A 221,576-nucleotide genomic window follows, 5' to 3' on the forward strand; every position below is an offset into this window, starting at 1 on the left:
ATCGAGCGGCCGGCCGAACCCGGCAAGAAACCGGGGCGCTTCATGGTGCCGATGATCCCGCAGGCGGTGCCCGAATGGAGCGACGCGGGGGTCATCGTGGCGGCGGCTTTCGCCGAATAGCGGCATTGGACCCGGACAGGACCGGGTTGGACGGAAATCCCGCCGCAAGGGGGAGCGGCCGAGGCGCCAGTGGCGCGCATCGGCACGGTCGACGGGATTCCCGTCCGTCTCAGTGCGCCTGGGCGCGGGGCTTCGAGCCGGCCGCGGGGCGTGCGCCGCGACCGCGCCATTCGCGCCACGCCTGCGCGATTCGCGCGAAGCCGCGGTCGAGGTCGGCGCTGAAGCGGCCGTGATTTTCGGCCCAGCCGCGCATCCACATTTCGTCGATCATCGATTGTCTCCTGCTGGGTGACTGTGCCCTTTAGATGCGCCTCGCGCGGCGCGCCGGCCAACAAAAGCTTTGCGGCACAGCATAAGGCAGGCTTATAGGTTCCTTATGTCCAGACTGCCGCCCCTCGCCGCGATCCGCGCCTTCGAATCGGCCGGAAGGCTGGAGAATTTCTCGCGCGCCGCCGAGGAGCTCGGGATGACGCAGGCCGCGGTCAGCTATCAGGTCCGCCAATTGGAGGACCGGCTCGGCCGCGCGCTGTTCGTGCGCGAGAAAGGGCGGGTGCGGCTGTCCGAGACGGGGCAGCGGCTGCTTCCCGCGATCCGCGCCGCCTTCGCCTCGATGGGCGACGCCTTCGCGGCGCTCGGCGACGACGAGGCGGAGGTGCTGACGATCAACGCCGCGGTGACCTTCGGCGGCACCTGGCTCAGCGCGCGCATCGGGCGCTTCCAGCTCCGCTACCCCGATCTTGCGGTGCGGCTCTCGATGTCGAACGACTATGTCGATTTCGACGCGTCGAACGTCGACGTCGCGATCCGCATCGGCCGCGGCGGCTGGCCGGGGCTGCGCGGCGATTTCCTGTTCCGCAGCCATGTGACGCCGATCTGCTCGCCCGCCTTTCTGGAGGCGAACCGGATCGCGGCGCCCGCCGACCTGCTGCGCGTCGAGCGGCTCGCGCCGAACGACGGCTGGTGGGCCGGCTGGCTCGCCGAGGCCGGGGTCGACGTCGCCCCGCCGCCGCGCCGCGGGGTCGTGCTCGACAGCCAGCTTCAGGAAGCGAGCGCGGTGCAGGGCGGCTACGGCATCGCCTTGATGACCCCGCTGCTGTGGCGCGCCGAGCTCGACAGCGGGCGGATGGTCCAGCCTTTCGACACGCTCTACCAGCCCGGAAGCGCCAACTGGCTCGTTTACCGCGAGGGCCGCAGCCGCGTGCGCAAGATCGAACGCTTCCGCGAATGGCTGCACGAAGAGATGGAAAAGGATCGTCCCCTGCTCCCCGAGGCGCTATGGCGGCCGCTGCCATGACCTTCACCGCCGTCCCCCTGACCCTCTATCCCGACATGTTCCCCGGCCCGCTCGGGCACAGCATGGCCGGGCGCGCGCTCGAGAGCGGGACATGGGCCTGCGCGCCGGTGCAGATCCGCGACTTCGCGACCGACCGGCACCGCACCGTCGACGACACGCCCGCGGGCGGAGGCGCGGGGATGGTGCTCAAGGCCGACGTGCTGGGCCGCGCGATCGATCACGCGGCCGCCGCGCATCCGGGGCTGCCCCTGCTCGCGATGACGCCGCGCGGCGCGCCGATCACCCAGGCCCGCGTCCGCGACCTTGCGGCGGGTCCCGGTGCGATCATCCTCTGCGGCCGCTTCGAGGGTTTCGACGAGCGCATCTTCGACGCGCGCCCCATCGAACAGCTCGCGATGGGCGACATCGTTCTCTCCGGCGGGGAGATGGCGGCGCTGCTGCTTCTCGACGCTTGCATTCGGCTGCTTCCCGGCGTAATGGGCGCGGCTTCTAGCGGAGACGACGAATCGTTCGAGAACGGTCTGATCGAATATCCGCACTATACCCGACCTGTCACATGGGAAGGGCGCACGATCCCCGAAGTGCTGCGATCGGGGGATCATGCGAAGATCGCCGCCTGGCGGAAACAAAGGGCGGAAGAGGACACACGGTTACGCAGGCCGGACCTTTGGGAGCGCCATGAGGGCGCTCGGGCCCGACCTGCCTCTGGCGCGCGGCAACAGAAGAAGGACTAGGGGCCATGAACCTCATCCAGACGATCGAAGCCGAAGAAATCGCCAAGGCCGGCAAAGAGATTCCGACGTTCCGCCCCGGCGACACGCTGCGCGTCGGCGTGCGCGTCGTCGAAGGCGAGCGCACCCGCGTCCAGAATTTCGAAGGCGTGTGCATCGCCCGCTCGAACAAGGGCATGGGCTCGAACTTCACCGTGCGCAAGCTGTCGTTCGGCGAAGGCGTCGAGCGCGTCTTCCCGCTCTATTCGCCCAACATCGACAGCATTACCGTCGTCCGCAAGGGCGCCGTCCGTCGTGCGAAGCTCTACTATCTGCGGGGCCGCACCGGTAAATCGGCGCGTATTGCGGAGCGCCGCGAATACCGGTCGGAAGCCGGCGAAGGCTAAGGAGAGCTTCTCCACACCAAAGCCGAAACAGCTTTCCAAAACGACCGGTTCCGCCAACAGGCAGAGCCGGTCGTTTTCTTTTGGGCAAAGCGAATTTGATGCAAGCGTCCGTCTTCCCGTTCCAGCCGACACGGCGCGCCTTCCTTGGCGCGGTGCTCGCCTTCGGCGTGGCGGGCCAGGCGATGGCGCTCACCAATGCCCAGCGCGTGGTAAGCGCGGCGCGCCGGCAGGTCGGCGTGACGCTGACCTACGACCCCGCCTATACGGTGCTGCGTTTCCCGAACGGCGATGTCGACCGCGCGAAGGGCGTGTGCACCGACGTCGTGATCCGCGCCTTTCGCGATGCGTTGGCCCTCGATCTTCAGGCTCTTGTCAACGCCGACATGAAGGCCAATTTCGGGGCCTATCCAAAGAATTGGGGGCTCGGCCGTCCCGACCGCAACATCGACCATCGCCGCGTGCCCAATCTCGCAACCTACTGGCGGCGGCAGGGCGCGGCGCTGCCTGTCACCGACAACCCCGCCGACTGGCGGCCGGGCGACATCTTCACCCAGATGGTCGGCGGAAGGCTGCCGCACACGGGCATCGTATCTGACCGGAAGGACACGACCGGCGTGCCGCTCGTGATCCATAATATCGGCGGCGGCACACGCGAGGAGGATGCGCTGTTCAAGCATAAGCTGACCGGCCATTTCCGCTGGAAAGTCTGAATTACCCTAATGTTTTCAACCGAGTTCTTGCCTTGAGGAGTGAGTAAATGGGTTATCGTATCGTTGTCGCCGGAGCCACGGGCAATGTCGGACGCGAAGTCCTCGCCATCCTCGCCGAGCGCGAATTTCCCTACGACGAACTCGCGGCGGTCGCTTCGTCGCGCAGCCAGGGCGACGAGATCGAGATCGGCGACACCGGCAAGACCGTGAAATGCCAGAATATCGAGAATTTCGACTGGGCGGGCTGGGACATGGCGATCTTTGCCATCGGCTCCGACGCGACCGCGATCCACGCGCCCAAGGCGGCGGCGGCGGGCTGCGTGGTGATCGACAACTCGTCGCTTTACCGGATGGATCCCGACGTGCCGCTGATCGTGCCCGAGGTGAACCCCGATGCGATCGACGGCTACACAAAGAAGAATATCATCGCCAACCCGAACTGCTCGACCGCGCAGATGGTCGTCGCGCTGAAGCCGCTCCACGATGCGGCGACGATCAAGCGCGTCGTCGTCTCGACCTATCAGTCGGTGTCGGGCGCGGGCAAGGCGGGGATGGACGAACTGTGGAACCAGACGCGCCAGATCTTCGTCGGCGACGAGAAGGACGTCAGCAAGTTCACCAAGCAGATCGCCTTCAACGTCATTCCGCACATCGACAAATTCCTCGACGACGGCTCGACCAAGGAGGAATGGAAGATGGTCGTCGAAACGAAGAAGATCCTCGATCCCAAGATCAAGGTCACCGCGACCTGCGTCCGCGTGCCGGTGTTCGTCGGGCATAGCGAGGCGATCAACGTCGAGCTCGAAAAGGAGCTGTCGGCCGAGGAAGCCCAGCGCATCCTGCGCGAGGCGCCCGGCGTCGTGCTCCACGACAAGCGCGAGGACGGTGGCTACATCACCCCCGTCGAAGCCGTCGGCGACTTCGCGACCTTCGTCAGCCGCGTTCGCGAGGACCCGACGATCGAGAACGGCCTCAACCTCTGGTGCGTCAGCGACAATCTCCGCAAGGGCGCGGCGCTGAACGCGGTGCAGATCGCCGAACTGCTCGGCCGCCGGCATCTGAAGAAGGGGTGAATGTCCAAGCCCCTCCTCTTCAGAGGAGGGGCAGCGAGCCCCGGATCAAGTCCGGGGCGCAGCGGGGTGGTCTCCCTCAAAGGCGTCCACCACCCCAAACCCCTCCTCTGAAGAGGAGGGGCTTAAATGCCTCGATGGGAACGGCTAGGAATGGGTCATGCCCGCCGCCCTCTCCGCCGTTCCCCGCCCCCAGCGCCTCCTTCTCGGCCTGCTCCTCGCGCTGCTTCTCCTCGCGCAGGTCGACCAGCCTTACCCCGCCATCGCGCCGCTCCAGCACATCCCGACCGCGCTGCTGCTCGTCGCCGCGCCGTGGCTGCTGCGCCGCTGGCCGCTCTCGACCCCGGCGCTCGCCTGCATCATCCTGTTCCTCGCGCTGCACACGCTCGGCGGCCGCTATATCTACAGCAACGTTCCCTATGACGAGTGGGTGCGCGCGTTGACCGGCCGGGGACTGTCGGAGGCATTCGGCTGGACGCGCAACCATTACGACCGCCTCGTCCATTTCGCCTTCGGCTTTCGACGGTGCCGGTGGCGGAGGTCGCGCGGCGCTACGGCGGCCTGTCGCGGCGCGGCGCGATGCTCGCGGTCGCCGGCTGGGTTCTGTCGCTGTCGTGCCTCTACGAGATTTTCGAATGGCTGCTGACGATCGTCGCGGCGGGCGAGACCGCCGACCGCTACAACGGGCAGCAGGGCGATATCTGGGACGCGCAAAAGGACATGGCGCTCGCCGCGCTCGGCGCGGTCATGGTGGTGGCGCTGCCGCGCGGCAGGGCGGAGATTTGAACCAACCGCCGCTTTGCTGATAGGCTGCGACGCGATGGACAGCTTCACGCCCTATGCGCCGCTCGATGTCCCCAAGCCGTTCGGCGAGGCGATCTGGATCGTCGACGGCCCCGAAATCCGCATGGATTATGCCTTCGGCTCGATCCCCTTTCCGACGCGAATGACGGTGGTGCGGCTCGCCGACGGCGGGCTCTGGCTCCATTCGCCGGTCGCACCCGACGAAGCGCTGTTCGCGGCGATCGACCGGCTGGGGCCGGTGGCCTGGCTCGTCGCGCCGAACAGCATCCATTACTGGCATGTCGCCGACTGGCAGCGGCGCTATCCGCATGCGAAGACCGCGGCGGTGCCGGGGCTCGCCGAAAAGGCGAAGCGGCCCTTCCGCATCGACGCGGTGCTGGAGGACGCCCCGCCCTGGCCGCGCGCGGAGATCGACATGGTGCTTTTTCCCGGCACCGCGGTCAGCGAGGCGGCCTTCTTTCATTCGGCGTCGCGCACCGTGATCCTCGCCGACCTGATCGAGAATTTTGAGCTGCGCCGGGTGCGCAACCCCCTCTATCGCTGGCTGATCCGCCTGTCGGGCGCCGCCGCGCCGCACGGCAAGGCGCCGATCGACCTTCGCCTGACCTTCTGGCCCACGCGCCGGCGCGTGCGCGCGGCGGTGGCGTCGATCCTCGCCTGGCCCTGCGAGCGCATCGTCATGGCGCACGGCCTGCCCCATGCCTCGGGCGGCGCCGCCGAACTGCGCAGGGCTTTCGCATGGGCGCGGTGAGGGGGAAGGGCGGCCGCTATCACGGAGTGGCGATGGTTGATCGAAAAGCGCTCTAATGCCCCATGTCCGCCGCCGACGCCTTCGGGCCCCCGGGCGCGGGCGGGCGCAGCAAGATGACCAGCGGCACCGACAGCAGGGTCACCCACATCATCGCCCAGAAATCGTCGATATAGGCGATCATCGCCGCTTGGCGGTTGATCTCGGCATTGACCATCGCCATCGCGCTCGCGCCGAGCGAGCCGAGGCGGTCGGAGGTCGAGGGGTCGATCAGCGGCACCGCGCTGCTCGTGACGTGCGCGACCAGATCCTCGTGGCTGCGCTGGGTGTTCGCGCCGAGCAGGGTCGTCACCACCGAAATGCCGACCGACGCGCCGACGCTGCGGAACAAGTTGAGCAGGCTCGCGCCGTCGGTGCGCCACACCGGCCCCAGCGTCGCGAAGGCCATGGTGTTGAGGGGGATGAAGATCAGCCCCATGCCCAGCCCCTGCACCAGCCCGCTGACGATCACCGGCCAGGCGCCCATCATCAGCGACCAGTGGCTCATCTGCCACAGCGAATAGGCGGCGATGAGCAGTCCGCTGCCGACCAGCCAGCGCGCGTCGATCCGGCCCAGAAGCCGTCCCGCGATCCACATGCTGATGAAGATGCCGACCCCGCGCACCGCGAGCACCCAGCCGGTGTCGATCACCGGCCAGCCGAACAGCCGCTGGAGCATCGGCGGCAACAGCGCCATCGACGAGAACATGACGACGCCGATAACCACCATGAAGCCCAGCGCAGTGAGCAGGTTGCGGTCGGCGAGCATGCGCCGGTCGAACAGCGTGTTGCGGCCGGTGAGCAGGTGGATCAGGAACATCCACAGGCACGCGAAGGCGACCCCGCTTTCGATCCAGATCTCGATGCTGTCGAACCAGTCCTTCTGCGCGCCGCGGTCGAGCATCAGCTGCAGCGAGGCGAGGCCGAGCGCGAGCATAGAAAAGCCGAACAGGTCGAACTTGCGGTCCTTGCGCGATGTCGCGGGGAGCAGCGCCCACATCAGCGCGAGCGTCGCCGCGCCGACCGGCAGGTTGACATAGAAGACCCAGCGCCAGCTGGCGCTTTCGGTCAGCCAGCCGCCGATGATCGGTCCCAGGATCGGCCCGACCATGATCCCCATGCCCCAGATCGACATCGCCCGCGCGTGGCGTTCGGGCGGGTTGATGTCGAGCATCACCGATTGCGACAGCGGGCCGATGAAGGCGGCGCTGATCCCTTGCAGGAAGCGAAAGGCGACCATCTCCTCGAGATTCTGGGCCGCGCCGCACGCCATCGACGCGATGATGAAGCCGACGACCGAGGCGAGGAACAATGTGCGCCGGCCGATGCGGTCGGCGAGCCAGCCGGTGATCGGCATCGCGACCGCGGTCGCGATGATATAGCTCGTCAGCACCCAGTTCACCGTCTCGCTCGTCGCGCCGAGGCTCGACTGCATATGCGGGATCGCGACATTGGCGATCGTCGTGTCGAGGATCTGCATCACCGACGCGCCCATGACCGCGACGGTCAGGAGGCCGCGATAGCGCACCTGCTCGTGAAGCGGCCGGTCGTCGCTGACGACCGTCGCCGCGGGTGCGGCGCGGCGGCGGGGAAAGGCGCGGCTGGCCATTACGCGGCGTTTGCGGGGCTAAAGCCCCTCCCCTTGAGGAGTGCCGGGTCGGTCGGTCCCCCGGACCGACCTGAACAGTCCGGGGGACTGTTCACCCGGCACTGGGTTGGGGTGGGGTCCATCGGCCTTGCGCAAGGCCGATGGATCCCACCCGCTGCGACTAGCGAGCAAGCTCGCAAGTCTCGCTGCCCTCCCCTGAAGGGGAGGGCGGGAGTTGGGCCGCGAAGCACGGCCGCCAGGCCCACGTCAGCCATAGTCTCACTTGCCCTTTGCCGGGCAACCGCCCGACGTGATCACCTTCACCTCGGTCGAAAGCCCCGCGATCATGTCGCGCTTCGCGACCTCGTCGAAGGCGACGCGCACCGGCACGCGCTGGGTCACCTTGACCCAGTTGCCGGTCGCATTCTGCGCCGGCAGCACCGAGAATTCGCTGCCCGTTCCGGCGCCGATCGTCTTCACATGGCCGCGCACGACGAGCCCGGGATAGGCGTCGAAGCGGAGTTCGGCGGGCTGGCCGACGCACATGTCGGCCAGGTCGGTTTCCTTGAAATTGGCCTCGACCCACGGGTGCCCGGTGTCGACCAGCGTCACCGCGGGCAGCCCGGCGACCATCATCTGCCCGACCTGCAGCCGATCCGATTCGGCGACGCGTCCCGCGCTCGGCGCGCGCACCTCGGTGCGGCCGAGGTCGACCTGCGCCTGCGCGCGCTGGACGCGTGCGGCCTCGACCTGCGGATTGGTGCCGCTCGCGCCGGTGGCGAGCTTGGCGCGCGCCTCGGCGGCGTCGGCCCGCGCCTGGCCCAGGCTGGCACGCGCCTGTTCGACCGCGTGCTTCGCGGCGTCATAGGCGGCCTTGGTGGTGAAGCCCTTGTCCATCAGCGCGGCCTGCCGCCGGAAATTGGCCTCGGCGAAGGCGATATCCTCTTCGGCCGCCTTGATGTCGACATTGGTCGCGGCGAGGCTCGCCGACAGATTGCCGACGTCGACCTTGGCGGCGTCGATCGCCGCGCCCGCCTGCGCGACGGTCAGCGCATAGGGATGCCCGTCGATGCGGAACAGCAGGTCGCCCGCCTTGACCTCCTGGCCCTCGCGCACCGCGACTTCGGTGATCAGCCCGCCGACTTCGGCCGCGACCGACACCTTGTCCATCTGGACATAGGCGTTGTCGGTCGACACCGACCCGCCGCTGGTCAGCCACCAGACGCCGCCCGCGATCGCGAGCGCCGCGGGCACGCCGAACATCAGCGCGCGCGCGCCCCAGCCCGGCTTGGCTTCGTCTTCCGGGGCGGAGGCAGCGGAGCCGGCGGCCGGCAGCACCGGATCGGCCTTGGGGGCGGCGCGCGGGGGCTTGGCGTCCTCGGCCGTGGGGCGGGTGGGGGAGAGCTGGGTCATTCTGCGGCCTCGGTTTCGGTCTCGGTGTTCGCGTCGCGGCGCGACAGGTTGCAGCGGATGCGCCCGACGAGCGCGATCAGCTGCGCCCGTTCGGCGTCGTTCAGCCCTTCGGTGGCTTCTTCGGTCAGCCGGTCGGTCGTCCGGCGCATGACCTTCAGAAGGTCGCGCGCCCGCGGCGTCAGGTGGAGCTGCCAGGCGCGGCGGTCGGTCGGGTCGGCGCGGCGTTCGACCAGCCCGGCCTCGGCCAGCCGGTCGACCATCCGCGACAGGGTGATCGGCTCGACCTCGATCAGCTCGGCGAGTGGGCCCTGCCGGATCCCCTCGTACCGCTTCAGATAGCTGATCAGCCGCCATTGCAGCGCGGTCACGCCGCTGTCGCGCGTGCGCGCGTTGAACGCGCGGCGAAACAGCCGCGCGGTGTCGTTCAGCAGAAAGCCGATCGTCTCGTTCATGGCAGGGCATATAATAGCAATGGCTATATAATCAACTACGCGCTGCGCGGCACCTTCGAAACCTTCCATTCCGGTGTAAACTATTCCGACAATGCTTGCGCCGCGCCGTATTTTGGGCAGGATGCCCGCATGAGTCTTTCCGCCGACCTCTTCTGGTCCTTTCGCTCGCCCTATTCCTACCTCGCGATCGGCCGCTACCGCGCGCTCGCCGCGAGCCACGCGGTCGACATCAACCTGCGCCCGGTCTACCCGCTCGCGATCCGCCAGCCCGACTTCTTCGAGCGCAACCATCCCAACTGGCTGAGCTATACGATGCGCGACATGATCCGCGTCGCGCAGTTCCACGGCATCCCCTTCGGCCCGCCGCGTCCCGACCCGATCGTCCAGAATGTGACGACGCGCGAGATCGCCGCCGAGCAGCCCTATATCTATCGCCTCACCCGGCTCGGCCAGGCCGCCTCGCGCCGCGGCAAGAGCCTCGCCTTCTGCGATGAGGCGGCGCAGCTCATCTGGGGCGGGGCGCAGGACTGGCACCTTGGTGACCATCTCGCCGGCGCCGCGAAGCGCGCGGGGCTCGACCTCGCCGAACTCGACGCCGAGGCGGAGCGCGACGCCGAGGCGCTCGATACCGAGATCGCCGCCAACCAGGTCGCGCTCGAGATCGCGGGTCATTGGGGCGTACCGACGCTGGTCTTCGACGGCGAGCCCTTCTTCGGGCAGGACCGTATCGAGATGGCGAAATGGCGGATGGAGCAGAAGGGGTTGAAGCCACGGTAGGGGGTGTAAGGCCGGCTGGTCGTGAACGGCTGCTTTGGGGTGGGAGCTGCCATCCAACCTCGTCATGCTGAACTTGTTTCAGCATCCATGGCCAGGTCCCCCCTTCGGCGCCGCGTCCAGTTCAAGGGCGGGCCATGGACCCTGAAACAAGTTCAGGGTGACGAAGAATGAAAGGTCCGCTTCTGGCCGAAAGCGGCCATCTCGCTCGTGTTGAGCGAAGTCGAGGCAGTCCATGTCGCTCCCATTCGCCGTTGCGCGAACCGCCAAGCGGCGCGTAAGGCACGGCAATGACCATCGAACCCCGATTTTTCGCGGCGCGCGACGGCGTGCGGCTGGCGTGGCGCGAGACGGGGGAGGGGGCGCCGGTCGTGCTGCTTCACGGCCTGTTTTCGAGCGCCGAGGTCAACTGGATCAAGTTCGGCACCGCGGCGCGCGTCGCGGCGGACGGCTTTCGCGTCATCATGCCCGACCTGCGCGTCCACGGATCGAGCGCCGCACCGCACGGGGCGGAGCATTATCCGCCCGACGTGCTGGTCGACGACCTTCAGGATCTGGTCGCGCACCTCGGTCTCGCCGATTTCGACCTTGGCGGCTTTTCGCTCGGCGCGCGCACAAGCGTTCGCGCGGTGGTCGCGGGGATGCGGCCGAAGCGGCTGATCCTCGGCGGCATGGGGCTTGCGGGGCTCGCCGGCTGGCAGCGGCGCGGGCAGTTCTTCAAGCGCGTGATCGCCGACTATGAGGGTGCGAAGCGCGGGGACGACACCTGGCTGTCGGTGCAATTCATGAAGACGATGAAGGTCGACCGCGTCGCCGCGGGGCATCTGCTCGACAGCTTCACCGACACCGCGCCGGACGCGCTCGCGGCGCTGACGATGCCGGTGCTGGTGGTGTGCGGCGACAAGGATCAGGACAATGGCTCGGCCGAGGAACTGGTCGCCGCGCTGGCCGACGCGCGGCTCGCGACGATCCCCGGCACGCACATGTCGAGCGTGACCGAGCCCGAACTCGGCGAAGCGATCGCCGACTTCCTGACCACCGCTTGACCGGGCTGGCGGTGCGGTCCAGACTGGCGGCCATCGCGCCAGAGAGCGCCATGATCATCCAGAGGACGCACCCCATGAAAGCCATGATTTCGACCCTGTCGCTTGCGATGTCGCTCGCGCTCGCCCCAAGCCCGGTGCTCGCGCAGGAAGCCGCCCCAGCCGCGGCCGAGGCGCCGGCTGCCGCCCCGACGGCCGCCGATGCCGACGCCTTCATCGCCGCCGCCGAAAAGGATCTGTTCGACTATTCGGTCGAGGCGAGCCAGGTGAACTGGGTCAACTACAACTTCATCACCGAGGACACCGACGCGATGGCGGCGCGGATCAATGCCGTCGGCACCGAGAAATCGGTCAAATATGCGCTCGAAGCCGCCAAATATGTGAATGTGCCGGGGCTGAGCGCCGACACGAAGCGCAAGCTCGACATCTTGCGCAACGGCATCGTGCTCCCCGCCCCGACGACCGAGGGCGCCGCGACCGAGCTCAACCGGATCGCGACCGATCTCTCGTCGCAATATGGCAAGGGCAAGGGCACCCTCGACGGCAAGCCGATCTCGGGCTCTGACATCGAGGCCGAGATGGGCAATCTCGAGCATACGCCGGCCGAGTTCGCCGAGATGTGGACGAGCTGGCACGACAATGTCGGCGCGCCGATGAAGGACGACTACGCAAAGATGGTCGGCATCGCCAACGAGGGCGCGAAGGAGCTGGGGTTCGCAGACACCGGCGCGATGTGGCGGTCGGGCTACGACATGCCGCCCGAGGAGTTCGCGAGGACGACCGAGCGGCTGTGGCAGGAGGTGAAGCCGCTCTACATGGCGCTCCACACCTATGTCCGCTGGAAATTGAACGAGAAATATGGCGACGCGGTGCAGCCGAAGACCGGCCCGATCCGCGCCGACCTGCTCGGCAATATGTGGGCGCAGGAATGGGGCAATATCTACCCGCTCGTCGCGCCCGCGGGTTCGGGCGACCTCGGCTACGACATCGGCGATCTGCTCAAGGCCAAGGGCAAGACGCCGCTCGACATGGTCAAGGCGGGCGAGAATTTCTATTCCTCGCTGGGTTTCGCGCCGCTACCCGAAACCTTCTGGAAGCGCAGCCTGTTCGTGAAGCCCGCCGACCGCGAGGTCGTTTGCCACGCTTCGGCGTGGGATATCGACAACAAGGACGACGTCCGCATCAAGATGTGCACCAAGGTGAATTCGGACGATTTCGTCACGATCCACCACGAACTCGGCCATAATTATTACCAGCGCGCGTACAACAAGCAGCCGTTCCTCTACCTCAACGGCGCCAACGACGGCTTCCACGAAGCGATCGGCGATTTCGTCGCGCTGTCGATCACGCCGCAATATCTGGTCGACATCGGCCTGCTCGACAAGGCGCAGGTGCCCGGTGCCGACAAGGATGTCGGCCTGTTGTTGCGGCAGGCGATGGACAAGGTCGCCTTTCTGCCCTTCGGCCTGCTCGTCGATCGCTGGCGCTGGGGGGTGTTCGACGGGACGATCCAGCCCGCCGACTACAACAAGGCATGGACGCAGCTGCGCCTGCAATATCAGGGCATCACCCCGCCGGGCGAGCGGCCGGCGAACGCCTTCGATCCGGGCGCCAAATATCATATCCCGGCGAGCACGCCCTATTCGCGCTATTTCCTCGCGCGCGTGCTGCAGTTCCAATTCTATCAGGCGGCGTGCAAGCAGGCGGGATGGAAGGGCCCGCTCCACCGCTGTTCCTTCTATGGCAACAAGGCGGTCGGCGCGAAGCTCAATGCGATGCTCGAAATGGGCGCGTCGAAGCCCTGGCCCGACGCGCTCCAGGCCTTCACCGGCAGCCGCGAGATGTCGGGCAAGGCGATGGCCGACTATTTCGCACCCCTGAAAAAATGGCTCGACGAACAGAACAAGGGCAAGCCGACGGGGTGGTGATTGCGGTTACGAGGATGTGACAAGGGCCGGGGAGGCGACTCCCCGGCCCTTTTCTTGCGGGAGTGCGGGGGCGTTTTGGGGTGGATTTGAGTCATTCCCCTCCCTTTTAGGGAGGGGCTGGGGGTGGGTAGCCGCCGAAGGCGGCGTTCTTTTGCGGGCTCGCTCCGCTCGCGCACCCACCCCTAACCCCTCCCTAAAAGGGAGGGGAGAAGGTATGGCTCCTACCTGCCGTGGGCTGCCGTTCCCCGTCAATCCGCCTCCACCGCCTGCTTGAACCGCGCCAGCCGCGCCGTCGCCGCAGCGGCGTGCGGGCCGATCCAGCGGTCGTGGATGTCATGGATCGGCATCGCGTTCAGGTGATTCCAGCGCTCGCGGCCGCGGCGCTCGGCGATGATGAGCCCGGCATCTTCCAGCACTTTCAGATGTTGCATCACCGTGCAGCGGTCGAGTTCGGGGAAATGCTCGCACAGCGTGCCGGTGGTCAGCGGCTGGTCCTTGAGGTCGTCGAGGATCTGGCGCCGCACCGCATGGGCGAGCGCCTTGAAGATGCGGTCGTAATCGTCGTGGATTGACATGTTATAAATTTATAACATAAACTGCACCAACTCAAGCGGAGATTGATCATGGAACTGAAATTCCGAGTCGCGGCGCGGATCGCGAAGCCGGTGCACGAGGTGTTCGAGGCGGTCGCCGACCCCGCGAAGCTGTCGCATTATTTCACCACCGGCGGTGCCAAGGGCCGACTGGAGACCGGCGCGACGGTCGAATGGGACTTTCACGACTTCCCCGGCGCCTTCCCCGTCTATGTGATCGAGGTCGTGCCCGACGAGAGGATCGTCCTCGAATGGCAGGCGAACGAAGGCGAGGCGCCGAATGTCGAAGGGGGCGAGCTCAAGGACGCCGATTACCGCACCCGCGTCACCATGAGCTTCAAGGGGCTCGACGACGGCCGCACCCTCGTCGAGATCGCCGAGGAGGGCTGGCGCGAGAATCAGGGCGCGCTCAGCGCCTCCTACGGCAATTGCCAGGGCTGGTCGCAGATGCTCTGCGCGCTCAAGGTGTGGATCGAGCACGGCATCAATCTGCGCGAGGGCATGTATAAATAACCGGCCCTCCCCGCGACGAAGCGGGAAGGGCCGAGAGATGCGGGGTGGGCAAGGAGCCCGCCCCCGGCATCCTAGATTCCGTCGACGGCCTTGCTGACGAGGATATTCACCGCGACGCGGCGATTCTGGGCCTTGCCTTCAACCGTGCTGTTGTCCGCCGCCGGGTCGGCCTCGGCCATGCCCGTGGGGGTCAGCATGCGATAGGGCTTCCAGCCGCACGCCTGCTGGAGATAGTTGACGACGCCGCTGGCGCGCTTCTCGCTCAGCGCCTGGTTCAGCTCCTGGCTTCCCGTGGAGTCGGTGTAGCCGACGACGAGCAGCAGGGCGTTGTCCATCGCCTCGGCCTGGCTCGCCGCGGCGCAGAGGTCGGATTTCGCCTGCTCGGACAGCGCCGCCTTGCCGGTGTCGAAGTTCACGTTCGTCGTGCTCTTGACATTATACTGGTCGATGTCGCCCACGCGGCCGCGCAGGGCTTCGGTCGCCGCGGTCTGTTCGGCGAAGCGCTGGTTGGTGCCGGTGCGGATCATCGATGCGGTCCGCAGGTCCTTGTTCTTGAGCGCGATCTTGCTCGCCACCAGGCCGCCGTCCCACTGCAGGGTCTCGACGCTGACCGGCAGGCCGTTGAGCAGCGAATCCGCCGCCAGCTTGTCGCTGCCGAGTCCCAGGAACCCGCCGCTGCCCTTGATCTTGGTGCCTTCGACGAGGGCGATCGTCGTGTCGGCGCCGTCGGCGGTCGTGACCTGCATGCTGCCGTCGCTCCGCGCGGAGATGATGCCCTCGATTTCGGGCCCCTTGGCCATCTGGGCCAGATCGGGCATCAGCTGGCCATTGACGATCACATTGTCGCTTGCAGGGTCGCTTGCGGGCGCATCCTGCGCCTGCGCTGCGAGGCTGACCGTCGCCGTGCCGGCCAGCAAGGCCAGCAACACCATTTTCGGACTCTTGGAAACCGCTCCCATACGCTACTCCTTCGAACTGGATCGGCAGGGGTTCCGCAGTTTACCTGGCCCCTTCCGGCACAGAAATACTCCTGACATGGACAGGAGTTGCGCAGGTCGTCGAGCGCCTTGCACGGCTCGGCTAATCGCGCGAACCGGGCAAAAGCGCGCGAATCCGCGCCATTTAGACAATTAAGCTAGCTATATTCAGGCGTTACGCGCCATCAGCCCGCCGTCGACGGGGATCACCGCGCCGGTGATATAGCTGGCGGCGGGAAGCACGAGGCTCAGGGTCACATGCGCAACCTCCTCGGGCTCGCCATAGCGGCGGAGCGCGGTGCGGCGCCTGGCGAAGACGGCCTTGTCCGCCTCGGGCACGGCGTCGGTCATGCCGGTGCGGATCGGGCCGGGGCAGATGCAATTGACCGTGATCCCCTCCTTGCCGAGATCGACCGCGAGCCCGCGGGTCAGGCCGGTGACCCCGGTCTTCGCGGCGACATAGGGCGTGTCGCCCGGCGTCGCGCCGAGCCCTTCGGTCGAGGCGATGTTGACGATCCGCGCGGCGTCGCTCCGGCGGAGCCACGGCAGTGCGGCGCGGACCATGCGCTGGTGCGCGGTCAGCATCACCGCGATCGCGCGGTGCCAGATCGCTTCATATTCGTCCTCGGTGTCGAGCGGGGCGAAGCTCGAGACGCCGGCATTGTTGATCAAGATGTCGATGCCGCCGAAATGCGCCGCGATCTCGCCGACGACATGGCGGATCGCGGCGCCGTCGGACACGTCGAGCGCGAAGGCCTTCGCATCGGGCCCCGCTTCGGCCGCGACCGCCTCGCAGGCGGCGAGGTCGAGGTCGGTGACCGCGACCTTCGCGCCCTCGCTCGCGAGGAGCAGCGCCGTCGCGCGGCCCATGCCGCTCGCGGCGCCGGTGACGATCGCGACGCGGCCGGCGATGGAACGCGAGAGGGTGGGCGCACCGCTCACCGGAACGGCGGCTCGTTGAAGGCGCGCAATTTCCGGCTGTGCAGCTTCGCACCCTCGTCGTGGAGAAGTTCGCAGGCGCGGATGCCGATCTGGAGGTGCGCGGCGATCGCTTCCTCGTAGAAGCGGTTCGCCTGCCCCGGCAGCTTGAGTTCGCCGTGGAGCGGCTTGTCCGAAACGCAGAGCAGCGTCCCGTAAGGCACGCGGAAGCGATAGCCCTGCGCGGCGATCGTTGCCGATTCCATGTCGATTCCGATCGCGCGCGACTGCGAGAAGCGCAGCGCCGAATCGGTATAGCGCAGCTCCCAATTGCGGTCGTCGGTGGTGACGACGGTGCCGGTACGCATCCGTTTCTTGAGGTCGGCGCCGCTGGTTCCCGACACCGCCTCGGCGGCGCTGGCGAGCGCCTGTTGCATTTCGGCGATCGGCGGGACCGGGATTTCGACCGGCAGCACCGCGTCGAGGATATGGTCGTCGCGAAGATAGGCGTGCGCCAGCACATAGTCGCCGATCCGCTGGCTGGGGCGGAGCCCGCCGCAATGCCCGATCATCAGCCACGCCTCGGGGCGCAACACCGCGAGGTGATCGCAGATCGTCTTGGCGTTCGAGGGGCCGACCCCGATGTTGACCAGGGTGATGCCGCTGCCGTCCTCGGCGATCAGATGATAGGCGGGCATCTGGTGGCGCCGCCACGCGCTGTCGGCGACGAGCGCGCTCGCGTTGGTACCGGGCTGGTCGACATAGAGGCCCGCGGCCCCCGCGAGCGCGGTGTAGCGGCCCTGGCCGACCTGCGCGCCCGCCCAGGCGACGAATTCGTCGACATAGCGGTGATAGTTGGTGAACAGGATGTAGCGCTGGAAATGCTCGGGCGCGGTGCCGGTATAGTGGCGCAGGCGCGCGAGGCTGAAATCGGTGCGCAGCGCGTCGAACAGCGCGAGCGGCTGCGGCGCGGTCGGGTCGAGCCCGAAAAGGCCGTCGGCAAGCTCGTCGCCGATGTCGGCCAGCTCGGTCGTCGGAAAATGCCGCGCCAGCTCGAGCGGGGTGATCTTCCCCATGTCCGACCCGTCGCTCGCGTCGAGCACATAGGGAAAGGGGATCTGCTGGCCGGTGCGGATTACCGAAAGGTCGACGTCGTAATGGCGCGTGAGCAGCATCAGCTGCGCGCGCAGATAATCCTCGAACAGGTCGGGGCGGGTCACGGTGGTGACGAATTCGCCGGCATGTTCGAAGCGCCCGAAAGCGAGATTATGCCCCTGGCCTTCGCGCAGTTCGCCATTGGTGACGAGACGCAGCGCCGGATAGTCGAAAAGACCGGTCGAAGCGGCGTCGGCGGGCGGCAGCGTGCCGTCGTGGACATAGGCGGCGATGGCCGATTTGAGAGCGGAGACCGACGCCTTGAAGCGGCTTTTCAGCTCGGCGAGAATGTCCTCGACGCGGGCGGTGGGATCGGCGGTGTTGGATGTTTGCGATGAGGATGATGTCATCGCGACGCTGTTGCACGAAATTGTGACGAAAGGGAAGAGTCGCTGCAAGCAAGCCCCTCCCCTTTTTGGGGGGAGGGGCTGGAATATTCTTATAGCTGCTCGAGCATATGGTCGGCGCTCGATACCTTGAATTCGCCGGGTGCTTCGACGTTGAGCTGTTCGACGACGCCGTCGTTGACGATCATCGAATAGCGCTGGCCGCGGGTGCCCATGCCGAACGCCTTGCCGTCCATGGTCAGGCCGACCGCCTTGGCGAAATCGCCATTGCCGTCGGCGAGCATGGTGACCTGGTCGGCGCCGCCGGCCTTGCCCCACGCGCCCATGACGAAGGCGTCGTTGACCGCGGTGCAGGCGATCTCGTCGATGCCCTTGGCCTTCAGTTCCTCGGCCTTGTCGACATAGCCGGGCAGATGCTTCGCCGAGCAGGTCGGGGTGAAGGCGCCCGGGACCGAGAAGAGCGCGACCTTGCGGCCCTTGAAATAATCCGCGGCGTTCACCTGTTCGGGACCGTTGTCGGTCACCTTCACCAGCGTCGCTTCGGGCAGCTTGTCTCCGGTCTCGATCGTCATCTCGGCGTCCTTTCGTTGAGGGGAATATCGGAAGGCCGAGAGATTGGGGCGCGAGCGGGTGGAGTCAAGCGGGGCGGGGGAATTTCGGGGAAAGGCGGCTTGCGGCGGAAGCGGCATTCCTCTCCCCTCCCGCCTGCGGGAGGGGCGTTCGGCACGCATGGAACGCCCGCTCCCTACCCCAAAGCCGTCGCGCCCGACCCAAAGACGCTGGACCCGATGCGCGCGCGCGTCCATGATGCGGCGATGGATACGGCGCCCCCTTGGTTCACCGGCCAGCTGCTGCTCGCGCTGCCCGGGATCGGCGATCCCCGCTTCGAGCATTCGGTGATCGCGATGATCAGCCACGATGAAGAGGGCGCGATGGGAATCGGCGTCGCCGATCCGATCGGCGGCATGACCGTGGGCGCGGTGCTCGACCAGCTCGAGATCGCGCACGACGACCCGCTCGATGGGCCGGTGTTTCTCGGCGGACCGGTCGAGCCATCACGGGGCTTCGTGCTGCACAGCCGCGACTGGGGCGGCGAGGGGGCGGTGCAGGTGTCGGACCGCTGGATGATTTCGAGCTCGCACGACATCTTGCGCGCGATCGGCGAGGGGCGCGGACCCGCGCGCTGGCTGGTCGCGCTCGGCTATGCCGGCTGGTCGCCGGGGCAGCTCGAAGAGGAAATGGTGCGCCACGGCTGGCACGTCACGCCGGGCAGCGACGCCCTGCTGTTCGACACGCCGCCCGACCGGCGCTGGCGGGCGGCCTTCGCCGAGGCGGGGGTCGATGCGCGGTTGCTCACCACGGAGGGTGGCGAGGCATAGCCCGAATCGTCGTCCCTGCGAAAGCAGGGACGACGGGCTTTTGTCGCTTAGTGCGCCAGCGCGAGCTGTTCGCGGCCGCCCGCGAGATTGCTCAGGGCGGTACGCGCGGCCCAGCGCGAGTCCATGTAATCGCCGTTCGCGAGTTCGAGGTCGTAGCGGATCGGGCTGGCGGCCGCGGCTTCATAGGCCGCCTTCGCGTCGGCGGTGCGGCCGAGCCGGGCATAGGCCGTGCCGAGATTGATCAGCCGCGACGGATCGCGCGCGTCGAGCCGCGTTTCGCCGGTCAGTTTTTCGACCGCCGCCTGATTCTCGCCCGCCCGCAGTTCCGCAAAGGCGACCGGCAACACCGTCTCGTCGGTTTGCGGCGCGGTAACCACCACGATCGATTGCGCCGCGGCGGGCGATGCGAAGGCCAGAGCGACGAGCGGCAGCAGGATTTTTTTCATCTCGATTATCTCCCGAAAACTGGGCTTGATTTTCTCGCTCGTCGACAAAAAAGTCAATGTTTTCGGCTGTTTGTAACATTGCTGTCACAAATACATCCTATGCTCATCGCAAGTCGCATTATAAGTCATGATTTTCAGAATCTTGGCCCCGGGCGACTCGTGTCACAATGACGGCGCGCGGATTGTCACAATCGGCGCGGCCGAAATTTTATTCGCCGCCGCCGCCTCCGGCGGCTGGTGATTCGCGCCTGCGATTCGGGATCCGGGATTCCGTTTTCCAATCCGGCGGACCGCGCTTCCCTTGCGATATAAAGAATAGTTTATATTTGATCCCGAGCGCGCTTTGGGCTAGGGCGCGCAACATAATTGCGCCGCCGCGACCGCGCGTCCGCGCCCGCCTGACAGGAGAAACGCCCGTGGCCACGCTCGCCGCCGATACCCGTGACTATGTGATCGCCGACATCGCCCTCGCCGACTTCGGCCGCAAGGAAATCGCGATCGCCGAAACCGAAATGCCCGGCCTGATGGCGCTGCGTGCCGAATATGGCGCGGCGCAGCCGCTGAAGGGCGCCCGCATCACCGGTTCGCTCCACATGACGATCCAGACCGCGGTGCTGATCGAGACGCTGAAGGCGCTCGGCGCCGAGGTGCGCTGGGCGACGTGCAACATCTTCTCGACCCAGGATCATGCCGCCGCCGCGATCGCCGCGGGCGGCACGCCGGTCTTCGCGGTGAAGGGCGAGAGCCTCGCCGATTATTGGGACTATGTCGGCCGCATCTTCGACTGGGGCGACACGACGTCGAACATCATTCTCGACGACGGCGGCGACGCCACCATGTTCGCGCTGTGGGGCGCGAAGATCGAGGCCGGCGCGACGCTGCCCGCGCCCGAGAATGAGGAAGAAATCGAGTTCCAGCGCGCGCTGAAGGCGTTCGTCGCGGCGAACCCCGGCTATCTGACCAAGACCGTCAAGGCGCTGAAGGGCGTGTCGGAGGAAACGACAACGGGCGTGCACCGCCTCTACGAGATCGCGAAGAAGGGCGAGTTGCCCTTCCCGGCGATCAACGTCAACGACAGCGTCACCAAGTCGAAGTTCGACAACCTCTATGGCTGCAAGGAATCGCTTGTCGACGCGATCCGCCGTGCAACCGACGTGATGCTGGCGGGCAAGGTCGCCGCGGTCGCGGGCTTCGGCGACGTCGGCAAGGGCTCGGCGGCGTCGCTTCGCAACGGCGGCGCACGCGTGCTCGTGACCGAGATCGACCCGATCTGCGCGCTGCAGGCGGCGATGGAAGGCTATGAGGTCGTGACGATGGACGAAGCGGTGCAGCGCGCCGACATCTTCTGCACCGCGACCGGCAACGCCGACGTCATCACCGCCGAGCATATGGCGGCGATGAAGCCGATGGCGATCGTCTGCAACATCGGCCACTTCGACAGCGAGATCCAGATCGCGGCGCTCGCCAATTACAAGTGGACCGAGGTGAAGCCCGGCACCGATCTCGTCCAGTTCCCCGACGGCAAGGAAATCATCGTCCTCGCCAAGGGCCGCCTCGTGAACCTCGGCTGCGCGACCGGCCACCCGTCGTTCGTGATGTCGTCGAGCTTCACCAACCAGGTGCTCGCGCAGATCGAACTGTTCACCAAGGGCGAGAATTACGGCAACGACGTCTATGTCCTGCCCAAGCACCTCGACGAGAAGGTCGCGGCGCTGCACCTTGAGAAGCTGGGCGTGAAATTGAGCAAGCTGACCCAGAAGCAGGCCGATTATATCGGCGTGCCGGTCGAGGGGCCCTTCAAGCCCGATCATTATCGTTACTGAGCGCGGTTCGCGCAGCGCGGATCGAACGAGGGCGCCGGAGCTTTCCGGCGCCCTTTCTATTCGGCCAGATCCCCCAGCGCGTCGCGCAGCGGCCCCAGCCATTCGGCATAGGGGCGCCAGACCTCCATCCCGTCGCGGTTGAGCGGGCGGCGGACCTGCTCGCTCGACGGGGTGCGGACGACGCGGTCGAGCTTGTGGAATTCGAGGATCGCCGGGTCCCAGCCGAGCCCGAGGTGCGTGAGCGCCGGGCGTAGCTGCGATTCGGGATCGGCGACCAATGCCGCATAGTCGATGTGGTGGACGAGCCCCGGCGCGACGCGACCGAGATGCGTCATCAGCCGCACATAATCGACATAGCATTGCCCGATGTCGGTGAGCGCGAAGGATGCGCCGTGCGCGCGCGAGAAATTCTGGGTGAAGTTGGAGAAGCAGCAGTCCATCGCCGGGCGGCGGATGTCGAGGAACTTCGCTTGCGGCAATATCTTGCGCAGGAACAGGATGTTGCTCCAGTTGTGCGGGAGCTTGTCGACGAAATAACGCTTGCCGGTCCTGCGGTGCAACGCCGCGCGGCGGAGATAGTCCTCGCCCATCGCCGCTGCCTGATCGGGGCCGATGCCGGCAATGAGCTGCGGCACGGTGACGGGGCCGCGCCGCGTCGCCATCTCGATCGCGCCGCGCAGGATCGCCGGGGCGTAGGCGAGTTCGCCGACGGATTCGATATCGCGATGGCTACCGAGCATCTGTTCGAGCAGGGTCGAGCCCGAGCGTGGCAGGCTGACGATGAACACCGGCACGCTGTCGCCGAGCGATGCGGCGGGTAATACATCGAAGAAGGCCGGGCCGATCGACTGCTCGATTTCGGTGACTTCGGCGGTCAGTTCGCGCGCATCGTAGCCGATGCTGTCGGCGCGTTGGCGATTCGCCTCGGCATAATGACGAAACGCCTCGGCATATTGTTCGCGATCGTGGAGCGCGCGCGCGAGCGCAAAATGCAGCGGTGCGCTGTTGCGCACATCGACCGCGACGGCGATCCCTCGGCGAATCTCGGCGATGTCGGCGTCGCTGAGCAGCTTGCGCTTGATGCTGGCGAGGCTCCACCAGGCTTCGCCATATTCATAGTCGAGCGCGGCCGCCTTCCGATAGGCGGCGGCGGCGGCGGTGGAGTCGCCGGCAGCGCGCAGACTGTGCCCGAGCGCGACCCAGTTGGCGGGCTTGCCGGGCTCGGTCTCGGTCAGCCGCTGCTGGATCGTCCGCGCTTCGTCCACCCGCCCGAGTTTTTCGAGGATATGCGCGCGGGCGGCCGGCAGCTCGGTATCCGGGTCGCCTTCCTCGAGTGCCGTCAACATGGCTTCGGCCTCGGCTAGTCGCTCCTGCTGTTCGAGAACCGAGGCAAGCTGGTGGCGGAGCGCCCGGCTGTCGCCGCCCTTGGCGAGTGCGGCGCGCAGGAAATGCTCGGCCTGGCCGAGCGCGCCAAGCAGGACCGCGATCCTGCCGAGCGTCGCGAGTCCCTGCGGTTCGTCGGGGTTGCGGCGCAGATGTTCGATGGCCCGCTGGGCCGCTTCCTCGTAGCGGCCGGCAGCGATCAGTTCGTCTGCCTTGGCGAGCAGCGAATAGGCGACGACATCACCCTGCCGGCGGTTGGACGATGGCATTCGGTCCCCCTCAATCATAGCCGAGCAGCGCGCGCAGCCCCGGGGCCTGATAATCGACGAGCGCGCGGTGGCGCGGGCCGAGCGTATCGGGAAGTTCGATGCCGATGCCGGTCAGATTCTCGCGCGCGGTTCCGCTTTGCTTGCGATCCGACCCGACGCGAATCCGCTCGCGCCAGTCGCCGGGGCGCTCGATCCCGCAGGCGTCGAGCAGGGCACCGAAAAAGGCGTCGGCATCGGGCGTGTCGAGCGCGCCGACGTGACGCACCATGTCCTCATAGGTCACGACATGGACTCGCGCACCCAGCCAGGCGGCCGCGTTCATCTCATAGATGTCGCGGAGCGACGGCGCCTTGGCGGGGAGGCCGAAGATCATCATCGTCAGCAGCTCGTCGGCGGTCAACGCGCCCGATTTCAGATGATCCATATTGCCGGCGAACTGTTCGGAAATGAAAAAGCGCGCGCGCGCGATCACCCAGTCATACGGGTCGCGATAGAGGAGGATGCGGCGCGCCGGCGCGGTCTCGATCGCCGACGCGTCGGCGAGGAACAGATGGCCCCAGCTCAGCATCGGGCGCGTCGGATCGAACGCGGCGCGATGCTGCGGCAGATTGGCCCATTGGATGAAGTCGCGGCCGTATTGCTGTTCGACCGGCACGAACATGCGCAGGATATTGCGCAGCAAGTGACTGCCGCTTTTCGGCACGCTGTTCAGGAATACCGGCTGGCGCAGCGGCATTTGCGCAAAGCGGCGATTTTCGTCGTCGAGCGTATCGGCTTGGACGCGGACGGTTGGCATGGCCCGGCGGGCTCCCTTCGATCAAATGAAACGGGGCGGCATGTTGCCATGCCGCCCCGTCCCGCCGTCTGTCAAATCGATCAGAATTTGCTCGAGATGTTCAGGAAGGCGCGACGCCCCGTGAACGGATATTGCGACGCCACGATCACCGGCCCGAGCGTCGAAATCTGGCCGCCGTTCAGTACCGACACGCGCGGCGGGCGGGTGTCGAACAGGTTGGCGATGCCGAAGGTGATCTCGAACCGGTCGGCGATCTCCTGCGAGATCGAGACGTTGTGATAGAAGGTCGCCGGCGCCGTCAGCTTCGGGCAATAGCGACCGCGCAGCGACGAATCGATGCACGGATCGTCACCGTTGCGGCGCAGGAAGTCGCCGATGTCCGACGTGCCGCCGATGACGTTCATCCCGTAGAAGAAGGTGAAGCCGCCGCCGCTTTCCCAGGTGGCGCGGAAATCACCGACCCATTGCGGCGAACCGGCTTCGCCGTTCGTCGAGCTGGGCACCGAATTGGGGAGCAGCTGGAAATCATCCTTGGTCTGCCAGGTCATCCCCGCGGTGAACGACAGGCGGCCGAGTTTGCCGAGGTCGTGGCGCACGTTGAGCTCGACGTCGACGCCGCTGTTCCGCTGGCTCGCGATGTTGACATATTGGTCATAGACTTCCGCGATCGCCAGCGGGTCGGCGGGCTGACCGCGCGTGAACAGGTTGCACAGCGGCTCGTTCGCGAAATCTTCCGAATCGTAGCAGCCGAAGACGATATTGGCTGCGCCGAGCTGGGTGATTTCGCTCTTCACTCGGATGTCGAAATAATCGACCGCGAGATTGATCGTCGTGTCGGGAAGGAAGTCGAACTTCGGCGTCAGGATGCCGCCGGCCACCCACGCGCGCGAGGTTTCCGACCGCAACTGACCCAGGCCGCCCTGCGAAAAGGCGGTGGCAGTGATGCTGCCGCCATTATAGTTGCCGGGAATGCCGTCGGCGGTGCAATTGTCGGCGACGCGCTGCGTCGTCGAGCCGTCGTTGAGGCCTTGCTGCCAGTTGACGCAGGGGTCGATGTTCCGTGCGCTCGGGAAGCTGGTTTCATTGGCCAGGAACTGCTCGAACAGCGCCGGAGCGCGGAACGAGGTGCCATAGCTGCCGCGGAAGCGCAGCCAGTCGTTCACCGCCCAGTTGAGGCCCAGCTTATAGGTCCAGTTGCCATTGTCGCTGTCCGACACGCCGTCCGACTTGCGGGTCGACTTGACGCTGGTGACACGCGCGGCGGCCGACAGCGTCAGCTCGTCGAAGAAGGGCTTGTTGGCGAAGATCGGGATGTTGATTTCGCCGAACGCTTCCTTGGTGAAGCTTTTGCCCGCGGTGATCCCTGCCGCCGACGAACCCCAGGCGTTGCCGGCACGGGTGATCTCACCCGGTACGTCGTTGATCCGGTCCTCGCGGCCGTTGAAGCCGAGCGCGATCGCGACCGGGCCGGCGGGCAGGTCGAACAGCTTGCCCGATACCGTCCCTTCGACCGTCTTTTGGGTGTAGACGGTCTTGCCTTCTTCCCAGTCGAACAGGAAATCGACCTGTTCGGGCGTCATCTCGCCGCGCAGGAAATAGGGGTCCATCCACGGCAGGTCGATGCACTGCTTGCCCGAGATCGGCGTGACGGTGCCGACGCACGAACCCGCGAACTGCGTGCCCTGGGCGAGGCCGGTGTCGTAGACGTCCTGAAGAATCTGTTCGCTGCGATAGCGGCCGATGCTCTTGCTGTACTGGCCGTAGACTTCCCAGCGCCAGCCGCCGAAGAAGCTCCCGTCGTCGGGCGCCTCGCCGCGCAGGCCGAAGACGCCGCGATAATAATCGACCTTCTGGCTGTTGTCGGCGTGGTTGGTGATTCCGGTGGGGCTGACGAGGTTGACGCCCGACCAGCCCGGCGCCCAGATATTGGTGTTCGTCCCGGTGCCGTAGAGATCGCCGGTATAGCCGAAGTTCCAGAACTGGCGGAATCCGTTCTGATAGGTCTTGCGGCGGTTGAACAGGAACTCGCCGAACGCCTCGACCTCGTCCGACAGCTCGAAGGAGCCTTCGGCATAGGCGGTGATCAGCGTCGTCTTGGGGATGATCGTCGCTTCTTCGTAGAAGGGATGATAATTATTCTGCACCGCCAGCGTGTCGGTGGTGTAACCGACCGGGAACCAGCCCGCCGGGGTGCCGAGATCCAGTCCGTTGGACGGTGCGCCAAAGGCGGGAATGCCCAGCGTTTCGCCCGGATACTGATACTGGATCAGCGCAACGCCGGTGGGCGCCGTGTTGATGCCGGTGTTCGGGCCGCCCGGCCCGTCGAGCCGCATGTTGCCGATCAGGTCATAGGTCCAGACATGGCCCCAGGGCAGATCCTCGCACTTCGGCTTGCCGGTGCGCGGGTCGATCAGGTCGGCGCGGCTGCCATCCTCGCGGAAGGTATAGGCTTCGGGACACGCCAGATAGCTGCGGTCGCCGCGGTTCAGTTCCTTGACGTGGGTGTAATCGGCGGCGAGCATGATGTGACCGCGGCTGAAGGTCTTGCCCCACACCGCATTGGCGCGATATTCCTCGCCGCCGCTGTCGAACGGCACCGAAGTGTTGAGATTGACCTCCAGCCCGTCGACGTCGGTCTTGGTCTTGATGTTGACCACGCCCGCGACTGCATCGGAGCCATAGACCGACGATGCGCCGGTCTTGAGGATTTCGACGCTGCCCGCGATCGAGGCCGGCAGCACGTTGAGGTCGAACGACGACACGCCGCCGCGCGTGCCCGCGGGACCGGCACGGCGGCCGTTGAGCAGCACCAGCGTGCGGTTCGGGCCGAGGCCGCGAAGGTCGATCGTCTGCGCGCCGGGCCCGCCATTGGTGACGAAGTTCGACGAAATCGCGGCGGTGATCTGGGTCGAACCCGCAGCGACCGGCGAGCTCTGCAGTGTCGAGGCAAGATCGAACTTGCCTTCCTGCTGCGCGATGCCCGGATCGATGACGGTGATCGGGTCGGGACTGTTGAACGGCGTCCGGGTGCTGATGCGCGAGCCCGTGACGACGATCGAATCCTCGGGGCTGGCGGGTGTCGGTGCGGCGACCGCTTCGTCATCCTGCGCGGTGTCGTCCGATTGTGCAAAGGCCGGCGTCGCGAGCATCACGGCCATCGCCGACACGCTCGCCAAACCCAGATTCCGGCGCAGACGCGGCGCGGCGCTCTTCATATCCTTCATATCGATGTTTCCCCGGTTTTTATTCAAGGCCGCATTTGCCCATTTGGCCTTACCAAAACGTCAACTCCTTCGGGCGTCTTGGCGCCCTGGGACTTGCCATGACGACGAGCGTTCCAAAGCTTTGTCTGCAAGTCAAGCGGGTTAAGGCGGCGCCCGATCCTTTCGGGAAGCGGTTGTGGCCGAACTGTCGCAGTCGACCAAGCGGCGTCCAGCTGCGACCGGCCGCTTCGGCGGCGCTGCGCCGAACGATTGAATCGCTCCATGACTGTCGATAGGGCGAGCATATGTCCATTGCACGACAGCCTGTCTTCCCGCCGGTTCGGGCGCGACGCCGATGACGCAACCCCCGGGGGCGGTGTTCGCGCTGGGCCTGTTCGCGGCGCTGTGGCTGCTCGCGGGGCTGTGGGCGGTGGGGCGCGGGATCGCGATGCAACGGCGCTCGGCCTACGTCGCGGCGCAGACCGAACGGCTCGCGAGCCTGGTCGAGGCGTCGCCCTATCTGCCGGTCGTCGTGCGCGGCGATTGGCGGATCGAGGCGAGCGAGCGGCTCGGCCGTTGGCTGGGGCTCGACCGGGGCCCGCGCAACTTCGACGAGCTCGCGGGGATCGAGCAGGGGCTCGACGCCGACGGGATCGAGGCGCTGCGCCAGGCGATCCTCGGGGCGCAGCGCGGTGCGCGGCCTTTCACGCTGAGCCTGCGGCCGCAGGGCGGCAGCCGCACTCTGGTGATCCAGGGCGCCGCGGCGCCGGTTGCGGTCGGCGGGCCGGGCAGCGTGCTCTTGTGGCTGAGCGACGCGACCGACGGCGAGCAGGCGCTCGCCGACATGCGCCGCGAGCGTAACGAGGCGATGGCGGCGTTCGAGGCGTTGTCGGGGTTGATCGAGGCGGCGCCCTTTCCGATGTGGTTCCGCGACACCGACCTGCGCCTCGCGCTCGTCAACCGTGCCTATGTCCGCGCGGTCGAGGCGGGCAGCGCGGCGGCGGTGATCGACGAGGGGGTCGAGCTGTGCGAGCCGGTCGCGGGCATGAGCGCGGCCGACGCCGCCGACCAGGCGCGCGCCGCGGGCGGGGCGCAGATGCGGACGGTGCCGGTGACGATCGAGGGCGAACGGCGCATCATGCGCGTCGTCGATGTGCCGCTGGCGCCCGAGGGCGGCGGCGCGATCGGGGTCGCGGGCTATGCGATCGACGTGCAGGAACTCGAAAGCGAGCGCGGGGTGCATCGGCGTTTCGCCGACACCCAGCGCGAGCTGCTCGACCGACTGTCGGCGGCGGTCGCGCAGTTCGGCCCCGATCAGGGTCTCGTCTTCGCCAACCAGCCCTTCCGGCGGCTGTTCGAGGTCGATGCCGACGCGGTGGCCGAGGCGACGCCCTTCGCGCGGCTGCTCGACGCGTGGCGCGAAAAGGGGCGGGTGCCCGAGGTACGCGACTATCCCCAATGGCGCGAGGCGCACGTCGGCTGGTTCGCGCTGCCGCGGGCGAGCGAGGAGGACTGGCTTCTGCGCGACGGCACGCATCTGCGCCTCGTCGCGCAGCCGAGCCCCGACGGCGGGCTGCTGTTGATCGCCGAGGATCGCACCGAGCAGGTACAGCTCGCGGGCGCGCGCGACACGCTGCTGCGCGTCCGCACCGCGACCTTCGACAATCTGTTCGAGGCGATCGCGGTCTTCGCCCCCGACGGCCGGCTTCACCTGTGGAACCAGCGTTTCCGCCGGCTGTGGGGTGTCGACGAGCCGACGCTCGCCGCGCATCCGCGTGTCGACGCGCTGATGAGCGGGCTCGCCGACCGGCTGGCGAAGCCGAACCAGATCAGCATCGTGCAGGAGGTGATCCGCGCCGCGACGCTCGAGCGCACGCAGCGCGCCGGGCAGATCCGCTTCGGCGACGGGCGCCATTTCGATTTCGCCTCGATCCCGCTGCCCGACGGCAATGCGCTCCTCATCATGCTCGACGTCACCGACAGCCGGCGGATCGAAAGCGCGCTCCGCGAACGCAACGAGGCGCTGGAGGCGGCCGACAAGGTCAAGACCGCCTTCCTGTCGCGGATGAGCTATGAACTGCGTACGCCGCTGACCTCGATCGGCGGTTATGGCGAGATGCTGCAGGCGGGCTATGCCGGCAAGCTCGGCGACCAGCAGCAAGGCTATGTCGATGCGATCATGGATTCGGTCGCGGTGCTCGGGCGCCAGATCGACAATGTGCTCGACCTCGCGCAGGGCGAGGCGGGGACGCTCGCGATCGAGCGCGCGCCGGTCGACGTGCGCGCGCTGCTGGGGCAGGCGCTGGCCGATGCGCGGCCGCTCGCCGACGCCGAAGGGATCGAGCTGGTCGACAACATCTCCGCCGAACTCGGCACGATCGAGGGCGACGCGCCGCGGCTGTCGCGGCTCGTCGCCGGGCTGCTCGACAATGCGGTGCGTTTCACCGCGCCGACGCGGCGGACCGGCGGGCGGGTGCTCCTCCACGCCGAGGGCGATGCGCGCGGGGTCGACATCGTCGTCTCGGACAACGGCCCCGGCATGCCCGAGGCGGTCGCCGCGGTGACGCGGGGGCAGCAGGCGGGAACGCCGAGCGGTGGCATCGGCCTCGCCCTCGCGCGCCAGCTCGTCGCCGCGCACGGCGGCACGATGGAGGTGCTGAGCGAGAAGGGCCAGGGGACGCTGGTGCGTGTCAGCCTGCCGCGCGGGGCATGAGCGACTTTTCGTGCGACTATGACCTGTCCGACGCCGACCGGATCGGCGGTGCGATCGGCTTGGCGCTCGCGCCGGGCGACGTGGTGCTGTTGTCGGGCGACCTCGGCGCGGGGAAGACGACGCTGGCGCGCGCGATGCTGAAGGCGCGGGGCCTTGCGGGCGAGGCGCCCAGCCCGACCTTCGCGATCGTCCAGCCCTATGCGCCGCCCGAGGTCGACCTCGCGATCGCGCATGTCGATCTCTACCGGATCGAGGACGAGGACGAGCTGATCGAGCTCGGCCTCGACGATTATCTGTACGACGGTGCGCTGCTGATAGAATGGCCCGAACGGCTGGGGGGTGCGCGCTGGCCCGACGCGCTGGCGCTGACGATTTCGGGGAGCGGCGCCGCGCGCGTCTTGACAGCCGATGTGCCGCCCGCTTGGGAAGCGCGATGGTCGCTCCGATGATTCCGCCCGCCCATGCGCCCGCCTTTCTCGCCGCGCATGGCTGGGGCGATGCCCAGATCCTTCCGCTCACCGGCGACGCCTCGTTCCGCCGCTATTTCCGGGTCGTGGGCAAGGGCCGGCAGGCGGTGCTGATGGACGCGCCGCCGCCGCACGAGGATCCGCGACCCTTCGTGGCGGTCGCCGAATTCCTCTGCGCGCAGGGGCTGACCGCGCCGGCGATCATCGCGCGCGACCTCGACCTCGGGCTGCTGCTGATCGAGGATTTCGGCGACGTGCGGCTACGCGAGACGCTCGACGCGGCGCCCGACGCCGAGGAGCGATATTATGCGGGGGTGACCGACCTCCTCGTCCATCTGCACGCGCGGCCGCCGATGGCGGGGCTGCCGGTCCACGGAATCGAGCAATGGCTCGAGGAGGTGATGCTCTTCACCGACTGGTATTGCCCGGCGGTGGATCTCGACGTCGACCGCGACGCTTTCCGGGCGGCGTGGGAAGCGGCGCTGGCGCCGGTCGAAGCAGACGGATTGCCGCGCGTCACCGTGCTGCGCGATTTCCACGCCGAGAATATCATGCTGGTGAAGGGCAAGGACGGGATCGCGCATTTCGGGCTGCTCGATTTCCAGGACGCGCTGGTCGGCCATCCCGCCTACGACCTCGCCTCGGTGCTCGAGGATGCGCGGCGCGACGTGTCGCCGGGGGTCGAGGCGGCGATGTTCGATCGCTATGTCGCCGCGGCAGGGCAGGGGGAGGCGTACCGGCGCGCCTATTGGGCGCTCGCCGCGCAGCGCAACACGCGTATCCTGGGCGTCTTCGTCCGCCTGTGGAAGCGCGACGGCAAGCCCGGATACCGCCAGTTCCAGCCGCGCATGTGGGGGCTGCTCGAACGCGACCTCGCGCACCCCGCGCTTGTCGCCGTCCGGCAATGGTTCGACGCCAATGTCCCGGCTTCGAAACGGGCGGAGCTTTGGGTGGAGAAGGGGGCGTGAGCGCGAAGATCGACAGTGCGATGGTGATGGCGGCGGGGCTCGGCAAGCGGATGCGGCCGCTGACCGCGACGCGGCCCAAGCCGCTGGTGCGTGTCGCGGGCAAGGCCCTGATCGACCACAGCCTCGACCGGATCGCGGCGGCGGGCGTCGGCCATGTCGTCGTCAACGTCCATTATCTTGCCGACGCGCTCGAGGCGCATCTCGCGGCGCAGAAGCGGCCGTTCAGCATCGCGATCTCCGACGAGCGCGGTCAGCTCCTCGAAACCGGCGGCGGGATGGTCAAGGCACTGCCGCTGCTGACCGGTGACCCGATCCTGATCGTCAACAGCGACAATATCTGGACCGACGGACCCGAGGACAGCATCCGCCATCTCGCGCGCCACTGGGACGGCGCGCGGATGGATGCGCTGCTGCTGCTGGTCCGCCAGGCGAGCGCGAGCGGGCACGGCGGCAAGGGCGATTTCCACATGGACGGCGCGGGGCGACTGACGCGGCGCAAGGCGGGGCGGATCGCGCCCTTCGTCTATACCGGGATTCAGCTGATTTCCCCCCGGCTGTTGGAAGGCGCGCCCGAGGGGCCCTTTTCGACCAACATATTGTGGGACCGCGCGATCGCGGCCGGGCGGCTCTATGGCGTGTCGCACATGGGCCAATGGTTCGATGTCGGAACGCCGGCGAGCATCGCGCCGACCGAAGCGGCGTTGGGCGGGATTTGATGTTATTTTCGTCATTGCGAGCGAAGCGAAGCAATCCAGAGTTGCGTAAACCGCTCTGGATTGCTTCGCTTCGCTCGCAATGACGGAGGCCATGACAAAACCCACCCTCACCTCCATCCCGGTCCACCGGGCGTTCGCCGACGCGCTCGCCGCGGGGCTGATCGCGCGCTTTGCCGACGGCGCGCTGGGGCTCGCCGAGGGGTTGATCCTGCTGCCGAGCAATCGCGCGCGCAGCGCGGTGCAGGCGGCGTTCGTGCGCGCCGGGGGCAGGGGGCTGCTGATGCCGCGGCTCGCGGTGATCGGCGACGCCGACCTCGACGAGTCGGTGGCGCTCGCGCTCGACGGGCTTGACGACGATCCGATTCCGCCCGCGATCGACCCGCTGCGCCGCCGCCTGCTGCTCGCCGAACTGATCGAGCGCCACACCCCCGACGGCGAGGCGCCGGTCGCGGGCGCCGCGGCGTTCCAGCTCGCCGACGGGCTCGCGCGTGTGATCGACCAGCTCCATTATGAAGAGGTTCGGCCCGCGGCGCTGGTCGACCTCGACCTCGGCGCCTTCGCCGGCCATTGGCAGGCGTCGCTCGGACGGCTGCGGCTCCTCGTCGATCATTGGCCCGCGGTGCTGGCGCGCACCGGCAGCATCGACCGTGCCGAGCGGCGCGGCCGCCTGCTCGACCGGGTCGCGGCGGGATGGCGCGGCGCCCCGCCCGCGCGCTTCACCGTCGCGGCGGGGATCACCACCGCGGCGCCCGCGATCGCGCGGCTGCTGCGGACGGTCGCCGGTCTCGATCGCGGCATGGTCGTGCTGCCGGGGCTCGACCAGGGGATGGGGACGGACGAATGGGAGGCGCTCGGCCCGACGCGGCCCGATCCTGAAAATCCGGCGCGTCCGCTGGAAACCCATCCGCAATATCATCTGAAGCTGCTGCTCGATCGCATGGGCGCCAGCCGCGACGAGGTGATCCTGTGGGACGCGACGTCGGAGTATGACGGGCCCGCGGCGCGCACGCCCTTCGTCTCGCTGCTCTTCGCGCCCGCCGACTATACCGCGCAGTGGCAGGTGGCGGGCGACCTGTCGGCGGCGACCGCGGGAATTTCGGGCGCGGTCTTCGCCGACGACGGGCAGGAGGCGCAGGGGATCGCGCTGCTGATGCGCGAGGCGGTCGAAACGCCGGGACGCACGGCGGCGCTCGTCACCCCCGACCGCGGCCTTGCCGAGCGCGTCGCGGCGGCGCTCGCGCGCTGGGGCATTTCGGTCGACGACAGCGCGGGCCAGCCCCTGTCGCGCACGCCGCCGGGGGCGCTGCTGTTGCTCCTCGCCGAGCTGGCCGCCGATTTCGATCCGGTCGCGCTGGTGTCGCTGCTCGGCCATCCGCTGGTCCGCAAGGGCGAGGGGCGGAGCGCGTGGCTCGACCAGGTCCGACGGTTCGACCTGACCCTGCGCGAGCCGGGGCTGCGGCCCGGCTGGGACGGGGTGAGCGCGCGCATTGCGGAGCGCGCCGCCGACCCCAAGGCGCGGGGGCACGGGCTGACGGTGCAACTCCGGCCGTGGTGGGACGAGGTGACAGGCACGCTGGGCGCGGCGCTCGCGCCCTTCGCGTCAGGACCGACGCCGCCTGCGATCCTGCTCGCCTCGCTGCAGACGGGGCTTGAAACGCTCGCCGGCGATGCCGTCTGGGCGGGCCCGGCGGGGCGGATGCTCGCCGAGCTGTTCGACCAATGGGCGCTCGCGCGCGGCGACGGGCCGGCGCTCGTCGACCCGGCCGACTTTCCCGCGATGCTCGGGCAATTGCTCGCGCAGGCCAGCGTGCGTCCGCCCTATGGCGGCCATCCGCGCCTCTTCATCTGGGGGCTGCTCGAAGCGCGGCTGCAGCGCGCCGACCGGATGATTTTGGGCGGGCTCGACGAGGGGCGCTGGCCCGCCGCGACCAAGCCCGACCCGTGGCTCGCGCCCGGCATCCGCCGTCTGCTCGGGCTGCCCGCGCCCGAGCGGCAGCAGGGAATGGCGGCGCATGATTTCGCGGGCGCGCTCGGCGCGGGCGACATCGTGGTGACGCGCGCCGAGCGCAGTGGGGGCGACCCAGCGGTCGCCTCGCGCTTCTGGCTGCGGCTCGCGGCGCTGGCGGGCGATCTGCCCGAGCCGCGACCGGGCGGGGTGCCGCTGACCCGGCTCGCGGCCGAACTCGACGCGCCGCCGGGGGATCCACAGCCGGCGCCGCGGCCCGCGCCCCGCCCGCCCGCCGCCGATCGCCCGCGCAAGATCAGCGTCACCGCTGTCGACCGCCTCGCGCGCGATCCCTTTGCCTATTATGCGAACGCGATGCTCGGCCTGTCGGCGCTCGACCCGCTGAGCGCCGCGCCCGATCCGCGCTGGCGCGGTACGCGGGTGCATCAATTGTTCGAGGATTGGGTGCGCGGCGGCGCGACGGCGGACGGGTTCGAGGCCGAACTCGCCGCGCTCGCCGCCGACCCGGCGCTCGATGCGCTCGACCGCGCTTTCTGGCTACCGCGCGTCGAGCCCGCGCTGCGCTGGGCGGCGGCGCAGGTGACCGGAGCCGAGGGACGCGTGCCCGTCGGGGTCGAGATGCGCGGCGAGATGGCGGCGGGCGGCATCGCGCTGCACGGAAAGGCCGACCGTATCGACCGCGACACCGAGGGTCGCCTCGCCATCGTCGACTATAAGTCGGGCGGCGCGCCGAGCGCCAAGGCGGCGTTCGACAAGCTCGATAACCAGCTCGGCCTGCTCGGCCTGATCGCGCAGGCGGGCGGGGTCGAGGGCGTCGCGGCGGCCGAGGTCGGCGCGCTCGAATATTGGAGCCTGCGCCCCGACCGCCGCGCCGATGGGGCGGGGAAAATCTCGAACAGCTACGGGCCGCGCAGCGGGTTGAAGAGCGCGGGGGAAGCGATCGGCCACGCTGCCGACGCGCTGACCGACCTCGCCGGGCGCTTCCTGCTCGGCGACGCGCCCTTCGTGCCCGGCGAGGCGGCGGGCTATGGCGATTATGATCAGCTGATGCGCCGCGACGAATGGTTCGGGCGCGGGGAGGGCGAGCGATGAGCAAGCCCGCCACCCTCGCGACGCTCGACCCGCGGCAGGGCGCCGCCGCCGACCCCGAAAGCCATGTCTGGCTCGGCGCCTCGGCGGGGACGGGCAAGACGCAGGTGCTCTCGGCGCGCGTGCTGCGGCTGATGCTGGGCGGCGTGTCGCCGGAGGCGATCCTCTGCATCACCTTCACCAAGGCGGGCGCCGCCGAGATGGCGCACCGCATTCACGAACGGCTTGCCGCCTGGGTGCGGATGGACGACGGCGACCTGCGGCTCGATCTGCGCGCGCTGGGGCTCGAATGGGACCAGCCGGGGCTGATGGCGCGCGCGCGGTCGCTGTTCGCCACGGTGATCGACAGCCCGGGCGGCGCGATCCGGGTGCAGACGATCCACAGCTTCTGCCAGACGCTGCTCGCGAGCTTTCCGCTCGAAGCGAAATTGCTGCCCGGCTTTCGCGCCATCGAGGAGGACGAGGCGGAGGCGCTCAAGCGAGCGGTGCTGGGCGCTTTGCTAAGCCCCTCCTCTTCAGAGGAGGGGTTTGGGGTGGTGGACGCCGGTGTGGGACACCACCCCGCTGCGACTAGGCCCAGCTTCGCCGAACCAAGTCTCGCTGCCCCTCCTCTGAAGAGGAGGGGGGGAGAAACCGGACTGAACGACGCCGCGGCGATGCTGTCGCGGCGGCTGGGCCCCGATGCGGCACTGGCCTTCCTCTCGCGCTGCGCCGCGGCGTTCGGCGGCCCGCGCGCGCTGTTGCCGCCCGCGGCGCACGATCTGCGCGCGGCGTTCGACCTGCCCGCCGGCGACGCCGACGCGTGGGTCCGCGAGCAAGTGGCGGCGGGGGCGATCGCCGACGCCGATATCAAGGCGGTCGCGGCGAGCGGGGCGGCGTGGGGAACGAAGACCGGGCTCGCCTGCTCCGACGTGATGGTCGGCTGGCTGATGGGCGACCCCGATGCGCGCGCCGCGATGCTCGGCGAGCTCATCGCCTGCTTCGTGACCGGCAAGGGCGAGCTGCGCGCCGATTTCGCGGGCGACAAGGGAAAGATGCAGGATTGCCTCGATGAGGCGACCCGGATCGTCGAGGCGGCGCAGACAATGCTCGGCACCGCCACCGCGATGCGCGTCGCCGACGAGCTCGCGGCGGCGTGGAAGCTCGGCAGCCGTTTCGCCGAAGCCTATGCGCTCGCCAAGCGCGAGGCGGGGCTCGCCGATTTCGACGATCTGATCAGCCTTGCGGGCGCGCTGCTGCGCGTCAGTCAGTTCGGCGAATGGGTGCGCTTCAAGCTCGACCAGCGCACCGACCATATATTGGTCGACGAGGCGCAGGACACCAATATGCGCCAGTGGGGGATCGTCCTGTCGCTCGCCGAGGAATTTTTCGCGGGTGCCGGAGCGAAGGACGAGCGCATCCGCACGCTGTTCACCGTCGGCGACCGCAAGCAGGCGATCTTCGGCTTTCAGGGCACCGATCCGGGCGCCTTCGCCGACGCAAAGACGCTGTTCAAATTGCTTGCCGGGGAGACCCCGAATCCCCTGCAAGAGGTCGATCTCGTTTCCAATTACCGCTCGACCCCCGCTGTTTTGCAGGTCGCGGACGCCTGGCTGGAGGCGGGAGGAACCGGGCTGATGGGCCTCGACGGCGACGAGCCGCCGCACCGGCCGTTCCGCGACGCGCAAGCGGGGCAGGTCGAGCTGTGGGCGCCGCTGCCGGTCGGTAAGGCGCTCGACGCCGAAGCCGAGGATGCGGGCGAGGAAGAGAGCGGCGACAGCACCGCCCCGGCGTCCGACCCCGCCTCGATGCGACTGGCGCGGGCGATCGCCGACGAGGTACGGGACTGGACGCTGAACGGCAAGGACGGGCGGCCGGTCGCGCCGGGCGATATCATGATCCTCGTCCGGCGGCGGCGCGACCTCGCGGCGCGGATCGTCGCGCGGCTCCAGGCGCTGCATGTCCCCGTCGCGGGGGTCGACCGCTTCGCGCTGACCCAGCCGCTGGCGGTGCAGGATCTGATGGCGGCGATGCGCTTCGCGGTGCAGCCGCTCGACGATCTGAACCTCGCCGCGCTGCTCGTCTCGCCGCTGATCGGCTGGACGCAGGACGAGCTTTACGAGCGGACCCACAAGCGCGGCCGCGCGGCGATCTGGGAGCATCTGCGCGGCACCGAAGGCGATGTTCCGGCGGCGGCGATGGAGGCCTTGCGTCACCTGCTCGGCATGGCCGATTTCACCACGCCCTTTCGCTTTCTGGAGACGGTGCTGTCGGGGCCGATCGACGCGCGGCGCAAGCTCTATGCGCGGCTGGGGCGCGAGGCGCGCGACCCGATCGACGAGCTTCTGAACCAGGCGCTCGCGTTCGAGACGCGCGAGACGGTGTCGCTGCTCGGCTTCTTGACCGCCGTGTCGGGAAGCGGCGCCGACATCAAGCGCCAGACCGAGGCGCGCAGCGACGTCGTGCGGGTGATGACGGTGCACGGGTCGAAGGGACTGCAGGCGCCGATCGTCATCCTCGCCGACGCGACCGACGATGCGGCGATCGGCCACCGGCCGTTCCGCGTCGACGTCGCGGGGTGGGAGAAGCTCCCCGTCTTCGCACTGCCCGCCGACGAACGGCACGGGGCGATCGCCGAGGCCTATCAAAAGGAAGCGCTGGCGGCCGCCCAGGAGCATTGGCGGCTGTTCTACGTCGCGATGACGCGCGCCGAGGAGATATTGGTCGTCGCGGGGGTGACGAAGAAGCCCGACCGCAGCATCCCCGAAACGAGCTGGCACGCCGCCGTCGAGGACGTGCTGTCGGGCATGGGCAGCGAATGGGAGGAGGCGGGCCCGATGTGGGGCCGCCGCCGCGTCCACCGCGCCAACGCCGGCAAATGGGCGCGCCGCGAAAAGGCGGCGAGGGCCGCGCCGCCGCCGCTCGTGCCGCCGGCCTGGGCGCACGCGCCGGCGCCCGAGGAGGCGCGCCCGCCGCGCCCGCTCGCGCCCTCGGCGCTAGGCGAGGACGATGTCGCCGTGCCGCCGCAGGGGACGGCGCGCGTAGCGGCGGTGACGCGCGGGCTGTTGCTCCACGCGCTGTTCGAGCGACTGCCGCCGGTCGCGGCGGAAAAGCGCCGCGCGGCGGCGCTGCGCTGGCTGGGCGCGCAGGCCCCGGCGCTGGACGACGCGGCGCGCGCGGCGATGGTCGACGAGGTTCTGGCGGTTCTGGACGACCCGGCGCACGCGGCGCTGTTCGGCCCCGGCAGCCTCGCCGAAGTGCCCTTGTCGGCGGTCGTCGACGGCGGGCTGGTCGTGGCGGGGATCGTCGACCGGCTGCTCGTCACGGGGGATGCGGTGACGGTGATCGACTACAAGACCGGCCGGCAGGTGCCGGACGGGGCCGCCGACGTCGCGCCCGCCTATCTGCGGCAAATGGCGGCCTACCGCGACGCGCTCGGCGTCATCTTCCCGGGGCGGCTGGTCGAGGCGGCGCTGCTCTATACCGCGGGGCCCAGGCTGATCCTTCTGGACGATGACATTCTCGTCGCAAACAAGCCCGCCTTGATAGCGACCAAGGCGAATTTGCCGCCGGCGGGACTTGAGCCGGGGCCGCCGACTGCTTAGCTTGGGCTCCAAGAGGGAATTCAGGAGTGAAGATGATGGGTACCAAAGCGATCACCGACGACAGCTTCCAGGCCGATGTGCTCGACAGCGACACGCCGGTCCTCGTCGATTTCTGGGCCGAATGGTGCGGCCCGTGCAAGATGATCGGCCCGGCGCTCGAGGAGATTTCGGACGAATTGGACGGCAAGGTGGTGATCGCCAAGCTCAACATCGACGATCACCCCAACGCCCCCGCCAAATATGGCGTCCGCGGCATCCCGACGATGATCCTGTTCAAGAATGGCGAGATCGCCGAAACCAAGGTCGGCGCGGCGCCGAAGAGCGCGCTCAAAGGCTGGCTCGAAGGGGTGCTCTGATTTCCAACCGTCGCCCCCGCGAACGCGGGGGCGACGGTTTATATAAAGCTCAGCTCCGATAATCGGCGTTGATGCTGATGTAGCCGTGCGTCAGGTCGCACGTCCACACCGTCGCGCGGCCTTCGCCGAGACCAAGGTCGGCGCCGATGCGGATTTCGAGGTTTTTGAGATGCGCTGCGACCGGCGCCTCGTCATAGCCGTCGACCGGCAGGCCCTCCTTCGCCACCCAATGATCGCCGAAACGGATCGCGAGCTTGTCGCGGTCGGCGGGTTCGCCGGCCTTGCCCACTGCCATCACCACGCGGCCCCAATTGGCGTCCTCGCCCGCGATCGCGGTCTTGACCAGCGGCGAATTGGCGATGGCGAGCGCGACGCGCTTCGCGCTGTCGTCGCTGACCGCGCCCGTTACCTGTACCTCGATGAATTTCGACGCGCCCTCGCCATCGCGCACCACCTGATGCGCGAGGTCGAGCGCGACCTCGCGAACCGCGGCATAGAGCGCGTCGGCGCCGGTATCGTCCCATGAGGCGAGGACAGGATTGCCCGCCTGGCCCGTCGCGAAGAGCAGCACCGTGTCGCTGGTCGAGGTGTCGCTGTCGACGGTGATGCTGTTGAACGTTCCGCCGGTCGCCTTGGTCAGCATCTCCTGGAGCAGCGCCGGCGCGACCGCCGCGTCGGTGAAGATATAGCCGAGCATCGTCGCCATGTCGGGGGCGATCATTCCCGATCCTTTGACGATCCCCGCGACCTGGACGCTCCGGTCGCCGATGACGGCGCTCGCGGCGGAGCCTTTGGCGAAGGTATCGGTCGTGCCGATCGTCTCGGCCGCCGCCTCCCACGAACAGGGGGGCGCGGTCAGCGCCGTCGCGACGCCCTCGCGCGCCTTGTCCTTGGGCAGGGGCACGCCGATGACGCCGGTCGAGCTGACGAAGACCTCTTGCGGCGCGCAGCCGAGATGTTCGGCGACCTGCCCCATGATCTGTTCGACCGCCTCGCGCCCGCGATAGCCGGTGAAGGCGTTGCTGTTGCCGGCGTTGACGATCAGCGCGCGGCCCTTGCCCCCCTTTACCTGCTCGCGGCCGAGTTCGACCTCCGACGAGCAGCAGATATTGCGCGTGAACACGCCCGCGACCGCGGTGCCCGGCGCCAGTTCGACATAGGTGAGGTCGCAGCGGTCCCATTCCTTGTAGCGCGCGCGCGCGACGCGGAGGGTGACCCCGGCGATGTCGGGGAGGACGGGGAAGGATGCGGGGGCGAGAGGCGAGCGCGTGGTCATGGTGCGGTGCGTTTAGCGGGTGCTGGCTCGCAGCAAAAGCCCCTCCCCTTCAGGGAAGGGGTTGGGGTGGGGTTTTGAGCCCTTGCGCAAGGCCGATGGACCCCACCCGCTGTGACTAAGCCAGCAAGCTGGCAAGTCTCGCTGCCCTCCCCCGAAGGGGAGGGCGTGAGTCGCTTACGCCGGTATCCCGCTGATCGCCTTGACTTCCATGAAGTCCTTGAGGCCGAACAGCCCGCCTTCGCGGCCGTTGCCCGACGCCTTGTAGCCGCCGAAGGGCGCGCCCGGGCCGGGGCCCCACGCGTTGACCGCGACCATGCCGGCGCGCAGCTTCGGCGCGACCTCGGCCGCCTTGGCGGGGTCGCCCGAGACGACGGCGGAGAGGCCATATTCGGTGTCGTTGGCGATATCGACCGCCTGATCGAGATCGTCATAAGCCATCACGGTCGCGACGGGGCCGAAGATCTCTTCCCTGGCGATCCGCATGTCGGGGGTCACGCCCGAAAAGACCGTCGGCTTGATATAATAGCCGCGGTTGACGTTCGACGGCAGGCCGGTGCCGCCGGTTTCCAGCGTCGCGCCTTCGTCGATCGCCGACTGGATCAGGCCCTGGATCTTGTCGAACTGCGCCTTGTTGACGACGGGGCCGATATGGCCGCCCTCGGCCATCGGGTCGCCGACCTGCGTGCCGTCGAACATCGCCTTGATCACGCCGACCGCTTCGTTCTCGCGATCCTTGTGGACGAGGATGCGGGTCGGGGCGATGCAGCTCTGGCCGGTGTTGACCAGCACGCCCTGCACCGTCGGCGGCAGCACCGCTTCGAGGTCGGCGTCGGGCAGGACGATGTTCGGCGACTTGCCGCCAAGCTCCTGATGGACGCGCTTGACGGTATCGGCGGCCGCCTTGGCGACGAGGATGCCGGCGCGGGTCGAGCCGGTGAAGCTCACCATCTCGATCCCCGGGTGAGCCGAGATCGCGTTTCCGACGGTCGGCCCGTCGCCCTGGACGAGGTTGAAGACGCCCGGCGGCACGCCAGCGGCGTCGAGGATCTCGGCGAAGATCGTAGCGTTGCCGGGGCATTCCTCCGACGGCTTCAGGACCATCGTGTTGCCCGCGGCGAGCGCCGGCGCGACCTTCAATGCGATCTGGTTGAGCGGCCAGTTCCACGGCGTGATCATGCCGACGACGCCGATCGGTTCGTAGACGACCTTGTTCGCGCCATGCTGTTCGCTGAAGGCGAAATCCTTGAGCGCCGCGATCGTGCCCATGAAGCCGCCGATACCGGCGCCGACCTGCGCGGTGCCCGCGAAGCTGACCGGCGCGCCCATTTCGGCCGCCATCGACTTGGCAAGATCGGCGCCGCGCTTCTTATATTCCTCGACGATCCGACCCAGCACCTCGAGCCGCTGCTCGCGCGTGGTCTGCGACCAGCTCTTGAACGCTTCCTTCGCCGCGGCGACGGCATCGTCGACATCGGCCGCGGTGCCGAGGACGATCGTCGAAGCGGGTTCTTCGGTCGCCGGGTTGATGACCTGATGTTCCTTGCCGCCCTTGCTGTCGACCCACTGGCCGCCGATGAAATTCTGCTTGAGATGCTGTTCGGTGCTCATGTCGTTTCTCCCATCGGCGTGAAATACGTCTCGCTTTGCTACCTAAGCACTGGCGCGAATGAATCAAGCGCGGGCGGGCGCGAAATTATCGCCCCTCGGCGGCGAGGCGCGATATCAGGATCGCGGCGCGCGTCGCCTGGCGCGCGATCGACGGCAGTTCGACCGTTTCGCCCGGCGCATGATCGCCGGTGCTGTAGGTGCCGAACCCGGCGAGGCTGTCGACGTCGGCGGCGACGAAGCTGATGTCGCCGGCGCCGCGCTTCAGCGGGTCGAGCGCCGCCATTTCGGCGAGGCCGAGGTCGCGGTTGACGCCGTTGAGCTTCGCGAGCAGCGCCCGATTGCCGTTGGTCGGCGCCATCGCCGGGTAGCCGCCGGGGTCGAAGGCGAGGCTGGCGCCGGTGCCGGGTGCATGATCGGCGACGATCGCCGCCATCTTCGCCTTCACGCGCGCCGCCTGCTCGGCCGAAAGCGTGCGAAGGTCGCCGCGCGCGATCGCGGTCGCGGCGATGATGTTGGTCTTGCCGCTCGTCGTCGCGCGGATGCCGCCTTCGTCGAGCGTCGCCTCCTGCCCGCCCGCGACCAGCCCGACGTTGAAGGTCAGGTTGGGCTCGGGCAGTTCGGTGCGGAAGCGCTGGATGATGCGCGCGAGTTCGTAGATCGCGCCGTCGCCCGATTCGGCGCTGAAGATGCCCGAGCTGTGATTGGCCTTGCCCGTCGTGGTGACCGTCCAGCTTTCGGACGAGCGGCGCGCGACCGACCCCATGTCGGCGCCGCCGTCGCGGACGAGCCCTTCGAAATCGAGCGCGACATCGCTGCGCTTGCCCGCCGCGATCAGGTCGGCGCGCGATTTGGCGATCGGGTCGCCCGCATCCTCTTCGTCGCCCGTCAGGTGGATCTCGATATTGGCGTTCTTCAGCGTCCCCGCCGCATGCATCGCGCGCAGTGCCGCGACGATCACCGTCATGCCGCCCTTGTCGTCGCCGACACCGGGGCCCTCGGCGAGATCGCCCTTGCGGGTGAAGGCCTGGAACGGCGAGTCGGGTTCGAACACCGTGTCGAGATGGCCGATGAGCAGCAGGCGCTTGCCGCCCTCGCGCCCCTTGTGAACCGCGATCAGATGGCCCGCGCGCTTCGTTTCGGGCATCGGTTTCCACGTCACCGCGAAGCCCAGGGGCTCGAGTTCGGCGCGCATCATGGCCCCGACCTTCTCGACCCCTTCGAGGTTGAGCGAGCCGCTGTTCTGATTGACGAGGCGTTCGAGCAGCGCGATCGAGCGATCCTGCTCGGCGGCGACGGTCTTCGCCATCGTGGCCTCGGCCTTTGAGAGCTTCGCGTCCGCCGCCGGCGCGAGGGCGATCGAGGCGGCGAGGATGGCGGCGAGCGGCAGCAATTTCATCGAGGACTCCCTTCGGGTCCCTTGTGCCGCCTGCCGCACCGGGCGGCAAGCCGTCAGCCCGGATAGGGCGACGCCCTCAGCAACCGCGCGAGATGCGCGGCATTGGCGGCGACCATCTTCGCGGTCTCGGTGACCTTGCCCGGACGCTTCTTCAGATCCTTGAAGTCGACCGATCCCATCGCCTCGCCGACCCAATAACAGGCGGCGACCGCGGGAATCGTCCAGCCGACGTCGTTCAGCGCCTGGAGGATTTGGGACGTGACATTGTGCGCGCCGTCCTCATTGCCGACGATCGCGGCGACCGCGACCTTCGAATAGCTCGGCATGCGGCCCGCATCGTCGGTTTCGGACAGGAAGGCATCCATGCGCTCCATGACGAGCTTGGCGATGCTTGATGCCTGGCCGAGCCAGATCGGGGTGCCGAAGATCAGGATGTCCGCGGCGAGAATCCGCTCGCGGATCGCGGGCCATTCGTCACCGTCGCCTTCGTCGGAGGTCACGCCCCATCGGACCTTGTGCCGCGCGATGCGGATCGGATCGCCGACGGTGACGTTCTGGTCGGTGAAATGCTCGGCGAGCACCGCGAGCATTGCGTCTGTCGAGCTTTCGCGCCCGCCCGCTGACAGCGAGCAGTTGATGGCGGTGGCGGTGAGAGGGGCGACCATGATCGATCCTTCGCGGGTTGGCCCCCTCGCGAAGGGGAAATGAACGGCGGGGGCCGGAAGTTCCGGTCAGCGGCCTATGACGCGTCCTCTACCGCGTCGAAATCATCGAGCTTCTTCAGCGCGTCGCGGGCGATCGAATGGAGCTTGACCATGTTCACCGCCAGGCCTTCGGTGTCGTGCCCCGTCAGTTCGTCAACGGTGAAGGCGACGCGCGTACGGTCGGGCGCGAGTTCGTCGAAGGTGAATTTGAGCCCGGTGGCAAGGGCGCCGTCGTCGACGCTGTAGATCAGGTGCGCCTCGCGTGGGATCGTCATCGCCACCGCGATCTTGACCTTATAGGCGTCGGGCCGCTCCTTCGGGGCGACCTGCGGCCACAGCGGATCGCTCTTGTCCACCACCAGCTCGTAAAGCCGGTCCGAGCCGCCGTTGGTGACGAGCGGCAGACCCGTGAAGGCGCCGTCGTCGCCGAACATCTTCGCGAAGACCTGTTCGCGCGGCGCCGCGACGGTGCGGGTCTGGCTGACCAGCTCGATCGACTTGCCGCATCCGGCGGTCAGCAGCAGGGCGGCGGCAAGGATGAGAGCGCGCAGCATGAATTCCCTCCCGACAGGAGGTTTGCCCAATAATGCGCGCCGCTTACCAAAGCGTAAGCGGCCGGCAACGAAAAGGGCGCCCGGCTCCCCTCGAGCCGGACGCCCCTTGGCGTTGCCGATCGCGAACGATCAGGCGCTGTAATACATGTCGAATTCGACCGGGCTCGGGGTCTGTTCGAAGCGATAGACCTCGTCCCACTTGAGTTCGACATAGGCCTCGATCTGATCCTTCGAGAACACGTCGCCCTTCAGCAGGAAGTCGTGATCGGCCATCAGCGAGTCGAGCGCTTCGCGCAAGGACCCGCAGACGGTCGGCACTTCCTTCAGTTCCTCGGGCGGCAGGTCATAGAGATTCTTGTCCATCGCCTCGCCGGGATGGATCTTGTTCTGGATGCCGTCGAGCCCCGCCATCAGCAACGCCGCGTAGCAGAGATAGGGGTTCGCCATCGCGTCGGGGAAGCGGAACTCGACGCGCTTCGCCTTGGCGCCCGCACCGTAAGGAATGCGGCACGAGGCCGAACGGTTGCGGCTCGAATAGGCGAGCAGCACCGGCGCCTCGAAGCCGGGGACGAGGCGCTTGTAGCTGTTCGTCGTCGGGTTGGTGAAGGCGTTCAGGGCCTTGGCGTGCTTGACGACGCCGCCGATGAAATAGAGGCACAAGTCCGAAAGGCCCGCATAGCCGTTGCCTGCGAAGAGCGGCTTGCCCTTTTCCCAGATCGAGATGTGGGTGTGCATGCCGCTGCCGTTGTCGTCCTTGATCGGCTTGGGCATGAAGGTCGCGGTCTTGCCATAGGCGTGCGCGACCTGGTGCACGACGTACTTGTAGATCTGCATGCGGTCGGCGGTCTGGGTCAGTGTGCCGAAAGTCAGGCCCAGTTCGTGCTGCGCTGCGGCGACCTCATGGTGGTGCTTGTCGCACGGCAGGCCCATTTCGAGCATCGTCGAGACCATCTCGGCGCGGATGTCGACCGCGCTGTCGACCGGCGCGACGGGGAAATAGCCGCCCTTGGCGCGCGGACGGTGGGCAAGGTTGCCGCCCTCGTAGCTGCGGCCGGTGTTGGTCGGCAGCTCGATATCGTCGAGTTCGAAGCCCGATTTATTATAGCCGGTTTCGAAGCGCACGTCGTCGAACATGAAGAATTCGGCCTCGGGCCCGACATAGACGGTGTCGCCGATGCCGGTCGATCCGACATAGGCCTCGGCGCGCTTCGCGGTCGTGCGCGGGTCGCGGGCATAGCCCTCGCCGGTCGCGGGCTCGACGATGTCGCAGACCATGATCAGCATCGGGGTCGCCGAGAAGGGGTCGTCATAGACCGCGTCGAGGTCGGGCTTCAGGATCATGTCGCTCTCGTTGATCGCCTTCCAGCCCTCGATCGACGAGCCGTCGAACATCAGCCCGTCCTCGAGCGAATCCTCGTCGATCACGCCGGCGCACATCGTCAGGTGATGCCATTTGCCCTTGGGGTCGGTGAAGCGCAGGTCGACCCACTCGATGTCATTGTCCTTGATCCGCGCGATGATATCCTTGGGCTTGGTGGCCATGGTCTGAACGTCCTTCTTGCGATGATGTCCCGGTCGTCCGGGGGTGTTGAACTGGAATGGCGACGGAGGCCCTAGAGCGCGTCCTCGTTGCGTTCGCCGGTGCGGATGCGGAGCGCGGTCTCGATGGGCATGACGAAGATCTTGCCGTCGCCGATGCGGCCGGTCTGCGCGGCGGCGGCGATCGCCTCGACCACGCGTTCGGCCATATTGTCGTCGACGACGACCTCCAGCTTCACCTTGGGCAGGAAGTCGACGACATATTCGGCGCCGCGATAGAGTTCGGTGTGGCCCTTCTGGCGACCGAAGCCCTTGGCCTCGGTGACGGTGATGCCGCTGACCCCGACCTCGTGCAGCGCCTCTTTCACCTCGTCGAGCTTGAACGGTTTGATAATCGCCTCGATCTTCTTCACGCGTCTGATCCCCTTTGGACTGCCCGCCACGGCTCGCAGTCAAAGCCGGATCAGGCGCGCCTGGTCCGGTTCGGCCGGTCGAGTCGGAGCGGTGTCCCGCCATCTTGCACCAATCAAGAGCCGTGCCAATTGGCGAATCGCGGGGTTTCGCGGAGATTTGCGGCGAAGGATCGCGGCATTGCCCAAGGGGTGGGCAGCGGGGGGATTTTATTGCCTAAAATATGGGCAAGAGCGTTGGGCGGTTTGATTTTGTTTCACGCGAAGACGCGAAGGCGCGAAGAAGGTCGCGCATCAAGCATGACCGCTTATTGTCGCCGCAGGCGACCTTAAAAGGCGCGTTCGCGTGATCGGCGAGCAACACGGGCGCAAGGGGGCTACCTTCTTAGCGCCTTCGCGTCTTCGCGTGAAAAATTCCTGTCCCGCCCTCTCCGCAGCTCCCATCGCTTACGGAGAGGCCGGAATTTCGTCCTACCGCCCGACTGGCGCCGTCGCTTCGGGCAGATTGGCCTTGGTCCAGTTCGACCGGTCGATGACATAGGCGCGGATCGCTTCGGCATCGGCGGGGGTGAGGACGCGGGCGAAGCTGACCATGCCGCGGTCCTTGAGCGCGCCGTCGAGGATCACGCTCTTCCACGCGTCGGTGTTGGTGAGCGTGCCCGAGACGCGCAGATCGGGGGTGAAGCCGTTGCCGATCGCGCTGTCGCCATGACAGACTTGGCAATAACGCCCGAAGTGCGCCTTGCCCGCCGCGATCTGCTCCGGTGTCCCGAACTGCGGCGGTGGATTCCACGCGAGCGTCGTCGTCGCCGGCGCGGGAAGTTGCACCGTGCCGCCGATCTTGAGCACGACGAGGCGCGGCAGGTTCGGGAGCTTGCGCGTCACCCCGCCCGCGACCCCGGCGACGAGCGGGAAGGCGCCGCCCTTGCCGGTCTGGAAGGCGACGTACTGGACGCCGCCGACGCGGAAGGTCGACGGCGCGCTGACGATCCCCGACTGCATGTCGAGGTCGAGCAGCTGCTTGCCCGTATCGGCGGCATAGGCGCGGAAGCGACCCGTGCTCGTGCCCTGGAAGACGAGATTGCCCGCGGTCGTCATCGTGCCGCCGTTCCACGCGGCGGGATAGTCGACGCCCCACGCCACCTTGCCGGTGCGCGGGTCGAAGGCGACAAGGCGTCCGGTCGTCGCGGCGACCGCGGCGCGGAACGCCTTGGCGTCGTCGGGCAGCATCGTCTTGTTGAGCGAGGTGCCGACGTTGAAACCGAGCACCTTCCTCTTGTCGAGTTCGTCCATGTCCTGGAGATAGCCCTGCGGGATCTGCTGCGCCGGAATATAGACGAGCCCGGTCTTGGGATTATAGCTCATCGGGTGCCAGTTGTGCGCGCCGAGCGCGCCCGGGATGGCGATGAAGGGCTTGCCGGTCCTGTAGAAGCGCGATTCGGGATTCTCGATCGGGCGGCCGGTCGCGAGGTCGTAACCGGTCGCCCAGTTAATCCCGTCGACATAGGGCTTGGCGTCGATCAGCTTGCCGGTCGTGCGGTCGATCGTGAAGAAGAAACCGTTCTTCGGCGCATGGTACAGCACCTTCGTCGGCTTGCCGCCCACCTGCTGCTCGGCGAGGATGATCGGCTGGGTCGCGGTATAGTCCCACGTCTCGGCCGGGGTTTCCTGATAGTGCCATTTATAAGTGCCGCTATCGGCGTCGAGCGCGACCACCGAGGAGAGGAACCAATTGTCCCCCTCGCCGTTCGAGCGCAGCCCGTGGTTCCACGGATTGCCGTTGCCGACGCCGAGATAAATCTGGTCGAGATCCTTGTCATAGACGATCGCGTCCCACACCGTGCCGCCGCCGCCCGACACCTTCCATTCGCCCTTGTCGGACCAGGTGGCGTTGCCCTTTGACGCGAAGATGTCGTCCGACGCGGCGCCGTCCTTCTTCTTCTCGGGATTCGGGGCCGTGTAGAAGCGCCAGCGTTGCTTGCCGGTGTCGGCGTCATGGGCGGTGACATAGCCGCGCACACCGAACTCGGCGCCGCCGTTGCCGATGAGCACCATGTCCTTCACGACGCGCGGCGCGCCGGTGATCGTATAGGGCTTGCGCTTGTCGAAGGTCTGCGTCGACCAGATCTCCTGGCCGGTCTTCCGGTCGAGGGCGATCAGGCGGCCGTCGAGCGCGCCGACGAAGACCTTGTCGCCCCACACCGCGACGCCGCGGTTGACGACGTCGCAGCAGGCGCTGACAGCGCGCTCGCCGGGAACCTTGGGGTCGAAGGACCAGAGCTTCTTGCCGGTCGCCGCGTCCCAGGCGTCGACCTTCGACCAGGCGTGGCTGACATAGAGGGTGCCGTCGACCACCACCGGGGTCGCTTCCTGGCCGCGCGCGTCGTCGAGGTCGGCGAACCAGGCGATGCCGAGGGTGCCGACATTCTGGTCGTTGATGTCGGTGAGCGGGCTGAAGCGCTGCTCGTCATAGCTGTAGCCGATGCCGGCCCAGTCGTCGCCGTTGCCACCGGTCTTGAGCAGCGCTTCGCTCGCCTTCTCGGCCTCGTCGAGCGATCCGCCGCCTGAGGCGCTGTCGTTCTTCGAGGCGTTGCACGCCGCCAGTGCCAGTGCCGCGCAGCCAAGCAGCGCAGCCGAAAAGACCCGTTTCGCCATCCCATGCTCTCCCGTTCGACGCCTATGCTTGACGTTAACGTCAAGTCTGCGCTGGAAGAGGCGGGGGCGCAAGGGAGAAATGCTGTTCCCCGGCGAACGCCGGGGTCCAGAGCGAAAGAACGCCAAAGTTATGTGAGGACGCCCTGGGCCCTGGCTTTCGCCGGGGAACACGCCTGATTTCGTGCTTGGCTTACTGCCAGGGCGGCGCGTTCAGGCCCTTGGGGCTCGCGGTGAAGATTTCGCAGCCGTCCTCGGTGATGCCGATGCTGTGCTCGAACTGCGCCGAGAGCGATCGGTCGCGCGTCACCGCGGTCCAGCCGTCGGGGAGCATCTTCACCGCATATTTGCCGGTGTTGATCATCGGCTCGATGGTGAAGAACATGCCGGGTTTCAGCTCGGGGCCGGTGCCGGGACGGCCGGCGTGGACCACTTCGGGCGCGTCGTGAAACATCTGGCCAAGCCCGTGGCCGCAGAAATCGCGCACGACCGAATAGCGGTGGCGCTCGGCGTGGCTCTGGATCGCGTGCGCGACGTCGCCCATGCGATTGCCGGGCTTCGCCTGCTCGATGCCGAGCATCAGGCATTCGTAGGTGACCTCGACCAGCCGCCGCGCCTTGATCGGCACCTCGCCGACCAGATACATGCGGCTGGTGTCGCCGTGCCAGCCGTCGACGATGCTGGTGACATCGACGTTGATGATGTCGCCCTCGCGCAGCGGCTTGTCGTCGGGAATGCCGTGGCAGACGACATGGTTGATGCTGGTGCAGCAGCTATGCGTGAAGCCGCGATAGCCCAAGGTCGCGGGGATGCCGCCGCCGTCGAGCATCATCCGGCGGACGAGGTCGTCGATCGCGCCGGTCGTCACGCCGGGCTGGATGAAGGGAACGAGCGCGTCGAGAATCTCGGCCGACAGCCGCCCCGCCTTGCGCATCCCGGCAAAGCCCGCCGCGTCGTGCAGCTTGATCGTGCCGTCGCGGACGGGAGTCGGGGCCGCGGCATCGGCGGTGGTGACGGAGATATAGGAGATATAGTCGTACATGCGGGCAATATAGGCGATGTGGCGCTGAAATGCGAGGGTGGACCCAAGCCCCGTTTCGCCGGGATGACGATATTCTATATTTTGTCTGTTCGTCTGCCTTTGCTTTCCTCGTGGGTTCGGAGAGTTTTTGCGCAGTCTGGGCCGCGCCCTGCCCCGAGAATGAGGAAAGTTTCTTCTTGGCCCTGTGCCGCGACCGCTACGTCTGCATCGCAAACGGACCAGATATCACGGACGGCGCGCGTAAAATCGCCGCGAGTAGCGCCCGGCGCCATGCGAAACATGGCCGTATGGGCGGGGCTGATTTTGTTGGCGACGCCCGGATCATAACGGATCACATCGCGAGCGGCGATTTGTGCGCCGCTTGTCGAGCGGAACCGACGGTCCTTGTAAACCGGAAGTTCCATCGGCTTGGCGGCGACTAGGTCGTAGAATATCATTTGCGCAGTGGGATGCATTTCGAAAGCGAAATCGATGCTCGGTTCGCGGGGCCATAGCCACCACGCAGCCCAGACCGCAGACATCAACAGCCCGGCCAGCAGAATGGGGCGCCTGCGTCGCCGCACGCGCCCCGCTTCTGTCATTCCGCCGCCTTCTTCGCTTTATCGGCTTTGGGCTTCGCCTTACCCTTCGGCGGCGCGGAGACGATTTCGAAAGCGAGCGGATTACCGACCTTGGCGTCGTCGCCCTCCTTCATCCGCACCTTGACCTCGCCGCCGTGAACGAGCTTGCCGAATAGCAGTTCCTCGGCGAGCGGCTGCTTGATCTTCTCCTGGATCAGGCGGCCCATCGGGCGCGCGCCGTAGAGCTTGTCATAGCCCTTCGCGGTCAGCCATGCCCGCGCCGCATCGTCGAGCTGGATGTGGACGTTGCGGTCGGCGAGCTGGAGTTCGAGTTCGAGGATGAACTTGTCGACGACGCGCGCAACCACCTCGGGCGGCAGATAGCCGAAGGGGACGATCGCATCGAGGCGGTTGCGGAATTCGGGGGTGAAGAGATTCTTCACCGCTTCCTCCTGCACATCCTCGCGCGTCGCCTGGCCGAAGCCGATCGACTCGCGCGCCATGTCGCTTGCGCCCGCGTTGGTCGTCATGATCAGGATGACGTTGCGGAAATCGACGGTCTTGCCGTGATGATCGGTCAGCCGGCCGTGGTCCATCACCTGCAAGAGGATGTTGAACAGGTCGGGGTGCGCCTTCTCGATCTCGTCGAGCAGCAGCACGCAATGCGGGTTCTGGTCGATCGCGTCGGTCAGCAGGCCGCCCTGGTCGTAGCCGACATAGCCCGGAGGCGCGCCGATCAGGCGGCTCACCGAATGGCGCTCCATATATTCGGACATGTCGAAGCGCTGGAGCGGGATGCCGAGCAGATGCGCGAGCTGCTTCGCGACCTCGGTCTTGCCCACGCCGGTCGGGCCCGAGAAGAGATAGTTGCCGATCGGCTTTTCGGGATCGCGCAGCCCGGCGCGCGACAGCTTGATCGCCGACGACAGCACCTCGATCGCGACATTCTGGCCGAACACGACACGCTTCAGATCGGTCTCAAGCGTTTCGAGCACGCGCTTGTCGTCGCTCGACACCGATTTGGGCGGGATGCGCGCCATCGTCGCGATCACCGCCTCGATCTCCTTGGCGGTGATCGTCTTGCGCCGCTTCGACGGCGGGACGAGCATCTGCATCGCACCGACCTCGTCGATCACGTCGATCGCCTTGTCGGGGAGCTTGCGGTCGTTGATGTAGCGCGCCGAGAGGTCGACCGCCGCGTTGATCGCGTCGCTCGTATATTTGACGTTATGATGGGTCTCGAACGCCTCGCGCAGCCCGGCGAGAATTTTCTTGGTATCCTCAAGGCTCGGCTCGATGACGTCGATCTTCTGGAAGCGACGGAGCAGCGCGCGGTCCTTTTCGAAATGGTTGCGGAACTCCTTGTAGGTCGTCGATCCGATGCAGCGGATGACGCCGCCCGACAGCGCGGGCTTGAGGAGGTTCGACGCGTCCATCGCGCCGCCCGACGTGGCGCCGGCGCCGATCACCGTGTGGATCTCATCGATGAACAGGATCGCGTGCGGCAGGCCTTCGAGTTCGGAGACGACCTGCTTCAGCCGCTCCTCGAAGTCGCCGCGATAGCGCGTGCCGGCGAGCAAGGCGCCCATGTCGAGCGAATAGATCACTGCTTCCTTCAGCACCTCGGGCACGTCGCCTTCGACGATCTTGCGCGCGAGCCCCTCGGCGATCGCGGTCTTGCCGACGCCGGGGTCGCCGACATAGAGCGGGTTGTTCTTCGAGCGGCGGCAGAGGATCTGGATCGTGCGGTCGACCTCGGCATTGCGGCCGATCAGCGGGTCGACCTTGCCGCCCTTCGCTTTCTCGTTGAGGTTGACGGTGAACTGGTCGAGCGCGGTTTCCTTCTTGTTCTTGGCGCCCTCCTTGTCCTTCGCCTCTTCCTTCTCCTCGGGCTCGGCCTGCGCGGCGGGCTTGCCGCCCTTGCCGACGCCGTGGCTCAAATAGGAGACCGCGTCGAGGCGCGTCAGGTCCTGCTGCTGGAGGAAATAGACGGCATAGCTCTCGCGTTCGGAGAAGAGCGCGACGAGGACGTTGGCGCCCGTCACCTCATCCTTGCCCGACGACTGGACGTGCAGGATCGCCCGCTGGACGACGCGCTGGAAGCCGCTGGTGGGGGAGGGGTCGCTATGCCCCTCGACCTTCAGGCTGTCGAGTTCGGTGTCGAGATAATGGACCACCGCCGACTGGAGATCGTCGAGCGCGACGCCGCAGGCACGCATCACTTCCGCAGCGTGATCGTCGTCGATCAGCGCATAGAGCAGATGCTCCAGTGTCGCATATTCGTGATGACGCTCCGACGCGGCCTTGAGCGCGTTGTGCAGGGTCTTTTCGAGGGACTCCGAAAAGGACGGCATGGTCTTTCTCCTTGCGGGACCAGCCGGGGAGAGGCCGCCCCTAGGAAGCTAACGTGGCGATGCCGCCGCCCCGCCGCAAGGGAAAAGCGGAGGCGGATATGAAATTACGATGACAGGATTGCGCTATGGTTAACGAGGCGTTGGGAAATTGGTGCGCGCCATTCATCGGCCGGCAAGCTGCGCCGTGGTTAGGGGCCGGCGCCCCGCTCCACTCTCCCTACGTCTCATCGGAGCGGGGCACACCCGGCATCGGCCCCTACCCCTTGCGGAACAGCGCCTCCGCGCTCGCCTTGAAGCCGCCGGCGGCGGCCTTGTGCGCCTTGATGCGTTCGATCTCGGCCTGAAGCACCGCGATGCGGTCGTCGAGTTCGTCGACCGACAGCGGATCGAGCGGCTGGCGGGTCAGGGCCGCGAGCGCATCGTCGCGGCGGCGGGGAAGGTCGTCATCGTCCATGGCGTGTCCTTTCTCGCTGGTCCCTGCATTTCGTAAGCGCGCGACTGTTGACCCGCGCGCCGCGCCTGTCAATAAGGCGCGCCGAGTGGGAAACATATGGGAAGTGGGGAAAATAGGGTGACCAGCCTACCCGAAAGCATGACCGCCATCGCCATCGGCGAACCGGGCGGGCCAGAGGTCCTTATGCCCGAGACGCGCGCCGTGCCGCGCCCCGGTCCGGGCGAGGTGCTGATCCGCGTCGCCGCCGCCGGGGTCAACCGCCCCGACGTGCTCCAGCGCATGGGTTTCTATCCGCCGCCGCCGGGCGCGTCCGATCTGCCGGGGCTCGAGGTCGCGGGCACGATCGCCGCGATCGGGCCGGGCGGCGATCCCGAACTGCTGGGGCAGGCGGTATGCGCGCTCATCGCCGGCGGCGGCTATGCCGAATATTGCATCGCGTCGGCGGGAAGCTGCCTGCCGGTGCCCAAGGGCTTTTCGATGGCCGAAGCCGCGGCGCTGCCCGAGACGATGTTCACCGTCTGGCACAATCTGTTCGAACGCGCCTGGATGAAGGAGGGCGACACGGTGCTCGTCCACGGCGGCACCAGCGGCATCGGCACCACCGCGATCGGGCTTTGCGGCCTGTTCGACATCCGGGTGATCGTGACCTGCGGCAGCGCGGAGAAGTGCGATGCGGCGCGCGCGCTCGGCGCGGCGCTCGCGGTCGATTATTCGAGCGAGGATTATGTCGCGGCGGCGAAGGCCTTCACCGGAGGGCGCGGGGTCGACGCGGTGCTCGACATGGTCGGCGGCGACTATGTGCCGCGCAACCTCGCCGCGCTCGCCGACGACGGGCGCCACGTCAGCATCGCCTTTCAGCGCGGCGCGAAGGCCGAGATCGACATGTCGGAGGTGATGCGCCGCCGCCTGACGCTGACCGGGTCGACGCTGCGCGCGCGGAGCGCCGACTTCAAGGCCGCGCTTGCCGACGAGATTCACCGCACCGTCTGGCCGCGGCTGTCGGATGGCGCGTGGAAGCCCGCGATGGACCAGGCCTTTCCGCTCGCCGCCGCCGCCGCCGCGCACGCGCGGATGCAGGCGGGCGCGCATGTCGGGAAGATCGTGCTGACCATATGAGGCGGGGCCTGCTTCCATCTGGGGGAAACAGGTTCTAAACCCCGCACATGAGCGACGACGGGAAAATCTACATCGACGCGAACGCGCTGCTCGCCGACTCGCTGCGGCTGGGCATGCAGGTGCTCGAAAGCGGCTTCGCGCCGACCCATCTCGTCGGCATCTGGCGCGGCGGCGCGCCGGTCGGGATCGCGGTGCAGGAACTGCTCGATTATCACGGCCAGCCTTGCGACCATATCGCGATCCGCACCTCCTCCTATCACGACATCGACCGGCAGGATCCCGAGGTGAAGGTGTTCGCATTGGGTTATCTGATCGACACGCTGAACCCCGACGACCGCCTGCTCATCATCGACGACGTCTTCGATTCGGGACGCAGCATCCGCGCCTTCCTCGCCGAACTTCGGGCGCGCTGCCGCCACAATATGCCGCGCGACATCCGCATCGCCACCGTGTGGTACAAGCCGCGCCGCAACGTCACCGACCTGAAGCCCGACTTCTTCGTCCACGAAACCGACCGCTGGCTGATCTTTCCGCACGAATTCCACGGCCTGTCGGTCCACGAGATCCGCCGCCACAAGCCCGAGGCGGCGATCATCCTGGGAGAGGAGACGGCATCGCATGGCTGATGGTTTCGCCTCCGTCGCCGAGCGCGCGGCGTTCATCGCGGGGCTCCCCAAGGCCGAGCTCCATCTTCATATCGAAGGCTCGCTCGAACCCGAGCTGATGTTCGAACTCGCGCGGCGCAACGCGATTCCCATCCCCTTCGCGAGCGTCGAGGAGGTGCGCGCGGCCTACGCCTTTTCGAACCTCCAGGATTTCCTCGACATCTATTATCAGGGCATGAGCGTCCTCGTCACCGAACAGGATTTCCACGACCTGACCGCGGCCTATCTCGCCCGCGCGCACGCCGACAATGTCCGCCATGTCGAGATCTTCTTCGACCCGCAGGGGCATACGCAGCGCGGTGTCGCGTTCGACACGGTGATCGCGGGGATCACCCGCGCGCTGAGCGAAGCGCGCGAGCGGCACGGGCTGACCTCGAAGCTGATCCTGTGCTTCCTTCGCCATCTGAGCGAGGCGGAGGCCGAGGCGACGCTCGATGCGGCGCTGCCATGGCTCGATCGCATCGACGGGGTGGGGCTCGATTCGTCGGAGGTCGGGCATCCGCCCTCGAAGTTCGAACGCGTCTTCGCGCGGGCGCGCGGCCTGGGGCTGAAGCTGGTGGCGCATGCGGGCGAGGAGGGACCGCCCGCCTATGTCGTGGAAGCGCTCGACCTCTTGAAGGTCGACCGGATCGACCATGGCAACCGCAGCCTCGAGGACCCGGCGCTCGTCCGCCGCCTCGCCGATGCGGGGCTGTGCCTCACCGTCTGCCCGCTGTCGAACCTCAAGCTCTGCGTCGTCGACGACATCGCGGCGCATCCGCTGCGGACGATGCTCGACGCGGGGCTCGCCGCGACGGTCAATTCGGACGATCCCTCCTATTTCGGCGGCTATGTGAACGCCAATTATCAGGCGGTCGCCGACGCGCTCGACCTGTCGCGGGCCGAACTGGTCACGCTGGCGCGCAACAGCTTCACCGGATCGTTCCTGGAGGACGGCGAGCGCGACCGCCACCTGGCGGCGATCGACGCCTACGCCTAGAGTGCGTTCGGTTTTGATGGAATCAAAACCGGCACTCTAGATTCTTGTTTTACCGTGTTTTCCGAGTCGTCAGGTGATTCCACCTGACTTGAAAACACTCTAGGCTCTGAGGATCAGGCGGCGATCAGGACGCTGCGATAGGTACTGTCCTCGAGCGCCTGCCCGGCGCCCATCGCGACGCACATCAGCGCATCGTCGGCGACCCGGACGTCGAGCCCCGTCGCCTTCGCGATCGCCTCGTCCATCCGGCGGAGCAGCGCGCCGCCGCCGGTCAGCGTGATGCCGGCGTCGATGATGTCGGCCGCGAGCTCGGGCGGCGTCTGTTCGAGCGCCGCGCGCACCGCGCCGACGATCTGGCCGACCGGCTCGACCAGCGCCTCGGCGACCTCGGCCTCCGACACGCGCACCTCGGCGGGGCGGCCGTTGACGAGGTCGCGGCCCTTGACGCCCATGACCAGCCCGCTGCCCTCGGGCGCGACCGCGCAGCCGATGGTGAGCTTGACGCGCTCGGCGGTCATCTCGCCGACCATCAGATTATGCTTGCGGCGGATGTAGGAGGAAATCATGTCGTCCATCTTGTCGCCGCCGACGCGCACCGAATTGCTGTAGGCGATGCCGCCCAGCGACAGCACCGCGACCTCGGTCGTCCCGCCGCCGATGTCGACCACCATCTCCCCCATCGGCTCGGCGACCTGCAGCCCGGCGCCGATCGCGGCGGCGAGCGATTCCTCGATGAGCTGGACAGTGACCGCGCCGGCATTGGAGGCGGCGTCGCGGATGGCGCGGCGTTCGACCATCGTCGATCCCGACGGAACGCAGATCACGACTTGGCTGCGCTGGCGAAAGCGGCTCTGGCCATCCATCACCTTGGTGATGAAATGCTTGATCATCTGCTCGGCGACGTCGATGTCGGCGATGACGCCGTCGCGCAAGGGGCGGATCGCCTGGATGTTGGCCGGCGTCTTGCCCATCATCAGCTTGGCCTCGTTGCCGACCACCTTGACGCGCCGGACGCCGTCGCGCGTTTCGAGGGCGACGACCGACGGTTCGTTGAGCACGATCCCCTTGTCGCGGACATAGACGACCGTGTTCACGGTCCCGAGGTCGATGGCCATGCCGTGCGACGACGCCCCGAAGCGATGGAAAAAGCTCATATCCGAAAAAACGCCCTGTCTGGAAAATCGGGCGTTCCGGGCCGTTCGAGTCCGGGCGACCGCCTTCTCCCCCGCTTGTGACCCCGGTCGGGGGGCGTCAACTGATGGGGGAGCCAGAGCGTTGGTTTCTCAGGTCGGGCCGATGGCGCCTAGGGTCAGGGCCCTAGAATTTCCCCCGCACCGAGAAGGCGAAGATCGGGCCGATCAGCCGGTCGCGGCTTTCGTGGAAGGCGACGGGGGTTTCCCCGCGCAGCCCTTCGTAGACCGTCCGCTCGCGCCGCGACCGCGCATTGATCGCATTGGCGAACTCGGCACGCACGGTCAGGCCCATCACATCCTTGTTCTCGACGAAGAGCGAGGCGAAGACCGGCCCCTCCCAGGTGCGGTTGACCTCGTTGCGGCGGTAATTGGGCTGGTAATGGCCGTAGCTCGCGGTCGCGCCCCACGCCCAGTCGCTCCCCGGAATGTCGTGGCGCAGCGAGAAGTCCGCCGAGCGGTCCTGGAAGCCGCTCCACTGGCGCTTCTCGCCGGTGAAGGGATCGCGCAGCCCCGATTTCTCGATATCGACGCTGGCGTCGATCTTGACGCCCTTCAGCCCCGCCGGGTCGAGGTTGATCGTCGCCGACCACACGACCGCCGCCGCCCATGCCTTCGCAATGTTACCGACCGATTCGCCGCCGTCGACGGGAACGACGTCGACAAAATCCTCGGCATCGACATAGACGAGCTGGAGCTTGGTCGAGCCCCATTTGCCGAGCGACTTGTTCGCCTCGAACTCGTAGCGCCAATTCTGCTGGGGGCGCAGATCGGCGTTGCCCGCGTTGCTGTTGTCGTCGTTCAAAAAGGCCTGCGCGAGGAAGTCGTAGAAATCGAGCTGTTCGACCTGCCGCTGCGCCTTCAAGGACAGGTCGAGGCCCGCGGCGGGCGTCCAGGCGAGGGTGAGCGACCCCTTGGGCCGGAAGAAACTGCGTTCGAGCCCGTTCGCGCCGTCCTGGGTCAGCGTCGAATGCTCGGCGCCCGCGACGAGCTGGAACGACAGCTTGTCCGTCAGCTTGCGGCCGAAGCTCAAAAGCGCCTCGTAGCGGTCCTCGCGCACGCCGCCCGTGCCCTGGGGGAAGGGCAGCTCGACGAAGTCGTCCGTGGCCGGATCGAGCGTGTAGAGCCGCGCGACATTGTCGAGCGTGTTGAACGCCGCCTCGCCCGAGAGCTGCCAGTCGCCGCCGAACATCTTCCAGTCATATTCGCCGCGGCCGATCGTCTCGCCGACGTCGCCGGTCTGGGTGAAGCGGTCGCCGCTGGCGGGCGAACCGTCGGCGGGGCGCAGCACCACTTCCTGCGACACCGGCTCGTGGCTGAAGCGGCGGAGCCCGATCAGCTTGAGCTTTCCGGGACCGAGACCGAACTGCCAATCGCCGTTGACCTCATAATTCCATGTCGTCTCGGTCTCGCGCACGGTGCGCAGCCGGTCGGCCCCGCCGGGCGCGGTCCAGACGCCGTCCTCGTCATAGCGATACCAGCGGCGCTGATAATGGGCGCCGAGATGCGCGATGCTGTCGCCCGCGGGATCCCAGGTCAGCTTCGCCGACAGTTTGGGCGTGTCGTAATGGGTGTTCCAGATGTCCTTGCGGTGCTCGACGACCGCGCCCGCGCCGTCGGTGATGACGGTGCCGCCGCCGGCGCCGCTGCGCGAACTCGTGTCGTTGTTGAGGCCGAGCTCATATTCGACGTCGCCCTTGCGCCCACGCACCGAAATGTCGGCGCGGGTGAACAGGGGGTCGGTGTAATGCGGCCGGAACTCGGGCTTCCACGAGAATTGGCCCGAGAAGCTGTCGGCGCGGAAGACGATGTTCGCGACCTGGCCCGAAAGGCCCGGGAGGTCGAGGCTGGCGCCGTCGACGATCTCGATCCGCTCGACATTGGCGGCGGGGATGCGGGTGAGCTGGGTGACGATCGTGTCCGACTTGGTCGAGGGCCGCGCGCCGTTGAACAGCACATTGCCCGTCGCCTGCCCCAGCCCGCGCACCGTGTCGTTCTCGCGGATCGAGAAGCCGGGTACCTGGTTCAGCATGTCGTAGGCGTTCTTGGGCGCGTAGCGGGTGAAGTCGGCGGGGGTGTAGACTTTCCCCGCGAGCGCCTTCGCCAGCGTCGCGGTCGGGTCGGCGGCGGGCGGCGGCGCTTCGCCGCTCGCGGGCGCGTCCTGCGCGAGCACGGGCTGGACCGAGAGGGCGGCGGCCATCGCGAACAGGCTGGCGGCGATCCTCACTGGTTCGCCTCCGTCGCGGCCGCGTTCATCCGGCGGGCATAGTCGCCGCTGACGCCGAGCGCCTTGAGCGAGACGACATCCTCGACCGACAGCTTCGTATAGCCGGCATCCGCGAGTTCGCGGACGTAGCCGGCGTCGACGCCGAGCGCGCGGCAGGCGAAGGCGTCGTCGAGCGAGGCGAGCTTCATCGGCGCGGCGCGGAGGTCGCGGACATAGGCGGGGGTGACGTGCAGCGCCGCCGCGGCGATCAACTCGCCCGCGTCCTCCGCACGGAGGCCCGCGTCGGCGAGCCCGTCGGCGAGCTCGACCGTCGCATCGACGAGGAGCATCGCGAGCAGGTCGCGCCGCTCGTCGGGGGCGATGCCGCGCTTCGCGAGCGCCTGTTCGAAGCCGGGGTCGGCGGTGAAGCGGCAGTCGCCCTTGCCTTCGTAGCGGCGCGACAGCCGGCCGTCGCAGGCCAGCGTTCCGGCCTGGTGGGCGACGGTGAAGGCGACCGGCCCGGCGCCGCCGGCGAGCGCGCGCTTCGCCGCCGCGACCTCGGGGCGCGAGCCGTCGAGCGCGAGGCTGCTGCTCGACCGGTCGGAGCGGATGCGCAAGTGCGGCTCGTCGTCGCCTGCGCCCTTGCCGCCCGCGGGCAGGATGTCCCAGCGGATATCGGTCAGCACCGGCGGCGATCCCGTGGGCTGCAGCGGCGCCGCCGAGGCCAGCGCGGACAGCATGGCGAGGCTGGCGGTAACGATCAGGGCTTTCATGGCACGTCTCCTCCGGGCCGCGGATCGCGGGCGAGCGTCGTCGCTCGCCGTGGATGCGGCGTTTCAGACCTTGGGGTTGGGGTTGGTGGCGGGCGCCCGGCCGGGCCGGGCGTCCGGCGTCAGTCGTTGGCTTCGGGTGGCTGCGGCGGGCCGGGCGGCTGCGGGGTCTCGACGCGCATCGCCGTGCCGTCGGGGCCGTGCATGTCGACCACCGCCACGCCGTCGCGGCCGACGCTGACCGACGAGGCGCGCCGCGCGCTGCTCACCGCGTGCGACACGACCCTGGGGATGTCGATCCCGCTGGTCGCGCGAAGCTCGATCGCGTCGTCGGGGTTCGACACGCGGACGCCCGATTTGCGCATGTCGCGGACGAAGGCGCCGGTGACGCCGACCGCGCGCATTCCGCTGAGATCGTCGATGGTGAGGCGCGGGAAATAGGATTTCATCTCGCGGGCGTAGCCGGTGTCGATCCCCAGCGCCGAGGCGCCGATCAGATCGTCCATGTCGGCGTTCGGGAACAGCGCGCGCATCCGGTTCAGATAGGCGGGGCTGGCGCCGGTCGCCTTGGCGGCGATGACGTCTTCGGGGTCGAGGCCGCCCTGGTCGCCGCGCATTCCGCGCACATCTTCGGGGGTTATGCCCATCGCTTTCATGCTGACGAGCTGGTCGACCGGCAGCTTGGCGTGGGCGGGAGCGGGCTCCTCGTCCCCTTGTGCGGCTGCGGCCGCGGTCTTGGGCGTCGCGGCGGGGGTGACGGCGGCGATCGCGTCGCCCTGTTCGCCGGCTGGCCGCGCGCCGGTGGCCGAGAAGGCGGCGAGCGGAACGGTGACGCCGGCGAGAAAGGCGAGGATCATCGCGAACCAGCTCGCGCTCGCCGGACCGCGTTTCGCACGCGCGTCGAGAACGCGGGTGATGCGGCGCTTGAGGCTGTTCTTGCCCGGCGCGACGCCGTGCGCGGCGATCAGCGTCCCCTTGTTGTCGTGGCGCGCCGCGCCGACGAGCAGGGTCGCATAGTCGGGGCCGTCGATGTCGGCGAGCAGCACCGCGTCGTCGGCGGCTTCCTCGCGGAGCTGATGGCTCTCGCGCGCCAGCATCCAGACGAGCGGGTTGAACCAGAACATCGCGCAGGCGAGCCGCGCGGCGAGCAGCTTCGCCCAGTCGAGCCGCGCGACGTGCGCGAGTTCGTGCGCGATGATCGCCTCGGCCTCGCCGACCGCCTCGACCGCCTTGGGGCTGAGGACGATCGTCGGGCGCAGCACGCCCCAGCTGATCGGCGAGCGCAGCTCCTCGCTGACGAGGAGCGCGGTGCCGTGCTTGAAGCCCATGCGCCGCTGCGCCTCGGCGAGCGCCGACAGCCACGAGGGCTGGACGAGCACGTCGGCACGGCCGCGCATCGCGAACAGCCGCACCACCGCGACCAGCATCGTCGCGAAGAGCAGGGCGAGCGGCAGCGCGTAGACCCAGAGCGCGAGATCGGAGAGCGAGGGCAAAGAGGCGAGCAGCGACGCCGATGCCGGGGCGGCGGAATCCGCCGCGGCCGGGGCTGGAGCCGCGGCGGAAGCGAGGTCGGCGGCGACCGGGGCCGCGGTCGCTTGGATGCTCGCCGCCGCGGGGGCGGCATCGGCGAACCAGGCGGCGGGCAGCGGCGCCCATATCGGGAGCAGCAGGGTCGCGACCGGGAAGGCGAGCAGGGCGGCGAGGCCGACATGCGCGATCAGCGAGCGCTCGGCGGCCGAGCGGACACGCGCGAGACGGAGGAGGAAGAGGGTGAGGCCGGCGATCAGCGCCGATTTCCAGGCGAGACCGATGAGCATGGTTGCGGTGATCATCATTTCGTCCTCCCGTCGCGCGCCTCGGCGATCAGTTTTTCGAGTTCGTCGAGTTCGGACGCGCTCATGGCGTCCTGCATGCCGAGCAGCGCCGCCGCGGCGCTCGTCGGCGAGCCGTTGAAGAAGACGCGCACGACCTGGCTCAGCGCCGACTTGCTCGCCGCCTTGCCTTCGACGCTGGGAGCGTAGAGGAAGCCGCGGTCGGACTGTTCGCGGGCGACGAAGCCCTTGCCCTCGAGCCGCTTCAGCATCGCGCGGATCGCCGAGCCCGACAGCGCGTCGCTGAGCGATGCGGCGATCTCGGGCACCGTCGAGGCGCCGTTCTCATAGAGGATATCGACGATTTCGCGTTCCCGCGGCGGTAAACTGGACAACATGCGAATCACCTTTCGCGCTACATTTGTAGCTTAGCTACATTTGTAGCGCATGGATGGCAAGCGATTTATTTGGGTAATACAGGTGGCGCGTGGTCCTCCCCCTTGGGGGAGGGGGACCACCCGCAGGGTGGTGGAGGGGCAGGCGCGTCTGTGGCGCCCCCTGTCTTGAGCGAAGTGTAGACCGCCCGTGCCCCTCCACCACCTTCGGTGGTCCCCCTCCCCGTGCCGGGGAGGATCGCTGCGCTTCAGCCGGCGGCGTAGCGCCAGCGGATCAGCGGGCCGTCCTCTTCGTCGATGCGCTCGCCCACCGGCACGAAGCCCGCGCGTTCGAGGACGCGCTGCGACGCGCGGTTGGCGGTCGCGGTCTCGGCGGTGAGCGCATCGACATCGTCGCGGCTGTCGGCCCAGGCCGCGATCGCGCGGAGCGCCGCCTGCATATGGCCGCGGCCCTGGCGGCCCGGCGCGATGCCGTAGCCGAGGTCGACCTCGCCGTTCGCAGGCGGGCGGGTGATCGAACAGAGCCCGACGAGCTCGCCGTCGTGGACGATCAGCCAGGAGGCGGGCGTGAAATGCGCGCGCACCCGTGCCGCGACATCGGCGAGCATCGCGAGCACCGCAGGCGGCGCGATCGGCGGATCGAGCCAGAGGAGCGCGCGCGGCGCCGCGCCGCGCAGCAGGGCGGCGTAATCGTCTTCGGTGGTTTCCAATATCATGGGAGGCTTTCGAAATGCGGCAGCGCGCCAGGCGGCGCTGCACAGGGTCATTCCGCGGGCGTCAGCACCCGGCCGCGCGCACGCACGGCCGCACCGGCCCGCGATTGCGGTCCAAGGCGAACGGGGTGAGCAAAGGCAATCTCCTGAAAAGCCGGGACGATCTGGCACGGCGGCGGCGGGTTGTAAAGCGCCGCGTCGCAGCGGTGTAAGTCGACAAATAACCATATAGGTTATTTTCTATTGACATCGTCACGCTGATATGGCACAAGTGTCTCATCATGAAGAATTGCGAATCGGGCCGGCGCCTTGGGGCGTGCGGCCCGATTGTCTTTGGAGGGACGGGCGATGGGGCGAGCGGCGAAAGGCGAAGGTGCAGGGCACGCGCGGCCCGGCAGTGGGCAGATGGACAGCTTCCTCGACGTACTGGCCGAAACCTCGAATGTGTCGGCTGCGGCGCGCGCGGCAGGGATCGCGGCCAATGCCATGTACCGCGAGCGGCGGCGCAATCCGGCCTTTGCCGCGCGGTGGCACGAGGCGCTGTGCGAGGGCTTTGCGCGGCTCGAGGCTGAGCTTCTGTCCGAGGCGTTGATCGCGCCGAGCGGCAATGTGAAGGAGGCGACGCTGAAGTCGCGGGCGCAGAAATACCGGCTCGGCCTGTCGCTGCTCGCCGCGCATCGCGCCGCGGTGCGCGGGACGGTGCCGGTGGCGCCCGGCGCGGGTGCCGCCGATGCGAAAGCACGGCTAGGCGCCAAGATCAGGGCGATGCAGACGCGGGTGCGGGCAGAGGCGGGATCGTCCGCCGAGGATAACGCGCCTTGAAGCGTGCGATCGATTGGGCCGAGGGGAGGTCCAAGGATTTCGAGGTCTGGTTCAAACGGCTGCGGAGGGCGAAGGCCGAAGCGCTGTTGACCGACTGGAACTGGTGGCGGCGTGACGACCAATGTCCGCCGGCGGGAGACTGGCGCGTGTGGCTGCTCCTCGCGGGGCGCGGGTTCGGCAAGACGCGGACAGGGGCAGAGTGGGTGCGCGCCTTTGCCGAGACGACGCCGGGCGCGCGAATCGCGCTGGTCGCAGCGACGCTGCACGAGGCACGGCAGGTGATGGTCGAGGGCGAAAGCGGGTTGCTGGCGATCGCGCCGGCGGCGATGCGGCCCGATTATGAAAGCAGCCTGCGGCGGCTGACCTGGCCCAATGGCGCGGTCGCGACGCTCTATTCGGCCGCCGAGCCCGAGAGCCTCCGCGGGCCGGAGCATGGCGCGGCGTGGTGCGACGAGATCGCCAAATGGCCGGCGGGCGAGGCGGCGTGGGACAATCTGATGCTGACGATGCGGATCGGCGACGCGCCGCGGACCATCGCTACGACGACCCCGCGCGGCGTGCCGCTGGTGCGGCGGCTGATGACGGAAGATGGAGTGAAGGCGACAGGCGGCGGAACCGAAGCCAACCGCCATAATCTGTCGGGGTCGTGGCTGGCGGCGATGAAGCGCATCCATGGCGGCACGCGGTTGGGGCGGCAGGAGCTCGAGGGCGAATTGCTCGAGGATGTCGAGGGCGCGCTGTGGACGCGGGGGCTGGTCGAGCGGTGCCGGGTCGATGCGGCGAGCGTCGGCAAGCCGGTGCGCGTGGTGATCGGCGTCGATCCGCCCGCGACGAGCACGGGCGATGCGTGCGGGATCGTCGTCGCGGCGCTGCTGCGCGACGGGCGGCTCGCGGTGGTCGAGGATGCCAGCGTCGAGAATCCGCCGCCGCATATCTGGGCGCAGGCGGTTGCCGCGGCGGCGGCGCGCTGGGGCGCCGACCGGGTGGTCGCCGAGAGCAATATGGGCGGCGAGATGGTCGAGGGCACGCTGCGCCAGGCCGATCTCGCCCTGCCGGTGGTGCCGGTGCATGCGAGCGTCGGCAAGGCGCGGCGGGCGGAGCCGGTCGCGCTAGCTTATGAGCGCGGGCAGGTGGTGCACGCGGGCGCGTTCGCCGAGCTGGAGGATCAGCTTTGCGGGTTCCAGGTGGGCGGCGGCTACGCCGGGCCGGGGCGCTCGCCCGATCGCGGCGACGCGTGCGTGTGGGCGTTGGCGGTGTTGCTGGAGGGGCTGCGGACGGGGAGAGAGCCGGGGGTGCGGCGGGTTTAGGCCGATCCTTCGTCGTCCCGGACTTGATCCGGGATCCGCCTTTTCCTCGAAGACAGGCGGGCCCCGGGTCAAGCCCGGGGTGACGGATGGTGGATGCGCGAGGGCGCCAGCGTAAAGACAGGAGAACATCATGAACTGGTTTGGCCGCAAGGCCGCGCAGGTGCCTGCGCGGCCCGCCTTGTCGCGCGTGTACGGAAGCTGGAGCGCGCCCGCGCCGCTGTCGTGGGAGGCGCAGGTGCGCGAGGGGTATCTGGGCAATGCGATCGTCCAGCGCAGCGTTCGGCTGGTCGCCGAGGCGGCGGGTAGCGCACCGGTGGCGGCGAGCGACCCGGCGCTGCTGGCGCTGGTGTCGGCGCCATCGGGCGGGCAGGGGCTGGTCGAGACATTGGCGTCGCAGCTGCTGCTTCACGGCAACGGCTATGTGCAGATATTGACCGACGGGGCGGGAGCGCCGGCGGAGCTGTTCGCGCTGCGGCCCGAGCGGGTGACGGTCGAGGCCGACGCGCGCGGCTGGCCGGTCGCCTATCGCTATAAGGCCGGCGGATCGGCGGCGGTGCTGCCCGCCGAGGATGGCGCGGGTCGGCCCGCGGTAGTGCAGGTGAAGGCGCTGCACCCGCTCGACGACCATTATGGCGCGGGATGCCTCGGCGCCGCGGCGGGCGCGATCGCGGCGCATAATGCGGCGGCGGCGTGGAACCGGGCGCTGCTCGACAATGGCGCGCGGCCGTCGGGGGCGCTCGTCCACGATCCGGGCGACAAGGGGATGCCGCTGTCGGCCGAGCAGGTCGACCGGCTGCGCGAGGAGCTGAGCGAAAGTTTCTCAGGGGGAGCGAACGCGGGGCGGCCGCTGCTGCTCGAGGGCGGATTGACGTGGCAGTCGCTGTCGCTGTCGCCCGCCGACATGGATTTCCTCGAGCTCAAGCATAGCGCGGCGCGCGAGATTGCCATGGCGTTCGGGGTGCCACCGATGCTGCTCGGGCTGCCGGGGGATGCGACCTACGCCAATTATCGCGAGGCCAATCGCGCGCTGTGGCGGCTGACCGTGCTGCCGCTGTGCGCGAAGATTCTGGGCGCGCTGGCGCAGGGGCTGTCGGGATGGTTCGCGGGCGCCGAGCTGCGGGTCGATCTCGACCGGGTGCCGGCGCTCGCCGAGGACCGGATGGCGCTGTGGCGCGAGGTGTCGGCGGCGGACTGGCTGACGGCCGACGAGAAGAAGGCGCTGCTGGGGGTGGAATAGCCCGCGCGAAAGGAACGGAACATGGACGAGGAAGAGGCGCTGGCGCGGTTGGTCGCGCTGGCGGGAACGAGTGCGGCCGGAGCGTCCGGGGCGCCCGACGCGGCATTGCTGCGCGCGGTGGTCGAGGAGGCGAGCGAGCTGGGCGCGCGGCGGGCGCTGGCGCGGCTGGGGCTCGCCGACGAGGCGGCGCGCGGCGACATCGGGGATTTGCGGCAGCTTCTGGGTGCGTGGCGCGATGCGAAGAAAAGCGCGTGGAAGGCGGCGGTCGACTGGGCGGTGCGCGGGATGCTCGCGCTGCTGGTGGTCGGACTGGCGGTGAAGCTGGGGCTGCCGGGGTTGTTGAAGTGAAGGGTCGGGCGAGGCCGCTTGCCCACCCCCCGGCCCCCTCCCGCCTGCGGGAGGGGGAGATGCGGTTCGCGGGCTATGCGGCGGTGTTCGACCGGTTGGACCGGGGCGGGGATGTCGTGCGGCATGGGGCGTTCGCGGCGAGCCTGCGCGAAGGGCGCGGGGTGCCGCTGTTGTGGCAGCATCGGCCCGGCGCGGTCGTGGGGGTGATCGAGGCTTTGGCGGAGGATGCGCGCGGGCTGCGCGTCGTGGCGCGGGTGACGCATCCGACCGCGGCGGGGCTCGTCGCGCGCGGGGCACTGACGGGATTGTCGTTCGGATACCGGGTGCGCGCGGCGCGCGGCATCCGGCCGCGCGAGCTGCTGGCGCTCGACCTCGCCGAGGTGAGCCTGGTCGCGCAGCCGATGCAGCCGGCGGCGCGGGTGATTGCGGTGGAAAGCGGACCGATCCTCCCTGCGCCGAAGGCGTGGGGAGGTGGCAGCCCGCAGGGCTGACGGAGGGGCTATGGCGCGACGTCGCCGCCCCTCCACCACCGCTTCGCGGCGGTCCCCCTCCCCATGGCTACGCCACAGGGAGGATCTTTTTGGAAGGAGTGACAAGCATGGACGATATGGAAATGAAGGCGGACGCGCTCGAGGGGGCGTTCGACGCGGTGCTGGCGGCCGAGGCGGTCGATGAGCTGAAAGCCTCGGTCGCGGCGCTGAAGGCCCAGGTCGACGCGCAGGCGGTCGCGGCGTCGCGGTTGCCGCTCGACGGAGCGAAGGCGGCCGATCCGGCACGCGACGCCTTCGTCGAGCGCTATCTGCGGCGCGGGATCGATGCCGGGGTCGAGATGAAGAGCCTGTCGGGCGCGTCGGGCGGCGAGGGCGGCTATGCGGTGCCGCGCGAGATCGACGGCGCGATCGCGGCGACGCTGAAATCGCTGTCGCCGATCCGCGCGATCGCGAGCGTCGTGCAGACGGGGACGAGCGGCTATCGCAAGCTGGTCGCGACCGGATCGATGGGCGCGGGCTGGGTCGGCGAGACCGCGGCGCGGCCCGAGACCGCGGCGCGCGCCCTCGCCGAGATCGCGCCGCCCGGAGGCGAGCTCTACGCCAATCCGGCGGCGAGCCAGGCGATGCTCGACGACGCGATGTTCGACGTCGAGGACTGGCTGGCGACCGAGATCGCGCGCGAGTTCGCGGTGGCCGAGGGCGCGGCCTTCGTGAGCGGCAACGGGACGAACCGGCCGCGCGGCTTCCTCGATCATGACGCGACCGACGAGAGCGACGCGATCCGCGATTTCGGGACGCTGCAATATGTCGCGAGCGGCGCCGCGGGCGGCTTCGCCGCGGCGAGCCCGCAGGACGGGCTGGTCGAGCTGGTGCATGCCTTGCGCGCGCCCTATCGCCAGGGCGCCTGCTGGGTGATGAATTCGGATACGCTGGCGCGCATCCGCAAGTTCAAGACGAGCGACGGCGCCTTTCTGTGGCAGCCGGGGCTGGTCGAGGGGCAGGCGGCGACCCTGCTCGGCTATCCGGTGGTCGAGGCCGAGGACATGCCGGACATCGCGGCCGACAGCCTGTCGATCGCCTTCGGCAATTTCCGCGCCGGCTATCTGGTCGCCGACCGCGGCGAGACGCGCATCCTGCGCGACCCGTTCAGCAACAAGCCCTTCGTGCATTTCTATGCAACCAAGCGGGTGGGCGGCGCGATCATCGATTCGCAGGCGATCAAGCTGATGAAATTCGCCGCCAGCTAAAGCGGCTGGTGCGCGATGCGGCGCCCGGTCCGAGCTCGCTTTCCCTTTCGGGGCCGGGCCGGGCGCCTATCGGCGGGCCGATATTTCGACCGGAGCGGGCTGCAAAGCACGGCCTTTCGAGCTTCCGGTGCTCACGTACAGACGTACGCTGCGCTCCGGTTCTCGAAAGTCCGCACTTTTCGCCTCGCCCCGGCMAAAATCTCGACCCGCCGATTCTCTCGAAAAGATGATTTTTGCGGAAAGGATGGCCCTGCCATGCCGAGCCTGTTTTTTGCCGACCTGGTGCGCGAGCATTGCCACGAAGGCGGCGCGGGGGCGCTGACGCCCGCCGGGGCGCTGCCGGGGCATCGCGGCTTTGCCGATGCGGTGCCCGCCGACACGCCGTTCCACTATGCGATCGCGGGGATCGCCTTCGCGGGCGAATGGGAGGCCGGGACCGGCCGGATCGATGGCGCCGGGCGGCTGGCGCGCGACAGCGTCGCGGCATCGTCGAACGGCGGCGCGGCGGTCGATTTCACGCCGGGGCTGAAGACGCTGGCGCTGACCGTCGGCGCGGACTGGTTCGCGGCGCGCGACGCGAGCGCGGCGGCGGTGGAAGCGGCGCTGGGCGGCAAGCAGCCGCTGTCGACCCTGCACCCCGGCACCGCGACCGGCGCGGCGGACGACCTGATCACGGTGCGGCGCGGAGAGGGTTGGGTGAATATTCCGATCGCGTCCTTCGCCTATCAGGGCGCGAGCGGAGCGGTGACGGTGGGCGCGCCGCTGGCGTGTCCGGCCGGAAGCGCGGCGGCGCCGGCGCTGAGTTTCGCGGGCGACGCCAACACGGGGCTGTTCAACGCGGGCGCCGACGCGATCGGCTTCGCGCTGGGCGGAATGGAGCGGGCGCGGATGACCGCGACGGGCCTGGGGTTCGGTACCACGACACCCTATGCCCGGGTCGAGCTGGTCGCCGCCGCCTCGATGCCCGGGCTGGGAATCGGCGCGGCGGCGGGGGCGCAGAATCTGGGGCTCGAACTCTATGGGCTGATGGACAGCCTGCCGCCGGCGCAGGCCCGCGGTTTCGTCGGGATCGGCAATTCGGGAGTCGGTATCGCGGGCGACCTGCTGCTCGCGCCGCGCAGCTCGACGATGGCGTCGATCCGCTTCCTGACCGGCAGCGCGGGCGCGGTCGAACGCTGGCGGATCACCGCTGCGGGGACGCTGCAGCCGGGAAGCGACAATGGTTATGACCTGGGCGCGGCGTCGATGCGCGTGCGGACGATCTACGCGGCGACGGGGGCGATCAACACATCCGACGCGCGCGACAAGGCGTGGCGCGGGGCGCCGGATGCGGCCGAGCTGCGCGCCGCGCGGCGGATCGCGGCGGAATTGGGTTTCTATCAATGGCTGGGCGCCATCGCCGAAAAGGGCGCGGGCGCGGCGCGGCTACATTTCGGCGTCCGCGCGCAGGCGGTGTGGGCGATCATGGCCGAGGAGGGGCTGGTCGATCCGATCGGGGGCGAAGGCGACGCCGACGGTGCGCGCTACGCCTTTCTGTGCCGCGACGAATGGCAGGATGCGGAGGGCGCGCAGACGCGCTTCGGCGTCCGCGAGGGCCAGCTCGCGCTGTTCCTGATCGCCGGGCTGGAGGCGCGGATCGCAGCGCTGGAGGCGACGGCATGACGGCGGGCGGGGCGATCGGATCGCGGGCGATCGGCGACGGCGGGCGGCGTGATCTCGCGACCGAATGGGGCGGGCCCGACCCGTCGGCGGCGCCGGCCCACGAGCGGACCTTCCGGCGCGGGCGTGAGCTGCGCCGCATGATGGTGCGCAAACCTTGAGGAGGTGGGGCATGACGTTGGTGGTGAAGGATCCGGGCAGCCGGATCGACTATGAATTCGACTGGAGCGGGGCCTATCCCGGCGGGCAGGCGGTGGTCGCGAGCGAATGGATCGTGGCGCCCGCCGAGGCGGACGGCGTCGCGGTCGCCGCTGCGGCGCACGACCTGGCGCGGACGACCGCGACGCTGGCGGGCGGGGCCGCCGGCCGCGTCTATCGCGTGACCAACCGGGTGACGATGAGCGACGGGCAGGTCGACGAGCGGTCGATGACCGTCCGGGTCGAAGAGCGATGAGCGCCGCGGGTGCGGTGCCGGCCGCGGTTCCGGTGAGCCTCAACGAAGCGCGCGGCTGGCTGCGGCTGGGTGCGACGGCCGACGAGGTCGTGCCGCTGGGCGGCGGCGCGATCCGGCTGACGGTGCGTCCGGTCGTGGCGGTCGAGGCGGTGACGCTGCTCGCCGCCGATGGCGGCGCGAGCCTGCTCGAGCCGGCCGGCTGGCGGCTGGCGGTCGGGCGCGAAGGCACGGGGCGGCTGGCGATCGAGCGGCCCGGCGCCGCGACACAGGCGCGTATCGCCTATCGCGCCGGAATGGCGGCGGACGCCAACGCCATTCCCGAGGCGATCCGGCAAGGCATCATCCGCATGACGCAGCATATGCACGACGCGCGGGACGACGACGGGCTGGCACCGCCGGCGGTCATCGCGGCGCTGTGGCACCCGTGGCGGCGGATCGGGCTGGGAAGCGGGGCATGACGGGCGGCGTCGAGCAGGCGGTGCGGGCGCGGGCGCTGGCGTTGCTCGCGGCCGATGCCGCGCTGGCGGGGCTGGTGCACGGCGTGTTCGACGGCGTTCCGCCGCGCGTCACGGCGCCCTATGTGTCGCTCGGCGCGGCGGAAGGGCGCGACTGGGGCACCAAGGACCGGCCGGGGCGCGAGGTGCGGCTGACGCTGGCGCTGATCGGGACGGGCGACGCCGACGGCCGCGCGGCGGCGCGCATCGAAGCGGCGCTGGCGGCGCTGCGCGGAGCGGCGGAGGACTGGCAGATCGTCGGTGTGCGCGTGCTGCGCACCCGCTTCGCCTTTCAGCGCGACAGCGGCTGGCGCCACGAACTGGTCGTGCGCTGCCGGTGCCTGAGCGCGGCGTGAGTTCCTGGCCCCTCCCGCAAGCGGGAGGGAGGGGGGATCAATCGGCCGGCATGGTGTTGGATTCGGAGTAGTCCTTGAACTGCCCGACGAAATTGTCGTGATAGTCGCTGATCTGCATGTTGGCGTCTTCGGTCGCGTCGGCTTCCGAATCGCCGCTCGCGCGGTCGAGCGCGATCACCGCCTTGCGAAAAGCATCACGCTCGGTCTGGCAGACGGTGTCGATCGCGGCCTCATAGTCCGCGGGCGGCTTCTTGGCGTCGAGCGATTTCTTGAGATCGGTGCGCAGGCACTTGGTGAAGGCGGCGCGCGTCGTGCCGACGTCGGCCGCCGGCGAAGGCGCCGCGAAGGCCAGGAGAAGGGTAGCGATCAACATCCTGCGACTCCCCGTTTGTGCAGTGATTTCATGTCGAGGAGAATAGACGATGGCAATCGAAAATGGGAGCGCTTTTCTGCTCCGGGTCGGCGACGGGGCGGCGCCGCCCGCGTACCAGACCGTCGCCGGGCTGCGCACGACGCAGATGTCGGTGAACGGCGAGGCGGTCAACGTCACGACCAAGGATTCGGGCGGCTGGCGTGAGCTGCTGTCGGGCGCGGGGGTAAGGTCGGTATCGGTGAGCGCGGCGGGGATCTTTACCGGATCGGATGCCGAGGTGCGGCTGCGCGGCCACGCGCTGGCCGGAACGATCGACGATTATGAGCTGAGCTTCGAGAGCGGCGAGCGGATGCAGGGGCGCTTCCTGGTGACGCGGCTCGACTATGCCGGCGATTACAACGGCGAGCGCCAATATACGCTGAGCCTAGAATCGAGCGGCCCGGTGGTGAGCCTGTGAGCGCGGCGACGGGCATGGCGGCGAACCCGCTGCGCGGCGAGGCCGAACTGCGGATCGGCGAACGGGTGCTGGTGCTGCGGCCGAGCTTTACGGCGCTGGTCGCGGCGGAGGAGGAATTGGGGCCGCTGTTCGCGCTGGTCGAGCGCGCCGCGGGCGGCGGGCTGGCGCTCGGCGAGATGGCGGCGCTGTTCTGGCATTGCGTGCGCGAGCGGCCCGAAGAGCTGACGCGCGAGGCGCTTGGCGAGGCGGTGGTGGCCGGCGGGCTGGCGGCGGCGACGCCGGCGCTGCGGGTGCTGCTGGGGCAGATCTTGCAGGGACGATAGGGGTGGGGTCCTTCGGTGCGTCGGCCCTGCGATTGCTGGGCCTGATGGCGCAGGTCGCGGGGTGGCGGCCCGGCGAATTCTGGGAGGCGACGCCGGCCGACGCCGCGGCGGTGCTGGCGGCATGGCTGCCCGATGCCGGTGTGGAAGGCATGGATCGCGGGCGCCTCGCGGCGATGATGGAGCAATTTCCCGATGGATGAGATCGACGAGATGGTGGTGGCGGTGCGCGCCGACACCGGCGCTTTTCGCCGCGATATCGCGGCGCTGCGCGAGGAGCTGGCCGGGCCGCTGGTGTCGGCCGCCGACGCCGCGGGGCGAGGGATCGAACGCGCGCTGGGCCGGGCGATCCGCACCGGCAAGCTGGGGTTCGAGGATATGAAGCGGCTGGCGATGAACGTGATGAACGACATCGCGCGCGCCGCGGTGACGGGCGGCATCGGCGCGCTGCTCGGCGGCGGGAGCGGTTCGGGCGGCGGCGGACTCGTGTCGCTCGGGCAGAGCCTGGCGCTCGCGCTGTTCGGGGCGCCGGGCCGCGCGACGGGCGGGCCAGTGAGCGCGGGGCGCGCCTATCGCGTCGGCGAGCGCGGGCCCGAGCTGTTCGTGCCGACCGCGAGCGGGCGGATCGAGGCGGCGCGCGGCGCGGCGGTGCGCAACATCGCGATCACGGTGAACGTGCAGGGCGGCGGCGCGAGCGAGCCGCAGCGGCTCGCGCAGACCGGGCGGCAGCTCGCGCGCGCGGTGCGCCGCGCGGTGGCGGCGGGAGAGGATTGATGGACAGGCTACTGATGACTGAGGGGCCAATGGCACTGCCGTCTTTGCCCACCCCGCTGCGCCCCGGATCAAGTCCGGGGCTCGCTGCCCCTCCCGCTTGCGGGAGGGGAGGGTGTCGGTGATGGGCTGGGCGCTGGTCGCGGCCGAGCCGCATCATCAGAAGGGCTGGATCAAGCGGTTCGACCCGCGCTTCTGGACCGTCGATTTCGCGCGGCCGATGATGGCGAGCGCGGTGACGACGGGTCCGCAGGCGCTGCGGGTCGAGGCAGTCTTTTATCAGAAGCAGGATCTGGCGGGGCTGATCTGGGAAGCGGAAGATCGCTGGGATCATCCGTTGCTCGCCTATGAAACCCGCCGCGATTTCCGGCATACGCAGCTTCGCTTTCGTTGGCGGTCGGGCGGGGTGAAGCCGCTCGATGCGCTGCACGGGGCGACCTTGACGATCGAGGGGCGCGACGCGGGCGGGGCGCCGCGCGCCTGGTATGTGCAGCTGTGGAACTATGCGGTGGGGGCGGCCGAGGATGCGGTCGTCCACCTCGATTTCGATGCGCTCGACGGCGGCTTCCTGCTGCCGGGCGAGGCCGATCGGGTGTGGGCGGGCGATGTCGACCGGATGTTCGTGTCGCTGGTGGCGCCCGATTACGACGGCAGCGACGGCACGCTTGCGGCGCCGGCCGAGGGCTGGGCGGAGATGAGCGAGATCGCCTGCACCGGGTCGGGGTCCGTGCTGGCGATCGGCGACGCGATGCTGCCCGAGCATGGGCTGGGGATCGCGAGCGGCTATGACGACAGCTATCATCTGACCCCGGCGCGCGTGGTGCGGCAGATCGGCGCGCTCGGCTATTGCGGCGACATCGTCCATTATGTCGGGATGAGCCATTATATGCGGCTCGCGGCGGCGGTGGACGGGTTCGCGGTCGATACGGCGGGGCCGGCGATCAACGCGGCGGCGGCGGCTTGGCACGCGGCGCTGGCGGGCGAATGCGCGGCGGCAGGGCTCGGGCTGATCTGGTCGCTGTCCTACGAGCTGTTCGACGCCTGGTGCCCCGAAGGCTGGAAGCAGCGCGACGCCGAGGGCGCGCAGGCGCTGACCGGGTGGGTGCCGCCGTCGACCTTGCTGTCGCCCGCCAATGCCGAGGCGATGGATTGGCTGCAGCGCGTCGCGCGGGCTTTCGTGGGGATCGCGGCGGCGGCGGGGCTCGACCTCCAATTCCAGGTCGGCGAACCCTGGTGGTGGATCGGCGCTGGCGGGCGGATCTATGCCTATGACGCGGCGGCGAGTGCGATACTGGGTGCGGCGAGCGTGGGAATCGCCGATGTGCGCGCGCCGCTCGATACCGCGCAGCTGGCGATGCTCGACGCGCTGGGGGAGATTCTCGCGGCGTCGACCGCGGCGCTGGTCGCGGCGGCGCGCGAGGAAGCGGGCGCGGTTGGGCTGACGAGCCATTTGCTCGTCTATCTGCCGACCGTGCTCGACCCCACGGCGGTCGAGGTGCGGCGCGCCAATGTGCCGCCGGACTGGGCGGCGCCGGCGTTCGACGTGCTGCAGCTCGAGGATTATGACTGGGTGACCGGCGGGCGCGGCGCCGAGACCGCGGGAGCGCGCGCGGCGATGACGGCCCGGCTCGGCTATCCGGCCCAGGATCAGCATTATTTCGCGGGCTTCGTGCCCGATGCGGCGGATCGCGGGCAGTGGGCCGCGATCGCCGATGCGGCCGGCGCGGCGCGGCGCGCGGGGGTGGCGCGGACCTTCGTCTGGGCACTGCCGCAGGTCGCGCGCGACGGCTTCGTGACATTCGACGGCGAGGAGGAGGAGGGGGACGTGCGGGCCTTTGATGCGGTGGATTTCCCGCTGGCGATCGGGCGCGAGGCGCTGGTCGTGACCGAATTTTCGACCCAGATCGTGAGCTCGCCCTCGGGGCACGAGCAGCGCGCGAGCGAATGGGCCGAGGCGCGGATGCGCTATGATGCGGGACCGGGCGTGCGGTCCGAGGCCGATGTGCGAACGCTCGCCGATTTCTTCCGCGCGCGGCGCGGGGCGGCGCGCGCGTTCCGCTTTCGCGACCCCTTCGACCATAGTTCGGCCGAGGGCGGGGCGATGCCCGCGGCGAGCGACCAGTGGCTGGGGCTCGGCGACGGGAGCCGGCGGCAGTTCGCGCTTGTGAAGCGCTATGGCGCCGGCGACGCGGTGCAGGAACGCAGCATCCGGCTGCCGGTCGAGGGGAGCCTGCGCGTGTCGGTCGACGGCGTCGAGACCGCGGGGTTCGAAATGACAGCAGAGGGTGAGGTGCTGCTCGACGCGGCGCCGGCGATGGGCACGGCGGTGCGCGCGGGCTTCCTGTTCGACGTGGCGGTGCGCTTCGCCGAAGACCGGCTTGAGGTCAGCCGCGCGACCTTCCTCGCGGGGGAATGCGCGAGCGTGCCGCTGGTCGAGGTGCGGGCGCCGTGGTGAGCGCGGCGATGGCGCCCGGCTGGTTGCGCGAGGAGCTGGTGACGCTCGCCTGGTGCTGGCGGCTGTCGCGGCGCGACGGGGTGGTCGTCGGGCTGACCTCGCACGACCGCGACCTGATGGTGGACGGCATCCGCTATCGCGCGGCGCCGGGGATGAAGCCCTCGGCACTCGAGACGCGCGACGGCATCGAGGCCGAGACGATGGATATGGAAGGGGCGATCGCGAGCGATGCGATCGGCGCGCGCGACCTCGACGCGGGACGCTGGGACGGCGCCGAACTGACATTGTTCGTGACCGACTGGACCGCGCCCGAGACGGCGCCGGTGACGGTCGCGCGCGGCTCGCTCGGCGCGGTCGAACGGCGCGGGGCGAGCTTTACCGCGGAACTGCAGGGGGTGACTCGCGCCCTCGACCGGCCGGTGTGCCCGGCGACGTCGCCGAGCTGCCGCGCGATACTGGGCGACCGGGCGTGCCGGATCGACCTGGCGCCGCGCACCTATATCCGGCGCGTCGTCGCGGTCGAGGGGCGCGCGGTGACGCTCGACGCCGCGGCGCCCCCGGGGGCGATGGCGTTCGGCGAACTGCGCTGGACCCAAGGAGCAGCGTGCGGGCTCGCGAGCCCGGTGGTCGGCGAGTCGGGGGCGGTGCTGACGCTGGCCGAGGTGCCGCCCTTCGCGCTCGACCTGCCGGCGCGGGTGCGGCTGATCGAGGGGTGCGACAAGCAGCTTGCGACCTGCCGCACCCGCTTCGGCAATGCGGCGAATTTCCGGGGCGAGGCGCATCTGCCGGGCAACGACCTGCTGACGCGATATCCCGGTGGATGAGCTGGCGGGCCGCGCCTTTGCGGCGGCGCGGGGGATGATCGGCGCGCGGTTCCGCCCGCAGGGGTGCGACCCGGCGAGCGGGCTCGACTGCGTGGGCCTCGTGTGGGCGGCCCATGCCGCGGCGGGGCGACGACTGACGCGGCCGGCGGCCTATCCGCTGCGCGGATGGGAGCGGGGGCGGATCGAGGCGGCGATGGTCGCGGCGGGATTCGGGGCGGTCGCCGATCGCCGGATCGGGGATGTGGCGTTGATCGTGCTGCCCGCGGGGCAGTTTCATCTCGGGATGATGGGAACGGACAGTTTGGTCCATGCCCATGCGGGGCTGCGGCGGGTTGTCGAGACGCCGATCGCTGGAATGGATGGGATGGTGCTGTGGCGGCTGGCTGGCTGCCCACCCTGCTGCGACTAGGGCGCAAGCGCCCAAGTCTCGCTGCCCCTCCCGCCCGCGGGAGGGGAATGGTTTCAGGAGCATATGATGGCGACTTTGGTACTGACGGTGGTCGGCGGGATCGTTGGCGGGCCGGTCGGGGCGGCGATCGGCGCGACCGTGGGGCAGCAGATCGACGCGCAGATATTCAAGCCCAAGGGGCGCGAGGGACCGCGGCTCGCCGACCTGAAGGTGCAGGCGTCGACCTATGGCCAGCAGATCCCGCAGCTGTTCGGGACGATGCGCGTCGCGGGGAGCGTGATCTGGGCGACCGACCTGATCGAGCGGCGGACGAAGAGCGGCGGCGGCAAGGGGCGACCGTCGGTTACCGAATATAGCTATGCCGTGTCGCTGGCGGTCGCGCTGTCGGCGCGCCGGGTGCGCGCGATCCGCCGCATCTGGGCCGACGGCAATCTGCTGCGCGGGGCGAGCGGCAGCTTCAAGGAACGCTGCACCTTTCGCTGGTACGAGGGGAGCGAGGACCAGGCGGTCGATCCGCTGATCGCCTCCGCGGTCGGAATCGAATCGGCGAGCGCCTTTCGCGGGCTGTCCTACGTCGTGTTCGAGGAGCTGGAGCTCGCGAGCTTCGGCAACCGTATCCCCTCGCTGACCTTCGAGGTCGAGGCCGATGCCGGCGCGATCGACGCGGGGCTGGTCGGGGAGGTGCTGCTCGGCGAGGCGGGGCGCTGCACCGGGCGCTGGGCCTTTGGCGGCTATGCGGCGTCGGGCGACCGGGCGCGCGACGCGCTGGCGCCGCTGTTCGACGCCGATGCGACGCGGCTGGTCAGCGCGCCCGAGGGGTGGCGGCTGGCGCCGACGGGCGAGGCCGGGGAGGCGATCGCGCTCGCCGATTTCGGCGAGGCGCGGCGCAGCGAATCGGCGCGCGACCTGATCGAGCGTCGCCGCGCGTCGCTGGGATCGTTGCCGGGGACGATCCGGCTGCGCCACTATGAGCCCGAACGCGACTATCAATTGGGGCAGCAGACGAGCGCGGTCGCGGGCGGCGGGGTGCGCGAGGAGCGGATCGACCTGCCCGCGGTGCTGGCCGCGGACGCGGCGCGGGCGCTGGCGCGGCAACTCGCCGCGGCGGCGGCCGACGAGCGCGAGACCTGCCTATGGCAGGCCGATCTCGCGGCGCTGGCGTTGCCAGTCGGGGGCCGGGTGATTCTCGCTGATGGCGGGATATGGCGGCTGGCCGGACGGACGGTGAAGGACGGCGGCGTCGAGGTCGAGCTGCGGCGGCATCAGCCGGCGACCGCGATCGCGCTGCCCGCCGATCCGGGCGTTCCGGTCGGCGCGCCCGACTGGCCCGACGCGATCGGCACGGTGCGGCTGTTCGACCTGCCGACGATCGGCAGCCCGGTCGCCGATGCGCCGCGGCTGCTGGTCGCCGGCGCGGGCGACAACGACGGCTGGCGCGGCGCCGACTGCTGGATCGTGCCCGCGCCGGGGGCCGCGCCGCTGGCGCTCGGCACCGTACGCCCGGCCGCGGCCTTGGGGGCGCTGGCCGCGCCGCTGGCGGCGGCGAGCGATCTACTGGTCGACCGCGCGAACGTGGCGGTCGTGACGCTGGTCAATCCGTCGATGACGCTCGAATCGGTCGACGACGCGATGCTGTTCGGCGGCGCCAATCGCGCGATGATCGGCGGCGAGTGCGTGCAGTTCGGGACGGCCGAGGCAGCCGGGCCGGGGGTCTGGCGGCTGTCGCGGCTGCTGCGCGGCCGCGCCGGGGCGGCGGTGGACGCCGCGCACGCGGCGGGCACGCCGTTTGTGCTGCTCGACGATCCGGCGCTGCTGACGGTGCCCGCCGACCTCGCCGCCTGGGCGCCCGGCGGCGGCGCGATGCTGCAGTGGGCGGCGCGGAACGACATGGAGACTACTGATATTTCGGTGCCAGGCGCGGCTGTGGCGCTGCGTCCGCTCGCGCCGGTGCACGGCCACGCGCGCGCGGACGGAGAAGGCGGGCTTCGCGTCAGCTGGATTCGCCGGAGCCGCCTCGACACCGGCTGGCGCGACGGGGTCGACCAGCCGCTGGGCGAAAGCCGCGAGCTTTACCGCGCGGCGCTGTCGCCACCCGTGGCGGGATTCGGGCCCTGGGACTGCGTGGAGCCCCAGCTGGTGCTGGATGGCGGAACGGTGGCGGCGCTGCCGCCGGGCACGGGGATCGAAATTCGCCAGGCGGGGGATTTCGCCCTGTCGCCGCCGCTGCTCGTGCCGCTGACATAGGGTCAGGACCCGAAGGAGACATCATGACCGATTTGCCGACCACCGCCCGTTTCGGGCTGCCGCTGCTCGCAACCGCGCAGGCGCAGAAGGAAATCACGCACAATGAGGCGCTGACGCTGCTCGACGCGCTGGCGCACGCCGCGGTCGAGGACGGGCCGCGGGCCGACCCGCCGCCGACGGCCGCTGCGGGCCAATGCTGGCTGGTCGCCGATGCGGCGACCGGCGGCTGGACGGGCGCGGCCGCCGGGTCGCTCGCGATCTCGACCGCCGGCGGCTGGCGCTTCATCGCGCCGCGGCGCGGCATGCGGGTTCTCCGCCTGGCGGACGGCGCGCGCCTGCATTTCGAGAGCGGCGTATGGATGGAGCCCGGCGTGATCGCGAATCCGGACGGCGGGACGATCGTCGACTCCGAAGCGCGCACCGCGATCACGGCAATAATTCTGGCGCTGTCGGCGCGGGGGCTCTTGATTTCAGGCTGAGATTTTGGTGGTTTAGGGCAAGGAGTGCGACTTTTTGGCAACAGATTTGCGATTTGTTATCTTGCGTGGAACCAAAGCGACGCGTAGGACGTCTGACGAGACGTAAATCTCAATTGAAAGGGGAATTTCTATGAGGAAGCTTGCCGTCGCCGTGGCGTTGGCCTCCACTGCCCTTGCGTCGCCCGCCCTGGCGCGCGACAACTCCTGGTATGTGGGAGTGGGTGGTGGCGTGATGCTGGTCGAGGACATGGACCTCGATATCGGCACCGTCGACAATGCCGGCACTCTCGATCACAAGAAGGGTTACGACTTCGAAGGTACCGTCGGCTACGACTTCGGCGCGTTCCGCGCGGAAGTGGAAGTCGGCTATCGCGAAGCCGACATCAAGAGCGGTCGCTTCGTGGCGCCGGGCATCCCCGACACCGCGTCGGGCGCTGGTCCGCTGGTCACGGGTGATTATGCCATGAACGGCGACACCAATGCGCTGAGCTTCATGGTCAACGGCATGTTCGACTTCGGCGACGACGATGGCCTGCAGGGCTTCGTCGGCGGTGGTGCCGGTGTCGCGCGCGTCAGTGTCGCTCCGGTCTTCGCCGGTCCGTTCCTCGACGATTCGGACACGGGCTTTGCGTGGCAGGCGATCGCGGGTATCCGCGCTCCGCTGACCCGCAACATCGATGCCGGCCTGAAGTATCGCTTCTTCAACGCCAGCGGGCTCGACCTGGTCGACCAGCTTGGCCGCGACGTTTCGACGCGCTTCCGGTCGCACTCGATCCTGGGCACGCTGACCTTCAACTTTGGTGGTGCGGAGCCGCCGCCGCCGGCCGAACCGCCGGCGCCGCCGCCGCCTCCCCCGCCGCCGCCTCCCCCGCCGCCCCCGCCGCCGCCGCCGGTGTGCGCGCCTGGGCCGTACATCGTGTACTTCGACTGGGATCAGTCGGCGATCACGCCGGAAGCGGCTTCGACGCTGGACAACGCGATCAGCGCCTACAACCAAGGCTGCAGCGGTCAACAGGTCATGCTCGCCGGTCACGCCGACCGTTCGGGTTCGGCCAAGTACAACGTCGGCCTGTCGCAGCGTCGCGCCGATGCGGTGCGCAGCTACATGACCGCGCGTGGCGTTTCGGACACGTCGATCACGACGCAGGCGTTCGGCGAAACCCGCCCGGCGGTTGCGACCGCCGACGGCGTCCGCAACGACCAGAACCGTCGCGTGGAAATCACTTACGGTCCGGGCTCGGGCATGTAAGACCGGTTTCCATTCCCGACAGGGACTGGACGAAAAAGAGGGGCGGCACCGCAAGGTGCCGCCCTTTCTTTATGCGAGCGCGGCAGGGCGGCCGGTCCGTGCTTTTTATTTGCATAGAATATAAAATGTTATACCATAACAAAGATCGGTAACCGCTCGCGAGCGGTGCGGGTGGGCCGGTCATGGCGGTGGTGCGCCGGGTACCGACGGTGATCGACCGCCCGACAGGGAGAGAGACGATGCGCCGACGCCGCAGCATTTTTCGCACCGACCCCAACGCCGACCCGATGATCAACACGACGCCGCTGATCGACGTGATGCTGGTGATGCTGGTGATGTTCATCCTCACCATCCCGCCGCCGACGCACAGCGTCGACGTCACGTTGCCCGACGGCACGCCGATCCCGGCCGAGGTGCGCGACGAAAATCATATCACGATCGACACCGCCGACGTCATTCGCTGGAACGACGAGGCGGTCGACCTTGCCGAACTGGGTTTGCTGGTAAAGGCGGCCGCGGATCGGCCGAAGCCCGCGACGCTGATGTTCGAGCCCGAGGCACGCGCGCGCTATCTGCGGGTCGACGAGGCGATCGGCGCGATCCGCCGCAACGGCGGCACGCGGATCGCCTTTCCGGGCATTCACCGATATGGCGGGCTGATCTGAATCGGTAACGTCTTCCCGTCGCTTTCGGGCGGCGGGGACCGGCTTCGTCAGCCGGCGGGGGCGGTGCCGGGCCGCAGATGCTGCATCATGTAGCTCGCATAGTCGGCCTTGCCGAGCGGCACGCCCATGTGGCGCATGATCGCGTAGGCCGCGACGATGTGGAAATAGAATTGCGGCAGCGCCCAGTCGCGGACGTAGGCGGCAGCACTGAGGTCGAAGACCATGCCGTTCGGCAGCGAGAATTCGACCGGGCGGGCGTCGTCGTCGCCGAGCGCGGCGGGACCGACCGAGGCGAGAAAGGCGAGCGTCCGCGCGATCTGATCCTGCATCGCGGCGAAGCTGTCGGCGTCGTCCGCGAAGTCGGGCGCGCCGGCCGCGCCGAGCCGCGTCACCGCCTGGAGCGCCTGGCCGCAGGAAAATCGGATCTGGGTCGGCAGCGGAAACATGTCGGGCGCGAGCCGGGCGGCGAGCAGTTGCAGTTCGCCGACATTATTGTCCGCGCCCCAGGCGAGCGCCTTGTCGAGCTGGCCCGACAGCGCGCGCAGGGCGTTCTCATAGGCGGGAATGGTCAGGCTGTGCAGCATGGGGGCTCCTGTCGTCAGGCGGCGGTGAGATTGCTCTGGAATTGCAGATGCGCGAGGCGGGCGTAGAGGCCGCCCGCGGCGACGAGAGCATCGTGGCGCCCTTCCTCGACGATCCGGCCTTCGTCCATCACGACGATGCGGTCGGCGGCACGCACGGTGGCGAGGCGGTGCGCGATGACGATCGTGGTGCGGTCGTGCATCAACGCCTCGAGCGCGTCCTGGACGAGCTTTTCGGATTCGGCGTCGAGCGCCGAGGTCGCTTCGTCGAGCAGCAGCAGCGGGGCGCGGCGCAGCAGCGCGCGCGCGATCGCGATGCGCTGGCGCTGGCCGCCGGAGAGGCGCGCGCCGCCTTCGCCCATGAAGGTATCGAGCCCCTGCGGCAACTTGCGCAGAAACTCCTCGGCGTTGGCAGCGCGCGCGGCGTCCCACAACTCCTCGTCGCTCGCCGACCAGTTGCCGTAGCGCAAATTGTCGCGCGCCGAGGCGGCGAAGATCACCGTCTCCTGCGGCACCATTGCGATGCGCGCGCGGATGTCGGCGGGATCGGCCTCGGTCAGCGGGACGCCGTCGAGCCGGATGGTGCCGGCCTGGGGATCGTAGAAGCGCTCGGCGAGCTGGAAGAGGGTCGATTTGCCGGCACCCGAGGGGCCGACGATCGCGACCGTCTCGCGCGGAGCAATCGCCAGCGAGAAGTCGTGGAGCGCGGGGGCGTCGGGGCGGGTCGGATAGCGGAACTCGACGTTCGCGAATTCGAGCGTGCCGAGCGGCGGCTCGGGAAAGGCGCGTGGATGCGCGGGCGGCGCGATCTCGGGTTCGGCGTGGAGCAGTTCGGAGAGCCGCTCGGCGGCGCCGGCGGCGCGAAGCAGATCGCCATAGACTTCGGTAAGCGCGCCGAACGCGCCCGCGACCAGCCCGCCGGTGAGCACGAAGGCGGCGATCGTGCCGCCGGTGATCGTCCCCGCGGCGACACCAGCGGCGCCGTACCAGAGCAGGGTCGTGATCGCGCCGAAGAGCAGGCCGATGACGATCGCGGTCATCGTCGCGCGCAGGCGGATCCGGCGGCGCGCGGTCGCGAAATTGGCCTCGACCGCGGCACCGAAGCGGTCGGCCTCGCGCGCTTCCTGACCGAAGGCCTGGACGATCTTCATCGCCCCCAATTGCTCCGCGGTCGTCGCGCCGATGTCGGCGACGCGGTCCTGGCTCGATCGCGAGACATTCTGGAGGCGGCGGCCGAGCAGGACGATCGGCATGATGATGACGGGGATGCCGATCAGGATGCCACCGGTGAGTCTGGGCGACAAGGTGAAGAGATAGGCGATGCCGCCGATCCCCATCACGAGGTTGCGCAGCGCAACCGAGACGGTGGTGCCGACCACCTGTTCGATGATCGCGGTGTCCGAGGTCATGCGCGAGGCGATTTCGGACGGGCGGTTTTCCTCGAAGAAACCCGGCGCGAGACGCAGCAGGTTGCGCTGGACCGCCTGGCGGATGTCAGCGACGGTGCGTTCGCCGAGCCAGCTCACGAAATAAAAGCGCAGCGCGGTCGCGAGCGCGAGGATCACGACGATGACATAGAAGAGGCGGAAATGCGGCGCGACGTCGCCGCCGCCCGCGACGAAGCCGCTGTCGATCATCTCCTTGAACTGCCAGGGGATGGCGAGCGTCGCGAGCGCCGCGATGCCGAGCGCGACCGCGGCGACCAGAAGCTGGAGCGGGTAGCGGCTGGCGTAGCGCCAGATCATTCGGAGACTGCCGAGCTTGCGGGCGCGGGGTTCCTGCGATTCGGCGGGAGGGGCGGGTCGGTCGGGTGAGGTCGCCATCGCGCCCGCCCTAGCAGCCGCGCGGGTGCCGCTCAACGGCGGAGAATGGCGCACCGCTTCAAGGCGCTTGAAGCAGGACGAAATGATGCGTTGCACAATGACACTGATGGCCTAGGATGCCGGGGACGACAGGCGCCGCGAGAGCGCCCCCCCAAGGACGCAAGGAAATTTCACCACATGCTGTATCACGCTTTCGACATGCAGAAGAGCTGGCTCGCGGGGGCGAGCGCGCTGGCGACCGCCGGCGCGCAGGTCATGCAGCACCCCGCGAATCCGCTCGGCTATTTCGGCGGCAGCCCGCTGTTCGCCTCGGCGCTCGAGGTGTTCGCGCACGCCGCTGCGCCGCGCGGCAAGCCCGGGTTCGACCTTTACGAGACGGTCGTCGACGGCGAGACGGTGCGGGTGAGCGAAGTGATCGAGGCGCGCAAGCCCTTCGGCCAGCTCAAGCATTTCAAGCATAAGGGCGCAAAGGACGCGCCCAGGCTGCTGATCGTCGCGCCGATGTCGGGCCATTATGCGACGCTGCTGCGCGGCACGGTCGAGCGGATGCTGCCGGGGCACGACGTGTGGATCACCGACTGGCGCGACGCGCGCAACGTGCCGCTCGAAGCCGGGAAGTTCGACCTCGACGATTATGTCGACTATCTGGTGTCGTGGCTCGAGCATATCGGTCCCGGCGCGCATATGCTCGCGGTATGCCAGCCGTCGGTGCCGAGCCTCGCCGCCGCGGCGGTGATGGCCGCGGCAGGGCACAAGTGCCGGCCGAAGACGCTCACCATGATGGGCGGGCCGATCGACACGCGCAAGGCGCCGACCGCGGTCAACCAGCATGCGACGACGCGGCCCTACGCCTGGTTCCAGGAAAATGTCATCGCGACGGTGCCGGCCTGGTATCCGGGCGCGGGGCGCCGCGTCTATCCCGGTTTCCTGCAACTCGCGGGCTTCATGTCGATGAACCTCGGCAACCACATGATGAGCCATTGGGAGATGTTCAAGCATCTGGTCGACGGCGATGGCGAGAGCGCCGACAAGACCAAGGAATTCTATGACGAATATCGGTCGGTCTGCGACATGACCGCCGAATTCTACCTGCAGACCGTCGATGCCGTATTCCAGCGCCACCTGCTGCCGAAGGGCGAGATGCTGCACCGCGGCCAGCCGGTCGATATCGGCGCGATCGGGGATATCGCGATCCTCGCGATCGAGGGCGAGCGGGACGATATTTCGGGGATCGGCCAGACCAAGGCGGCGCTGACGCTGGCGAAATCGCTTCCGGCTGCGAAGAAGAAATATCTGATGGCGAAGGGTGTCGGTCACTATGGCATCTTCAACGGCCGCAAATGGCGCGACGAGATCGCGCCGGTGGTCGAGGGGTGGATTCGCGCGAACGGGTGAGAAGGCGGTTTTCGGCCGATTGCGGCCATACCTTCTCCCCTCCCTTTTAGGGAGGGGTTGGGGGKGGGTAGCCGCCGAAGGCGGCGTTCTTTCGTGGCTCGCTCCGCTCGCGCACCCACCCCTAACCCCTCCCTAAAAGGGAGGGGAATGACTCAAATCCACCTCAAAGCGGTCTTCGCACCGCCCTCCTTCAGCGACGTTCAATGCCAGGGGGACGTTCGCACGCTCCAATAGACGATGGTGAGCAGCCCCGCCCAGATCAGCAGGATCGCGATCATGCCGGCGCGACTCGACGGGCGTTCGCTCGCGGCTTCGGCGGCGGCGTGGAGCTCGGCCCAGAGCGGCGCGGGGATCAGTCGGCGCACCGCCCACAGGCCGGCGGGGACGAGGATCAGGTCGTCGAGCCAGCCGAGCACCGGAATGAAATCGGGGATCAGGTCGATCGGCGACAGCGCATAGGCGGCGACCGCGACCGCGAGCAGGCGCGCCAGCATCGGCGTGCGCGGGTCACGCGCGGCGAGCCAGGCGGCGTGCGCTTCGACGGCGAGGCGATGGCCGAATTCGGCGATGCGTTCGGAAAGGGATTTGCCGGGCATGGCGCGCAGCATTACTGTTCTTCGATGGCCATCCAACTGAAAAGCGCGCGCGTCGAGCGCTGGCCGGTCGCGGGCGAGTTCGTGATCGCGCGCGGCGCCAAGGATCATGTCGACGTCGTCGTCGCCGAGATCGAGAGCGACGGCGCCGTCGGCCGCGGCGAGGGAACGCCGATCTATTATCATGGCGAGGATGCCGCGGGGTGCCGCGACGCGATCCTCCGCGTGGTGCCGCATCTCGCGGCGATGAGCGCCGCCGAGGCGCGCGCCGCGGTGCAGGAGATGCTCGGCGCCGGCGCGGCGCGCAACGCGCTCGACTGCGCGCTGTGGGATCTCGAGGCGCGGCAGCGCGGGGTGCCGCTGTGGCGGCTCGCGGGATGCGACGGGCCGCCGACCCCGCGCGTCACCGCCTTCACCATCTCGCTCGCCGCGCCCGACCGGATGGCGGAGCAAGCCGCAGCCGCCGTCGCCGACGGCTGGCGGCTCCTCAAGCTCAAGCTGACCGGCGAAGGCGACCGCGCCCGCGTCGTGGCGGTGCGCGACGGTGCGCCCGACGCGCGGCTGATCGTCGACGCCAATGAAAGCTGGGGCCAGCTCGACCTGCTCGGCGAGGCCGAGGCGCTCGCCGAGCTCGGGGTCGAGATGATCGAGCAGCCGGTTCCGGTCGGCGCGGACGCGCTGCTCGACGGGGTCTATGCGCCGCTGCCCTTCGTCGCCGACGAAAGCTGCCAGACCGCGGCCGACATCGCGCGCATCGGCACCTTCTACGACGGGGTGAACATCAAGCTCGACAAGGCTGGCGGGCTGACCGAGGCGCTGCGTCTCGCCGATGCCGCCGACGCGGCGGGGCTCGGCATCATGGTGGGCTGCATGCTGTCGACGAGTCTCGGCATCGCGCCCGCCTTCGTCCTCGCGCAGCGCGCCCAATGGGTCGACCTCGACGGCCCCGCGCTGCTGGCGCGCGACCGCGAGGACGGGTTCCGGTTCGAGGACGGGCGGATCAGCGGGCCACCCGCTCAGGCATAGCTCACCACCTCATATTCGATGCCGTCGGGGTCGAGGAAATAGAAGCGGCGGCCGGGGTCGTAGTCGGCGTGGTTGAAGGGAACGAGGCCGACCGCCTTCACCCGCGCTTCGATCGCGTCGAGATCGTCGACCTGCACCCCGACATGGTTGAGCGGCTCACCCTTGGGCCAGCGCGCTTCGGCATGCTCGCCGCCGGGGCCGGTGTAGAGCGCCAGATAGGCGCGATCGCTGCCGACATGGATGGTGGTGCCGCCATCGCGCGCGGGGCCGCGCCAGCGCTCGTGCCAGCCGAAGATCGCCGACAGCAGCCGCGCGGTGCGGTCGGGATCGCTGACGGTGACGTTCACATGCTCGATGAAGGGGTGCGCCACGATAATTCTCCTGATTCGGGTTGACGCGCGGCTTTTGCAATCTCAAGTCAGGTTTAGATCAAGTGGCAAATGAGGGCCTGCGCATGCACCGCACCGACCTGATCGCGATCGGCGAGCTCGCGGCGCGCACCGGGGTCGCGGTGTCGGCGATCCGCTTCTACGAGGCGAAGGGGCTCATCGAGGCGCTGCGCTCGGGTGGCGGGCAGCGGCGCTTCCTGCGCGCCGACATCCGCCGCGTCTCCTTCATCCTGATCGCGCAGCAACTGGGGCTGAGCCTCGAGGAGATCGCCGCCGAACTGGCGCAGCTGCCGGCGCAGCGCACCCCCAATGCCGCCGACTGGACGCGGATCAGCACCGATCTGCGCGCGCGGATCGACGCGCGGATCGCGGCGCTGGAGCGCACGCGCGAGTTGCTCGACCAGTGCATCGGCTGCGGCTGCCTGTCGTTGAAGAAATGCGGGCTCTACAACCGCGGCGACAAGGCGGCGCAGCGCGGCGCCGGACCGCGCTACCTGCTCGGCGACCGCGCGGGGGAGATTGCGGAAGTCGGTTAGGTGACGCGCTATCCGACGCGAACGCTGGCGCCGCCGTCGACCGGCAGCAGGGCGCCGGTGACGAAGCGCGCCTCGTCGGAGGCGAGGAACAGCGCCGCGTTGGCGGTGTCCCGCGCGTCGCCCATGCCGCCCTTCAGCGGCACCATCGCCCCGCGCGCGGCGCGCTGTTCGTCGAGGCTGCGGCCGTCGCGCGCTGCGGTGCCGTGGATCGCCATCGGCGTGTCCATCAGTCCGGGGAGGATGGCGTTGCAGCGCACGCCTTTCGATGCGGAGCCTTGCGCGGTAGCGGTGGTCAGCCGGTTGAGCGCCGCCTTCGAAATCTCATAGGCGATCATGTTCGCGCCGGCGATCGCGGCGAGCGACGAGATGTTGATGATGACTCCCGCCTCGGCCGCGCGCATCGGCGCGAGAACGGCGCGGGTCAGACGGCGCGCCCCGGTGAAGTTGATGTCGAAGACGCGCTCGAACGCTTCGTCGCTGGCGCGGTGCGCGGGCCCGTCGCCGGGCGATCCGACACCGACATTGTTGACGAGAATGTCGATGCGGCTCCAGCGGTCGAGCGCCGCCGTGACGATCGCCTCGATGTCGGCGATCCGGGTGATGTCGGCGGCGTGAGCGAAGCCCTGGCCGCCCGCCTCGCCGATCATCGCGGCGGTTTCCTCGGCGCGTTCGGCGACCCGGTCGACGCACAGCACCTCGGCGCCTTCGCGCGCGAAGGTCAGCGCGATGGCGCGGCCGTTGCCGATCGTGTCGCCGGGTTGCTGCCCGGCGCCGACGACGATCGCCGCCTTGCCCGCGAGCCGGCCCGCCATCCGGATCAGACCGCGCCCAGCCGCTCGATTTCGGGCGCGCCGGCGAGGCAGGGGCCGAGCTTCGCGCCGAGGGTGCGGAAATGGTCCGAGGCGCGGTGCGCTTCGACCGCCGCGGCATCGTCATAGCATTCCAGGACCTTGTAGACCCCGGCCTCTTCGGTGCGGAACAGGCGGTAAAAGCTGTTGCCGGGTTCGTTCGCGCGCACCGCGGGCGCGAGTTCGGCGAACACGCCCTCGAACTCGGCTTCCTTGCCGGGCTGCACGCGCAGCGTCGCGATCACGCCGATGGCGCTCATGTCTCTCTCTCCCTCTTTTCAGGCGCGAAGGTCGGGGTCGACCTCCCATCCCTCTTCGACCTGGATGCCGAAGCTGTTCAAAATCATCGAAACCTGGGTGTATTGGCCGACGGTGAAGACGAGGTCCATTCGCCCCTTGTCGCCGAGCGGCGCGAGCGCGGCCCAGGTCGCATCGCGCACGAAATGGTTTTGGGTCAGTTCGTCGGCGGCGCGCAGCATCGCGCGGTCGAGGTCGCCCCAGCCCTCGGCATCGGGGCCGGCCTTGATGCGCTCGACCTCGGCTTCGGACAGGCCGCAGTCGAGGCCGATCCGCTTGTGCTGCGTCCACTCATAGCCCGAGCGGCAGTTGTAGCCGGTGCGCAGGATGACGAGCTCGCGATCCCGGGCCGACAGCGCGCTCCGCTTCGAGAGGATATAGCTGCCCCAGCCGAGGAAGGCGGTCAGCGCCCGCGGCGCATGGGCGAGGGTGCGGAAGATGTTGAGCACCCGCCCGCCCCCGACCTTGCCGCCAACCACTCCGGTATTGGGGGCAAGGAAGGGTTCGAGCGCGGCACGCTGCTCGGCGTCGAGCCGGTCGAGATCGACCGGTTCGATACGCGGGGTGGTCAATCTCACTGAACGGGCCGCAAATCAGAAGACCTCGAACAGGCCCGCCGCGCCCTGGCCGCCGCCGATGCACATGGTGACGACGACATATTTGGCGCCGCGGCGCTTGCCCTCGATCAGCGCGTGGCCGGTGCAGCGCGCGCCGGTCATGCCGAAGGGGTGGCCGATCGAGATCGAGCCGCCGTTGACGTTGAGCAGGTCGTTCGGAATGCCCAGCTTGTCGCGGCAATAGAGCACCTGCACCGCGAAGGCCTCGTTGAGCTCCCAGAGGCCGATGTCGTCCATCTTGAGTTCGAAGCGTTCGAGCAGCTTGGGGATCGCGAAGACCGGGCCGATGCCCATTTCGTCGGGTTCGGTGCCCGCGACCGCCATGCCGACATAGCGGCCGAGCGGGGTCAGGCCGCGCTTTTCGGCGACCTTGGCTTCCATCACGACGCACGCCGACGACCCGTCCGAAAGCTGGCTCGCATTGCCCGCGGTGATCGTGTGGCCTTCGCCCATCACCGGCTTCAGGCTCGCGAGGCCCTCGAGCGTCGTGTCGGGGCGGTTGCATTCGTCCTTGTCGGCGACGACCTCCTTGTAGGAGACTTCCTTGGTTTCCTTGTCGACGATCGCCATCGTCGCCTTGCAGGGGACGATCTCGTCGTCATATCTGCCCGCGGCCTGCGCCGCGGCGGTGCGCTGCTGCGACTGGAGCGAATATTCGTCCTGCGCCTCGCGGCCGATGTTGTAGCGCTTCGCGACCACCTCGGCGGTGCCGATCATCGGCATATAGACGTCCTTGTGCATCGCAATCAGCTCGGCATCGGGCTCGATGAACACCTTGCCGCTGCCACTGACCTTCGAGATCGACTCGACGCCGCCGGCGACGACAATGTCCTGGCGGTCGACGATGATCTGCTTTGCCGCGGTCGCGATGGTCATCAGGCCCGACGAGCACTGGCGGTCGATCGACATGCCGGGCACGGTGACGGGGAGGCCGGCGCGAAGGCCGATCAGGCGCGCGACGTTCGGCGACTGCGACCCCTGCTGCATCGCGGCGCCGAAGATGACGTCGTCGATCTCGCCGCCTTCGAGCCCGGCGCGCTCGACCGCGGCCTTGACCGAAAAGGCGCCGAGCGTCGGCGAGGGGGTGTTGTTGAACGAACCGCGCCCCGCCTTGGTCAGCGGGGTGCGGGCGGTGGAAACGATGACGGCGTCACGCATGTCGGTAATCCTTCTGCTTGGGTCCGGTGTTCTTTTCGGGGGAGGTCGGCCGGTCGAAAATCATCAGACGAAGAATTGCGTGATCCACTCGGCGATCAGCGCGGGCTTTTCCTCGCCCTCGATCTCGACGGTGATCTCGTTGGTCTGCTGCCACTGGCCGGGGCGCTTCTCGTCGAGTTCGAGCAGCTTCACATGGCTGCGCACGCGCTTGCCCGAGCGGACGGGGGCGAGGAAGCGCACCTTGTTGCCGCCATAGTTGACGCCCATCTTGATACCTTCGATCTTCGGCGCGTCGGTGCGCGCGCCGAGCATCGGGATCAGCGACAGCGTCAGGAAGCCGTGGGCGATGGTACCGCCGAACGGGGTCAGCTTCGCCTTCTCCGCGTCGACGTGGATGAATTGATGGTCGCCCGTCGCATCGGCGAATTTGTCGATCATGTCCTGATCGACGAGCACCCATTCGGAGGTGCCGAGATGCTCGCCGACCCTGGTCTGCAATTCCTGCGGCGTGATCGTGGCCATTCATCATCCCCTCAAAGACTGGTTCGGGGGCGTTCTAGGCCTGTCTTGCCGCGTTGCACAAGACCCCGGGACTTTGCGCTACGGCGCCGTAGCGTCAGCCCGGCTTCGCCGTCCTGGCGGGCGCCGTCTTGGGCTTCGGGGACTCGGCGTAGGGCATGATCATCGTGCCGTCGGGCGCCGCGGTGAAGGTCGTTTGCGTCGGATAGGCGAATTCATAGCCCGCCTCGCCGAGCGCTTCGACGATGCGGATCGCGATGTCGGTTCGCGCCGCGGTGACCTGATCGAAATCCTCGCTGAACACATCGAACAGAAGCTCGAAATCGAGGCTTGAGGCGCTGAAGGTCACGAGGCTCGAGCGGATGAATTCGTGCCCCGCCGCCTTGACCTGCTCCTCGAGCAGCCCCGGCAGCGCGCGGAGCATTTCGGGGCTCGTCTGATAGACGATGTTGAGGAGGAAGGTCACCCGCCGCCGGTGGAGATGCGCGTAATTGGTGATTTCCTTCGACAGCAGATTGGTATTGGAGATCACGAGCAGCTCGCCGTTGATCGAACGGATGTGCGTGCTCTTGAGCCCGATGCGCTCGACCGTGCCCGACGAATTGTCGTATTTGATCGCCTGCCCGACCCGGAACGGCCGGTCGAAGATGATCGACAGCGAGGCGAAGAGGTCGGAGAAGATGCCCTGCGCGGCGAGGCCGATCGCGATGCCGCCGATGCCGAGCCCGGCGACGAGGCCCGTGACGTTGACCCCCATATTGTCGAGGATCACGATTCCCGCGATCGCGAACAGCGCGACGCTGATCAGCAGGCGGATGATCCCCATCGCGTTGGTCAGCGTCTCGTTATGCCCTTCGGCGGCGCGGCGCTGAATGAGGCCGATGACGATTTCGCGCGCCCAGATCGCGGCCTGGAGGACGACCGCGATGGTGAAGACGAACTGGATCGTGGCGAGGATGATCGCGGGCGGATTGGCGTAGCCCGCGACGAGACGGATCGCGACGATCGCGAGCACCGTCGACTTGGTCTTGTGGATCACCCGCCCGACGATGTCGGTCAGCGTGAACTGTCCCGGCGCCGATTGCGCCCGCTTCAGCGCGAAGGTGCGCAGCAGCGACAGCAGGAAATAGATGACCAGGCCGGCGCCGACCGCGATGCCGATCTGCAACCAGTGGTGATTCACCCAGGCGACGCTGCTGTCCCACCAATAGCGCAGGTCCTCGAGCGGGTTCGGCCGCGGGGCGGCCGGGGGCATGGCGGTCTTGACGGCGGCGAGAAGGGAGAAGGTCACGTCGATCCTCGTGGGTCTTTTCTGAAGGGTCAGGCGGAACGGAGCAGGGCGGCCGCGCCCGGCGCCTGTTCCAGATAGGCCAAAAAGCCGCGCTCGTAACGCGAAAGATATTTGGTCGCGCGCGGCAGCGGCCCGGCGGCGGCGGCGAAATCGCCGCGTGCCTGCGCCGCGGCGATCATCGCCGGATGGACATAGGCGCGCCGCGCGACCGCCGGCGTGTTGCCGAGCCCGTGCGCGACATGCGCGAGCATCGCCTTCAGAGTCGGCTCCTCAGCGGCATCATGGAGATAGGTGAAGGCCTCGACGCTCGCCGACCAGGTGCGGAAATGCTTGGCGCTGAAATCCTCGCCCATCGCCTCGCGGATATAGGCGTTGACCTCGTCCGATCCGACCGCGCACAGGCCGCCGCCATCCTCATATTGAAACAGATGCTGTCCCGGCAGGTCCTGCAGGCGGCGCACCAGCGTCGCGAGGCTGCGGTCGCTGACCGTCACCTCGCGCATCGCGCCGCCCTTCGCGCGATAGGTCAGGCGCAGCCGCTGCCCGCTCAGCCGGGCATGGCGCTGGCGCAAGGTGGTCGCGCCGAAGCTCTTGTTCGCGGCGACATATTCTTCGTTGCCGACGCGCAGCGCGGCGAGGTCGAGCAGGCGCACCACCGCGGCGACAACGCGTTCGGGGCCGAGCGTCCGGCGCGCGAGATCGTCCGCCAGCCGGGCGCGGAGCAGCGGCAGCGCGTGGCCGAAGGCGGCGCAGCGGTCGTATTTGTCGGCCTCCTGCGCCAGCCGGAAATCGGGATGATAGCGATATTGCTTGCGCCCGCGCGCGTCATAACCGGTCGCGAGGATATGGCCGTTCGCGGCGGGGCAGAACCAGGCGTCCTGATAGGCGGGGGGCAGCGCGATCGCGTCGAGCCGCGCGATCTCGGCCTTGTCGCGGATCGGCTTCCCCCTCGCGTCGCGATAGCGCCAGCCGCTCGCGGTGCGTTCGCGGCTGATGCCGGGCAGGCTGTCGTCGACGTGGATCAGGCGCGTGGACATGCGATGATAGCGTCTCGGGATGCCCATGGTTCCCGATTTCGCTGATGCCAAAAATCAGCCGCTCGCCACCGGATGCCGCGCGGGCACCTGCGCCGGTCGCGCGGTCAATGGCCGCCACCCCGCCTGCTGCTCGCGCCGCCGGCAATAGGTCCACAGACCCATTTCGAGCGCCAGCATCATGTAGATGAAGGGCTGGAAGGCGATGCCGACGAACAGCGATCCGACCATATAGACGATATGGCCGTGCTGGAGTGCGGTCGCGAGCGGCGCGATCCATTGCTCCTCGGCGCGGCGCGTCCTGAGATAGCGCCGCCGGAGCCGCTCCATCTGGAAAAGGCCGCTGACGTGCAGGATCAGCCAGAGCGCAAGGCCCGGATAACCCTGTTCGCCGAGCATCTCGAAATAGCTCGAGTGATAGGCGCGGGCATGATCCTCATAAACGACCGGCTCGTCGGACTGCGGCGCGTCGGGGTCATAGGCGCCCGCCGCCATCTTCACGCGGACATGGTTCTGAAGATAGGCGTTGAACCCGCCGCCGAACGGATGGTCCTTCGCATAGTCCCAGGTCCACTTCCACACCGCGACGCGGGTCGAGGCGGATTCGTCGGATTGATAGCCCTCGATCGTCTCCATGCGCTGGGTGAAGCTCTGCGGCAGAAAGGGAATTGCGGCCGCGGCGAGCAGGCCGGCGCCGACCATGTAGAGGATCCGGTGCTTGACCGCGCGCAGCGACAGCACCGCGAGCACGACGAGGCAGACGAGCCCGGTGCGCGCCTGCGTGCCCACCGGCAGCAGCATGCACGCGAAGCAGAGCGCGAAGCAGAAGAGCGACACGCGCCAGTCGGGCGGAAAAATGGTCCCGTGGCGGCGGTACCAGAGGATCAGCGGAATGATCGAGATGCCGACGGTCGACATGATCGACCCTTCGTAGAGGCCGAAATTCTCGTTGAGCAGCAGTTGCAGCGAGCCGTAACCGCCGCCGCCCGCGGCGGTCTTGATCCCGCCCGCGATCGCGATCGACGCGGCCGACAGCAGCATGATCAGCGCCAGCGCCTCGATGCGCAGCTTGGTGCGCAGGGTCAGGGGCAGGAAGATCGCCCAGACGAGCGCTTTCCACACCCAGCTCCACTTGTCCTGCGCCTCGACCGGGAAATCGGCTTGCAGGGTCGTGACCCAGCAATAGAGGAGCAGGATGACGAGCAGGATCTGTCGGCCCGACCACCGCGTGTCGCGCTTGTCGTCGACCGCGAGCCAGCCCGCGATCGCGAGCCCGAAGACGATGAGCGAGATCGGGATCGAGTTGATCAGGAAATAGCTCAAGCGCTGCGGCGCGACGATGTCGATGTAGCAGAAGCAGAGGATGAACAGGAACGGCTTCCGGAAGCCGATCCCGATGAAGGCGAACAGGAAGGCGACGAAGGCGAGGTCACGCATCGCCCGCCCCCTCCTTCTCCGCCCGTTCGGCGTCGCGGCGCTGCTGCCACGCCATGCGCGGGCTGACCTCGCGGTCGAGGTCGCCGCGATAGAGCAGCCGCCACAGCGCGATTCCCATCAGCACATGGGTCAGGGCAATGGAAAAATTGTCGACCATCTACGCGGCAAGGCCCAGCTTCGCTTCGACCCCCGTGGGGTCCGGTGCTGCGGCTCTATCCGATCGGGGTTGACGCGGCGTTAAGGCTTGTCTGGCACTTTCCCCGCGCGATGACCCGGATTCTGCACATTCTCGATCACAGCCTGCCCGCCCACAGCGGCTATACCTTCCGCACCCGCGCACTGATGAAGGCGCAGGTCGCGAAAGGCTGGGAGGTCGCTGGGGTCACCGGCGTGCGCCATCCCGAAGCGGGCCCGGACGGCGAGACCATCGACGGGCTCACCTTCTACCGCACCCCGCCGATCGCGCCGGCGCGCGCGCCGATTCGCGAATGGCGCGAGATCGGCGCGCTCGCCGCGCGGGTCGAGGCGCTGGCCCGCGACTGGCGACCCGATCTGCTCCACGCCCATTCGCCCGTCCTCGACGGACTCGCGGCACTGCGCGTCGGAAAGCGGCTCGGCATTCCGGTGGTCTATGAAATTCGCGCCTTCTGGGAGGATGCCGCGGTCGGCAATGGCACCGGCCGCGAAGACAGCCTGCGCTACCGGCTGACCCGCCACCTCGAAACCCGCGCGGTCAAGCGCGCCGACGCGGTCGCCGTCATCTGCGAAGGGCTGCGCGGCGATCTGGTCGGGCGCGGCGTCGATGCGGGCAAGATCATCGTCTCGCCCAACGGCGTCGACCTCGACCTGTTCGGCGACCCGCCGCCGCGCGATGCGGCGCTCGCGCAGCGGCTCGGCTTAAAGGCGGGTGACGCGGTGATCGGCTTCATCGGCAGCTTCTATGATTATGAGGGCATCGACGATCTGATCACCGCGATGCCCGCGCTCGCCGCGGCGCAGCCGCAGGCGCGCCTGCTGCTCGTCGGGGGCGGGCCGATGGAAGCGGCGCTGAAGGCGCAGGCGGCCGCCTCGCCCGTCGCGGATCGCATCCATTTCGTCGGCCGCGTCCCGCACACAGAGGTCGAACTCTATTATTCGCTGATCGACATCCTCGCCTACCCGCGCAAGAAGATGCGGCTCACCGATCTCGTCACCCCGCTGAAGCCGCTCGAGGCGATGGCGCAGGGCAAGCTCGTCGCCGCCTCGGACGTCGGCGGGCACCGCGAGCTGATCGAGGACGGGGTCACCGGAACGCTCTTCGCCCCCGACGACCCCGCCGCGATCGCGGCGGCGCTGGTCGCCCTGCTCGGCACGCGCGGCCGTTGGGACGAACGGCGGCGCACCGCGCGTCTTTTCGTCGAAACCCATCGTAACTGGTCGTCAAACATTTTACGTTACGAACCGGTTTACCAGCGGCTGCTGCGCGATGCCGCGCCATCGGCAGCCTAGGATTCGGAAAAGCGATATGGACGACAGCAGCGAAAAATCGTGGCAGGACAGCGCCTCTGCGCTCGCGCGGGCGCTGCGTCCCGCCCTGCCGGCGGTGATCGGCGCGGCCGCGCTGACCTTTCTGTTCGCGGCGGTCATGCCGCTCGCCTGGGTCGCCGGGGTCAGCTGGAACCTCTATCTCGATCGCCTGTCGGAGCTGTTCGTGCCGCCGGTCGGCAACGGCGGCCGCCTCGCGCTCGCGCTCGTCATGGCGGCGGTCGCCGCGGTCATCGCGGGACTGGTCGCGCTCGCGCTCGCGAAGCCTCACGCGCTGCGCCGCCGAAAAACCGAGGCCGACGCCGACGCCGAAGAGGCGCCGCGCCGCCGCCGCGCCGACGTCCACCCCGACGATCCGCCGCGCCCGCCGCTGCGCGCGGGCCGCGACCTGCCGCCGCAAGGGCTGGGCCCGGTCGTCGTACCGCCGCCCGTCGAGCCTCCCGTCGATGCCGATGCGCTGGACGAGACCGACGAGGCGTTCGAATTCACCCCCGCCGACACGGTCGAGCCCGAAGAGGAGGAGCTCATGCTCGCCGACCTCGCGCCCGCCGAGCCGGCGCCGGGTGAAGAGCCCTGGCTCCAGCCCGCCGAAATCGCGGCGCCCGTTACGACGATTCCCGACCCCGCCGACCAGTCGCTCGGCGCGATGGTCGCCCGCTTCGAAGCCGGCCTTGCGCGCCGCCGTGAAGCGCGGATCGCGCCCCAGACGGCGAGCGCTCCGGCGAACGAAGACGAGGCGGAGACCATCGACTTCGCGCTCGAGGCCGCGCTCGGCACGCTCCAGCGCCTCAACCGCCAGGCGGTCGGCTAACCCTGCAGGGACGCGCGGCAAGAGGCTCAGTCCTCGACCGTTAAGATCTCGATCCGCAGCTCGCTGGCTTCGCCCGCGACCTCCACCGCCGTATCGGCGACGATGTGGCCGGGCAGGTGCCATTCGGCACCCTCCAGTCGCGCCTGCAAGGCCGCGCGCAACGGCTCCGCCTCGCCGACCGCGAAGGCGCAAGGGAAAAGGTGGCGCGCGCCGACGAAATTGGCGCTCGCCCAGGGGCGCAACGTCGAAGGGCCGAGCGACAGGCCGTGCGGCAGCTCGCGCGCGAGCAGACGGCGCAGCCTGCGGTGCAGACAGCCGGGGCGCGGCGGAACGGCGGGCGACCAGATCTTCATTGCAGGGCTCCCGCCTCGGTCTTGCGGGCCACCCGGACGCGGCGGTCGCCGCTCGGCGCTACCCGGCCCGCATGATGATCGGCCTGCCATTTGTTCATGAAATGTTCCGCACGTCTCGTGATTTGGCCGCCCGGAATGCGGCCGCCGCGCAGATCGCTGACGAACCGCGGGTCGCGCACCGCATGGCGGCCGAAGACGCTCGGGGGCATCTCGCTTTCCTTCAGAAAGGCGTTGATCCGTTGCAGCAGGCTACGCTCCATTGTCTTCTCCCATGGTTCGCGTGATGGGCGACTCGCCCGATAGGATATTTCCTATCTGAGCCACGATTTCCTACTTGTCTAGGAAAAATCCTATCGCTATAAGCGAAATAGGAAGGACCGATCCCGTGTCAGATTTCGTCGACGATCCGCGCGCCGCGCTCGACCGCCTGTTGCGGGAAAAGGGCATCGACTATGCCCAGCTGTCGGCGCGCATCGGGCGCAACCCGGCCTATATCCAGCAATATATCAAGCGCGGCTCGCCGCGGCGGCTTGCCGAGGAGGACCGCGCGCGCATCGCTGCCTATCTCGGCGTGGCGGAATCGATGCTCGGCGGCCCCGCGCCGCGCGTCGCGGCGGCGAACCGCGTCCGCGGGCCCGGCATGGTGCTGGTTCCGAAGCTCGCGATCGGCGCCTCGGCGGGCGCGGGGGCGAGCATCGACGGCGAACCCGTCGAGGGCGAACTGGCGTTCGACCCCCGCTGGCTGCGCGGCCTCGGCGCCGATCCGCGCGCGCTCAGCATCATCCGCGTCGCGGGCGATTCGATGGCGCCGACCCTGAACGACGGCGACGACATATTGGTCGACGGCAGCGACGCCGCCGGGCGGCTGCGCGACGGCATCTACGTGCTGCGCATGGACGACGGGCTGATGGTGAAGCGCGTTGCGCGCGCGCCGGGGCAGGGGCGGCTGTCGGTGATCAGCGACAACCCGCAATATCCCAGCTGGAACGACCTGCCGATGACCGCGGTGCGCCTTGTCGGCCGCGTGGTGTGGACGGGCCGGCGGGTGCGGTGATTTCGGCTTTGGGGTGGATTTGAGTCATTCCCCTCCCTTTTAGGGAGGGGTTAGGGGTGGGTGCGCGAGCGGAGCGAGCCTACAAAGAACGCCGCCTTCGGCGGCCACCCACCCCCAGCCCCTCCCTAGAAGGGAGGGGAGAAGGCATGTCCCCTACCGGCCGCAAGCCGCCCCTTCAGATCGGCTCCGCCATCACCGCTTCGATCTCGTGGTCCAGGACCTCGGCGCGCTGGCACTGGTCCTCCCGCCCGGCGCGGCATTTCTCGGTCGCCTTGTCGCGCTGGCGCGACAGCTTGCCCAGCTTCGCCTCGCGCTCGCGCATCGCGCGGCCGCGATTGCGGTCGGATTCTTCCTGGCTGGTGGTCGACCAGTCGGCGACCTTGCCGACGGCCTTGACCGGCGCGGTGACGACGGTCTTCACCGCGCTGACGCATCCGGTCAGCAGCGGCGCCGTCAATGCGGCGATGATCAGGATGCGCATCTCTCGTCCTCCTCGGCGGTCGGCCATCTTTCCCTGGCATAGGCGTATCAATGTGAACAGCATATTGCGATGGAAGGCGGCGCTTGTCCGTCGGCTGTCATATCCTTGAAACAAATGGTTAAAGCCGTGTTTACCAGCTGCCATTAGGCCGCGAGCGCAACCCGCCTCGCAACCTGATGGAACCATGATGAAAAACCTCGACTTCGTTCTTGCGCCCTCGGCCGGCCATGCGGTCGCGGTCCCGGACGACGCGCAATTGTCCGAGGTTATCGATATTTTTCGCGCCAACGCACAGCTGCGCCTGCTCGCGGTCCTCGATGCCGCGGGGCGGCCGGTGGGGATCATCCGCGAACAGCGCGTGCGCGAACTGCTCTTCTGCCCCTATTGGTTCTCGCTGATGCAGAATCCGACGATCGGGGGATCGATCGCGATGATGATCGAACCCTGCCTGACCGCCGGCGTCGATGAATCGACCGCCGACCTGCTTCGCATCGTGTCGCGCGCGGCGGGGCACGAGGGGCTCGTCCTGGTGCGCGATGGCCGTTTCGTCGAGACGCTCGACAGCGGCCAGCTTGCGCGGCTGGCGATGCTGCGCGAGGTCGAGCTGGCGCACGAGCGCGCGGCGCGGGCGAGCCGGGTCGACGACGCCGGACGCCGTTTCCAGCAGGACGTCGCCGCCTGGACCGCGAGCCTTTCCGACATGGCGCGCGAGGCCGAAACGGTCGCGCATGCCTTGTCGGATCGCGCCCGGCAGACCGGGCTCGATGCGGTTTCGGTCGCCGGCGCGACCGCGCAGACGCTGGCGGGGCTCCACGAACTCGGCGACCGCGGACACGCGCTCGCCGCGGCGATGGCGCGGATCGTCGACGACGGCCGCCTCGCCCGTGCCGCGCGCCACGAGGCGCACCGGACGATCGTCGAAGCGGGCGACCGTGCCGCGGCGCTCCAGGCCGCGAGCCAGGCGATCGAGCATATGCTGGCATTGATCATCGACATGGCCGGCCGGACGAACATGCTGGCGCTCAACGCGGGGATCGAGGCGGCGCGCGCCGGTGACGCGGGCCGCGGCTTTGCGGTGGTCGCGTCGGAGGTCAAGCAGCTCGCGGGCCAGACCCGGTCGGCGGCGAGCGACATCACGCAATATGTCGACCGGATCCGCGACGTCATCGGCCAGGTGACCGAAGGCTTCCGCGAGGTCGAGAAGGCGATCGACGCCAACAACGGCTTTTCGGACGCGATCGAGCAGGCGGTCGACGGGCAGAGCGCGACGACGCTGACGATCGCCAGCTATGTGGAACAGGCCGTGGCGGCGGGGCGCGAGATCGACATGCGCGCGCACGGCATCAGCCACGGCGCGTCGGCGGTCGGCGCGGATGCCGAATCGCTTGGCCAGCTGTCGTCGGGACTGACGAAGCTCGCCGAGGCGCTTCACCAGCGCGCGGGCCGCTTCGTCGATGCGGTCGCCGCCGCCTGATCGACTCGCGGGGCGGGTTCGCGCGCTCGAAGCCATAGTTGTTACAAAGACTTGCCGTGCGGCGCCGTGCTGATAGACTGCATCCCGCGCCGGCGGCGCACGTGACCGTCCGGCGGGAGGAGAGGGTCATATGAACAACATGCAAAAGGGCTTGGCCGAATTTATCGGCACCTTCTGGCTTGTCTTCGGCGGCTGCGGCAGCGCGGTGCTGGCGGCGGCCTTTCCCGATCTCGGCATCGGCTTCCTCGGCGTGGCGCTCGCCTTCGGTTTGACGGTCGTCACCATGGCCTATGCGATCGGCCATATTTCGGGATGTCACCTCAACCCCGCGGTCACCGTCGGGCTCTGGGCGGGCGGGCGCTTCGACGCGCGCGACATTCCGCTCTATGTCGTCGCGCAGGTGCTCGGCGCGATCGTCGCCGCCTTCCTGCTCTTCTATATCGCCAGCGGCAATCCAGGCTATGATCTCGCGACCAACGGCCTCGCCGCCAACGGCTTCGGCGAAGGATCGCCCGGCGGCTTCGACCTCTGGTCGGGTCTGATCATCGAGATCGTGCTCACCGCCTTCTTCCTGTGGATCATCATGGGGTCGACCGACGGCCGCGCGCCCGCGGGCTTCGCCCCGCTCGCGATCGGCCTCGCGCTGACGCTGATCCACCTGATCGCGATTCCCGTGACCAACACCTCGGTCAATCCGGCGCGCAGCACCGGCCCGGCGCTGGTCGTCGGCGGCCTCGCGCTCCACCAGCTCTGGCTTTTCTGGGTCGCGCCGCTGATCGGCGGCGCGGTCGGCGGCTGGCTCTATCGCACGGTCGGCGCCGACAGCTTCCCGAAACCCAATATCGAGGGCGAATAAGGGGGATGGCGCCGGCCGGGTTCGTCCCGGCCGGCACCATTATCATTTGAGCAGGTCGACCGCGAAGGCGCGGACGTCGTCGGCCATGTCGGGACGTTCGAGCGCGATGGCGAGGTTGGCCTGGATATAGCCGGCCTTCGACCCGCAGTCATAGCGCGCGCCGGCAAAGGTCACCGCGTGGAAGGGCTGCGTCCCGATCATCGCCGCCATCGCGTCGGTCAGCTGGATTTCGCCGCCCGCGCCCTTTTCCTGGTCGGCGAGCACGCGCATCACCTCGGGCTGCAGGATATAGCGGCCCGAGATGATCAGGTTCGACGGCGCCGCCTCGACCTTCGGCTTTTCGACGAGGCCGGTGACCTCGGTGAGCGCGCCGTCGCGCCGGCCGGGGGCGATCACGCCATAGGACGACACCTGTTCGTGCGGCACTTCGAGCACCGAGATCAGATTGCCGCCGACGCGGGCATAGGCCTCGACCATCTGCTTCATGCAGCCGGGGCTGCCGTGCATGAACTCGTCGGGCAGGAAGATGGCGAAGGGCTCGTCGCCGACGATGTCGCGCGCGCACCAGATGGCGTGGCCAAGCCCGAGCGGTTCCTGCTGGCGGACATAGGCGCAGTTGCCGGGGCCGAGCCGCGTCGGTTCGAGCACCGACAGATCCTTGCCGCGCTCCGACATCGTCTTCTCGAGCTCGAAGGCGATGTCGAAATGATCCTCGATCGCGCTCTTGCCGCGCCCGGTGACGAAGATCATCTGCTCGATCCCCGCCTCACGCGCCTCGTCGACGGCATATTGGATGAGCGGCCGGTCGACCACCGGCAGCATCTCCTTCGGGATCGCCTTGGTCGCGGGCAGAAAGCGCGTGCCGAGGCCGGCGACGGGAAAGACGGCTTTGCGGATCGGTTTCATGGCCCAGCGACTTAGCGGCGAACGCCCCCCAAGGGAAGAAGCCCAAAAAGGCGATTGCGCGCGCGAGCGATCTGCGCAAGGCAGGATGGGCGCGGGCCCGTAGCGAGGGCCTGCCGAAAAGGGGGATATATGCGCGGACCGATCTTTGCCTTTCTCGCCGCCACGGCCTTCGCGGGGGCGGGGGCCGCGGGAGCGCCGCTTCACGCCCAGACGACGTCGGCGCCCGCCGATATGCGGATGACCGCAGCGCGCGATCTTGCGCAGCTCGTCAACGCGACGAACCGGGTCGAGGAACAGCTCGACGCCCTGCTCCGCAACATGGCGCGGCAGGCCTTCGCCACCGATCCGTCGCTGATGGCGCTGGGACAGGAATATCCGGGCGCCGACCGCGTTTTCGTGGAGTCGATCCGGCCGATCATGGCCGAAGAGCTCACGCGCACGCTGCCCGCCTACAACGAAGCCACGGCCGGCTTCTTCGCGTCCAACTTCACCCTGGCGGAGATCGGCGAACTGTTCACCTTCTGGAGCTCGCCCGCCGGCCAGGCGCTCGTCTCCTCGGTATCGGGCGCCGCCGATTACAACTCGATGACCAAGGAGATCGTCGATCAGATTTCGACCCCCGGGACCGATTTCACGATCAGCCAGGATGCGATCACCAAGGACAAGCAGGACGCCGCGGTGGCGGGGCTCGACCGGCTTTCGGCTTCGCACAGGGCGGCGGTTATCCGGTTCGGTCTGACTCCGACCGGCCGCAAGATGGCCCGCCTGTCGTCGCAGCGCAACGAGATTGACCGGCAATGGGCGAACCGCGAACCCTCGGCCGAGGCGATGGCGCGGATGGAAAAGGAAATCCCCGAGGCGCTGCTCGCCTTCATGGCGGCCGAAGACCGCAAGCGCGCCGCCGCAAAATAGGCGGACGAGCGGCCGTCCGCTTCGGATTCAGGCGGGGGTCACGATCACGACGACGCGTCGGTTGTCCTGCCGCCCCACGGCCGTCGCGTTGTTCGACAGGGGGTCCGCCTCGCCGCGGCCGACGACCTGGTCGGGGGTGAAGCGCATGCCGCTGGCCTGCATCGGCGCGGCGACCGCTTCGGCGCGCGCCTGCGACAGTTTCAGATTATAAGCGCTGGTGCCTGTCGAATCGCTGTGTCCCTCGACGCGCGCGGTGGCGATGCCGACCGAAAGCAGATGGCGCGCGAGGGTCGCGATGCGCTCCTCCTGACCCGGCTGCAGGCGGCTTTCGTCGCTCGGAAAGAGCAGCCGCTCGTTGAGCGTCAGTTCCCAGCCCGTATCGGTCTCGATGAAACCCTCCGATTGCAGCACCGCGATTTGCGCCGGGCTGAATCCGGTCGGCGGCGGCACGCTTTGGCAGGCCGCGAGCAGCGCGGCGAGGGCGGTCAGGAGAAGAAGGCGGATCGACTGGAGGGGGTGGGTCACGGCATGTCCTTGTGTCTTACGAACGATGACGGAGCTTGTCGGCATACATGGCGGCATCGGCGGCGGTCAGCAGCGCCGCGGCGTCGCGGCCGTCATCGGGATAGAGCGCCGCGCCGACGCTGATCGCGGTGCCATGGTGCTGGCCGCCCGGAAGCGCGATCGGTTCGGCGACGCTGGCACGGATCCGTTCGACGAGCGCCGCGGGAAGGACAGTGGGATCGATGGGGTCGATGATCACGACGAATTCGTCGCCGCCGATCCGCGCCGCGAAATCGCCCGAGCGCAACACCGCCTTGATCTGCGTCGCCATCGCGACCAGCACCGCGTCGCCCGCGGCATGGCCGAACCCGTCGTTCACCGCCTTGAAATTGTCGACGTCGATGAACAGCAGCGCGAAGCGATGATGCTGCTGCGCCGCCGCTTCGAGGCGGCACTTCAACTGCTCGTCGAAGGCCGAGCGGTTGGGCATCGTCGTCAGCGGATCGTGCGCCGCGCGATGGGCGAGCACCGCCCGTTCGTCCTCCATATGCCCCTGCCAGCCCTCCAGCTCGTCGAGCAGCGCGTTGATGTCGCCGCCCAGCCGGTCGAGTTCGGCGATGCTGAGGCTCGTCACCCGCTTGTCGAACCGGCGGTGGAGGCGCACATCGTGCGCGACGGTGGCGATTTCGTTGAGCGGCTTGACCAGCTCATATTCGAACCGGCGCGCGAGGGCGATGGTGCCGAGCGCGGTGATGAGAAGACAGGCGAGCCCGGCGAGCATTCCGATGCGGACATAGTCGGTCAGCGTCGTCGAATCGCCCCAGACCTCGATCGTGCCGATCGCCGATCCGTTGCGGCGCACCGTCATCGCAAAGGGTTCGGGAAAGAAGATGCGCGTCAGGACCGGAGCCGGATCCTCGATCGGCGACCTCCATTCGACAAGAGGATGCCCGCGGTCGTCGAGCACGCGAAGATGGGCGATGCCGGGAATTTTCATCAGCGGCTTCAACCCCTCGCGCGCCGCCTGCGGGTCGTTAAAGACCAGCGCGGGCTCGACGCCATAGGCGCCGAGCTGGGCCGCCAGCTCGATATTGCGGTCGGCATAGCCGCGCATCGCGGTGATCCCTGCGAGGAGGATGGTGATGCCCGACAGCGCCACCGCGAACAGGGTGATGCCGAAATGGAAGCGCGAAAGCAGCTTTTGCAGCGTGGTGCGACGCGGAACCCGGTCGGTCATGATGCGCCTCCGTCGGCGCCGCCGATCTTGAGGACGCGCGGATCGACGCGGAGCGGCCCGCGGCCGATCGCGTCGAGATTGACCGAAAAGCTGAGCCCGGCTGGTTTGCGGGCGAGGCAGAACATCGCGCCGGTGCGGCAGGCCGGATCGTCGTCGGTGATCGTCAGCGTCGGCTCTCCGCGAACCCATTCGATCAGGCGCCGGCGCTCGTCGCCCGGCATCCGGCCGAGGAACAGGATGTCGCACCCGCCGCCGGTCATCGCCCCGCCCGCGGTGGTCCGGCGCACTATGACCCGGCGCTCTCCCGGAATATCGGGCGCGATCGAGGCGGTCAGGCGCGGCGTGCCGACCAGGCACATCGTGCGCGGCGCGGCGGCGCGCCCGTCGGGCCAGCGGACATAGGTGATGATTCCGCCGAGCATCCGGTTCACGGCGCGGGTCATTCCGTCGCTGCTATTTTCGACGATCGTCTGGCTTGCGGCCTGAACCGACATCTGCGGCGTCGCGAACACCGCCCCGATCAGGAATAACGACGCCAACATCAGGCTCTGGCGATCCCTACCTCGCTCCGGGGATCAAGCTGCCCCAACAAGGTCGCGTCCGCTAGTCCAAACCGTCTGAAAGTCAAGGAAAAGTGACGTCATGCGGCCAATATGCAACACTGCGGCCCGCCCGCGGCCGTCAGGATGACGCCGCCTCGTCGCTGCGCAGCCGGTCGGCGAAGCCCTTGCGCAGCTTGGCGAGCTTCGGCGGAATGGTGGCGAGGCAATAGGGATTGCGCTGGCCTTCGCCGTCCCAATAGGCCTGATGATAATCCTCGGCCGGATACCAGTCCGACAGCGGCTCGATCGCGGTCACGATCGGTTCGGCGCGGTCGCCCTGCGCGCGCGCGATTCCGGCGCGTGCCGCGGCTTCCTGCGCGTCGCCGAGTGGGAAGATCGCGCTGCGATATTGCGTGCCGACGTCGTTGCCCTGGCGGTTGAGCTGCGTCGGATCGTGCGTCGCGAAAAAGACGTCGAGCAAATCGCCGTAGGAAATGACCGCCGGATCATAGCCGATGCGGATCGCCTCGGCATGCCCGGTATCGCCGCCGCAAACCTGCTTGTAGGTCGGGTTGGCGGCGTGGCCGCCCGTATAGCCGCTTTCGACGCTCTCGACGCCCGCGAGCGACTGGAACACCGCCTCGGTACACCAGAAGCAGCCCCCGGCGAAAATGGCGGTCTCTTTGGTCATGGCGTCGATCCTTCGCGAAAGGGGAGGGCAGGCCTCCAAGATAGGCGCGCGCGCCGCTATTCCAAGGGCGGCGGCGCCACGACCAGCGGCGGCCGTGCGCCGGGATCGGCGGCGCGCGCGGCGGCCATCGCCGCCATTTCATCTTCTATGGCGGCGATCCGTTCGCTGCGCGGCGGGTGGGTCGCGGCGCGGATCAGCGGCCGCTTGTGCCGGTTCCAGAAGCGAACCGCGGCCGCGGGGTCGTAGCCCGCATCGGCCATCAGCCACACCGACAGCCGGTCGGCCTCGAGCTCGGTCGCGCGGACGAGGCGCGCCGAGCGGTTCCCGGCGGCCGCCAGCCGGTCGTGATGCCGCAGGATATTGTGCGCGAGCTCGTGCGCGATCACGGCCGCGAACTCGGCCTCGTCTACGACTTCGCGCGCCAGCTCGAAGCGAAGGCGCACCAGCGTTCCGTTCGCGGCCGCTTGCGCTCCCTTGCGCTCGATGCGGAAAGCGCTGGCGCACCCCGACGCGGCATCGAGCCGATAGGTGCGACCGGCGCCGTCGGTCACGGTCAGCGGCGCGGCCGGATCGAGCGCCGCGAGCATCACGATCGTCGCATCGATCCGGATCGTCGGCGCATCGCCGAGCGTCGGCACGGGCTCACCGTTGATCGCGGCGATCGAAACTCCGCGCGCCAGGCCGGCGCGATCGGCGGGCGATCCCGGCGCAACGGCGGCGATGAAGGGGCCATCGCTCGTCGCGTCATAGACCTGCCGCGCCGCGTTCCAGTCGCCCGCGTCGAACCGCCGCCGGTCCTCGAGCATCCAGCCGGGCTGGGGCATGGTGTCGGGACACCAGCGCGCCCCCGCGGTGGTCAGGCGATGCGAAACCGTCGCCAGCCGTGCCTCCTGCGCCGCGAAGTCGGCGATGTCGGACGGGCTGCGCGCGCCGGCGGGAACCGCTAGCATGCCGACGGACAGGAAGAAGAGCGGCCACCGCATCGCGCGCCTGTTACCAGCGGCCGCCTGTCGCGGCCATGAATTTTGGCGATTATGTATTTTGCGAACCCGCTTGCGCCGGCTTTCGGTCGATCAGCGACATCCCGGGTCTCATAACGAAGGTGGGGGTGCCACCTCCCCCACCCAAAGCCGAACGACGTCACCACCCCCGCTTCGCCCCCTTGCCTATCGTCCGGCAAGCGACGATAGGGCGGCCATGACCCAGGTCGCCAACCCCCGCCCCGCCGCGCTTGCGCGCTGGCTGTGGGCCGTCGCATTGCTCGTGATCGCGGTGGTCGCGGTCGGCGGCATCACCCGCCTCACCGAATCGGGACTGTCGATCACCGAATGGGATCCCGTGACCGGCGTGCTGCCGCCGCTCAGCGAAGCGGCATGGCTGGCCGAGTTCGAGAAATACAAGCAGATCCCCGAATATCAGGAGATCAACCTCGGCATGTCGCTCGCGGCGTTCAAGGGCATCTTCTTCTGGGAATGGCTGCACCGCATCCTCGGCCGGCTGGTCGGCATGGCGCTGCTCGTGCCGCTCGCCTGGTATGCGCTGCGCCGCGCGGTTCCGGCGGGCTATGGCTGGCGGCTGTTCGCGCTCGCGGCGCTCGTCGGGCTGCAGGGGGCGATCGGCTGGTGGATGGTCGCCTCGGGCCTCACCCAGCGCACCGACGTCAGCCATTTCCGTCTCGCGACCCATTTGCTGACCGCGCTCTTCCTGCTCGGCGGCCTCGTCTGGACCGCGCGCGATCTCGCGGTGCTGGCGCGCGCTCCGGCGGCGCGCTCCGCGCGGCTGACCGGCGCGGCGGTCGCGGTGATCGCGATCCTCTTCGTTCAGCTCCTGCTCGGCGCCTGGACCGCTGGGCTCAACGCCGGCTATGTCGCGAGCGACTGGCCCCTCATGAACGACCATTTCGTGCCCGAGGGCATCGACTGGTCGGGCGGTGCGTGGTCGGCGATCACCAACGATCCCTTCCTCATCCATTTCCTTCATCGCTGGTGGTCGTGGGCCGCCGCGCTGACGATGCTGCTGCTCGCGCGGACGCTTTGGCGGCGCGGCGGGCGAACCGAAGCGCGACTGCTGCTGCTGGTCGTCGCGGCGCAGATGACGCTCGGCATCCTCACCGTGATCACCGGGGTTTCGATGTGGATCGCGGTGCTGCATCAGGTGACCGGGGCGATCCTCGTCGCGGTCGCGGCGGCATCGCTGCACCGGCTGGGGCGCCGCGCGGCATGACGCGCGCGCGGGCGCTGGCGGGCGCGCTTCTGGTGCTCGCCGCGCCCGCCGCCGCGCTCGCCCGGCCTGCGACCGCGCAGACGACGGCCGGTGCGCTGGCTTTCGCGCCGCCGCTCGACCGGCCGATGACCTATCGGGTGACGACGCGCCGGTTGAGCCGCGAGGGCGGGCTGATCAGCTTTTCGCTCGTCTATGCGCTCCAATGGCACCGGCTCGGCCGCGGCTACCGGCTCGATGCGACGCTCGAGAGGATCGAATCCGACGCACGCCCCCGGTTGGTCGGCGCCCTGACCGGCGTCCTCCAGCCGCTGGTCGGCGAGGCGGTGTCCTATCTGGTTTCGGCCGACGGGCGGAGCGTCGATCTGGCCGATCCCGACGGGCTTTGGGCGCGAGTGGCGGCGCGAACCGAGGCGCTGGGCGCCCGGGCGGAGCGGCCTGAAGCGCGCGCCGCGGCGGCGATGCTCGCCAGCCTGTCCGCGGAAGAGCGCGAGGAAATGGCGGTCGCCGACATTCGCGCGCTCGTCGGACCCGCGAACGAGGCGCTGGCCCGTGGCGGCGCGGATGCCAGGGTCGCGACCCACGACGGACAACGCCGGATCACCAGCGTCGGGACGGGCACGATCCCTGCCGCCGGCGGCGACCGCCCGCTCCGGATCGAATCGGCGTGGACGGTCGATGCCGCCACCGGGCTGCTGCTGCACGAGCGGCAGCAGAACTGGCTCACCGACCCCGCAAGCGGCGCGCGGACGCTGGTGGAAGAGCGGGTGCGCGCGTTGGATTTCCTTTGAAGGTATCATAATACCCGTCAGCAAAGCCGCCGATCGCTTGACTTTCGGGCCGCTTATCGCCATTGGCCCGCTCCGAAGCGCCGCTTCGTCCATTCGGGACTGGCGGCGCGGCTTTTTTCGGGCGGCGGGATCATGATCCCATCGCCCTCGTCCATCTCTTCAAGGAGCGTGCCATGAAGGCGCTGACCAAGACGACCCAGTCGGCGAACGCCGCGACGGTCGAAAAGAAATGGGTGCTGATCGACGCCGACGGCCTGGTCGTGGGCCGCGTCGCGACGATCATCGCCAACATCCTGCGCGGCAAGCACAAGCCGTCGTTCACCCCGCACGTCGATTGCGGTGACAATGTCATCGTCATCAACGCCGAAAAAGTGGCCTTCACCGGCAAGAAGATGGCCGACAAGCGCTATTACAAGCACACCGGCTATGCCGGCGGCATCAAGGAAACCAGCCCCGCGAAGATTCTCGAAGGCCGTTTCCCTGAGCGCGTGCTCGAAAAGGCCGTCGAACGCATGATCCCGCGCGGCCCGCTCGGCCGCCAGCAGATGCGCAATCTGCGCATCTTCGCGGGTAGCGAACATCCGCACGAAGGGCAGAGCCCCGAAGTGATCGACGTCGCGTCGATGAACCGCAAGAACAAGGTGGGTGCATAATGGCTGACGAACAGACCATGACCGATCTCAAGGATCTCGCCGGCGCCGTTGACGCCGTCGCGACTCCCGAAACTCCGGCTGCGCCGCTGCGCGAAAAGCAGGTCGACAAGCAGGGCCGCGCCTATGCGACCGGCCGCCGCAAGGATGCCGTCGCCCGCGTGTGGCTAAAGCCCGGCTCGGGCAAGATCACGATCAACGGCCGCGACCAGGAAGTCTATTTCGCGCGTCCGACGCTGCGCCTCGTCATCAACCAGCCGTTCGGGCTGACCGACCGCGTCGGCAGCTACGACATCGTCGCGACCGTCAAGGGCGGCGGCCTGTCGGGCCAGGCGGGCGCGGTGCTGCACGGCATCGCGCAGGCGCTGACCCGCTTCGAACCCGCGCTGCGCGGCGCGGTGAAGTCGGCCGGCTTCCTGACCCGCGACAGCCGCGCGGTCGAGCGCAAGAAGTACGGCAAGGCGAAGGCCCGCCGCAGCTTCCAGTTCTCGAAGCGCTAAAGACTTTTTCCGCCGACGGGTGGAAAAGAGAGGGCGGTCCGGCAACGGGCCGCCCTTTTTCATTGACGATCACCCGATCAGGTCGAGGCTCCCCAGCGCGAGCGCCTGCCGCGCCGGGCGCTCGGCCATCACCGCGAACATCTCGTCGCCGCGCTCGGTGCGTTCGACGCTCATCGACGCGAAGACCGCCATGAAATAACCGCTGAGCGCGCCGATCCGGTAGTCGTCCCACAGCCCCGCAAGATCGGGATCGATGCCGCGCCGTTGCAGCGCCGCGCTCCACTGGTCGAACGCCGGACGATCGGCGGTAGCGCGCTCGACGGGGTCGGCGATGCTGGTGCCGATCAGATAGGCGAGGTCGCTCGCCCCGCTGCCGCGCCCCAGCGTCTGCCAGTCGACGAGCCAGCAGCGCCCGCTGTCTGGCGCGAACAGGATATTGTCGATGCGAAGGTCGCCGTGGACGATCGTCCGCGCGGCGGGCTGGCGGGTCAGATAGGCGTCCATCCGCTCGACGATCCCGGCGCCGAGGTCGAGCACCTCGGGCTCCAGCCGCTCGGCATAGCGTTCGCGAAAGCCCAGATAGAGCTGCGGAAACAGCGTGCGAATGACTTCGCCATTGTCGCGCGTGAGCCAGGGCAGCGCGTCGAGCCGCGCGTCGTTCCACAGCAGCGCATGCAGCCCGGCCGCCGCATCGATGCAGGGTGCGAGCCCGCCCAGCCCCAGCCCCGCCAGTTGATCGCCCTGCCGCGCGGGCGCAAGGTCTCCGAGCAGGAGGATGAAATCGACCTCGTCGTCCGCGATTTCGGCATGGTGACAGAGCGGCGCGGCGACGCCGCTGTCGTCTGCCAGTTCACGATACCAGCTCACTTCCTTGACATAGGTGCCGGTCAGCTTGGCGATATGGCGGCTCGCCGCATCGTGGCTCGGGCATTTGGCGATGATCGTCGCGGGCGCCCCGGCACCTTCGGCCCAGTCGAGCGTCAGGCGAAAGCTGTCGCACATCTGCCCGGTGCCGACCTTCGCCGAGGTAAAGCCGCGCAAAGTCCCGGCCGGCGCTCCGAGCTTGTCCGCGAGCCACGCCGGGGTCATCGCCTCCGGCGATGTCGGAAAGCTCATCGGACGGGATCCATCAGGCCCGAAAGGCCGGTCGGGGCGTGCGGGCCGACGAATAATTGTTCGAGCACGCCGATGCCGCGGTGCCGGCTGTCGCCATCGGTGAGCTCGGCGGTGACGAGTGCCTGGATGTGCATCGCGAGGGGGTTGCCCCAGGCACGCTCGGCCTCCGACAGGCTGTCGTGCGCGACGGCCAGCTCGGCTCCATGATCGAGGCCGTGGCCCCACGCCGGATGGGTGTAGCCGAGCCCGCTCATCGCGAAAACCGGCCCCGAGGGCTCCAGCGTCAGCGCACGGCCGCTGCCGAGGTCGGCGGTCATCCTCGCGATTCGCCGCGACCCCGCTTGCCAGTCGACGGCGAAGGTCGCGGCGTCGAAATGCCGCTCCGTTCCGCCGTCGGCAACAATCACCGCGCGGCGGTTCCAGGGCGTCCCAGCGCCGTCGTCGTTGCTGTGGAAGAAGAGCGAGCGGTCCTCGAAATTGCAGGGCGTCCACAGCCAGAAGAACTGGTTGAAATTGCCCTCCGGCGGCGGTTGCGGCTCGCTCGCGCCTACCGGGCGGATGCCCCAGCTCCGGTCGCGGGTGCCGGTCCAGCCGGCGCCCACCTCGGCGCGCTCGCCATCGACCGACAGCCAGCCCGACCAGCGGCCGTTCTGCGTCATGCGCGTATAATCCATGAACAGGCGGGTGCCGTTGCGGCGGATGAAGCGCGGTTCCTCGATCGGGAAATGGCGGCCCGTGAAGGTGAGTTCGCCGGCCAGCGGGCCGTTTCCGGCGGCGATGCGCAGCGTCACCCTTTCCAGCGGCGCGTCGATCTGGATCGCGATCGGGCCGACCGTCAGGTCGAGCCGCTCGCCCGCCGAACGGCGGCTCGCGCGCAAATTATGCTGTACCCCGTCCGCGACGACGCAAAAGCTGGCATCGATAATACCGAGCTGCGGATAAAAGCCCATCGCTGCGGCAAAGAAGACCGACCCGTCGGGCGAATAGCCGTTGAAGAAATAGCGGTCGTAGAAATTGCGATCGGTCCCCGCGAACGCGACCGGCTCGCTCGTCTGGTGCAGCGGATAATCGTCGCCTTTTGTCAGCATCTTCTCTCATCCCGTTTTTTCTTGCAACCTAACGGGAAGATGCGCGGCGTCAATGCACCGGCGGATCGACCGGGGGCACGGTGCCGACCGGTGCAACGGGGTCGCCGGGTTCGCGCGGCGGCAGGGCGTCGGGCGGGATGTCGCGAATCTGCATGTCGGGCGTCGGAACCGCGGCGAGATTGCGCACGCTGACGTCGAGCGCACCGGTCGCGGGATCGAGGCGCAGCGCATTGAAGCTCGGCGGTGTCGACCGGATGCGCCGCGACAGGGTTCCGGCGCCGATCATGCGGATGGGCCCCGCCGCGGTCGACTGGACGAGATCGAAGGCGTCGTGGACATGGCCCGTCAGCACCGCCGTGACGCCGCGCGCCGCGAGTTCGCGCAGCGCCCTCGCGCCGCCGCGGGTCAGCGCGCGGCCTTTCGTCCCGGCCTCGACCAGCGGATGATGCGCGGTGACGAGGATGCGGCTGCCCGGCGGCGCGCCGTCGATCGCGGCGAGCGTCCGCGCGAGCGCTTTCGGCGTCACCCGGCCTTTCGACCAGTCGAGCCGCCACTGCGCGCGCGCCGTGGTCTTGAGCGGGACAATCGCGACGCCGGGCAGGTCGAGCTCGCGTTCCAGCAGCGCCTCGATCCCGCGAATCCGCCGATAGGGATCGAAAAAGCGCTCGACGAGGTTGAAATAGGGAAGGTCGTGGTTGCCGACCTCGACCGTCACCGGGACGTCGAGCGTGCCGATCCAGTCGCACGCCGCGGCGAATTCGCGGGGCCGAGCGCGCATCGTCAGGTCGCCGGTGATCAGCACCGCGGCCGGCCGCTCGCGCGCGACGCAGTCGGCGAGCCAGGCGAGCGCCGCCGGATCCTCGAGCCCGAAATGCAGGTCGCTGATGTGGAAGAGCAGGGTCATGCCGTCGCGATGAAGTCGACCGCGCTGGAACCGAGCGCGAAGCGGGCGGGCGAAGGGGTTTCGCGAAGCTCGCCGTCATATTCGAGGCTGATCGGCGTCTCGCTTTCGAGGATGATCGTCTCGCCGGACGCGATCTCTTCGCTCGGCCCGTCGCGGAAATCGCCGCCGAGCCAGGCGAGGCCATGGCGCAGCACGTCGGCGGTTCCCTCGGTCAGGATGCCGCTGGCGCGGACGCCCGCTTCGGTCGGAGTCAGGATGATCGCGGGATAGGCCTGGTCCTGCCCCGCGACGCGGACGCCGGGGGCGTTCAGCATCTCGTCGAGCGCGTCGGGGGCAGCGCCCGCCGCTTCGAGCAGCCCGTCCTGCCGCATCGTCTCGCGCACCTCGGCCCAGCGGGTCGCGGGACCCGCGACGATGGTGATGAAGGCGTCGTCGCCCTCGCCGCGAATAACCGGTATGGTGCGCCGCCGTCCCTTGCCGCGCAGTGCGTCGGTCACGATCTCGGGCGCCAGCCGATCGCCGTGGAGCGCCTTTGACAAGAGGTTGAGCGTGCCGCCGGGGAGTGGCAGCACCGCCCCGTCCCAGTCCGCCGCGCTGCTCGCGGCGGCGTTGATGGTCCCATCGCCGGTCCAGACGAGCAGCAGGTCGATATCCTGCGCGCGCAAGGCCGCGGCGTCCGGAATTTCATCGTCGGGGAGCGCGAAGGTCGCGGCGAGCGGAGTGCCGGCGGCGCGACAGGCCTCGACGATGGCGTCGTGGATGGCGGGATCGTGGCTGCCGCTCTGGCTGTTGCAGACAAGGGCGGGGCGCGTGAAAGGGCTGGTCATGCCTTTCTTACGCCCGAAGGCGGAAAAGGTCGCGCGGTTCGGCGCTTGTTCGCGGGCGCGGTGCCCTGTAGGGCGCGAGGCTCGCGACGGATCACGATGTCAGGGAACGGCGGTTGATCAAATTCCTCTTCTTGGCGGCCGTGCTCCTGCTGCTGTTCGGCGGCGGCGCGAAAGCGGTCGTCGCGGGTGGCGCCCGCTCGCTCGACATGGCCGACCGGCTGCTCGGGCGCGGTGGCGCGCGTCGGGTGGTGGCGGGCCAGTCCTATGGCGATGGTCCGCGCCGTCTCCTCGACGTCTGGGCGCCCGAAGCGGCGCAGGCGGGCGATCGGCTGCCGGTGATCGTCTTCTTCTACGGCGGCGGCTGGAGCAGCGGCGATCGCGAGCATTATGGCTTCGCCGGCCGCGCGCTCGCCGAAGAGGGGTTCGTCACCGTCATCCCCGATTACCGCCTGGCCCCCAAGGCGCATTGGCCCGATTTCCTCCACGACAGCGCGGACGCGGTCGCCTGGGTGCAGGCGCATATCGGCGATTTCGGCGGCGATCCCGACCGCATCGCGCTGATGGGTCATTCGGCGGGCGCCTATAATGCCGCGATGCTCGCGCTCGATCCGCAATGGCTGCGCGGCGCGGGAAGCGACCCTACGGCGATTCGCGGCGTCGCCGGGCTCGCCGGTCCCTATGACTTTCTGCCGATGGAAAAGGGCGGCCGCGCCGACAAGGCGATGGGCAAGGTTCGCCCCGCCGAAAAGACCCAGCCGATCGCCTTCGCGCGCGGCGATGCGCCGCCGCTGTGGCTCGCGACCGGCGACGAGGATGAAACGGTGCGGCCGCGCAACAGCCAGAATCTCGCCGCCGCGATTCAGGCGGCGGGCGGCTCGGCGGACCTGCGCATCTATCCGGGCGTCGGCCACACGGGCATCGTCATGGCGCTCGCCGCGCCTTTCCGTGCGAAGGGGCCAGTGCTCGCCGAGGCGAGCGATTTCCTGCGCGGCGTCACGGGACGGCGCGTCGCTCCGCTCGCGGAGGCGGCACGATGACAATCCCCGCCATCGTCATGGCCGGCAGCCGCCCCGGCCCCGATCCGCTGCTGTCGGGCAGCAGTGTTTCGACCAAGGCGCTGCTGCCGATCGCGGGACAGCCGATGCTCGCACATGTCGTGCGTGCGCTCCGCGCTTCGCCGCTGGTCGGGCCGATCACCATCCTCGCGCAGAAGAGCGCCGATCTTGCCGCCGAACCGGCGCTCGCCGGGCTTTCTGATCTGCATTTCGCGGATTCGGGGCAGGGGATCAGCAGTTCGCTCGCCGCCGCGCTGCCCGAGGGCGATGCGCCGCTGCTGGTGACGACCGCCGACAATGTGCTGCTGACCCCCGCGATGATCGCCGAATTCCTCGCGGGCGCCGCGGACAGCGACGTCGCGGTGGCGATGGTCGAGCGGAACGTGTTGCTCGCGCGCTACCCCGAATCGAAGCGTACCTGGCTCAAGTTCCGTGGCGGCTGGTGGTCGGGCGCGAACCTGTTTCGCCTGCGCGGACGGCGCGTGCTGCCGCTGCTCGACTTCTGGGGGCGGATCGAGCGCGACCGCAAGAAGGGGCTGAAAATCATCGCCGCCTTCGGCCCCATCCTGCTGCTTGCCGTCGTGCTGCGGCTGATCACCATCCACCAGGGCGTCGCGCGCGCGGGTCTGCGCTTCGGATTGAAGGCGAAGGTGGTGCCGATGTCAGAGGGCGAAGCGTGTATCGACGCCGACAAGCCCGCGGACGTCGAACTGATCGAGAAGATCATGGCGGCGCGAGTTTAAGCGGTCGGGTTTGCCCGCAACTCGTCATTGCGAGCGAAGCGAAGCAATCCAGGACGGTTACCGCGGGCTCTGGATTGCCGCGTCGCCTTCGGCTCCTCGCAATGACGAGGTGGGAAAGATCAGGCCGCCGCCAGCGCCTTGTCCACCGCCGCCGTCGCCAGCGCCAGCTCCTCCTCATAGGGAATCGTCGCGTCGATATCGACGATCGGCGCCCCGTTGAATGTCAGCAGCGGCACCGTTTCAACCTTGCGCGCGATCAGCGCGCGGTCGTGATCGGGCTTGCGCGCCATCACCGTGTCGACGTCGACGTGCAGGCGGATGACCAGCGTCGGAACATAGGATGCCATTTCGGCATAGAGCGCGCCTTCCTCCGCTTGAATCGCGGCGAGGCGCGGGTTGGTCGCGCGGCCGGCGAGGATCGGGCCGTCGTGGAGGCCGGGCACCTCGAGCTGCGGATAGCGGTCGGTGACCACGGTGATGCCGGCGCGGCGCTGCGCGACCAGCGCGTCGAACTTCGCCCGCCGCCGCCGCGACCGGCGCAGCGCATAGCGCGCCGCGAACAGGCTGGGGATCGGTTCGCCCGGATCGCGCAGCCGGTCGGCGATGCCGTCGAGCCAGCGGTGGAGCGGCGGTCCGATGATCGGCCAGCGCCCGATCCGGCGCCCCTGCTCGCCCGACCCGAGGCCAAGATAGCCAGCCTCGGCGCGGCGCGTCTGCTGGATATGCGCGAGCAGGTCGGCCGACAGGGTCGACTTTCCCGACCCGTCGCTGCCGACGACTGCGATCAGGGGAGCGAGCTCGCTCCCCATGCGCTCAGCTCAGTTCCTTGAAGAAGCCGATCATCTTCAGCCCGCCGATGAAGAAGCGGACGATGACGAGCGCGGCAAAGGCATAGACCCAGTTCCACTGCGCCGGGGTCAGCGCGTCGAAGCTGAAATCGAGCCGCGCGAACCAGGTCAGGAAGACAGTGGTGGCGAGGAGGAACAGCTTGTTCTGTTCGCGCCAGATCATCCGCTTCCACCAGAAGGGATATTTGGGCTTCACCCAACCCGTCAGGCGCGGGAGCAGCGCGGGAACGTCCTTCGCCCATTCGGCATGCGCCGCGCCGAACTTTTCGCGCAGATATTCTTCCTCATAGATCGAGATACGTTCGTAGATCAGGATCGCGAGCAGGAAGGCGATCGCGCCGAAAACCCAGCTTCCTGACAGCATCGCGAGCCCGGTGAAGTTAAGGATGCGGCCGACATAGAGCGGGTTGCGGACCAGGCTGTAGGGACCGGTGGTGTTGAGTTCGCTCGCCTCGGCGGCGACCTTGGCGCGCCCCGAGGTGCCGAGCGCGGCCCAGCCGCTGGTGAAGACGCGGACGATCGCGCCCGCGCTCGCGACGCCGAGCGACAGCCAGAACCAGGCGCAATCGCCGACGGCCGTGTTGAACGGACCCCAGTCCTTGCTGCACCAGGCGATCAACACCGAGATCGCGATGGTGATGTAGATATAGGTGCCGCGAATGAAAAAGAGGCGCTTGCCGCTGCGGGCGAGTTCTTGCTGGTACATCGAGTTCCGCCTGTTGGCCGCGCGGGATCAAATCCCTGGCGGCGAAAAATCAGTCGCCCCCTCTAGCAAATTTTGCGGCCAAAATAAGACCTATCCCTCCTTCGTCACCCTGGACGTGATCCGGGGTCCATCTGCGCGCGTGGGGGAATGACGAAGGAAAGCTATACGAGCCGCAGTTTGCGCGCCGTCTTGCCGAGCGAAGCGCGGTCGGCGTGGGGGAGGGCGAAGCGCAGGGAGAGCCAGATCGCGCCCGCGGCGATGGCGGTGATCAGCGGCAGCGCGACCGGATCGGGCAGGCGGCTCGCGAGCAGCGCGATGGCGCCGGCGCCGAGCGTGATTGCGAGCCCGATCGCCGCGACCTTCGGAAATTGATGGTCGAAGGGATGGAGGCGCTCGCCCGCCGCGAGCTGGATCATCGGGATGCCCGCCATCACGACAAGGCCGATCGACATGGCGAGGGTGACGCCGGTCAGCGCATCCATATGGCCGACGATCAGCCCGCCCGCGCCGACCGCGACGATCACTCCGAACAGGCTCGCGGTGAGCTGGTGGCGGAAGGCCGCAACAACCTGCAGCACGGGGAGCGAGATACCGAGCACGGCTTCGAGCGCGCGCGCGAAAAGCAGGATGATCACCGCGCCCTGCGCGATATGCGCCTGAGCGCCGAACAAGCCGAGCAGCGACGAACTGCCCGCGGCGAGCACCGCGGCGAGCGGCAGCGCGATCGCGAAGATCAGGCGCGTCGCATAGGCATAGATGTCGGCGACCTGCGCGCGTTCCGATCGCTCGGCGCTGGCCGCGAGCGGCGCGAGGACATAGACGAAGGCGATGCGGACGAGCTGGACGACGCTCGACAGCTTGCGCGCGATGGTGAAGAGGCCCGCCGCCGCCGCGCCCGCCGCGCCGGGAAGCAGCAGGTTGAGGATCAGCGCCGGCGCGTCGCCGAACAGCCGCGCGATGATGTTCGACGGCAGGATCGACAGGCCCGCCCAGAAGGTGCTGCGCGCGGTGTCGCTCGCCCAGGGCCCGCGCCAGAGGTCGGCGAAGCTGTAATAGCGCGCGAGCAGGCGGACGCACAGGAAGGCGGTGACGGCGAGTGAGCAGAGATGCGCGATGAACAGCCCCTTGAGGCCGAACCCGCCCGCGAAGAAGAGGCCGGCGAAGACCAGCCGCATGATCTGTTCCCAGACGATGCGCAGGCGGATCTCGGCGCCGAACACCATGCGCGCGCGCATCGCCGAGGTCGCGATCTCGACAAAGGCCCAGAGCGGCAGCGCCCAGACGAAGAGCTGGATCGCGGGGACGACGAGCGGCCGGTCCTTGTCGGCGACGTTGAGCAAGGGCGCGAGGTCGGCGGCGAAGAGCGCGATTCCCCCCGCGACGATCAGGCACGGGCCGACCCCGAAGACCATCGCGGTGCGCAGCGCCGCCGCCGCTTCGGCATCGCTCGCCGATTGCGGCACCGTACGCTGCATCGCGCTCGTCATGCCGGTGTCGAAGATATTCTCGAGCAGGTTGATCGTCGCCCACAGCACCGCATAGAGGCCATAGCCCGCGAGTCCGAACATCAGGACATAGAGCGGCTGCGCGACGATCTCGACCACGGCGCCGAGCCGCGCGAGCACGGTGGTGCCGAGCCCGCGCGCGACGTGGCGGCTGGTGACGGCAGGGGATGCGGCGGCGTCTTCGCTCATCGCAGCGCCCCTAGCGACTTGCCCGCTCGCTCGCCAGCGGCTTTCGCGCTTTCAACCCCTTGTCGACTTCGCCAATCGGGTCTAGGCAGCCCGCGATTGCACAAGGGAGCCCGCGACATGGCCGAATTTCGCCTGCCCAAGAACAGCCGCATCGAGAAGAGCGGCACGGTCCACAAGGCCGAGGGGGCGACCAGCGTCAAGAAGTTCAAGGTCTATCGCTACAATCCCGACAGCGGCCGCAACCCGCATTTCGACACTTTCGAGATCGACACCGAAAAATGCGGCCCGATGGTGCTCGATGCGCTGATCAAGATGAAGAGCGAGCAGGATTCGTCGCTGACCTTCCGCCGCTCGTGCCGCGAGGGCATCTGCGGCAGCTGCTCGATGAACATGAACGGCAAGAACGGCCTCGCCTGCACCACGGCGATCGAGGATCTGAAGGGCGATATCACGATCACCCCGCTGCCGCACATGGAAGTGATCAAGGACCTCGTCCCCGACTTCACCCATTTCTATGCGCAATATGCGTCGATCGAGCCGTGGCTGAAGACCAAGACGACGACCCCGAGCGGCAAGGAACGGCTGCAGTCGCCCGAGGAGCGCGAAAAGCTCGACGGGCTCTACGAGTGCATCCTCTGCGCCTGCTGCTCGACGAGCTGCCCGAGCTATTGGTGGAACAGCGACAAGTTCCTCGGCCCCGCGATCCTGCTCCAGGCTTATCGCTGGCTCGCCGACAGCCGCGACGAATATACGGGCGAGCGGCTCGACGAGCTGGAGGACCCGTTCCGCCTCTATCGCTGCCATACCATCATGAACTGCGCCAACGCCTGCCCCAAGGGCCTGAGCCCGGCGCGCGCGATCGCCGAGATCAAGAAGCTCGAGGCCGAGCGGCAGGTGTGAACGACAGTATCGAGGAGCCGAAGCGCCGCGAGAATTTCAGCGCCGAGGCGCTGGACGATGGCTGGGTAAGCTGGAACCTCAAGGATCCCAGCCGCTTCAATGCTTTCATCGAACCGCTGTCGGTGCGCGTCGAACCGCCGACCTCCGACGGCCGCCCACGCGCCCGCGTGCGGATGCTGCCCGAGCGCAAGCACAGCAATCTCGGCGACAATGTCCACGGCGCGGTGACGCTGGGGCTTGTCGACATCGCGCTCTTCGCCGCTTCGCACCAGTTCGGTTCGCTCGACGCGGGCCATTCGGTGACGCTCGACCTGTCGACGCAATTCGTCGGGGCGGGGCGCGTCGGCGAGCCGCTCGATGCCCTCGTCGAGCTGGTGCGCGAGACCGGCCGGCTCATCTTCCTGCGCGGCCTCGTGGTGCAGGGCGAGGATGACGCCCATATCGTGCTGAGTTTTGCGGGAACGATCCGGAAGGCGAGCCGGAAGTGACCTCGGTCCTTGCGGCCTATGACGCGCTGGTTTCCGCCGGCGAGCTCAAGTCCGACCCCGAACAGCGCGCTGCCGCCGAGCGTCTGAACCGCCTGCAGGCGGAACTGGAGGCGTCGCCGCCGCGCGGCAGCCTGTTGTGGCGGATCGCGGGCCGCAAGCCCGAAGCCCCGCGCGGCGTCTATCTGTGGGGTGCGGTCGGGCGCGGCAAGTCGATGCTGATGGATCTTTTCTACGATCAGCTTCGCATCCAGCGGAAGCGGCGGGTCCATTTCCACGCCTTCATGCAGGATGTGCACGCGCGGATGCGCGAGGTGCGCAAGAGCGAGGCGGGGGATCCGATCCCGATCGTCGCCGCGGCGCTCGCGGAAAATGTGCGCTGCCTCGCCTTCGACGAGATGGTGGTGAACAACAGCGCCGACGCGATGATCCTCTCGCGCCTGTTCACCGCGCTGATCGAGCGCGGCGTGACGGTGGTCGCGACGTCGAATCGGCCGCCGAAGGATCTCTACAAGGACGGGCTCAACCGCGAGCATTTTCTGCCCTTCATCGCGCTGGTCGAGGCGCGTCTCGATGTGATGGGCCTCAACGGGCCCACCGACTATCGCCGCCATCGGCTCGGCGACGGCAAGCGCTGGTTCGTCCCCGCCGATGCGGCGGCGACCGAAGCGTTGTCGGCTGCCTTCTTCCGCCTCACCGACTATCCGCCCGAGGATCGCGCGCACGTTCCCTCGCTCGACCTCGACGTGGGGGGCGGGCGCACGCTGCATGTGCCCAAGGCGCTGAAGGGCGTCGCGGTCTTCTCGTTCAAGCGACTCTGCGGCGAAGCGCGCGGCGCCCCGGACTATCTTGCGGTCGCGCGCCATTTTCACGCCGTCATCCTTGTCGGCATCCCGCGCATGGGGCCCGAGAACCGCAACGAGGCGGCGCGCTTCGTCACGCTGATCGACGCGCTCTACGAATATAAGGTCAAGCTGCTCGCGAGCGCGGCGGCCGAACCCGACGCGCTCTATGTCGCGGGCGACGGCGCCTTCGAGTTCGAACGCACCGCGAGCCGGCTCGCGGAGATGCAGTCGGACGATTATCTGGCGCTAGGCCACGGTCAGGATGACGCCGCCGACGATCCCGCCCCAGCGCGATGAATTGAGCGTGACATAGATCAGGCTTCGTACATAGCGCAGTTCGTGAGCGACATGTCCGACCGCCTGCTCGATCCGGCGGCGGATCGTGCGCAGCACCCGGGGTTCCGCGACGTCGATGCGGTGCGGATACGGGGGCGGTAGAGGGAGGCCCGCGAAGCCGCCGCTCGTCACTCGCGGATCGTGGGCGACGGCGCGGCACAAGGCTTCCATCCGCGCGATCGCCAGCCGGTTGGGCACGGCGCGGTCGCGGCTCAGCAGCTCGAAACTGTGGCTGAAGGCGGAGAACTGGATCGCGCCTATCGCCGCAACATGGTCGAGCGCATCGCGCATTTCCTCTTCGGACATCGCACACAGCTGGGCGGGACGAAAGCGGTCGCTGCCCTCGAGTAGACCGCTGACCGGCACTTCGCAGACGTCATGATGAAGGCGCATGCCCAGGTTTGCGGGGTCGTGCGTGATCGCGCAGCCCTGGCCGACCCAGGCGGCGTTGAAGCTGCTGTCGTAGCGGAAGCCAAGCGCAGCGAGTGCGCGCAGCGTGTCGTCGTTGGCGCCGAAATTTCCCGCACGAAAAGCGATGGGGCGCGGCGCGCCCGACCGGGTCAGTATATCGCCCGCGAGGCCGATCAGCTTTTTCTGCGCCGCCAGCGGAAAGTCACCGATGTTGCGCCCCGTCAGCCTGCCGACGGGGTTCAGCCGGGCAAATTGCAGCCATTCGGTGTGGATGTGAAGCTGGACCTCGTGCCCGCGCGCGATGATCGGCTGGACGATCGCGTCGATGATCGCGCGGCCGTAGACGAGCGCCGGCATCGGATCGACGAAATAGACCCCGGTCAGGCCGAAGCGGTCGAGCATGTCCATCTGGAAATGAATGCCGAAGTCGCCCTCGCGGCAGCGGCCGAGGATCGAACTTTCGAAATTGGCGCGCGCATCGAAACCCCGTTGATGGAGGCCCGCCGACAATTCGGTGTCGAAGCTGATGATCGCCCGCGTCATGACGCGGGCCTAGCAAGGCAGGGATAAGGGAGGGTTAAGCGCCGGCTACGGGTCCCTAGAAACGCAATGTCACGTCGACACCCGCGCTCTTGGTGTCGCCCCACGGCAGGATATGGACGCGGTCGTTCGCCCTGGTCGTGATCAGGTGCCCGGTCGCGGTGCCGATCGCCGCACCGACCAGCACGTCGCCGACCCGGTGCCGCTTCGCCTCGACGCGACTCAGCCCCACGAAGGATGCGACGACATAGGCAGGCAGCCCGGCTTTCCAGCCATAGCGATTGTGCAGCGTCGCGGCGGCGGCGAAGCTGGTCGAAGTGTGGCCCGAGGGAAAGCTCTTGTCGTCGCTGCCGTCGGGACGTTGCGAGGGGAAGGCTTCCTTCAGGCCCTGGGTGATCAGGATCGTGCCGCCGATGCTGCCGCCCGCCTCCAGCACGCCTTCCCAGTCGCCCTGCACCGCGGGCACGCCGAAGGCGGCGACGACCAGTGCATTCTTCGCGATCGTGCCGGCATCGTCCCAACCCTTCTCGCTGGCCTGGGCCGGCGCGGCGATGCTAAGCGACAGGGCGAAGGCGAGTCCGGCGGTGCTGCGTCTGAACATGCGGATCTCCCGAAAGGTCTCGCTCCGTGTGCGGAACGAAGACTTATCGCAGCCGCGTGCGGAGGCCAAGACAAAGCCGGGCCCTTGCCGGGAAGGTCTGCGATGCCCACCTTCCGGGTTCCACGAGGAACTCATTATCGCTATTGCGAACTATTTGCAGAAAAAGCCCGATTTTCGCCCTTTTGGCGGTTGTTTCCTTAAGGGAATCGGCGTAGGGGCGTCGCCAGTCTTTGGCCGGCTGGGCGGTAATGGCCCGTGCCCCCGCCGGTTCCGTGAAGCATTGCCGGGCTTGCCAGAAGGGAGTGCCGCGCGCCATGGGACGCAAGAAGATCGCATTGATCGGAGCCGGGAATATCGGCGGAACGCTGGCGCTGCTCGCCGCGCAGAAGGAACTCGGCGACGTCGTCCTGTTCGACGTGGTCGAGGGCGTGCCGCAGGGCAAGGCGCTCGACCTGTCGCAGGTCGGCCCGATCGCGGGCTTCGACGCGAAGATCACCGGCACCAACGACTATAAGGACATCGCGGGCGCCGACGTGATCATCGTCACCGCCGGCGTCGCCCGCAAGCCGGGCATGAGCCGCGATGACCTGCTCGGGATCAACCTGAAGGTCATGAAGGCGGTCGGCGAGGGCATCAAGGCGAACGCTCCCGACGCCTTCGTCATCTGCATCACCAACCCGCTCGACGCGATGGTGTGGGCTCTCCGCGAGTTCTCGGGCCTGCCGCACAACAAGGTCGTGGGCATGGCCGGCGTGCTCGACTCGGCGCGCTTCAGCCACTTCATCGCCGACGAATTCGCCGTGTCGGTGAAGGACGTGAACACCTTCGTGCTCGGCGGACATGGCGACACGATGGTCCCGGTCGTCCGCTACTCGACCGTCAACGGCATCCCCGTTCCCGACCTCGTCAAGATGGGCCTGTCGACGCAGGAGAAGATCGACGCGATCGTCAAGCGCACCCGCGGCGGCGGCGGCGAGATCGTCGCGCTGCTCGGCACCGGCTCGGCCTTCTACGCGCCGGCTGCGAGCGGCATCGCGATGGCCGAAGCCTATCTGGGCGACCAGAAGCGCATCCTGCCCTGCGCCGCCTATGTCGACGGCGAATATGGCGTCGATGGCCTCTATGTCGGCGTGCCGGTGCAGATCGGCGCTGGCGGCGTCGAGAAGATCGTCGAGATCGAACTCGACGGTGCCGACAAGGCGGGCCTCCAGGTCTCGGTCGACGCGGTCAAGGAGCTGCTCGACGCATGCAAGGCGCTGGATCCCAGCCTCGCCTGAACCCTTTCTGGCCCGCCCGGCCGGACAGGCCGGGCGGGCTGACTCTCCCCGGGAGACTTAGATTATGTCCATCCTCATCGACAAGAATACCAAGGTCATCACGCAAGGGATGACCGGCGCCACCGGTACCTTCCACACCGAACAGGCGCTCGCCTATGGCACCAAGATGGTCGGCGGCGTGACGCCGGGTAAAGGCGGCACGACACATATCGGCCTGCCGAACTTCAACACCGTCGAGGAAGCCAAGGCCGCGACCGGCGCGACCGCGAGCTGCATCTACGTGCCGCCGCCGTTCGCCGCCGACTCGATCCTTGAGGCGATCGACGCCGAGATGGAGCTGATCGTCTGCATCACCGAAGGTATTCCGGTGCTCGACATGGTCAAGGTGAAGCGCGCCCTGTCGGGTTCGAAGTCGCGTCTGATCGGCCCGAACTGCCCCGGCGTGCTGACGCCGGACGAATGCAAGATCGGCATCATGCCGGGTTCGATCTTCAAGAAGGGCAGCGTCGGCGTCGTCTCGCGCTCGGGAACCTTGACCTATGAGGCGGTGTTCCAGACCTCGAACGTCGGGCTCGGCCAGACTACTGCGGTCGGCATCGGCGGCGATCCGGTCAACGGCACCAACTTCATCGACGTCCTCGAACTCTTCCTCGCCGACGACGCCACCAAGTCGATCATCATGATCGGCGAGATCGGCGGCGACGCCGAGGAGCAGGCGGCGCAGTTCCTGATCGACGAGGCGAAGCGCGGCCGCAAGAAGCCGATGGTCGGCTTCATCGCGGGCCGCACCGCGCCCCCGGGCCGCCGTATGGGCCACGCCGGCGCGATCGTGTCGGGCGGCAAGGGCGACGCCGAAAGCAAGATCGCGGCGATGGAAGCGGCGGGCATCACCGTGTCGGCCAGCCCGTCCGAACTCGGCACGACGCTCGCCGAGGTGCTGAAGGAACGCGTTTGACGATCCGCGCCCGCCGGCAACGCAAAGCGGCCGGCGGGCGTTGATCCCCGAAATCCCTTCTCCACCATTCCTCCCCGAGAATGGAAAAGACAATGAACCTCGAACGACAGAGCTTTGACATCGACGAGCCGCAGGCCGGCCCGAGCTGGGCGCCTAAGGGTTGGCCCCAGATTGATGGCGACGACCTTACCGCGGCGCTCGACCCGCAGCAGATGCAGGTGGCGGTGAAAGCCGCCGCCGCCAAGGCCGGCGCGCCACTGTCGAACGCCGAGGTCGAGCGCGCCGCCGACGAGGCGATCCGCGCGATGATGCTGATCCGCACCTATCGCGTGCGCGGTCACCTCGCAGCGAAGCTCGATCCGCTCGGCCTGTCGAAGCGCGAACTGCCCGCCGACCTGACCCCCGAATATCACGGCTTCGTCGGCGCCGACCAGGACCGGCCCGTCTATCTGGGCGGCACGCTGGGCCTCGAAAAGGCGAGCGTGCGCGAGATCGTCGCGATCCTGCAGGCCAATTACTGCGGGCACGTCGGCCTCGAATATATGCACATCGCCGACGTCGAGGAGCGGCGCTTCCTGCAGGACCGGATGGAGGGCGCCGACAAGCATGTCGAGTTCACCCCCGAGGGCAAGCAGGCGATCCTCAAGAAGGTGATCGACGCCGAGGAATGGGAGAAGTTCCTCGCCAAGAAATATGTCGGCACCAAGCGCTTCGGGCTCGACGGCGGCGAGGCGATGATCCCGGCGATGGAAGCGATCATCAAATATGGCGGCCAGTACGGCGTGCGCGAGATCGTGTACGGCATGGCGCACCGCGGGCGGCTCAACATGCTCGCCAACGTCATGGCGAAGCCCTACCGCGTCATCTTCCACGAATTCCACGGCGGCAGCGCCAACCCCACCGACGTCGGCGGGTCGGGCGACGTCAAATATCACCTCGGCACCTCGACCGACCGCGAGTTCGACGGGATCAGCGTCCATATGTCGCTCGTCCCCAACCCCTCGCACCTCGAGGCGGTCGACCCCGTCGTGCTCGGCAAGGTGCGCGCGCAGCAGGTCCACCGCGACGACCTCGAAAAGCACGAGCAGGTGCTGCCGGTGCTGATCCACGGCGACGCGGCCTTCGCGGGGCAGGGCATCGTCTGGGAATGCCTCGGCTTCTCGGGCGTTCCGGGCTACAACACCGGCGGCTGCATCCATTTCATCGTCAACAACCAGATCGGCTTCACGACGAGCCCGCAGTTCGCGCGCTCCTCGCCCTATCCGTCGGACGTCGCCAAGGGCGTCCAGGCGCCGATCCTCCACGTCAACGGCGACGATCCCGAAGCGGTGACCTTCGCCTGCAAGCTCGCGATCGATTTCCGCCAGCAGTTCAAGCGCGACATCGTCATCGACATGTGGTGCTACCGCCGGTTCGGCCACAACGAGGGCGACGAGCCGAGCTTCACCCAGCCGCTGATGTACAAGATCATCCGCAAGCATCCGCCGGTCAGCGAATTGTTCGCGGCGCGGCTGGTCGACGAAGGCGTGATCGGCGGCGATTTCGTCGCGCAGCATCGCGCCGAATTCACCGCGCATCTCGAGGAGGAATTCAAGCTCGGCGCGGATTACAAGCCGAACAAGGCCGACTGGTTCGCCGGGCGCTGGTCGGGGCTCTATGCACCCAAGGACGACGACGGCAACCGCCGCAATGTCGAAACCGGGGTCGAGCGCAAGCTGTTCGACGCGGTCGGCCGCGCGATCACCACGATCCCCGACGACCTCGACGCCCACAAGACGCTGCGCCGCGTGATCGACGGGCGCGCCGAGATGTTCAAGTCGGGCGAGAATTTCGACTGGGCGACCGGCGAGGCGCTCGCCTTCGGCACCCTGCTCAGCGAGGGCTATCAGGTCCGCCTGTCGGGCCAGGATTCGGGCCGCGGCACCTTCAGCCAGCGCCACGCCGTCTGGGTCGACCAGACGACCGAGGCCAAATATGTGCCGCTGAAGACGCTGCCGCACGGCCGCTTCGAGGTGCTCGACAGTCCCTTGAGCGAATATGGCGTGCTCGGCTTCGAATATGGCTATGCGATGGCCGATCCGAAGAGCCTGGTGCTGTGGGAAGCGCAGTTCGGCGACTTCGCCAATGGCGCGCAGATCATGATCGACCAGTTCATCGCGTCGGGCGAAGCCAAATGGCTGCGCGCCAACGGCCTCGTGCTGCTGCTGCCGCACGGCTATGAGGGGCAGGGGCCCGAGCACAGCTCGGCGCGCCTCGAACGCTTCCTCCAGCTGTGCGCGGGCGACAATATCCAGGTCTGCAACATCACGACGCCGGCCAATTATTTCCACGTCCTGCGCCGCCAGATGCTCCGCGACTTCCGCAAGCCGCTGATCATCATGACGCCCAAGTCGCTGCTGCGGCACAAGCTCGCGGTCAGCAGCCGCGACGAGTTCCTCGGTGACAGCCATTTCATGCGGATCAAGTCCGACATGACGCCGCCCGCCGACGACAAGATCCGGCGGCTGGTGCTCTGTTCGGGCAAGGTCGCCTATGACCTGATGGAAGCGCGCGACAGCGCGGGGCTCGAAGACGTCAGCGTGGTGCGCATCGAACAGCTCTACCCCTTCCCCGGCGAGGCGCTCGCCGTCCGGCTCAAGCGGATGACGAATCTCGAAGCGGTGGTGTGGGCGCAGGAAGAGCCGCGCAACAACGGCGCCTGGTTCTTCGTCGAATCGCTGATCGAGGAAAGCCTGCACGCGGCGGGGCACAAGGGGATGCGGCCGCGCTACGCCGGCCGCGCCGCCGCGGCATCGCCCGCGACGGGCCTGATGAGCCGTCACCAGACCGAGCAGGCGGCGCTCGTCGCCGACGCGCTCGACCTCAGCGTTCGCGCCGAAATCCGCCGCACCAAGAAAAAAGCCTGATCTCCCGCAAGGAATGACCCCATGAGCACCGAAGTCAAAGTTCCCACCCTCGGCGAAAGCGTCACCGAAGCGACGATCGGCGAATGGCTGAAGCAGCCGGGCGATGCGGTCGCGGCCGACGAGCCGATCGCCAGCCTCGAAACCGACAAGGTCGCGGTCGAGGTGCCGTCCCCGGTCGCGGGCGTGATGGGCCAGCAGGTCGCCGCGGTCGGCGACACGGTCAATGTCGGCGCGGTGATCGCGACGATCGAAGCGGGCGGGGGCAAGGCGGCATCCGCTGCCCCGGCGCCCGCCGCTGCGCCCGCTCCTGCGGCGAAGGCCGAGGCCGCGGCTCCAGCACCGGCGACGACCGGTGACGAGGCGGCCGACACGGTGACGACGCTGTCGCCCGCGGTGCGGCGCCTGGTGCTCGAGCACGGGCTCGACCCGAGCAAGATCAAGGGCAGCGGTAAGGATGGCCGGCTGACCAAGGAAGACGTGCTCGCCGCCGCCAATGCGGCGCCCGATGCGGCCGCTGCGCCCGCGCCCGCCGCCGCGCCGGCTCCCGCCGCGAGCGGCGCGCCGGGCCGCCGCGAGGAGCGCGTCAAGATGACGCGGATGCGCCAGACGATCGCCAAGCGGCTGAAGTCGGCGCAGGACACCGCGGCGATGCTGACCACCTTCAACGACTGCGACATGTCGGCGGTGATCGAGGCGCGCGAGAAATATCGCGACGGCTTCGAAAAGAAGCATGGCGTCCGCCTCGGCTTCATGAGCTTCTTCACCAAGGCGGTCGCGCTCGCGGCGCACGACATTCCCGCGGTCAACGGCCGCATCGACGGCGACGAGATCGTCTATTACGACTATCTCGACGTCTCGATCGCGGTCAGCGCGCCCAACGGCCTCGTGGTGCCGATCGTCCGGAACGCCGACAGCCTGTCCTTCGCCGGAATCGAAAAGGCGATCGCCGACCTCGGCAAGCGCGCCAAGGAGGGCACGCTGACGATGGAGGACATGACCGGCGGCACCTTCACCATCTCGAACGGCGGCGTGTTCGGCGGCCTGATGTCGACCCCGATCATCAACCCGCCGCAGTCGGCGGTGCTCGGCCTCCACCGCATCGAGGACCGCCCGGTCGTGCGGAACGGCGAGATCGTCATCCGCCCGATGATGTATCTCGCGCTCAGCTATGACCACCGGCTGGTCGACGGCCGCGAGGCGGTGACCTTCCTGAAGACGATCAAGGAAGCGATCGAGGATCCGACGCGGCTGCTGATCGATTTGTGATGTTTGTGCTCCTGCGTACGCAGGAGCCCAGGGTGGATTGCAATGTTGGTGCAACCGGACCCTGGGTTCCTGCTTTCGCAGGAACGCATATGGAGTGAGTTATGGCTGATTACGACTACGACGTCCTTGTCATCGGTGCCGGCCCCGGCGGCTATGTCGCGGCGATCCGCGCGGCGCAATTGGGCCTCAAGACCGCATGCGCCGAGGGGCGCGAGACGCTGGGTGGCACTTGCCTCAACGTCGGCTGCATCCCGTCGAAGGCGATGCTCCACGCGTCGGAATATTTCGAGGCGGCCGCGGGCGGCGCGATGGCGGCGATGGGCATCAAGGTGAAGCCCGAGCTCGATCTCGGCACGATGCACGGCCAGCGCAAGGATGCGGTGAAGGGTCTGACCGGCGGCATCGAGTTTTTGTTCAAGAAGAACAAGATCGACTGGCTGAAGGGTTATGCCAAATTCACCGCCGCTGACACGGTCGACGTCGCGGGCAAAGCCGTGCGCGCGAAGAACATCATCATCGCCACCGGCTCGTCGGTGACCCCGCTTCCGGGCGTCGAGGTCGATAATGCCAAGGGGATCATCGTCGATTCGACCGGCGCGCTCGAACTCGCCAAGGTTCCGGCCCATATGGTCGTGATCGGCGGCGGGGTGATCGGGCTCGAACTCGGCAGCGTGTGGCGCCGCCTCGGCGCCAAGGTGACCTGCGTCGAATTCCTCGACCAGATCCTGCCCGGCATGGACGGCGACGTCCGCAAGGAAGCGAACAAGATCTTCAAGAAGCAGGGCATCGAGTTCAAGCTCAAGACCAAGGTCACCAGTGCCGAGGTGAAGGGCAAGAAAGCGGTGCTGACGCTCGAACCCGCGGCCGGCGGCGACCCCGAAACGCTGGAAGCGGACGTCGTTCTGGTGTCGATCGGGCGGCGTCCGAACACCGAAGGGCTCGGCCTCGACAAGGCGGGGCTGGAGCTCAACAAGCGCGGCCAGATCGAGACCGACCATGATTTCCGCACCGCGGTCGACGGCATCTGGGCGATCGGCGACGTCATTCCCGGCCCAATGCTCGCGCACAAGGCCGAGGACGAAGGCATCGCCTGCGCCGAGAATATCGCAGGGCAGACCGGCATCGTGAACCACGACGTCATCCCGTTGGTCGTCTACACTTGGCCCGAGATCGCCGGCGTCGGGTTGACCGAGGAGCAGGCGGTCGAGAAGGCGGGTGGGGAAAAGGGCGCGGTCAAGGTCGGCAAATTCCCGATGCTCGCCAACAGCCGCGCCAAGACCAACCACGAACCCGACGGCTTCGTGAAGGTCATCGCAGATGCCAAGACCGACCGCGTGCTCGGCGTGTGGTGCATCGCGAGCGTCGCCGGCACGATGATCGCGCAGGCGGCGCAGGCGATGGAATTCGGCGCGACCAGCGAAGACATCGCCTACACCTGCCACGCGCATCCGACGCACAGCGAGGCGATTAAGGAAGCCGCGATGGCGGTGACGGGCAAGCCCATCCACATCTGACCAACAGCACAGGGGGAGACAGGATATGGCGAAGCGCGGACTCTGGGTGGCGGCTTCGCTGGCCCTGTCGCTGGCGGCGACCGGCGCGCGCGCGGCGCCCGACATGGCGGCCGCCAATGCGCGGCTGTCGGCGCTGCTTGACAAGAACTATCCCGCGCTGGAGGCGATCTACAAGGATCTGCACCTCCACCCCGAACTCGGGATGCAGGAGGTGCGCACCGCGGGCATCCTCGCGCAGCAACTCCGCAAGGCGGGCTTTGCCGTGACCGAGAAGGTCGGCGGCACCGGCGTCGTCGGCGTGCTGAAGAATGGCGATGGCCCGACTATCCTCGTCCGCGCCGACATGGACGCGCTGCCGCTTGAGGAGAAGACCGGCCTCGCGTGGGCGAGCAAGGCGCGTGCGACCTATGAGGGCAAGGATGTGCCCGTGATGCACGCCTGCGGCCACGACACCCATGTCGCCTATCTGGTCGGCGTCGCGCAGGCGCTTTCGGCGATGCGTGACAGCTGGTCGGGCACGGTGGTGCTGATCGGCCAGCCCGCCGAAGAAACGCTGAAGGGCGCGCGGGCGATGCTCGACGACGGGCTGCTGACGCGCTTTCCGAAGCCCGACTTCGGTTTCGCCGCGCATGTCAGCAACCTTCCTTCGGGCGTGGTGGCGATCAAGGCCGGACCGTCCTCGTCGGCGTCGGACAGCTATTCGGTGATCTTCCACGGCCGCGGCGGCCACGGTTCGATGCCCGCCGCGACGATCGACCCGATCCCGATCGCGGCGCGCTTCGTCACCGACGCGCAGGTGCTGATCAGCCGCGAAAAGGACCCGGCGGCGTTCGGCGTGCTGACGGTGGGCGCGATCCATGCCGGCAGCGCCCCGAACATCATCCCCGACAGCGCCGAGGTGAAGGTCAACCTCCGCTCGCAGTCGCCCGAGGTGCGCGACCTGCTGCGCACCGGAACGGCGCGCGCGGCCAAGGCCGCGGCGGCGATGGGCAACGCCCCCGAACCGACGGTCACCTATCTGGGCGGCACCGGCGTGCTGATGAACGACGAGGCGATGGCGGCGTCGGCAGCCGGGCTGCTCGGGCCGGTGTTCGGCAAGGGACTGGTCTTCGCGCCCGCCAGCGCCGCGCCCCTGTCGGGGAGCGAGGATTATTCGGAATATGTCGAGGCGGGGGTGCCGTCGGTCTTCTTTGGCATCGGCGGCTATGATCCCGCGGTCCTCGCCGACCTAAAGGCGAAGGGCGAGCCGGCCCCGACCAATCACTCGCCCTTCTTCGCGCCCCAGGCCGAGCCCGCGATCCGCAACGCGGTGACCGCCATCGTCCTGTCGATCATCGGCGGCGTGCGTCCGGCGGCGGAATAGCGTCGGCGATGCCCGAGCTCGACAATGCGCTGATCGTCCGGCTGCTCGACCTGGTCGGCATCGGCGTCTTCGCGCTGTCGGGCGCGCTGATGGCGGTGCGGCTGCGGCAGACGCTGGTCACCGCGAGCTTCTTCGCGCTCGTCACCGGGGTCGGCGGCGGCAGCGTGCGCGACCTGCTCATCGGCGCGCCGGTGTTCTGGGTGCACGACGGCGCGATCGCCGCGATGTGCATCGTGATCGCGCTGGTCGTCTGGGTAACGCCCGAACGCTGGTGGCAGGGTCAATTGCTCGAATGGGCCGATGCGGTCGGACTCGCCGCCTATGCCGTGTTCGGCACCGCGAAGGCGATGGCGTGGGGCGTGCCTCCGGTGCCCGCGCTGATGATGGGTGTGATCACCGGCTGCGTCGGCGGCACGATCCGCGACGTATTGGCGGGGGTGCCGTCGATCATCATGCGGCCCGAAGTCTATGTCACCGCCGCGGCGCTCGCCTCGGGACTCTTCCTCCTGCTGCAATGGCTGGGGGCCGGAACGCCCGTCGCGGCGGTTGCGGGCGCCGGGGCGGGCTTTGCGCTGCGCGGCGCGGCGATCCGCTGGTCGCTCGCGCTTCCGGCCTATCGCGGCCCGAAAACCGGATAGGCTTGCCAAATCGCGAATCTGTGGCAGGTTCGCCTTATGAACAGCGATGTCAGCACGATCGCCCGCCGGGTGCGCGGCCAGGCCGATGCCTTGCCCGACCTGTTCGGGCGCTTCGATTTCGACAAGGCGCCCGAGCGCTGGGCGCCCGAGGCCGATGCGGTCAGCGAGCTCGGCCGGGTCCGGGGAGCCGACCGGGCCGCCTATCTGGAGGACGCGGAGCTGCTCGCGCGCATCCGCGAATATACGATGCTCGGCGACCGCACCGGCGACGCCTATGCGGCGCTGATGCCGCGCTATGGTTTCCAGCGCACCGTCGCGATGCTGGTCGAGGCGTGCGATCGCGGCGTGGCGGCGGTCGAGGACGCGCCGCCCGAACTCGCGGCGCTGATCCACGAGATGGAGCAGAAGCCGACGTGGCTCGACATGGAACTGGTCGAGGAAGGCGCGGCCTACGAGCGCAATGCGACCGCGAACCTCTCGCCCTTCCTGATCCGCGGCGCCTTCATCGCGACCTTCCTCAACAAATATTCGGCGCTGCCGATGGCGCTGACCGGCACGCTCGGCCATGGGACCGCGGCGCGGCGGGTGAAGGAGACCGCAACCTTCTTTGCGACGACCGCGCTGCCGGGCGCGCTGGGACGCTTCGGGCCCGGCTTCAAGGCCGCGGCGATGGTGCGGCTGATGCACTCGATGGTGCGCGTCAACGTGCTGTCGCGGCCGGACATGTGGGACGCCGAAACGTATGGCATGCCGATCCCGCAGCTCGACCAGATGCCCGCGGGGCTCATCCCCGTCTATTTCCTGTCGCAGGAGGTGCTGGCGAAGGGGCGCACCCGCTTCAACCGGCTCGAACGCGGGCGGGTCGAGCTCGCGCGCTACCGCTGCTATCTTCTCGGCCTGCCCGAGGATCTGCTCGCCGACACGCCGCAGGAGATCGTTCGCATCTGGCGCACGCGCAGCGCCACCCTGCGCTACGAATATGACGACCGCGTCTGTGGCGGCCTGCTGCGCGCGACGATGGAGGCCGAGCTGTCGGCCGACCCCTCGCCCAAGGGACGCGTCAAGCGCCGGCTCGAGCGCTCGGTCAGCCGCGTCTTCTTCGTGAAGGCGTTTCTGAGCGGGGACGAGGAGCGCGCGGCCGATGTTGGCGTGCCGGTCTCGCGCCGCGACCATCTGATCTATGGCGCGACGATGCTGGCCGTCGCGGGGCGCATGGCCGCCTATCGCGCCGCGTCGCGCCTGCCCGTCGTCCGCCACCTCGCCGACCGGCGGCTCGTGCGCCGGATCGAGCGCCAGCTTGCGGGCTATGGCCGCGCCGAATTCACCACCGACTCCGCGCATTATCGCCCGGCAACCGCCAGCTGACGGATATAACCGCATGACGACCGAACAGACGACCGCGAACGGCCTTTCGATCACCTATGAGGACAAGGGGCCGCGCGACGCGCCGGTGATCCTGCTGGTGATGGGGCTGGGCGGGCAGCTGACCCTGTGGCCAGACGAATTCGTCGATGCGCTGAACGCGCGGGGGTTCCGCACCATCCGCTACGACAATCGCGACGTCGGCCTGTCGACGCGCTTCGAGGCGGCGGGGGTGCCCAACCTCAAATGGATGTTCGTGAAGGCGGCGATCGGGTTGCCGGTGCGCCCGGCCTATACGCTCGCCGACATGGCGGCCGACGGCATGGCGCTGCTCGACCGGCTCGGCATCGAGCGCGCGCACATCGTCGGCGCGTCGATGGGCGGGATGATCGCGCAGCATATCGCCGCGCGCTATCCCGAGCGCGTGCTGTCGCTGACCTCGATCATGTCGACGACCGGCAACCGCCGCCTGCCGCGCGCGCGGAAGGAGGCGATGCAGGTACTCGCGAACCGGCCGATGGGCGGCGATCCCGAGGACATGATCGCCTATTCGGTGCGCGCGGCGCGGGTGATCGGCAGTCCCGGCTACCCCGCCGAGGAGGCGCGGCTGCAGCGCCGGGTGCGCGCCGATTACGAGCGCGGCTTCTATCCGCAGGGTGTCGCGCGCCAGATGGCGGCGATCGTCGCCGACGGCGACCGGCGCGCGATGCTGAAGGACGTCAAGGCGCCGACGCTCGTCATCCACGGCGAGGACGATCCGCTCGTGCCGCTGGCGGGCGGCCGCGACACCGCCGCGAGCATCGCCGGGGCGCGGCTGATGACGATCCCCGGCATGGGGCACGACCTGCCGCTCGCGCTGGTCGACACGCTGACCGGCGCGATCGCGGAGCATGCGAAGGACGCGGTGGTCGCGGCCTGATCTCTCCCCTTCCGGCCGCGGGAGGGGGATCAGGATTTCAGCAGTAGCGCCAGCTTCGCCAGCAGGCCGGTCGTGTCCGCGCCGCGCGAATGCGGCACGGCGGCGGGCAGATAGGCGCGGCAGTCGAGGCAGGCGGCCTGCACCGAACCCGCCTCGGTCAGCAGCGACAGGTCCTGCGCCAGCCGCCGCTCGGTGAGCTGGCGCTTCATCGCCGCGATGCCGAACCAGCCGCGCGGCGCCATCGCCGCCTCTTCCTGATCGACGCCGAACAGCCCGGCGAGCATCTTCGAAAATTCGCTCGGCTCGTCCTCGAAATATTTGGCGTGATAATCGCCGTCGACCTTGGCGAGCTTCGCCGCTGCCGCGAGCGCCTCGGGCAGCCCGCCGAACTGGTCGACGAGGCCGAGCTGGCGCGCGGTGCCACCCGCCCAGACGCGGCCTTCGGCAATGGTCTCGATCTTCTCCACCGGCTGCTTGCGGCTCTTGGCGACCAGCCCGGTGAAGCGCGCGTAAATGTCCTCGACGCTTGCCTGCGCAAGCTGGTTGAACTCGTCGTTCACCCCGCCGAGGATGTCGGGCTGGCCCGACAGCGGGGTCGTCGCGATGCCGTCGGCGGTGACGCCGATCTTGGCGAGCGCCTGGTCGAAGCTCGGCAGGATGCCGAAGACGCCGATCGACCCGGTGATCGTGTCGGGCTCGGCGAAGATGCGGTCGGCGGGGGTCGACACCCAATAGCCGCCCGACGCCGCGACATTCGCCATCGACACCACGATCGGCTTCTTCTTCGCCTTCGCGGCGAGCAGCGCCTGGCGGATCTCTTCGGAAGCGAGCACCGAGCCGCCCGGCGAATCGACGCGGAGGACGATCGCCTTGACCCCGTCGTCGGCCGCGGCGTCGAGAACGTGCTGCGCGATCGTTTCGCCGCCCGCGGTGCCGTTCGAGGCTTCGCCGTCGACGATCTCGCCGATCACGGGAACGACGGCGATCGCGGTGCCCTCCTTCCCCGGCGGGTTGGCGGCGACCCAATTGTCGAGCGGGATCGCGTTATAGTCCCACGGCTGGCTGTCGTCATAGGCGCCGCTGATTTCGGCGACGCGCGTTCCGAACGCCATCCGGCTGCCGACCTTGTCGACCAGCCCGGCGTCGAGCGACGCCTTCGACAGATCGTTGCCGGCGGCTTTCACGAGGCCCGGCGTATCGGCGATGAAGGCGTCGATCTTCGCTTGCGGCCGCGCCTTTTGGACGTCGCTCCGCCATTTGTCCCACAGCACCGAGGCATAGGCGAGGTCGGCCTCCTTCGCCTCGGGCGACTGGTCGCTGCGCAGGAAGGGTTCGACCGCGCTCTTGAAGGTGCCGACGCGGTAGATGTGCGCGGTAATGCCGAGCCGGTCCATCAGCCCCTTGTAATAGAGGTGCGACCCGCCCGGCCCCGCGATGGCGACGCCGCCGATCGGATCGGACCAGATCTCGCTCGCGTGCGAGGCGATCTGGTAGCTGTCGGTGGTGTAGGCGGTCGCGAAGGCGAGCACCGGCTTCTTCTTCGCGCGCACCTTGTCGATCGCGGCGCCGATCTCGGCGAGCGAGACCTGCCCGCCGCCGAGGAATCGGTCGAGGTCGAGCACGACCGAGGTGACGCGTTTGTCGTCGGCCGCGGTTTCGAGCGCATGGACGACGTCGCGGACGCGATATTCCTTGAGGTCCTGCCCGCCCGACAGCGCGGCGAAGGGGTCGATCTCGGCCGGCTGTTCGGTGACGACGCCGTCGAGTTCGAGCAGCAGCGCGCCCTCGCTGACCGGCAGCGCCGCGTTCGGGCGGCCCGAGAGCAGGCCGAACAGCAGCGCGAAAAACATGAGGAGGAAGACGAGCGCGAGCCCGTCCTTGATCGCGACGAGCAGGTGCCAGACCTTGCGCGGGAAGCTGGTGGTCGATTTGGGCTTGTCGTCGCCCGGCAGCGGACGGCGGACGGGGATCGCCCAGGGACCCTGGTTGCTGTTCGGCGGCGTGGCGGTGCTATCGGTCATGCCCCAGACCTAATCGCGCCGCCCATCCTTGGCAATGCACGCTTCGACCGGCGGGCCATGCTGCCCCATCGGCGACGTGAGCGTCAGAGCCAGCCTTCGCGGCGATACCAGCGCACCGTTTCCGCGAGCGCGTCGCCGGTCGCGGTTTCGGGCTGCCAGAGCGCGGCGGGGGGGCAGGCGCCCTCGGCGACGACCCAGTCGGGATGCGCGATATAGCGCGCGCGGTCGGGGGTCAGCTTGGCGCGGCTGCGGCGGACGAGCGTGTCGAGCCGCCCGCCGGCCCTGAGCACGACCCCGGGCACCGCGAGCGTCGAGACGTGGCTGCGCCCGACCGCGCGGCCGATCGCGCGCGCGAAGCTGCGGTGCGACCAGCCGTTCGGGTGGCCGTCGTCGGGCTCGTAGGTCGCGCCGATGCTCGCGTCGCGGTCGGCGGCGAGCGCGACGAGCAGGCGTGCGAGTTCGTCGACGTAGATCGCCGATAGGCGCCCCGCGGGCGGCAGCAGCGCGACGCCGCGCCGTGCCATGCGGAACAGGTCGAGCATCTCGGTGTCGCCGGGGCCGAAAACCGCGGGCGGGCGCACGATCGTCCAGTCGAGCCCGCTCGCGCGGACGATCGTCTCGGCGCGCGCCTTCGACCAGCTATAGTTGGAAATTTCGGGCTTGCGCGCCGCGAGCGAGGAGACGTGGACGAAGCGCGTCACCCCCGCGGCGCGCGCGGCGTCGACGACATGGCCGGTCGCGACCGCGTTGCCGGTCTCGAACGCCGCGCGGGTGGGGACGTTGACGACGCCCGCGATGTGCAGCACGGCGTCGCTGCCCGCCGCCATCTCGGCGAGGCTCGCGGGCTGGTCGAGCGCGCCGGCGATCCAGGTCACGCCCTCGCGTTCGGGCTGCGGGCGGCGGGTGAGGGCGCGGACGTGCCAGCCCGCCGCGACCGCCTGGCCGAGGGTCGCGCCGCCGACGAAACCGGTCGCGCCGGTCATCGCGAGGGTGGGGGTGTTCACAGCAGCACCAGATGGTCGCGGTGGACGACGGCGCTGCGCGGCGCATAGCCGAGCGTGGCTTCCTGCGCGTCGCGGCCGAGGCCGAGGATCGCCGCGATGTCGGCGGCGGGATATTCGGACAGGCCGCGCGCGACGACGCGGCCGTCGGGCCCCGCGATGTCGAGGATGTCGCCGCGCTTGAAGCCGCCGCTCGCGCCGGTCACGCCCGCCGCGAGCAGGCTGGCGCCGCCGCCGAGCGCCTTCACCGCCCCCGCGTCGATGGACAGGCGGCCCTTGGCGGTCAGTCCGCCGGCGAGCCACGCCTTGCGCGCGCTCGCGCCTTTCTCTGCGGCGAACAGCGTGTGGCGCGCCTCGGCCGACAGCGGCCGGTCGATCCGCCCCGAGGCGATGGCGAGATGTGCGCCCGCGGCGCCGGCGATCCGTGCCGCCGCGATCTTCGACACCATGCCCCCCGACCCCATGCCCGACGCCGAGCCGGTGTCGGCCATCGCCTCGATGGCGGTGTCGATGCGGTCGACGCGCGCGATATGCCGGGCGCCTTCCAGCGCCGGGTTGCGGTCGTAGAGCCCGTCGATGTCGGAGAGCAGGATGACGCCGCCCGCGCCCGCCGCCTGCGCGACGCGCGCGGCGAGCCGGTCGTTGTCGCCGAAACGGATTTCGGCGGTCGCGACGCTGTCATTCTCGTTGATGACCGGCACGACGCGCAAGGACAGCAGCCGGTCGAGCGTCGCCGCGGCGTTGAGATAGCGGCGGCGATGTTCGAGATCGTCGAGGGTGACGAGCATCTGCGCCGCGGTCAGCCCCTCGGCGCCGAGCACCTCGGCCCAGACCTGCGATAGCGCGATCTGTCCGGTCGCCGCGGCGGCCTGCGCATCCTCGAGGCTCGCGCGGCCGCCCTTGGCGAGCCCCAGCCGCCGCGCGCCGAGCGCGATCGCGCCCGACGAGACGACCGCGACCTGCTGCCCCTCGCGCGTCCGTTCCGCGATATCGGCGGCGATCCCCGCGAGCCAGTCGCGCCGCACCGCGCCGCCTTCGTCGACGAGCAGCGCCGATCCGATCTTGACGATCAGCCGGGAGCAGGAGGCGGGGGGGAACAGGGTCATTCCTGCGCCGATAGCGCGCGCGCGCAGGGGTGCCAATGCGAATATCCGTGCCGTGGTGCCGTTTCCCTCGCGATATGCTATGCTGGTCTTCTCATCGAGCCCTTCTGGAGAGTCGCACACCCCCTTTGCAGGAGAGGATAGATGGCGACGGCAATCGATGAAGACAGGCTGCACGCGTTCGTCGGCAAGATGCTGGGCGATCTCGGCGGCGGAATGAGCGTGCCGACGGTGCGGCTGGGATTTCGGCTCGGCCTGTTCGATGCGCTCGCGGAGGCACCGGCAACGGCGGCCGAACTGGCGTCGCGCGCCGGCGGGCTGCACGAGCGCTACGTCCGCGAATGGGCGCTCGCCCAGGCCGCGAACGGCTATATCGACCATGATCCGGCGTCGGATCGGTTCAGCCTTTCACCCGAACAGGCGATGATATTCGCCGAACCCGACAGCCCCGTCTATCTGGCCGGCGCTTTCGAGCTGATCGCGGCGATGATCGAAGCCGAACCCAAGGTCGAACAATGTTTCCGCCACGGCACCGGCGTGCGCTGGGGCGATCATGCGGGCTGCCTGTTCTGCGCGACCGGGGCCTTCTTCCGGCCGGGCTATGTCAACAATATCGTCCAGAACTGGATTCCGGCGCTGGATGGGGTCGAGGCGAAGCTGCGCCGCGGCGCGAAGGTCGCCGATGTCGGATGCGGAGTCGGCTTCTCGACGTTGCTGATGGCCGATGCCTATCCCGAGAGCGCGTTCGTCGGCTTCGACTTCCACGCGCCGTCGATCGACGAAGCGCGGCGGCATGCGGCCGCGCATGGCTATGGCGACCGCGTGCGGTTCGAGGTCGCCGCGGCGAAGGAAATCGCCGAGGACGGCTTCGACCTGATCACCATGTATGATTGCCTGCACGATATGGGCGATCCCCGCGGCTGCGCTGCGCATATGCGGCGCATATTGACGCCGGGCGGCCACTGGATGATCGTCGAGCCGATCGCGGGGGACGCGCCCGCCGAGAATATGAATCCGGTCGGGCGCCTCTATTACAACGCCTCGACCATGATCTGCGTGCCGACCTCGCTCGATCAGGAGGTCGGCGAGGCGCTCGGCGCACAGGCGGGCGAGGCGCGGCTGTCGGAAATCATCCGCGAGGGCGGCTTTGGAACGGTGCGGCGGGCGACCGAAGGCCCGTTCAACATGGTGCTCGAAGTGCAGTGATCAGATCGGCGACCAGTCGCCGCCAGCGTCTTCGCTTTCGTCCTCGCCCGGCTCGGGATGGCCGATCGCTTCGAGCAGCTTGTCGAGCACCGCGTCGACCCCCGCGCCGCTCGCGCCCGAGAGCGCCATCACCTTGTGGCCGCTTTCGGCGGCGAGCTCGGCCGAGAGCGCGGCGATCAGCTCGTCGTCGAGCGTGTCGATCTTGTTGAGGGCAACGATCACCGGCTTGTCGACCAGATCGGCGCCATAGGCTTCGAGTTCGTCGCGGACGATGCGATAGCTGGTCGCGACATCGGCGTCGTTCGCGTCGACCAGATGGAGCAGCACGCGGCAGCGCTCGATATGGCCGAGGAAGCGGTCGCCGACCCCGGCGCCCTCGGCCGCGCCCTCGATCAGGCCGGGGATGTCTGCGATGACGAACTCGTGCCCCTTGTGACTGACGACGCCGAGCTGCGGGCGGAGCGTGGTGAAGGCATAGGCGCCGACCTTGGCCTGCGCGTTCGTGACCGCGTTGATGAAGGTCGACTTGCCCGCGTTGGGCAGCCCGACGAGGCCCGCGTCGGCGAGCAGCTTCAGCCGCAGCCACACCCACATTTCCTCGCCCGGCCAGCCGGGTCCGTGCTGGCGCGGCGCGCGGTTGGTGCTGGTCTTGTAGCTCGCATTGCCGCGCCCGCCATCGCCGCCGCGGAGGAAGACGAGCCGTTCACCCTCTTTCGTCAGGTCGGCGAGCAGGCTGCGATCCTCATCATCGTCGAGGATCTGGGTGCCGATCGGGACCTGGATGACGAGGTCGGGGCCGCCCGCGCCGGTGCGGTCGCGCCCCGCGCCGGGGGTGCCGCGCTTCGCCTTGAAATGCTGGGTGTAGCGAAAGTCGATCAGCGTGTTGAGCCCGGCGACCGCCTCGAAGACCACGTCGCCGCCCTTGCCGCCGTTGCCGCCGTCGGGGCCGCCATATTCGATGTACTTTTCGCGCCGGAACGACACCGCGCCGGGGCCGCCGTCGCCGGATTTGATGAAGATCTTGGCTTGGTCGAGGAAGTGCATGGTGGGGCCCTTGAGGCAGAATGGGAAAGCTACACATCAATTCCCGTTCGTGTCGAGCGAAGTCGAGACACCCATCGGATTGCACGACCGAGGGGCATCTCGACTTCGCTCGATGCGAACGGAATGAGGGGATCGCGGCGCCAGTAGCGTGTGCGGCGCGGAATTGCGAGTCTTTAGCCCGCGTTCCCGCCCTGCTCGGCCCAGAAGGCCGCGATGCGGCCCGTGATCAGCTCGGTCGCGAGCGCGCGCGCGGTGTCGCGGGGCAGGCCGAGCGCTTCGGCCATCGCGCCGCCGAGCTGCGCGTCGCCCATCGCCATCAGGACGAGCGCGAGCGTATCCTCGTGCATCAGCCGCTTTTCGTGCGCGTCGGGCGCCATGCCGTCGATCAGCCGGTGGATCGCGGCGACGATCGGGTCGAGCGCATCGTCGTTGCCCGTGGCCGCCATCCAGGTCGCGAGCGCGCCCGCGCCGCCGCTATCGAAGGCGTCGAAGGCGAGGTCGACGATCTCGCGCACGTTGCGCTCACCCGGCGGCGAGGCGGTCATCTTGGCGGCGATCGTGTCGCACACCGTTTCGGCGAGATAGGCGGCGAGCGCCTTTTGCAGACCCGCGGCGCTGCCGAAATGGTGGAGCAGATTGGCGTGGGTGCGATCGATCCGCGACGCCACCGCTTTCAGGGTCACCGCCTGCGGCCCCATCTCGATCAGAATCTGCCGCGCCGCTTCGAGCGCGACCGAACGGCTTTCCTCCGGGCTGAGCCGCTTCTTTGCTATTGACACCACTGTAAGTAATTCCTAGATACATGCCCCTACGGCGCCGCCGCGCCATCACCCCTATTCGCCGGTGAGGAAGATATGTCCAGCCTTTCGCTCTCCCCGACCCCCACCGACCTTTCGATCACCCCGCGCGACCGGCGCTTCGGCCGCGACGACCAGCAGGGCCGCTGGTGGCTGAACGGCGATCCGATCGCCTCGGCCTTTCACACCGCGCTGTCGGTGACCTTTCCGAAGGGCGAGGCGATGTTCATCGAGGCGGTGAAGGCGCACCGCGACGGGGTGCCCGACAAGCTCGCCCGCGAAATCCGCGCCTTCACGCAGCAGGAGGTGATCCACAGCCGCGAGCATGTCGTCTTCAACCGCAAGGCGGCCGAGGCGGGCTACGACCTGTCGGCGCTCGAGGCCGACGTCGATCACATCATGGAGCAGATCAGGACGCGCCCGCCGATCGTCAACCTGATGGCGACGATCGCGCTCGAGCATTATACCGCGATGATGGCGGCGATCATGCTGAGCGATGCGCGGATGTACGAGGGCGCCGAGCCCGAATGGGGCGCGTTGTGGAAATGGCACGCGATCGAGGAGATCGAGCACAAGGGCGTCGCCTACGACACCTGGCTCCACGCGACGAAGGACTGGAGCCGCTGGCGGCGCTGGAAGGCGAAGTCGCTGATGATGCTGGTGATCACGACGCGCTTCTGGCCGAAGCGGGTGCGCGGCATGAAGGCGCTGCTTGCGCAGGACGGCCTGACCGGCTGGCGCGTGACGGCGCGCATCTGGTGGTATCTGCTGGGGCGGCCCGGCATCCTGCGCAAGAGCTTCCTGCCCTGGCTCGCCTATTTCATGCCCGGCTTCCACCCGTGGAACCACGACGACCGCGCGCTGATCGGCAAATATGAGAGCGATTATGCCGATGCGGTGCTGCCCGCCGGCGAGGTCGCGGCGGCCGCCTGACGGCTTGTTCCTGCATCGGCGGGGTGGGCGCGCGAGGGAGGCCCCAAGGGGTTTCGCGCAAAGGCGCAAAGAGCGCGAAGAGGCTGGTTCGGGCCGACCGGCCCCATTTTCCAGCCTTGTCGCGTCATTCGCACCGTCGATTGACAAACCCGCTTCGCGGGATCGCGCAACCTCTTTGCGCTCTTTGCGCCTTTGCGCGAAACTAAAGTAACGCCACATTTCGGCTCACTTGCCGCCGGCGGGGCGCGCTGATAGCGCTGCGCGATGTCTGCATCGCCTCCCGTCATCGACACGCCGCGCCTGCGCCTGCGCGAACCGCGCTTTGCCGACAAGGACGACCATATCGCGATGTGGGCCGACGCGCGCGTGACGCGCTTCATCGGCGGCGAGCCGCGCGCGCCCGATGTCAGCTGGAGTAAGTTTCTGGCGGCTGCCGGGCTGTGGCCGGTGATGGGCTTTGGCTATTGGGTGTTCGCCGACCGCGCGGCCGACCGGCTGGTGGGCATGGGCGGGCTCAGCTATTTTGGCCGCGGCATCCCCGAACTCGAAGGCGTGCCCGAGGCGGGCTGGGCCTTCGACGCCGATCATTGGGGCGCGGGCTATGCGACCGAGGCGATGACCGCCGCGCTCGGCTGGGCCGACGCGCATCTGGAGGCCGCCGACGTGCGCTGCATCATCGACCCTGGCAACAAGGCATCGGAGCGGGTGGCGGCGAAGCTCGGGTTCAAGCACATCGGCGAGAGCGGCGCGCTGGGCGAGGTGGTGGCGATCTATTCGCGGCCCAAGGGGGGTTAAGACAATCATCGTCGCCCCCGCGAAGGCGACGTGTTTCCGTCAGGCCGCCTCCACCACCAGCACTCCGCCGTCGGCGCTGACGACGCGGACCTTGGCGCCTTCCGCGGCGTCGGGGCCGCGCACCGGCCATTCGCCGTCGCCGACCTTGGCGCGGCCGCGGCCGTCCTCGATCGCCCGGGTCACCGTCAGCACCTCGCCGACCAGCCGCCCGGCGCGTTGGTTGAGGTGCGGGTCCGCCGAAGTGATCGGGTTCGCCTTCAGCCAGCGCCGCCCGCCGTAGAGGGCGACGAAGGACAGGATCGCGAAGATGCCGAGCTGGAGCGGGATGCTGAGCGGAACGACCCAGGCGACGACGCCGGTGACGATCGCCGCGGCGCCGATCCAGATCAGGAAAAAGCCCGGCGCGACGATCTCCGCGGCGGCGAGCAGCACGCCGAGCGACAGCCACGCCCAGTGCGGCTCCATGTTCGTCAGCCAGTCGGGCATGTCAGCCCCCCGCCTTGCGGTCGAGCGCATCGCGCGCGAGTTCGCCGATGCCGCCCAGCGTGCCGATCAGCTGCGTCGCCTCGACCGGGAACAGGATCGTCTTGCTGTTCGGGCTGGTCGCGAACTGGCTCACCGCGTCGACATATTTCTGCGCGACGAAATAGTTGATCGCCTGCGTATTGCCGCTCGCGATCGCATCGGAGACCATCTGCGTCGCCTTGGCCTCGGCTTCGGCTTGCCGCTCGCGCGCCTCGGCGTCGCGGAACGCGGCCTCGCGGCGCCCCTCGGCTTGCAGGATCTGGCCTTGCTTCTCGCCCTCGGCGCGCAGGATTTCGGAGGCACGCGACCCTTCGGCCTCGAGGATCACCGCGCGCTTTTCGCGCTCGGCCTTCATCTGGCGCGCCATCGCGTTCGAGATGTCGGCGGGCGGGCGGATGTCCTTGATCTCGACGCGGGTGATCTTCACCCCCCACGGCGTCGTCGCATCGTCGACGACGTGCAGCAGCCGGACGTTGATCTCGTCGCGCTTCGACAGCGTCGCGTCGAGGTCCATCGAGCCCATGACGGTGCGCAGGTTCGTCGTCGTCAGGTTCATGATCGCGAGATAGAGGTCGCTGACCTCATAGGCGGCCTTCGCGGCGTCGAGCACCTGGAAGAAGACGACGCCGTCGACCGCGACCATCGCGTTGTCCTTGGTGATGATCTCCTGCCCCGGAATGTCGAGCACCTGCTCCATCATGTTCACCTTGCGCCCGACGCGGTCGAAGATCGGCATGATGAAGTTGAGACCCGGCTGCGCCGTGTGCGTGTAGCGGCCGAAGCGCTCGATCGTATAGGCATAGCCCTGCCGCACCGGCGTTAGCGCCCAGATCAGGAAGACGAGCGCCAGCACCACCAGCGCGATCGCGAAATACATTGACCATCCCTCCCGCAAAATCGTCCGTGCAAACCGCCTTCCTTATTGCGGCTATGGCGCGGCTGCGCCACAGAAAAGCGCATGACACAGGCCGATTTCGCTCCGCGCTCGCTCCTCTACGTTCCCGCATCCAACGCCCGCGCGCTCGAAAAGGCGCACGCGCTCGCCGCCGACATGCTGATCATCGACCTCGAGGATGCGGTGCCGGGGGATCGCAAGGCCGAGGCGCGCGAGGCGATGCGCGCGGCGGTGACGGCGGGCTTTGCCGGAAAGCGGGTCGCGGTGCGGATCAACGGCAGCGGCAGCGCGCATCAGGCGGCCGACCTCGGCGCGGTCGCGGGGCTGGCGCTCGACGCGGTCGTGCTACCCAAGGTCGACGCGCCCGCCGATCTCGACCCGGCGCGCGGGCTCGGGCTGCCGCTGTTCGCGATGATCGAGAGCCCCGCCGCCATCTATGCCGCGCACGCCGTCGCCGCCGACCCCGCGACCCGCGGGCTGATCGCCGGGCTTAACGACCTCGCGCACGAATTGCGGCTTCCGGACGGCACGGACCGCAGCGCGATGGGCCATGCGATCCAGGCGATCGTCCTCGCCGCGCGCGCGGGCGGCGTCTGGTGCTTCGACGGCGTCTACAACGCGATCGACGACGCGCCGGGCTTCGCTGCCGAGGCAGACGAAGGGCGGCGGCTGGGCTTCGACGGCAAGACGCTGATCCACCCGTCGCAGGTCGATCCGTGCAACAGCGCCTTCGCGCCATCGGAGCGCGAGATCGCCGCCGCCGAGGCGCTGGTCGCGGCGGCGACCGGCGGCGCGCAGCGGCACGAAGGACGGATGATCGAGGACATGCACGTCGCCGCCGCACGGGCGCTGCTGGAGCGGGCGGGGCGATAGGATAATCGATGGGTTCGAATGGGACCGGCCGAAAATCAAGCCCGTTCGCCCTGAGCTTGTCGAAGGGCCGTCCTTTCTTTCGACGGTAAGAAAAGAACGGTGCTTCGACAGGCTCAGCACGAACGGATTTGGGGGGGCATGCCGGCCGGACGCCGCCGCCTGTCGTTCGACAAACGCGCCTTGCCTCCCCCGGCGGTCCATGTCATGCGGCCGGTCCATGCAGAAGACAGCCTTTCGCGCCGCCGTCGCGGCCATCGCCTTCACCGCTTTCGCGGCCCCCGCCGCCTTCGCCAAGGGCGTCGACGCTCCCGTCACCGAAGCGCAGCTGGCCGAGCATATCCGCATCCTGGCGGGCGACGCCTTCGAGGGGCGGGCGCCGGGCACCGAGGGCGAGGACCGTACCATCGCCTATATCGTCGGCGAATGGGCGAAGGCCGGGCTCGAAGCCGTGCCGGGCAGCGCCACGCCGTGGCTGCAGCCGGTGCCGCTGGTCGAGAGTGAGGCGGTCTCCGGCAGCGCCAGGCTGCGCGTCCACGGCCGCGACTTCGCGCTGGAGGATGACGGCATCATCCTGACCGGCCGCGACCCCGCGGTGACGCTGAAGGACGTGCCCGCGGTGTTCGTCGGCTATGGCATCGACGGCGCGGGCAAGGTCGCGACCGACGTCAAGGGCAAGCTCGCGATCATGCTGTTCGACAATCCGCCCTATGGCGACAAGCCGCCGCGCTACCGCGAGCGGCGGCGGATGCTGGCAGAGGCGGGCGCCGCGGCGGTGCTGGTGGTCGCGACCGACGCCGTGCCCTGGGCGCAGCTTCGCGGCGCGCTCGCCGGCAAGACGGTGCGGCCCGCCGAGGAGGCGAGCCAGGGACCGGCGATCAGCGGCTTCCTGTCGCTCGAGGCGTCCGATGCGCTGTTCGCGCGCGCGGGGCAGGACGGCGGCGCGCTGCGCGAGGCGGCGAAGGCGCCCGACTATCGCGGCGTCGCGCTGCCGGTGACCGCCGATTTCGCGGCGACCTCGACCGTGCGGCCCTTCGCCAGCAACAATGTGATCGCGAAGCTGCCCGGCGCGAAGCCCGACGGCAAGGCGGTGCTGTTCCTCGGCCACTGGGACCATCTCGGCATCTGCCGCCCCGAAGGAGCGGCCGACCGCATCTGCAACGGCGCGGTCGACAATGCGAGCGGGATCGCGGTGCTGATCGAGGTCGCGAAGCGGCTCGCGAGCGGGCCGCGCCCCGACCGCGACATCTATTTCCTCGCGACCACCGCCGAGGAGAAGGGGCTGCTCGGCGCCGCCTATTTCGCCGACCATCCGGTGGTCCCCTTGGGCGACATCACCGTCGCGCTCAACATCGACACCATCGCCATCTCGCCGCGCGGCACGCCGGTCGCGACGATCGGCCGCGGCCGCCCCGCCTATGACGCGATGGTGCGCGATGTCGCGACCAAGCTCGGGCGCCGGATCGACACCGACGGCGAGGCCGACGCCTTCGTCCAGCGGCAGGACGGCTGGGCGCTCGGCGCGAAGGACGTCCCCGCGCTGATGGTCGGCGGCAGCTTTTCCGACATGGGGCTGCTCGAGGCGTTCCTCGGCAGCGACTATCACGGCCCGGGCGACAATTTCACCGAGAAGGTGCCGCTCGGCGGCGCGGCGGAGGATGCCGACCTGCACGTCGCGCTCGGGCGGGCGTTCGCCGATACGAAGCGATGGGCGGGGACGGCCGAGAAGTAAGGGAATAGCCGTCGCCCCCGCGAAGGCGACGGCTATCTATTGGCGCGCGCTTAAGCCGCCTGCTTCGCCCGCTCGCTCATTTCCTGGTTGAGCATCTCGGCCAGCAGGAAGGCCAACTCCAGGCTCTGCCCCGCGTTGAGGCGCGGGTCGCAGTGGGTGTGGTAGCGGTCGGCGAGGTCCATCTGGGTCACGTCCATCGCGCCGCCCGTGCATTCGGTGACGTTCTGGCCGGTCATCTCGATATGGATGCCGCCGCCGTGGGTGCCCTCGGCGCGGTGCACGGCGAAGAAGCCGCGCACTTCGGCGAGGATGCGCTCGAAGGGCCGCGTCTTGTAGCCGTTGGGCGTCTTGATGACGTTGCCGTGCATCGGGTCGCACGACCAGACGACGGGGTGGCCCGATTCCTTCACCGCGCGCACCAGCTTCGGCAGATGCGCCTCGATCTTGTCGTGGCCGTAGCGGGTGATCAGCGTCATGCGGCCGGCGACATGGTTCGGGTTGAGCGTGTCGAGCAGGCGCAGCAGCGCGTCGGGCTCGAGGCTCGGCCCGCATTTCATGCCGACCGGATTGCCGATGCCGCGGAGGTACTCGATATGCGCCGAGCCTTCGAAGCGGGTGCGGTCGCCGACCCACAGGAAGTGGCCCGACGTGTCGTACCAGCCGCCGGTCAGGCTGTCCTGCCGGGTGAGCGCCTGCTCATAAGGAAGCAGCAGCGCCTCGTGGCTGGTGTAGAAGCTGGTGCCCTTGATCTGCGGGACGGTTTCGGGGGTCACGCCGCAGGCTTCCATGAAGGCGAGCGCTTCGGAAATGCGCGCGGCGGTTTCCTGATATTTCTTCGCCCACGGGCTGCGGTCCATGAAGTCGTGCGTCCAGGCGTTGACCTGGTGCAGATTGGCGTAACCGCCATTCGCGAAGGCGCGCAGCAGGTTGAGCGTCGCCGCCGACTGGTTATACGCCTTGACCATGCGCGCGGGGTCGGGTTCGCGGCCCTTCGCCTCGAAGCCGATGTCGTTGATGATGTCGCCGCGATAGCTCGGCAGCGAGACGCCCTCGATATCTTCCATGTCGGCCGAGCGCGGCTTGGCGAACTGGCCGGCCATGCGGCCGAGCTTCACCACCGGCATCTTGGACGCGAAGGTCAGCACGACCGCCATCTGCAGGAGGACGCGGAAAGTGTCGCGTATGTTGTTCGGGTGGAATTCCGCGAAGCTCTCGGCGCAGTCGCCGCCCTGGAGCAGGAAGGCCTTGCCCTCCGCGACGCGCGCGAGCTCGCTCGTCAGTTCGCGCGCTTCGCCGGCGAAGACGAGCGGCGGATAGCTCGCGAGCTCGCGTTCGGCCGCTTCGAGCGCGGCGCCGTCGGCGTAGGTCGGAAGCTGGCGCGCCTCGTGCGAACGCCAGCTATGCGGTTGCCATGTTTTCGTCATCTCTATCGTCTTCTGCATCAAAACCCGAATCGCGCGCTGCCTTGGCGCGAACGCACCGGGGAAGCAAGGGCAAGGAAATTAGCATTGTCCGCGCTTTTGCGCACCTATGCTTTTCTTGAGGCGCGGAAACTGCTAATTTGCTGCCGCTCCCGAAGGGATAGCGGATGGCAGGGAATGCCGGGCTGGGGTCGCGTCCAGCGTTCGGTAATCGGTAACCTTATATATCTAAGGGTTCTAACCACCAGGCAGCGACGCGAAACGATACAGGCTATGGCGAATTTCAACCCCGCGTGGTTCGGCTATGGGGCGCTGCTGTTGCTGCTGGCGACCTGTTTCGCCGCGCGTATCGAGCAGGTGCGCCTGGGCGTCGCCGCGGCGGCGCTGCTCGCGCTGCCGATCGCGGTCTTCACCTGGCATGGCGTCGGCTACGCGCTGCTGCTGCTGGCGATCCTGGCGGTGAACGGCGCGCTCGCGGCGCGCGGCTGGCTGCGCGACGCCGGCATCCGCTTCTCGCCCGAGGAGCAGGCGCTGCGCGCGCTGCACTTCGCCGATCTCGGCCCCGCCGGCGTCCGGCGCCTGATCGACCAGGGGCACTGGATTTCGGCCAAGCGCGGCGAGGTGCTGATCCGCGAGAATCAGGCGGCGCCCAGCCTCTTCTACCTCGCCGAAGGCCGCGCGCTGATCCAGCGCGACGGCGCGGAGGTCGGGACGCTGACCGACGGCGCGCTGATCGGCGAGGCGACGGTGCTCGACGGCGCCCACGCGACGGGCACGGTCACGCTGACCACCAACGCGCGGCTGTGGTTCGTGCCCGCGGCGGCGCTGCGCGCCTATCTCGCCGCCAATCCCGACATCGCCGCGGCGCTGCACCAGGGCTTCGCGCGCGCGCTGCGCGGCAAATTGGCGAGCGCCAACACGCGCATTGCCGACATGCCGCCGCTATCCTAGAGTCGCCGGATGGCACTGACTCTCTATGGCATTCCGAACTGCGACACGGTGAAGAAGGCGCGGCGCTGGCTGGACGGCGCGGGCGTTTCCCATCGCTTCCATGATTTCCGCAAGGACGGGCTCGATCCCGCGAAGCTGCAGGGCTGGATCGACGCGGTCGGCTGGGAAAAGCTGCTCAACAAGGGCGGAACGACCTTTCGCAAGCTGCCCGACGCCGACAAGGCGGGGCTCGACGCGGCGAAAGCCAAGGCACTGATGCTGGACCAGCCGGCGATGATCCGCCGCCCGGTGGTGGAGGCGGCGGACGGCGTTAGCGTCGGATTTTCCGAGAGCGACTGGCAGGCCCGCTTTGCGGCATGAGGCGCTGGCGCGCCGCGTCGCTCGCGCTGCTGGCGCTCGCGGGCTGCGGGGCTGAGCCGATGGCGGCGGCGCCTACTTTGGGCGGCAAGCCGCCGATCGTCATCGCGCATCGCGGCGCGTCGGGCGAGCGTCCCGAGCATACGCTCGCGAGCTATGAGCTGGCGATCGAGCAGGGCGCCGACTTCATCGAGCCCGATCTGGTGCTGACGAAGGACGGGGTGCTCGTCGCGCGGCACGAGAATGAGATTTCGGAAACCACCGACGTCGCCGGCCATCCCGAGTTTGCGGATCGAAGGGCGACCAAGCGGATCGACGGCAAGGAGGTCACGGGCTGGTTCACCGAGGATTTCACCCTTGCCGAATTGAAGACGCTGCGCGCGAAGGAGCGTATCCCGAAGCTGCGCGGGACCGCCAACGACGGCAAGTTCGAGATTCCGACCTTCGAGGAGATTCTCGACCTTCTCGCCCGCGTCAACAAGGCGCGCGCACATCCGGTCGGCGTCTATCCCGAGACCAAGCACCCGAGCTATTTCGCCGCGATCGGCCTGCCGCACGAGGCGCCCTTGCTCGCGCTGCTGGCCAAATATGGCTATCGCGGGCGCGCCGCGCCGATGTTCATCCAGAGCTTCGAGGTGGGCAATCTGAAGGCGATCCGGGCGAAGAGCGACCTGCCGCTGATCCAGCTGATGGACGGCGAGGGCGGGCCGGCCGACGATCCGAAATCGAGCTATGCCGCGATGGCGACGCCCGCGGGGCTGAAGGCCGTCGCTGCCTATGCCGACGGCATCGGGCCGAACAAGGACATGATCATCCCGCGCGGCACGCTGGGGACGCTCGGCGAGCCGACGACCCTCGTGCGCGATGCCCATGCGGCGGGGCTCAAGGTGCATCCGTGGACCTTTCGCCGCGAAAATTACTTCCTGCCGCTCGCCGACAAGGGCGGCATCAACCCCGCTGGTCACGGTGATCTGGCGGCCGAGATCCACGCCTATCTGAAGACCGGCATCGACGGCCTGTTCAGCGACAACCCGCGCGAGGCCGTTCCCGCGGTGAAACAAGGAGAAACGCGATGACCGAACGCGCTTTGGGCCAGAGCGGCCTTTCGATCCGGCCCTTCGTGCTCGGCGGCAATGTCTTCGGCATGACCGCCGACCGCGCCGCGAGCTTCGCGGTGCTCGACCGCTTCGTCGAGCATGGTGGCGGGATGATCGACACCGCCGACGTCTATTCGGCGTGGGTGCCGGGGCACAAGGGCGGCGAATCGGAAACCATGATGGGCGAATGGCTGAAGGCGAGCGGCGCGCGCGACCGGATCCTCATCGCGACCAAGGTCGGGATGATGGAGGGCGGGCTGAAACCCGACCGCGTCCGCGCGGCGGTGCAGGGTTCGCTCGACCGGCTCGGCGTCGATGTCATCGACCTCTATTTCGCGCACAAGGACGATCCCGACGTGCCGCTCGATGAAATGCTCGGCGCGTTCGGCGAGCTGGTCGATGCGGGCACCGTGCGCGCGATCGGCGCGTCCAACTATTCGGCCGAGCGGCTTGCCGAGGCGCTGCGCGTGTCGGCGGAGACGGGGTTGCCGCGCTTCACGGTGATGCAGCCCGAGCTCAACCTGCTCGACCGCGATCAATATGAGGGCGCGCTGCAGGAACTGTGCATCGCCGAGGGGCTGGGCGTCGTCACCTATTTCAGCCTCGCCTCGGGCTATCTCTCGGGCAAGTATCGCGATGCGGGCGATCTGTCGAAGAGCCCCCGCGGCGCGCGCGTCCAGCCCTATATGGAGGGGCGCGGGCCGGCGGTGCTTGCGGCGATGGAACGGATCGCGGGCGAGACCGGCGCGTCGCTGCCCCAGATCGCGCTTGCCTGGGTCGCGGCGCAGCCCGGCGTCACCGCGCCGATCGCGAGCGCCACGAGCGTCGAACAGCTCGATGAGATCATGGGGAGCGAGGCCCTGCGCCTGTCGCCGGAGCAACTCGCGGCGCTGACCCGGGCCGGCTAGGCCTAGTCGCCTAGTCGAGCGCGCAGCTTGCGCCGCCGAGCGCGCGCTCGGTCAGGAAGGCGTCGATCGCCTCCAGCGCCGCCTTATGCGCGGCGGCGTTGAAATCGCCGGGCGTCCTGGTGCTGCCGGGATCGTCGACCGGGTGCGCGACGTCGAAGCGGTGCCCGGCGCCGGGATAGAGGTTGAGGACGAACGGATATTCGGGATTGCGGACGCGGTTCGCGGCGAGCGCTTCGAGCCGTTTCGCGGGTGCGGTGCCGTCGTCCGTGCCTTGCAGCGCCAGCACCGGCAGCCGCTGCGGCCAGGGCGAGGGCTGGCCGCGCACCGAGGGGTAATAGACGATCGCGGCGCGAAAGCCGCTGTCGGGGCCGCCCGGCGTCGAGGCGAGCGTCAGCGCGCCCTCGCCGCCGCGCGACCAGCCGATGGCGATGCCGGGGCAGCGCATGTCGAAGCGGCCCGCGGCCCGCAGCCTGGCGAGCGCGTCGATGGCGATCGCCGCCCGCTTCTCGCCCGCCGATCCCGGCGGCTTCAGCCGCTTGAGCGCCGCATCGTCGTCGACGACCAGCACGTCGATCCCGCGCTGGTTGAGAAAGGCCGCGAGGTCGGCATATTGGTTGCCGGGCGCGAGTTTTCCGACTCCCTCGGCGCGGGGGAAGAAGATCGCCCACGGACGCGGTTTCGCATCGGCGGCAGCGGGGATCAGATGCAGGTCGGCGGGCAGCGCGTCCTGCGCCCCGGCAGGCGCCACGGCGAGGAGGAGAGGGAGGCAGAGCAGCGATAGCGGGCGCATGGCCGAGTCCTTTCCGGCCGCCGCTTTTACGCTTGTTCGTTCTACCGGCCAAGCCGCGGCCTCAGCCCTCGTCCCACTGGAACACCGCCTCGAGCGGCCTGCCGAAGACGCGCGCGATGCGGAAGGCGGCCTCGAGCGACGGCGAATATTTGCCCTGTTCGATCGCCGCGATCGTCTGGCGCGTCACGCCCACCCGCTCGCCGAGTTCGCCCTGCGTCATCTCGCCCGCCACGAAGCGCAGCGTGCGGATGTGGTTGGTGAAGGGCGGCCTCGCCACGTCGATGTTTCCTTCCGGCCGTTGCGGCGCTCCATGTCTGTTATATTTAACTTAGAGTAAAGAAATAATGACACAAACAGCGGAACCGCTTTTGCACTGCAACATTCGGGTCTAAGCCGCGCGCCATGTCCACGCTCCCCAAAACGCTCACCCTTCCCACCTCCACCAGCCGCGCCAATCCGACGCCGCAGCCGATGAAGCGACTGACGGTGCCGCGGATTCGCCAGCGCAAGGGCGGCGAGCCGCTGGTCATGCTGACCGCCTATACCGTCCGCATGGCGCAGCTTCTCGACCCGCATTGCGACATGCTGCTCGTCGGCGATTCGCTCGCGCAGGTGATTTATGGCCTGCCGCACACGGTCGGGGTGACGATGGAGATGATGTCGCTGCACGGCGCGGCGGTCGTGCGCGGCAGCTATCACGCCGCGGTCATCGTCGACATGCCCTTCGGCAGCTATGAGGGCAGCCCCGAGCAGGCGTTCGACAATGCCGCGCGGCTGCTCAAGGAAACCGGCGCCGCCGCGGTCAAGGTCGAGGGCGGCAAGGTGCTCGCACCGACGATCGAATTCCTGACCCAGCGCGGCATTCCGGTGATGGGCCATGTCGGGCTGACGCCGCAGGCGGTCAACATCCTCGGCGGCTATGGCGTGCGCGGCAAGAGCGACGAGGAAGCGCGTTCGATCGTCGAGGATGCAATCGCCGTCGCGCAGGCCGGCGCCTTTTCGATCGTCATCGAGGGCGTGCTCGAATCGATCGCGGTCGAGATCACCGACAAGGTCGCCTGCCCGACGATCGGCATCGGCGCCTCGGCGCAGTGCGACGGGCAGGTGCTGGTGACCGACGACATGCTCGGCATGTTCGAACGCGTCCCCAAATTCGTGAAGCGGTTCGGGGATATGGCGGGCGTCGTCAGCGGCGCCGTGCAGGAATATGCGGACCAAGTCAGGTCCCGTTCATTCCCGACCGAGGATCAGATCTACGCCGGTTGACGGCGGCCGCGCCGCACCTGCCGGGGCCAAGTGAATCGCTTGGCCTTTTCCGGCGCCCCCGCTAAGGAGGCGACCGGCGGGACGCGTGCCCGAAAGCCGGATGGACGAGATGGAGGTTTGATTGGCGCTGAGCCCGACCAATAATGCCGCGCTGTTGCAGGAAGTCGACGAAGCCGTCCGCAAGGACCGGCTCGATTCGATCTGGAAGAATTACGGGCGCTGGATCGTCGCCGCGGTGATCGCGGCGGTGCTCGCCTTCGGCGGCTATCTGTTCTGGAACCACCAGCAGGAAGCGAAGCGCGGCGAACAGGCCGAGGCGCTGCTCGCGGCGTTCGACAAGGCGAAGACGAGCCAGCCGCGCGCCGCGGCCGCCGAGCTCGACAAGCTGATCGCCGACGGCGGCCCCGCCTATCGCGCCGCGGCGCTGCTCCAGCAGGCGAATCTGAAGGCGCAGACGGGCGATCTCAAGGCGGCGGCCGGGCTGATGGCGAAGGTCGCCGGGGACACCAAGGTCGACCAGTCGCTGCGCGACCTCGCGCTCATTCGCCAGACCGCCTTCGAATATGACACGCTGAAACCCCAAACGGTGATCGCGCGCATGAAGCCGATGGTCGATGCCAAGGACCCGGCGTCGAGTTGGTTCGCGAGCGCCGCGGAGCTGAGCGCGATCGCGCATTACCAGCTCGGCCAGTTCGATCAGGCGGGCGATCTGTACGGCCGCATCGCCAAATTACCCGATATTCCCCAGTCGCTGCAGTCGCGCGCCGTCCAGATGGCGGGGATGCTGGGCGTCGATGCGGTCGCGGATCGCGCGACCGACAGCGCCGCAGCCGAAACGAAAGGCGATGCCGCGCCCAAGGCAGCGGCCGCGAAGAGCGAGGAAGCCAAATAGGATGAAGAGCCGGTATGTATTCTACGCGGCGCTGCTGACGCTGCCGCTGGCGGGTTGTGGCGTGCTGAAGGGCGACGGCGGGCCGAAGACCCCGACCGTCGGCGATCGCATCTCGATCCTGTCGAACGACAACAGCATCAAGGTCGATCCCGCGCTCGCCGAGGCGGCGGTCGTGCTGCCCGAACCGGTGGTCAACGCCGCCTGGGCGCAGTCGGGCGGCAATGCGTCGAAATCGATGGGCCACCTCGCGCTCGCCGCGTCGCGCAGCCAGGTGTGGAGCGCGACGATCGCGGGCAGCACGAAGAAGCAGCGCCTCGCCTCGTCGCCGGTCGTCGCCGACAACCGCCTGTTCGTCGTCGACACCGACGCGGTCGTGTCGGCCTTTGCCGCCGACACCGGAGCGAAGCTGTGGAGCGCCGCGATCGGCAGCACCGGGAAGGATTTCCAGGATTCGCTGTTCGGCGGCGGCGCCGCGGTCGATGGCGATATCGTCTATGCGACCAGCGGCGTCGGTGACGTCGCCGCGCTCAAGGCGAGCGACGGGTCGGTGATCTGGAAGGTCAAGCCCGCGGGGCCGCTGCGCGGCGCGCCGACGATCGCGTTCGGGGGCGTCTATGTGATCACCCAGGACAATCAGATCCTCGCGCTCAATGCCGCCAACGGCGCGGTGCTGTGGCAGGCGACCGCCTCGCTCGAAGCGGGCAGCGTGTTCGGCGCGGCCTCGCCCGCCGCGGGCGAAGCGACGATCGTCGCGGGCTTCTCGTCGGGCGAGGTTCAGGCCTATCGCTACGAGAATGGTCGCGACCTCTGGGAGGATGCGCTCGCGCGGACCTCGATGGCGCTGTCGGTCTCGACCCTGACCGACGTCGATGCCGATCCGGTCATCGACCGCGGCCGCGTCTTCGCGCTGGGGCAGGGCGGCCGCATGGCGAGCTATGAGCTCAACACCGGCCAGCGCACCTGGGAAATCTCGATCGCGGGCATCTCGACCCCCTATGTGGTCGGCGAGTGGGTCTATGCGATGACCGACGATGCGAAGCTGCTCTGCGTCGCGCGTGGGTCGGGCAAGATCCGCTGGATCCAGCAGTTGCGCCGCTATCGCGTCGAGACCGAAAAGAAGAAGAAGGATCCGATCCGCTGGACGGGGCCGATTCTCGCCGGCGGACGGCTGATCGCGGTGAACAGCGAGGGCGAGCTCGCCGAATTCTCGCCGACCGACGGATCGACGCTCGCGACGACCGATTTCAAGACGCCGCTGTCGCAGACCCCGGTGGTCGCGAATCAGACGCTCTACATTCTCGCGGACGACGGACGCATCACCGCCTGGCGGTAACAGGGGGCGAGGCCGCGCGGCCTCGCCGGCAGATAGGATAATATCATGGCGCGATCCGCGACGATCGCCATTGTCGGCCGGCCCAATGTCGGCAAATCGACGCTGTTCAACCGGCTGGTCGGCAAGCGCCTCGCGCTCGTCGACGACCAGCCGGGGGTGACGCGCGACCGGCGCGAGGGCGACGGCAAGCTGTTGGGGCTCGAATTCCGCATCGTCGATACCGCGGGTTTCGAGGATCATGACGCCGCGACGCTGCCCGGCCGGATGCGGGTGCAGACCGAGAAAGCGGTGCGCGAGGCCGACGCCGCGCTGTTCATGATCGACGGTCGCGCCGGGGTCACCCCGCTCGACGAGGAAATCGCGCGCTGGCTGCGCAGCGAGGACACGCCGATCATCCTGATCGTCAACAAGGCCGAGGGCAAGCAGGGCGAAACCGGCCTGATGGAATCCTATGCGCTCGGTTTCGACAACCCGATCGCGTTCAGCGCCGAGCATGGCGAGGGCGTGGTCGACCTGTTCGACGCGCTGCGCCCGATCGTCGAGGCTTATGACGCGGCCGAAGGCGAAGCGCCGCCCGCACCCGAAGGCGACGAGGATGAGGACGCGCCGCTCGGCCCGATGAAGCTTGCGATCGTCGGGCGGCCCAATGCGGGCAAGTCGACGCTGATCAATCGCATGATCGGCGAGGACCGCCTGATCACCGGGCCCGAGGCGGGGATCACCCGCGATTCGATCCGCGTCGACTGGCAGTGGGAACAGGACGGTGAAGTCCACGAAATCCAGCTGTTCGACACCGCGGGGATGCGCAAGCGCGCCAAGGTGCAGGACAAGCTGGAGAAACTGTCGGTCGCCGATGCGCTCCACGCGGTCGATTTCGCCGAGGTCGTCGTGCTGCTGCTCGACGCCACCAAGGGGCTGGAGGCGCAGGACCTGCGGATCGCCGACCGGGTGCTGCAGGAAGGGCGCGCGCTGATCGTCGCGCTCAACAAATGGGACATCGCCGAAGACCCCTCGTCGCTGTTCAACGGCGTGCGGGCTGCGCTCGACGACGGGCTCAGCCAGGTCAAGGGCGTGCCCGTGCTCAGCATTTCGGGCGCGACGGGAAAGGGCATCGACACGCTGGTCCGCGTCGCCTTCGAACAGCGCGCGATCTGGACCAATCGCGTCTCGACCGCGAAGCTCAACCGCTGGTTCGAGGGAGCGGTCGACGCCAACCCGCCGCCGGCGCCGGGCGGCAAGCGGATCAAGCTGCGCTATATCACCCAGGCGCGCACCCGACCGCCGACCTTCGTGGTCTTCGGCACCCGCACCGACGCGCTGCCGGGAAGCTATGAACGCTATCTGGTCAACGGCATGCGCAAGGAACTGGGCTTCCAGGGCGTCCCCGTTCGCCTCAATTTCCGCAATTCGCGCAATCCCTATGACGAATGAGCCGGCCGCCGCGGTGGTCGATGCGCGCGGCATGCGCTGTCCGTGGCCGGCGCTGCGCCTCGCGCGCGCGATGCGCAGCGAGCATCATGTCGTCCTGCTCGCCGACGATCCGCAGGCGGCGCGCGAGGTCGCGGCGCTCGCCGCCGGTCATGGCTGGACGGTCGACGCCGAGGGCGAGGGGCGCTGGCGGGTCGGCCGCTGACCCGTTCCGGGACGCTTCGCGCCGCCCCCGCCGGCCGTAACGGCTTTTTTACCCAAGTTCGTCATGGAGGACGGCAGGGACCAAGGACCAAATTGAACACCAAGGGACGAAACATTGGACGAGATCCTGGTCGATTGGGATGAATTCCGCGCGACGCGCGCCCAACTGGGCGCCGCTTTCGTCCGGATTCTCGGCTATTTTCGCGAGGACGGCACCAAGTCGGTGGCCGTGATCGAAGAGGCGATGCGCGCGCGCGACGCGCGGGGTCTCGTCATGCCGGCGCACACGCTGAAGAGCGAAGCGCGGCAGTTCGGCGCCGAAAAGCTGGGCGAACTGGCCGAGGATATCGAGATGTTCGGCCGCCGCTGCGTCGAATCACAGGTCAGCCCCGAAGAATATCTGCCGCGCGTCGTCGAGCTGCGATCCTTGTTCGAAAAGACCCTCGCCGCGCTCGAGCGCGAGGCCAATCCGCTGGTCCAGCGCCGCCCCGCGAGCTTCGGCAGCGCCGTCGGTTACTGAGCCGGGACCCGCCGCAGCATCGGTTGCAGCTTCGCGCGCGACAGGCTGCGCCACAGCCATTCGAACGGGCCATAGTGAAAGCGGTCGAGCCACGGTTTCGACCAGAGCAGCATCGCAGCCCACATGCCGAAGCAGAAGAGATAGAGCGCGGCGCGGCCGACGCCGCCGAACAGGCCGAGCCCATAGCCGTAGAAGATCATCGTCATCACGATCGACGTCGTCAGATAGTTGGTGAAGGCCATGCGCCCCGCCGCGGCGAGCCGCGCGCGCACGGCGTCGCTCGCCGCGACCCGGATCAGCCACAGGATGAGCGCCGCCCAGCCGAAGGTCATGACGATGTCGAACGGCATCGACAGCGCCGCCGTCCCCCCGAACACCGCCACGCCGTCGAAACCGGAGTTCCTCTGATAGACGGCGAGGGCGGCGAGCGGCGGCGCGGCGACGAGGAAGCAGATGATCGCCCATTTCAGATAGCGCGCCGCTGGCCACTCGCCGGTCAGCATCCGCGCCTTGAACAGCGCCATGCCCGCGAGCATCAGCCCCATGCTTTCCCACAGCATCATGATCAGGCCCTGCACCGGCTCGCCCGCGGTCTCGGTGGTGCGATGCGCGACGATCGAGCCATAGCTGCCGAGATAGAGCGCGACGTCTTTCGCATAATCTGGCGAATTCGCGCCCATCGCCGCATCGATCTGGTCGAGCGCGGTGCGCATCCCGGCGCCGCCGTCGCCCGGCAGCGCGCCCGCCTGCGCGGCGAGGAGCGAACTCCAGAGCGCGAAGAAGAGCGCGGCGCCGATCAGGAAGAAGCCGGCCGCCCACCAGCCGAGCGCCTTCACGGAGAGGCGGCGGAACGGAAAGAGCAGCAGGCCGCACGCGGCGTAGAGGAACAATATATCGCCGAACCAGATGAAATAATAATGCGCGAGCCCGAACAGCGCGAGCCAGAGCATCCGCGCATAATGGGCGCGCAGCGGGCTGCGCCCCGACGCTTCGGCGCGCTCGATGACGAGCAGCGTGCTCGCGCCGAACAGCATCGAGAACAGTCCGCGCATCTTCGAATCGACGAATAGGAAATTGAAGAACCAGGCCGCGAGGTCGGCGGTGCCGGGCGGCCCGCCCGCGGCGGGATTCGAATAGGCCGAAAAGGGCAGGGCGAAAGCGACGATATTCATCGCCAATATGCCCATCACCGCGACGCCCCGGATCGCGTCGAGGCTTTGATAGCGCGTTCCGGTCGCTTCGGTCATCGTCCCCCCGCTGTATTGCCAATATACTACGCTGCGTGGCGGTTGCCGTCCAGATGCGATTCTGTATTGACACTCGTGTCAGTAGTGTTATCTCTCGTGCGACATCGATTCTGCGCGAGACATGAAATGACCACTCTGCCGCTCTCCCACCCCGACCGCACCGACGCCGGCTTTCGTCCGCTCAAGGCGCTGCACCATTTCCGCAAGCTGATCGCCGACAAGGAGGACACCGAGCAGGTGTTCCACATCATCGACGCGCTGCGCGACAAGCGCTTCGGCCGCTCGGTCGAAAAATTCTTCGCGACCACCGAAGGAAAGAAAATCCTTGCGGAACGGCCCTATCTGCCCGCGATGCTCGACGATCACGACGCGCTGCGTCGCCTGCCCGAGGGCAGCGTCGGGCGCGTCTATGTCGACTTCATGGAGCGCGAGGGGCTGACCGCACAGGGGCTGGTCGACGAATCGCTGAAGTTCCGCCGCGACAAGCCGAGCTATGACGACATGCTCGAGCTCTACGGCAACCGGTTGCGCGACACGCACGACCTGTTCCACATCCTGACCGGCTACGGCCGCGACGCGCTCGGCGAGCAATGCGTGCTCGCCTTCTCCTACAGCCAGACCCCGAGCTGGGGGACGCTGTTCATCGCCTGGGCCGGCGCGCGCGAGATCCGCAAGGGCTTCGGCCGCCGCTATCCGATCTACGCCGCGGTTCGCGAGGGGCAGCGCATCGGCCGCGCGGCGCAGCAGATCGCGCACCAGGACATCCGTGCGCTCCTCGCCGAGCCGCTCGACGCCGCGCGCGCGCGCCTGGGGATCGCCGAGCCGACCGTCTACAAGCAAGTCCACGCGATGATGCGCGCCGAGGGGATCGATCCCTATGACCTGCTCGGGACCAAGGCGGCAGAGGCCGCGGCGGCAGCGGCGCAACCCGAACTGGCGAAGGCGGCCTGACGGCCGCCGCCGTCATCCACCCAATTTCGCGATCAGCGCCTGCGCCGCTGCGGGATTGCGCACCTTCGCGCCCGCGATGAAGAAGAGATAGACGTCGCGGTCGCCCCTCGCCCAATCGCGCGCGCGCTTCGCCCAGGCGTCGAGCGCTTTGTCGTCGTAGCCGGTTTCGACGTCTTCCTGACTGCGCTGCAGCCGCGCATAGGTGAAATCCGCCGTATCCTCGTCGATGCAGGGAAATTCGTCGCTGTCGGCGAAGACGATTCCCATGTTCCGCTCGCGCGCGAGGTCGACGAAGGCCGGATCGCGGAAGCTCTCGTGGCGCACCTCGAGCGCGTGGCGGAGCGGCAGGCCGTCCTGCGTTTCGGGCAGCAGGTCGAGAAAAGCCGCGAAATCGTCGCGCTCGAACTTTTTCGTCGCCATGAACTGCCACAGGATCGGCCCGAGCCGGTCGCCGAGCCGCGTCAGCCCCTGCGTCAGGAATTTCTCGATCGAACCCGCGCCTTCGGCCAACACCTTGCGATTGGTCGCGAAGCGCGATGCCTTGACGCTGAACCTGAAACCATCGGGCACCGCTTCGGCCCAGCTGGCAAAGGTTTCGGGCTTCTGGCTGCCGTAATAGGTGCCGTTGATCTCGATGCCCGTCAGATGCTGCCCGGCATATTCGAGCTCGCGCTTTTGCGGATGGCCGGGCGGATAGAAGGGGCCGCGCCAGGGTTCATAGGTCCAGCCCCCGATTCCCACGTAAATGCCCATGGTCCATCACTCCTGCGAAGCCGTCTCCGGCATCGTCCAGCCCGCCACCCGCCGCCGCACCGCCGCGGCGAGTTCGTCCATCGTCGCGACCTGCTCGACGCCATAATGTTCGGCGGTGATATCGACATTGCCCTTGCGCCAAAAGCCCTCGGGACAGAGCAGGATCAATTTTCCGCCGCGCGCGTGGAGGCCCATTTCGAGCAGGCTGATCGGGCTCTGCGATCCGGGCGCGAAATACATCACGACGATGTCGGCCGATTCGAGCGCGCCGAGTTCCCATTCGACCTGGCGGCGAAATTCAGGCTCGCCCGCCTCCGGCTTCCAAGCCGGGTTCCAGTCGGGCCGCCGCGGATTGAGAAAGACGACATCAAGGTCGCCGAGCGATTTTACCAGCTCGGCCTGCCAGTCGGCCGCGCGGCCCATGTCGATGCTGCCGCCGAGGAAGATGCGCGGCCGGCTATGGTCCGCGGGCAGCGCCTGCGGTGAGGTGACTATGCGGGGCGCAGCTTGCGCGGGCAGGGCGGTCGTCAGCAGCGCCAGTGCGACGAGCGCGCGCCGCATCATGCGAGCGCCGCGTCGGCCCCCATCAGCGCCGGAAAGAAGCCCTCATGCGCGTCGCGCAGTTCGGCGAGCGTCACCTGGTGATCGCTCTCGGGCAGTTCGAAGACGATGCGGTCCTTGATCGTGCGACCGAGCGGGTCGACCGGAACGTCGGCGCGGCCCGCGGCGTCGAGGAAGTCGGCAAGGCAGGTGTCGCAGACGGTGACGAGGTAGAGACCCTGATCCTCACCGAAGAAGCTCTCGGCGATGCCGAAGGGCTGCTCTTCACTGATGAGGACACCGATGTTCGATTTGAGCGCCATTTCGGCAAGCGCCACCGCGACACCGCCGTCGGAAACATCGTGGCAGGCGGTGATCCAGCCCGCATTGATCGCGCCGCGGATGAAGTCGCCGGTGCGCTTTTCGGCTTTCAGGTCGACGGGCGGCGGCGGGCCTTCCTCGCGGCCGAGGATTTCGCGCAGCCACACCGACTGGCCGAGGTGCCCGGCGCGCTCGCCGACCGCGAGCACGATGTCGCCGGTGCGCTTGAAGCCGATGCCGACCGCCTTGGCGAGATCGTCGATCACGCCGACGCCGCCGATCGCGGGGGTCGGCAGGATCGCGCTGCCGCCGCCGGTCGCCTTGCTCTCGTTATAGAGGCTGACGTTGCCCGACACGATCGGATAGTCGAGCGCGCGGCACGCCTGGCCCATGCCGTCGAGGCAGCCGGTGATCTGGCCCATGATCTCGGGGCGTTGCGGGTTGGCGAAGTTGAGGCAGTTGGTGATCGCGAGCGGCGTCGCGCCAACCGCGGTGATGTTGCGCCAGGTTTCGGCGACCGCCTGCTTGCCGCCCTCGACGGGGTCGGCGTAGCAATAGCGCGGGGTGCAGTCGGTGCTCATCGCGAGCGCGCGGTTGGTGCCGTGGATGCGGACGAGCGCGGCGTCGCCGCCGGTCTGCACCGTGTCGGCGCCGACCTGGCTGTCATACTGCTCCCAGATCCAGCGGCGGCTGGCGATATCGGGGGCGCCCATCAAAGTCTTGAGGTCGGCCGCAACGTCAGCCGTCTCGGGAATGTTTGTCAGTTCGGCCTGCTTCGGCGTCGGGACGTGCGGCCGGTCGTAGAGCGGCGCGTCGTCGGCAAGCGGGGCGAGCGGGATGTCGCAGACGATCTCGCCCTTATGCTCGAGCACCATGCGCCCGGTATCGGTGACGGTGCCGATGACCGCGAAGTCGAGTTCCCATTTGTGGAATATCGCGGCGGCGAAGTCCTCGCGGCCGGGCTTCAGGACCATCAGCATGCGTTCCTGGCTTTCCGACAGCATCATCTCATACGCCGTCATGCCGGTCTCGCGCTGCGGCACGTCGTCCATCTTGAGGTGGAGGCCGACGCCGCCCTTCGACGCCATCTCGACCGACGAGCTGGTCAGCCCCGCGGCGCCCATGTCCTGGATCGCGACGATCGCGTCCGACGCCATCAGCTCGAGGCACGCCTCGATCAGCAGCTTTTCGGTGAAGGGATCGCCGACCTGCACCGTCGGGCGCTTTTCCTCGGCGTCCTCGCCGAAGTCCGCCGATGCCATCGTCGCACCGTGGATGCCGTCGCGGCCGGTCTTCGAGCCGACATAGACGATCGGATTGCCGACGCCGCTCGCGGCCGAATAGAAGATCTTGTCCTGCTCGGCGACGCCGACGGTCATCGCGTTGACGAGGATGTTGCCGTCATAGGCCTTGTGGAAATTGACCTCGCCGCCGACCGTGGGCACGCCGACGCAATTGCCGTAGCCGCCGATACCGTGGACGACGCCCGAGATCAGATGCTTCATCTTCGGATGGTCGGGGCTGCCGAAACGCAGCGCGTTGAGGTTCGCGACCGGGCGCGCGCCCATGGTGAAGACGTCGCGCAGGATGCCGCCGACCCCGGTCGCCGCGCCCTGATAGGGTTCGATGTACGACGGGTGGTTGTGGCTCTCCATCTTGAAGATGGCGGCGAGCTTCTTGCCGTCCGGGCCTTCGCCGATGTCGATGACGCCGGCATTCTCGCCAGGGCCGCAGATCACCCACGGCGCTTCGGTCGGCAGCTTCTTCAAATGGATGCGCGAGCTTTTGTAGCTGCAATGTTCGGACCACATGACCGAGAAGATGCCGAGTTCGACGAGGTTCGGCTCGCGCCCGAGCGCGTGGAGGACGCGATCATATTCCTCAGGCGAAAGGCCGTGCTCGGCGACGATTTCGGGGGTGATGGCGGTTGCGGGCTGAGTCATGGCGCGCCTTTAGCCGCGCGCGCGCGATAGGAACAGACCCCATGCGTCCTTTTTGGGATCGGGCCGCGCGATCGCCGGTTCAGGCAGCGGCGGCGACGCGGTTGCGCCCCGCCCACCAGGCCGTCAACGCGAGCAGCGCATAGGCGAAAAGCATCGTCGCGGGGATGGCGAGCGAATAGGCGGGTTCCTTCGGGCCGAACCAGTCGATCGCCTGGAACAGCGCGAGCAACCCTGCCAGCACCCACAGCCGCAGAGGACCCGAGGGCGCTCGCGTCCGTGCCGCATAATAGACGAGCGCGCCGCCGGTCAGCAGGATCTCCAGCGGCATTTCGATCAGCGGATGGTTCCAGAGGCCCAGCCCCAGCTTCGGCGGCGCACCGAACAGCGTGAGGTCGGGGATATGGACGATCAGGTCGAGCAGCCAGTGCGAAAGGACGACGAGCCCCGCGCCGATCGCCGCCGTGCGCCGCCGCGTCGCGAGCCCGACCAACCCGCCGAACACCGCGCCCCACAGCAGCGCGCCGAGCAGGCTGTGCGTATAGGGCATGTGATAGAGGTCCATCGGGTTCATCACGGTGATGCCGGGGACGATCCGCATCGCCTCGACGCCCGGGATCAGCAACGCCGCGAAGCCGATGTCGACGATCTGCGCGGCGACGAACAAGGTGCCGAGCCCGGCGGCGCGGGGGCGGGCGGCGGCGACCAGCGCCGGGGCGAAGTGGCCGACGAACATGGCGCGAGCCTATCGCCGCGCGGGGCGACGTCAAGCTTGACCGCATGGGGCCGAAGAGGCCAAAGCAGGCGCCATGACGGACACGCCCGACCCCGCCGCCGCCGCTGGACTCGCCTCGCTGTCGTTCGAGGCGGCGATGGGCGAGCTCGAAACGATCGTGCGGCGGCTCGAAAGCGGCGATGTCAGCCTCGAGGAATCGGTTGCGCTCTACGAGCGCGGCCACGCGCTGCGCGCGCATTGCGAAGCGCGGCTCGCCGCGGCGCAGGCGCGTATCGAACAGGTCAGCCTCGGCGCCGACGGCCAGCCCGCGGGAACCGCGCCCTTCGGCGAAGCCTGACCCGTGGCGGCGCTCGTCGAGGGCGGCACGGAGGCGGACGCGCTCATCGTGCGCGCGGCGCAGGCCGAGGTCGCCGACGGAATCGACGGGCTTTTCGACCGCTTGCTCGCGATCCCGACCGACCCGCGCGGTCCGCTTTACGAAGCGATGCGCCACGCCGCGATCGGCGGTGGCAAGCGGCTGCGTCCGCTGCTCGTGCGCGCGGCGGGCGACCTTTATCATGTCGACCGCGCGCCGGCGCTGCGCGTCGGGGCGGCGGTCGAGGCGATGCACGTCTATTCGCTGATCCACGACGATCTGCCCTGCATGGACGACGACGACATGCGCCGCGGCAAGCCGACGGTGCACAAGGCCTATGGCGAGGCGACCGCGATCCTCGCGGGCGATTCGCTCCACGCGCTCGCCTTCGAGTGGCTGATCGATTCCGCGACCCATGCCGACCCGTTCGTCCGCGGCGAGCTGGTGCGCGAGCTGGCGCGCGCGGCGGGACCGGCCGGCATGGCGGGCGGGCAGATGATGGACCTCGCCGCCGAAACCGCCGATTTCGACCTGCCGACCGTGACGCGGCTGCAGCAGCTCAAGACCGGCGCGCTGATCGGCTTCTCGGTCGAGGCGGGCGCGATCCTCGCCCGCATCCCGGCCGAGGGCCGCACGCCGCTGCGCGGCTATGCGCGCGACATCGGGCTCGCCTTTCAGATCGCCGACGACATCATGGACGTCGAGGGCGACGAGGCGCTCGCGGGCAAGGCGCTGCACAAGGACGACGCAGCGGGCAAGGCGACCTTCGTCACGCTGATGGGGATCGAGCGCGCCCGCGAACAGGCGGCGCTGCTCGTCGAGCAGGCGATCGCCCATCTGTCGGGTTTCGGCGAGGAGGCCGCGCTGCTGCGCGCCATCGCGCGCTATGTGGTGGAAAGGGACCGTTGATGCGCATTGGGGTTTATCCCGGGACGTTCGATCCGATCACGCTCGGGCATATGGACATCATCCGCCGCGGCGCGAAGCTGGTCGACCGGCTCGTGATAGGGGTGACGACCAACATCACCAAATCGCCGCTGTTCGACGACGACGAGCGCATCGCGATGGTGCGCAGCGAGGTCGCGGCGATCGAGGGCGACATTCGCGTCGTCGGCTTCAACGCGCTGCTGATGGATTTCGCGGAGCGCGAGGGTGCGAGCGTCATCGTCCGCGGCCTGCGCGCGGTCGCCGACTTCGAATATGAATATCAGATGGCGGGGATGAACCAGCAACTCAACGACCGGATCGAGACGGTCTTCCTGATGGCCGACGTCGGGCTGCAGCCGATCGCGTCGCGGCTGGTCAAGGAAATCGCGATCTTCGGCGGTGATATCCACAAATTCGTCACCCCCGCGGTGCGCGAGGCGGTCGTCGGCCGCATCGCCGAACGGGGGCTTCGGCAGGGCGAAGGCTGATCGTTATTTTCTGGAATGCGCGGCACCGGCCCGCTCCCCCACCCGGCCTCCCCGACGATAGTAGCCTATGGGAGGTCGGGTGGGGGAGCGGGCCGGTGCCGCTTCATCCATACGCAATCATTGAGCGTTCAGCTTTTTCCCGCTAGGTCGCGCCGACGGGGCGCAAACCGGATTCACTGACAAAGGCCGATATAGTATGAAATTCACTTTTCGCCCCATGATCCTGACGGTGATGGCGCTCGGCCTCGCGGCTTCGGCCGTCGCGCAGGAAGCGCCGCCGCCGCCGGGGCCGACGCCAGAGGGAAATCCGACCCCGACCGAAATCCCGGCTCCGGCGCCGCCCGCCGAAACGCCTCCCCCTGAAGCGCCGCCGGCCGAGACGCCGCCGGCCGACGCCCCGGCCGCGGCCGATGCGGCTCCGGCGGTCGCGCCGCCGGTGATCCCGGCGATGACGCCCGACCAATATCTGAACAATCCCGAATATATGCTCGACCTCGACCTCTCGACCGGCGGACGGGTGGTGATCCAGCTCTATCCCAACGTCGCGCCGAACCATGTCGCGCGGGTCAAGGAACTCGCGCGCGCGGGCTTTTACGACGGGGTCAAGTTCCACCGCGTGATCGACGGCTTCATGGCGCAGACGGGCGATCCGACCGCGACCGGACAGGGCGGTTCGAAGCTCCCCGACCTCAAGGCCGAATTCAACGATATGCCGCACCTGCGCGGCACGGTGTCGATGGCGCGCGCCGAGGGGGAGGACAGCGCGAACAGCCAGTTCTTCATCATGTTCCAGCCGCGCTTCGCGCTCGACCATCGCTATACGGTGTTCGGCCGCGTGGTGTCGGGGATGCAATATGTCGATGCGATCCAGAAGGGCGAGCCGCCCGCGCTGATGTCGCGCATGGTGCAGGTGTCGGTCGCCGCCGACAACAAGCCGGTGCCGCCCGCCGCGATGCTGACCGAAACGCAGCCAGCCGCGCCCGCGATCACCGCCGACCAGCTCAACGCGCCGATCGCGCAGTAACCGGGCAAGGACGCGCGGACCCTCATGCGCGTCGACGCCTTCGATTTCGACCTGCCGCCCGAACGCATCGCGCTCCGCCCCGCGCGGCCGCGCGATGCGGCGCGGATGCTCGTCGTCGAGGGCGGCGCGATCGGCGATGCGGTCGTTCGGGACCTGCCGAACCGGCTGCGCGCCGGCGACTGCCTCGTCTTCAACGACACGCGCGTCATCCCGGCCCAGCTCGAAGGGCGCCGGGGGGAGGCGAAGATCGGCGCGACGCTCCACAAGCGCATCGGCCTTCGCCGCTGGCAGGCGTTCGTCCGCAACGCGAAGCGGTTGCGCGTCGGCGAGACGGTCGATTTCGGCGCGGGGGTCGCGGCGCTCGCCGAAGAGCGGCTTCCCGACGGCAGCTTCGTCCTCGCCTTCGCGGGCGACGAGCCGGTCGAGATACTGCTCGAGCGCGCGGGCACGATGCCGCTGCCGCCCTATATCGCGGGCAAGCGCGCGACCGACGAAGCCGACCGCAGCGACTATCAGACGATGTTCGCGAGGCAGGACGGCGCGGTCGCCGCGCCCACCGCCGCGCTGCACTTCACCCTATCGCTGCTCGATACGCTCACCGCCGCCGGCATCGGATCCGAGACGCTGACGCTTCACGTCGGCGCCGGAACTTTCCTGCCCGTGAAGGCCGACGACACCGAAGACCATGTCATGCACGCCGAATGGGGCCGCATCGATGCCGCGACCGCCGACCGCCTCAACGCGGTGCGCGCGGCGGGCGGGCGCGTGATCGCAGTCGGCACGACGAGCCTCCGCCTCCTTGAAAGCGCGGCGCGCGAGGACGGCGTCATCGCACCGTTCGAAGGCGATACCGCGATCTTCATCACCCCCGGCTATCGCTTCAAGGCGATCGACGGGCTGATGACCAATTTCCACCTGCCGCGCTCGACCCTGTTCATGCTGGTCAGCGCGCTGATGGGACTGGAGACGATGCAGGCGGCCTATGCCCATGCGATCGCGCAGGATTACCGTTTCTACAGCTATGGCGACGCGAGCCTGCTGCTCCCCTGAGCGGGCGGATATTTACATTATTGCAAGGCATTCCGGGCATAGCGGGCGCTTGGTTGGGGCCAGCAAGAGTTTTTGAGCCGATGGACAGGGCATCGCGGATCGATGCGGGCGACGTTGAGGGGAATGCCGACGACGCGGAACAGCGCGGTTTTTTCGGCCGGTTCGGCGCGCGCATCGGCAAGGGGCGGAACGATTCCGCGCCCAATCTTCATACGCGCGAAGCCTTGCTGCTGCTCCAGAATTACGAGGAAAGCCGCCAGGGCTGGTTCTGGTCGACCGACGCCGCGGGGCGCCTGACCTATATCACCGACGCGGTCGCGCGGCTGATGGGCCGGAGCGGCGGCGAGTTGCTCGGCACGCCCTTCGTCGACCTCTTCCTGCCCGCCGACAGCAATGGCGAGCGGCAGCGGACGCTGCCCTTCCTCCTCACCCGCCAGTCGAAGTTCGACGATCTGCCGCTGCGCGCCGCGAGCGCTGCCGACGGCGAGGAGCGCTGGTGGGCAGTGTCGGGACGTCCGCATTTTGGCGGCGGCGGCGATTTCGCCGGCTATCGCGGCAGCGGCACCGACATCACGGCGCAGCGCCGGTCGGCCGAAGACGCGTCGCGGCTCGCGCTCTACGATTCGCTCACCGGCCTTGCCAACCGCTTCCACATCTCGAAGAAGCTCGATTCGACGCTCGCCGCCTTTGCGCAGCAGCAGCGGTCGTGCGCGATCATGCTGCTTGACCTCGACCGCTTCAAGCAGGTCAACGACACGCTCGGCCATCCGGCGGGCGACGCGCTGCTCAAGCAGGTCGCAGAGCGGCTGCTCAAGATCGTCGGCGACAAGGAAATGGTGAGCCGCCTCGGCGGCGACGAATTCCAGATCATCCTCCCCGACCAGGAGGATCGCGGCAAGCTGGGCGACGTCGCCGCCGACATCATCGCCAGCCTGTCGCAACCCTATTCGGTCGAGGGCAGCCGCTGCATCATCGGCGCCTCGGTCGGCGTCGCGATCAGCCCCTTCGACGGCGTGGCCAGCGACGACCTCGTCCGCAACGCCGACCTCGCGCTCTATGCCGCGAAGGGTGGCGGCCGCGGCCGTTTCCGCTTCTATTCGAGCGACCTCCACCAGGCCGCCGAAGACCGCCGCGCGCTCGAAGAGGATCTGCGCGACGCGCTCGGCCGGGGACAGATGGAATTGCATTACCAGCCGGTGGTGCAGGCGAAGTCGAACATGGTGACCGGCGTCGAGGCGCTGGTGCGCTGGAACCACCCCGAGCGCGGGCCGATCTCGCCGTCGCTGTTCGTCCCGATCGCCGAGGAGGCCAATCTGATCTGGGCGCTCGGCGAATGGGTATTGCGCAAGGCGTGCGAGGACGCCGCGCGCTGGCCGGGCGACATGCGCGTCGCGGTCAACGTCTCGCCGATCCAGTTCGCGAACGAGGATCTGCCGAGGGTGGTGGCGAGCGCGCTGGCGACGACGGGCCTCGAACCCGACCGGCTCGAACTCGAGATCACCGAAAGCGTCTTCCTTGGCGATTCGAACGAGACCGCGCGCATGTTCAAGGCGCTGAAGGGGCTCGGCGTCCGGCTCGCGCTCGACGATTTCGGCACCGGCTATTCGTCGCTCGGCTATCTGCAGTCAGCGCCGTTCGATAAGATCAAGATCGACCAGAGCTTCGTGCGCGGCGCGACGGTTAGGGGGTCTCGGAATGGGGCGATCATTGCGGCGATCGTCGCACTGGCCGAGGCGCTGGAGATGGAAACGACCGCCGAGGGCATCGAATCGCTCGACCAGCTCGACCTGATCCGCAAGCTCCACGTCAGCCATGTGCAGGGCTTCGTCTACAGCAAGCCGGTGCCGCATGGCGAGCTTCTGGAGCATGCCGAGGCCGGGTCCTGGATGATCAAGCCCGCGGGCCCCGCCAAGCAGCGCACCGACCGCGTCTCGCTGTTCCGCAAGGTCGCCGCGATCCACGACAACCATCGCTATGGCGTCGTGATGCGCAACCTGTCGGCGTCGGGCGCCTTCATCGAGGGGCTGCTCGAGGTTCCGGTCGGCACCCGCTTCGTGATCGATTTCGGCGAGGGACAGCTCGTCACCGCGGTCGTGCGCCGCTCGATGAAGCATCAGCAGGGCATCGAATTCGAGCAGTCGCTGGTCAGCGACGGCAATGGCGGCCTGTGCACGCGCCACCGCGTCTCGCCCTATCTGATCGCCGCCGCCGCCCAGAACACGCCGGCGATGGCGCTGCCCGCCTTCACCACGACGAGCGACTGGCAAGCCGCCTGACCGCGCCGCTCCCGCCGTCTCGACTTTCAGCGCCACTCCCGTCATAGGGCGCGCGCCATGACCGACAGATTCGCCTTCCAGGTCGCCGCGACCGACGGCGCCGCGCGCACCGGCGTCATCCGCATGATGCGCGGCGAGATCCGCACTCCCGCCTTCATGCCCGTCGGCACCGCGGCGACGGTGAAGGCGATGCGGCCTGCCGAAGTGCGCGCGACTGGCGCCGACATCATCCTCGGCAACACCTATCATCTGATGCTGCGCCCCGGCGCCGAGCGGATGGCACGCCTGGGCGGGCTGCACGCCTTCATGGGCTGGGACCGGCCGATCCTGACCGACAGCGGCGGCTATCAGGTGATGAGCCTGTCCGCGCTCACCAAGCAGAGCGAGGAGGGAGTCGCGTTCCAGAGTCACCTCGACGGTTCGCGCCACATGCTGACCCCCGAACGCTCGATGGAGATCCAGCGCCTGCTCGGCAGCGATATCGTCATGGCGTTCGACGAATGCCCGCCCGCCGGGGTCGACGCGAAGCGCGCCGAGGCGAGCATGGATCGTTCGATGCGCTGGGCGGCGCGCAGCCGCGCGGGCTTCGACACGGGTGGGGAGCATGCGGCGCGATCGGCGCTGTTCGGCATCCAGCAGGGATCGCTCGACGAGCGGCTGCGCGCGCGCTCGGCCGCTGCGCTGACCGACATCGGCTTCGACGGCTATGCGATCGGCGGGCTGGCGGTGGGCGAGGGGCAGGAGGCGATGTTCGGCGTGCTCGACTATGCGCCCGCGCAGCTTCCCGCCGACAAGCCCCGCTATCTGATGGGCGTCGGCAAGCCCGACGACCTCGTCGGCGCGGTCGCGCGCGGGGTCGACATGTTCGATTGCGTGCTGCCGACGCGGTCGGGCCGCAACGGCCAGGCCTTCACCTGGGACGGCCCGGTCAACATCCGCAATGCGAAGCATGCCGAGGATCTGGGCCCGCTCGATGCGTCGTGCGACTGTCCGGTTTGCATGACCTGGTCGCGCGCCTATCTCCACCATCTTGTCCGCTCGGGCGAGATGCTGGGCGCGATGCTGATGACCCAGCATAATCTGCATTTCTATCAGGCGCTGATGCAGGCGATGCGCGACGCGATCGCGGCGGGGCGTTTTGCCGCCTTCCAGGCGGATTTCGAAGCGCGTTACCGGCGCTGAAGATCAGTTGAGCTTGTTGAGCAGGTCGAGCATCGACTGCGGAATCGTCTCGTCGACCGCCGACTCGTAAGCGCGGCGCAGGGCGAGATTAACGTCCTGACCTTTGCGGGGGTTTTTCTTTTCGGCGTCTTTCCCGGAAGCCTTGGGTTGAGGCGATCCGGATTCAGACGACATTATCGAGGTATCCGCTGAACATGGGGCCTTCTGCTAACCGCGCCTTCACCAAAGAGCAATGGCGCGTTTGCTGCTTTCCCATGAAACTAATTTACGGCTAGATCGTTCCGCTACGGAGCAATTATATCGGGCGCCGGCGGCACGGGGGTGAAAGCGTCCGCTTCCGCGGTGTTTAAGGCAGGTTTTCCGGCCTGTATCAGGAGGTTTTCATATGTCATTGGGTCAGGCGATCGCGCCGCATCTTCCCTATCTGCGCCGCTATGGGCGTGCCATTTCGGGAAGCCAGACGAGCGGCGATGCGCTGGTGGCCCAATTGCTCGAGACGCTGGTCGCCAATCCGGGTGCTGTCGACACCGGCGCCGACCTGCGAATCCAGCTCTATCGCATGGTCCACGACAATTTCGGCCTCGCGAGCGCGCAGGCGCCCGCTGACGCGGAAACGGCGGCCGATATCGCGATCGCCGACGCGCGGCTCCGGCGCATTCCCTCGCTCGCTCGCCAGGCCCTGCTGCTGACCGCGGTCGAAGGTTTCGGCGAAGCCGAGACGGGGCGCATCATCGGGCGCGACGCCGACGCGGTGCGCAAGCTGATCGCCGAGGCGCTCGACGAGATCGACCGCCAGACGCGCGCGCGCATCCTGATCATCGAGGACGAACCGATCATCGCGATGGATATCGAGATGATCGTCCGCGACCTGGGGCACGAGGTGGTTGCCGTCGCGACGACGCATCGCGAGGCGGTGGCCGAGGCGCAGGCGCACCAGCCGGGGCTCGTCCTCGCCGACATCCAGCTCGCCGACAACAGTTCGGGGATCGAGGCGGTGCAGGAGATTCTGAGCGATCTGAAGGTGCCGGTCATCTTCATCACCGCCTTCCCCGAGCGGCTGCTGACCGGTGACCGCCCCGAGCCCGCCTTCCTGCTCACCAAGCCCTATCAGCCCGCGACGCTCCGCGCCGCGGTGTCGCAGGTGCTGTTCTTCGACCAGAGCACGGTCCCGGCCTGAGGGCGGGCGGGTCGCTCCTGTTGGGCGAAGCGCCATCATCACCGCTTCGTCATGCTGAACTTGTTTCAGCATCCATGGCCAGGTCTCTCCTTCCAGGCGACCCCGACATTCGAGGGCAGGCCATGGACCCTGAAACGAGTTCAGGATGACGAGGTTGGGGACGGCAGCGTTGCAATGACGCACTTGGGGTTGCCCCGTGGGCAGGGGCAGGCGATAGCGGCGGGCGATGACCGCATCCGACGCCTCCGCCCGCCAGTCGGCGCTCGCCCGGCTGACCGCCAACGCGCCTTTTCTCGCGCGGCTCGCTGATCTCTATCCCGATGATGTTACGCGCTATCTGGCCGAAGGCGCCGACGCGGCGCTCGCGAGCGTCGCGTCGCCGCCCGCGGATGACGACATCATGCGCGCGCTGCGTCAGTGGCGCGGCCGGATCGCGCTGCTCCTCGCGCTCGGCGACCTGTCGGGCGAGCATGACGTCGCCGCGACCACACGGCGGCTGTCGGCCTTCGCCGACCAGGCGTGCGACGCGGCGCTCGCCGCGGCCTTCGCCGAGCGGGTGCCGGACGAGGAACCGCGCGGGCTTTCGGTCATTGCGCTCGGCAAGCTCGGCAGCCACGAGCTCAATTACTCGTCGGACATCGACCCGATCCTGATCTTCGACCCCGAGACATTGCCCCGGCGCTCGCGCGACGACCCCGACGAGGCCGCGGTGCGGATCGCGCGGCGGGTGGTCGAAATCCTCTCGGCGCGCACGGCCGACGGCCATGTGCTGCGCGTCGACCTGCGGCTGCGCCCGCACCCCGAGGTGACGCCGATCGTGCTGCCGGTGAGCGCGGCGATCTCTTACTATGAATCCGAGGCGCTCGCGTGGGAGCAGGCGGCCTTCATCCGCTCGCGCGCGTCGGCGGGCGACCGCGCGCTCGGCGGAAATTTTCTCGCCGCGATCCAGCCCTTCATCTGGCGCCGCAGCCTCGATTTCCGACAACTCAAGGAAATCGGGGCGATGAGCGACCGCATCCGCGACCATTTCGCGCAAGGCCAGCAATTCGGCCCCGGCTACGACCTCAAGCGCGGGCGCGGCGGCATCCGCGAGATCGAATTCTTCGCGCAGGTCCACCAGCTCATCTACGGCGGCCGCGACCCGTCGCTGCGCGCTCCCGCCACCGTCGACGCGCTCGCCGCGCTCGCGAAGGCCGGACGGATCGACGCCGACGTCGCCACGCGGCTGACCGGCCACTACGCCACGCTGCGCCGGATCGAGCATCGGCTGCAGATGATCGAGGACCAGCAGACGCACAGCCTGCCGATCCAGCCCGATGCGCTCGACGCGGTCGCGCGGCTCGACGGCGAGGCCGACGGTGCGGGGCTGCTCGCGACGCTTCTGCCCGTCGTGACCGACGTCGGTGCCTGCTACGACAGCCTGGTGGTCGAGCGCGCCGCGACCGGCGGGCTCCCCCGCGATGAAGGCGAACTGGCGGGGGCGCTGATGGCGGCGGGCTTCGAGCCACCCGACGGGGCACTGCGCGCCATCGCCGAATGGCGCGGCGGCAAGCTGCGCGCGCTGCGCAGCCCCGCGGCGCTCGAAGCGCTCGAGGCGGTGCTTCCCGAACTGGTCAAGGCGATCGGCGCGGCGCCCGATCCGCAGGCGACGCTCGTGCGCTTCGACAAGCTGGTCGCGGGGCTGCCGAGCGCGGTGGGCTTCTTTCACCTGCTCGCGGCGCAGCCCGAGCTCGCGAAGATCGCGACGCGCATCCTGTCGATCGCCCCGACGCTCGCCGATGCGCTCGGCGCGCGGGTCGAGCTGATCGAGGGGCTGATCGACAAGCGCGCCTTCGACGCGCCCGCGACCAAGGCCGAACTGCTCGCCGAATGGACGCCGGGGCTCGCGGGGCTCGACTATGAGCGGCTGCTCGACCGCGCGCGCGACCGCGTCGGCGAGCGGCGCTTCGCCTATGGGGTGCAGCTCATCGCCGGGGCGACAGACCCGATGGCGATCGCCTGCGGCTATTCCGAACTCGCCGAGGCGGCGCTGCAGGTTCTCGCCGACGCGACCGTCGCCGAGTTCGAGGCGGCGCACGGGCGCGTCCCGGGCAGCGAACTCGTCGTGCTCGCGCTCGGCCGGCTCGGGGGCAGGGCGCTGACCCACGCGTCGGACCTCGACCTCATCTATCTCTTCACCGGCGATCACCTCGCCGAATCGGACGGGCCGCGCCCGCTTGGCGCGACGACCTATTACAACCGCCTCGCGCAGCGCGTGACCGGGGCGATGTCGGTGCCGACGGCGGCGGGCAAGCTCTACGACGTCGACACGCGCCTGCGCCCCCAGGGCGCGCAGGGCCCGCTCGTCGTCACCCTCGACAGCTTCGAGCGCTATCAGCGCGAGGAGGCGTGGACGTGGGAGCATATGGCGCTGCTCCGCGCGCGGCCGGTCTACGGCTCGGACGCAGCGAAGGCGGCGGTGCAGCGCATCGTCGACGATCTGCTCGCCGCGCCGCGCGAACGCAAGAAGCTGGCGCAGGACGCCGCCGAGATGCGGGACAAGATCGCCGCGCACAAGCCCGCGAAAGGCCCGCTCGACATCAAGGGCGGGCCGGGCGGGCTCGTCGACCTCGAATTCGCGATGCAGGTCACGCAGCTCGCGAGCGGCCAGTGCCACGACCCCAATATCGGTTCGGCGCTCGCCTGCCTGAAGGCGAGCGGGCTCGCGCCGGCCGAGGTGTGCGACGCGCACGGCCTGCTCGGGCGGATGCTCGTGATGCTGCGGCTGACCGCGCCCGACGGGGAACCCGCGACCCCCGCCGCGCGTCAGCTCGTCGCGAGCGCCTGCGGCGAGCCGGGCTGGCCGCAACTGCTTGCCGCGCATGACGCGGCGCGGCAGGAGATCGCGAACTGGTGGGCCTCGATTCGTCCGCCGCAGCAGGAGACCAAGCCATGACTCTCGCCATCGGCGATGCCATTCCCGCCGTGACGCTGCTCGATGCCGACGGCGCGGCGATCGATCTGAAGGCGCTGAAGGGCGCGCCGCTGGTCGTCTATTTCTACCCCAAGGCCGACACGCCGGGCTGCACGGTCGAGGCGCAGGACTTCACGCGTCTCGCGCCCGAGTTCGCGCATCTGAACGCACAAGTGCTGGCGGTGTCGCGCGACGCACCGGCGAAGCTCTGCAAGTTCCGCGACAAATATGGGCTCACCGTGCGGCTGGCCTCGGACGAGGATGGCAAGGCGTGCGAGGCGTTCGGCACCTGGGTGGAGAAACAGAATTACGGCCGCACCTATATGGGAATCGAGCGCTCGACATTTTTGTTCGGCGCCGACGGCAAGCTCGCGCAGCTATGGCGCAAGGTGCGCGTGAAGGGGCATGCCGACGCGGTGCTGGAGGCGGCGAAGGCGCTTTGACCAGCCTCGGCGAAGCCGCGCGGGCGGTCCTGCTGACGCCGGACCCGCACGACAAGCGCCGCGCGGCGCGCGCGCTGGCGCGGGAATGGCGGCGCGGCGCACTCGACCATCGCTGCGATACGCCGATGCCGGACCAGCCGGCGTGGCCCGCGGTGCCCGAATTGCTGGCGCCGAGCCAGATGCCGCGGCGCCGCAAGGGCGGGTCCGAACGCGGCCGCATCGCGATGCTCCACGCGCTCGCGCATATCGAATTCGTCGCGATCGACCTCGCGGTCGATCTGGTGGGGCGTTTCGGCGGAGCATTTCCGCGCGGCTTCGTCGACGACTGGCTCGGCGTCGCGGCCGACGAGGCGATGCATTTCGCGCTGCTCGACCGGCGGCTGCGCGCGCTCGGCAGCCATTATGGCGCGCTTCCCGCGCACGCCGGCCTCTGGGAAGCGGCGGCGGCGACCGCCGACGATGCGCTGGCGCGGCTCGCGATCGTGCCGATGGTGCTCGAGGCGCGGGGGCTCGACGTCACCCCGGCGACGGTCGATCGCTTCCGCGCGGTCGGCGACGAGGCGTCGGCGCGGATTTTATCGCGTATTTACAAGGACGAAATCCGGCATGTGCGCGCGGGCACAGTCTGGTTCGGCTGGATGTGCGACGAACGGGGATTCAACGTGGTCGAAACGTGGCAAAGCCTCGTAAAATCGCGCTTTCGCGGGAGTTTGAAGCCGCCGTTCAACGACTCGGCGCGCCGTGACGCCGGTTTAACGCAAGAATACTACGCGGTTATTGCTTCGTAACCTTTGCCCATGCACCAAGGCTCCCGCGGGCAGGGAATTATCCCATCCAGACAAACAACCGGCACCGGCGGAGCAAAAAACACCGTCGGCGACATGGCTAAGAGCGGGGTCGATACGTGCGGAACGCGACACGAACGCAAAGGTTTCATCTCGGACTGATTTTCTGCGCGCTGGCGTCGATGGGCATGACCGCCCCGGCGCACGCGGTCGAAACGAGCGCCGCCGCCGGCGTGCCCGTTCCCGACGAGCCCGACGACGAGGGCTTCGACGCGGGCGTGACTCCCTCGGTCAAGGAAGACGGTGAAGCGCGCGCGGTGTTCCAGGCGTGGAAGCGCCTCGATACGGGCCTCACCGCCTCGATTGGCGTTTCGGTGCCCTCGCGCCGCCCGATCGAGCAGATGTCGCTCTCCTCCTCCTATGGCATGCGCACCCACCCGATCACGGGCCGCGTCGCGCGCCACAACGGCATCGACATCCCCGCACCCCGCGGCACCCCCATTTACGCGACCGCCGACGGCATCGTCGGCCGCGCCCAGCGCCTCGGCGGCTATGGCAATTATGTCGAGATCGAGCATGGCAACGCGATCGAGACGCGCTACGGCCACATGTCCTCCTACATCGTCCATCCGGGGCAGCAGGTGAAGAAGGGCGAAATCATCGGTTATGTCGGCTCGACGGGCCGTTCGACCGGCAACCATCTGCACTATGAAGTCCGTATCGACGGCGCGCCGGTCAACCCGCTGCCCTTCGTCCGTTCGGACTCGATGGCGATCGCCGCGCTCTCGGGCGACGGCAAGGCGCTCGCGATGGGCGGTCCCGAAGAATAAGACTTTCAGGGTCGGAGAGGAGGGGCGCCCTCCGGCCAAAGGCCGGGGCGCCCTTTTCATTTGCGCGCGAAGCCCTATCTTGGCGTCATGGCCACCCAGCTTTCCGATATCGCCCTGTCCCCCGCCGCCGCGGCGCGCGTGCGCTGGATCGCCGAACGCAAGGGCGCTGATCTTCCCGCGCTGCGTCTTGCGGTCGACGGCGGCGGCTGCTCGGGTTTCACCTATCGCTTCGATCTGGCCGAAACCATCGACGCCGACGACATCGTCACCGAGACCGATGGGGTGAAGCTGGTCGTCGATCCGGTCAGCATGGACCTGGTGCGCGGCTGTACCGTCGATTTCGTCGATTCGCTCGGCGGATCGTCGTTCAAGGTCGAGAACCCGAACGCCGCCTCAGGCTGCGGCTGCGGATCGAGCTTCTCGATCTGACGCCTTTCCTGGCGAAACGCTTCCTGCCATAGACGGGCGATGAAAATCGCCACCTTCAACATCAACGGCATCAAAGCGCGGATGCCGCGCCTCGTCGAATGGCTCGAGGAAACCCAGCCCGACGTCGCCTGCCTGCAGGAACTGAAATCGAGCGACGAGACGATGCCGACCGCCGAGATCGAGGCGGCGGGGTACGGCATGCTCTATCACGGGCAAAAGGGGTTCAACGGCGTCGCGATCCTCGCGCGCGGCACCGAGCCGGTCGAAATCCAGCGCGGCCTCGCCGGCGAGGCCGAGGACGAGCAGTCGCGCTATCTGGAGGCCGACGTCCACGGCATCCGGGTCGCGTCGATCTACCTTCCCAACGGCAACCCGCAGCCGGGCCCGAAATTCGATTACAAGCTGCGCTGGATGAAGCGGCTGCGCGAGCGCGCACGCGCCCTGCTCGCCGCCGAAATCCCGACCATCCTGACCGGCGATTATAATGTCATCCCGCACGACGACGACGTCTGGGACCCGCGCGCGATGGCGAACGACGCGCTGATGCAGCCCGATTCGCGCGATGCGTATTTCCGGATGCTCGGCGATGGCTGGACCGACGCGATCCGCAGCCGCCATCCGGCCGGGGGCGTCTGGACCTTCTGGGACTATCAGGCGGGCGGCTGGCAACGCGACCACGGCTTTCGCATCGACCATCTCCTGCTCAGCCCCGCGCTCGCCGACCGGCTGGTCGACGCCGGCGTCGACAAGGATCACCGCGGCCGCGAAAAGGCGAGCGACCATGCGCCGACCTGGGCGGTGCTGCGCTAGGTTTCGAGCGCCTCTCACCCGAACGGGGGGAAGCGAAGATTTATGGGCAAGCCCCTGTTTCGGCCTGGAATGCCGCGCTGGGCAGGGAGTGATCGCAGGGGAGGCGCGATGAAAAAGATATGGATGGGCGCCGCCGCTCTGTGGGGTGCGCTGCTTCTGGCGGCCGGCCCGGCGCGGGCGCAGACCCCGGTCAGCGGCTCCGACTGTCAAGCCGAACAGGCTGCGATGCGGCGGCTGGGCGCCCCGGATGCGGCGGTGCGGGAAGCTCTGCTGCCGCCGGGTGTCGAACGCGCCGATGCCACTGCCGACGCCTTGGCGGTGATGAGAGACGCCTTCAAGGACTCCCTGTCCACCGCCCAGGCGGCCGGTGCCAAGGAAGATGCCGCAACCTTCCGGCTGATGATTTGTGCCTACGATGCGGCGATCGCCGGAAGGCGGGGAGCCAATCCCAAAGGACATGGCGCGGCAGCCTCTGCTGCAGGCGGCAGCATGGCCGTGCAGTCCTCCGGACCATTGCCCTCGGGGAAGCGTTGGGGAAATGATTGTCTGAAAATCGACAAGCTGCAGCGCGCCCGTTTCGCGCAGGAGACTGGCAAGATCTTTGATGTGATCAACTTCATTCTCCGGAACGAATGTCCCGTGGACCAGCTTTATTATCTGAGTTTTGGCGGACCCGAGAGCAGCTATGTCTCGCCCGAGTTCATCAATCGCAAATTTCAGCAGGACGCGATGGCGGCTCCCGATAGCGCCTTTCTCCCGGATTCTCCTCCATCGGATTTCCGTCCTCTCCTCCGGCAGCCACCCGCCCATACGCCCAGTCCCCAGGGATTTGTGCAGGTCGCGCGTGCAGGCAAAAGCTATCATATGGAGGTGCCGGCAGGCGAGGCCGACAGCATGTCATCCCCCTATTGGAGTCCGAGGCAATATGTGATCGCCGCCTGCGATGTCACTCGCGGCGGGTATCTGGTGAAGATGTTCCTCAACCCGAACCAGAGCTACTTCGACTGTATTCCCAAGACGGATGGACCTGTGCGGTAGGGGGTAGAAGCGGGGCTGGCTGGATTGCACGACTAAGTGACGTTTCAATTCAGGCTCTCGCCGATGTTCAAATGTCCGGATAGAGCGTCTTCGTCACCCGCGCGGGGTCGAGCGCATAATGATGCGCGACCGCCGCCGCGATCACGCTTTCGAGGCTGCGCGTCGGCTTGAGGTCGCGCCCGTCGAAGCGTGCTGCCACGGCGAGCCCCGGCCAGTCGGCCGACACCTGCCCACCCTGGGCGAGCCCGCCGCCGAAGAACATCGCGGCCGATCCGGTGCCATGGTCGGTGCCGCCGGTGCCGTTGACCGCGACGGTGCGGCCGAATTCGGTCGCGACGATCACCAGCGTGTCGGTCCATGCGGGGCCTAGCCCCGTCTGCAGCGCGCCGACGAGCTGGTCGAGCCCGCGGAGCTGCGCATTGAGGCGCCCGCGCTGGCCGCTGTGCGTGTCCCAGCCGCCGGTTTCGACCATCATCACCCGCGCGCCGTCGGCGGGCGTCATTAGCGACGCCGCGAGCGTGCCGAGGTCGGCGCCGTTGCGGCCGTTGTTGCCGCCGATGTCGCTCGCGAGTTCCTGCGTCCTGACCGCGCTTTCCCACAGCGGGTGGAGCAGCGGATCGTCTTGGTATAGCGCGGTCAGCCGCGCGATCAGGTCGGCGTCGGCCTGTGGCAGGCGGCTCGGCGCATAGGTGGCGACGGGCGCGTCGCCGCGCAGCGCCAGCGGCACCGCGGGGGCGATGGCGAGGGCGTCGCGCTCGCTCTCGGGAAGCAGGGTGAGCAGCCGCCCGACCCAGCCGTCGGTGCGCTCATAGGGGCGCGACCCGCCACCTTCGAGCACATTCTGGCCGTCGAAATGCGATCGGTCGCGATAAGCGGTGGCGACGGCATGGGCGAAATGGGCCTGGCGAGCGGCATAGAGCGTCGCGCCGGTCGCGAGCGCGGGGTGCAACGTGAACAGCCCGCCGAGCTTCGCGCCACCCGCCACATCCTCGGCGAGCGCGCCGCGCGCGGCGGCGAAGGCGGGATCGCCGGTCGGCGCGACGATCGACAGCCCGTCGGCGGCGCCGCGCTGGATGACGAAGACGAGGCGCTTGGCCGTCCCCGCGGCGGCCCAGGCGACGCGCGGCATCGCGCTCGCGGCGGCGGCGGTCAGGCCCGAGAGGAGGAGGGTGCGGCGCGAGAATATCATCATCTATCTCCGCAGGAAGGCTGGGGTGGCGAACAGCATGGCGAGACCCTGTCCCGGACTGTCGGCGCGTGCGATCGCCTGGGCTGCCGCCGGGGTCAGGGCATCGGCGAGCAGCAGCGGCGCGAGGGCGCGCGCGTCGGCGCGGTCGCCGATCCGCCCCGCGACGCGGCTGGCGAGTTCGACGCGCTGCATCAGCGCCGCCGAGCCCGCCCAGGTGGCGACCCTGTCGTCATAGCCGGCGGGCGAGCCCGGGCGCCACAGCGGCTGGCCGAGCTGGGTGAACATCGCCGCGATATTCTGGCGCGGCCCGAGCGCCTCGGCCTTCAGGCCGCGCAGCATCGACACCGTCCAGTCCCACGGCGATTTGAACATCGCGGGCTCGGCCGCCCAGGGCTCGGGCGAGGCGACGAGCGTGCGGTAGAGCGACGAAAGGTCGCCGCCGGTCGCCTGAAAATCGGCCGCGAGCCGGTCGATCAGCGCCGCGGGCGGCGTGTCGCCCGCGAAATGGCGCGCGAGCTTGGTCGCAATGTGGCGCGCGGTCGCGGGATGGGTCGCGAGGTCGCGCAGCACCGCCTCGGCCTGCTTTGCACCGGGCTGGTCGTAACGCTTGCCGAGGATCGTCTGTGGCCCCGGCTCGTGCAGCTGGTCGATGAACACCGTGTCGCCAGGCGTCGCGTCGGCGGGCATCAGCCGCTGCCCCGCTCCGCGCCCGAGCCCCGCGACGGTCAGCCCGGTCAGCGCCTTGGCGAAGGCGGTGACGTCGGCCTGCGTATAGCCGGTGCGCACCCCCAGCGTGTGGAGCTCGAGTATCTCGCGCCCCAGATTCTCGTTGAGCCCCGGTCCGGGGCGGCCCCGGCGGGTACGGATGCGGGTCGAAACGGGGCTGTCGGGGCCGAAGCTCTGCGCCTGGTCGAGATAGAGCAGCATCGCCGGGTGGCGCACCGCGGCGATCAGCAGATCGGAAAATTTGCCGAGGATGTTGGGGCGGATCGCCTCGAACTCGAAATTGCCGGCGAAGCCGATCACCGCCAGCTTGTCTGCCGACACCGCGAAATGATTGGCCCAGAAATGGGTCAGCCGCTCGGGAAGGGGGGTGGGGGAGGCGATGGCGGCGGAGAGGCGCGCGCGCACCGCATCGGCATAATGGCCGCGGATCGCCGAGCGCGACAGGCGTTGCAGCTCGGGGGGCATCCCCTTGTCCGCTGCGTCTACCGGCTGCGCGTCGTTTGCGGCCTTACGCATCGTGGCGCGTTCGTCGCGATACTCGATATAGGCATCGGCGATCGCGGCGCGTCCCGCCAGTGCCGCGATCGGCGGCGGCGCGGGGTCGAAGGCGCCGAGTTCGGCGATCAGCGCCGCGCGCGCATCGCCCGCGGGCGCGGGGTCGTCATAACGGCGGCCGAGGCCGAAGCGGTTGGCGGCGAGATAGTGGATCGCCATGACAAAGCCCTTCCTGATGATGGCCGAGGCTGGTGCGCGTTTGTCGCAAAGCTATCCCAACGCCGGCTTTGGGCCGAAATCGCCTCAATCGAGCGGCTTGTCATAGATCTGATAGACCCGGTTCTCGGTCGCCTCGATCGCCTTCGCCACCGCGATCATCCCCTGATTATCGTCGAGCACCCAGCCGATGTCGCCCTGCTGCGCGCCATAGTCGACGACGGCGTCGCGGCGGATGAACTCGATCATCATGAAGGCGAGCGTGCTCGCCATGCGGCTGTTCTGCAGCGTCTTGACCACGCCCATCAACGGCACGCGCAGGATGCGGCTTTTGGGCTTCCTCAGCCACCAGAGCAGTTTCGCCCAGCCGAAGGGGAGGAGCGATCCCTCCATGTCGATCAGCAGCTCGTTGATGTTCGGGAGCACGATCATGAAGGCGACGGGCTGTCCGTCGAGTTCGGCGACGCGGATCAGATCCTCGAACACCAGGGTTTTCAGCTTCTTGCCGACGAAGGCGATCTCGCTGTCGGTCAGCGGCACGAAACCCCAATTATCCGACCACGCATCGTTCAAAATGCCCATGATCAGCTTCGCCTCGGCGTCGAAGCGGCTTTTGTCGACGCGGCGGATGCGGATGCGCTCATTCTTCTCGCCCGCCGCGACGATGCGGTTGACGATCGGCGGAAAGCCGTCGGTGATCCCGACCCTATAATTGATCAGCCGCTTGACCGGACGATAGCCCGCCGCCTCCACCCATGCCTGGTAGAGCGGACTGTTGTGGCCGAGCATGATCGTCGGTGGCGTGTCGAAGCCTTCGACGAGCAGGCCCGGCTCGTCCCAGATCGAGATCGACAGCGGCCCGAGCGAGCGGTGCATGCCCTGGCCGCGCAGCCAATCCTCGGCGGCGGCGAGCAGCGCGGTCGCGGTTTCCGCATCCTCGGCTTCGAGCAGCCCCCAATTGCCGGTGCCCGGCCCCATCCCCTGTTCGGCGGGCTGGGCGAGCGCGAGCGCGTCGATATGCGCCGAAATGCGCCCCACCGTCCGCCCGTCGCGGCGCGCGAGGAACAGCTGCGCCTTGCCATGCTCGAACCAGGGATTTTTGCCGGGGGTCAAGAGGTCGAAGGCCTCGCCCTTCAGCGGCGGCACCCACGCCGGATCTCCGCGATTGAGGCGAAAGGCGAGCTCGACGAACTCGCGCTTGTCGGCCTTGGTCTGGACGGGAATGATGCTGATCGGACCTGGGGTGTGCGCGGCCATGGCTGGTTTCCTGAACTGGACTTCCTATGTTTATGCGCGAGGCATTAGGGCATAGCTGCGGCGCTGGCGACCCGCATTTGGCCATCTTGCTGCCACGAAATCATGGTGAAGACCCCGATATGTTTGCGATGAACACCCTTGTCGACCGGCACTCGGTCGCGCCCGCGCCGCCGGTTCCGAAGTCGGCGATCGCCGACGATATGGCGATGATCCGCGCGGCGTCGGAGCTGACGCGCGATCTCGTCGCGCCCAGCGCGCGCATCTACTGGGCCGATTTCCTCGCCTCGGCCTTCATCGGCTATGCCGGCGTCGCTGCCGCGATCTTCGCGCCCTCGACGGCGTGGATGCTCGCCGCGGCGCTGGTCGCGGTGCTCGCGCTCTACCGCGCGGGCAGCTTCATCCACGAGATCACTCATATCCGCAAGAATGCGCTGCCGGGCTTTCGCCTCTGGTGGAATGTCCTGATCGGGGTGCCGCTGCTGATCCCCTCCTTCATGTATGAAGAGATTCACAGCCTGCACCACAATCGCACCAAATATGGCACGGTCGAGGATCCCGAATATCTGCCGCTCGCGCTGATGAAGCCATGGACGGTGCCGCTGTTCGTCGTCGCCGCGGCGTTCGCGCCGGTCGCGCTCGTCTTCCGCTATGCGGTGCTGACCCCGCTGTCCTTCCTGATCCCGCCGCTGCGCCGGATCGTGATGGAGCGATATTCGGGGCTGATCATCAACCCGATGTTCCGCCGCAAGCCCCCCGAGGGTGAGTTCCGCCGCCAATGGGCGTGGCAGGAAGGCGGCGCCTGGGCGTGGTCGACGCTGCTCGTGGCCGCCGCCGTCTTCGGCTGGGTGCCGCTCCGCGCGCTGCTGATCTTCGGGGGTATCGCCTCGGCGAGCATCGTGCTCAACCAGATCCGCACCCTCGTCGCGCATCTGTGGGAGAATGACGGCGAAGTGCTGACCGTGACCGCGCAGTTCCTCGACAGCGTCAACGTTCCCCCGCCGGGGCTGCTCCCCGAATTGTGGGCGCCGGTGGGCCTGCGCTATCACGCGCTCCACCACCTGTTGCCGGGCGTGCCCTATCATTCGCTGGCCGAGGCGCACCGCCGGTTGAAGGAGGCGCTGCCGCAGGATTCGCAATATCACAAGGCGAACTACAAGGGGCTGCCGGGACTGGTCGCGAAGCTCGTCGCGGGGTCGGCGCGGGGTGGGGCGGCGTAATCGTAGGAGTCTCGTCAGACTCCGCCACCGGACATGAAGGCGTAGCCCACGAAGACGCCGAGCACGGCGACCATCCAAATGGTCAAGGCGGCGACTAGCCAAGGCGGCCGCTTGGCGACCGACAGCAGAATGATCGCGGGAATAACGGCTCCGGCCAAGGCAAAGATGATGGAGCCGTAGCGATACCATAGTTCCTGTTCCAGACTGGAATAGGGGCCTTGGGAAAAGCTCAACGTAGCGAGGCCCATCAAGAGCCCGTTTATAGCCAGCATTGCGATGGCGCATCCCGCGCTTCGAGATTTGGCAGGCGGGGATCGGTCTGCTTCCGACATGTAACCCACTCAATTCCTTCGCCTCGTCGCGCGAGATTATTCCTCGGTCCGGATCAAGATCATTTCGCCGATCAGCGCGAACAAGATGAAGGGCCCCCACGCGGCGAGGAAGGGCGAATAGGCGCCGAGGTCACCCATCGCGAGCGCGAAATTGTCGGCGACGAAATAGGCGAAGCCCAGTGCCATCCCCAGGATCGCGCGCACGAACAGCTTGCCCGACCGCGCGAGGCCGAAGGCGGCGACCGCGCCCAGGAGCGGCATCAGGATCGCCGAGAGCGGCCCCGAAATCTTGTGCCACAGCACGCCCTTCAGCGAGTCGACGGGGCGTCCCGCGGCTTCGAGATCGGCGATCGCCGACTGGAGCTTCAGAAAGGGCAATTCGTCGCCGTCGACCTGCGCGAGGGTGAACTGGTCGGGCCGCACGCCCTTCGCCGCGACGATATTGCCGAGCGGTTCGAGCGTTCCCGACCGGCGCAGGAAGCGTTTCGCGTTGGTCAGTTCCCATCCGCCGGCCACCGCGCGCGCGCTGTCGGCCGACAGGATCGACGACAGCACGCCCTGGGTGCGTTCGTAGATGGCGACCTTGCCGAGGACGACCGCGGGGCCCCCGGTCTGCACGGTCTGGGCGTTGATCAGGTCGTCGCCGGCGCGCACCCATATGTTGCTGCGCACCCCGCTGTCCTTGGGCACCTGCGCATATTGCACCTTCTGCCAGGCGCTGAGCGCGGCGTTTGCGCGCGTGACGATGCGTTCGTTGAACGCAAAGCTGATGCCCGCGACGAGCAATGCGGCGAGGAACAGCGGCGCGAGCACCTGGTGCGCCGACATGCCCGACGCCTTCATCGCGATGACCTCGCTGTTCTGGTTGAGCGTGATCAGCGTCAAGATCGTGCCGAGCAGCACCGAAAAGGGCAGGAAGGTCTCGATGATCTGCGGCATCCGCATGCCGACATAGCGCCACACGTCGCTGTCGCTGTTGCCCGCGACGGCCAGGATCTTGCCGCTTTCGCCGAGCAGGTCGAGCGTTTGCAGGATCAGCACCAGCGCGAACAGGATCGCGAAGCTGCGGACGAGGAACAGCCGCCCGACATAGAGCGCCATCGTGCGCGAGGGAAAGAAGTGGAGCTGGTGCATCAGGCGGTCTGCTTGCGCTGGAAGAGGCGCGCCAGTGCGCGGACCTTCTGCCCGGCCTTCGCCGCGACGCGTTCGAGCGCGCCGATCGGCTGGCCGCCCGGAACATGCGCGACGGTGTAATACATCCACACCGCGAGCGCCGCGAACAGCAGGAAGGGCACCCACAGCGCGAGAACCGGATCGACGGTGCCGCGTGCGCCGAGATCCTCGGCATATTGGTTGATCTTGTGCTGGGTGACGAGCAGCACGATCGACAGGAACACCCCCAGCGACGAGGTCGATCGCTTGGGCGGGATGGCGAGCGCGATCGCGATCAGCGGAATCAGGAACATCGACATCACCTCGACGATGCGAAAATGGAAATTCGCGCGCACTTCCAGCCGGGTGGCGGCCGATTCGCTCTGGTCCTTGCCCGCGACGAACAGCTCGGGGATCGTCATTTCGCGGTCGCCGCCGCCGCGCGTGCGAAACGCCTCGATCTTGGGCAGCGGGATCGGCAGGTCGTGGTTGTCGAAGGTCAGCACCCGCGGGACCGCGAATTTCGGCGATTCGTGGATCAGCACCCCCTGCGTCAGCCGCAGGATGATCGTATCGGGATCGTCGGTGGCGAGGAACTGCCCGCGCGACGCGGTCGCCGATACCGCCTGTCCGTCCTTGTTCTCGCCGCGCACGAAGATGCCGCGCAAGCTGCGCCCGTCGTTGTAGCTTTCCTCGATGCGCAACGTCATCCGGCTGCCGAGCTTGGTGAATTCGCCGACCTTGATCGACGCGCCGAGCGCCCCCGACCTCAGTTCGAACTGCAGTCCTTCATAAGCGTAGCGCGCATAGGGCTGGATGAAGCCGACGATCGCGAGGTTGAGCAAGGCGAGCGCGAAGGCGAAGGCATAGGGGACGCGCATCAGCCGCCCGAAGCTCATCCCCACGCCGCGCAGCACGTCGAGCTCGCTCGACGTCGCGAGGCGGCGGAAGGCGAGCAAGATGCCGAGCATCAGCCCGATCGGAATGCCGAGCGAGAGATATTCGGGGATCAGATTGGCGAGCATCCGCCACACGACGCTGACCGGGCCACCCTCGGTCGCGACGAAATCGAACAGGCGCAGCATCTTTTCGAGAACCAGCAGCATCGCCGAGAGGACGAGCGTGCCGAGCATGGGGAAGAAGATGAGCCGCGCGATATAGCGGTCGATGGCGGGTATCTTGTTCAAGCTTTCGTCGCCCCATCACCATGATTTGGCCGCAAATGTTTCCGATATGCCGATTCAAGGGCGACAGGGACCCATGTCGGCTTGCGCTTTCGCGCGGCTGGCGTGGCTATAACCTCTGGAGGTATTGAGGTCATGTCGAAAATGTTTTTCGCCGGGATACTCGCCGCCGGCGCCGCCGGAGCGCTGATCGCGCCCGTCGCTGCGCAGGGCGCCACGCTGGGTCCGGCGGCCGCCCTTTGCAACAGCAACGCGACCGCCGTGCTGGTCGACGTGCGCGGATTCAAGGCGCGCACGGGGACGCTGCGCGTGCAGATCTACAACGCGGACAAGAGCTATCTCGAAAAGCGCAAGTGGCTGGAACGGGTCGATGTTCCGGTGCGCAATGGCGCGGTGCAGGTCTGCGTGCCGGTGAAGGGGCCGGGCAATTATGTCGTTTCGGTCCGTCACGACATCAACGGCAATGGCAAGTCGGACAAGAGCGACGGCGGCGGCCTGTCGGGCAACCCCGACATGAAGCTCACCGACTTCATCTTCAAGCGCAAGCCCAAGCTGGCGCAGGTCAGTTTCGCGGTCGGCGGCAGCACCAAGCGGGTGCCGATCACGCTGAACTACGTCAACGGCCTGTCGTTCGATCCGGTCTGAAGGTGGCCAGCGTCGCGCTCCTTTCCAATCCACGCTCGACGGGCAACCGCTCGCTGTTGCCCCGAGTGCGCGAATATTGCGCGGCGCACCCCGACATCTTCCATTACGAGGTCGAGGCCGTCGACCAGATCGGCGAGGCCATCCGCACCATCGCGATGGTGTCCCCGCGCGTCGTCGCGATCAACGGCGGCGACGGCACCGTGCAGGCGGCGCTGACCGAGCTTTATTCGGGCGGCCATTTCGGCGGTTCGCCGCCGCCGGTCGCGGTGCTGCCCAACGGCAAGACCAACCTGATCGCGCTCGACCTCGGCGCCGAGGGCGATCCGATCAAGGCGCTCGAACGGGTGGTCGAGCTGGTCGGCGACGGCCGGCTCGAGGATCATGTGATCGAACGCCAGCTCATCGCGCTCGACAGCGGCGGCGCCCGCCCCGTGCTCGGCATGTTCCTCGGCGGCGCCTATCTTGCCGACGTGATGCTTTATTGCCGCCACCGCATCTATCCACTGGGCCTGCCCAACGGCGTGTCGCATTTCCTGGCGGCGATGCTCGCCTTCTTCTCGATCCTGTTCGGCGTCGGCGGCGGGCGGTTGCCGCCCAAGCCCGAGCCGATGACGGTGTCGCTCGTTCGCCAGGGCGAGTTCAAGGGCAAATTCTCGCTGCTGATCGTCACCACGCTCGAAAAGCTGCTGCTCAGCATCCGCACCAGCGACAAGCATGGCACCAACGGCCATATGAAGCTGCTCGCGACCGAAAGCAGCGTCGGCGCGCTGTTCCGCATGCTCGGCGCGACATGGCGCGGCACGCTGGGACAGAATGAGCTCGCGGGCGTCCATTTCCAGCAGGGCGACGAGATCCGCATCGAGGGCGAACGCTCGAACGTCATCCTCGACGGCGAGATTTTCGAGGCGACGGGCGGCCGGCCGATCATCCTGACCTCGACGCAGCCGGTGCCTTTCCTGCGCCTCGCGGCCTGACGGGGCGCAACCATGTCCGCTCTGGCCGATCTGGTCCGCGACGAACTGTCGACGCCGGTCGATCCGCGCGTCGCCGCGATGGCGGCGGCGGTCGCGGCCGAATATCCGGGCAGCGCGCGCGCGGTGCTCTTCTACGGAAGCTGCCTCCGCGAAACGCAGCTCGACGGGCTGATGCTCGATTTCTACCTGATCGTCTCCGACTATGGCGACGCCTATCCGAAGCGCTGGCTGCGGCTCGCCAACCGGCTGATCCCGCCCAATGTCTTTCCGTTCCAGTCGGGCGGGCTGATCGCCAAATATGCGGTGCTCAGCGAAGCCGATTTCGAGCGGCTGAACGGGCCCGAGACGCGCAACGTGTCGGTGTGGGCGCGCTTCGCGCAACCATCGCGGCTGGTGTGGGCGGTCGACGACACCGCGCGGAGCCGTGCGGTCGCCGCCGTGTCTCGCGCCGCGCCGACGCTGCTCGCCGCCGCAGGGTCGCGCGACGGCGAGGAGCCGCTCGACTGGTGGCGCCGCGCCTTCGGCCTCACCTATTCGGTCGAACTGCGCGCCGAGCGCACGACCCGCGCGCAATCGGTCGTCGATGCCGATCCCGACCGCTATCTGCGCTTCAGCGCGCCCGCGATGGCCGCGATTCCGGCGGGGGCGCCGAGCGGCGGCTGGGCAAGACGGCGCATCGAGGGCAAGCTGCTCAGCATCGCCCGGCTCGCGAAGGCGAGCCTCACCTATGCCGGTGGCATCGATTATCTGGCGTGGAAGATCAACCGCCACGCGGGCACGAAGATCGAGATCAAGCCGTGGCAGCGCCGCTGGCCGCTGATCGCGGCGCTGACGCTCGTGCCGCGGCTGATGCGGAGCGGCGCGATCCGGTAGGGCGGGACGAACCTGAGAATCTAAATTACCCGTTTCCCCGAGCGAAGACGAGGGGCATTGCCGAGCGAAGTCGAGGCTGCGACGCCAAAGATTCTCGCTTCGCTCGAACGGCCCCCTCGTCTTCGCTCGGGGAAACGGATTCTATTGATCGCCCGCCCTCTACCCCGCGAGCCGCTGAGTCTCGACCGCGCGTGCATCGCCGCTGCGCCGGATCGCCCGGTCGAGCGCGGCGAGGGTGAAGGGTTTGCGCAGCACGTCGTGGTCGCCGAAGCTCGCGTCCTCGCTCGCATCGCCGGCATAGCCGGTGACGAACAGCACCGACAGGTCGGGCCAGCGCTGCTTGAGCCGCGCGACCATCTCCGGCCCCGTCAGTTCGGGCATCAGCACGTCGGACAGGATCAGGTCGAAGCCGCCATGCCCTTCGACCATTGCCTCGGCTTCGAGCGGGTTGCCGCAGGCCACCGCCTTGTGACCCAGTTCGCTGACGGCGTCGACCGTCGCCGCGAGCACGCGGTGATCGTCCTCGACCACCAGGATGTTCAACATGTCGGCGGGATCCGCCGGCGAAAGGGCCCCGTCGCCGGCATCGTCCTCGACGCCCGCCGCCTTCGGCTTGGCGACCGGCAGCAGCATCGCGACGCTGGTGCCTTCGCCTTCGGTCGACTGGATCTGCACCTCGCCGCCCGACTGGCGGCAGAAGGCGAAGACCTGGCTCATGCCGAGGCCGGTGCCCTGGCCCGCGGGCTTGGTGGTGTAGAAGGGGTCGAAGACGCGTTCGAGCACCTCCGGCGACATGCCGCAGCCGGTGTCGATCACCTGCACCGCGAGTGCCGCCGACTCTTCCTCCTCGTCGCGCAGCGTACGGATGGTCAGCGACCCATGGCCGTCCATCGCGTCGCGTGCGTTGACCGCGAGGTTGAGCAGGGCATTTTCGAACTGCTGCCGGTCAACCCAGCAGGCGAGCCCGTCTGCCTGGAGGTCGAGCGTCAGCGCGATGCGGTCGCCGATCGTCCGTTCGATCAACTCGGCGAAAGAGGCGATGCAGGCGTCGATCTCGGTCATTTCGGGCCGCGCCGGCTCCGAGCGGGCGAAGGTCAGCAGCCGCCGGGTCAGGTCGGCGGCGCGGTTGGCCCCATCGAGCGCGTTGTGGATATGCCGCTCGGCCTTGTCGGGGGCCTCGGACAGCCAGCGCTGCGCGAGTTCGAGCCCGCCGACCACCACCGCGAGCATATTGTTGAAGTCGTGCGCGATGCCGCCGGTGAGCTGGCCGACCGCTTCCATCTTCTGCGCCTGACGCAGCCGCGCCTCGGCGGTTTCGCGTTCGGTCATTTCGCTGCGCAGCGCGACGTTCGCCCGTTCGAGTTCTGCGGTCCGTGCCTCGACCGCGGCCTCGAGTTCCATCGCGCGCTCGCTTTCGGCGAACTGCTCGCGCCGCGCGAGCCGCCGGTCGCCCTCGACGCGAAGCAGCGAGAAGGTCGCGGCGATCGCGATGATCGCCGCGGCGGCGCCGAGCAGCGAGAACATGATGATCGCCTGGTTGAGGCTCGCCCGGTCCGACGCCGCGATCCGGTTGCGTTCCGACAGGCGCTGGCGCTCGTCGCGGATCAGCTGCGCGAGCAGCTTGTTGATCCGCCCCAGCGCCGGATCGTGCGCTGCGGCGTTATATTTGGAGATGGCGGCGATGGTCTGGCGGTAGTTGGCGCTGAGCGCTGCGTCGCCGAGCTGTTCGCCGCGCCGCTCGAGTTCGACGCCGAGCTGGCGCACCAGCTCGGCCTGCTCGGGGCTGTCGCGGACGTTGCGTTGCAACAGGCGCAGATACTGCATCGCGACGCCATATTGCTGCTGATAGATGCGGCCGTCGTCTTTCTGCAGGCCGACCGCGAAACGCCCGAGCGCCGCCTCGGCGCGGGCGAGCGCGGCGTCGAGCGAGCGGGTCTGTGAAATGACCTCCAGACTGTGCGCCTGCCAGCCGAGCGACCGGTCATAGGCGTCGTTGGCGCGCATCAGCAGCAGGACGAGCGCCGCGACGACGCCGGTCAGGATCGTCCCGACGCCGATCGTCAGCCAGAAGCGCAGGCGCTCCCGGCGGCTCTCGCTTTCATGGTCGCTATCCCTCTCGAACACGCGCCTCTCTTACCGTTTCGCCGGAGCGCCGCAAAGCGGGGAAGGGCGCCGAAGCGGCCGCCTCCTTCGTTTCGCCCCGAAAATGCGCCCGCTGGTCGGCGGATGCCCGGTTCAGCCGATGATACCGATGCGCTTGTCGGCGCGCTCGAAGCGGCCGAGGATCTCGCCGACCTGCTCGCTCGAATGCTCGGCGCACAGCGAGCAGCGCAGCAGCGTCATGCCCGCGGGGGTCGCCGGCGGGCGGGCGAGATTGACGTAAAGTCCTTCCTCGAGCAGCGCTTCCCACATCATCGCGCCCTTTTCGAGGTCGGGCATGATCACCGCGATAATCGCCGACTGCGGCTCGTCGGTGCCGAGCGTGAAGCCCAGATCCTTGAGCCCCTTGTGGAGCATCTTCGAATTTTCCCACAGATGCGCGCGCTTGTTGCTCCCAAGCATCAGCTTGCGGATGCTCGTCGCGGCGGTCGCGACGACGCTCGGCGGCAGCGAGGCGGTGAACACGTACGGGCGGCAGACCAGCCGCATGATCTCGAACTTCGGATGGTTCGAGACGCAGAAGCCGCCAACGGTGCCGACGCTCTTGCTGAACGTGCCGATGATGAAGTCGACGTCGTCGATGACGCCCTGCGCCTCGGCGACCCCGCGGCCGTGCTCGCCGATGAAGCCCATCGAATGCGCCTCGTCGACCAGCACCATCGCGCCGGCTTCCTTCGAGACGCGGATCATCTCCTTCAGCGGCGCGACGTCGCCGAGCATCGAATAGACGCCTTCGAGCACGACGAGCTTGCCTGCCTCGGGCGGCAGGCGCTTCAGCCGCTTTTCCAGCGCCTCGATGTCGTTGTGGCGGAAGGCGACGATCTCGGCGTCGCCCATCTTGCACCCGTCGTAGATCGAGGCGTGGCTGTCGATGTCGAGGATGACATAATCGCCCTTGCCGGCGATGGTCGAGATGATGCCGAGGTTGGCCTGGTATCCGGTCGAGAAGACCATGGCATGATCCATGGCATAGAAGTCCTTGAGCGCGTCCTCGACTTCGCGGTGCCCCTGATAGGTGCCGTTGAGGACGCGGCTGCCGGTGGTGCCGCTGCCGAATTTGTCGAGCGCGTCCTTGCCCGCGGCGATGACATCCTCGTCGAAGGTCATGCCCATATAATTATAGGTGCCGAGCAAGATGGTCTCGCGCCCGTTGCAGACCGCGACGGTGGGCGAGAGCACCTTTTCCATCACCAGGCTGAACGGGTCGGTGACCCCGGTCGCGAGCAGGTCCGCGCGCTGCTGGATCAGCGGATCGAATTTGGAGAAGAGGTCGGTCATCTTTGGTTTCCATGTTCCCCGGCGAAGGCCGGGGTCCAGACGGGTTGCGCGAGCTCGCGGGAGATCCCGGCTTTCGCCGGGATGCAGGGCTTTCAGCCCCGCAGCTTTTCCACCGCGGCGATGAGCTGGCCGACATTCTCGATCTCGGCCTGCTGGTTCATGCTGATGATGATGTCGAAGCTGTCCTCGACCTCGGCGACGAAATCCATGACGGTCAGGCTGTCCCATTCAAGGTCGCCGGCGAAGGTGGTGGCGTCGGTCAGTTCGACGCCCTTCTTGTTGAAGGGCTCGATCAGGCCGTGGATCTGGTCGGTGAGGGCGGTGCTCATGGGGTGCGTCCCTAAAATGGTGAACTTGCGCGCGGGAATGCCGCGCCAGCTTTCGCTTGGCAAGCGATTGCGGCGGCAATCGGGCAGCATCTTGCCGATATGCGCCGAACATGCCATCGCTGGGCCGGGTCGGGACAGGGGATGCGCCGATGGACGACGACCGGCAGGACATTGCGGCGGCTCCGCCGGGCGCGGTCGGCTTTCCGCCCAATGCGGTGCATCTCGCGCGCACCAACCAGCAGCTGACGATGCAATTGTCGCAGATGGCGGACCAGAAGGCGTCGATCCTGATGGGGGCGACCTTCGTCGTTTTCACCCTCGCGGTCGGGCAGGCGCGCGCCGGCGCCGGGGCGTTCGCGATGCCTCTGACGATCCTCGCGACCTTTTCCTTCCTGTCGGCGCTGCTCGCGGTCTCCGCGGTGCTGCCGCGCGTCGGCCGGGCGCCGCCGATCGTCTTCAAGGACGGCAAGGACCATAGCAACATCCTCTTCTTCGGCCGCTTCGCGCAGATGGAGGAGGATGAATTCATCGCGGCGGTGAAGGCGCGGATGCGGACCGAAGAGGATCTCTACGAAACCATATTGCGCGACACCTACCAGAATGGCGTCGTCCTAGCCCGGCGCAAATATCGATATCTCGCCTATGCCTACCGGCTGTTCGTCGTCGGGCTGACGCTGACCTTCCTCGCCTTCGCTTATGAGATGGCGATGCTGTGGAGCCAATGACGCTGCCACGGTGAGGTGATACCCTTTCGTCATCCCGGACTTGATCCGGGATCCATTTTTACGACGCCGGCGTGAATGGACCCCGGATCAAGTCCGGGGTGACGATGAAAGGGCAGCAGCAGGACGTTGCTGTTGCCTTTTTGCCACCCCCGCTTCCCAAATGCGGCGCCGCGCCCTCCTGCTATTGAACCGTCATATTCGTCCGCCTATCCGGGCCGGCTATGCTTCAGCAGGCCCACCCCCTGACCGCGGATGCCCCGCGGAGCCTGCGCGCCGAGTTCGGCGCGACGCTGGCGCTCGCCTGGCCGCTCGCCGCGGCGAATCTGCTGCAGATGATGGTCCATGCGGTCGACGTCATCTTCGTCGCGCGGCTCGGCGATGCGGAACTCGCGGCGGCATCGCTCGGCGTGTCGATCTTCGGGCTCCTGCTGTGGACGAGCACCGGGCTGGTCGGCGCGTCGGCGCCGCTGATCGCCGCCGAGCTCGGGCGCCGCAAGCATGCGGTGCGCGAGGTGCGGCGCACGGTGCGCATGGCATTGTGGCTCAGCCTGCTCGTCTCGATCGCCGCGATGGGCATCTGCGCCGCGGGCGGACCGATCATGATCGCGACCGGGCAGGCGCCCGACATTTCGGCGCACGCGGCGAGCTTCCTCCTCATCCTGATGTGGGGCATGTTTCCGATGGTCGCGGCGAGCGTGCTGCGCATCTTCGTTTCGGCGCTCGGCCGGCCGAAGATCGCGACCGCGATCACCTTCCTCGCGCTCGGGGTCAATGCGCTCGGCAACTGGGCGCTCGTCTTCGGCCATCTCGGCCTGCCCGCGCTCGGGCTGCACGGCTCGGCACTGTCGAGCGTGACGACGAGCACGGTGATGCTGCTCGCCTATGTCGTCGTGATCCAGTCCGACCGCCAGCTTCGCCGCTATCATCTGTTCGGCAACTGGTGGCGCTCCGAATGGGCTCGCTTTCGCGAGATTCTGCGCATCGGCGCGCCGATCGGGCTGATCATCCTCGCCGAGGCGGGGCTGTTCACCGGCGCGGCCTTCCTGATGGGCCGGATCGGCGAGGCGCAGCTCGCGGGTCACACGATCGCGCTCCAGGTCGCGGCGCTCGCCTTCCAGATTCCCTTCGGGGTCGCGCAGGCCGCGACGATCCGCGTCGGTCTCTCCTACGGCGCGCGCGATCCGCACGGCATCGCGCTCGCGGGGCGGGCGTCGCTGATCCTCGGCATCGGCTTCATGGTGCTGACCGCGGCGACGATGTGGCTGTTCCCGCGGCTCGTGCTGTCGATCTATGTCGACGTCGACGCGGCGCGCAACGCGGCGCTCGTCGGCTATGCGATGCAGTTCCTCGTCGTCGCCGCCGCCTTCCAGCTCTTCGACGGCGCGCAGACGGTCGCGGCGGGCGTGCTCCGCGGGCTTCAGGACACGCGCGTCCCGATGATCATCGCGGTGTGCGGATACTGGCTCGCGGGCTATGGCACCGCCATCTATCTCGGCTTCTGGACCCCGCTCGCCGGCGTCGGCATCTGGATCGGCCTCGCGGTCGGGCTCGTCGTCGTCGCCGGGCTGCTCCTCATGCGCTGGCGGATGCGGGCGCGGCTGGGGTTGCTACCTTTGGCCTAGCTTGCGAAGCCGTTCCTCAACCTGCGTGTGGAGTGCCTGAAGCCATTCGCGTCCAGCTTCGGGTTTGAAGGCATCGATAGGAAGGTGGCCTTTCTTGGCATTGCATGGTTTGCATGCCAGCACCAGATTTTGGATCGCGTTGGGTATCTCGCCGGTCTGACCTTCGACATGATCGATAGTGACTGTGTCTTTCGACAAGGCTGTCGAGCAATAGAAGCAGGTTGCACCGTGAACGGCGACGGCCTTCTTCAGGCTGTTTATTGCACTCCACGGGCCGCCTGCTACCCCTGCGACCCAGTAAAGCGGTGCTTTCGATTCACTCTTGTGCAGATGAGCAAATACGATGGCTCGATAGGGCATGGAATCGAGACAGACGCGCGCTGCGTCTTCCGGCTTTTCCAGCGCCTCCTGTGGCATTGATGGTTTCGCATTGCTGGTCATGCCCGGCGTTATGGCGTGCAGATGTAAAATTTTCGTTGGACTCCGCTTGACGCCCCCCGACCCTCGACCCATATGCCCGCCTGTTAGCACTCCGACCTTGCGAGTGCTAAAATGACATCCATTGCACCTCTGGAGGGATATCCATGCAATTTCGTCCGCTGCACGATCGCGTGCTCGTCCGCCGTATCGAAGCCGAAGAAAAGACGGCCGGCGGCATCATCATCCCCGACACCGCCAAGGAAAAGCCGCAGGAAGGCGAAGTCGTCGCCGTCGGCACCGGTATCAAGGCCGAAGACGGCAAGGTCACGCCGCTCGACGTCAAGGCCGGCGACCGCATCCTGTTCGGCAAATGGTCGGGCACCGAAGTCAAGGTCGACGGCGAAGAGCTGTTGATCATGAAGGAATCGGACATCCTCGGCATCATCGCCTGAGCCTGTTCATCGATTTCAGTGTGAAGTTGCGCAGTTTTCTGCGCCTTGAAAGGAATTAGCACATGGCTGCGAAAGACGTAAAATTCAGCCGCGACGCGCGCGAGCGCATCCTGCGCGGCGTCGACATCCTCGCCGACGCGGTGAAGGTCACGCTGGGCCCCAAGGGCCGCAACGTCGTCATCGACAAGAGCTTCGGCGCCCCCCGCATCACCAAGGACGGCGTCACCGTCGCCAAGGAAATCGAACTCAAGGACAAGTTCGAGAATATGGGCGCGCAGATGCTGCGCGAAGTCGCGTCGAAGACCAATGACCTCGCCGGCGACGGCACCACCACCGCGACCGTGCTCGCCCAGGCGATCGTGCGCGAAGGCATGAAGTCGGTCGCGGCCGGCATGAACCCGATGGACCTGAAGCGCGGCATCGACCTCGCGACCGCCAAGGTCGTCGAGACGATCAAGAGCCAGTCGAAGGCGGTCAAGGGCTCGGCGGAAATCGCCCAGGTCGGCATCATCTCGGCGAACGGCGACAAGGAAGTCGGCGAGAAGATCGCCGAAGCGATGGAAAAGGTCGGCAAGGAAGGCGTGATCACCGTCGAGGAAGCCAAGGGCCTCGATTTCGAACTCGACGTCGTCGAAGGCATGCAGTTCGACCGCGGCTACCTCAGCCCCTATTTCATCACCAACCCGGAAAAGATGCTCGTCGAGCTGGCCGATCCGTACATCCTGATCTTCGAAAAGAAGCTGTCGAACCTCCAGTCGATGCTGCCGATCCTCGAAGCCGTGGTGCAGTCGGGCCGCCCGCTGCTGATCATCGCCGAGGACATCGAAGGCGAAGCGCTCGCCACCCTCGTCGTGAACCGCCTGCGCGGCGGCCTCAAGGTCGCCGCCGTCAAGGCGCCGGGCTTCGGCGATCGCCGCAAGGCGATGCTCCAGGACATCGCGATCCTCACCAATGGCGAGATGATCTCGGAAGACCTGGGCATCAAGCTCGAGACGGTCACGCTGAACATGCTCGGCCAGGCCAAGCGCGTCACCATCGACAAGGACAACACCACCATCGTCGACGGTGCCGGCGACGCCGAAACGATCAAGGGCCGGGTCGAGCAGATCCGCGCGCAGATCGAGACCACGACGTCGGACTACGACCGTGAAAAGCTGCAGGAACGTCTGGCGAAGCTCGCCGGCGGTGTTGCCGTGATCAAGGTCGGCGGTGCGTCGGAAGTCGAGGTGAAGGAACGCAAGGACCGCGTCGACGACGCGCTTCACGCGACCCGCGCCGCGGTCGAGGAAGGCATCGTCCCCGGCGGCGGTACCGCGCTCCTCTATGCGACCAAGGCGCTCGACGGCCTGACCGGCTCGAACGAGGACCAGACCCGCGGCATCGACATCATCCGTCGCGCGCTGCAGGCGCCGGTTCGCCAGATCGCCGAGAACGCCGGTTTCGACGGCGCGGTCGTCGCGGGCAAGCTGTTCGACCAGTCGAACACCAGCCACGGCTTCAACGCCGCGACCGACGAATATGAGGATCTGGTCAAGGCCGGCGTGATCGACCCGACCAAGGTCGTCCGCACCGCGCTCCAGGACGCCGCGTCGGTCGCGGGCCTGCTCATCACCACCGAAGCGGCGGTGAGCGAGCTGCCCGAAGACAAGCCGGCGATGCCGATGGGCGGCGGCGGCATGGGCGGCATGGGCGGCATGGACTTCTAAAGTCCTGCACCCACCGCTCGGCGCAAGCTGACACGAGGGGCCGGGGAGGAAACTCCCCGGCCCTTCTTCATGGCATCCGGTCGGTGCCGGCCCCGTTTCGGGTTTAATCTCTGGCTTTCTTTGCCTGCCGCAGCGCTTCCTTGGCGGCCATATAGCGATCATATCGCGGCTGAAGGTCGCGTTCGATCTGCGAAACGGTGATGATGCGCGCCGTCTGATCGGTAAAGGGCGCCGGCGGATTTGCGCTGTCGACAAGCTGGATGCGGGCCTGCGATTCGAAGCCCGACGAATAGGTCGAGCTGCCTCCCCATCCGGTGGTCGTCGTCTGCCGCGCAAAGGTCCGGTTGCTGAGGATCACGAAGCCATCCTTGCCCTCCTCGCGAGCGAGTTGAGCGGCGGCCAGCAACGCCATCTCCTCCATCATCGCCCTGCTGCCCACGAGCGTCTCGTACCGCACGGTTCGGATGCTGCCATCGCCTTCCTTGGCTTGCGACCAGCCCGATCCATCGCTGAACAGCCATTTGCTGGCGGCGGAGGCGAACTTGGGAATATCGTCCAGCGCCTCGGCCTTGGGCAGCAGCATGCCGAGATCGCCCGCCTCCAGCGTCATGATGTTTCCCACCACCTCCCTGGTGATCAGATCGGCGGTCGCCGTGGCTTCGGCCTGTTCGGGACCGCGAATCTGCCGCAGCATTTCGACCAGCGCGGGCAGCATTCCCGGCGACGATAACGGCGTCACCCGTTCGGCCAATTGTTTCGGGGTCAACCCGGCCACCTCGCGGCGAAGCCCGATGATCGTATCGAAGCCGGTCGCGATGGTGAGCATGCCCTTGCTCGACTCGACCCGAGCCAGATACTCCTTGACGCGGATATTGGAGATGCGGCGCTGCTGTTCGTTACGCGGATCCTCGCCGATATAGTCGGATACCAGCGTCCGGGTGTCCTTCGACAATTGGTCGGCGCGCGCCATGTCCCCCAGCGCCGCGGCCACATAGGCGCGCAGCCCCTGAAAGATCATCTCGCGTTCCACCTGTTGCACGGGATCGAGGCCGCCGATCATTTTCCAGCCGCCTCTCATCTTGGGCTCGGTCAGGCTGATTTGCTCGCCCACTGCGTCGGCTTCGGGCAACCGCCCGTCCAGCAGGTCGACGAGGAATATGATCCGCAGCGCATCGGGGTCGATCGCGATGCGCTCGGCGAGCCGCGCGCGCATCGCCGTTCGGTCGATCGCCGCGACCTCGATCAGGTCCGCCGAGGCCACCACGCTGGCCGCATAGGGGCGCGCCGCGCGAATCCGGCCGAGTATCTCCCGAGCCTCGTCCGCCCTGCCGAGGCGATTCATCGCATAGGCGCGCAGCATGTCGTTGCTGAGCCCGACCCCGAGGTCGAACAGGCTGTCGTGCGCCGCTTCGCCGATGGCGTCCGATTCATCGAGCGCCGCCATGGCGAGCCGGTCGCCGTCCAGCGACAACAGCGATACCGCGCGACCCTGCAGCAGCCGCGCGCGCATGTCCCAGCCTTCGCTCGCATCCGCCGCCATCGCCAGAACCCGGTCGCAAGCCTCGAGTTTCGGCGTCGCCATCCACACTCTGAGTTTTTCGCTGTTCAGGCATTGCTCGCGGTCCTGATTCCTTTTCCGGCGCAGGGCCTTGGCTTCCTTCTTGTCGAGAAGGATCGCGGGCGTCGCCGCCTGGGCCGGCGCTGCTCCCCAGCGCGCGATTTGCTCCTCGAGCGACGTCTTGCCGGGCGCTGCGGTATCGATCGGGGGCGGGGGGATGTAGACCGGCGGAGGCGGGCTCACCACCCGGGGCGGATGCGGATTCGTCGTTTGCGCGGCCGCATGAGCCGACCCCGCCAGCGCGGTGACGGCCAGAAGGCCCATCCCCCATTTCCCCCTCATGAACCGTTCCCTTTACAGTAGTGAAAAGACCATTATTCAAAACTTCGATTGTTTTTCAACAATAATGGGGGAGAAGTTCGGTGAGGTGGATGCTTGTCGTCGCGATCGCCCTGATGTTTTCTTCGGCCATGGCGCCGAGCAGGGCGGCAGCGCAGGATGTCCCGGCAAAGCCGAAGATAGTGGCGCCGCCCCCCGTCTTCATTCCGCCCGCCCCGCCGGCTCCCCCCGCCGCTCCGAAAACCGGCGTCGAGGCGGCCGAACGCAAGCTCTATGTCATCGCCGCACGCTTGTTGCCCGGCGAGTGCGATAGCGGCAACGGGCGCGCCTGTTCCTATCTTGCCGAATTGTACCAGAAAGGGGTCGCGGTCGCGCAGGATCGCGCCCGGGCCGAGCAACTCTTCGCCCAAGCCTGCGACCGGGCCTATCTGGCCGGGTGCAACAGCCTCGCGATCCTGACGCTGGAAAATGCCAGGACGGATGAGGAAAAGGCGGCGAGCACGGCGATACTGGCCAAGGCATGCGAGGGCGGCGAGCCTTTCGCCTGCTCCAATCTCGGCCATCGTTACGAAACGGGGAAGGGCGTGGCCGCGAATCCGGACCAGGCGCGCGCGCTCTATGTAAAGGCTTGCGCGCTCGACAACCCGTTGGGATGTCAGAACGCGGCGATTGCCTTCGATCGACCGATCGGCGGCGCGCGGGATTATGCGGAATCGCTGCGCAACTATCGCCGCGCCTGCGAACTCGGCCAGCTCGACAGCTGCTTCTGGGCCGCGGTCAAGGAGGAAAAGGGCGAGGGGACGGCGGCCGATTTCCCGCGCGCGGTGAAAGCCTATTCGGATCTCTGCGATCGCGGTCATGGTCGTTCGTGCGCCGCCTACGGCTGGGCGCTCGACCAGGATATGGGCGGCAAGGAAAATCGGGCCAAGGCCCGCCTCGCCTATGCGAAATCCTGCGGTCTCGACTATGGCGGGGGTTGCAACTCGCTGGCTATCCTGTTCGAGAATGGCAAGGGCGGGCCGCAGGACCTGTCGCTGGCCGTCGCGGGCTACGACCGCGGATGCGAATTGAAGGACGGCAACGCCTGCTACAATCTGTCGCGTCTCTATCGCACCGGCCAGGGCGTGCCCGTCAATCGCGGGACGAGCACGACCTATCTCGGCCGCGCGTGCGAACTGGGTCTGGAGCGGGCCTGCCGCGACCTTCGCCGATGACCGTCGGCGGTTTCGCCGGGTTCCTCACGCGAAAAGCGACCGATCGAGGCATTCGGCCATCCGCGCCGCCGCGGCGTCATAGACGCGCGCCTTCAGCCCTTCCGTCACCGCCGCCGGAGCGCGGCCGGGGTGGCCGCCGACGAAGGGCGGGGCGGGGTCATATTCGATCGCAAGCTGAATCGCCTGCGCGACCGCGTCGCCCCGGAGCCGCGCGATCAGGGTGAGCGCGAAGTCGAGCCCCGAGGTCACGCCGCCGGCGGTCACCAGATTGCCGTCCTCGACCACCCGGCCGGGCGCGGGTTCGGCACCGACCCGCGGCAGCAAATGGGTATAGGCCCAGTGCGTCGTCGCGCGCTTGCCCTGAAGCAACCCGGCGCGGCCGAGCAGAAAGGCGCCCGTGCACACGCTCGTCACCCAGCGCGCACTCGCGGCCTGGCGGGCGATGAACGCGATCGTCGCGGCGTCGCCGAGCGCGTCGGCGACGCCGTGCCCGCCGGGGACGCACAGGATATCGGCTTGGGGACAGGCGGCGAAATCATGCGTCGGCACGATCGCGAAGCCGCTGTCGGTCGCGATCGGGTCGGGGCTCGCCGCCGCGCCCGCCAGCCGCGCGCCCGGCATGCGGCTGAGCGCCTGCGCCGGGGCGGTGAAGTCGAGCTGGGTGATGCCCGGGAACAGCAGGAAGACGATGGCGACGGGATCGGTCATCGCGGCGGCTCTCCGGCGGGCTTGTCCGCGTCGGACGGCGGCGGCGCGTCGCGGCTTTCGAGCATCTCCGCCGCCTGGTCGAGCGCCTTCGCCTCGCTGACCGTCACCCCGCCCGGGCCGGGCTCGTTATCGGTGCGGCTACACCCGGCCGCCGCCATGAACGCGGCCGTCAGCAGGGCGGTATGCCATATCCGTGTCGCCATCGCTCGCCTCTCACGAAAAAGGGCTCCATTCGCGCGGAATGGAGCCCCGTTCTCGGATCGCGCGCCGCGGCGCGCAAGCCCCGATTACTGCTTGTCGTTGGCTTCCGCCTTCGCGGTCTCTTCCTTGACCTTGTCGCCGGCGGTCGCGGCGGCGTCGCCAGCAGCGTTCACCGCGCCCTCGACGGCGTTGCCCGCGTCCTTCGCAGCGTCGGCGGTCGCGTCGGCGGCATCGGCAGCGCCTTCGGCGACTGCATCGCCCGCAGCAGCGGCATCGTCAGCGACGGCAGCGCCGGCTTCCGAGGTTTCCTGCTGCGCCTTCTCCGAGCAAGCGGCGAGGCTGAAGGCCGCGGCGGCCATCGACACGATGATGAACTTGCGCATGGTAATTCCTTTCGAATGGCTTGGCGATCCGGTCCCGTCCGCCAAGCGCGCAGAGTTAACCCCAGATGAAGCCCTTGGCAACCACATCGGGCGGAGCCTGCGCCTTGTTCCTTGTTCCAGAAAGAAAAAGGGGCCGCCGGACCCTGCCGGCGACCCCCTTTTCTGTTCGGCTTGAACGCCGGAAAGAAGCTTACTTCTTGGCTTCTTCCATCGCGCCCTTGGCGGCGTCGGTCGCTTCCTTGGCGGCGTCGGCGGCTTCGGTGGCCTTGTCGGTCGCGGCGGCGGCGTCGCCGGTCGCGGCGGCGTTGGCGGCATCGCCAGCGGCATCGGCGGCGGTGCCCGCAGCGGCGGCGGCGTCGGTCGCGCCTTCGGCGGCGTTCATCGCGCTGTCAGCGGCGCCGTCCATGGTCGCCGTGGTGTCGTCGGCGGTCGCCGCCGCATCGTCGGCAGCCTTTTCACCGCAAGCGGCGAGGCCGAGCGACGCAGCCAGGACGAGCGACAGAGTGATCGATTTCTTCATTTGGGCATATCCCTCTCGATTGAACTGATCGACCGGCATACGGATGCGAACCCTTTCGCCCCGGCACATTGCCAATCGCGCTTAGAGCTACAATCTCGCCAAATCGCGTGCAACGACCTTTTTGGAGACGGCGCCCGCTATTCGCCGCATTGCGCGTCGCGTCGTCCACGCAAGCGGCAGGAAAAGGCGGGCCGTTGTCCGGTTGACCGGATATAAAGAAACCTTTATATGTAGATTCATGACCGAGCTGCTCGACATTTTTCGCGCTCTGGCCGATCCGACGCGCCTGCGGATCGTCGCTCTGCTGCGCGAGATGGAGCTGGCGATCGGCGAACTGGCGGTCGTGCTCGAACAGAGCCAGCCCCGCGTCTCGCGCCACGTCCGCATCCTCGCCGACGCCGGAATCGTCGAGCGCCGGCGCGAGGGAAGCTGGGTTTTCCTGCGCATTGTCGAGGAGGGGCCGGTGAGCGATATCATCGCGCGCGCCGACGAATGGCCCTTTTCGGCGCGCGAGGCGCTCGTCGTCGCGCACGACGCGCGCCGGCTGGCGGCGGTGCGGATCGATCGCGTCGCCGCGGCCGAGCGCTATTTCGCCGAACATGCCGCCGAATGGGACGCGATCCGGTCGCGCCACGTCGCCGAGAGCGAGGTCGAGGCGGCAATGCTGGCGATGGTCGCGGGGCGCCGGCTCGGGCACCTGCTCGACATCGGAACGGGCACCGGGCGCATGGCCGAAATCTTCGCGCCGACGGTGCGCCGCATCACCGCGCTCGACCGCAGTCCCGACATGCTGCGCATCGCGCGGGCGAAGCTCGCCGGCCAGCCGGTGCCGATCGACCTCGTCCAGGGCGACTTCCTGAACCTGCCGGTGGCCGATGCCAGCATCGACAGCATCGTCATCCATCAGGCGCTGCACTTCGCGCACGAGCCCGACCGCGTCATCGCCGAGGCGAGCCGGGTGCTGCGCGGCGGCGGACACCTGCTCGTCGTCGATTTCGCGCCGCACGAGGACGAGGAATTGCGCACGCTCGCGGCGCATGCGCGCCTCGGCTTCTCGGACGCGCAGATCCGCGGCTGGTTCGCCTCGTCGGGCCTGCTGCTCGAAACCACCCAGACGCTCGAAGGCGGGGAGCTGGCCGTGAAGCTCTGGCTCGGCCGCCGCCGCAGCGACGAAGATCAACCGCCGGTCGCCCGCGAAGGCGACGGCCCGCGCAAAAGGCTTGCGGCATGACCTCGACCCTCAACTCCATTGCCGAGGCGCGCCGCGCCGCTGCGACTCCGCTGTTCGCCGACCTGGCGGGCGACATCGGCGTCAGCTTCGAATTCTTCCCGCCCAAGACCGAGAAGATGGAGGCGCAGCTGTGGGACACGTTCCGCACCCTGGAACCGCTGGGTCCGAGCTTCGTGTCGGTCACCTATGGCGCGGGTGGGTCGACGCGCGAGCGCACCCACGCGACCGTCGCGCGGATCGCGGCGGAAAGCGCGGTGCCGCCCGCCGCGCACCTGACCTGCGTCGAGGCCTCGAAGGATGAAATCGACGCGGTCGCGCGCGCCTATTGGGATGCCGGGGTGCGCCATATCGTCGCGCTGCGCGGCGACGTGCCGGGCGGCGCGCCCTATCGAGCGCATCCCCACGGCTATGCCAACGCCGCCGAACTGGTCGCGGGGCTCAAGGCTATCGCGCCGTTCGACATTTCGGTCGCGGCCTACCCCGAGGTCCATCCCGATTCGGATTGCCCGCAGGCCGACCTCGACAATCTGAAGCGCAAGCTCGATGCGGGCGCGACGCGCGCGATCACGCAGTTCTTCTTCTCGCCCGACGCCTTCCTGCGTTTTCGCGACGCGGCGGCGGCGGCGGGTATCGATACGCCGATCATTCCCGGCATCCTGCCGGTGTCGAACGTGTCGCAGACGCGGCGCATGGCCGATATGTGCGGCGCGGCGATCCCGTCGTGGATGGTGTCGCTGTTCGAGGGGCTCGACGATCTGCCCGCGGCGCGCCAGCTCGTCGCCGCGACGATCGCCGCCGAGATGTGCCGCCGCCTCTATGCGGGCGGCGTGCGCGATTTCCACTTCTACACGCTCAACCGGGCGGAGCTGAGCTACGCCATCTGCCACCTGCTCGGCCTGCGCCCCGCCGTGGCGCCCATCAAGGAGCAAGCCGCATGACCGCAGCCACCACGAGCGCCCGTGAAGCCCTGCGGACGGCCGCGAAGGAGCGCATCCTCCTGACCGACGGCGGCTGGGGTACGCAGATCCAGCTGCGCAAGCTGGGCGAGGCCGATTATGCGGGAAGCCTCGGCCTTTCGCACGACCAGAAGGGCAATAACGACATCCTCGCGCTGACCCGCCCCGACGTGGTCGCGGCGATCGGCGAAGCTTATCTCGCCGCCGGATCGGACATCGTGTCGACCAACACCTTCAGCGCCAACCGGATCAGCCAGGCCGACTATGGCGCCGAGGCGCTGGTCGCCGACATCAATCATGAAAGCGCGCGGCTCGGCCGCGAGGCGGCGGACAAGTTCGCCGCACAGGACGGCCGCCGCCGCTTCGTTGCGGGCGCGGTCGGGCCGACCAACAAGACGCTGTCGCTGTCGCCCGACGTCAACAACCCCGGCTTTCGCGAGATTGATTTCGACGAGCTGAAGCAGGTCTATCTGGACCAGGTGGTCGCGCTTGCCGAGGGCGGCGCCGATTTCATTCTGATCGAGACGATCTTCGACACGTTGAACGCCAAGGCCGGCATCGCCGCGACGCTGGAGGCCGAGGCCAAGGTGGGGCGCGAACTGCCGCTGATGATCTCGATGACGCTCACCGACCTGTCGGGCCGCAACCTGTCCGGCCATACGGTCGAGGCGTTCTGGTATGCGGTGCGGCACGCAAGGCCGCTGACCGTCGGGCTGAACTGCTCGTTCGGCGCGGCGCAGCTTCGCCCGCACGTCCGCGTCCTCTCCGACCTCGCCGACACGCTGGTGATGGTCTATCCGAACGCGGGGCTGCCCAACGAGCTCGGCGAATATGACGAGACGCCCGACACCACCGCCGGGCTCGTGCGCGAATGGGCCGAGCATGGCCAGGTCAACATCCTTGGCGGCTGCTGCGGTTCGACGCCGGCCCACATTGCCGCGATGGCCCGCGCCATCGAGGGTCTCGCCCCGCGCCATGTTCCCGACGTGCCGGTTCGCACGCGGCTCGCCGGGCTCGAACCCTTCACCATGGCGGCCGCATCCTGATGGACGAGGGACCGACATGGACGATCCGCGAAGCCGGAGAGGATGACGCCGCCGCGCTCGCGCTGATCGGCGCGGCGACCTTCCTCGAAACCTTCGCCGGCATTCTCGACGGCGCGGCGATCGTCGCCCATTGCGCCGCGCAGCATGAAGAATCCGCCTATCGCGCCTGGCTGGCGTCGGGTGCGCGAGCGTGGCTCGCCGAAGCGCAGCCGGGCGGCGCGCCGATCGGTTTCGCGCTCGTCGCCAGGCCCGATCTGGACGCGGCGGCGGAGGGCGATATCGAGCTCAAGCGCATCTATTCGCTGTCGCGCTTCCACGGCAGTGGCCTCGGCGCCGCGCTGATGCGGGAGGCCGTCGCGGCGGCCGAGGGCCATCGCCGCCTTCTCCTCGGCGTCTATGCCCGCAACGAACGCGCGCTCGCTTTCTATCGCAAGCAGGGTTTCGTCGACATCGGAACGCGCCGCTTCAACGTCGGGGGCAAGCTCTACGACGACCGCGTTCTCGCCCGCCCGCTCGCCGCTTGATGTTCACTCTCAGGATTACCCCATGACAACCGCCGCCTCCTCCAGTTTCGTCAATATCGGCGAGCGCACCAACGTCACCGGATCGGCGGCGTTCAAGAAGCTGATCCTCGCCGACGATTTCACCGCCGCGGTCGAAGTCGCGCGCCAGCAAGTCGAGAACGGCGCGCAGGTCATCGACGTGAACATGGACGAAGGGCTGCTCGACGCCGAGCGCGCGATGACCACCTTCCTGAAGCTGATCGCCGCCGAACCCGACATCGCGCGGGTGCCGGTGATGATCGACTCGTCGAAGTGGGACGTGATCGAGGCGGGACTCAAATGCGTGCCGGGCAAGCCGATCGTCAATTCGATCAGCATGAAGGAGGGCGAGGAGCCCTTTCTCGCGCACGCGAGGCTGTGCATGGCCTATGGCGCCGCGGTCGTCGTGATGGCGTTCGACGAGGTCGGGCAGGCCGACACGAAAGCGCGCAAGATCGAGATCTGCGAACGCGCCTACAAGCTGCTCACGGGCATCGGCTTCCCGCCCGAGGATATCATCTTCGACCCCAATATCTTCGCCATCGCGACGGGGCTCGAGGAACATGACAATTATGCGGTCGACTTCATCGAGGCGGTGAAGGAAATCCGCGTCCGCTGTCCGCACGCGCATTTCTCGGGCGGTCTCTCCAACCTGTCGTTCGGCTTTCGCGGCAACGAAGTCGTGCGCCGCGCGATGCACAGCGTTTTCCTCTATTATGCGATCCCCGCCGGGCTCGACATGGCGATCGTCAATGCAGGCCAGCTCGACGTCTACGACACGATCGATCCCGAGCTGCGGAACGCCTGCGAGGACGTCATCCTCAACCGCAAGGTGGAAGGCGAAGCGGAAAGTCCGACCGAGCGGCTGATCGCGCTCGCCGAACGCTACAAGGGCAAGGATGCCGCGCAGGAAAAGGCCGCCGAGGAATGGCGCGGCTGGGAGGTGCGCAAGCGGCTCGAACATGCGCTGGTCAAGGGCATCGACGCGCATATCGTCGCGGACACGGAAGAGATGCGCCTCGCCATGGACCGCCCGATCGAGGTCATCGAAGGCCCCCTGATGGACGGAATGAACGTCGTCGGCGACCTGTTCGGGTCGGGCAAGATGTTCCTGCCGCAGGTCGTCAAATCGGCGCGCGTAATGAAGAAGGCGGTCGCGCACCTGCTCCCCTTCATCGAGGCGGCGAAGGAGCCCGGCGCGAAGGGCAAGGGCAAGGTCGTGATGGCGACGGTCAAGGGCGACGTCCACGACATCGGCAAGAATATCGTCGGCGTCGTGCTCCAGTGCAACGGCTTCGAGATCGTCGACCTCGGCGTGATGGTGCCCTGGTCGAAAATCCTGGAGGCGGCGAACGAGAATGACGCCGACATGATCGGCCTCAGCGGCCTGATCACGCCGTCGCTCGACGAGATGGTGACCGTCGCCGAAGAGATGCAGCGCGCGGGCATGACGATGCCGCTGCTGATCGGCGGCGCGACGACGTCGCGGGTCCACACCGCCCTGCGCATCGACCCGGCCTATGCGGGTCCGGTGCTGCATGTGCTCGACGCGAGCCGCGCGGTCGGCGTCGCGACCGCGCTGGTCAGCGACACCGGATTCGACGCCTTCGTCGGCGGCTACAAGCAGGATTATGAGCATATCCGCGAGGTTCGCGCGAACAAGGGGCAGAGCGCGCTCGTGCCCATCGCCGACGCGCGCGCGAACGGCTTTGCCATCGACGAGCATATCCGGCCCTTTCCGCCCGAAAAACCGGGGGTGCACGCATTCGACAATTGGGACCTCGCCGAGCTTGCCGAATGGTTCGACTGGACGCCCTTCTTCCGCGCGTGGGAGCTTGCGGGCGTCTATCCCGCGATCCTCGATGACGAGATCGTCGGGGAGAGCGCGCGCAACCTGTTCGCCGACGCGCGCGCGATGCTCGACACGATCATCGCCGAGGGCTGGCTTCACGCGCGCGGCGTCGCGGGGCTGTGGCCGTGCCGGCGCGAGGGCGACGACGTCATCATCCATCTGGAGGAAGAGGAGCGGCATGTCCGCGTCCCCTTCCTGCGCCAGCAGATTGCCAAGCGCGAGGGGCGCCCCAACATGTGCCTCGCCGATTTCATCAGCCCCGATGGCGACTGGATCGGGGGCTTTTCGGTCGCGATCCATGGCATCGAGCCGCACCTCGCGCGCTTCAAGGCGGCGCACGACGATTATAGCGACATATTGCTGAAAGCGCTCGCCGACCGCTTCGCCGAAGCCTTCGCCGAGCGGCTCCACGCGCATGTCCGCACCCAATTGTGGGGCTATGCGCCGGGCGAGCAATTGACGCCCGAGGCGATCATCAAGGAGGAATATCGTGGCATTCGTCCGGCGCCCGGCTATCCGGCGTGCCCCGACCACAGCCTGAAGCCGATCCTGTTCGAGTTGCTCGACGCGGGCCATAATTCGGGCGCGACGCTCACCGACCATTTCGCGATGCTGCCGACGGCGGCGGTGTCGGGCTTCTATTTCGGCCACCCCGACGCGAGCTATTTCGGGGTCGCGCGGATCGGCGAGGATCAGCTTGCCGACTATGCGACGCGCCGCGGAGTCGACCTCGCGACCGCGACGCGCTGGCTTCGGCCGAACCTCGATTAACGTCTGCCTGTGCGACTGTCCGATAAGGGGACGGTCCACTGATTAACCAGCTTCGCGAACGACTTGCGGCGCGCGCCGGGCTATGTCGCGGCCATGGCAAAATCGCTCTTTCGCCGGCCGCTGCTGCCGCTCTTCGTCCTTCCGCTCCTGCTCGCGCCGGTGCCGTCGCCCGCGCAGCCGGGCAGCGCGCCCTACAGCATCGACGGCAGGGGCTTTTCCCGGCTGCAGGATGCGGTCGACGCGATCGGCGGGGGCGAGGGGACGATCCGCATCGCACCCGGCTATCACCGCGATTGTGCGGTGCAGACCGCGGGGCGCATCGCCTTCGTTGCCGCCGAACCTGGCCGCGCGATCTTCGACGGGGTGACCTGCGAGGGCAAGGCGGCGCTGGTGCTGCGCGGCGCGGGCGCGCGGGTCGACGGCATCGTCTTTCAGAACATGCGCGTTCCCGACGGCAACGGCGCGGGCATCCGGCTCGAAAAAAGCGATCTCGCGGTCGTGAACAGCCTGTTCCGCAGCAGCGAGCAGGGCATATTGACCGCCGACGATCCGGACGCAACGCTGACCATCGACCGCTCGACCTTCTCGCGCCTCGGCCGCTGCGACCGCGGACTGAGCTGCGCGCACAGCGTCTATACCGGCGCCTACGGCCAGGTTATCGTGACCCACAGCCGCTTCGAAAAGGGCAGCGGCGGCCATTATCTGAAGACGCGCGCGGTTCGCGTCGACGTCAGCGACAACAGCTTCGACGACACGCAGGGCCAGGCCACCAACTACATGATCGACCTGCCGTCGGGGTCGACCGGGCGGATCACGGACAATCTGTTCGTGCAGGGAAGCGACAAGGAAAATCATTCGGCCTTCATCGCGGTCGCGGCCGAGGGGCGCGACAATCCGTCGCGCGGCCTTGCTATCGCGGGCAATCGCGCGCGCCTGTCCGAAGGGGTGAGCTGGCCGTCGGTGTTCGTCGCCGACTGGAGCGGCGAGCCGCTGGCGATCGGTGCCAACGAACTGGGGCCGCGGCTGACGAAGTTCGAGAGGCGCTAGCTTTTCGGTCCCGTCATTGCGAGCGCAGCGAAGCAATCCAGGGCGGTTTACGCTACTCTGGATTGCTTCGCTGCGCTCGCAATGACGAACCTTGTTGGTCTGGGCCGCGTCGGAGCAAAACGGCTTACGCCTCGCCGCGCGTTTCGATCAGCGAGGCCGCCAGCGCCTCGGCAGGCGACTTGCCGCCCCACAGCACGAACTGGAACACCGGATAAAAGCGCTCGCATTCGTCGATCGCGGTTTCGACCAGCGTTTCGGTGAGATCGAGCGCCAGCGACGCGTTGCCGCCAACCAGCATGCCGTGGCGGAACAAGATGGTGCCGCTGTTCGACCACAGCTCGAAATGGCCGAGCCACAATTGCTCGTTGATCAGCGCCAGCGCCTCGTGCGCGACGGCGCGCTTGTCCTCGACGACGCGGATGTCGGGGAAGGCGAGCAATTGGATGACGCCATCGTCGGCGCGCCACACCGCGCGCAGCTCATAGGTCGTCCAGCTTCCCTGCGCGGTCGCGACGATCTCGTCCTCGCCGACCATCTCGTGCGGCCAGTCGTGCGCGGCGAAATAGGACGCCAGCATCTCCATCGGCGCCGCTTCGTGGCCGTCATCATCGTCGTAGATATCGTCGCTCATCGGGGCGCTTTAGCGGCTGTTCGGCCTGGTGGCGAGTCAGCCACACAAAAACGTCGCCCCCTCGGAGGCGGGGACGGCTATCGGTCTGGCATAAGGCAGCCGACGGCCCCGCCTTCGCGGGGGCGACGCATCATTTCGCCTTGGGCTTGCGCGCCGCGGGCTTGGTCGCGGGCTTTGCCGTCGGCGTGCGGACGGCGGCGGGCTTCGCCGCGCCTTCGAGCTTGTCGAGCCGCGCCTTCAGCGCCTCGGCCTCGGCGCGCGCCTTTGCGGCCATTTCCTTCACCGCCTCGAATTCCTCGCGGCTGACGAAGTCCATGCGGCCGATCCATTCTTTCGCGCGCTCGCGCATCGCCGCCTCGGCCTCGCGGCCGGCACCGGCGACGGTCCCGGCGATGCCGTTCACCATCTTGGCGAAGTCGTCGAAAATCCGGTTCTCGCTTTGCATGTCAAACTTCCTTTGTGGGGGAGTGCCCCCTTGCCGTCATCCTATCTGGGTGCTCGCGGCGGCGGGGACAAGGGTTTCGGCGTCGGGATTGCGCTGGTCGATCTGGAAATTCAGGATCGCCGCGAAGGCGAGCCACGCCATATAAGGGACGAGCAGCCAAGCCGCCGCCTTGCGGATCGGCGAAAAGGCGAAGGCGGTGGCGACCGTCACCATCAGGATGAAGATGATCAGGTAGAGCGCGGTCGTCACCTGATGCGCGCCGAAGAAGAGCGGCGACCAGGCGAGGTTCGCGGCGAGCTGGACGAAGAAGAGCAGCAGCGCGAAGCCGCGCCCCTTCGCGCCGCGCGCATGGAGCACCATCGCGAGCGACAGGCCGAGGCAGATGTAGAGAGCCGGCCAGACGGTCGCGAACACCCACCCCGGCGGGGTGATCGCGGGCAGGTCGAGCGCGGCGAACCAGCGATTGCCATAGCCGCTGTTCGACAGCAGCCCCGACAGGCTGCCGATCAGCACGATCGCCGGAACCGTTACCATCGCCCAGCGCCAATAGGACATGCGAAGCTGCCCCGGAGTGGCCAATTCGGTCATGCACACGCCCCCTTGCGCAAAATTCGGTCGCAAGGGGTGTCGCGGCAGCCGGGCCCCGCGTCAAGACGCTGGTTTTACGGCGGCGATCAGAAATTCGACATTGCCCTCGGGCCCCGTGATCGGGCTTTCGACCAGATCGGCGACCGCCCAGCCTTCGCTCTCCAGCCACGCCCGAACCTCGCCGCAGACGCGCGCGTGGACCGCCGCATCGCGCACCACGCCCTTCTTGCCGACCTCGTGCCGCTCGGCCTCGAACTGCGGCTTGATCAGCGCGACCAGCCGCGCGCCGCCCCGAGCGAAGGACATCGGCACCGGCAGCACCTTGGCGAGCGCGATGAAGCTCGCGTCGCAGACGATCAGGTCGATGGGCTCGGGGATATGATCGACGGTCAGGATGCGCGCGCTTGTCTGTTCGTGGACGACGACGCGATCGTCCTGCCGCAGCTTCCACGCGAGCTGGTTGGTGCCCGAATCGACCGCATAGACGCGCGCCGCGCCGCGGCTCAGCAGCACGTCGGTAAAACCCCCGGTCGACGAGCCGACGTCGATCGCGACGGCGCCCGCGACGTCCCAGCCGAGATGCGCGAGCGCGTGGTCGAGCTTGATCCCGCCGCGCGACACCCAGGGGTGATCGCGGCCCTTGACGCTGACCTCCGCATCGTCGGCGATCTGCTGCCCCGCCTTGTCGATCTTGCGGTCGCCGACGAAGGCGAGCCCCGCGAGGATGAGCGCCTGCGCTCGCGTCCGGCTTTCGGCGAGCCCACGGTCGACGAGCAACTGGTCGGCGCGTTGCTTCGCCATCAGCCGTCCACCAGATCGATAAGGGTGCCGGGGGTCAGGATCTGTGGAAGGATGACGGGCGCATCGGCGCCCGGCGCATACCAGAGGTAGAGCGGCACGCTGTTCCGCCCATGTTCGGCGAGGGTCCGCGTGATGACGGGATCGCCATTCGTCCAGTCGCCGACGAGGATGATGACGCCCTTGTCGCGGAACGCCTCCTGCACCGCCGCGCGATCGATCGCGCCCGCCTCGTTCGCCTTGCACGACAGGCACCAGTCGGCGGTGAAATAGACGAAAACGGGCTTGCCGGTCGCGCGCGCCTTGGCGAGCGCGGCGGGGGAGAAGGTTTCCGATTGTGAGCTGTCGGCGACGACATCCGGCTTCCTGAATTCGTCCCAAGCGCTCACGCCCATGAAGGTCAACATCAGGAAATAGAGAGCGATCACTTGTTTCCGCGGTCGTCCCCGCTTCCGCCAGTCATGCGCCATTGCACCGATCAGGATGATCATGAGGATAAGGATCATCGCACCGTGGATGCCGGGTCCGGTCTGCTGGCGCAGCAACCAATAAAGACCGATCGCGGTCAGTCCCATCGGCAGCGCCATCCACTTGCGGAACTTTGCCATCCACGGCCCCGGCTTGGGCAGACGGTTGCGCAGCGCAGGGATGAATCCGATCGCGAGGAAGGGCAGAGCAAGGCCCAGCCCCAGCCCGCCGAAGATCGGCAGCGCCGCCCAGGCAGGAAGAACCAGCGTCGCGCCGAGCGCCGCGCCCAGCAAAGGCCCGCTGCACGGCGTCGCGACGAAGGCGGCGAGGGCGCCGGTCCAGAAACCGCCCGCCGCGCCGCCCTGGCTCGCGAGTTTCTGCCCGCCGCCGAACGACGGCAGTTCATAAAAGCCGAGCAGATTGAGCGTGATCGCGACGGCGAGCAGCAGCAGCAGGAAAACGCTCACCGGATGCTGGAGCTGAAACGCCCAGCCGATCTGCTCGCCCGCGGCGCGCAGGCCCAGGAGGAGCCCCCCGAGCGCGAGGCAGACGAGGACCGCCCCCGCTGTGTAGGCGAGCGCCTCGACCTTGGCCGCGCGCGCTTCGCCACCGGAGCGCGCGAGGCTCAGCGCCTTGAGGCTGAGGATCGGAAAGACGCAGGGCATCAGGTTGAGGATCAGGCCGCCGAGGATCGCACCGCCGAGCGCTGCCCAGAACAGGCCGAAGTCGACCACATCGGACGTCGTCCGGATCGGATCGCCGGCGAGCCGGACCGCGGAGGGCTCGAAACGCACGCTCAAACCGCGGCCGTCGGCGAGCTTGAGCAAGCCCTGGGCCGCGCCCGACGCATCGCCCTTGCCGCGCGTTTCGATGACGATCCAGTCGCCGTTGCGGCTGAACGCCTGCGGCGCGGCATAATCGACCAGATTTTGCGTCTCGAGGAAAAGATGGGGGTCGTCGAGCGCCGCCCCTTCGGGAAGCGGCACGCCGAACCGCACCTTGGCGCCCGTGCGTTCCCACGTCCCAGCGCGGTCGAGCGGTTGCGGCAGCTTCGCGCGCCACGCGTCGAACCGCCCGCGCTCGTCGGGTGCGATATGGCCGTCGCCCGCCTGCAGCGCGACGGCGATCACCGCCTTTTCGGGCACGCACACCTTGTCGGTGCAGGCGAGCCAGTTGGCGACGCCCGACAGCGTCAGGTCGGTTCCCGGCGCGACGCTCTTGTCGATGCGAACATCGGCGAGCAGCGCATAGGGATGTTCATAGACATGGTTCATCATCCCGAAGAGCATCAGTGCTTCGGGGACCGGATAGCGGAAGGGCGCGACGGTCACCCCCTCGGGCGCGTTCCATTCGACCTGCAAACCAAAGCCGGCGTCGCCGCCGTTCGACCAATAGCCGTGCCAGCCCTTGTCCGGCGCCATCGTCAACGCGATCGCGGTCGACCCGCCCGGTGCGGGCGCGCTCGATTCGGCGACGAGCTTCGGCTGGATATGCGTGCCCTGCGCCGCTGCGGGGGCGAGCGCGAGCAGCACGAGCGCCAGCAGCGCCATCGCTGCGCGCCAAAGCCGTGTCACAAATCCGTCTTTCCCGCGATCCATGCCCATCCCGCGTCTGCCCGTCTTTCGAGGCTTGCCATATAGGCGGCTTTGGCCGAGAGGACAGCCCGCGCTGATACCTCGTCCAACGGAGATGCCGCTCGTGAAGCTCAAGACCCTCACCACCGCTCTCGCCGCCGCCCTTTGTGTTGCGGGCGCCGGCGCCGGTTTCGCGCAGGATTCGGCCGCACCAGCGCAAAAGGTTACAGCGGCGACTGCGCCGCCCAAGCTGATCGTGATGATCGCCGTCGACCAGTTCTCCGCCGATCTGTTCGCCGAATATCGCAGCCATTTCACCGGCGGCCTCGCACGGCTCGCGTCGGGGGTCGTCTTTCCCTCGGGCTATCAGGCGCATGGCGCGACCGAGACCTGCCCCGGCCATTCGACGATCCTGACCGGCAACCATCCCGCGCACACCGGCATCATCGCCAATAATTATTTCGACCTGTCGGCCGCGCGCGAGGACAAGCGCCTCTATTGCGCCGAGGACGAGACGGTGCCCGGCACCAGTTCCAAGCAATATGCGGCGTCGGTGAATCACCTGCTGGTCCCGACGCTCGGTGACCTGATGAAGGCGCGTGCCCCGAAGGCGCAGGTCGTCTCGGTCGCGGGCAAGGACCGCGCGGCGATCATGATGGGCGGGCGCAAGGCCGACGAACTGATGTGGCTCGCGCCCACGGGGCTCACCAGCTTTCGCGGCACAACGCTGTCGCCGGTCGCGACCCAGGCCAGCGCCGCGATCGCCGCCGCGATCGCCGCGCCGCAGCCGGGTCTCGCGCTGCCGGCCGACTGCGCCGGGCACGATATCGCGATTCCGGTCGGCGGGGGACGGACGGTCGGCACCGGCCGGCTCGCGCGCGATGGCGGCGATTTCCGCCGCTTCATGGCGTCGCCCGAGGCCGACGGGGCGGTGCTCGCGGCGGCGGCGGCGCTGCGCCAGGCGCGTAAGCTGGGCGAAGGGAGCACGACGGACCTCCTGATCGTCGGCCTGTCGGCGACCGACTATGTCGGCCACGGCTTCGGCACCGGGGGCAGCGAGATGTGCCTGCAGATGCTCGCGCTCGACCGCGAGCTCGGCGACTTCTTCGCGCGCCTCGACCAGGCCGGCATCGACTATGCCGTGGCACTGACCGCCGATCATGGCGGCCACGACCTCCCCGAGCGCAATCGCCAGAACGCCTGGCCCGCGGCCGCGCGCGTCGATGCCGCGATCGATCCCGACGCGGTCGCCAAGGCGGTCGCCGAAAAGCTCGGCCTGCCGCAGCCCTTGCTCTACAGCGACGGCCCGTTCGGCGACATGTATCTGTCGAAGGCGCTGACCCCGGCGCAGCGCAAGGCGGCGATGGCTGAGCTGATCGCTCGCTTCCGCGCCTTTCCGCAGGTCGAGGCGGTGGTGACGGGCGAGGAGTTCGCTTCGCGCCCGATCTCGAAACAGGCGCCCGACACCTGGAGCCTGCTCGACAAGCTGCGCGCATCCTATAATGCCGAACGCTCGGGCGATTTCATCGTCGTGCTGAAGCCGCGCGTCACCCCGATCGCCGACACGAGCCGCGGCTATGTCGCGACGCACGGCTCGGTGTGGGACTATGACCGGCGCGTGCCGATGCTGTTCTGGCGCAAGGGACTGTCGGGTTTCGAGCAACCCAACGCCGTGATGACGGTGGACATATTGCCGACGCTCGCGTCGCTGATCGGCCTGCCGGTCGATGCGGGCAAGATCGACGGACGGTGCCTCGACCTGCTGTCGGGGCCGGAAAGCAGTTGCCGCTAGAAAAGCATAACGACCAGAAAAGAAGACCAGGGACCATGACGAAGACTTTGGGGAATTTTACCGGCCGGCTGCTGCTGGTCGGTTGCGGGAATATGGCCGGGGCGATGCTCGATCGCTGGCTGGGGGCGGGGCTCGAGTCCGCGCAGGTCGCGATCGTCGACCCGTTCGCGGCGCCGCGCGCGAGCATCGCCCATTTCGCGACGCTCGCCGACTGGCTCGCCGCGGACGGCGCCGCCGAATGGGTGATGCTCGGCATGAAGCCGCAGCAGCTCGGCGATGTCGCGGGCGACCTTGCGCCGGTGGTGGGCGGCGAGACGCATCTGCTCTCGATCCTCGCGGGCGTGTCGCTCGCCGATCTCGCGGCGCGCTTCCCGGAAGCCAAGGCGCAGGTCCGCATCCTCCCCAACCTTGCCGCGCGCATCGGCGCGGGGGTCTCCGCCGTCGCCAGCCTCGGGGAGGCCGATCGCGAGGCGATCTCGGCGCTGCTGACCCCGCTCGGCACCGTCGTCGACCTGGCCGACGATTCGGCGATGGACCTCGTGACCGCCTTCACCGGCAGCGGCCCCGCCTTCGTCTTTCGCCTGATCGAGGCTTATGCCGCGGCGGGCGAGCGGCTCGGCCTGTCGGCCGACGACGCGCTGCGGCTCGCCACCGCGACCTTCGGCGGCGCGACCGCGCTGCTCGCCGGCAGCAGCGAGAAGCCCGGAACGCTGGTCTCGCAGGTCGCGAGCAAGGGCGGCACGACGCAGGCCGGGCTCGACGTGCTCGACGCCGACGGGCAGCTTGTCGCGCTGATGACCAATGTGCTCCGCGCGGCGCGCGACCGCGGCCGCGAACTCGCCGATCTTGCGCGCGGCGAGGGTTAGCCTCCGTTCAATCGGGGGTCTGGCCCAACCGCGCCACCCGTCCCCGGTCGCGCGGCGGCAGAAGCGCCTCGCTGACCTGCCAGAATCCGGTGACCGCCGCCTGGCCCGCATGGGTATAGGCGCGGCTCATCGTGTCGCGCAGCTGCGAGAAGATCGCGCTTTCGAGCGCGCGGCCCTCGGGCGTCAGCCGCAGCTCCTTCTGCCGCCGGTCGCGGCCCCCCGGCCGCGTCGTCAGCAACGCGCGTGCCTCGAGATCCTTGACCACCCGGCCCAGCGACTGCTTGGTGATGCCGAGCAGCGCGAGCAGGTCCGAAATCGTCAGGCCGGGCTGGCGCGCGATGAAATAGAGCGCGCGGTAATGCGCGCGGCCGAGCGCCTTTTCGGCGAGCCGCGCGTCGATCGCCCGCCACAGCGCGCCATGCGCGAAAAACAGATATTCGATGCCGCGGCGCACTTCTTCTTCGCGCAAGAAAAGGGCAGAGGCAGCGGGAACTTGTGAAAGAAAATTTTCATCCGGCATGGTCACTACCGTTGCGCCGCGCGCCCGGCTTTGGCAAGAGGCGCGCACCGGTCGATCCTGACCCG

220 protein-coding genes and 1 pseudogene (1 of these 221 running past the window's edge) are annotated in these 221,576 nt (G+C 68.3%); 121 read left to right on the plus strand and 100 right to left on the minus strand.

Going from position 1 to position 221,576, the window contains the following annotated elements; genetic code table 11:
• Positions 1 to 120, plus strand: partial view of a ribosome maturation factor RimM gene (gene rimM / locus CD928_RS17905; RefSeq protein WP_095388455.1) — the end only. Its footprint begins 390 nt before the window's first position; only the last 120 of its 510 coding nucleotides appear in the window; its start codon lies off the left edge, out of view; it ends in the stop codon at positions 118 to 120.
• 109 nt (positions 121 to 229) lie between these two features.
• Here rimM and CD928_RS23480 read toward each other — a convergent pair whose 3' ends face one another.
• Positions 230 to 391, minus strand: coding sequence for a hypothetical protein (locus CD928_RS23480; protein ID WP_176473627.1), 162 nt, complete (start codon positions 389 to 391; stop codon positions 230 to 232).
• Between the two features lie 105 nt (positions 392 to 496).
• Between CD928_RS23480 and CD928_RS17910 the strand changes: the two genes are divergently transcribed.
• From CD928_RS17910 to CD928_RS17940, 7 genes and pseudogenes are all read left to right on the plus strand, one after another.
• A complete protein-coding gene (locus CD928_RS17910) occupies positions 497 to 1,414 on the plus strand; it encodes a LysR substrate-binding domain-containing protein (protein WP_095388456.1) in 918 nt (305 codons plus the stop codon).
• On the plus strand, positions 1,411 to 2,148 hold the full coding sequence (gene trmD / locus CD928_RS17915; protein WP_095388672.1) for a tRNA (guanosine(37)-N1)-methyltransferase TrmD: 738 nt from the start codon (positions 1,411 to 1,413) through the stop codon (positions 2,146 to 2,148). Before CD928_RS17910 ends, trmD begins: the two co-directional genes overlap by 4 nt.
• Before the next feature lie 5 nt (positions 2,149 to 2,153).
• Positions 2,154 to 2,531 carry a 50S ribosomal protein L19 gene (gene rplS / locus CD928_RS17920; protein ID WP_095388457.1) on the plus strand — a complete coding sequence of 126 codons (378 nt, stop codon included), beginning with the start codon at positions 2,154 to 2,156 and terminating at the stop codon, positions 2,529 to 2,531.
• 98 nt (positions 2,532 to 2,629) lie between these two features.
• Positions 2,630 to 3,241, plus strand: coding sequence for a DUF1287 domain-containing protein (locus CD928_RS17925; protein ID WP_217983786.1), 612 nt, complete (start codon positions 2,630 to 2,632; stop codon positions 3,239 to 3,241).
• 47 nt (positions 3,242 to 3,288) lie between these two features.
• On the plus strand, positions 3,289 to 4,314 hold the full coding sequence (locus tag CD928_RS17930; RefSeq protein WP_095388458.1) for an aspartate-semialdehyde dehydrogenase: 1,026 nt from the start codon (positions 3,289 to 3,291) through the stop codon (positions 4,312 to 4,314).
• Between the two features lie 157 nt (positions 4,315 to 4,471).
• Positions 4,472 to 5,097, plus strand: a pseudogene (locus CD928_RS17935) (DUF2238 domain-containing protein).
• 34 nt (positions 5,098 to 5,131) lie between these two features.
• Positions 5,132 to 5,866 carry a DUF4336 domain-containing protein gene (locus CD928_RS17940; protein WP_095388674.1) on the plus strand — a complete coding sequence of 245 codons (735 nt, stop codon included), beginning with the start codon at positions 5,132 to 5,134 and terminating at the stop codon, positions 5,864 to 5,866.
• 52 nt (positions 5,867 to 5,918) lie between these two features.
• On the opposite strand, the gene CD928_RS17945 is transcribed toward CD928_RS17940, so the two are convergent.
• From CD928_RS17945 to CD928_RS17955, 3 genes are all read right to left on the minus strand, one after another.
• On the minus strand, positions 5,919 to 7,511 hold the full coding sequence (locus CD928_RS17945; RefSeq protein WP_095388459.1) for a DHA2 family efflux MFS transporter permease subunit: 1,593 nt from the start codon (positions 7,509 to 7,511) through the stop codon (positions 5,919 to 5,921).
• Positions 7,512 to 7,769: 258 nt separating this feature from the next.
• Positions 7,770 to 8,903, minus strand: a complete 1,134-nt coding sequence (locus CD928_RS17950) for an HlyD family secretion protein (RefSeq protein WP_095388460.1) — start codon at positions 8,901 to 8,903, stop codon at positions 7,770 to 7,772.
• Positions 8,900 to 9,355 (minus strand): MarR family winged helix-turn-helix transcriptional regulator, encoded by a 456-nt coding sequence (locus CD928_RS17955; RefSeq protein ID WP_095388461.1) that lies wholly within the window; start codon positions 9,353 to 9,355, stop codon positions 8,900 to 8,902. Before CD928_RS17955 ends, CD928_RS17950 begins: the two co-directional genes overlap by 4 nt.
• Before the next feature lie 129 nt (positions 9,356 to 9,484).
• Here CD928_RS17955 and CD928_RS17960 point away from each other — a divergent pair, with 129 nt between their 5' ends.
• From CD928_RS17960 to CD928_RS17970, 3 genes are all read left to right on the plus strand, one after another.
• Positions 9,485 to 10,132, plus strand: a complete 648-nt coding sequence (locus CD928_RS17960) for a 2-hydroxychromene-2-carboxylate isomerase (RefSeq protein ID WP_095388462.1) — start codon at positions 9,485 to 9,487, stop codon at positions 10,130 to 10,132.
• A gap of 287 nt (positions 10,133 to 10,419) precedes the next feature.
• Positions 10,420 to 11,175, plus strand: a complete 756-nt coding sequence (locus CD928_RS17965; RefSeq protein WP_095388463.1) for an alpha/beta fold hydrolase — start codon at positions 10,420 to 10,422, stop codon at positions 11,173 to 11,175.
• A gap of 74 nt (positions 11,176 to 11,249) precedes the next feature.
• Positions 11,250 to 13,100: a M2 family metallopeptidase gene (locus tag CD928_RS17970; protein WP_095388464.1), complete on the plus strand. Its 1,851-nt coding sequence runs from the start codon at positions 11,250 to 11,252 to the stop codon at positions 13,098 to 13,100.
• Between the two features lie 248 nt (positions 13,101 to 13,348).
• Here the strand turns inward: CD928_RS17970 and CD928_RS17975 are convergent, their stop codons facing one another.
• A complete protein-coding gene (locus CD928_RS17975) occupies positions 13,349 to 13,675 on the minus strand; it encodes a helix-turn-helix transcriptional regulator (RefSeq protein ID WP_095388465.1) in 327 nt (108 codons plus the stop codon).
• 48 nt (positions 13,676 to 13,723) lie between these two features.
• Between CD928_RS17975 and CD928_RS17980 the strand changes: the two genes are divergently transcribed.
• Complete coding sequence (locus tag CD928_RS17980; protein WP_095388466.1) at positions 13,724 to 14,206, plus strand: SRPBCC family protein; 483 nt, start codon at positions 13,724 to 13,726, stop codon at positions 14,204 to 14,206.
• A gap of 71 nt (positions 14,207 to 14,277) precedes the next feature.
• On the opposite strand, the gene CD928_RS17985 is transcribed toward CD928_RS17980, so the two are convergent.
• From CD928_RS17985 to CD928_RS18000, 4 genes are all read right to left on the minus strand, one after another.
• A complete protein-coding gene (locus CD928_RS17985; protein ID WP_095388467.1) occupies positions 14,278 to 15,165 on the minus strand; it encodes an OmpA family protein in 888 nt (295 codons plus the stop codon).
• 186 nt (positions 15,166 to 15,351) lie between these two features.
• Positions 15,352 to 16,125 carry an SDR family NAD(P)-dependent oxidoreductase gene (locus tag CD928_RS17990; protein WP_095388468.1) on the minus strand — a complete coding sequence of 258 codons (774 nt, stop codon included), beginning with the start codon at positions 16,123 to 16,125 and terminating at the stop codon, positions 15,352 to 15,354.
• Entirely contained in the window at positions 16,122 to 17,606 is a 1,485-nt protein-coding gene (locus CD928_RS17995) for an AMP nucleosidase (protein ID WP_095388675.1), read from the minus strand. Before CD928_RS17995 ends, CD928_RS17990 begins: the two co-directional genes overlap by 4 nt.
• Before the next feature lie 89 nt (positions 17,607 to 17,695).
• Positions 17,696 to 18,175: a peroxiredoxin gene (locus tag CD928_RS18000; RefSeq protein ID WP_095388469.1), complete on the minus strand. Its 480-nt coding sequence runs from the start codon at positions 18,173 to 18,175 to the stop codon at positions 17,696 to 17,698.
• A 243-nt stretch (positions 18,176 to 18,418) separates the two neighbouring features.
• Here CD928_RS18000 and CD928_RS18005 point away from each other — a divergent pair, with 243 nt between their 5' ends.
• Positions 18,419 to 18,982: a YqgE/AlgH family protein gene (locus CD928_RS18005; RefSeq protein ID WP_095388676.1), complete on the plus strand. Its 564-nt coding sequence runs from the start codon at positions 18,419 to 18,421 to the stop codon at positions 18,980 to 18,982.
• A 47-nt stretch (positions 18,983 to 19,029) separates the two neighbouring features.
• Here CD928_RS18005 and CD928_RS18010 read toward each other — a convergent pair whose 3' ends face one another.
• The gene (locus tag CD928_RS18010; protein ID WP_095388677.1) at positions 19,030 to 19,428 is read right to left on the minus strand and encodes a hypothetical protein; all 399 of its coding nucleotides are present in this window, start codon (positions 19,426 to 19,428) and stop codon (positions 19,030 to 19,032) included.
• Positions 19,429 to 19,844: 416 nt separating this feature from the next.
• Between CD928_RS18010 and ahcY the strand changes: the two genes are divergently transcribed.
• Positions 19,845 to 21,251, plus strand: coding sequence for an adenosylhomocysteinase (ahcY, locus tag CD928_RS18015; RefSeq protein ID WP_095388470.1), 1,407 nt, complete (start codon positions 19,845 to 19,847; stop codon positions 21,249 to 21,251).
• Between the two features lie 56 nt (positions 21,252 to 21,307).
• On the opposite strand, the gene CD928_RS18020 is transcribed toward ahcY, so the two are convergent.
• The 3 genes from CD928_RS18020 to CD928_RS18030 form a co-directional block, all read right to left on the minus strand.
• Positions 21,308 to 22,903 carry a sulfotransferase gene (locus tag CD928_RS18020; protein ID WP_176473628.1) on the minus strand — a complete coding sequence of 532 codons (1,596 nt, stop codon included), beginning with the start codon at positions 22,901 to 22,903 and terminating at the stop codon, positions 21,308 to 21,310.
• 10 nt (positions 22,904 to 22,913) lie between these two features.
• Positions 22,914 to 23,699, minus strand: coding sequence for a hypothetical protein (locus tag CD928_RS18025; RefSeq protein ID WP_095388472.1), 786 nt, complete (start codon positions 23,697 to 23,699; stop codon positions 22,914 to 22,916).
• Positions 23,700 to 23,779: 80 nt separating this feature from the next.
• Positions 23,780 to 26,923 carry a TonB-dependent receptor gene (locus CD928_RS18030; RefSeq protein ID WP_095388473.1) on the minus strand — a complete coding sequence of 1,048 codons (3,144 nt, stop codon included), beginning with the start codon at positions 26,921 to 26,923 and terminating at the stop codon, positions 23,780 to 23,782.
• A 334-nt stretch (positions 26,924 to 27,257) separates the two neighbouring features.
• On the opposite strand from CD928_RS18030, the gene CD928_RS18035 reads away from it, so the two are divergent.
• From CD928_RS18035 to trxA, 7 genes are all read left to right on the plus strand, one after another.
• On the plus strand, positions 27,258 to 29,615 hold the full coding sequence (locus CD928_RS18035) for a PAS domain-containing sensor histidine kinase (protein ID WP_095388474.1): 2,358 nt from the start codon (positions 27,258 to 27,260) through the stop codon (positions 29,613 to 29,615).
• Positions 29,612 to 30,064 (plus strand): tRNA (adenosine(37)-N6)-threonylcarbamoyltransferase complex ATPase subunit type 1 TsaE, encoded by a 453-nt coding sequence (tsaE, locus tag CD928_RS18040; protein ID WP_095388475.1) that lies wholly within the window; start codon positions 29,612 to 29,614, stop codon positions 30,062 to 30,064. The genes CD928_RS18035 and tsaE overlap by 4 nt, the downstream gene beginning before the upstream one ends.
• Positions 30,049 to 31,050: an aminoglycoside phosphotransferase family protein gene (locus CD928_RS18045; protein WP_095388476.1), complete on the plus strand. Its 1,002-nt coding sequence runs from the start codon at positions 30,049 to 30,051 to the stop codon at positions 31,048 to 31,050. The genes tsaE and CD928_RS18045 overlap by 16 nt, the downstream gene beginning before the upstream one ends.
• Positions 31,047 to 31,766 carry a nucleotidyltransferase family protein gene (locus CD928_RS18050; protein WP_255247236.1) on the plus strand — a complete coding sequence of 240 codons (720 nt, stop codon included), beginning with the start codon at positions 31,047 to 31,049 and terminating at the stop codon, positions 31,764 to 31,766. Before CD928_RS18045 ends, CD928_RS18050 begins: the two co-directional genes overlap by 4 nt.
• Positions 31,767 to 31,857: 91 nt before the next feature.
• Entirely contained in the window at positions 31,858 to 34,824 is a 2,967-nt protein-coding gene (gene addB, locus CD928_RS18055; protein ID WP_255247237.1) for a double-strand break repair protein AddB, read from the plus strand.
• Complete coding sequence (locus CD928_RS18060; RefSeq protein WP_095388479.1) at positions 34,821 to 38,405, plus strand: UvrD-helicase domain-containing protein; 3,585 nt, start codon at positions 34,821 to 34,823, stop codon at positions 38,403 to 38,405. Before addB ends, CD928_RS18060 begins: the two co-directional genes overlap by 4 nt.
• 35 nt (positions 38,406 to 38,440) lie before the next feature.
• Positions 38,441 to 38,761, plus strand: a complete 321-nt coding sequence (trxA, locus tag CD928_RS18065; RefSeq protein WP_095388678.1) for a thioredoxin TrxA — start codon at positions 38,441 to 38,443, stop codon at positions 38,759 to 38,761.
• A gap of 49 nt (positions 38,762 to 38,810) precedes the next feature.
• On the opposite strand, the gene argJ is transcribed toward trxA, so the two are convergent.
• The 12 genes from argJ to CD928_RS18125 form a co-directional block, all read right to left on the minus strand.
• Positions 38,811 to 40,037 carry a bifunctional glutamate N-acetyltransferase/amino-acid acetyltransferase ArgJ gene (gene argJ, locus CD928_RS18070; RefSeq protein ID WP_095388480.1) on the minus strand — a complete coding sequence of 409 codons (1,227 nt, stop codon included), beginning with the start codon at positions 40,035 to 40,037 and terminating at the stop codon, positions 38,811 to 38,813.
• Between the two features lie 174 nt (positions 40,038 to 40,211).
• A complete protein-coding gene (locus CD928_RS18075; RefSeq protein WP_095388481.1) occupies positions 40,212 to 41,645 on the minus strand; it encodes an aldehyde dehydrogenase family protein in 1,434 nt (477 codons plus the stop codon).
• A gap of 85 nt (positions 41,646 to 41,730) precedes the next feature.
• Positions 41,731 to 43,041, minus strand: a complete 1,311-nt coding sequence (locus CD928_RS18080; RefSeq protein ID WP_095388482.1) for a M20/M25/M40 family metallo-hydrolase — start codon at positions 43,039 to 43,041, stop codon at positions 41,731 to 41,733.
• Positions 43,042 to 43,094: 53 nt separating this feature from the next.
• Entirely contained in the window at positions 43,095 to 43,706 is a 612-nt protein-coding gene (locus CD928_RS18085) for a flavodoxin family protein (protein ID WP_095388483.1), read from the minus strand.
• Between the two features lie 74 nt (positions 43,707 to 43,780).
• Positions 43,781 to 44,299 carry a hypothetical protein gene (locus CD928_RS18090; protein WP_095388484.1) on the minus strand — a complete coding sequence of 173 codons (519 nt, stop codon included), beginning with the start codon at positions 44,297 to 44,299 and terminating at the stop codon, positions 43,781 to 43,783.
• Between the two features lie 129 nt (positions 44,300 to 44,428).
• A complete protein-coding gene (glnA, locus tag CD928_RS18095) occupies positions 44,429 to 45,841 on the minus strand; it encodes a type I glutamate--ammonia ligase (RefSeq protein ID WP_095388485.1) in 1,413 nt (470 codons plus the stop codon).
• A 71-nt stretch (positions 45,842 to 45,912) separates the two neighbouring features.
• Positions 45,913 to 46,251 (minus strand): P-II family nitrogen regulator, encoded by a 339-nt coding sequence (locus tag CD928_RS18100; protein WP_095388486.1) that lies wholly within the window; start codon positions 46,249 to 46,251, stop codon positions 45,913 to 45,915.
• Positions 46,252 to 46,719: 468 nt separating this feature from the next.
• Positions 46,720 to 48,903 carry a PQQ-dependent dehydrogenase, methanol/ethanol family gene (locus CD928_RS18105; RefSeq protein ID WP_095388487.1) on the minus strand — a complete coding sequence of 728 codons (2,184 nt, stop codon included), beginning with the start codon at positions 48,901 to 48,903 and terminating at the stop codon, positions 46,720 to 46,722.
• Positions 48,904 to 49,093: 190 nt separating this feature from the next.
• Entirely contained in the window at positions 49,094 to 49,942 is an 849-nt protein-coding gene (gene map, locus CD928_RS18110; RefSeq protein ID WP_095388488.1) for a type I methionyl aminopeptidase, read from the minus strand.
• Between the two features lie 74 nt (positions 49,943 to 50,016).
• Positions 50,017 to 50,523 carry a hypothetical protein gene (locus CD928_RS18115; RefSeq protein WP_095388489.1) on the minus strand — a complete coding sequence of 169 codons (507 nt, stop codon included), beginning with the start codon at positions 50,521 to 50,523 and terminating at the stop codon, positions 50,017 to 50,019.
• The gene (gene clpA / locus CD928_RS18120) at positions 50,520 to 52,856 is read right to left on the minus strand and encodes an ATP-dependent Clp protease ATP-binding subunit ClpA (protein ID WP_095388490.1); all 2,337 of its coding nucleotides are present in this window, start codon (positions 52,854 to 52,856) and stop codon (positions 50,520 to 50,522) included. The genes CD928_RS18115 and clpA overlap by 4 nt, the downstream gene beginning before the upstream one ends.
• Positions 52,857 to 53,112: 256 nt before the next feature.
• A complete protein-coding gene (locus CD928_RS18125) occupies positions 53,113 to 53,310 on the minus strand; it encodes a DUF1192 domain-containing protein (protein ID WP_095388491.1) in 198 nt (65 codons plus the stop codon).
• A gap of 96 nt (positions 53,311 to 53,406) precedes the next feature.
• Between CD928_RS18125 and CD928_RS18130 the strand changes: the two genes are divergently transcribed.
• The 3 genes from CD928_RS18130 to CD928_RS18140 are packed head-to-tail and all read left to right on the plus strand — an operon-like array spanning position 53,407 to position 56,070.
• Positions 53,407 to 54,426 carry an NAD(P)H-quinone oxidoreductase gene (locus CD928_RS18130; protein ID WP_095388492.1) on the plus strand — a complete coding sequence of 340 codons (1,020 nt, stop codon included), beginning with the start codon at positions 53,407 to 53,409 and terminating at the stop codon, positions 54,424 to 54,426.
• Between the two features lie 47 nt (positions 54,427 to 54,473).
• Positions 54,474 to 55,052, plus strand: a complete 579-nt coding sequence (locus tag CD928_RS18135) for a phosphoribosyltransferase (RefSeq protein WP_095388493.1) — start codon at positions 54,474 to 54,476, stop codon at positions 55,050 to 55,052.
• Positions 55,045 to 56,070, plus strand: coding sequence for an adenosine deaminase (locus tag CD928_RS18140; RefSeq protein WP_095388494.1), 1,026 nt, complete (start codon positions 55,045 to 55,047; stop codon positions 56,068 to 56,070). The genes CD928_RS18135 and CD928_RS18140 overlap by 8 nt, the downstream gene beginning before the upstream one ends.
• 113 nt (positions 56,071 to 56,183) lie before the next feature.
• Here CD928_RS18140 and CD928_RS18145 read toward each other — a convergent pair whose 3' ends face one another.
• From CD928_RS18145 to CD928_RS18170, 6 genes are all read right to left on the minus strand, one after another.
• A complete protein-coding gene (locus tag CD928_RS18145) occupies positions 56,184 to 57,224 on the minus strand; it encodes a rod shape-determining protein (protein ID WP_095388495.1) in 1,041 nt (346 codons plus the stop codon).
• A 163-nt stretch (positions 57,225 to 57,387) separates the two neighbouring features.
• The gene (locus CD928_RS18150) at positions 57,388 to 59,487 is read right to left on the minus strand and encodes a TonB-dependent siderophore receptor (protein WP_255247238.1); all 2,100 of its coding nucleotides are present in this window, start codon (positions 59,485 to 59,487) and stop codon (positions 57,388 to 57,390) included.
• Complete coding sequence (locus CD928_RS18155; RefSeq protein WP_095388496.1) at positions 59,484 to 60,239, minus strand: hypothetical protein; 756 nt, start codon at positions 60,237 to 60,239, stop codon at positions 59,484 to 59,486. The genes CD928_RS18150 and CD928_RS18155 overlap by 4 nt, the downstream gene beginning before the upstream one ends.
• Positions 60,240 to 60,358: 119 nt before the next feature.
• On the minus strand, positions 60,359 to 62,071 hold the full coding sequence (locus CD928_RS18160) for a M56 family metallopeptidase (RefSeq protein WP_095388497.1): 1,713 nt from the start codon (positions 62,069 to 62,071) through the stop codon (positions 60,359 to 60,361).
• Positions 62,068 to 62,445 (minus strand): BlaI/MecI/CopY family transcriptional regulator, encoded by a 378-nt coding sequence (locus CD928_RS18165; protein WP_095388498.1) that lies wholly within the window; start codon positions 62,443 to 62,445, stop codon positions 62,068 to 62,070. The genes CD928_RS18160 and CD928_RS18165 overlap by 4 nt, the downstream gene beginning before the upstream one ends.
• A 245-nt stretch (positions 62,446 to 62,690) precedes the next feature.
• A complete protein-coding gene (locus tag CD928_RS18170; RefSeq protein WP_095388499.1) occupies positions 62,691 to 63,158 on the minus strand; it encodes a GNAT family N-acetyltransferase in 468 nt (155 codons plus the stop codon).
• 345 nt (positions 63,159 to 63,503) lie between these two features.
• On the opposite strand from CD928_RS18170, the gene CD928_RS18175 reads away from it, so the two are divergent.
• The 11 genes from CD928_RS18175 to CD928_RS18220 all read left to right on the plus strand — a co-directional run bounded on the left by CD928_RS18175 (position 63,504) and on the right by CD928_RS18220 (position 71,570).
• Positions 63,504 to 63,977 carry a hypothetical protein gene (locus CD928_RS18175; protein ID WP_095388500.1) on the plus strand — a complete coding sequence of 158 codons (474 nt, stop codon included), beginning with the start codon at positions 63,504 to 63,506 and terminating at the stop codon, positions 63,975 to 63,977.
• A 59-nt stretch (positions 63,978 to 64,036) separates the two neighbouring features.
• Complete coding sequence (locus CD928_RS18180) at positions 64,037 to 65,284, plus strand: DNA-packaging protein (RefSeq protein WP_255247252.1); 1,248 nt, start codon at positions 64,037 to 64,039, stop codon at positions 65,282 to 65,284.
• Positions 65,285 to 65,414: 130 nt separating this feature from the next.
• The gene (locus tag CD928_RS18185) at positions 65,415 to 66,521 is read left to right on the plus strand and encodes a phage portal protein (protein WP_095388502.1); all 1,107 of its coding nucleotides are present in this window, start codon (positions 65,415 to 65,417) and stop codon (positions 66,519 to 66,521) included.
• Between the two features lie 21 nt (positions 66,522 to 66,542).
• The gene (locus tag CD928_RS18190; protein ID WP_095388503.1) at positions 66,543 to 66,869 is read left to right on the plus strand and encodes a DUF6127 family protein; all 327 of its coding nucleotides are present in this window, start codon (positions 66,543 to 66,545) and stop codon (positions 66,867 to 66,869) included.
• Between the two features lie 59 nt (positions 66,870 to 66,928).
• Positions 66,929 to 67,360, plus strand: coding sequence for an HK97 family phage prohead protease (locus CD928_RS18195; RefSeq protein ID WP_095388504.1), 432 nt, complete (start codon positions 66,929 to 66,931; stop codon positions 67,358 to 67,360).
• 107 nt (positions 67,361 to 67,467) lie between these two features.
• The gene (locus tag CD928_RS18200; protein ID WP_095388505.1) at positions 67,468 to 68,607 is read left to right on the plus strand and encodes a phage major capsid protein; all 1,140 of its coding nucleotides are present in this window, start codon (positions 67,468 to 67,470) and stop codon (positions 68,605 to 68,607) included.
• A 255-nt stretch (positions 68,608 to 68,862) separates the two neighbouring features.
• Entirely contained in the window at positions 68,863 to 70,269 is a 1,407-nt protein-coding gene (locus CD928_RS18205) for a tail fiber domain-containing protein (protein WP_095388506.1), read from the plus strand.
• Positions 70,266 to 70,427 carry a hypothetical protein gene (locus CD928_RS23485; protein WP_176473629.1) on the plus strand — a complete coding sequence of 54 codons (162 nt, stop codon included), beginning with the start codon at positions 70,266 to 70,268 and terminating at the stop codon, positions 70,425 to 70,427. Before CD928_RS18205 ends, CD928_RS23485 begins: the two co-directional genes overlap by 4 nt.
• An 11-nt stretch (positions 70,428 to 70,438) precedes the next feature.
• Positions 70,439 to 70,720: a hypothetical protein gene (locus CD928_RS18210; RefSeq protein WP_095388507.1), complete on the plus strand. Its 282-nt coding sequence runs from the start codon at positions 70,439 to 70,441 to the stop codon at positions 70,718 to 70,720.
• Positions 70,717 to 71,178 carry a hypothetical protein gene (locus CD928_RS18215; RefSeq protein ID WP_095388508.1) on the plus strand — a complete coding sequence of 154 codons (462 nt, stop codon included), beginning with the start codon at positions 70,717 to 70,719 and terminating at the stop codon, positions 71,176 to 71,178. Before CD928_RS18210 ends, CD928_RS18215 begins: the two co-directional genes overlap by 4 nt.
• Complete coding sequence (locus CD928_RS18220) at positions 71,175 to 71,570, plus strand: DUF3168 domain-containing protein (protein WP_095388509.1); 396 nt, start codon at positions 71,175 to 71,177, stop codon at positions 71,568 to 71,570. The genes CD928_RS18215 and CD928_RS18220 overlap by 4 nt, the downstream gene beginning before the upstream one ends.
• 37 nt (positions 71,571 to 71,607) lie before the next feature.
• Here the strand turns inward: CD928_RS18220 and CD928_RS18225 are convergent, their stop codons facing one another.
• On the minus strand, positions 71,608 to 71,943 hold the full coding sequence (locus tag CD928_RS18225; RefSeq protein ID WP_095388510.1) for a hypothetical protein: 336 nt from the start codon (positions 71,941 to 71,943) through the stop codon (positions 71,608 to 71,610).
• A gap of 49 nt (positions 71,944 to 71,992) precedes the next feature.
• Here CD928_RS18225 and CD928_RS18230 point away from each other — a divergent pair, with 49 nt between their 5' ends.
• The 11 genes from CD928_RS18230 to CD928_RS18280 all read left to right on the plus strand — a co-directional run bounded on the left by CD928_RS18230 (position 71,993) and on the right by CD928_RS18280 (position 81,816).
• Positions 71,993 to 72,400: a phage major tail protein, TP901-1 family gene (locus CD928_RS18230; protein WP_095388511.1), complete on the plus strand. Its 408-nt coding sequence runs from the start codon at positions 71,993 to 71,995 to the stop codon at positions 72,398 to 72,400.
• Between the two features lie 14 nt (positions 72,401 to 72,414).
• Positions 72,415 to 72,723, plus strand: coding sequence for a gene transfer agent family protein (locus CD928_RS18235; protein ID WP_095388680.1), 309 nt, complete (start codon positions 72,415 to 72,417; stop codon positions 72,721 to 72,723).
• A 2-nt stretch (positions 72,724 to 72,725) separates the two neighbouring features.
• A complete protein-coding gene (locus tag CD928_RS18240) occupies positions 72,726 to 72,923 on the plus strand; it encodes a phage tail assembly chaperone (RefSeq protein ID WP_255247239.1) in 198 nt (65 codons plus the stop codon).
• Positions 72,916 to 73,494, plus strand: coding sequence for a tail tape measure protein (locus tag CD928_RS18245; protein WP_095388512.1), 579 nt, complete (start codon positions 72,916 to 72,918; stop codon positions 73,492 to 73,494). The genes CD928_RS18240 and CD928_RS18245 overlap by 8 nt, the downstream gene beginning before the upstream one ends.
• Positions 73,495 to 73,615: 121 nt before the next feature.
• Positions 73,616 to 75,946, plus strand: coding sequence for a DUF2460 domain-containing protein (locus CD928_RS18250; RefSeq protein WP_095388513.1), 2,331 nt, complete (start codon positions 73,616 to 73,618; stop codon positions 75,944 to 75,946).
• An 8-nt stretch (positions 75,947 to 75,954) separates the two neighbouring features.
• Complete coding sequence (locus CD928_RS18255) at positions 75,955 to 76,770, plus strand: DUF2163 domain-containing protein (protein WP_095388682.1); 816 nt, start codon at positions 75,955 to 75,957, stop codon at positions 76,768 to 76,770.
• Complete coding sequence (locus CD928_RS18260; RefSeq protein ID WP_176473630.1) at positions 76,763 to 77,179, plus strand: peptidoglycan endopeptidase; 417 nt, start codon at positions 76,763 to 76,765, stop codon at positions 77,177 to 77,179. The genes CD928_RS18255 and CD928_RS18260 overlap by 8 nt, the downstream gene beginning before the upstream one ends.
• Before the next feature lie 66 nt (positions 77,180 to 77,245).
• Positions 77,246 to 79,423: a phage tail protein gene (locus CD928_RS18265; RefSeq protein ID WP_095388683.1), complete on the plus strand. Its 2,178-nt coding sequence runs from the start codon at positions 77,246 to 77,248 to the stop codon at positions 79,421 to 79,423.
• Positions 79,424 to 79,446: 23 nt separating this feature from the next.
• A complete protein-coding gene (locus CD928_RS18270; RefSeq protein ID WP_095388514.1) occupies positions 79,447 to 79,902 on the plus strand; it encodes a DUF2793 domain-containing protein in 456 nt (151 codons plus the stop codon).
• Between the two features lie 130 nt (positions 79,903 to 80,032).
• Positions 80,033 to 81,151 (plus strand): OmpA family protein, encoded by a 1,119-nt coding sequence (locus CD928_RS18275; RefSeq protein ID WP_095388515.1) that lies wholly within the window; start codon positions 80,033 to 80,035, stop codon positions 81,149 to 81,151.
• A gap of 239 nt (positions 81,152 to 81,390) precedes the next feature.
• On the plus strand, positions 81,391 to 81,816 hold the full coding sequence (locus CD928_RS18280) for a biopolymer transporter ExbD (protein WP_095388516.1): 426 nt from the start codon (positions 81,391 to 81,393) through the stop codon (positions 81,814 to 81,816).
• Positions 81,817 to 81,863: 47 nt separating this feature from the next.
• On the opposite strand, the gene CD928_RS18285 is transcribed toward CD928_RS18280, so the two are convergent.
• On the minus strand, positions 81,864 to 82,400 hold the full coding sequence (locus tag CD928_RS18285) for a DUF1993 family protein (protein WP_095388517.1): 537 nt from the start codon (positions 82,398 to 82,400) through the stop codon (positions 81,864 to 81,866).
• Positions 82,401 to 82,414: 14 nt separating this feature from the next.
• On the minus strand, positions 82,415 to 84,220 hold the full coding sequence (locus tag CD928_RS18290) for an ABC transporter transmembrane domain-containing protein (RefSeq protein WP_095388518.1): 1,806 nt from the start codon (positions 84,218 to 84,220) through the stop codon (positions 82,415 to 82,417).
• A 177-nt stretch (positions 84,221 to 84,397) separates the two neighbouring features.
• Here CD928_RS18290 and CD928_RS18295 point away from each other — a divergent pair, with 177 nt between their 5' ends.
• The gene (locus tag CD928_RS18295; RefSeq protein ID WP_095388519.1) at positions 84,398 to 85,615 is read left to right on the plus strand and encodes a polyhydroxyalkanoate depolymerase; all 1,218 of its coding nucleotides are present in this window, start codon (positions 84,398 to 84,400) and stop codon (positions 85,613 to 85,615) included.
• Between the two features lie 200 nt (positions 85,616 to 85,815).
• Here the strand turns inward: CD928_RS18295 and CD928_RS18300 are convergent, their stop codons facing one another.
• Positions 85,816 to 86,211: a YkvA family protein gene (locus tag CD928_RS18300; RefSeq protein WP_255247240.1), complete on the minus strand. Its 396-nt coding sequence runs from the start codon at positions 86,209 to 86,211 to the stop codon at positions 85,816 to 85,818.
• A 24-nt stretch (positions 86,212 to 86,235) separates the two neighbouring features.
• Here CD928_RS18300 and CD928_RS18305 point away from each other — a divergent pair, with 24 nt between their 5' ends.
• Positions 86,236 to 87,234, plus strand: coding sequence for a dipeptide epimerase (locus CD928_RS18305; protein WP_095388521.1), 999 nt, complete (start codon positions 86,236 to 86,238; stop codon positions 87,232 to 87,234).
• Here CD928_RS18305 and CD928_RS18310 read toward each other — a convergent pair.
• Complete coding sequence (locus tag CD928_RS18310) at positions 87,225 to 87,605, minus strand: VOC family protein (RefSeq protein WP_095388522.1); 381 nt, start codon at positions 87,603 to 87,605, stop codon at positions 87,225 to 87,227. The genes CD928_RS18305 and CD928_RS18310 overlap by 10 nt on opposite strands.
• 83 nt (positions 87,606 to 87,688) lie before the next feature.
• On the opposite strand from CD928_RS18310, the gene soxR reads away from it, so the two are divergent.
• Positions 87,689 to 88,159, plus strand: coding sequence for a redox-sensitive transcriptional activator SoxR (gene soxR / locus CD928_RS18315; protein WP_095388523.1), 471 nt, complete (start codon positions 87,689 to 87,691; stop codon positions 88,157 to 88,159).
• Between the two features lie 8 nt (positions 88,160 to 88,167).
• Here soxR and CD928_RS18320 read toward each other — a convergent pair whose 3' ends face one another.
• From CD928_RS18320 to CD928_RS23490, 9 genes are all read right to left on the minus strand, one after another.
• On the minus strand, positions 88,168 to 88,971 hold the full coding sequence (locus CD928_RS18320) for an SDR family NAD(P)-dependent oxidoreductase (protein ID WP_095388524.1): 804 nt from the start codon (positions 88,969 to 88,971) through the stop codon (positions 88,168 to 88,170).
• Between the two features lie 5 nt (positions 88,972 to 88,976).
• Positions 88,977 to 89,267, minus strand: coding sequence for a putative quinol monooxygenase (locus CD928_RS18325; RefSeq protein ID WP_095388525.1), 291 nt, complete (start codon positions 89,265 to 89,267; stop codon positions 88,977 to 88,979).
• An 18-nt stretch (positions 89,268 to 89,285) separates the two neighbouring features.
• The gene (locus CD928_RS18330; RefSeq protein ID WP_095388526.1) at positions 89,286 to 89,882 is read right to left on the minus strand and encodes a carboxymuconolactone decarboxylase family protein; all 597 of its coding nucleotides are present in this window, start codon (positions 89,880 to 89,882) and stop codon (positions 89,286 to 89,288) included.
• Positions 89,883 to 89,897: 15 nt separating this feature from the next.
• Complete coding sequence (locus CD928_RS18335; protein WP_095388527.1) at positions 89,898 to 91,079, minus strand: acetyl-CoA C-acyltransferase; 1,182 nt, start codon at positions 91,077 to 91,079, stop codon at positions 89,898 to 89,900.
• A gap of 63 nt (positions 91,080 to 91,142) precedes the next feature.
• Positions 91,143 to 91,601, minus strand: coding sequence for a MaoC family dehydratase (locus CD928_RS18340; protein ID WP_095388528.1), 459 nt, complete (start codon positions 91,599 to 91,601; stop codon positions 91,143 to 91,145).
• Positions 91,602 to 91,695: 94 nt separating this feature from the next.
• Positions 91,696 to 92,889, minus strand: coding sequence for a mechanosensitive ion channel family protein (locus CD928_RS18345; RefSeq protein WP_369679314.1), 1,194 nt, complete (start codon positions 92,887 to 92,889; stop codon positions 91,696 to 91,698).
• A 29-nt stretch (positions 92,890 to 92,918) separates the two neighbouring features.
• Entirely contained in the window at positions 92,919 to 93,926 is a 1,008-nt protein-coding gene (locus CD928_RS18350; protein ID WP_095388685.1) for a DNA topoisomerase IB, read from the minus strand.
• A gap of 54 nt (positions 93,927 to 93,980) precedes the next feature.
• Complete coding sequence (locus CD928_RS18355) at positions 93,981 to 95,360, minus strand: putative O-glycosylation ligase, exosortase A system-associated (protein ID WP_095388529.1); 1,380 nt, start codon at positions 95,358 to 95,360, stop codon at positions 93,981 to 93,983.
• The gene (locus CD928_RS23490) at positions 95,353 to 95,517 is read right to left on the minus strand and encodes a hypothetical protein (RefSeq protein WP_176473631.1); all 165 of its coding nucleotides are present in this window, start codon (positions 95,515 to 95,517) and stop codon (positions 95,353 to 95,355) included. The genes CD928_RS18355 and CD928_RS23490 overlap by 8 nt, the downstream gene beginning before the upstream one ends.
• Before the next feature lie 110 nt (positions 95,518 to 95,627).
• Here CD928_RS23490 and CD928_RS18360 point away from each other — a divergent pair, with 110 nt between their 5' ends.
• Together CD928_RS18360 and CD928_RS18365 are read left to right on the plus strand one after the other, a co-directional pair.
• Positions 95,628 to 96,848 carry a TIGR04063 family PEP-CTERM/XrtA system glycosyltransferase gene (locus tag CD928_RS18360; protein ID WP_095388686.1) on the plus strand — a complete coding sequence of 407 codons (1,221 nt, stop codon included), beginning with the start codon at positions 95,628 to 95,630 and terminating at the stop codon, positions 96,846 to 96,848.
• Between the two features lie 16 nt (positions 96,849 to 96,864).
• Positions 96,865 to 97,695, plus strand: coding sequence for a hypothetical protein (locus tag CD928_RS18365; protein WP_095388530.1), 831 nt, complete (start codon positions 96,865 to 96,867; stop codon positions 97,693 to 97,695).
• A 26-nt stretch (positions 97,696 to 97,721) separates the two neighbouring features.
• Here CD928_RS18365 and CD928_RS18370 read toward each other — a convergent pair whose 3' ends face one another.
• Complete coding sequence (locus tag CD928_RS18370; RefSeq protein ID WP_255247241.1) at positions 97,722 to 98,048, minus strand: hypothetical protein; 327 nt, start codon at positions 98,046 to 98,048, stop codon at positions 97,722 to 97,724.
• Positions 98,045 to 98,308: a hypothetical protein gene (locus tag CD928_RS18375; protein WP_095388531.1), complete on the minus strand. Its 264-nt coding sequence runs from the start codon at positions 98,306 to 98,308 to the stop codon at positions 98,045 to 98,047. Before CD928_RS18375 ends, CD928_RS18370 begins: the two co-directional genes overlap by 4 nt.
• A gap of 125 nt (positions 98,309 to 98,433) precedes the next feature.
• Between CD928_RS18375 and CD928_RS18380 the strand changes: the two genes are divergently transcribed.
• Positions 98,434 to 99,102, plus strand: a complete 669-nt coding sequence (locus CD928_RS18380) for a LexA family transcriptional regulator (RefSeq protein ID WP_095388532.1) — start codon at positions 98,434 to 98,436, stop codon at positions 99,100 to 99,102.
• A gap of 175 nt (positions 99,103 to 99,277) precedes the next feature.
• Here the strand turns inward: CD928_RS18380 and CD928_RS18385 are convergent, their stop codons facing one another.
• A complete protein-coding gene (locus tag CD928_RS18385) occupies positions 99,278 to 99,583 on the minus strand; it encodes a hypothetical protein (RefSeq protein ID WP_095388533.1) in 306 nt (101 codons plus the stop codon).
• Between the two features lie 187 nt (positions 99,584 to 99,770).
• Here CD928_RS18385 and CD928_RS18390 point away from each other — a divergent pair, with 187 nt between their 5' ends.
• Both CD928_RS18390 and aqpZ read left to right on the plus strand, forming a co-directional pair.
• Positions 99,771 to 101,057 (plus strand): methyl-accepting chemotaxis protein, encoded by a 1,287-nt coding sequence (locus tag CD928_RS18390; protein WP_095388688.1) that lies wholly within the window; start codon positions 99,771 to 99,773, stop codon positions 101,055 to 101,057.
• Between the two features lie 130 nt (positions 101,058 to 101,187).
• A complete protein-coding gene (aqpZ, locus tag CD928_RS18395; protein WP_095388534.1) occupies positions 101,188 to 101,913 on the plus strand; it encodes an aquaporin Z in 726 nt (241 codons plus the stop codon).
• Between the two features lie 42 nt (positions 101,914 to 101,955).
• On the opposite strand, the gene galU is transcribed toward aqpZ, so the two are convergent.
• Entirely contained in the window at positions 101,956 to 102,819 is an 864-nt protein-coding gene (gene galU, locus CD928_RS18400; RefSeq protein ID WP_095388535.1) for a UTP--glucose-1-phosphate uridylyltransferase GalU, read from the minus strand.
• Positions 102,820 to 102,948: 129 nt separating this feature from the next.
• On the opposite strand from galU, the gene CD928_RS18405 reads away from it, so the two are divergent.
• Complete coding sequence (locus CD928_RS18405; RefSeq protein ID WP_095388536.1) at positions 102,949 to 103,731, plus strand: DUF2059 domain-containing protein; 783 nt, start codon at positions 102,949 to 102,951, stop codon at positions 103,729 to 103,731.
• Positions 103,732 to 103,758: 27 nt separating this feature from the next.
• Here CD928_RS18405 and CD928_RS18410 read toward each other — a convergent pair whose 3' ends face one another.
• The 5 genes from CD928_RS18410 to CD928_RS18430 form a co-directional block, all read right to left on the minus strand.
• Positions 103,759 to 104,256, minus strand: coding sequence for an OmpA family protein (locus CD928_RS18410; protein ID WP_095388537.1), 498 nt, complete (start codon positions 104,254 to 104,256; stop codon positions 103,759 to 103,761).
• A gap of 16 nt (positions 104,257 to 104,272) precedes the next feature.
• On the minus strand, positions 104,273 to 105,472 hold the full coding sequence (locus CD928_RS18415) for a diguanylate cyclase (RefSeq protein ID WP_095388538.1): 1,200 nt from the start codon (positions 105,470 to 105,472) through the stop codon (positions 104,273 to 104,275).
• A complete protein-coding gene (locus tag CD928_RS18420) occupies positions 105,469 to 106,014 on the minus strand; it encodes a YfiR family protein (RefSeq protein WP_095388539.1) in 546 nt (181 codons plus the stop codon). Before CD928_RS18420 ends, CD928_RS18415 begins: the two co-directional genes overlap by 4 nt.
• A gap of 139 nt (positions 106,015 to 106,153) precedes the next feature.
• Entirely contained in the window at positions 106,154 to 106,705 is a 552-nt protein-coding gene (msrA, locus tag CD928_RS18425) for a peptide-methionine (S)-S-oxide reductase MsrA (RefSeq protein ID WP_095388540.1), read from the minus strand.
• A 56-nt stretch (positions 106,706 to 106,761) separates the two neighbouring features.
• Positions 106,762 to 107,688: a M48 family metalloprotease gene (locus CD928_RS18430; protein WP_095388541.1), complete on the minus strand. Its 927-nt coding sequence runs from the start codon at positions 107,686 to 107,688 to the stop codon at positions 106,762 to 106,764.
• 214 nt (positions 107,689 to 107,902) lie between these two features.
• Between CD928_RS18430 and CD928_RS18435 the strand changes: the two genes are divergently transcribed.
• The 4 genes from CD928_RS18435 (at position 107,903) to rpsI (ending at position 110,866) form a co-directional block, all read left to right on the plus strand.
• Positions 107,903 to 108,928 carry a COX15/CtaA family protein gene (locus tag CD928_RS18435; protein ID WP_095388542.1) on the plus strand — a complete coding sequence of 342 codons (1,026 nt, stop codon included), beginning with the start codon at positions 107,903 to 107,905 and terminating at the stop codon, positions 108,926 to 108,928.
• Positions 108,925 to 109,716 (plus strand): hypothetical protein, encoded by a 792-nt coding sequence (locus CD928_RS18440; protein WP_095388543.1) that lies wholly within the window; start codon positions 108,925 to 108,927, stop codon positions 109,714 to 109,716. Before CD928_RS18435 ends, CD928_RS18440 begins: the two co-directional genes overlap by 4 nt.
• A gap of 173 nt (positions 109,717 to 109,889) precedes the next feature.
• Positions 109,890 to 110,369, plus strand: a complete 480-nt coding sequence (rplM, locus tag CD928_RS18445) for a 50S ribosomal protein L13 (RefSeq protein ID WP_095388544.1) — start codon at positions 109,890 to 109,892, stop codon at positions 110,367 to 110,369.
• The gene (gene rpsI, locus CD928_RS18450) at positions 110,369 to 110,866 is read left to right on the plus strand and encodes a 30S ribosomal protein S9 (RefSeq protein ID WP_095388545.1); all 498 of its coding nucleotides are present in this window, start codon (positions 110,369 to 110,371) and stop codon (positions 110,864 to 110,866) included. The genes rplM and rpsI overlap by 1 nt, the downstream gene beginning before the upstream one ends.
• A 69-nt stretch (positions 110,867 to 110,935) precedes the next feature.
• Here the strand turns inward: rpsI and CD928_RS18455 are convergent, their stop codons facing one another.
• From CD928_RS18455 to CD928_RS18470, 4 genes are read right to left on the minus strand one after another with little or no spacing between them, the layout of a single operon-like run.
• A complete protein-coding gene (locus CD928_RS18455) occupies positions 110,936 to 111,982 on the minus strand; it encodes an aminoglycoside phosphotransferase family protein (protein ID WP_095388546.1) in 1,047 nt (348 codons plus the stop codon).
• Positions 111,979 to 113,070, minus strand: coding sequence for a hypothetical protein (locus tag CD928_RS18460; protein WP_095388547.1), 1,092 nt, complete (start codon positions 113,068 to 113,070; stop codon positions 111,979 to 111,981). Before CD928_RS18460 ends, CD928_RS18455 begins: the two co-directional genes overlap by 4 nt.
• A 49-nt stretch (positions 113,071 to 113,119) precedes the next feature.
• Positions 113,120 to 113,974, minus strand: coding sequence for a metallophosphoesterase (locus CD928_RS18465; RefSeq protein WP_095388548.1), 855 nt, complete (start codon positions 113,972 to 113,974; stop codon positions 113,120 to 113,122).
• A complete protein-coding gene (locus tag CD928_RS18470) occupies positions 113,971 to 114,801 on the minus strand; it encodes a diacylglycerol kinase family protein (RefSeq protein WP_095388549.1) in 831 nt (276 codons plus the stop codon). The genes CD928_RS18465 and CD928_RS18470 overlap by 4 nt, the downstream gene beginning before the upstream one ends.
• Positions 114,802 to 114,914: 113 nt before the next feature.
• On the opposite strand from CD928_RS18470, the gene CD928_RS18475 reads away from it, so the two are divergent.
• Together CD928_RS18475 and CD928_RS18480 are read left to right on the plus strand one after the other, a co-directional pair.
• Positions 114,915 to 115,838, plus strand: a complete 924-nt coding sequence (locus CD928_RS18475) for an alpha/beta hydrolase (protein ID WP_095388550.1) — start codon at positions 114,915 to 114,917, stop codon at positions 115,836 to 115,838.
• Complete coding sequence (locus tag CD928_RS18480; RefSeq protein ID WP_095388551.1) at positions 115,835 to 116,599, plus strand: nucleotidyltransferase family protein; 765 nt, start codon at positions 115,835 to 115,837, stop codon at positions 116,597 to 116,599. Before CD928_RS18475 ends, CD928_RS18480 begins: the two co-directional genes overlap by 4 nt.
• A 119-nt stretch (positions 116,600 to 116,718) precedes the next feature.
• Here CD928_RS18480 and CD928_RS18485 read toward each other — a convergent pair whose 3' ends face one another.
• The 3 genes from CD928_RS18485 to CD928_RS18495 form a co-directional block, all read right to left on the minus strand.
• Positions 116,719 to 117,408 carry a hypothetical protein gene (locus CD928_RS18485; protein WP_095388552.1) on the minus strand — a complete coding sequence of 230 codons (690 nt, stop codon included), beginning with the start codon at positions 117,406 to 117,408 and terminating at the stop codon, positions 116,719 to 116,721.
• 4 nt (positions 117,409 to 117,412) lie between these two features.
• A complete protein-coding gene (locus CD928_RS18490; protein WP_095388553.1) occupies positions 117,413 to 118,153 on the minus strand; it encodes an isoprenylcysteine carboxylmethyltransferase family protein in 741 nt (246 codons plus the stop codon).
• Positions 118,154 to 118,314: 161 nt separating this feature from the next.
• Positions 118,315 to 119,847 (minus strand): lipopolysaccharide biosynthesis protein, encoded by a 1,533-nt coding sequence (locus CD928_RS18495; protein WP_095388554.1) that lies wholly within the window; start codon positions 119,845 to 119,847, stop codon positions 118,315 to 118,317.
• Between the two features lie 117 nt (positions 119,848 to 119,964).
• Between CD928_RS18495 and CD928_RS18500 the strand changes: the two genes are divergently transcribed.
• The 3 genes from CD928_RS18500 to zapE are packed head-to-tail and all read left to right on the plus strand — an operon-like array spanning position 119,965 to position 122,374.
• Positions 119,965 to 120,747 (plus strand): succinate dehydrogenase iron-sulfur subunit, encoded by a 783-nt coding sequence (locus tag CD928_RS18500; RefSeq protein ID WP_095388555.1) that lies wholly within the window; start codon positions 119,965 to 119,967, stop codon positions 120,745 to 120,747.
• Positions 120,744 to 121,235 (plus strand): PaaI family thioesterase, encoded by a 492-nt coding sequence (locus tag CD928_RS18505; protein ID WP_255247242.1) that lies wholly within the window; start codon positions 120,744 to 120,746, stop codon positions 121,233 to 121,235. The genes CD928_RS18500 and CD928_RS18505 overlap by 4 nt, the downstream gene beginning before the upstream one ends.
• Entirely contained in the window at positions 121,232 to 122,374 is a 1,143-nt protein-coding gene (zapE, locus tag CD928_RS18510) for a cell division protein ZapE (protein ID WP_095388556.1), read from the plus strand. Before CD928_RS18505 ends, zapE begins: the two co-directional genes overlap by 4 nt.
• Here zapE and CD928_RS18515 read toward each other — a convergent pair.
• Together CD928_RS18515 and CD928_RS18520 are read right to left on the minus strand one after the other, a co-directional pair.
• A complete protein-coding gene (locus CD928_RS18515) occupies positions 122,324 to 123,367 on the minus strand; it encodes a hypothetical protein (protein ID WP_095388557.1) in 1,044 nt (347 codons plus the stop codon). The genes zapE and CD928_RS18515 overlap by 51 nt on opposite strands.
• Positions 123,368 to 123,422: 55 nt before the next feature.
• Positions 123,423 to 123,965 carry a phosphatase PAP2 family protein gene (locus tag CD928_RS18520; RefSeq protein ID WP_095388558.1) on the minus strand — a complete coding sequence of 181 codons (543 nt, stop codon included), beginning with the start codon at positions 123,963 to 123,965 and terminating at the stop codon, positions 123,423 to 123,425.
• 314 nt (positions 123,966 to 124,279) lie between these two features.
• Between CD928_RS18520 and mdh the strand changes: the two genes are divergently transcribed.
• From mdh to CD928_RS18565, 9 genes are all read left to right on the plus strand, one after another.
• Entirely contained in the window at positions 124,280 to 125,242 is a 963-nt protein-coding gene (gene mdh, locus CD928_RS18525) for a malate dehydrogenase (RefSeq protein ID WP_095388559.1), read from the plus strand.
• A 64-nt stretch (positions 125,243 to 125,306) separates the two neighbouring features.
• Positions 125,307 to 126,197: a succinate--CoA ligase subunit alpha gene (sucD, locus tag CD928_RS18530; RefSeq protein WP_095388560.1), complete on the plus strand. Its 891-nt coding sequence runs from the start codon at positions 125,307 to 125,309 to the stop codon at positions 126,195 to 126,197.
• 92 nt (positions 126,198 to 126,289) lie between these two features.
• A complete protein-coding gene (locus CD928_RS18535) occupies positions 126,290 to 129,103 on the plus strand; it encodes a 2-oxoglutarate dehydrogenase E1 component (RefSeq protein WP_095388561.1) in 2,814 nt (937 codons plus the stop codon).
• A gap of 21 nt (positions 129,104 to 129,124) precedes the next feature.
• A complete protein-coding gene (odhB, locus tag CD928_RS18540) occupies positions 129,125 to 130,369 on the plus strand; it encodes a 2-oxoglutarate dehydrogenase complex dihydrolipoyllysine-residue succinyltransferase (RefSeq protein ID WP_095388562.1) in 1,245 nt (414 codons plus the stop codon).
• A 101-nt stretch (positions 130,370 to 130,470) separates the two neighbouring features.
• Positions 130,471 to 131,883 (plus strand): dihydrolipoyl dehydrogenase, encoded by a 1,413-nt coding sequence (gene lpdA, locus CD928_RS18545; RefSeq protein ID WP_095388563.1) that lies wholly within the window; start codon positions 130,471 to 130,473, stop codon positions 131,881 to 131,883.
• A 25-nt stretch (positions 131,884 to 131,908) separates the two neighbouring features.
• Entirely contained in the window at positions 131,909 to 133,246 is a 1,338-nt protein-coding gene (locus CD928_RS18550; protein ID WP_095388564.1) for an amidohydrolase, read from the plus strand.
• An 8-nt stretch (positions 133,247 to 133,254) separates the two neighbouring features.
• The gene (locus CD928_RS18555) at positions 133,255 to 133,884 is read left to right on the plus strand and encodes a trimeric intracellular cation channel family protein (protein WP_095388565.1); all 630 of its coding nucleotides are present in this window, start codon (positions 133,255 to 133,257) and stop codon (positions 133,882 to 133,884) included.
• A gap of 36 nt (positions 133,885 to 133,920) precedes the next feature.
• Positions 133,921 to 135,249 (plus strand): oxygenase MpaB family protein, encoded by a 1,329-nt coding sequence (locus CD928_RS18560; RefSeq protein WP_095388566.1) that lies wholly within the window; start codon positions 133,921 to 133,923, stop codon positions 135,247 to 135,249.
• A gap of 13 nt (positions 135,250 to 135,262) precedes the next feature.
• Entirely contained in the window at positions 135,263 to 136,165 is a 903-nt protein-coding gene (locus CD928_RS18565; RefSeq protein WP_095388567.1) for an alpha/beta fold hydrolase, read from the plus strand.
• A gap of 29 nt (positions 136,166 to 136,194) precedes the next feature.
• On the opposite strand, the gene sppA is transcribed toward CD928_RS18565, so the two are convergent.
• From sppA to proB, 3 genes are all read right to left on the minus strand, one after another.
• A complete protein-coding gene (sppA, locus tag CD928_RS18570; protein ID WP_095388568.1) occupies positions 136,195 to 138,186 on the minus strand; it encodes a signal peptide peptidase SppA in 1,992 nt (663 codons plus the stop codon).
• A gap of 83 nt (positions 138,187 to 138,269) precedes the next feature.
• Positions 138,270 to 139,169 (minus strand): SDR family oxidoreductase, encoded by a 900-nt coding sequence (locus tag CD928_RS18575; protein ID WP_095388569.1) that lies wholly within the window; start codon positions 139,167 to 139,169, stop codon positions 138,270 to 138,272.
• A gap of 17 nt (positions 139,170 to 139,186) precedes the next feature.
• A complete protein-coding gene (gene proB, locus CD928_RS18580; protein ID WP_095388570.1) occupies positions 139,187 to 140,293 on the minus strand; it encodes a glutamate 5-kinase in 1,107 nt (368 codons plus the stop codon).
• 141 nt (positions 140,294 to 140,434) lie between these two features.
• On the opposite strand from proB, the gene CD928_RS18585 reads away from it, so the two are divergent.
• Positions 140,435 to 141,496 (plus strand): class I SAM-dependent methyltransferase, encoded by a 1,062-nt coding sequence (locus tag CD928_RS18585; RefSeq protein WP_095388571.1) that lies wholly within the window; start codon positions 140,435 to 140,437, stop codon positions 141,494 to 141,496.
• Here CD928_RS18585 and obgE read toward each other — a convergent pair whose 3' ends face one another.
• Positions 141,497 to 142,540, minus strand: coding sequence for a GTPase ObgE (obgE, locus tag CD928_RS18590; protein ID WP_095388572.1), 1,044 nt, complete (start codon positions 142,538 to 142,540; stop codon positions 141,497 to 141,499). It lies immediately after the preceding gene.
• A gap of 173 nt (positions 142,541 to 142,713) precedes the next feature.
• The gene (locus CD928_RS18595) at positions 142,714 to 143,319 is read right to left on the minus strand and encodes a TetR/AcrR family transcriptional regulator (protein ID WP_095388690.1); all 606 of its coding nucleotides are present in this window, start codon (positions 143,317 to 143,319) and stop codon (positions 142,714 to 142,716) included.
• Between the two features lie 75 nt (positions 143,320 to 143,394).
• On the opposite strand from CD928_RS18595, the gene CD928_RS18600 reads away from it, so the two are divergent.
• Both CD928_RS18600 and CD928_RS18605 read left to right on the plus strand, forming a co-directional pair.
• Positions 143,395 to 144,270, plus strand: coding sequence for a metal-dependent hydrolase (locus CD928_RS18600; protein ID WP_095388573.1), 876 nt, complete (start codon positions 143,395 to 143,397; stop codon positions 144,268 to 144,270).
• 264 nt (positions 144,271 to 144,534) lie between these two features.
• Positions 144,535 to 145,065 (plus strand): GNAT family N-acetyltransferase, encoded by a 531-nt coding sequence (locus tag CD928_RS18605; protein ID WP_095388574.1) that lies wholly within the window; start codon positions 144,535 to 144,537, stop codon positions 145,063 to 145,065.
• 39 nt (positions 145,066 to 145,104) lie between these two features.
• Here CD928_RS18605 and CD928_RS18610 read toward each other — a convergent pair whose 3' ends face one another.
• Both CD928_RS18610 and CD928_RS18615 read right to left on the minus strand, forming a co-directional pair.
• Complete coding sequence (locus CD928_RS18610) at positions 145,105 to 145,551, minus strand: NfeD family protein (RefSeq protein WP_095388575.1); 447 nt, start codon at positions 145,549 to 145,551, stop codon at positions 145,105 to 145,107.
• Between the two features lies 1 nt (position 145,552).
• Positions 145,553 to 146,467: an SPFH domain-containing protein gene (locus CD928_RS18615; RefSeq protein ID WP_095388576.1), complete on the minus strand. Its 915-nt coding sequence runs from the start codon at positions 146,465 to 146,467 to the stop codon at positions 145,553 to 145,555.
• 81 nt (positions 146,468 to 146,548) lie between these two features.
• Here CD928_RS18615 and CD928_RS18620 point away from each other — a divergent pair, with 81 nt between their 5' ends.
• Positions 146,549 to 147,358: a CoA ester lyase gene (locus CD928_RS18620; RefSeq protein WP_095388577.1), complete on the plus strand. Its 810-nt coding sequence runs from the start codon at positions 146,549 to 146,551 to the stop codon at positions 147,356 to 147,358.
• Positions 147,359 to 147,575: 217 nt separating this feature from the next.
• Positions 147,576 to 149,087, plus strand: a complete 1,512-nt coding sequence (locus CD928_RS18625; RefSeq protein WP_255247243.1) for a M28 family peptidase — start codon at positions 147,576 to 147,578, stop codon at positions 149,085 to 149,087.
• A gap of 50 nt (positions 149,088 to 149,137) precedes the next feature.
• On the opposite strand, the gene CD928_RS18630 is transcribed toward CD928_RS18625, so the two are convergent.
• The gene (locus tag CD928_RS18630; protein WP_095388691.1) at positions 149,138 to 150,511 is read right to left on the minus strand and encodes a class II 3-deoxy-7-phosphoheptulonate synthase; all 1,374 of its coding nucleotides are present in this window, start codon (positions 150,509 to 150,511) and stop codon (positions 149,138 to 149,140) included.
• A 270-nt stretch (positions 150,512 to 150,781) separates the two neighbouring features.
• Here CD928_RS18630 and CD928_RS18635 point away from each other — a divergent pair, with 270 nt between their 5' ends.
• The 4 genes from CD928_RS18635 to CD928_RS18650 are packed head-to-tail and all read left to right on the plus strand — an operon-like array spanning position 150,782 to position 153,821.
• On the plus strand, positions 150,782 to 151,459 hold the full coding sequence (locus tag CD928_RS18635) for a Crp/Fnr family transcriptional regulator (RefSeq protein ID WP_095388579.1): 678 nt from the start codon (positions 150,782 to 150,784) through the stop codon (positions 151,457 to 151,459).
• A 9-nt stretch (positions 151,460 to 151,468) separates the two neighbouring features.
• Positions 151,469 to 151,819, plus strand: coding sequence for an ArsC family reductase (locus CD928_RS18640; protein WP_095388580.1), 351 nt, complete (start codon positions 151,469 to 151,471; stop codon positions 151,817 to 151,819).
• A complete protein-coding gene (locus tag CD928_RS18645) occupies positions 151,816 to 152,892 on the plus strand; it encodes a glycerophosphodiester phosphodiesterase (RefSeq protein WP_095388581.1) in 1,077 nt (358 codons plus the stop codon). Before CD928_RS18640 ends, CD928_RS18645 begins: the two co-directional genes overlap by 4 nt.
• Complete coding sequence (locus CD928_RS18650; RefSeq protein ID WP_095388582.1) at positions 152,889 to 153,821, plus strand: aldo/keto reductase; 933 nt, start codon at positions 152,889 to 152,891, stop codon at positions 153,819 to 153,821. The genes CD928_RS18645 and CD928_RS18650 overlap by 4 nt, the downstream gene beginning before the upstream one ends.
• A gap of 10 nt (positions 153,822 to 153,831) precedes the next feature.
• Here CD928_RS18650 and CD928_RS18655 read toward each other — a convergent pair whose 3' ends face one another.
• Together CD928_RS18655 and CD928_RS18660 are read right to left on the minus strand one after the other, a co-directional pair.
• The gene (locus tag CD928_RS18655) at positions 153,832 to 154,611 is read right to left on the minus strand and encodes a dienelactone hydrolase family protein (protein ID WP_095388583.1); all 780 of its coding nucleotides are present in this window, start codon (positions 154,609 to 154,611) and stop codon (positions 153,832 to 153,834) included.
• 61 nt (positions 154,612 to 154,672) lie between these two features.
• Entirely contained in the window at positions 154,673 to 154,888 is a 216-nt protein-coding gene (locus CD928_RS18660; RefSeq protein ID WP_255247244.1) for a helix-turn-helix transcriptional regulator, read from the minus strand.
• Positions 154,889 to 155,013: 125 nt separating this feature from the next.
• On the opposite strand from CD928_RS18660, the gene panB reads away from it, so the two are divergent.
• The 6 genes from panB (at position 155,014) to CD928_RS18690 (ending at position 160,254) form a co-directional block, all read left to right on the plus strand.
• Positions 155,014 to 155,877, plus strand: coding sequence for a 3-methyl-2-oxobutanoate hydroxymethyltransferase (gene panB, locus CD928_RS18665; protein ID WP_095388584.1), 864 nt, complete (start codon positions 155,014 to 155,016; stop codon positions 155,875 to 155,877).
• Positions 155,878 to 155,998: 121 nt separating this feature from the next.
• Complete coding sequence (locus tag CD928_RS18670) at positions 155,999 to 156,769, plus strand: tetratricopeptide repeat protein (protein ID WP_095388585.1); 771 nt, start codon at positions 155,999 to 156,001, stop codon at positions 156,767 to 156,769.
• Position 156,770: 1 nt separating this feature from the next.
• Positions 156,771 to 158,102, plus strand: coding sequence for a PQQ-binding-like beta-propeller repeat protein (locus CD928_RS18675; RefSeq protein ID WP_095388586.1), 1,332 nt, complete (start codon positions 156,771 to 156,773; stop codon positions 158,100 to 158,102).
• A gap of 45 nt (positions 158,103 to 158,147) precedes the next feature.
• Positions 158,148 to 159,533, plus strand: coding sequence for a ribosome biogenesis GTPase Der (gene der, locus CD928_RS18680; protein WP_095388587.1), 1,386 nt, complete (start codon positions 158,148 to 158,150; stop codon positions 159,531 to 159,533).
• Positions 159,523 to 159,735: a sulfurtransferase TusA family protein gene (locus CD928_RS18685; protein WP_095388588.1), complete on the plus strand. Its 213-nt coding sequence runs from the start codon at positions 159,523 to 159,525 to the stop codon at positions 159,733 to 159,735. The genes der and CD928_RS18685 overlap by 11 nt, the downstream gene beginning before the upstream one ends.
• Positions 159,736 to 159,849: 114 nt before the next feature.
• Positions 159,850 to 160,254 (plus strand): Hpt domain-containing protein, encoded by a 405-nt coding sequence (locus CD928_RS18690; RefSeq protein ID WP_176473632.1) that lies wholly within the window; start codon positions 159,850 to 159,852, stop codon positions 160,252 to 160,254.
• Here CD928_RS18690 and CD928_RS18695 read toward each other — a convergent pair.
• Positions 160,248 to 161,501, minus strand: coding sequence for a DUF418 domain-containing protein (locus tag CD928_RS18695; protein WP_095388589.1), 1,254 nt, complete (start codon positions 161,499 to 161,501; stop codon positions 160,248 to 160,250). The genes CD928_RS18690 and CD928_RS18695 overlap by 7 nt on opposite strands.
• A 126-nt stretch (positions 161,502 to 161,627) precedes the next feature.
• On the opposite strand from CD928_RS18695, the gene CD928_RS18700 reads away from it, so the two are divergent.
• Positions 161,628 to 162,452 carry a Coq4 family protein gene (locus tag CD928_RS18700; protein ID WP_095388590.1) on the plus strand — a complete coding sequence of 275 codons (825 nt, stop codon included), beginning with the start codon at positions 161,628 to 161,630 and terminating at the stop codon, positions 162,450 to 162,452.
• 12 nt (positions 162,453 to 162,464) lie between these two features.
• Here the strand turns inward: CD928_RS18700 and CD928_RS18705 are convergent, their stop codons facing one another.
• The 4 genes from CD928_RS18705 to CD928_RS18720 all read right to left on the minus strand — a co-directional run bounded on the left by CD928_RS18705 (position 162,465) and on the right by CD928_RS18720 (position 166,742).
• Positions 162,465 to 163,205: a DUF72 domain-containing protein gene (locus CD928_RS18705; RefSeq protein ID WP_095388591.1), complete on the minus strand. Its 741-nt coding sequence runs from the start codon at positions 163,203 to 163,205 to the stop codon at positions 162,465 to 162,467.
• A 6-nt stretch (positions 163,206 to 163,211) separates the two neighbouring features.
• Positions 163,212 to 163,769: a nucleoside 2-deoxyribosyltransferase domain-containing protein gene (locus tag CD928_RS18710; RefSeq protein ID WP_255247245.1), complete on the minus strand. Its 558-nt coding sequence runs from the start codon at positions 163,767 to 163,769 to the stop codon at positions 163,212 to 163,214.
• Positions 163,766 to 166,009 (minus strand): phosphoribosylformylglycinamidine synthase subunit PurL, encoded by a 2,244-nt coding sequence (gene purL, locus CD928_RS18715; protein WP_095388592.1) that lies wholly within the window; start codon positions 166,007 to 166,009, stop codon positions 163,766 to 163,768. Before purL ends, CD928_RS18710 begins: the two co-directional genes overlap by 4 nt.
• A 79-nt stretch (positions 166,010 to 166,088) precedes the next feature.
• Entirely contained in the window at positions 166,089 to 166,742 is a 654-nt protein-coding gene (locus CD928_RS18720) for a hypothetical protein (RefSeq protein ID WP_095388593.1), read from the minus strand.
• A 73-nt stretch (positions 166,743 to 166,815) separates the two neighbouring features.
• Here CD928_RS18720 and CD928_RS18725 point away from each other — a divergent pair, with 73 nt between their 5' ends.
• The 7 genes from CD928_RS18725 (at position 166,816) to tgt (ending at position 174,044) form a co-directional block, all read left to right on the plus strand.
• Complete coding sequence (locus CD928_RS18725) at positions 166,816 to 167,079, plus strand: exodeoxyribonuclease VII small subunit (RefSeq protein WP_095388594.1); 264 nt, start codon at positions 166,816 to 166,818, stop codon at positions 167,077 to 167,079.
• 3 nt (positions 167,080 to 167,082) lie between these two features.
• A complete protein-coding gene (locus tag CD928_RS18730; protein ID WP_095388595.1) occupies positions 167,083 to 168,006 on the plus strand; it encodes a polyprenyl synthetase family protein in 924 nt (307 codons plus the stop codon).
• Positions 168,006 to 168,512 carry a pantetheine-phosphate adenylyltransferase gene (gene coaD / locus CD928_RS18735; RefSeq protein ID WP_095388596.1) on the plus strand — a complete coding sequence of 169 codons (507 nt, stop codon included), beginning with the start codon at positions 168,006 to 168,008 and terminating at the stop codon, positions 168,510 to 168,512. The genes CD928_RS18730 and coaD overlap by 1 nt, the downstream gene beginning before the upstream one ends.
• A 196-nt stretch (positions 168,513 to 168,708) precedes the next feature.
• Positions 168,709 to 169,536 (plus strand): peptidylprolyl isomerase, encoded by an 828-nt coding sequence (locus tag CD928_RS18740; protein WP_255247246.1) that lies wholly within the window; start codon positions 168,709 to 168,711, stop codon positions 169,534 to 169,536.
• Positions 169,537 to 169,560: 24 nt separating this feature from the next.
• Positions 169,561 to 170,586, plus strand: coding sequence for a tRNA preQ1(34) S-adenosylmethionine ribosyltransferase-isomerase QueA (gene queA, locus CD928_RS18745; protein WP_095388597.1), 1,026 nt, complete (start codon positions 169,561 to 169,563; stop codon positions 170,584 to 170,586).
• A gap of 80 nt (positions 170,587 to 170,666) precedes the next feature.
• Positions 170,667 to 172,862, plus strand: coding sequence for a bifunctional diguanylate cyclase/phosphodiesterase (locus tag CD928_RS18750; protein ID WP_095388598.1), 2,196 nt, complete (start codon positions 170,667 to 170,669; stop codon positions 172,860 to 172,862).
• Between the two features lie 57 nt (positions 172,863 to 172,919).
• Entirely contained in the window at positions 172,920 to 174,044 is a 1,125-nt protein-coding gene (gene tgt, locus CD928_RS18755) for a tRNA guanosine(34) transglycosylase Tgt (protein ID WP_095388599.1), read from the plus strand.
• A 3-nt stretch (positions 174,045 to 174,047) separates the two neighbouring features.
• On the opposite strand, the gene CD928_RS23495 is transcribed toward tgt, so the two are convergent.
• The gene (locus tag CD928_RS23495; RefSeq protein WP_176473633.1) at positions 174,048 to 174,218 is read right to left on the minus strand and encodes a NepR family anti-sigma factor; all 171 of its coding nucleotides are present in this window, start codon (positions 174,216 to 174,218) and stop codon (positions 174,048 to 174,050) included.
• A 211-nt stretch (positions 174,219 to 174,429) separates the two neighbouring features.
• Here CD928_RS23495 and CD928_RS18760 point away from each other — a divergent pair, with 211 nt between their 5' ends.
• The 8 genes from CD928_RS18760 to CD928_RS18795 all read left to right on the plus strand — a co-directional run bounded on the left by CD928_RS18760 (position 174,430) and on the right by CD928_RS18795 (position 182,509).
• Positions 174,430 to 175,221 carry a response regulator gene (locus CD928_RS18760; protein ID WP_095388600.1) on the plus strand — a complete coding sequence of 264 codons (792 nt, stop codon included), beginning with the start codon at positions 174,430 to 174,432 and terminating at the stop codon, positions 175,219 to 175,221.
• 226 nt (positions 175,222 to 175,447) lie between these two features.
• Positions 175,448 to 178,156 (plus strand): bifunctional [glutamine synthetase] adenylyltransferase/[glutamine synthetase]-adenylyl-L-tyrosine phosphorylase, encoded by a 2,709-nt coding sequence (locus CD928_RS18765; RefSeq protein ID WP_095388601.1) that lies wholly within the window; start codon positions 175,448 to 175,450, stop codon positions 178,154 to 178,156.
• Positions 178,153 to 178,617: a peroxiredoxin gene (locus CD928_RS18770; protein WP_095388696.1), complete on the plus strand. Its 465-nt coding sequence runs from the start codon at positions 178,153 to 178,155 to the stop codon at positions 178,615 to 178,617. The genes CD928_RS18765 and CD928_RS18770 overlap by 4 nt, the downstream gene beginning before the upstream one ends.
• Positions 178,614 to 179,405, plus strand: coding sequence for a ferritin-like domain-containing protein (locus tag CD928_RS18775; RefSeq protein ID WP_255247247.1), 792 nt, complete (start codon positions 178,614 to 178,616; stop codon positions 179,403 to 179,405). The genes CD928_RS18770 and CD928_RS18775 overlap by 4 nt, the downstream gene beginning before the upstream one ends.
• Positions 179,406 to 179,590: 185 nt before the next feature.
• Entirely contained in the window at positions 179,591 to 180,232 is a 642-nt protein-coding gene (locus tag CD928_RS18780; RefSeq protein WP_095388697.1) for a M23 family metallopeptidase, read from the plus strand.
• 87 nt (positions 180,233 to 180,319) lie between these two features.
• On the plus strand, positions 180,320 to 180,661 hold the full coding sequence (erpA, locus tag CD928_RS18785) for an iron-sulfur cluster insertion protein ErpA (protein ID WP_095388698.1): 342 nt from the start codon (positions 180,320 to 180,322) through the stop codon (positions 180,659 to 180,661).
• 39 nt (positions 180,662 to 180,700) lie between these two features.
• Positions 180,701 to 181,471, plus strand: coding sequence for an exodeoxyribonuclease III (xth, locus tag CD928_RS18790; protein ID WP_095388603.1), 771 nt, complete (start codon positions 180,701 to 180,703; stop codon positions 181,469 to 181,471).
• A 108-nt stretch (positions 181,472 to 181,579) separates the two neighbouring features.
• Positions 181,580 to 182,509: a hypothetical protein gene (locus tag CD928_RS18795; protein ID WP_095388604.1), complete on the plus strand. Its 930-nt coding sequence runs from the start codon at positions 181,580 to 181,582 to the stop codon at positions 182,507 to 182,509.
• A 67-nt stretch (positions 182,510 to 182,576) separates the two neighbouring features.
• Here CD928_RS18795 and CD928_RS18800 read toward each other — a convergent pair whose 3' ends face one another.
• The 3 genes from CD928_RS18800 to CD928_RS18810 all read right to left on the minus strand — a co-directional run bounded on the left by CD928_RS18800 (position 182,577) and on the right by CD928_RS18810 (position 186,392).
• On the minus strand, positions 182,577 to 183,698 hold the full coding sequence (locus CD928_RS18800; protein WP_095388699.1) for a DUF1501 domain-containing protein: 1,122 nt from the start codon (positions 183,696 to 183,698) through the stop codon (positions 182,577 to 182,579).
• A gap of 3 nt (positions 183,699 to 183,701) precedes the next feature.
• Entirely contained in the window at positions 183,702 to 185,138 is a 1,437-nt protein-coding gene (locus CD928_RS18805) for a DUF1800 family protein (RefSeq protein WP_095388605.1), read from the minus strand.
• An 84-nt stretch (positions 185,139 to 185,222) separates the two neighbouring features.
• Complete coding sequence (locus CD928_RS18810) at positions 185,223 to 186,392, minus strand: N-acetyltransferase (protein ID WP_095388606.1); 1,170 nt, start codon at positions 186,390 to 186,392, stop codon at positions 185,223 to 185,225.
• 128 nt (positions 186,393 to 186,520) lie between these two features.
• On the opposite strand from CD928_RS18810, the gene CD928_RS18815 reads away from it, so the two are divergent.
• A complete protein-coding gene (locus CD928_RS18815; RefSeq protein ID WP_095388700.1) occupies positions 186,521 to 187,609 on the plus strand; it encodes a fatty acid desaturase in 1,089 nt (362 codons plus the stop codon).
• Between the two features lie 14 nt (positions 187,610 to 187,623).
• On the opposite strand, the gene CD928_RS18820 is transcribed toward CD928_RS18815, so the two are convergent.
• The 3 genes from CD928_RS18820 to lptF form a co-directional block, all read right to left on the minus strand.
• Entirely contained in the window at positions 187,624 to 187,857 is a 234-nt protein-coding gene (locus CD928_RS18820) for a hypothetical protein (protein WP_141237196.1), read from the minus strand.
• 120 nt (positions 187,858 to 187,977) lie between these two features.
• Complete coding sequence (lptG, locus tag CD928_RS18825; protein ID WP_095388608.1) at positions 187,978 to 189,075, minus strand: LPS export ABC transporter permease LptG; 1,098 nt, start codon at positions 189,073 to 189,075, stop codon at positions 187,978 to 187,980.
• On the minus strand, positions 189,075 to 190,280 hold the full coding sequence (gene lptF, locus CD928_RS18830; RefSeq protein WP_095388609.1) for an LPS export ABC transporter permease LptF: 1,206 nt from the start codon (positions 190,278 to 190,280) through the stop codon (positions 189,075 to 189,077). The genes lptG and lptF overlap by 1 nt, the downstream gene beginning before the upstream one ends.
• 132 nt (positions 190,281 to 190,412) lie before the next feature.
• On the opposite strand from lptF, the gene CD928_RS18835 reads away from it, so the two are divergent.
• Genes CD928_RS18835 through CD928_RS18845 form a run of 3 tightly spaced genes read left to right on the plus strand, consistent with a single transcriptional unit; the run spans position 190,413 to position 192,769 of the window.
• Positions 190,413 to 190,922, plus strand: a complete 510-nt coding sequence (locus tag CD928_RS18835) for a DUF2141 domain-containing protein (protein ID WP_095388610.1) — start codon at positions 190,413 to 190,415, stop codon at positions 190,920 to 190,922.
• A gap of 2 nt (positions 190,923 to 190,924) precedes the next feature.
• Positions 190,925 to 191,896 (plus strand): diacylglycerol kinase family protein, encoded by a 972-nt coding sequence (locus CD928_RS18840; protein ID WP_095388611.1) that lies wholly within the window; start codon positions 190,925 to 190,927, stop codon positions 191,894 to 191,896.
• 12 nt (positions 191,897 to 191,908) lie between these two features.
• Positions 191,909 to 192,769: a hypothetical protein gene (locus CD928_RS18845; protein ID WP_095388612.1), complete on the plus strand. Its 861-nt coding sequence runs from the start codon at positions 191,909 to 191,911 to the stop codon at positions 192,767 to 192,769.
• A gap of 159 nt (positions 192,770 to 192,928) precedes the next feature.
• Here CD928_RS18845 and CD928_RS18850 read toward each other — a convergent pair whose 3' ends face one another.
• The 3 genes from CD928_RS18850 to CD928_RS18860 all read right to left on the minus strand — a co-directional run bounded on the left by CD928_RS18850 (position 192,929) and on the right by CD928_RS18860 (position 196,536).
• Positions 192,929 to 194,893, minus strand: a complete 1,965-nt coding sequence (locus tag CD928_RS18850) for an ATP-binding protein (protein ID WP_095388613.1) — start codon at positions 194,891 to 194,893, stop codon at positions 192,929 to 192,931.
• Between the two features lie 111 nt (positions 194,894 to 195,004).
• Positions 195,005 to 196,207, minus strand: coding sequence for an aminotransferase class I/II-fold pyridoxal phosphate-dependent enzyme (locus CD928_RS18855; RefSeq protein WP_095388614.1), 1,203 nt, complete (start codon positions 196,205 to 196,207; stop codon positions 195,005 to 195,007).
• A 92-nt stretch (positions 196,208 to 196,299) separates the two neighbouring features.
• Entirely contained in the window at positions 196,300 to 196,536 is a 237-nt protein-coding gene (locus tag CD928_RS18860; RefSeq protein ID WP_095388701.1) for an acyl carrier protein, read from the minus strand.
• Positions 196,537 to 196,685: 149 nt separating this feature from the next.
• Between CD928_RS18860 and CD928_RS18865 the strand changes: the two genes are divergently transcribed.
• Together CD928_RS18865 and CD928_RS18870 are read left to right on the plus strand one after the other, a co-directional pair.
• Entirely contained in the window at positions 196,686 to 197,261 is a 576-nt protein-coding gene (locus tag CD928_RS18865) for a Pycsar system effector family protein (RefSeq protein ID WP_095388615.1), read from the plus strand.
• Positions 197,262 to 197,482: 221 nt separating this feature from the next.
• Positions 197,483 to 198,883, plus strand: a complete 1,401-nt coding sequence (locus CD928_RS18870) for an MATE family efflux transporter (protein ID WP_095388616.1) — start codon at positions 197,483 to 197,485, stop codon at positions 198,881 to 198,883.
• Here the strand turns inward: CD928_RS18870 and CD928_RS18875 are convergent.
• The gene (locus CD928_RS18875; RefSeq protein ID WP_176473634.1) at positions 198,869 to 199,324 is read right to left on the minus strand and encodes an HNH endonuclease signature motif containing protein; all 456 of its coding nucleotides are present in this window, start codon (positions 199,322 to 199,324) and stop codon (positions 198,869 to 198,871) included. The genes CD928_RS18870 and CD928_RS18875 overlap by 15 nt on opposite strands.
• 143 nt (positions 199,325 to 199,467) lie before the next feature.
• Between CD928_RS18875 and groES the strand changes: the two genes are divergently transcribed.
• Positions 199,468 to 199,755 carry a co-chaperone GroES gene (groES, locus tag CD928_RS18880; RefSeq protein ID WP_095388618.1) on the plus strand — a complete coding sequence of 96 codons (288 nt, stop codon included), beginning with the start codon at positions 199,468 to 199,470 and terminating at the stop codon, positions 199,753 to 199,755.
• A gap of 62 nt (positions 199,756 to 199,817) precedes the next feature.
• Positions 199,818 to 201,461 (plus strand): chaperonin GroEL, encoded by a 1,644-nt coding sequence (gene groL, locus CD928_RS18885; protein WP_095388619.1) that lies wholly within the window; start codon positions 199,818 to 199,820, stop codon positions 201,459 to 201,461.
• Positions 201,462 to 201,564: 103 nt separating this feature from the next.
• Here groL and CD928_RS18890 read toward each other — a convergent pair whose 3' ends face one another.
• Positions 201,565 to 203,361 carry a hypothetical protein gene (locus CD928_RS18890; RefSeq protein ID WP_141237197.1) on the minus strand — a complete coding sequence of 599 codons (1,797 nt, stop codon included), beginning with the start codon at positions 203,359 to 203,361 and terminating at the stop codon, positions 201,565 to 201,567.
• Between the two features lie 89 nt (positions 203,362 to 203,450).
• On the opposite strand from CD928_RS18890, the gene CD928_RS18895 reads away from it, so the two are divergent.
• Entirely contained in the window at positions 203,451 to 204,572 is a 1,122-nt protein-coding gene (locus CD928_RS18895; protein ID WP_095388621.1) for a tetratricopeptide repeat protein, read from the plus strand.
• Positions 204,573 to 204,596: 24 nt separating this feature from the next.
• On the opposite strand, the gene CD928_RS18900 is transcribed toward CD928_RS18895, so the two are convergent.
• The 4 genes from CD928_RS18900 to CD928_RS23500 all read right to left on the minus strand — a co-directional run bounded on the left by CD928_RS18900 (position 204,597) and on the right by CD928_RS23500 (position 206,384).
• Positions 204,597 to 205,280 carry a DJ-1/PfpI family protein gene (locus CD928_RS18900; RefSeq protein WP_095388622.1) on the minus strand — a complete coding sequence of 228 codons (684 nt, stop codon included), beginning with the start codon at positions 205,278 to 205,280 and terminating at the stop codon, positions 204,597 to 204,599.
• Complete coding sequence (locus CD928_RS18905) at positions 205,277 to 205,483, minus strand: hypothetical protein (RefSeq protein WP_095388623.1); 207 nt, start codon at positions 205,481 to 205,483, stop codon at positions 205,277 to 205,279. The genes CD928_RS18900 and CD928_RS18905 overlap by 4 nt, the downstream gene beginning before the upstream one ends.
• Positions 205,484 to 205,567: 84 nt before the next feature.
• Positions 205,568 to 205,864, minus strand: a complete 297-nt coding sequence (locus tag CD928_RS18910) for an entericidin EcnAB (protein WP_095388624.1) — start codon at positions 205,862 to 205,864, stop codon at positions 205,568 to 205,570.
• A 190-nt stretch (positions 205,865 to 206,054) separates the two neighbouring features.
• Positions 206,055 to 206,384 carry a hypothetical protein gene (locus tag CD928_RS23500; RefSeq protein WP_095388702.1) on the minus strand — a complete coding sequence of 110 codons (330 nt, stop codon included), beginning with the start codon at positions 206,382 to 206,384 and terminating at the stop codon, positions 206,055 to 206,057.
• Positions 206,385 to 206,622: 238 nt separating this feature from the next.
• Here CD928_RS23500 and CD928_RS18920 point away from each other — a divergent pair, with 238 nt between their 5' ends.
• From CD928_RS18920 to CD928_RS18945, 6 genes are all read left to right on the plus strand, one after another.
• Positions 206,623 to 207,615 carry a metalloregulator ArsR/SmtB family transcription factor gene (locus CD928_RS18920; RefSeq protein WP_095388625.1) on the plus strand — a complete coding sequence of 331 codons (993 nt, stop codon included), beginning with the start codon at positions 206,623 to 206,625 and terminating at the stop codon, positions 207,613 to 207,615.
• The gene (metF, locus tag CD928_RS18925) at positions 207,612 to 208,553 is read left to right on the plus strand and encodes a methylenetetrahydrofolate reductase (RefSeq protein WP_095388626.1); all 942 of its coding nucleotides are present in this window, start codon (positions 207,612 to 207,614) and stop codon (positions 208,551 to 208,553) included. Before CD928_RS18920 ends, metF begins: the two co-directional genes overlap by 4 nt.
• A complete protein-coding gene (locus CD928_RS18930; protein WP_095388627.1) occupies positions 208,550 to 209,617 on the plus strand; it encodes a homocysteine S-methyltransferase family protein in 1,068 nt (355 codons plus the stop codon). The genes metF and CD928_RS18930 overlap by 4 nt, the downstream gene beginning before the upstream one ends.
• Positions 209,617 to 210,141 (plus strand): GNAT family N-acetyltransferase, encoded by a 525-nt coding sequence (locus CD928_RS18935; RefSeq protein WP_095388628.1) that lies wholly within the window; start codon positions 209,617 to 209,619, stop codon positions 210,139 to 210,141. Before CD928_RS18930 ends, CD928_RS18935 begins: the two co-directional genes overlap by 1 nt.
• Positions 210,044 to 212,782 (plus strand): methionine synthase, encoded by a 2,739-nt coding sequence (gene metH / locus CD928_RS18940; RefSeq protein ID WP_095388703.1) that lies wholly within the window; start codon positions 210,044 to 210,046, stop codon positions 212,780 to 212,782. The genes CD928_RS18935 and metH overlap by 98 nt, the downstream gene beginning before the upstream one ends.
• A 93-nt stretch (positions 212,783 to 212,875) precedes the next feature.
• On the plus strand, positions 212,876 to 213,829 hold the full coding sequence (locus CD928_RS18945; RefSeq protein WP_095388704.1) for a right-handed parallel beta-helix repeat-containing protein: 954 nt from the start codon (positions 212,876 to 212,878) through the stop codon (positions 213,827 to 213,829).
• Positions 213,830 to 213,953: 124 nt separating this feature from the next.
• On the opposite strand, the gene CD928_RS18950 is transcribed toward CD928_RS18945, so the two are convergent.
• From CD928_RS18950 to CD928_RS18970, 5 genes are all read right to left on the minus strand, one after another.
• A complete protein-coding gene (locus tag CD928_RS18950; protein ID WP_095388629.1) occupies positions 213,954 to 214,460 on the minus strand; it encodes a YbjN domain-containing protein in 507 nt (168 codons plus the stop codon).
• Between the two features lie 130 nt (positions 214,461 to 214,590).
• On the minus strand, positions 214,591 to 214,905 hold the full coding sequence (locus tag CD928_RS18955; protein WP_095388630.1) for an accessory factor UbiK family protein: 315 nt from the start codon (positions 214,903 to 214,905) through the stop codon (positions 214,591 to 214,593).
• Positions 214,906 to 214,941: 36 nt separating this feature from the next.
• Positions 214,942 to 215,493: a TspO/MBR family protein gene (locus tag CD928_RS18960; protein WP_095388631.1), complete on the minus strand. Its 552-nt coding sequence runs from the start codon at positions 215,491 to 215,493 to the stop codon at positions 214,942 to 214,944.
• 60 nt (positions 215,494 to 215,553) lie between these two features.
• Positions 215,554 to 216,294 (minus strand): TlyA family RNA methyltransferase, encoded by a 741-nt coding sequence (locus CD928_RS18965; protein ID WP_095388632.1) that lies wholly within the window; start codon positions 216,292 to 216,294, stop codon positions 215,554 to 215,556.
• On the minus strand, positions 216,294 to 218,357 hold the full coding sequence (locus CD928_RS18970; RefSeq protein WP_095388705.1) for a protein-disulfide reductase DsbD: 2,064 nt from the start codon (positions 218,355 to 218,357) through the stop codon (positions 216,294 to 216,296). Before CD928_RS18970 ends, CD928_RS18965 begins: the two co-directional genes overlap by 1 nt.
• Before the next feature lie 91 nt (positions 218,358 to 218,448).
• On the opposite strand from CD928_RS18970, the gene CD928_RS18975 reads away from it, so the two are divergent.
• Positions 218,449 to 220,125, plus strand: coding sequence for an alkaline phosphatase family protein (locus tag CD928_RS18975; RefSeq protein WP_095388633.1), 1,677 nt, complete (start codon positions 218,449 to 218,451; stop codon positions 220,123 to 220,125).
• 35 nt (positions 220,126 to 220,160) lie between these two features.
• Positions 220,161 to 220,991, plus strand: a complete 831-nt coding sequence (locus tag CD928_RS18980; RefSeq protein ID WP_095388634.1) for a pyrroline-5-carboxylate reductase — start codon at positions 220,161 to 220,163, stop codon at positions 220,989 to 220,991.
• A 7-nt stretch (positions 220,992 to 220,998) separates the two neighbouring features.
• On the opposite strand, the gene CD928_RS18985 is transcribed toward CD928_RS18980, so the two are convergent.
• The gene (locus CD928_RS18985; RefSeq protein ID WP_095388635.1) at positions 220,999 to 221,511 is read right to left on the minus strand and encodes a MarR family winged helix-turn-helix transcriptional regulator; all 513 of its coding nucleotides are present in this window, start codon (positions 221,509 to 221,511) and stop codon (positions 220,999 to 221,001) included.
• Positions 221,512 to 221,576 lie beyond the last annotated feature (65 nt).

This window comes from Sphingopyxis sp. GW247-27LB, from assembly GCF_002277025.1.
Taxonomy (GTDB): Bacteria; Pseudomonadota; Alphaproteobacteria; order Sphingomonadales; family Sphingomonadaceae; genus Sphingopyxis.

Excerpts from the sequence above, each read along its gene's own strand:
- CD928_RS23480 (WP_176473627.1), bottom strand. The coding sequence starts at position 391 with ATGATCGACGAAATGTGGATGCGCGGCTGGGCCGAAAATCACGGCCGC.
- CD928_RS17910 (WP_095388456.1), top strand. The coding sequence starts at position 497 with ATGTCCAGACTGCCGCCCCTCGCCGCGATCCGCGCCTTCGAATCGGCC.
- trmD (WP_095388672.1), top strand. The coding sequence starts at position 1,411 with ATGACCTTCACCGCCGTCCCCCTGACCCTCTATCCCGACATGTTCCCC.
- rplS (WP_095388457.1), top strand. The coding sequence starts at position 2,154 with ATGAACCTCATCCAGACGATCGAAGCCGAAGAAATCGCCAAGGCCGGC.
- CD928_RS17925 (WP_217983786.1), top strand. The coding sequence starts at position 2,630 with ATGCAAGCGTCCGTCTTCCCGTTCCAGCCGACACGGCGCGCCTTCCTT.
- CD928_RS17930 (WP_095388458.1), top strand. The coding sequence starts at position 3,289 with ATGGGTTATCGTATCGTTGTCGCCGGAGCCACGGGCAATGTCGGACGC.
- CD928_RS17940 (WP_095388674.1), top strand. The coding sequence starts at position 5,132 with ATGGACAGCTTCACGCCCTATGCGCCGCTCGATGTCCCCAAGCCGTTC.
- CD928_RS17945 (WP_095388459.1), bottom strand. The coding sequence starts at position 7,511 with ATGGCCAGCCGCGCCTTTCCCCGCCGCCGCGCCGCACCCGCGGCGACG.
- CD928_RS17950 (WP_095388460.1), bottom strand. The coding sequence starts at position 8,903 with ATGACCCAGCTCTCCCCCACCCGCCCCACGGCCGAGGACGCCAAGCCC.
- CD928_RS17955 (WP_095388461.1), bottom strand. The coding sequence starts at position 9,355 with ATGAACGAGACGATCGGCTTTCTGCTGAACGACACCGCGCGGCTGTTT.
- CD928_RS17960 (WP_095388462.1), top strand. The coding sequence starts at position 9,485 with ATGAGTCTTTCCGCCGACCTCTTCTGGTCCTTTCGCTCGCCCTATTCC.
- CD928_RS17965 (WP_095388463.1), top strand. The coding sequence starts at position 10,420 with ATGACCATCGAACCCCGATTTTTCGCGGCGCGCGACGGCGTGCGGCTG.
- CD928_RS17970 (WP_095388464.1), top strand. The coding sequence starts at position 11,250 with ATGAAAGCCATGATTTCGACCCTGTCGCTTGCGATGTCGCTCGCGCTC.
- CD928_RS17975 (WP_095388465.1), bottom strand. The coding sequence starts at position 13,675 with ATGTCAATCCACGACGATTACGACCGCATCTTCAAGGCGCTCGCCCAT.
- CD928_RS17980 (WP_095388466.1), top strand. The coding sequence starts at position 13,724 with ATGGAACTGAAATTCCGAGTCGCGGCGCGGATCGCGAAGCCGGTGCAC.
- CD928_RS17985 (WP_095388467.1), bottom strand. The coding sequence starts at position 15,165 with ATGGGAGCGGTTTCCAAGAGTCCGAAAATGGTGTTGCTGGCCTTGCTG.
- CD928_RS17995 (WP_095388675.1), bottom strand. The coding sequence starts at position 17,606 with ATGACATCATCCTCATCGCAAACATCCAACACCGCCGATCCCACCGCC.
- CD928_RS18000 (WP_095388469.1), bottom strand. The coding sequence starts at position 18,175 with ATGACGATCGAGACCGGAGACAAGCTGCCCGAAGCGACGCTGGTGAAG.
- CD928_RS18005 (WP_095388676.1), top strand. The coding sequence starts at position 18,419 with ATGGATACGGCGCCCCCTTGGTTCACCGGCCAGCTGCTGCTCGCGCTG.
- CD928_RS18010 (WP_095388677.1), bottom strand. The coding sequence starts at position 19,428 with ATGAAAAAAATCCTGCTGCCGCTCGTCGCTCTGGCCTTCGCATCGCCC.
- CD928_RS18020 (WP_176473628.1), bottom strand. The coding sequence starts at position 22,903 with ATGCCATCGTCCAACCGCCGGCAGGGTGATGTCGTCGCCTATTCGCTG.
- CD928_RS18025 (WP_095388472.1), bottom strand. The coding sequence starts at position 23,699 with ATGCCAACCGTCCGCGTCCAAGCCGATACGCTCGACGACGAAAATCGC.
- CD928_RS18030 (WP_095388473.1), bottom strand. The coding sequence starts at position 26,923 with ATGAAGGATATGAAGAGCGCCGCGCCGCGTCTGCGCCGGAATCTGGGT.
- CD928_RS18035 (WP_095388474.1), top strand. The coding sequence starts at position 27,258 with ATGACGCAACCCCCGGGGGCGGTGTTCGCGCTGGGCCTGTTCGCGGCG.
- tsaE (WP_095388475.1), top strand. The coding sequence starts at position 29,612 with ATGAGCGACTTTTCGTGCGACTATGACCTGTCCGACGCCGACCGGATC.
- CD928_RS18045 (WP_095388476.1), top strand. The coding sequence starts at position 30,049 with ATGGTCGCTCCGATGATTCCGCCCGCCCATGCGCCCGCCTTTCTCGCC.
- addB (WP_255247237.1), top strand. The coding sequence starts at position 31,858 with ATGACAAAACCCACCCTCACCTCCATCCCGGTCCACCGGGCGTTCGCC.
- CD928_RS18060 (WP_095388479.1), top strand. The coding sequence starts at position 34,821 with ATGAGCAAGCCCGCCACCCTCGCGACGCTCGACCCGCGGCAGGGCGCC.
- trxA (WP_095388678.1), top strand. The coding sequence starts at position 38,441 with ATGGGTACCAAAGCGATCACCGACGACAGCTTCCAGGCCGATGTGCTC.
- argJ (WP_095388480.1), bottom strand. The coding sequence starts at position 40,037 with ATGACCACGCGCTCGCCTCTCGCCCCCGCATCCTTCCCCGTCCTCCCC.
- CD928_RS18075 (WP_095388481.1), bottom strand. The coding sequence starts at position 41,645 with ATGAGCACCGAACAGCATCTCAAGCAGAATTTCATCGGCGGCCAGTGG.
- CD928_RS18080 (WP_095388482.1), bottom strand. The coding sequence starts at position 43,041 with ATGAAATTGCTGCCGCTCGCCGCCATCCTCGCCGCCTCGATCGCCCTC.
- CD928_RS18085 (WP_095388483.1), bottom strand. The coding sequence starts at position 43,706 with ATGGTCGCCCCTCTCACCGCCACCGCCATCAACTGCTCGCTGTCAGCG.
- CD928_RS18090 (WP_095388484.1), bottom strand. The coding sequence starts at position 44,299 with ATGCTGCGCGCTCTCATCCTTGCCGCCGCCCTGCTGCTGACCGCCGGA.
- glnA (WP_095388485.1), bottom strand. The coding sequence starts at position 45,841 with ATGGCCACCAAGCCCAAGGATATCATCGCGCGGATCAAGGACAATGAC.
- CD928_RS18105 (WP_095388487.1), bottom strand. The coding sequence starts at position 48,903 with ATGGCGAAACGGGTCTTTTCGGCTGCGCTGCTTGGCTGCGCGGCACTG.
- map (WP_095388488.1), bottom strand. The coding sequence starts at position 49,942 with ATGTACGACTATATCTCCTATATCTCCGTCACCACCGCCGATGCCGCG.
- CD928_RS18115 (WP_095388489.1), bottom strand. The coding sequence starts at position 50,523 with ATGACAGAAGCGGGGCGCGTGCGGCGACGCAGGCGCCCCATTCTGCTG.
- clpA (WP_095388490.1), bottom strand. The coding sequence starts at position 52,856 with ATGCCGTCCTTTTCGGAGTCCCTCGAAAAGACCCTGCACAACGCGCTC.
- CD928_RS18125 (WP_095388491.1), bottom strand. The coding sequence starts at position 53,310 with ATGGACGATGACGACCTTCCCCGCCGCCGCGACGATGCGCTCGCGGCC.
- CD928_RS18130 (WP_095388492.1), top strand. The coding sequence starts at position 53,407 with ATGGGAAGTGGGGAAAATAGGGTGACCAGCCTACCCGAAAGCATGACC.
- CD928_RS18135 (WP_095388493.1), top strand. The coding sequence starts at position 54,474 with ATGAGCGACGACGGGAAAATCTACATCGACGCGAACGCGCTGCTCGCC.
- CD928_RS18140 (WP_095388494.1), top strand. The coding sequence starts at position 55,045 with ATGGCTGATGGTTTCGCCTCCGTCGCCGAGCGCGCGGCGTTCATCGCG.
- CD928_RS18145 (WP_095388495.1), bottom strand. The coding sequence starts at position 57,224 with ATGAGCTTTTTCCATCGCTTCGGGGCGTCGTCGCACGGCATGGCCATC.
- CD928_RS18155 (WP_095388496.1), bottom strand. The coding sequence starts at position 60,239 with ATGAAAGCCCTGATCGTTACCGCCAGCCTCGCCATGCTGTCCGCGCTG.
- CD928_RS18160 (WP_095388497.1), bottom strand. The coding sequence starts at position 62,071 with ATGATGATCACCGCAACCATGCTCATCGGTCTCGCCTGGAAATCGGCG.
- CD928_RS18165 (WP_095388498.1), bottom strand. The coding sequence starts at position 62,445 with ATGTTGTCCAGTTTACCGCCGCGGGAACGCGAAATCGTCGATATCCTC.
- CD928_RS18170 (WP_095388499.1), bottom strand. The coding sequence starts at position 63,158 with ATGATATTGGAAACCACCGAAGACGATTACGCCGCCCTGCTGCGCGGC.
- CD928_RS18175 (WP_095388500.1), top strand. The coding sequence starts at position 63,504 with ATGGGGCGAGCGGCGAAAGGCGAAGGTGCAGGGCACGCGCGGCCCGGC.
- CD928_RS18185 (WP_095388502.1), top strand. The coding sequence starts at position 65,415 with ATGAACTGGTTTGGCCGCAAGGCCGCGCAGGTGCCTGCGCGGCCCGCC.
- CD928_RS18190 (WP_095388503.1), top strand. The coding sequence starts at position 66,543 with ATGGACGAGGAAGAGGCGCTGGCGCGGTTGGTCGCGCTGGCGGGAACG.
- CD928_RS18195 (WP_095388504.1), top strand. The coding sequence starts at position 66,929 with ATGCGGTTCGCGGGCTATGCGGCGGTGTTCGACCGGTTGGACCGGGGC.
- CD928_RS18200 (WP_095388505.1), top strand. The coding sequence starts at position 67,468 with ATGGACGATATGGAAATGAAGGCGGACGCGCTCGAGGGGGCGTTCGAC.
- CD928_RS18205 (WP_095388506.1), top strand. The coding sequence starts at position 68,863 with ATGCCGAGCCTGTTTTTTGCCGACCTGGTGCGCGAGCATTGCCACGAA.
- CD928_RS23485 (WP_176473629.1), top strand. The coding sequence starts at position 70,266 with ATGACGGCGGGCGGGGCGATCGGATCGCGGGCGATCGGCGACGGCGGG.
- CD928_RS18210 (WP_095388507.1), top strand. The coding sequence starts at position 70,439 with ATGACGTTGGTGGTGAAGGATCCGGGCAGCCGGATCGACTATGAATTC.
- CD928_RS18215 (WP_095388508.1), top strand. The coding sequence starts at position 70,717 with ATGAGCGCCGCGGGTGCGGTGCCGGCCGCGGTTCCGGTGAGCCTCAAC.
- CD928_RS18220 (WP_095388509.1), top strand. The coding sequence starts at position 71,175 with ATGACGGGCGGCGTCGAGCAGGCGGTGCGGGCGCGGGCGCTGGCGTTG.
- CD928_RS18225 (WP_095388510.1), bottom strand. The coding sequence starts at position 71,943 with ATGTTGATCGCTACCCTTCTCCTGGCCTTCGCGGCGCCTTCGCCGGCG.
- CD928_RS18230 (WP_095388511.1), top strand. The coding sequence starts at position 71,993 with ATGGCAATCGAAAATGGGAGCGCTTTTCTGCTCCGGGTCGGCGACGGG.
- CD928_RS18235 (WP_095388680.1), top strand. The coding sequence starts at position 72,415 with ATGGCGGCGAACCCGCTGCGCGGCGAGGCCGAACTGCGGATCGGCGAA.
- CD928_RS18245 (WP_095388512.1), top strand. The coding sequence starts at position 72,916 with ATGGATGAGATCGACGAGATGGTGGTGGCGGTGCGCGCCGACACCGGC.
- CD928_RS18250 (WP_095388513.1), top strand. The coding sequence starts at position 73,616 with ATGGGCTGGGCGCTGGTCGCGGCCGAGCCGCATCATCAGAAGGGCTGG.
- CD928_RS18255 (WP_095388682.1), top strand. The coding sequence starts at position 75,955 with ATGGCGCCCGGCTGGTTGCGCGAGGAGCTGGTGACGCTCGCCTGGTGC.
- CD928_RS18265 (WP_095388683.1), top strand. The coding sequence starts at position 77,246 with ATGGCGACTTTGGTACTGACGGTGGTCGGCGGGATCGTTGGCGGGCCG.
- CD928_RS18270 (WP_095388514.1), top strand. The coding sequence starts at position 79,447 with ATGACCGATTTGCCGACCACCGCCCGTTTCGGGCTGCCGCTGCTCGCA.
- CD928_RS18275 (WP_095388515.1), top strand. The coding sequence starts at position 80,033 with ATGAGGAAGCTTGCCGTCGCCGTGGCGTTGGCCTCCACTGCCCTTGCG.
- CD928_RS18280 (WP_095388516.1), top strand. The coding sequence starts at position 81,391 with ATGCGCCGACGCCGCAGCATTTTTCGCACCGACCCCAACGCCGACCCG.
- CD928_RS18285 (WP_095388517.1), bottom strand. The coding sequence starts at position 82,400 with ATGCTGCACAGCCTGACCATTCCCGCCTATGAGAACGCCCTGCGCGCG.
- CD928_RS18290 (WP_095388518.1), bottom strand. The coding sequence starts at position 84,220 with ATGGCGACCTCACCCGACCGACCCGCCCCTCCCGCCGAATCGCAGGAA.
- CD928_RS18295 (WP_095388519.1), top strand. The coding sequence starts at position 84,398 with ATGCTGTATCACGCTTTCGACATGCAGAAGAGCTGGCTCGCGGGGGCG.
- CD928_RS18300 (WP_255247240.1), bottom strand. The coding sequence starts at position 86,211 with ATGCCCGGCAAATCCCTTTCCGAACGCATCGCCGAATTCGGCCATCGC.
- CD928_RS18305 (WP_095388521.1), top strand. The coding sequence starts at position 86,236 with ATGGCCATCCAACTGAAAAGCGCGCGCGTCGAGCGCTGGCCGGTCGCG.
- soxR (WP_095388523.1), top strand. The coding sequence starts at position 87,689 with ATGCACCGCACCGACCTGATCGCGATCGGCGAGCTCGCGGCGCGCACC.
- CD928_RS18320 (WP_095388524.1), bottom strand. The coding sequence starts at position 88,971 with ATGGCGGGCCGGCTCGCGGGCAAGGCGGCGATCGTCGTCGGCGCCGGG.
- CD928_RS18325 (WP_095388525.1), bottom strand. The coding sequence starts at position 89,267 with ATGAGCGCCATCGGCGTGATCGCGACGCTGCGCGTGCAGCCCGGCAAG.
- CD928_RS18335 (WP_095388527.1), bottom strand. The coding sequence starts at position 91,079 with ATGCGTGACGCCGTCATCGTTTCCACCGCCCGCACCCCGCTGACCAAG.
- CD928_RS18340 (WP_095388528.1), bottom strand. The coding sequence starts at position 91,601 with ATGGCCACGATCACGCCGCAGGAATTGCAGACCAGGGTCGGCGAGCAT.
- CD928_RS18350 (WP_095388685.1), bottom strand. The coding sequence starts at position 93,926 with ATGTCCACGCGCCTGATCCACGTCGACGACAGCCTGCCCGGCATCAGC.
- CD928_RS18355 (WP_095388529.1), bottom strand. The coding sequence starts at position 95,360 with ATGCGTGACCTCGCCTTCGTCGCCTTCCTGTTCGCCTTCATCGGGATC.
- CD928_RS23490 (WP_176473631.1), bottom strand. The coding sequence starts at position 95,517 with ATGGTCGACAATTTTTCCATTGCCCTGACCCATGTGCTGATGGGAATC.
- CD928_RS18360 (WP_095388686.1), top strand. The coding sequence starts at position 95,628 with ATGACCCGGATTCTGCACATTCTCGATCACAGCCTGCCCGCCCACAGC.
- CD928_RS18365 (WP_095388530.1), top strand. The coding sequence starts at position 96,865 with ATGGACGACAGCAGCGAAAAATCGTGGCAGGACAGCGCCTCTGCGCTC.
- CD928_RS18370 (WP_255247241.1), bottom strand. The coding sequence starts at position 98,048 with ATGAAGATCTGGTCGCCCGCCGTTCCGCCGCGCCCCGGCTGTCTGCAC.
- CD928_RS18375 (WP_095388531.1), bottom strand. The coding sequence starts at position 98,308 with ATGGAGCGTAGCCTGCTGCAACGGATCAACGCCTTTCTGAAGGAAAGC.
- CD928_RS18385 (WP_095388533.1), bottom strand. The coding sequence starts at position 99,583 with ATGCGCATCCTGATCATCGCCGCATTGACGGCGCCGCTGCTGACCGGA.
- CD928_RS18390 (WP_095388688.1), top strand. The coding sequence starts at position 99,771 with ATGAAAAACCTCGACTTCGTTCTTGCGCCCTCGGCCGGCCATGCGGTC.
- aqpZ (WP_095388534.1), top strand. The coding sequence starts at position 101,188 with ATGAACAACATGCAAAAGGGCTTGGCCGAATTTATCGGCACCTTCTGG.
- galU (WP_095388535.1), bottom strand. The coding sequence starts at position 102,819 with ATGAAACCGATCCGCAAAGCCGTCTTTCCCGTCGCCGGCCTCGGCACG.
- CD928_RS18405 (WP_095388536.1), top strand. The coding sequence starts at position 102,949 with ATGCGCGGACCGATCTTTGCCTTTCTCGCCGCCACGGCCTTCGCGGGG.
- CD928_RS18415 (WP_095388538.1), bottom strand. The coding sequence starts at position 105,472 with ATGACCGACCGGGTTCCGCGTCGCACCACGCTGCAAAAGCTGCTTTCG.
- CD928_RS18420 (WP_095388539.1), bottom strand. The coding sequence starts at position 106,014 with ATGTTGGCGTCGTTATTCCTGATCGGGGCGGTGTTCGCGACGCCGCAG.
- msrA (WP_095388540.1), bottom strand. The coding sequence starts at position 106,705 with ATGACCAAAGAGACCGCCATTTTCGCCGGGGGCTGCTTCTGGTGTACC.
- CD928_RS18430 (WP_095388541.1), bottom strand. The coding sequence starts at position 107,688 with ATGCGGTGGCCGCTCTTCTTCCTGTCCGTCGGCATGCTAGCGGTTCCC.
- CD928_RS18435 (WP_095388542.1), top strand. The coding sequence starts at position 107,903 with ATGACCCAGGTCGCCAACCCCCGCCCCGCCGCGCTTGCGCGCTGGCTG.
- CD928_RS18440 (WP_095388543.1), top strand. The coding sequence starts at position 108,925 with ATGACGCGCGCGCGGGCGCTGGCGGGCGCGCTTCTGGTGCTCGCCGCG.
- rplM (WP_095388544.1), top strand. The coding sequence starts at position 109,890 with ATGAAGGCGCTGACCAAGACGACCCAGTCGGCGAACGCCGCGACGGTC.
- rpsI (WP_095388545.1), top strand. The coding sequence starts at position 110,369 with ATGGCTGACGAACAGACCATGACCGATCTCAAGGATCTCGCCGGCGCC.
- CD928_RS18455 (WP_095388546.1), bottom strand. The coding sequence starts at position 111,982 with ATGAGCTTTCCGACATCGCCGGAGGCGATGACCCCGGCGTGGCTCGCG.
- CD928_RS18460 (WP_095388547.1), bottom strand. The coding sequence starts at position 113,070 with ATGCTGACAAAAGGCGACGATTATCCGCTGCACCAGACGAGCGAGCCG.
- CD928_RS18465 (WP_095388548.1), bottom strand. The coding sequence starts at position 113,974 with ATGACCCTGCTCTTCCACATCAGCGACCTGCATTTCGGGCTCGAGGAT.
- CD928_RS18470 (WP_095388549.1), bottom strand. The coding sequence starts at position 114,801 with ATGACCAGCCCTTTCACGCGCCCCGCCCTTGTCTGCAACAGCCAGAGC.
- CD928_RS18480 (WP_095388551.1), top strand. The coding sequence starts at position 115,835 with ATGACAATCCCCGCCATCGTCATGGCCGGCAGCCGCCCCGGCCCCGAT.
- CD928_RS18485 (WP_095388552.1), bottom strand. The coding sequence starts at position 117,408 with ATGGGGAGCGAGCTCGCTCCCCTGATCGCAGTCGTCGGCAGCGACGGG.
- CD928_RS18490 (WP_095388553.1), bottom strand. The coding sequence starts at position 118,153 with ATGTACCAGCAAGAACTCGCCCGCAGCGGCAAGCGCCTCTTTTTCATT.
- CD928_RS18495 (WP_095388554.1), bottom strand. The coding sequence starts at position 119,847 with ATGAGCGAAGACGCCGCCGCATCCCCTGCCGTCACCAGCCGCCACGTC.
- CD928_RS18500 (WP_095388555.1), top strand. The coding sequence starts at position 119,965 with ATGGCCGAATTTCGCCTGCCCAAGAACAGCCGCATCGAGAAGAGCGGC.
- CD928_RS18515 (WP_095388557.1), bottom strand. The coding sequence starts at position 123,367 with ATGACGCGGGCGATCATCAGCTTCGACACCGAATTGTCGGCGGGCCTC.
- CD928_RS18520 (WP_095388558.1), bottom strand. The coding sequence starts at position 123,965 with ATGTTCAGACGCAGCACCGCCGGACTCGCCTTCGCCCTGTCGCTTAGC.
- mdh (WP_095388559.1), top strand. The coding sequence starts at position 124,280 with ATGGGACGCAAGAAGATCGCATTGATCGGAGCCGGGAATATCGGCGGA.
- sucD (WP_095388560.1), top strand. The coding sequence starts at position 125,307 with ATGTCCATCCTCATCGACAAGAATACCAAGGTCATCACGCAAGGGATG.
- CD928_RS18535 (WP_095388561.1), top strand. The coding sequence starts at position 126,290 with ATGAACCTCGAACGACAGAGCTTTGACATCGACGAGCCGCAGGCCGGC.
- odhB (WP_095388562.1), top strand. The coding sequence starts at position 129,125 with ATGAGCACCGAAGTCAAAGTTCCCACCCTCGGCGAAAGCGTCACCGAA.
- lpdA (WP_095388563.1), top strand. The coding sequence starts at position 130,471 with ATGGCTGATTACGACTACGACGTCCTTGTCATCGGTGCCGGCCCCGGC.
- CD928_RS18550 (WP_095388564.1), top strand. The coding sequence starts at position 131,909 with ATGGCGAAGCGCGGACTCTGGGTGGCGGCTTCGCTGGCCCTGTCGCTG.
- CD928_RS18555 (WP_095388565.1), top strand. The coding sequence starts at position 133,255 with ATGCCCGAGCTCGACAATGCGCTGATCGTCCGGCTGCTCGACCTGGTC.
- CD928_RS18560 (WP_095388566.1), top strand. The coding sequence starts at position 133,921 with ATGAACAGCGATGTCAGCACGATCGCCCGCCGGGTGCGCGGCCAGGCC.
- CD928_RS18565 (WP_095388567.1), top strand. The coding sequence starts at position 135,263 with ATGACGACCGAACAGACGACCGCGAACGGCCTTTCGATCACCTATGAG.
- sppA (WP_095388568.1), bottom strand. The coding sequence starts at position 138,186 with ATGACCGATAGCACCGCCACGCCGCCGAACAGCAACCAGGGTCCCTGG.
- CD928_RS18575 (WP_095388569.1), bottom strand. The coding sequence starts at position 139,169 with ATGACCGGCGCGACCGGTTTCGTCGGCGGCGCGACCCTCGGCCAGGCG.
- proB (WP_095388570.1), bottom strand. The coding sequence starts at position 140,293 with ATGACCCTGTTCCCCCCCGCCTCCTGCTCCCGGCTGATCGTCAAGATC.
- CD928_RS18585 (WP_095388571.1), top strand. The coding sequence starts at position 140,435 with ATGGCGACGGCAATCGATGAAGACAGGCTGCACGCGTTCGTCGGCAAG.
- obgE (WP_095388572.1), bottom strand. The coding sequence starts at position 142,540 with ATGCACTTCCTCGACCAAGCCAAGATCTTCATCAAATCCGGCGACGGC.
- CD928_RS18600 (WP_095388573.1), top strand. The coding sequence starts at position 143,395 with ATGTCCAGCCTTTCGCTCTCCCCGACCCCCACCGACCTTTCGATCACC.
- CD928_RS18605 (WP_095388574.1), top strand. The coding sequence starts at position 144,535 with ATGTCTGCATCGCCTCCCGTCATCGACACGCCGCGCCTGCGCCTGCGC.
- CD928_RS18610 (WP_095388575.1), bottom strand. The coding sequence starts at position 145,551 with ATGCCCGACTGGCTGACGAACATGGAGCCGCACTGGGCGTGGCTGTCG.
- CD928_RS18615 (WP_095388576.1), bottom strand. The coding sequence starts at position 146,467 with ATGTATTTCGCGATCGCGCTGGTGGTGCTGGCGCTCGTCTTCCTGATC.
- CD928_RS18620 (WP_095388577.1), top strand. The coding sequence starts at position 146,549 with ATGACACAGGCCGATTTCGCTCCGCGCTCGCTCCTCTACGTTCCCGCA.
- CD928_RS18625 (WP_255247243.1), top strand. The coding sequence starts at position 147,576 with ATGCAGAAGACAGCCTTTCGCGCCGCCGTCGCGGCCATCGCCTTCACC.
- CD928_RS18630 (WP_095388691.1), bottom strand. The coding sequence starts at position 150,511 with ATGACGAAAACATGGCAACCGCATAGCTGGCGTTCGCACGAGGCGCGC.
- CD928_RS18635 (WP_095388579.1), top strand. The coding sequence starts at position 150,782 with ATGGCGAATTTCAACCCCGCGTGGTTCGGCTATGGGGCGCTGCTGTTG.
- CD928_RS18640 (WP_095388580.1), top strand. The coding sequence starts at position 151,469 with ATGGCACTGACTCTCTATGGCATTCCGAACTGCGACACGGTGAAGAAG.
- CD928_RS18645 (WP_095388581.1), top strand. The coding sequence starts at position 151,816 with ATGAGGCGCTGGCGCGCCGCGTCGCTCGCGCTGCTGGCGCTCGCGGGC.
- CD928_RS18650 (WP_095388582.1), top strand. The coding sequence starts at position 152,889 with ATGACCGAACGCGCTTTGGGCCAGAGCGGCCTTTCGATCCGGCCCTTC.
- CD928_RS18655 (WP_095388583.1), bottom strand. The coding sequence starts at position 154,611 with ATGCGCCCGCTATCGCTGCTCTGCCTCCCTCTCCTCCTCGCCGTGGCG.
- panB (WP_095388584.1), top strand. The coding sequence starts at position 155,014 with ATGTCCACGCTCCCCAAAACGCTCACCCTTCCCACCTCCACCAGCCGC.
- CD928_RS18675 (WP_095388586.1), top strand. The coding sequence starts at position 156,771 with ATGAAGAGCCGGTATGTATTCTACGCGGCGCTGCTGACGCTGCCGCTG.
- der (WP_095388587.1), top strand. The coding sequence starts at position 158,148 with ATGGCGCGATCCGCGACGATCGCCATTGTCGGCCGGCCCAATGTCGGC.
- CD928_RS18685 (WP_095388588.1), top strand. The coding sequence starts at position 159,523 with ATGACGAATGAGCCGGCCGCCGCGGTGGTCGATGCGCGCGGCATGCGC.
- CD928_RS18695 (WP_095388589.1), bottom strand. The coding sequence starts at position 161,501 with ATGACCGAAGCGACCGGAACGCGCTATCAAAGCCTCGACGCGATCCGG.
- CD928_RS18700 (WP_095388590.1), top strand. The coding sequence starts at position 161,628 with ATGACCACTCTGCCGCTCTCCCACCCCGACCGCACCGACGCCGGCTTT.
- CD928_RS18705 (WP_095388591.1), bottom strand. The coding sequence starts at position 163,205 with ATGGGCATTTACGTGGGAATCGGGGGCTGGACCTATGAACCCTGGCGC.
- CD928_RS18710 (WP_255247245.1), bottom strand. The coding sequence starts at position 163,769 with ATGATGCGGCGCGCGCTCGTCGCACTGGCGCTGCTGACGACCGCCCTG.
- purL (WP_095388592.1), bottom strand. The coding sequence starts at position 166,009 with ATGACTCAGCCCGCAACCGCCATCACCCCCGAAATCGTCGCCGAGCAC.
- CD928_RS18720 (WP_095388593.1), bottom strand. The coding sequence starts at position 166,742 with ATGTTCGTCGGCCACTTCGCCCCGGCGCTGGTCGCCGCCGCCCGCCCC.
- CD928_RS18725 (WP_095388594.1), top strand. The coding sequence starts at position 166,816 with ATGACGGACACGCCCGACCCCGCCGCCGCCGCTGGACTCGCCTCGCTG.
- coaD (WP_095388596.1), top strand. The coding sequence starts at position 168,006 with ATGCGCATTGGGGTTTATCCCGGGACGTTCGATCCGATCACGCTCGGG.
- CD928_RS18740 (WP_255247246.1), top strand. The coding sequence starts at position 168,709 with ATGAAATTCACTTTTCGCCCCATGATCCTGACGGTGATGGCGCTCGGC.
- queA (WP_095388597.1), top strand. The coding sequence starts at position 169,561 with ATGCGCGTCGACGCCTTCGATTTCGACCTGCCGCCCGAACGCATCGCG.
- CD928_RS18750 (WP_095388598.1), top strand. The coding sequence starts at position 170,667 with ATGGACAGGGCATCGCGGATCGATGCGGGCGACGTTGAGGGGAATGCC.
- tgt (WP_095388599.1), top strand. The coding sequence starts at position 172,920 with ATGACCGACAGATTCGCCTTCCAGGTCGCCGCGACCGACGGCGCCGCG.
- CD928_RS23495 (WP_176473633.1), bottom strand. The coding sequence starts at position 174,218 with ATGTCGTCTGAATCCGGATCGCCTCAACCCAAGGCTTCCGGGAAAGAC.
- CD928_RS18760 (WP_095388600.1), top strand. The coding sequence starts at position 174,430 with ATGTCATTGGGTCAGGCGATCGCGCCGCATCTTCCCTATCTGCGCCGC.
- CD928_RS18765 (WP_095388601.1), top strand. The coding sequence starts at position 175,448 with ATGACCGCATCCGACGCCTCCGCCCGCCAGTCGGCGCTCGCCCGGCTG.
- CD928_RS18770 (WP_095388696.1), top strand. The coding sequence starts at position 178,153 with ATGACTCTCGCCATCGGCGATGCCATTCCCGCCGTGACGCTGCTCGAT.
- CD928_RS18780 (WP_095388697.1), top strand. The coding sequence starts at position 179,591 with ATGACCGCCCCGGCGCACGCGGTCGAAACGAGCGCCGCCGCCGGCGTG.
- erpA (WP_095388698.1), top strand. The coding sequence starts at position 180,320 with ATGGCCACCCAGCTTTCCGATATCGCCCTGTCCCCCGCCGCCGCGGCG.
- xth (WP_095388603.1), top strand. The coding sequence starts at position 180,701 with ATGAAAATCGCCACCTTCAACATCAACGGCATCAAAGCGCGGATGCCG.
- CD928_RS18795 (WP_095388604.1), top strand. The coding sequence starts at position 181,580 with ATGAAAAAGATATGGATGGGCGCCGCCGCTCTGTGGGGTGCGCTGCTT.
- CD928_RS18800 (WP_095388699.1), bottom strand. The coding sequence starts at position 183,698 with ATGATATTCTCGCGCCGCACCCTCCTCCTCTCGGGCCTGACCGCCGCC.
- CD928_RS18805 (WP_095388605.1), bottom strand. The coding sequence starts at position 185,138 with ATGGCGATCCACTATCTCGCCGCCAACCGCTTCGGCCTCGGCCGCCGT.
- CD928_RS18810 (WP_095388606.1), bottom strand. The coding sequence starts at position 186,392 with ATGGCCGCGCACACCCCAGGTCCGATCAGCATCATTCCCGTCCAGACC.
- CD928_RS18815 (WP_095388700.1), top strand. The coding sequence starts at position 186,521 with ATGAACACCCTTGTCGACCGGCACTCGGTCGCGCCCGCGCCGCCGGTT.
- CD928_RS18820 (WP_141237196.1), bottom strand. The coding sequence starts at position 187,857 with ATGGGCCTCGCTACGTTGAGCTTTTCCCAAGGCCCCTATTCCAGTCTG.
- lptG (WP_095388608.1), bottom strand. The coding sequence starts at position 189,075 with ATGCACCAGCTCCACTTCTTTCCCTCGCGCACGATGGCGCTCTATGTC.
- CD928_RS18835 (WP_095388610.1), top strand. The coding sequence starts at position 190,413 with ATGTCGAAAATGTTTTTCGCCGGGATACTCGCCGCCGGCGCCGCCGGA.
- CD928_RS18845 (WP_095388612.1), top strand. The coding sequence starts at position 191,909 with ATGTCCGCTCTGGCCGATCTGGTCCGCGACGAACTGTCGACGCCGGTC.
- CD928_RS18855 (WP_095388614.1), bottom strand. The coding sequence starts at position 196,207 with ATGACCGACCTCTTCTCCAAATTCGATCCGCTGATCCAGCAGCGCGCG.
- CD928_RS18860 (WP_095388701.1), bottom strand. The coding sequence starts at position 196,536 with ATGAGCACCGCCCTCACCGACCAGATCCACGGCCTGATCGAGCCCTTC.
- CD928_RS18865 (WP_095388615.1), top strand. The coding sequence starts at position 196,686 with ATGGACGACGACCGGCAGGACATTGCGGCGGCTCCGCCGGGCGCGGTC.
- CD928_RS18870 (WP_095388616.1), top strand. The coding sequence starts at position 197,483 with ATGCTTCAGCAGGCCCACCCCCTGACCGCGGATGCCCCGCGGAGCCTG.
- CD928_RS18875 (WP_176473634.1), bottom strand. The coding sequence starts at position 199,324 with ATGACCAGCAATGCGAAACCATCAATGCCACAGGAGGCGCTGGAAAAG.
- groES (WP_095388618.1), top strand. The coding sequence starts at position 199,468 with ATGCAATTTCGTCCGCTGCACGATCGCGTGCTCGTCCGCCGTATCGAA.
- groL (WP_095388619.1), top strand. The coding sequence starts at position 199,818 with ATGGCTGCGAAAGACGTAAAATTCAGCCGCGACGCGCGCGAGCGCATC.
- CD928_RS18890 (WP_141237197.1), bottom strand. The coding sequence starts at position 203,361 with ATGAGGGGGAAATGGGGGATGGGCCTTCTGGCCGTCACCGCGCTGGCG.
- CD928_RS18895 (WP_095388621.1), top strand. The coding sequence starts at position 203,451 with ATGCTTGTCGTCGCGATCGCCCTGATGTTTTCTTCGGCCATGGCGCCG.
- CD928_RS18900 (WP_095388622.1), bottom strand. The coding sequence starts at position 205,280 with ATGACCGATCCCGTCGCCATCGTCTTCCTGCTGTTCCCGGGCATCACC.
- CD928_RS18905 (WP_095388623.1), bottom strand. The coding sequence starts at position 205,483 with ATGGCGACACGGATATGGCATACCGCCCTGCTGACGGCCGCGTTCATG.
- CD928_RS18910 (WP_095388624.1), bottom strand. The coding sequence starts at position 205,864 with ATGCGCAAGTTCATCATCGTGTCGATGGCCGCCGCGGCCTTCAGCCTC.
- CD928_RS23500 (WP_095388702.1), bottom strand. The coding sequence starts at position 206,384 with ATGAAGAAATCGATCACTCTGTCGCTCGTCCTGGCTGCGTCGCTCGGC.
- CD928_RS18920 (WP_095388625.1), top strand. The coding sequence starts at position 206,623 with ATGACCGAGCTGCTCGACATTTTTCGCGCTCTGGCCGATCCGACGCGC.
- metF (WP_095388626.1), top strand. The coding sequence starts at position 207,612 with ATGACCTCGACCCTCAACTCCATTGCCGAGGCGCGCCGCGCCGCTGCG.
- CD928_RS18930 (WP_095388627.1), top strand. The coding sequence starts at position 208,550 with ATGACCGCAGCCACCACGAGCGCCCGTGAAGCCCTGCGGACGGCCGCG.
- CD928_RS18935 (WP_095388628.1), top strand. The coding sequence starts at position 209,617 with ATGGACGAGGGACCGACATGGACGATCCGCGAAGCCGGAGAGGATGAC.
- CD928_RS18945 (WP_095388704.1), top strand. The coding sequence starts at position 212,876 with ATGGCAAAATCGCTCTTTCGCCGGCCGCTGCTGCCGCTCTTCGTCCTT.
- CD928_RS18950 (WP_095388629.1), bottom strand. The coding sequence starts at position 214,460 with ATGAGCGACGATATCTACGACGATGATGACGGCCACGAAGCGGCGCCG.
- CD928_RS18955 (WP_095388630.1), bottom strand. The coding sequence starts at position 214,905 with ATGCAAAGCGAGAACCGGATTTTCGACGACTTCGCCAAGATGGTGAAC.
- CD928_RS18960 (WP_095388631.1), bottom strand. The coding sequence starts at position 215,493 with ATGACCGAATTGGCCACTCCGGGGCAGCTTCGCATGTCCTATTGGCGC.
- CD928_RS18965 (WP_095388632.1), bottom strand. The coding sequence starts at position 216,294 with ATGGCGAAGCAACGCGCCGACCAGTTGCTCGTCGACCGTGGGCTCGCC.
- CD928_RS18970 (WP_095388705.1), bottom strand. The coding sequence starts at position 218,357 with ATGGATCGCGGGAAAGACGGATTTGTGACACGGCTTTGGCGCGCAGCG.
- CD928_RS18975 (WP_095388633.1), top strand. The coding sequence starts at position 218,449 with ATGCCGCTCGTGAAGCTCAAGACCCTCACCACCGCTCTCGCCGCCGCC.
- CD928_RS18980 (WP_095388634.1), top strand. The coding sequence starts at position 220,161 with ATGACGAAGACTTTGGGGAATTTTACCGGCCGGCTGCTGCTGGTCGGT.
- CD928_RS18985 (WP_095388635.1), bottom strand. The coding sequence starts at position 221,511 with ATGCCGGATGAAAATTTTCTTTCACAAGTTCCCGCTGCCTCTGCCCTT.